The sequence below is a fragment of the Pacificoceanicola algae genome (assembly GCF_049341065.1).
Lineage (GTDB): Bacteria > Pseudomonadota > Alphaproteobacteria > Rhodobacterales > Rhodobacteraceae > Pacificoceanicola.
Window position 1 is genome coordinate 148,016 of record NZ_JBMPIX010000003.1, and the last position, 226,653, is coordinate 374,668.

The window sequence follows — 226,653 nt, forward strand, 5'->3', positions numbered from 1 at the left end:
CGCGGTTGTAGCTCAGTTGGTTAGAGTACCGGCCTGTCACGCCGGGGGTCGCGGGTTCGAGTCCCGTCAACCGCGCCACTTTTCGAACAATCCAGACAAGTTGTGCGCCCTCCGCCCTTGGTGGCGATTATATTCTTTGCCCCTTCCGCACAGTCTGATTTTTTTCGGGAACCTTTCTACCTAGAATGCGTTGCTTATTCATCAGGCGGTGAGGAAAACCTGACTGTTTGAAAGGTGACGTTTGGGCTACAAATAGGTGTGGATGGATATCAGGGAGCAAAAAAAACGCCCCACGGAGGGGGCGCTTGGTCGGGACGACGATTTTTGGATAGGGTCTTAACTTCCCCAGGTGCGAACAGGCCCGCAATCCATGTGGACGAAGTCTGACTTGGAGTAACGACCGACACCGCCTGCGTGGCAAGCCAGCGCCGCTTTGGCCATCTGGTTGACCGAACGAGAAGACAGCCGAAGGTCGGCGGCCTGACCGCGAAGGTGGCGGGAATTCTTGGCAACGCCGGAAGAGCGTGAGCGCAACATCGCGTTCGTCTTGGGGCTGCGATAGCCCGAGATCAGCATGTAGGGCTCGTGCACGTCCATCAGGTTGTGCGTCGCTGCAAGGATGTCCAGCGTTCGGGTGTCGATCTTTTTAACGTCGTTGGTGCGCCAGTCGCGCATGAAGTGGTTCACTTCTTTGATCGCGTCGGCAATGTATTCGCCTTCGATCCAGTAAATCATGTCGATCCGTTCGCCGGTTCGGCCCGAAAACATGCGGAGGCGTCGGATGTCACCTGCACCGCGTAAAAGGCCGGCTGCGTTGGAAAGGGTCGGTGCCGCGGCTACCGAGGTTGCGGCGAATGCACCAAGAAGAGCACGCCGCGAAAAGCTGCTTGAAGTCATATCTGCCATATCGAAAGCGCCTGTCCCGTGGTCGCTGTTGCTACTGTCGTTGCGCATCGTTGTGCGCCCTGCCATCTATCCCCAGATGTACAGACCGTATGGCACGAATCGGCGGCGGTAAAAAGGGCGTTTTGCGGTGAATTGCAGGGATCAAGAGGGAATTGGCAATTTCCTGCTCAAATGCTGAACGACTGTGGCGGGAATGCGCCTTTGATTATTCCTGGTAACGGATAGGCAAGAAGTTTGTGCCTTGGCGTAAATGTGAGTGGACAGTCGCAGTGTGTTGTTTACACAATCAAATTAAACATGGATGCGCGTACGGTAAGGACTTTTTTATGACTCGGAATTCAAGAATAAATGGCGGGGCATCCATTAGGGCCTTGATCGCCGCCACTGCGATCATTTTCAGCGCGCCTATGGCGATTGCCGATAACGGCTTTTCCTTCCAGGTGACGGCATACAAGCAGGCCGTGGCGGAACGTATTGGCGAAGACGAGACTGTCGCCGCCTTCTACCGTGAACGTGCGTTCGAGCCGATCTGGACCGGTCCCTCTGACGCGGACCGCGCGCGCCGGGCTGCCTTGTTCGACGCCTTGTCGATGGCTGGTGATCACGGGCTGCCCGAAAGGCGCTATGATGCAAGTGCTGTGATGGCGCGCATGGCCACCGCGACAACCGGGCGGGAGCGCGGCTTGCTCGAGGTTGAACTCACCGGTCTTTACCTGAAATTCGCGCACGATCTTCAATCAGGCGCGCTGGAGCCGTCGAAAATTGTGCCGGGGATCAAACGCACAACGCCGCAACGTCCGTCGGGCGAGCTTTTGGCGCGGCTGACCAGCGAAGAGCCCTCGGCGGTGTTTCGCAGCCTTGCGCCGACCACCGCAGAATACACCCGCCTGATGCGGGAAAAGCTTCGGCTTGAGCATCGCATCGCCCATGGCGGCTGGGGGCAGGTGGTGCCGACGGGCAGCCTGAAGCCCGGTCAAAGCGGCAGCGCAGTGATCGCGCTGCGCAATCGTCTAACCGCAATGGGCTATCTGAAATCTTCACTGAGCGGGACCTATGACAGTGCCATGCAGATGGCCGTGCAGAGCTTTCAGGAAGATCACGGGATCGAGCCGGATGGCGTTGCGGGCCCAACCACCATGGGAGCGATCAATACCGGCCCCGAAGAGCGGCTCAAGTCGATCATCGTCGCGATGGAGCGCGAGCGGTGGCTGAACCTGCCTGAAGGGCGCGGCAAACGCCATGTTCTGGTCAACCTCGTGGATTACCACGCGCAGATCATCGATGACGACAAGCTGACCTTTGAAACCCGCTCGGTCATCGGCCATCAGGCCGCGGATCGCCGCACACCGGAATTCTCCGATGTCATGGAGCGTATGGTGATCAACCCGTCGTGGTATGTGCCGCGCTCGATCATCGTAAAGGAATATCTGCCTTTGTTGCGGTCCAATCCGGGCGCCGTCGGGCACCTCCAGATCGTTGACAGCCGTGGTCAGGTGGTTGGCCGGGGGCGCAGCTTTGCCGGGTACAGTGCCCGCAGCTTCCCTTTTTCGATGCGCCAGCCTCCGGGTCCGCGCAACGCGCTGGGGTCGGTCAAGTTCCTCTTCCCGAACAAGTACAACATCTACCTGCACGATACGCCCTCGCAGCACCTGTTTTCGCAATCAGTGCGCACCTTCAGCCACGGCTGTATCCGTCTGGATGACCCGCAGGACTTTGCCTATGCGCTGCTGGCGGTGCAGGAGGACGACCCGGTAGGGTATTTCCAACGCATCCTGCGCTCGGGGCAGGAAACCAGCGTGCCGCTCAAACAGCCGATCCCGGTGCATCTGATTTACCGCACGGCCTTTACGCAGGCCAAAGGGCAGGTGAACTATCGCCCGGATGTGTATAACCGCGACGCTTTGCTTTGGCAGGCGCTCTCGAATGCAGGGGTGGCGCTGCGCACGGGACGTAGTTAAACCTCTGCCGGCGCGCATATGCCGGGAGAGATCATGCCTTATACAGTATCCCAGATTGCCGAGGCCCTTGGGCTGGAACTGCAAGGTGACGGCTCGATCGAAATCTGCGGCGTGGCAGAGCCCGCCAGCGCCGCGGCAGATCAACTGGCGCTGGCTATGAAGCCCGAGTTTGCCGAGGCGATCGGGCAAGGTGACGCGCAAGCGGCCATGCTGTGGCAAGGCGCCGATTGGCAGGGCTTTGGTCTGAAGGCGGCGCTGCTGGCGCCGCGCCCTCGCTATGCCATGTCCGGCCTATCGGCGATGATGGATCCGGGGCAGGGCTATGGACCGGGCATCCACCCGACAGCAGTGATTGATGAAACCGCGCAACTGGGCAAAGGCGTTTCGGTTGGCCCCTTGGCTGTGATCGCGGCTGGCGCGAAGATCGGCGCTGGCAGCGTGATCGGGCCGCAGTGCCAGATTGGATGGCAGGCCGAGCTGGGCGAAGGCGCACTGTTGCACAGCGGCGTCAGAATCGGCGCCCGAGTGCGCATTGGCGCGCGCTTCATCGCGCAGCCCGGCGCGGTTGTCGGGGCGGATGGGTTTTCCTTTGTGACGCCAGAGCCTTCGGGCGTGGAAAAGGCCCGCGCCAGCCTTGGGGCTGAGGGCACGGAGGCCACGCAAAGCTGGGCCCGCATTCACAGCCTGGGCGGTGTCGAGATCGGTGATGACGTCGAGCTGGGCGCCAACAGCTGCATTGACCGGGGCACGGTGCGCGCCACCCGCGTTGGAAATGGCTGCAAGTTCGACAACCTAGTGCAGATCGGCCACAACGTGGTGATCGGCGATGATTGCATGATCTGCGCGCAGGTCGGGGTCGCTGGATCGACCCGGATCGGCACTGGGGTCGTGCTGGGCGGGCAGTCAGGTGTATCCGACAATATCGTGATCGGTGACCGCGCCATTCTTGGCGGCGCGACAGTCGCGCTGTCGAATGTTCCGGCCGGACGCGTGATGTTGGGCTATCCCGCCATGAAGATGGAAACCCACGTCGAGGCCTATAAGGGCCTGCGCCGATTGCCGCGCCTGTTCCGCGACGTCGCAGACCTCAAGAAAGCGGTTTCAAAGCTGATGGGGAATGACTAAATCAGCGGCAGCACAGCAAGACAGGGCCAGATCATGACCGTCAAAGACAAGGTGATCGACATCATCGCTGAACAGGCCATGCTGGAGCCATCGGATGTGACGATGGACAGCACGCCGGAAAGTCTGGGAATAGACAGCCTCGGGCTGGTGGAATCGATATTCGCCATCGAAGAGGCCTTTGATATTTCGATCCCCTTCAACGCCAACGATCCCTCGGAAGGCGATTTCGACATCTCCACGGTGTCCACCATCGTCGCCGGGATCGAGAAACTGATATCCGAGCAGGCCACGTGAGACGCGTTGTCATAACCGGGGCAGGGACGATCAATGCCTTGGGCCAGAACGTGCCGGATACTCTGGAGGCGATGCGCGAAGGGCGCTGCGGCATCAGTGATCTGCAATTCCGCGACGTTGAGCGCCTGTCGATCCGGATTGGCGGACAGGTCAAAGGATACGAGCCCGAGGTGGTGTTCAACCGCCAGCAACTCGCGCTTTATGATCGCTTCACGCAGTTCACCTTGCTGGCAGCCCGCGAGGCGGTGGCGCAGGCGGGTCTGAGTTTCGAGGGCGAATTGGCCCATAAATCCGGCGTGGTTCTGGGCAATTCCGGTGGCGGTCTGACAACGCAGGATGAAAACTACCGCGCTGTTTACGAAGAAGGAAAGAACCGCGTTCACCCCTTCGTCGTGCCCAAGCTGATGAACAATGCTGCCGCCAGCCATGTGAGCATGGAGTTCAACCTGAAAGGCCCGTCCTTTACCGTGGCGACCGCCTGTGCCAGCTCCAACCACGCGATGGGTCAAGCCTTTCAGATGATCCGCACCGGTCTGTGTCAGGCCATGATCACCGGCGGGTCGGAATCGATGCTGTGCTTTGGCGGTGTGAAGGCCTGGGAAGGGCTGCGCGTGATGTCCAAGGACGCCTGTCGCCCTTTCAGCGCCACCCGCAATGGCATGGTGCAGGGCGAGGGCGCCGGGGTCTTTGTTTTCGAGGACTATGACCACGCCAAAGCGCGCGGCGCCACGATCCTTTGCGAAGTGCTTGGCTTTGCCATGACCTCGGACGCCGCCGACATTGTCATGCCGTCCAAGCAAGGCGCGGCGCGGGCGATCTCGGGCGCATTGCAGGATGGCGGCATCGCCAAAGAGCGCGTGGGCTATATCAATGCGCATGGCACCGGGACCGCGGCCAATGACAAAACCGAATGTGCAGCCGTCGCTGACGTTTTTGGCACCCATGCGGACGATCTGATGATTTCATCAACCAAGTCGATGCACGGTCACTTGATCGGTGGCACCGGCGCGGTGGAGCTTTTGGCCTGCATCATGGCACTGCGCGACGGCGTGATCGCGCCGACCATCGGCTACGAAGAGCCTGACCCGGAATGCGCGCTCGACGTAGTCCCGAATGAGGCGCGCAATGCGCAGGTTGATGTTGTGCTGTCGAACGCCTTTGCCTTTGGCGGCCTCAACGCTGTCCTTGCCCTCGGCCGCACCTGATCCAGAAGTGCGCTGCCGCGCGCAGGAAATCTCGTCGGCGGTCTGAGGCCTTCTCCTCGGTGTTCACGGGGGGCTAACCCCCCGCTTCGCTGCGGATCGCAAATGGCGCCCTGTTCAGATCAGTAGCCGCGCCAGATCCATCCGCCGCCAAAGATTCGCGACCCTTCGCTTTCGTAAAACACACAGGCTTGGCCCGGGCTTACCCCTTCTTCGGGGGTCAAAAGCTCAACTTCGGCGGTTGTGTCCGAAAGCGGGCGAACAATCGCTTCACGAGGGGGGCGGGTCGACCGGACCTTGACCGAGAGGTGCCATTCGCTTTGCGATGTAAAGGGCGCATCGCCAAGCCAGTTGATTTCGCGCACCGGGATCGTGCGGGTAGCCAGCATCTCTTTCGGCCCGACAACCACGTGCTTCTTATCAACGTCGAGCCGCACCACATAAAGCGGATCAGCCAGCCCGCCGATCCCCAATCCACGGCGCTGGCCGATGGTATAGTGGATCACGCCTTTGTGGGCGCCCAGAACGCGGCCGTCCGCATGAACGATCTCGCCCGGTTCCGCAGCGCCGGGGCGCAGTTTTTCGATCACGCTGGCATAGTTGCCGTCGGGGACAAAGCAGATGTCCTGACTGTCGGGTTTGTCCGCGACAGCCAGTCCATATTTCGCCGCCAACTGCCGCGTTGCCTCTTTCGAGGGGAGGTGCCCCAGAGGGAAGCGCAGATAGGACAGTTGCTCGGGCGTGGTGGAGAACAGAAAATAGCTCTGATCTCGGTTCGCATCTGCGGCGCTGTGCAGTTCGGGGCCGTCGGCACCCAGCTTTCGCTGGATATAATGCCCCGTGGCCATGCAATCGGCCTCCAGATCCTTGGCGGTTTCCAGAAGGTCCTTGAATTTGACCCGTTCGTTGCAGCGAATGCAGGGCACCGGAGTCGCGCCGCCCAGATAGCTTTCGGCGAATTCGTCGATCACCGCGTCCCGGAAGATATTTTCGTAATCAAGAACGTAGTGGGGAAAGTTCATTTCCTCCGCGACGCGCCGTGCATCATGGATATCGATGCCGGCACAGCACGCGCCCTTTTTGGCGAGCGCAGCGCCGTGGTCGTACAGCTGCAGCGTCACGCCGATGACATCGTAACCTTCGTCTTTCAGTTGCGCGGCCACGACCGAGCTGTCCACGCCGCCAGACATGGCAACGACGACTCGGGTTTCCGAGGGCGGTTTGGGCAGGCCCAGTGAATTCAAAGGGGCCGGATCGAGTGGCATGGCAATCTCCTTGGGATTGGGACGGAATATAGGAAAATTCGACCTACTCTCAAGGGGCGCTTTTAGTCCGTGTTAAGCGCTTCATGGCTTGATGTCCCCAGTCCGAATGAGGGGATGACGAGTATGTACCTTAAAAAGATCGATGGGCCACGCGCTGTTAAACTGCCAGATGGCAGCGTCATGACACGCGCCGATCTTCCGCCTGCGGAAACTCGCCGTTGGGTGGCGTCGCGCAAAGCTGCCGTTGTCAGGGCGGTTCAATTCGGATTGATCACAAGTGATCAGGCGATGGAGCGCTATGGACTCAGCGCTGAGGAGCTGATGACATGGGTGCGGTCCGCTGCCCGCCACGGCGAAGACGCTCTAAAAGCCACAAGAGTGCAGAAATATCGTCAACCTTAGGTTGAATATTCAATTTTATTCCGATACTGATTAATGCGGTAATTAGGCGTTAACTATTATCCGACAGGTTCAGTCCAGCCCTGAGGAATTAAGTTGGAGACTTTCTATGCGCATTCTACTGGTGGAAGACGATCCCACTACGTCAAAAAGTATCGAATTGATGCTATCTCATGCCAATCTGAATGTTTACGCGACAGATCTGGGTGAGGAAGGGATCGACCTTGCCAAGCTCTATGACTACGATCTGATCCTGTTGGACCTGAACCTGCCCGACATAAATGGGCACGAAGTTCTGCGCCAACTGCGCGTAGCGCGTGTCGAAACGCCGATCCTAATCCTGTCCGGTGAAGACGATACCCAGAGCAAAATCAAAGGGTTCGGCTTTGGCGCTGATGACTACATGACCAAACCCTTCCACCGTGATGAACTGATTGCGCGCATCCACGCAATCATTCGCCGGTCCAAGGGGCACTCCCAGTCGGTCATCCGAACCGGCAAGATCTCGGTGAACCTTGATGCCAAGACGGTTGAGGTGGCCGGGAAGTCGGTGCATCTGACCGGCAAGGAATATCAGATGCTGGAGCTGCTCAGCCTGCGCAAAGGCACCACGCTGACCAAGGAAATGTTCCTTAATCATCTATACGGCGGCATGGACGAACCCGAGCTCAAGATCATTGACGTTTTCATCTGCAAGTTGCGCAAGAAGCTTTCTGAAGCGACCGGCGACGACAACTATATCGAAACCGTCTGGGGCCGCGGCTATGTCCTGCGGGATCCCGATCCCAGCCTGGACGAAACCAAGCGGCTTGCTGCCAGCGCCTGACGCTGGACCTTGCCTTGATGCGCGCCTATCACTCTGCTGAGTGATAGGGCGTAGAGGGCAGGGACATGGCCGACAAAGCGGTAGATGCGCTGAGCGAAAATGAGGCACGCGATGAGCTTGCCCGTTTGTCTGATCTTCTTGCACGGGCCAATCGCGCCTATCACGCAGAAGATGCGCCGGATATTTCAGACGCCGATTATGACAGGCTCAAACGTCGGAACGCCGAGATCGAGGCGCGCTTTGCCCATCTGAAACGCCAGGACAGCCCCTCCGAGCAGGTTGGGGCAGCTCCGGCCGAAGGCTTTTCAAAAGTCCGCCACGCGGTTCGGATGATGTCGTTGTCAAATGCGTTTGACGACGAAGACATTGACGATTTCGATGCATCCATCAGGCGATATCTGGGGCTGAGCGACAGTGATCCCCTGCGCTACACCGGCGAGCCGAAAATCGACGGCCTGTCGCTTTCCCTGCGCTACGAGCATGGCAGGCTGATACAGGCCGCCACCCGCGGCGATGGCTCGGAAGGAGAGAATGTCACGGCGAATGCGCGCACGATCGCGGATATCCCGGACACTCTGAGCGGCGCCCCCGAAGTTCTGGAAGTGCGCGGCGAAGTTTACATGAGCCATGCTGATTTCGCGGATTTGAACGCACGTCAAAGCGCCCGGGGCGGCAAGACCTTTGCCAACCCGCGCAATGCCGCCGCCGGAAGCCTGCGGCAACTGGATGCAAACATCACCCGCGACCGCCCGTTGCGCTTTTTCGCCTATTCCTGGGGCGAATTGACGGCCCCGTTGGCCGAAACTCAGGTACAGGCCATCGCACGCCTTAAGGACTTGGGCTTTCAAACCAATCCTTTGACCTCGCTTTGTGACGGGCCGGAACAGATGCTCGCCCATTACAGGCAGATCGAAAAACAGCGCGCGACGCTGGGCTATGACATCGACGGCGTCGTATACAAAGTGAACGATCTTGGTTTTCAGGCACGACTGGGCTTTCGCTCGACCACGCCGAGATGGGCGATCGCGCATAAATTCCCGGCGGAACTGGCCTGGACCCGGCTTGAAAGTATCGACATTCAGGTGGGCCGCACGGGAGCCTTGTCGCCAGTTGCGCGACTGACTCCGGTGACCGTGGGCGGCGTGGTGGTCTCCAACGCGACGCTGCACAATGAAGATTACATTGCGGGCCGTGATAGCGAAGGCAATGAGATCCGGGAGGGCAAAGACATCCGTGTCGGTGATTGGGTGCAGGTCTATCGCGCCGGCGACGTGATTCCCAAGGTGGCGGATGTGGACCTTGGCAAGCGGCCCAAGGATGCGAAACCTTTTGAATTTCCCACGACTTGTCCGGAATGCGGCTCGGACGCGATCCGCGAAGAAGGGGATGCGGTTCGCCGCTGCTCGGGCGGAATGATTTGCCCGGCGCAGGCGATTGAAAAGCTGAAACATCTTGTGTCGCGCGCGGCCTTTGACATCGAAGGGCTTGGGGCCAAGCAGGTCGAACAGTTCTACACCGATGGCTGGGTGAAGGAGCCCGCCGATATCTTTGATCTGAAAGAGAAATTTGGCAGCGGCATTCAGCAATTGAAGAACCGCGAAGGTTGGGGTGAGAAATCGGCAAACAACCTGTTCGATGCCATTGATGAGCGTCGCTCGATCGCCTTGGGGCGTGTGATCTTTGCCCTTGGTATCCGCCATGTGGGCGAAAGCGCCTCGAACCTGCTGGCCCGTCACTATGGCACCTGGTCGGTTTTTGAGAGCGCGATGTTGGAGGCCGCGCCGATGGAAGGCCCCGCGTGGGACGACTTGCTGTCCATCGACGGCGTCGGCAAGGTCATGGCGCAATCCCTGGTGTCCGCGATGAACCAAGAGGCTGAGCGCGCCTCGATTGATCGGCTGGTGGCCCACCTCAACATACAGGAGGCCGAGCGCCCGGCGACGGACGGCAGCCCGGTGGCGGGAAAAACCGTGGTGTTCACGGGCACGCTCGAAAAGATGAGCAGGGCAGAAGCCAAGGCGCGGGCCGAGTCGCTTGGCGCCAAGGTTTCGGGCTCGGTGTCGAAAAAGACCGATATTGTGGTGGCGGGCCCCGGGGCGGGCAGCAAAGAAAAAAAGGCGCAAGAACTGGGGCTTACGGTCCTGGATGAGGATGGCTGGCTGGAGCTGATCGGCGGATGACCGGCAGGCCCGAAATCCTCTGGCCGTTGTTCGCCGATCTCAAGGGGCTCGACGGCATCGGCCCGAAAACGGCGCAGGCGATGGAACATCTGGACATCGTGGCGCCGCGCGATCTGCTGTTCACGCTGCCTTATTCGATCATCGACCGGCGGTTGAGGGACAGCGTTCAGGGCGCTGATTTGCCGGGCATTGTCACCGTCGAGGTCACCATTGGCCAGCATCGCGCGCCCTCCAAACGGGGTGCGCCTTACCGGATCGACGTCGATGACGCTGAGACCCGATTCCAACTGGTGTTTTTTCATCCGCGCCCCGACTATCTGATGCGCGTTTTGCCAACTGGGCAGCGCCGCGTGATCTCGGGCCGGGTTGAGCTGTTCGATGGGGTGCCGCAGATGGTCCACCCCGAACATATCCTGGATCCAGACGAGACCGACAGCCTGCCGGAATTCGAACCTGTTTACCCTTTGACGTCGGGCGTGACGCAAAAGGTCATGTTTAAGGCCGTGGCCGACGCGCTGACCCGATTGCCGGATCTGGCCGAATGGATTGACGCGGAGCAGGCCCGGCAAGAGGGCTGGCCGACATGGGGCGACGCGTTGCGGCGGGCCCATGCACCCGAGGGGCAAAACGATTTGGCCCCCACCGCGCCCGCCCGCGCGCGATTGGCCTATGATGAGTTGATGGCTCACCAGTTGACGCTTGCCTTGGCGCGGGCGGATCGGCGCAAAACCCGTGGTATCGTGACCACGGGTGATGGGCGCCTTCGGGCCAAGGTGCTGAAAAGCCTGCCTTATCGGCCGACTGGGGCCCAGCTGCGATCAATGGACGAAATTGCGGGCGATATGGCGAGCCCGGAAAAGATGAACCGGTTGTTGCAGGGGGATGTGGGCGCGGGCAAGACGCTTGTCGCGTTTATGGCGCTGCTCGTGGCTGTTGAGGCGGGTGGTCAGGGTGTCATGATGGCTCCGACGGAAATCCTTGCGCGGCAACACCTTGAGGGGCTGCAACCCTTGGCCGAATCTGCCGGGGTTGTGCTGGAACTCTTGACCGGGCGCGACAAGGGCGCCGAACGGCAGGCCAAGCTGGCGGCACTTGCGCGCGGCGATATCCAGATTCTTGTGGGTACCCACGCGGTGTTTCAAAAAGACGTGGAGTTTCGAGACCTGCGTCTTGCCATCGTCGATGAACAACACCGATTTGGCGTTCGCCAAAGGCTCGAACTGGGCAAAAAGGGGCAGGGCGCGGACGTGCTGGTGATGACCGCGACGCCGATCCCCCGCAGTCTCGCGTTGGCGCAATATGGCGACATGGATGTCTCGCTTCTGGACGAAAAGCCGCCCGGGCGGAAACCGGTAAAGACTGCGCTGATCTCGACGGAACGGATGGACGAGGTGGTCGACCATCTGCATCGCGCGATTTCCGAGGGACGGCAGGCCTATTGGGTCTGCCCTTTGGTCGAAGAAAGCGAGGTTTCGGATCTGATTGCCGCTGAGGCGCGCTTCAAACATCTGCGCGCGGTCTTGGGCGAAGGGGTTGTTGGTCTGGTTCACGGTCAGATGCCGCATGATCAGAAAGACGCCGCCATGGCGGATTTTGTGGCGGGCAAGACCAGCGTTCTGGTGGCGACCACGGTGATCGAGGTCGGTGTGAACGTGCCAAACGCTTCGATCATGGTGATCGAACGGGCCGAGATTTTCGGCCTTGCGCAATTGCACCAGTTGCGCGGGCGCGTTGGACGGGGCGAGGCGGCCTCGACCTGCCTGCTCATGTACCAGGCGCCCTTGTCCGAAAGCGGCATGAAACGCCTGACCACGCTGCGCGAAACCGAAGACGGGTTCCGCATTTCCGAGGTCGATCTGGAAATGCGCGGCGCAGGCGATCTGATCGGTACGGCGCAATCTGGCCTGCCGAGGTTTCGCGTCGCGGATCTGGAGCGACAGGCCGCGCTGATGGCGGTGGCGCAAAGCGACGCGCGGCGCTTGTTGGCGGATGATCCCACGCTGCAAACAGACAGAGGCAAGGCGGCGCGCCATCTGCTTTGGTTGATGCGTCAGGATGAAGCCATTCGTCTGATCAGTGTCGGCTGATCCGCCCCCCTGAATTTCCAACGAAAAACGCGCGCGCCGGGGAAGAGGCGCGCGCGTCAGCGATGAACCGAGGGGGAGCCCGGGATCGCCAGGGGAAGGAAACAGGCCAGCGACATCTGACGGACATTTCCAATTTGTTCCTCTTTGTTCTCATAAAGTTCTTTACAAGCCGTAAACAATATGAGAACAAAGAGGCAACTCAAGGGAACGTGGGAGAACATACCATGATGGACACCGTACTGACTGCACTGAACCGTCAAAACGCCACGCTGTGGCAGGACGCTTTGGGTGCACTTTCACTGGTCGTGATCCTGATGGGGGTGCTTCACCTGCCTTCGCTCGTCTGAGTTTCTGCCTGCGTTCAAGTGTTTGGGCCTTATGGCCGCATCATCCTGTCCGCGATGCGCCAACCTGTCCCCTCGGTCCGCCTGCCTGTGACCGACCTTTTGGCCCCGCCTGCACCTGAAAACGCGCTACTTTCCGCCGCCTCCCCTAAGGAGTGCGGCGGTTTTTTTTGAACAGCTTCAGAATTTATAGGCCAGTCGCAATCCGCCCCAATGGCGCCCCTGAACGGCGATGGGGGCTGACAGGTCTTTCATCATGACAAAGACACCGCCGCCCATGTCGCGGCGGTAGACTTGCAGCAAGAACGGATCCTGATTGCGCCCGGCTTTCAACCCGACGCGATCGTCAAAGATCCGGCGGTTGCGGCAGTTCGCGGCGTTCCAGACCGGGTCATCGCCCTGACGCTGGCCGAATTTCATGTTGTGGGTCGGAAGGTATCCGTTCCTGTCCACCGCGGCGCAGAACACAATGCGCGCATCCAGTTCAAGAACCGGTTCTTGCACAGGTGGCAATACCTCGTCCGTCAATTTGGTGAAGGGCGTCACAACCTGTTCAGGATTGGAGCCGGGCACCGGGCGATAGTCAGTGCTGAACAACTGATCCAAACTGATGCGTCCGGAACGCAGGGCCGTTTCAAAAGCTTCGCAAATCCGCCCGGCAAGATCCTGCACCAAGGTGATCATCGTGCTGTCCTGACCATTGCCGCCCAGAGCGACCGCGCTTTGAAGGATGGATTCGGATCTGTCGACAAGATTGTCGCAACGGGTACTGGCCTGATCCACGCCCTCGGCCACTTCGGTCACCGAATCGGCGATTTTCTGAACAGCGGGGGCCACGTTATCGACCGCCTGCTTTGCGCGCCCGGCGGCGCCGGTCAGTTCATGCGCGTCGCCCTGCAATTCGGCAACTCGGCTTTGGATATTGGTCAGGGCGGAATCGGCGTCGGCACTACGGCTCAGAACCGCTTCTGCGCTTTTTGAGGTGGCTTCGGCGCCACGATGCAACTCGCCCATCCATTCGGACAACTTCTTGACCGTGTTCGAGATGGTATCAGCCGCAGTGCTGGTTTTCTGGCTTAGTTCATTCACGGCATCGGCAACGATGGAAAAGCCCTTTCCGGCCTGACCGGCGCGGGCGGCTTCGATCTTTGCGTTCACCGCCAAGAGTTTGACCTGCCACGATATATCGGAAATTTCGGAATTCGAAACCTGAACCGCGCGCAGCATCTCTTCGACCTCGGGGCCCTGTGCATGCACCGAACGCACCCATTCCGCCAGAGATTGCGACCTTTCACCGGTTTCGGTGAGCAGGGCGGTTGATGTGCGCACGCGCTCAAGGGCGTCATCCGCTGCTGCCGCCATACGCTGCACGGCGTCCAGCATCTGGGTGCTGGTGCTGGCAAGATCGCCGGTGTTGCGTTTGATATGATCCAGCCCCTGGATCTGCGCCTGACACCGCATGTCCAGATCGTGCAGGAACCCGCCGATATCCACCGTTTCCCGGCCAAGGCCGGTGGCATCGTCCGTCAGTTTCGCAAGTTGCTGTTCCGTGCTTGGAAGCGAAAGATCGTCTGGCTGCTGCATTTTGCCTGCCTCTTAATGCTCGAGCAGGCTGAATACACGGGTTTGGCAAACAATGAATTAAGCGCTGTGGCTTTCCCGAACCTTGGCGCAGGCCTCTGAAGTCGCGTCGAGCGCCAGCATGATCGAGGCGTGGCGGTTTTTATAGGCAGCGGCGGGGCGGAGAACTTCGAGCCCGTCAAAAGGGGCAGGCGGTGTTGGCCCGTCTTCCTTCAGCATGGCGCGCAGCGCATCGCGGGCCTCGAGAATCTGGCTTTCGGTACACCCAACAATCGCCCCCCCGACAACCGAGGCCGCGGCCTGACCCAAGGCGCAGGCTTTGACGTCCTGACCATAGTCGCTGACCTTGCCATCGCGCATTTTCACATCGACGGTGATGGTCGATCCGCAAAGAGGCGAGCGTTTCTTGACAGTTGCATCCGGGGCTTCAAGCCGTTCCAACCGGGGAATATCGGCGGCCAGTTCCAGAATGCGGCTGGAGTAAAGCTTGATCAGATCCGTCTCGGCCATGGTGGCTTTCCCTTTTCTCGTCTCCCCCTTAGATAGGCATGCAGGCGCCACAAGCAAAATGGTTTTTCCCGATGTCCTTCGATCCTTCGACCTTGGTCTATGACGCAAACGGCCTGATCCCCTGTATCGCGCAGCAAGATGGCTCCGGTGAGGTGTTGATGATGGCCTGGATGAATGCCGAATCCGTTTCCCGGACGCTGCAAACCGGGCGCGTCACCTATTGGTCGCGGTCGCGTCAGGCGTTTTGGATCAAGGGCGAAACCTCGGGGCATGTGCAGGAACTGGTCGATCTGCGCGTCGATTGTGACCGCGACTGCCTTTTGGCCGTGGTCCGGCAGGTTGGCCCGGCCTGCCACACCAACCGGCGCTCGTGCTTTTTCACCTCGGTCGTTGGAGAGGGCGAGACCGAGTTGATGGCACCCATGCAGGAATAACACCCGCGGCGCACGAATGATCGGCATGAGATTTCAGAATTGAGACATTTCGTGGAATAGATTACCGAAGTCTACTGGATTTTGTTGAATTCTGGCCGAATTTTCCAAGCTTCGCATGGTAAGTTTTTCGAGGAAATCTTCGGAGCGCACCATGACAAATCAGGATCATTCTTTCGACACCTACAGCCTGAGCGATCGGTATGATCGCACCGCAGGGCGGGTGTTCCTGACCGGCACGCAGGCCTTGGTGCGGGTGATGTTCGATCAGGCGCGGCGTGATCGCGCGGCCGGACGCAACACCGCTGGATTCGTGTCAGGGTATCGCGGCTCGCCGCTGGGCGGGCTCGATCAAGAGATGTGGCGCTGCAAAGATCAACTCCAGACCAACAAGATCGAATTCCTGCCCGCCGTGAACGAGGATCTCGGCGCCACGGCGGTTCTGGGGGCGCAACAAGTCTCTCTTGATCCCGATTGCGAGGTCGAGGGCGTGTTTTCCATGTGGTACGGCAAGGGGCCGGGCCTCGATCGCTCGGGTGACGCGCTGAAACATGGCAACGCTTATGGGTCTTCACCCAAGGGCGGCGTTCTGGTGGTGGCAGGCGATGACCACGGCTGTGTCTCGTCCTCGATGCCGCACCAATCCGACGTGGCCTTGATGGCTTGGTTCATGCCAACACTGAACCCGGCCAACGTTCAGGAATACCTGAGCTTTGGCGAGTATGGCTTTGCCCTGTCACGCTTTTCCGGGACTTGGGTCGGCTTCAAGGCGATCTCGGAAACGGTCGAATGCGGCCAGTCCGTGACCTTGCCAACAGATCGCAGCTTTGTGCAGCCCGATTTTACCGCCCCTCCGGGCGGGCTGCATGTGCGCACCTCGGATCTGCCCAGCCCCGAGATTGAAACCCGCATTGGCGCCAAGCTTGACGCGGTGGAGGCCTTTGTCGAAGCAAACCCGATTGATCGCCGCATCTATGATATCCCGAACGCCCGCTTTGGCATTGTCACAACCGGCAAGGGGCATCTGGACCTGATGGAGGCACTGCGCCTTTTGGGGGTGGATGAAACCGCCTGCCGTCGCCTTGGGATCGACATTTACAAGGTCGGCATGGTTTGGCCGCTGGCCCGGCGCGACGCGTTGGCCTTTGTGCGCGGAAAGGAAGAAGTGCTGGTTGTCGAAGAAAAACGCGGCATCATCGAAAGCCAGTTCAAGGAATATTTCTACGACTGGCCCGGTGACAAACCCAAGAAGATGGTCGGCAAACATCGTGCGGCGGGCGATCCGCTGATCCCCTGGACGGGGGAGCTTAGCCCCTTGTCCCTGGTCCCGATCGTTGCCGAACGCCTTGACCAATTCTTTCCGGGCGAAGGCCTGCTTGCCAAGGCCCACTCGTTGACCCAAACGCCGCCCCCGGTTCTGAAGCTCGAAGGCGCGACGCGCACGCCTTATTTCTGCTCCGGCTGTCCGCACAACAGCTCGACCAAGGTGCCGGATGGCAGCATCGCGGCTTCGGGGATCGGCTGCCATGTGATGGCCAGCTGGATGGACCGCAACACTGTCGGCTATGCCCAGATGGGCGGCGAAGGCGTGCCATGGGTGGCGGCTTCCCGGTTCAACGGCGGCAAGCATATCTTTCAAAATCTGGGCGAGGGCACCTGGTATCACTCCGGCTCGCTCGCGATCCGGCAGGCGGTCGCGTCAGGGGCCAATATCACCTACAAGATCCTGTACAACGATGCCGTGGCGATGACGGGCGGGCAGCCCGTGGATGGCCCGGTCAGCGTCACGGGTATCGCCATGGCCTGCCGCGCCGAAGGGGTCACGCGGATTGCGCTGGTCTCGGATGACATCGACAAATTCGACCATTCCGAATTTCCGTCCGGGGTCACATTCCACGACCGCGCCGCGCTGGACACCGTTCAGCGTGAATTGCGCGAGATCCCCGGTGTCACGGTTCTGATTTACGAGCAGACCTGCGCTACCGAAAAACGTCGACGCCGCAAGCGCGGAACCATCGAAGACCCCAAACGCTTTGCCTTTATCAACGATCTCGTCTGCGAAGGTTGCGGCGATTGTTCGTTGGAAAGCAATTGCCTGAGCGTCGAACCTAAAGAGACCGAGTTCGGGCGCAAACGCAAAATCAACCTGTCCAGTTGCAACAAGGATTTTTCCTGCCTGAACGGGTTTTGCCCCAGTTTCGTGACCGTCGAAGGCGGCAGTCGGCGCAAACCCAAGATGGCGGCGCTGGACCTTCAGGCGGGGCTTGGCAGTTTGCCGCAACCGAAATTGCCCGCGCTGGATCAACCCTTTGATCTGCTTGTCGCGGGGGTCGGCGGCACCGGCGTTGTGACCGTGGGTGCCTTGATCACCATGGCCGCGCATCTTGAAGGCAAGGGCGCCAGCGTTCTTGACTTCACTGGTTTTGCGCAGAAATTCGGTACCGTGATTGGCTATGTCCGCCTTGGGGCCACGCCTGAGGCGATCCATCAGGTGCGGATCGAAACCGGCTCGGCCGACGCTTTGATTGGTTGCGATGCGGTCGTGGCTTCATCGCCCAAAGCCTCGGTGCATTACAGGCAAGGCACGCGCGTTGTGCTGAACCGCGCCGAGATGCCAACCGGAGATCTGGTGCTGCGTCGCGACGCTGATCTCAGGATTGATGAGCGCGAAACCTTGGTGCGCCGGGCTGTCGGCGCCGACAATGTGCTGGGCTTCGATGCCAACAAAGTCTCCGAGGCGCTGATGGGCGATACCGTCTTTGCCAATATCCTGCTTTTGGGGGCGGCCTGGCAGCAGGGGCTGGTTCCGGTCAGCGAAATGGCCATGAAGCAGGCAATCTTGCTCAATGGCGTGGCCGTCGAAAAGAACGCGCAGGCCTTTGATATTGGGCGGCTGATGGCTGCCGCGCCCGAGCAGCTTGCCGAACATCTGGGAGCCGCCAAACCCGACGAGCCTGATCTGGATGAGCTGATCGCGCGGCGCGCTGCGTTTCTAACGCAGTATCAGGATCAGGCCTACGCGGATCGCTTTACCGCGCGCATTGCGAAATTCCGCGCCGCCTTGCCCAAGGATGCGCCTGATACGGTCATCACTGCCGCTGTAAGATCGCTGTTCAAGCTCATGGCATACAAGGACGAATACGAAGTCGCCCGGCTGTTCACCCAGACCGGCTTCGACGGCCAGTTGGAACAGGCGTTCGAGGGCGACTTCAAGGTCGTTTACCACTTTGCTCCGCCGCTTTTCCCGACGGGTCACGACACACGCGGTCGCCCGCTCAAGCGGGCCTTTGGGCCTTGGATGAAAACGCCGTTGCGTCTGCTCGCCCGGATGAAGGGGCTGCGCGGCACAGCGTTCGACCCGTTCGGACGCTCAAAGGATCGCGCTCTGGATCGTGACTTGCTGGCTTGGTTCGAGGAAATCCTGAATTTTGTCGAACACGCCTATTCGGCTGACAAACGCAAGCAATACCAGCAGCTTCTGAGCGCCCCGATGGAGATCCGCGGTTATGGCCCGGTCCGCGAAAAAGCGGCAGAGGACGTCAAGCAGCAGGTCGCAACGCTAAGGGCGCAATTGGCCTGAACTATACCGCAGCTGATATTGGCCCAAGCCGGTATCAGGGGGCGACCCCGAACAGTTCGCGCCGCTTGGCGCGATAGTTTTCCGGCCGGAAATGGCCGCGCACCCAACCGTCATCTTCGTCCAGAAAGCGGATGCCCGGGTCGCTCAATCCGCTCTCTGATTTGCGGTTCGCGACCTGCCGGAAATAGAAATGGTTGAGCAGCCGGAAAAATTCCGTCGTGTATACGTCGGCCACATGGGTGTCGCCCCGGATCAGCAGCATGTTTTCATCGTTGCTGGTCAAAGATCCCGGCGAGAAGTTGGCCGAGCCGGTGAAGATCATCGGTTCATCCGTCATCACGTCGATGCCCATGTACTTGGTGTGGATGAAAAACACATGCCCGGATGAGCGGAAGTGATGTTCGCGCCACATCCAGTGTTCCAGTTTGAAGCCCGGAATTTCGCGCCAATGGCCCATCGATCCGGTGTAGCCCAGCCCCTGACCAAAGACGACGCGGGTGTCGCGGTCGCGTTCGACCATCTCTTGTGCACCTTTACCGCGGCTGCGCTGCTCCATCAGGACATAGCGCAGGTAATCGCGGTCATTGTCAAAGTAGTGCGCCAAACGCGTGGTCACCCCAAAGGCCGAGGTCATCAGCACCGTCTGCGCGGCCTGCTCGATGCGGCGCCCGTACCAGTCCAGCTCGGTCGAACCAACGCGCGGCGAAAACAGCGGCGTGACAGTGTCGGGCGGCAATTGTTCGGGTGGAGGAGGGGTGTTGGCCTCGGTAAAGGCTTTCATTTCCTCGCGCTCGGCGTCGCGCGCCAGTAGGTCGAAATAGGTAGCATAGGTCTGGGCCAGCGCTTCATCGCGCACCACATGCCCGGTGTTGCTTTGCCCGCAAAAACCCGACGCTGTAATATTGGTTGACCCTGTCCAGACCTGCACGGGGTGACCGTTTTCCTTGAGCACCATGAACTTGTTATGCGTGATGGCGATAAAGTTGATGCGTTCCTTGAAATGCAGGTTGCTGCGCCCTTGAAACGGCGCGATCGCTGCGCGGTTCATCTTGCCGTATTTGGTTTCGACACGCTGGTTTTCGCTGCGTTTGAACCAATCGGCCTCAAAGGTGACCTCGACCTGCACCCCTCGGGCGGCGGCATCGGCCAGGGCTTGGAGGATCGGCGGATAGGTAAGCTCGTAAAACCCGCAATGCAGCGAAAAACGGCTGTCCACCGCCTGCGCGATAAAAGCAAGCGCGCCTTCGAGCAGCCCGCGCGACAGCCATTTGGTGCGGGCGGCATGCGGGTCATTCAGTTCTTCGGCCAGTTCCTCTTCGGTTAAAGTGTCATCATTGCCGAACCTCTCGGCATAGGCCTGACTGACAATCGCCCCGCGATTGAAAAAGACCGAGTGCTTGCCTTGGGTTTCGCTTTCGGTTCGGATGCTGACGGTCAGGTCTTCCTCGGCCCTGAGTTGTGTCAGATCACCATTCGAAGGGCGGAAAAGCGGGCGAATTGTATAGCGATATTCAGTGTCCGGTTCGGCCCAATAGTGGCCCCAGCGGAAATCCTGAACGGGGTGTTCAAGCGTACTGAAGCGCTGCGCGCGATGCGGGTTGGGCACGACGGATTGAAAGCATTTGAAACCGTGGAGCCAACGAATGCGGTCCGTCGGAAAGAATGACACGCCCACGGCGAAGCCAAGGAAATCCTGAAGATCGGCCTCGTGTGCGTTCATGGCCAGCATGACCGCGCGGGTGCCTGAAATGGCTCTGACGGAAAATGCGCCAGCTCGGGAAATCTCACGCATATTGATTCTCGAAATAAATTGATGTTCTCAGATAGCTTAGCGCATTTCACGTCTGGGTTGTGACGTTTTTCCCAAAACTGTCAGAGTGGCCCGCTTGGCTCAGATCAAGCCAACCATCTTTCGGATGTCTTCGGGTCGCATGCCCTCGGCTCGATAGGTGGCAATGGCGCGGGCATCGTCGCGCTTGGCAAGGCGTTTGCCAGCCTCATCGCGGATCAGGCGGTGGTGATGGTAAACCGGCGTCTCAAGACCCAAGAGCAATTGCAGAACCACATGGATTTTCGTTGCCTCGAACAGATCGCGACCCCGGATGACATGTGTGATGCCCTGATCGTCATCGTCCAGCACGACGCTGAGATGATAAGATCCGGGAAAATCCTTACGTGACAGAACAATATCGCCCACCGTTGAGACCAGATCATGGGCGGAAAAGCGGATCGGCCCCGGCTCAACGCCGGTTTCTTCAAATTCGAATGCGGTGCTCGCGGGCAAGCTCGCCAAAGCCCGGTTCATGTTCATGCGCAGGGCGACATTGTCGGGCAATTCAGTGCCCTTGGGGATGGGTTTGTCGCGGCAGGTGCCGGGATAGATCAGCCCGTCTGGTCCAAAGACGGGTTCAGCGCCCTCCTGCGGGGCGCTGGCGGCCTCGGCAATGTCGCGGCGCGTGCAGGTGCAGGGGTACAGCAGCCCGCGCGCCCACAGGGCGTCAAGCGCGCTGCGGTAGACCGGGGTCCGGTCTGACTGCCGCATCGGCGGCGCGTCCCAAGTGATACCTAGCCAGTTCAGGTCGTCGTAGATTTTCTGCTCCCAAGCGGGGCGCGACCGCGTCTGGTCGATGTCCTCGATCCGCAGCAGAAAGCGCCCATTGATCGCCCGCGCCATTCCGTGCGCCACGAGCGCGGAATAGGCGTGTCCAAGGTGCAATGGGCCCGTTGGAGACGGCGCAAAGCGCGTGCAAAACGTCACTGTTTTTCAATCACGTAGATCATGGAGTTGATGTTCTGTCCAGGCAGGTGATCACCGTATTCGCGACACAGTTCCATGACGATGCCCGCATCGATCAAGGCATCCACGCGGGCTTGATAGACGGGGTCTTCCAAGGTGTGATCGTTAAAGGAAAAGACTGTTTTCCCCTTGGGCGGAAGCGCCTCGACGATCCGATCCAAGACGGATATCGGCGCCGCGCCTGAACCGATCACCCCGATGGCGGCAATGGCACCGTAGCCACCCGGCAGCGGGTCATCCGGGCCAATCTGCGCAAGGTCGCGGTAGATGCCTTTCTGGCGCGCTTGTGCGAGCATTCCGGGTGACAGATCGCGCCCGTCGATCACTGAAAACCCCGTCATCCGCAAAGCCAGCCCCGACATTCCGGTGCCGCAGCCAAAATCAAGAAGCGGCTGGGTCTTGTCGTCAACGAACCGCGCCAAAGCATCGGCGCAGCGCTGCGGCGTGACATAGTTGTTCTGCGCAAGTTCTTCGTCGTAAGTCTTTGACCACGCGTCATAAAGATCGCGCGTCTGCTCTGTGCCACGGGTCTTGTAGACCTTGTCGAAAAATCCATCCGTCATGACGGCATGGTTCTACTCGGCGGCGGCCTCGTCAAGCCCCTGCAAGGTCAACCACTGTGACCACGCCTCTTTTGCGCGGTCGGTATAGCCTTTGTAGCGGTCGCGGCGTCCTCGTCGTCCGCCGCGCATCCCATCCAGAGGACGGAAAAGACCAAAATTCACGTTCATCGGCTGAAAGGTCTTGGCCTCTGCGCCGCCGGTGATGTGGTGGATCAGCGCGCCATGCGCGGTGTCCTGCGGCACTTCGGGAAGGTCGCGGCCCAAAATTTCACTGGCTGCCATCCGACCGGCCAGCAGCCCCATGGCCGAACTTTCGACATAACCCTCAACGCCCGTGACTTGCCCGGCAAAGCGGATATTGGGCTTGGATCGCAGACGCATCTGGTTGTCCAGCAGCGTCGGAGAATTCAGGAAGGTGTTGCGATGGATGCCGCCGAGCCGCGCAAAAGAGGCTTCATGCAGGCCGGGAATCATCTTGAAAACATAGGCTTGTGCGCCGTACTTCATCTTTGTCTGAAAGCCGACGATATTGTAGAGCGTTCCCAGCGCATTGTCGCGGCGCAGCTGAACGACGGCATAGGCCTTTTGCTCGGGGTTGTGAGGATTGGTCAGACCGACGGGCTTCATCGGGCCGTGACGCAGGGTCTCGCGACCGCGTTCCGCCATGACTTCGATCGGCAGGCAGCCGTCGAAATACCCGGCGGTTTCACCTTCGTGGAACTCGGTCTTGTCAGCAGCCAGAAGCGCGTCGATGAAGGCTTCGTACTGGTCGCGGTCCATCGGACAGTTGATATAGGCCTTCTGCTCGGCCTCCGTTTCGCCCTTGTCATAGCGTGACTGGCGCCATGCGACGGACATATCAATGCTTTCCGCATAGACAATGGGCGCGATGGCGTCGAAAAACGCCAGCCTGTCGGCGCCGGTTTCTTTCTGGATCGCCTCGCCCAGACCGGCCGAGGTCAGCGGGCCGGTGGCAAAAATCCAGTGACCATCATCGGGCAGATCAACCACTTCTTCGTGCGAAATCCGTACGTTGGGATGCGCTGTCAGCGTCGCGGTGATCTTTTCGGCAAAAGCCTCTCGGTCTACGGCCAGGGCGCCACCGGCGGGCAGGCGATGTTCGTGCGCGGTGCGCATGATCAGGCCGTCGGCCTGAACCATTTCCCAATGTAGAAGCCCGACGGCGTTCTGTTCGGAATCGTCCGACCGGAAGGAATTGGAACAGACCATTTCCCCAAGGTTTCCAGTCTGATGCGCAAAGGTCTTCACCTTTGGACGCATCTCGTGCAGGACAACCTGCACGCCCATGTTTGCGGCCTGCCAAGCGGCTTCGGAGCCGGCCATTCCGCCGCCGACGATGTGGAGTTCTTGTGTCATGCTGCGCATGTAGAGGAAGGCGGGCGTCCTGCCAAGGGTTCAGCTCCAGTCGGGCTTGCGCTTTTCCAGAAAGGCCTGAATGCCTTCGTCGGTGTCGCGCCACAGCATGTTCTGCACCATTACATCGCCGGTAAAGGCATAGGCATCGTCCAGCCCCATCTCAAGCTGCTGGTAAAACGCGCTTTTCCCGATCTTCACGGCGGCGGACAACTTGGCTGAAACGGTTTCCGCCAGTTCTTGCGTTGCACTTTCCAGCTGATCGCCGGGAACGATGCGATTGATCAGGCCCAGTTTTTCCGCCTCGGTGTCCGGTAGGAACTGCCCGGTGGTCAGCATCTCAAAGGCGCGTTTTCGCGGGATATTGCGCGACAATGCCACCATAGGGGTTGAGCAGAAGAGGCCGATATTCACGCCGTTCACGCCAAAACGCGTGCCACTTGCCGCCACGGCCATATCGCACGAGGCCACCATCTGGCAGCCAGCGGCGGTGGCGATGCCATGCACCTGCGCGATTACCGGTTGCGGCAGCCGCGTCAGCCCGGACATGACGCTGGCACAACGGGTGAACAGATCCTTGAAATAGGCCGCGCCGCCATCCTCGGCCTGCCGCCCGGCCTGCATCTGTTTCAGGTCATGCCCGGCGCAAAAGGCCTTGCCCTCACCGGAGATCACGACGACCCGGGTCTCGCGATCTTCGGACAGGCTGTCGATCTGCGCCTGAAAGGCGGCCAACATTTCGTCCGACAGCGCATTCAGCCGCTCGGGTGCATTCATTCGCAGGTGCGCGACGCCATTTGTGTCGCGACGTTCCAGAAGTTCCATCTTGTCCTCCTCGTTTGGGACAGCTTAGCTGGCAGCAAAGCGGGAGGACAAGCTGTGGAATTGAAGATTGGGGCCGAAGAGATGGCGGAATTCCTGCATGAGGTGTTTCCTCAGGTGCGTGGGATGTTCGGGATCGATCGGCTGGATGAGACGATTCTGATCATGCGTCTGCATTCGGACGAACGCCATCTGCGCCCCGGAGGCACGGTTTCGGGGCCGGCGATGTTCAGCCTGGCGGACGTGGCGGCCTATGTGGCGACCATGTGTTTCATCGGCAAAGAGGCACTGGCCGTGACCACGCATTGCTCGATTGATTTCATGAGAAAACCTGAGGCTGGAAAGGACTTGCTGGCCGAAGCTAAAGTGTTGAAGCTGGGCAAGGCGCTGTCGGTGACCGACGTGCTTCTGTTCAGTGAAGGCAGCGACAAACCGGTGGCCCACGCCAGCCTGACCTATTCGATTCCACCCGCGCGGGGATAGGTATTCCGAAGGTAATCGGGGCCGGGTCAGGTGGTTGTTTTCGGGCCGGGCAAAATGCCTTCGCCGCGCCGCAACTCCCTGACGCGGACATCCGCCGTTTCAAAGGCCTTTGACAGCACATCGACGGCATTCCATGGCTGCGCATCACCGCACATGAAGACATCAAAAGCGCCGTAGCCAATTTCCGGCCAAGTGTGCACCGAAATATGGCTCTCGGCGAGTACCGCGACACCGCTGATGCCCTGCGGGGAAAAGCGATGCGTATGCAGGTGCAGAATTGTGGCGCCGCAGCTTTCTGCGCAATCGCGGAACGCGGCCTGGATCCGCGCGTCGTCGTCAAGGCCGCGACCGTTCACCACCTCTATGATCAGGTGAATGCCCGCATAGGTGGTTCCATCGCGTCGCATAAAGTGATCGACGCGGGATTGGTCGCGGATTCCCTGCGTATCGGGGGAGTCTTTCATGACGCACTTCCGATGTTCGGGGCGGGCAAGCGGGAAAATGAGAATCGATCAGGAATTGTTCTGCACCGGTCAATGACGTTGCCCGGTTCTAACACGAAAAATGGGCGCAGGAAGACCCCGCGCCCCAGGAAGACGTCTGGCAAGTCAGGGATTAGCCTTGCCAGAACATGCGGCACGCTTCCCGATGGGCCGTGCGCCGATCCAATCCCACGTCACGCAACAAATGTTCGTCCAGCTGCGCCAATGCCTTTCGGGTTCGGCTGCGCTGTGCCCATTTTGTTGTAACCACGGCAACACGGAGAGCGAATGTCGCCAGCGGCGGCAGGGGATGGGCTGCGTCAAGGATGGACAGCGCGTCACGCGTTGCAATGTGTGCCATGGGGAAACTCCTGTTAATTGTATTGACACAAAACGCCGAAATTCGGTACATATTCTGATACACGCGCAATTGTACTGGGTCGAGAGAAACATTGTGATGGATACAATTTCACACCGCTATGGATTGCAAAATTCCGGGCCAAAGTACCGCGCCGTTTCCGAGGCGATCCGGGCGGCGATATCAGCGGGTGATCTGGGGCAGGGCGACAAGCTGCCTCCCGTGCGTGATCTGGCATGGCAGCTCAAGATCACGCCCGGCACAGTGGCACGGGCCTACACGATCCTGACGGACGAAGGCATCTTGCAGGCGGAAGTGGGCCGCGGCACCTTTGTCGCCGGACCGACCAGGCCGATCACCCAGTTGAAGTGGCCGACGAAGTACGCAGCAGAAGATACTGATCAGGTAAGTCTTTTTTCTCCCAGATTGCCGGATGTGGGGCAGGTGTCTTTGCTGCGCGATGCCTTTGCCCGCCTCTCTGACAGACCGCCTGAGGATCTGCTGAATTACCCCACGGCCCGCGCTTTTGCTCCGGCGCGGCAGGCTGTTATCCGCTGGCTGGAAGGGACGGTTCTTGGCCCGGTGTCCAACGAAGACATCGTGCTGAGCCACGGCGGTCAGTCAGCCATTTCGCTGGTCATGCAGGCGGTGTTGAAAGGCCAGCGCCCGGTCGTTCTGGTCGAAGAGTTGAGCTATCCGGGGTTCCGTCGCGCGGCCGAGCTTTTGCGCGCGGATGTGGTTTCGGTTCCCATGGACGATCAGGGTATTGTACCAGAATCACTTGAGAATATAGCCCGCCGCTATGACGCGCAGCTGCTTTGTACCAGTCCCGAAGTGCACAATCCTACCGGTCTGCACACCCCTGCGCGGCGCCGCGAGCGGATTGCAGAGGTGGCCCGCCGCATCGGATTTCACATTCTGGAAGACGATTGTTATCGGCTGGGTCGTGCCAAGGCGCCGTCTTATCGCGCGCTCTTGCCAGAGCAGGGCTGGCATGTGTCTTCCTTTTCAAAATGCCTGACCCCGTCGCTTCGGGTGGGCTTTGCCGTCGCCCCGGAACGCCACCGCGCCAATCTGCGCCGCGCCGCCGAACATGGGTTCTTTGGCTTGGCCTGTCCTCTGGCGCATGTGACGCAGGATATCCTGACGCGGGACGAGACCTTTGCATTGATGGAAAAGGTGCGCTTGGTGTTTGGTGATTACGTCCGTGTCGCCGTGAACGCGCTTGGCGGCTATGATCTGAACTGGCACGAGGACATACCCTATCTTTGGCTAAGATTGCCAGACGGATGGCGGGCGAGCACTTTTGTGCAGGCGGCCGAGGCGCAGGGCGTGCAACTGCGCAATGCCGATGAATTTGCGCTCCGCAATGGATCGGCCCCGCATGCGGTGCGGTTGGCCATCAATGCGCATGTATCGCTGGGCAGTTTCGAGGCGGCGATGCAGCGGCTGCGCGATCTGCTTGATAACCCACCCGAGCGGATTGCAGTCTGACCGCTATATGATTCCGCGCTGCTGTGAAAATGTCGCTGGGAATTCGCCTTACATCCCGATCAATGACCGGAGAAAGACGGAGGGATGTGGGGTATTATGGTACCATAATTTTAAGATATTGTTTTTGCTTATGTATTTTGAATAAACGGCGCTTGACTGCGCATTTGGCAGGTATATAACCCGCCCATCGGATTTCGGGGCCGTGCGGCACAGCGCGGCCTTTCTCAATCTAAAACGGAATAGACCCATGAAAACCTTCTCTGCGACACCGGCAGACATCGAGAAGAAATGGATCCTGATCGACGCCGAAGGCGTTGTTCTAGGCCGTCTCGCTTCGATCGTCGCCATGCGTCTGCGCGGCAAGCACAAGCCGTCCTTCACCCCCCACATGGATATGGGTGACAACGTCATCATCATCAACGCTGACAAGATCCAGATGACTGGCAACAAGCGTGATGAGCATTTCTACTGGCACACCGGCCACCCGGGCGGGATCAAATCCCGGACCAAGCAGCAGATCCTCGATGGGGCACACCCCGAGCGCGTTGTTGTTCAGGCCGTCAAGCGCATGCTGCCGGGCAACCGCCTGTCGCGCAGTGTCATGACCAACCTGCGTGTCTACGCAGGCGCCGAACATCCGCACGAGGCGCAATCGCCTGAAGTGCTGGATGTAAAGTCGATGAACAAGAAAAACACGCGGGTGTAATCATGGCTGATCAGATCAATTCTCTGGAAGAGCTGGGCACAGCCGCAGGCGTCGAAGCCGCCGCTGTCGTCCTCGAAGCCCCGCGCGAGCCCGTTCGTGACGAACTGGGTCGTTCCTACGCCACCGGCAAGCGGAAAGATGCGGTCGCCCGCGTCTGGATCAAGCCGGGCTCTGGCAAGGTGACCGTCAACGGCAAAGAGATGAACAAGTATTTTGCTCGTCCCGTGCTGCAGATGATCCTGCGCCAGCCGTTCACCGTTGCTGGTGTCGAAGACCAGTTCGACGTGATGGCAACCGTCAAGGGTGGTGGCCTGTCCGGTCAGGCCGGCGCGGTCAAGCACGGTGTCTCCAAGGCGCTGCAGCTGTACGATCCCTCGCTGCGTGGCGCTCTGAAAGCCGCTGGCTTCCTGACCCGCGACAGCCGTGTGGTTGAACGTAAGAAGTTCGGTAAGCGCAAGGCGCGCCGGAGCTTCCAGTTCTCCAAGCGTTAATCCTACGCTTCATGTTTTTCGAAAGGCCGCCCTATCCGGGCGGCCTTTTTTGGTCGGCCCTTCAGGGAACGCGGCAGTCTTGGAAATTGCTTGCCGGTCCGATATTCAGGCCATTGCGCAAGGTTTGGGCCTTTTTGTCGACATAGATCGCTGTTCCGGCCCAGCCCGAAGGTTCGTCACTGTCGCGTGTGAACTGCACAAACCCAAAGGCGTCATTGCCGGACGTTCCGGAAAGGCGCCCACGGTACTCGGCGGCAATGCCCTCTACATTTTGCGCCATATGCAGACCCGACATATCGTGACGGCAACCGCCCATCGAAAGCCCATCGCCGTCAACCGCACCCGGAGGGTTGTCAAGCCGAACGCCGCTCATCCCGACGACGTATTGTTGGGGCAGGGCGGCGGCGGAAAAGACCACATTGGTCATCATGTGTTCATGCGCGGCAAGGACCGCCTTGAGCCCGCAGGCATCATGTTGATAAGGCGCGCAGGGCGTGCCTTGGATCTTTTCCACGGCATCCTCAAAGGCCGCGCCTACAAGCGGATCGACCCGCCGTGGATAGCGCCCCGATGTATCCAGACCCCAGATCGGTTTGTGCATCACCAGCCATGTGCCGATTTGTTCCCCGGCGGCCGTGACCTCGTTCGCCCATGCCAGGGCCTGCGAAAACTCGGCCACTTCCCTACTCCAAAGATCCACCTTTTCAACGGCTTGCCTTTGTTCGAACCTCATCTGAGCCTCCGCCAGAGACTTTGCGTCTAGGGCAAGGTTTTCGGCGTGTTCACTGGGTTTGTCGATCGTCGGGCTGGTGCCGACAAACACAAAGCGGTGCGGCGCGGCGGCGTTGCTGGCGCGGCTGTCGCGCAGATCGAAGTACCAGGATTTGATCAGGCGCGGGTCGTCCCCGATACAAGTGATCTTGTCGTCGTTCGGGCCAAAGAAATAGTACCAGCCATGTCCCGCACGGTCGCAGCGTTCATGATTGCCGCGCACAAAGGCCCAAGGCACTTGCATCAGAGCGCCCGAAGCGACGCGCGAAAAGAAATCGCTGTTCCACTTGTCCCAGTCCTTGGTGCGCTCGGTGTCATATCGGTAGTCGCCAAGGTGGATCACCAGATCGGGGGCTGTTGCCATGGCCTGAGCCGCGATCTTTTCGAACAGGAAGCGGGTGCCGGTTCCGGTACTATTGGCAGAACAGTCCTGCGATCCGCGCGCATTGCCAAAGCCGCGGCAGCCAGTGTCACCAAATACAACGAACTGCGGGACGGCAGTCGTTCTGCGTCCGGCGCCAGCTAGGACAACATCGGTGCCATCGTTGGTGGTGATCGCGGTCGTGCCATCGCTGGCCAGTAGCCGCACCTGATCCCAGTCTTCGTTCATGTCGGTTTGGCAAACCGTGACCGCGTCAAATCCAAATCCAGGACGATTGTGACGCGGGGTCCAAGTGGGACGCACAAGAGCTTCGGTCAAACCGGGGATACGCGCGGCGAGCGTGAAACCGGTGCAATCGGTCGCCTGATCCGTCACCACGCGCAGCGACAGGTTCAAAGGCATCTCACCCCCGGTTTTCTGAACCGGGCCGTCTGATCCCATGATTTGCGCCCAAGCGGCATGCACGCTTTGTGCCAAAGCGCCATTGCCGCAAACGGCCATTGCGCAGCCCAAGGCCAACGCTGTGAGTGTCGACTTCATGAAATTGCTCCTCTGAGAAAAATGATTTTCAACCAAATGGCGAATCCGAAAATTCTAACACAGCCAAGTGGAAAGTCGTGCTTTGATCCCCAAGGGATTTGGCGGTCTGGGCATTGCTTGATTTATTTGGCAAACAGGCGGCAGGTGCCGACAGCAAAGGGAAGCCCGATGGCCCAGGAAGTCTACAGGATTGAGGACGCAGGCCAGTTGGCTCGGGTCGTGCATGGGCAAGTCGATCCCGCGCGGTTGACGCTGTTTTCCACCATGAAGAACGAAATGGGATTTTTGCCAGCCTGGTTGGATTACCACCGCGGGGTCGGGTTCGAACAATTCCTGATCTGGGATGATGCCAGCGACGATGGCAGTTTCGAATACCTTTGTGCGCAAAGCGATTGCGTGGTGATGCGGTCGGACCAGAGTTACGGCAAAATTGTGCGTTACGTGGATCCCGAAGGGAAGGCCCGCGACGAACGCCTTGGCTCGTACCTCAAGATCGCTCTGCCGCATCTGTTTTTCGATGGCCCGTTCGTTGGGTATCTGGATGCCGACGAATTCCTTATCCTTCCGCCGGAGGTGTCATCATTGACAGACATCGTTGCGCGGTTGCGCATCGAAGGCGCGACATCGGCCGTCGCCTCGGTCGTTGAATTTTTCCCGAACTCCGCCGATGGGCTGCAAGGCGCCTTGCCGCAAAGCTTTGACGACCTGATCGCGGCCTACCCATGGTTCCAACCCGAGAGGCTGGTTGACCTTCGCCAGGGCGAGCAGCCGAACATCGTCGGGGAATCGAAAACAGCACGCCTTTTCAAGCGCTTCAATGTGGAACCTAAAGTCATTCGCGAAGGCTGGCACAAGCTGTGGATGCCGTCCCGTGCCCGCAAGGCACAGATGTTCCAGAAATCTCCACGTCACAAGACACCGCTGGTTCAGCGGACCGCGACAAGCCGTTTGGAGAACACGCACTACGCCAACTTGCCCCCCTCATCCGAGATCGTGCTGACCGTGGCGCATTTCGTTTTTACGGCGCAATTTGCGGACAAGATCGCGCGCGCCCGAGCCTGGGGAGCCCACGCCAACGGAGCGGCCAAGTACCGCTATTATGCCGAGCTTCTGGACAAGATGGCCGGGGTCGAAAACGGCTTTCTTGATGAGAATTCAGAGCGATATGAAGGGCCCGAGCAACTGTTGCGCTGCGGTCTCATGCGCTGGCCGATTGATCAGAACCGATAATTAAAGGCTGCGATCTCGCGCTCGTACAGGCGCCCGACGGTGTCGCGCAGTTCCGGCGTGTAAAAGCTACGCGGATCGGCTTTTTTACCCTTGTTCGGGCGATGACCACCCTTGGCGTTCGGTAGCCATCCGTCAAACGGGATATTCAGCGCGGCAAAAGTTTCGGCCAGCCCGGGCATCAGGTTTTCAAACCGGATCACGTGATCGGCAACGATTTCATTGTCGATTGTATAAAGCGGCCAATTGTCGGAATAGCGCAACTGGATATAGCCCCCCAGATCGTCGCCGGTTTCGATGGCGCGGACAAAGGCCTCGAACGTGGGGCGCTGCGGCATGCGCCGGGTGCGCCAGAAATAGTCCGAAACCATCTTGGTCCAGGGGTTGCGTACGACGCAGATCTTGGGAAAGGCAGCCCAATCCTCGGGAAAGGCGCGGGCGATGGTTTCGGCATAAGCGTGTTGAGGATGCTCTTCGTTCAGTATCTCGCTGTAGCGGCGATTGACCAGCTTGCGAATGGCATAATGCCGTTTTGCCTTGCCGCGCAGCCCAAAAAACGCGGCCCGCATTCGGGTTTCTTGCAGCAGGGGCTGATCGCGCAATTGCGCGCGGGCGTCGCGGATCATATGCGCCGGAATCGGCATGCCCGCCTCCATGGTTTCCAGAAGACCCGATAGCATCAGATCATCCGGCCCCAGATCGCGCGAAAGCGACACGCTGATCGAGCTGCCGGCGGTCTTGCGGCTATGAAGAAAGATATACCCGTGTTTGCGGCTGATGATCATCGCGGGATCCTTTCAGAGCACGAAACGCGCCGAGGGCCAGAGCGTTTTCACCTGCGGCAGTCGCGCTGCGACGGCGGTGTAAACGGGGGCATAGTGATTGGCAATCTCAGCCTCAAGGGCCTCGGATATCCCGCGGCCCTTTTCGCGCGCGTTGACCATTTTGGACCCGGCAAACGGATCGGCCGGGACATTGGCAAACCGGGCCAATGCCTTGATGCCTTCGGGCGTGAACAGGTCTTCGAACAGGCAGATATGCGTGTTGGCGGGCTCGAATACCTGATTGATTGCATTCAACGTCTGGTCATAGTGGCTACGCGCCTTGGCCTCTTTGCTGGCATAAAAGGCGCGCAAAGGGGCTTCGTTGTCGTCCGAAGCGGGCAGGCGGCCCTTGGCCATTTCCATCCGCAGGTGCGATCGCAGCCGGTCCACCGGATCACGCATGGAGAAGAGCACCTTCACCGCGGCGCCCTGCGCTGCCATCCCCGTCTTGATCCGCACCAGAAGGTCCGCGGGAAGCCCTGCGTAAGACGGGGTGATATCGCCGGTGCGTTGAATGCCCGGACGGGCCAGAAGCGCGCCGAAATAGTCGAAATAGCTTTGTTCGCTGCTTTGCAGACGCCAGCGCAGATGCGGCGTCGGCTCCGGCGCGCCGAGCGCCATCTTGGCCCGTGCGCGCAGTTTTTGAAGTGGCGAAGGTTCGGGCACGCGGTATCTGGCAAAGACCCCGCCGGTCCGGTGTTCCCAAACCTGATACTCCCCCAAACGCCCGAAATCCGACCCGGATTGCCCTGATAAATAGGCTTGTATCCATGAAGAGCCGCATTTCTGCCCTCCAAGACCCAGAAAGAAATCTTTGTTCATAGCCGACGATGAGGATTCCAACGATCTGCCTCCAGCTATTTGTCTTCGGGCAGCAGGCCAAGGCCGCGCAGGTAGACACCGATGCCACTTTCCAAAAGATCCTCGGGCGGAAAGGGCGATTGCGTCCCGGGAGAGTTGCGCGCGAAGAGTTCGACCACGCCGTGGCTCAGCGCCCAGATATGGGCCGAGAACATCGCCGGAGGCGGGCGCTTTTCCGGCGGGATGTGCTGGGACAATTCCGCTGCAGCTTTTTCCAGAACGCCGCGCGCACGGGCCGACACCATGGCCAATTCGGGCGAATGGTTCACGCTGATGCCGCTTTCGAACATCGCGATATAGTGACCGGGGTATTTGCGGGCAAAGGCCAGATAGGCGCGGCCCGTCGCCTCGAACGCGGCAAGCGCGGACGGTTGGCCCTTTTGATAGGCGTATTCCATCACATCGGCAAAAATCTCATAACCCTGCCGCGCGGCCTCGGCGATCAGATCTTCGCGGCCGGCAAAATGGCGATAAACGGCTGCCGGGGTCACGCCGGCCTGCTTGGCCGCCTCTGACAAGGTAAAGCCGGTGGGGCCTTTTTCCTCGATCAGGTTCAGCGCGGCCTCGACCAGGGCCTGGCGCAGATTGCCGTGATGGTAGCCGCGCTTCTTAGGCATCCCAAAGGTCCGGGCCGCCGCAGAGCTTTGGATCAGAGCGGCCGATGGCCTTGGCATCTTTGCGCGTGTAGTCGAGCGCGCCAAGCAGGTGGCGGATCGTCTCGAGCCGCGCGCGGCGTTTATCGTCGGATCGGATGATCGTCCAGGGCGCGTCCTTTGTGTGGGTGCGGGCCAGCGTTTCCTTGATGGCTTCGGAATAGGCGTCCCAGCGGTTCAAACCCTCAACATCAATCCAAGAGAGTTTCCATTGCTTTAGCATGTCTTCTTCACGCGCAAGGAAGCGGCGCAATTGCTCGGCGCGGCCAACGTTCAGCCAGAACTTGAACAGGTGAATGCCTTCATCAACCAGCATCTTTTCGAATTCGGGCGTTTGGACAAAGAAATGTTCGCGCTGTGCATCCGTGCAAAAGTCAAAGACCTTTTCGACGACGCCGCGGTTGTACCACGACCGATCGAAGAACACGATTTCGCCGCCGGCGGGCAGATGGTCGATGTAGCGCTGAAAATACCATTGAGTCGCCTCAGTGTCCGAAGGCTTGGGCAGCGCCACCACACGTGCGCCGCGAGGGTTAAGGTTCTCTCGGAAGCGTTTGATTGTGCCGCCTTTTCCTGCCGCGTCACGCCCCTCAAAGACACAGGCCACACGGGCTCCGGTTTCGCGCGCCCAGGTCTGCATCTTGACCAGCTCGATCTGCAGCGCCTTCATTTCCTTTTCATAGGCCTTGCGCTTCAGTTCTTCGCTGTAGGGGTAGCTGTGCGAAAGGATGTCGTCCTTGTCAGCGCGCAAAATCGCGTCACGCAGCTCTTGCGGGGCGTCTTTCTTGAAAAAGGCGCTGATGGCGCCGTCAAAGGGCAGGGTCATGGGGGCCTCGCTATCGGGTCGCGGCAATATGGGATGTTACGGGGCCGGGCGCAATCCGGCCCTGAAGGCGGCGCGGTGAATGGCTTCGATGACAGCGCCGGGGCGGTTGTGGTGGGGCATGTGTCCGATCCGCTCAAGCAGTGTCAGATTGGCATTTGGATGGCGCTGCGCAAAGGGAACCGAATGGATGACGGCGCCCACGGTGGTGTCGGCGCTGCCATGTACCAGCTCTATCGGCATGGTTAACGCGTCATAACGTTCTGAAAGCGCGGTCATTTCTGACAATAGCCCGGCGCGTTGCAAGGCGTTGGCGCGCAGGCTGCTGCGCCGCAATGTCAGGGCCACGCCAAAGTGCTCGGCAAAGCCCGGGGGTTCGGATTGCGGCAGGAAAACCTCGGCGACGTTGCGCTGCACGACGCTTTCGGGAACCCATGCGGTCAGCAGCGGGATTGCAACAAGGCCAAGCCACGGGTGAGATAGAACCTTGTAATAGGTCGAAAGCGGTGTGCTCCACGGGTAGGCCGGTGACGAGATCAGAACCAAAGCGGCGGTTTGTTCAGGCCGCGTCACGCCCCATGCCAGGGCCACGGCGCCGCCGTAGGACTGCCCCATGACGACGGGCCTCTCAGCGCCAAGTTGGGCGGCGGCCTTGGACAGCAGCTCGGCCTGCTCGGAGATCGTCGCCCCGGCACCGTTCAAACGGTCGCTATAGCCCAGACCGGGGCGGTCAAAGGCGATCACGCGGTAGTCTTGCGCGAGCTTGTCCACCAAGCCAAAGGTCATGTCGCGCAGATTGCCGCTGGACCCGTGGATCAGCACCAGATCGGGGCCAGAGCCCTTGGCGACATAGTGAACCCGCTTGCCGTCGACCTCAAGGAAATCGCCGACAGGAGGATAGTCCCGCAGGGCCGCCGCCTCGTGCCGACTGGCGCGCCATTGGGTCAGAACCCAAAAGGCTACCAAGATGACAAGAAGCGAAAGGCCCAGTTTCAACATGGTTTAACCTTGCCCGATATGGGCCAGATCAAACGGCGTGCTTTGGTATATCTCGTTGATCCAGTTGCCATAAAGCAGGTGCGCATGGCTGCGCCAGCGATTTAGTGGGGTCATGTTCGGATCGTCGTCCGGGTAGTAATTGGCCGGCACGTTTATCGGCGTTCCGGCGGCCACGTCGCGGTCATACTCTTCTTTCAGGGTGCCACTGTCGTATTCGAAGTGGTTGAAGATATAGAGCGCGCGATGCGCCGGATCCTCGACCAGACAGGGGCCGGTGTCATAGCTGTCGATCAGAATGGTCAGTCCAGCCGCCTCGATTTCCTCGCGCCGAAGCTCGGTCCAGCGCGACACCGGGATCACCATGTCGTCGGAGAAGCCGCGCAGATAGGGCGAGGCGGGCATAAGGTTCTGATGGCGCACACAGCCAAAGGCCTTGTGCGGCAGGTCATGCTTGGGCACCTTGTGGAAATAGTTGATCATTGCCATGCCGCCCCAGCAGACGCCAAAGGTGGAGTGTACATTGGTCTGGGTCCAGTCAAAGACCTGCTCCAGTTCCTTCCAATAGGTCACGTCCGGAAAGGGCAGATGTTCGATCGGCGCGCCGGTGATGATCAGCCCATCGAATTTTTCGCCGGTCTCAGCCACCTCCGAAAAGGGGCGATAGAAGGTTTCCATGTGGTCGGCGGCGGTGTTCTTGGTGCGATGCTCGCTCATGCGGATGAGCGACAGTTCGATCTGCAAGGGCGTCGCGCCGATCAACCGGGCAAACTGGTTCTCGGTCTGGATTTTCTTGGGCATCAGGTTCAGCAGACCAATCCGCAATGGGCGGATGTCCTGTCGGGCCGCTTGCTCTTCGGCCATGACCATGACGCCTTCGCGCGAAAGCACGTCATAGGCGGGAAGGTCGGATGGCAATTTGATCGGCATGTCTGATGGTCTCCGTTTGAAGTCAGAGAGATAGGCTATCGGCGGCGCAGCGACAAGGCGCGGACCTAGGCTGCGGGCAGGGCGCTGGCGATCACATCGGTGAAATCGGCCTGATCTCGCACCGTGGCCATGTCCGAGGCTTCGACCGTGATCCCCCAGCGCGCTGCCATGGCGTCATATAGCGGCTGCCGGTGGGCCAGCGCCCGCGCATAGGTCCAGCGGATAAAGGCATCGGGGTTGACCTCGGCCTCGGCGCAGCCTTGCAGATCAAGATATTCGCGCCAGACCCTTTCGAGGAAATCGGGGCGATAGGCCATGGGTTTGGGCGCTTTGTCAAAGCGGCGGATCAGTTCCTCTGTGTGGGCGGCGCTGCCCTTGATCCAGACCATCAGGGCGCAGCTGGACAAAGCTGTCAGGATCGGATCATCCGGGTTTTCGGGATCGACCCATTCGCAGATGCTGCCGCCGGTATCGCATACAAAATGCGGATAGCCATACAGATCCTGCGCACGGTGGATGAAATAGTCCGTATCCAGAAGCGCCTGACGTTCCGCGCGTTCAAACTGTGCCTGACGGAGCCGGTATTCATCCATCGCCATGCCGCCCTTGGCCGGGTTTCCGGGTTTGCCAAGGTAGGTTGATACCGGCGACAGATTGTCGAAAGTAATGTTCGATCCGATATAAATCGAATCCGTCATCAACAGCTCGCGTAGAAAGGGCACCTTCATCGCTTCGCGCTTGGCGTTGTCGGCGATGTATTCACCCATGTAGCGCGTACCGATGCGGTAATCGATCGAGTAGTGGAACCAGTCACCAGCATCGCGCAGCAGGGTCGACACATGGGTCTTGCCCAGACCTGACATGGCGAAAAGGACCACACGTTTATGCGCGGCGCGGCGCCAGTCGTCTGCGGTGTCGTACAGCATGCCTGCTCCCTCGGGCTATGGTCAGGCATGGATTACGCGCGGGGGCGGGCGGCGTCAAACCCTGTTACGGCGCAGCAGCCGGCCGTCCAGCACGACAAGCCCAAGGGCCAGCAGAACAAAACCGGCATAGGCCTGTGCGGACAGGTCTTCGCTCCGGACCCACGCGCCCAGCATTATCGCGGTTGGCGGAATGATCAGCGTGACCAACATCAGGTTGCCCGCCCCAGCCATGGCCAGAACACGGTAATATAGCAGATAGGCCAGCGCCGTCGCAAACACCGCGTAGTAAAGAATGCCCGCCCAGGTGGCGGTACCCATCGTCAGGTTTGGCGCGCCTTCCACAGCGACCGCAAGCGGGGTCATAATCAGTGTCGAGGTGCTGAGCATGCCAACAGCGGCAATCAGCGGCGGCAGGCCGGATAGCCGCTTTCGCGCCCATGCCCCTGCGCAGGCATATGAAAAAGTTCCCGCAATCACAGCCAGTTGCGCGGTGGAGGTCAGATTAAACTTTAACAGCGCAGCTGGTCCGATCGCCACGATAACCCCTGAAAATCCAAGCCCCACACCGATCATTTTGCGCGGCGTCAGCCGTTCGTCCGCAAAGACGGCAGCGGCGACCAGCACGCCGAAAATCGCCGTGGTCGCATTCAGGATCGATGTCAACCCGGACGGGATATGCAACTGACCCCATGCCATCAGGGAAAACGGGACGACGTTGTTCAGCAGCCCCATGCCCAGAAAACTGCCCCAGATCGCCGCGCCCTTTGGCACGCGGTAGCCGCGGATCCAAGCGATGGGCCAAAGCAGTGCAGCGGCCAACCCGGTGCGAAACAGAACCGATGTCAGCGGGCCGATCTCATCCAGCGCCGTGCGGATCGCCAGAAAGGAACCGCCCCAGATGAGACCCAGCAAGAACAATTCAAACCAGGCGCGGGTGGAAAGGGATGTCTGTGTCATGGTCAGGAATTTGCGCTGTGATCCAGGGCGAGGCGATCCGCATCTTGCGCAATGGCCCAAAAGAAAATGCACGAGAGTTCCCCCTCGTGCATGTCCGAATTGTCTGTTTAGGAAGGTTTAGAACGTTGTCGTGTAGGACATGCCAAAACCGATCGCCGAGTTGTTCTCGAACTTGACGCCGGTGCTATCCGTGGCATTGCCCAGCTTGACATACTCCAACCCGACGCGCAGCTTGTGCGGGCCTTCGGTGAACTGCGCGCCAAGACCGATCGAGGTCCGCCCGTCAGTTGGGGACAAGCGCGAAGCGACTTCGCCATCACCCGCTTCATAGGTGATCTGCGCGAAGGCCGAGTAGTTTTCGTTGAACTGCTTGCCAAGGCCCAGTTTCCAGGTCGTCGTGTCGCTGGCAAAGCCGGTGACTTCGCTGCCGGTCACGGATTCATACCCGGGTGTGCGCACTTCCCATGCGGACCATTCGGTCCATTTTACGCCGCCGAACAGCAAGGTGCCCTCGGCGATGCCGGTCTGGAAATCCAGAGCGACCGATTGCGGCATGGTGATCTCGGTGGTGCCATTGCCGTTGATCCCCAGCGTTGGCAGCATTTCGTACGTGTCGAACGCGTGTGTGACGGAGCTTTCGTAGGTCAAGGAAACCCGCAGCGCGATGTCTGGAATTTCGTATGCTGCGCCAAGCACATAGCCGAAGTCACCGGTTTGAGCGCCGTTTGCGGTATAGTTCAAACCCGGGTCGCCCAGCGGGTTCGACAGCGGGTTGACTGCAGTGCCCAGCGTGGTCGCCTTGGCAGCCAAGGATGCGGCCGTAGCCAAATCCCCAGCGCCGGCCGCTGCCGCCGCGTCCGTCGCCAGTTGGGTTGCATAGGCGCCAACCGCGCCGCGCACCAAAAGCTCCGGGATGGCGATGTCGGCCTTGCTCAGCACGTAACGCACGCCCCCGAACACCGACACCCGGTCGGCCAGTTTGTAGCGCAGGATCGCAGAGGTCTGTTTGCTCTGCCAATCGGCGTTCAGCCCGGTATAAACGCCTTGGCGGTAGGATGCGCCAGCGCCATAGGCCTGATTGTGATAGATGCCAAAGGACAGACGATCGGACAGATCATTCTTGTAGGCAAAGCTGAAGGTGCCATAGGACTTGGCCATGTTCCCAGTGCTGCCACCGCCCAAAGCTGCGGTATAATCACCCGAGACATCAGGCGTCACCAAAGCATGTCCAAGGTTCATCACGGTGCCAGGCTGAAACATCAAGCCGTAATCGTTAGAAGACCGCTCAATACCACCAGAGATTGCAGTGGTTGCGGTCAGGGCCAGCGACGCGGCCCCAAAAAATGTTTTTTTCATCTGTCCCTCATCCCTTGGCTGGGAAGTCTCTGCGGCAATCTCATTAGTGTGATCCGCCTCCTCACATCACGCTAAAGGTCTTGCCCTCTTTGGGTCAATCTTTGACGGAGCGTCAGTTTTACTAAGTGGAACGCTGCGTCACGTTTTTGTAACAGGCAGTTGCCGCGTTTCGTGAAGGATATTGAGGTAGTTTGCACCGAAAATGACGACGGCACCCAAGAAAACCCAAGGATTAAGGGCTTCTGCGTACAGCACCATACCGACCACGGCGATCACCGGAAGTCGGGCGAAATCGATCGGCATGACGACGGTCGCAGGAGCCAGGGAAAGGGCGGTGGTGAGGCAGAAATGCGCGACCAGACCGGCACAGGCGATGACGATGACCCAAGGCCAGTTGTTGGCGGCAGGCAGGGCAATGTCACCATCGATCCCGGCGCAAATCAGGCCAAAACAGGCCTGCATGGCAGTCAACCAGAAGAGGATTTGCGTAATCGGTTCCGTCCGTGTCAAACGCCGGGTGAAAACCGCCGATCCGGCAAATCCGATGGCTGCCAAGGCGGCGGTGACAAGGCCGAAATGGAATGTCTCGGGGCTGGGGCGGGTGACGATCAGGATACCAATGAACCCCGCGATGGCGGCCAGAACGCGGTTCGGGGTCAACCGTTCGCCAAGGATCAGCGGGCTCATCAGCATGACCCATAGCGGCAGCGTGAATTCAAGCGCAAAGACCTGCGCGAGCGGGATGACCGTGATCGAATAGAACCACAGGTTTTGCCCCGAGAAGTGAAAGATATTGCGCAGGAAATGCCAACCCATCATGCGGCGGCCAATCTGGTGCCTTGTGCCCGCAACTGATGAGACAGCAAGCACGATCACGATTCCAATGAGCGAACGGTAGAGCATGATCTCGAAAGTATCGAGGTTCAGGCTTACAGCGCGGCCCGCGATGGCCATGCAGGTGAACGAGACGATTGTGCCGATCATCCATAAGGAAGCGCGCAGTGTTTGGTGCATGAAATAGGTCCCCATCCTCGTGCGCTAGGAAGTGGCAGAGGCGGGAGGGATTGGCAAGCGCCCGGTAAGTGCCCGGTCAGCCTGCTTTTTCGAGCGGGGCCGCCGGGCAGCTTGGAGCCGTGGCGCGTTTGTCGGTCGCCCAGGCATCAGCACTGGGCTTTGCGCCGGTCGCGACGATGGGGGCCGGAAAGCGGATCGATAGCCAAAGATCCAGACCCGCAAGAAGCAGCGCCACGCGGCTGGGGGCGGCCACATAAAGCGGGCGCCAGTTGGGGCCAAAGCTTTTCTTGAACCGTGCCAACCCCTCGGCGCCTTTGGCGAATGGCGCCAATCGGTCATGTGGCAGAGCGGCCAGATTGACCTCGGTCTGGCCGGCCTGGCGGGCGTGCTCGATCATGGCCGCGACAATGGCGTGCATGGTGCCGGATGGGGTCTCAGGCAACTGGCGCATCAGATCAAGGCTCAGCACCTCCGAGGTTTCGACAGCAGAGGCGAAGGCCAGCATCCGGCCATCGGCAAAGGCGGCAAAGAGCGGTTTGTCGGACAGGAATTCAGGGCAAAACCGACCCATGGTCAACCCTCGTTCGCCCCCATGGGTCTTGGCCCAGACAGCGTTGACCTGCGCCATGGCGGCCCAATCCGGGCGGGTCAGATGGCGGATTTCCACCCCGGCTTTTTCAGCCTTGCGGATCGAACGGCGCAGTTGCCGGTGCTTGGCACCGTCAAGCGTGAACCTTTGCGGATCGAGCACAGCCTCTTGAGCGAGCGGGGCCACATGCCATCCAGCGCGACGCAGCGTGGCGGCATTGCGCGCGTCGACCTTGTAGATGCACGCGAGGCGGTTCTGTGCCTTGGCCATGTCCCGCAGGTCTGGCAAGAGCGGCGCCAGATCACCATCCGTGGGCCCAAGAAACAGCGTCAGGGTCTGCGGGCTTTGCAACAGGCATGCAGCGCCGTCCGGCGTGTGCAGGCCCAGGGTATTGGCCTGCGCGGCGATCGCATGTTCGGCGCGCGGCCCGCTCAGCGGAGCGGGCAACATCGCGTCGGGTGCAGCGCGGTCCGGTTGCGCAACAATGGCATGAGCCGCAGCAACAAGGCAGGGCAAGGCGTAGTAGGTGCCGCGATAGGCCAGCAGGGTGGCGGCGAGAGTCTCCATATCCACTTGCGGCATGAGGCTGGCAAGGGCCAGCTCGAACGGGCCGACGCCGCCCGGGGTGCCGCCAATCAGCCCGGCGCCAAGCGCCAGCATATAGGCTGCAACCAAAGGCATCAACGGCAGGCCGAGATCCGGCGGCAAAAGCACGTATAGCGCCAGGGCGGCAAACACCATGTCGCAAAAGGACAGCGCCAAAAGCTGCGTTGCAGCCGGCAGGCTTGGCAAACGCAGGCTGCGGCCCCAAAGGTCAAGCCGGGGATAGCGCAGCAGCAGGGCCCCGGCGCCCAGCAGGACAAGCGGCAGGATCAGTCCCATCAACAGGGGGTGCCCGGACATCACCGGCAGCGCAAATCCCAGCGCCAGAAGCCCCCACGCGGCGAGGAAGGTCAGCGTGACAAAGGCGGTCAATTGCAGGATTCGCCCATGTCCCAGCCCCGGCATCAACCGCCAGCGCACGGCGGCGCCGACGGCAGGCCCAAGCCCGATGACCTGACCCAAGGCAATCGCCGAGGCCCCGGACCGCCGCGCGACCGAGCTGCGCGTGCCGGTTCCGAAATGGCGGTGCGCGATCAGATCGTATTGCGCCAAGGCCCAGAAGCTGCCAACGGTGAACAGGATTGCCGCCATCCAGCGCAGCGGGGCGATCTCGGAAAAGGCCGCACGCACGGCATGCCAATCCAGCGCGCCGCCCTTCTGCCAAAGCAGCCAGAGGCAGGCCAGACCAAGCGACAAAGGAAGCGCGCGCTTCAAAAGCGCCGCCTGTAGGGCAAGCATGGGGTGAGCCACCGATTTCTCCCACCGATAAAGTGAAATGACGTTAGGCGGCTTGCTACTTCGCTGAGGTTAACGTTTCGATTTGCAACTAAAGTTTTGAAAGCACAGGGTTAATGCCGCGCTAAGGTGGCCCGCGCAAATGCAAAAGGCGCACCCGAGCGGGCGCGCCTTGCAGTCGTTTTGCAGATTGAAAAGCTTAGTTTTCCTGAACCAGCTGGCCTTTGGCGACCACCATCATCTCGGCGTATTTCGCGCGGATCTCTTCGGGGCTGGACTTGTCCCCCAGATCGGCGGCGACTTTTCGCACCACATCCTCGTGACCGGCTTCTTCGAAATCGGCCTTGATGACCTCTTTGGCGTAGGCCTGCGCGTCATCGCCGGATTTGCCCAGCAATTCGGCGGCCCAAAGGCCCAAAAGCTTGTTACAGCGCGCTTCGGCCTTGAACTTCATTTCCTCGTCGTGGGCAAACTTGTTCTCAAAAGCGCTTTCGCGATCATCGAAAGTGGACATGGGCAGGCTCCCTGCGAAAGTTTCGTGTTCCCTTTGGATATGCCGCCCCGAACGACCGGACGCAAGACCTGACCGACCTGCTGCGGCATCGCGCGCTTGTTTAGGTGGCGTCAAAGGCGCAAAAAGCCATGCCGACAAGGCCCCGGGCGCGCCACGCCGCTTGCGGCGCATCATGCCTTGCAGTATGAGAGCGCAAACGCGTGACACACGCGCGATCCGTATCTCGAAAGGCCCCTCATGGCACGGCGCAAGAAAATCTACGAAGGCAAGGCCAAGACAATGTACGAAGGCCCAGAGCCGGGCACCATCGTCCAGTACTTCAAAGACGACGCCACGGCCTTCAACGCCGAAAAGCGGGCCACGATCGAAGGCAAGGGGGTTCTGAACAACCTTCTGTCCGAATTCTTCATGACCGGGCTAAACACCGTGGGTGTGCCGACCCACTTCCTCAAGCGTCTGAACATGCGCGAACAGCTGGTACGCGCCTGCGAGATCATTCCGCTTGAGATCATCGTGCGCAACTATGCCGCCGGGTCCATGTCCAAGCGTTTGGGCATCGAAGAGGGCACACAACTGCCGCGCCCGATCGTCGAATATTGCTACAAGGATGACAAGCTGGGCGATCCGCTGGTCACCGAGGAACACATCGCCGCCTTTGGCTGGGCCTCGCAGCACGACATGGACGATATCGTAGCGTTGGCGTTGCGGGTCAACGATTTCATGTCCGGCCTGATGTACGGCGTCGGGATCAAGCTGATCGACTTCAAGATCGAGATCGGCCGCGTCTACGACGGCGACTTCCAACGCCTGATCGTTGCAGATGAGATCAGCCCGGACAGCTGCCGCCTGTGGGACATCGAAACCGGCCAAAAGCTGGACAAGGACGTGTTCCGCCGCGATCTGGGATCGCTCACCGATGCCTATACCGAAGTGGCCAAGCGCCTTGGCGTGATGCCCAAGCAGGCCACGCACCCGTCAAAACCGACGCTGATCAACTGAAAGCCCAGTTTGGTTTAAGTGTCGAAGGGCGGTCCACATCGGGCCGCCCTTTTGCCGTAAATGCAGGTGATCTAAGGCTGGTCGGACAAGTCGTCCAAACCGTCCAGAAAAATCGTCGGAGGCTGGTCGACGATCGGATCTGCGGTCTGCTTAGAATATCAGCGATGCGGGACGAAGGGTGAATTCGCTGCCTGCGCACGAAATTCTGCTCTGGAATAGCCATGCGACAGCAAGCGTGCCATTATTCAATATGAACCAGAGTATTCCCGAGCTTCGCGGCCCCCGTGTTCGCCTTCGCCCTTTCCATCATTCGGATGTTGCCGGACGGTTGGCGCTTGGACGCTCGCCGGAGATTGTGCATTGTTTTGGAGGCAACCCCGAAGGCCTTCCCCCTTATGTAGAAGGTGATGCGCGCTCTTGGGTAGAGCGGAACATCCGGCATCCTCTTTGTTGGGCGGTGGAAGTCGATGGGCGATTGCTGGGCGAAGCGCGTCTCGACGGGCTTGATCTGCATGACAGCAGAGCGCGCTTGGCAACTGGGCTCTATGATGTTTCACAACTCGGAAATGGGCTGGGGCGTGAGTTGATCAAACTAGTCTTATTGCATGCCTTCGGAGTCATGGGTTTACATCGAATTGATTTACGGGTGTTGGCGTTCAATGAGCGGGCGATACGCTGTTATCGTGCTTGCGGCTTTGTCGAAGAGGGACGGGAACGTGAGGCCGCTCGGATCGGAGACGCTTGGTATGACGACGTTATTATGGGATTGCTGGCAGAAGAATACCGGGCGAGCCCTATCTAGCCATCTAAGCCGACATTCATGCGCTGCGCAGCATCGGTCAAAGTGGGCTCAAACCGGTCCTTTCGCGCACTGGGGTGACGTCAGTGACTGTTCCATCCCGGGTCCACAGAGGGCTGCGCTCTTGGCATGGTATTCTTTACTTGGCGCAAAGCCGCGCAGCGCGGTAGGCTTTGCCATTGCTTTGCACCTTTCGGGATATTGCCATGCGCCGGTTCTTGACTGCTTTGACCTTGGCTGGGTTCGCCGTTTCGGGTGGTGTGGCCGATGCACAGTCCCCGGCGCAGTTCGACCCTGACGACTTTGGCAATATCGTCATCCAGCCGCGCCAATCGGCGGGCGGTGGCGGCAGCGGCTTCGTGCTGGAGCAGGCCTTTGGCGATTACCAGAACGAACCGATTATCGAATATGGCGAAAATAGCCCTGCCGTGCGCCTTGGCCGTCCGATCGGGCGGCTGGATACGCTTTATGCCAATGGGCAAACAGGGTTCTGCACGGCCTTCATCGTCGATGAAAAGCACATCGTGACAAACCACCACTGCATTCCCGGCATGGACGGCGATCCGACCGGCGCAGACAGCGGCGTTCAAGCGGCGCAATTCGTGGCAGGCTACATCCGGCCCGGGCGCTCGGCCGGGGCGGACCGCTATACCGTATCGCCGCAGATCGTCGAGACGAACCGCGCGCTGGATTACACGGTGCTGCGGGTGTTTGGGAATCCCTCGGCGAAATACGGGATCATGGAACTGGCCAATGAGACCCCCGAGGATTCCGAATTCCTCTGGATCATCGGACATCCGCAAGGGCAGTCTCAGCACATCTCGCGCGAAGGCTGCGCTGCGGCCTCTCCGGCGATCTCGGAAGAGGGCAAGCTGATCCACACCTGCGACACTCTGCCGGGGAACTCTGGCTCTCCGCTGATCCGGATCACCGACAAACGGGCGATTGGATTGCATCATGCAGGCGACAATCGCACCGGGTTCAACATGGCAATCCCGATGACACGGATCCTTGCCCAGAGCCGGGTGCTGAAGGCGGCGATCCCTGCCGGTGGCGCCGTGGTCGCGGCGGTGCCGAAACCGCAGCCGCAACCCGTTGTGCCCGTCACCCCCAGGCCCAAATTCGCAGCCGTGCCGGAAACCTCGGCCTGCGCGGCGCTGTGGGCCGAGGCCAAGCAATTGGGCTGCGGCGGCTACGAGGCCTACCTTTCGCAATGCAGCGACCACACCTTTGCGATCATGGCCAAATCCATGGTCAAGCGGGAATGCGGCGCGCCAGGCGCCCCCGCCCCGAAACCTGCCGTGCTTGACGCGCCAGCGCCCAGGGCCAAAGGCGCGCTGCGCGTGGCGGCGGACGGCAGCGGCGATTATCAATCGCTTGCCGATGCGGTGGCCAAGGCCAAGGCGGGCGCCCGGATCGAGGTGTACCCCGGAACCTACACGCAAGGGCTGGACATCACGCAACCGGTTGAGATCGTCGGCGTCGGCAATCGCGGCGACATTGTGCTTGAGGTCGCGAATGACAATGTCATCCACTGGGAGGCGGACTCGGGTCTGGTTCAGGGGCTGACCATCCGCCAGAACGGCGGCGACTATTTCGGCATCGACGTGGTCGCCGGCTCGGTGGTGATCGAGGACAACGACATCAGCTCAAACGGATTCTCGGCGGTGGTGCTGCGCAGCAATGTGGATGCACAGGTGCGGCGCAACGAAATCCATGACAGCAAAGAAGGCGGGGTCTTTATTTTCGATCACGGCAAAGGCACGGTCGAAGAGAATATCTTTTACGGCAATACATTCGCCGCCGTCGAAATCCGCGACGCGGGCGAGGCGCTGGTCAGGAAGAACACCATGCGCGATGGCTTGGGGCAGGGCGTGTTTATCAACGATGGCGGCAAGGGCCGGATCGAGGACAACACGATATACGGCAACCGCCTTGTCGGGGTTTTGTTGTCAGGGTCGGACAATCCGGTGGTGATCGGCAATGTTGTCCGCGATGGGCAAGAGGGCGGCATTCTGGCCTCGGACAATGCGCTGGCCCGGATCGAAGGCAACACGATCTACGACAATGCCTTTTCCGGCATCGAAGTGCGCGCCGGGGCAGACCCATGGATCAAGGGTAACACCATCCGCGACGGCAATCAAAGCGGCATCTTCATGCTGGATAAGGGCCGAGGTGTGATCGAGAACAACGATATCTACCGCAACGCCTTTTCCGGTGTCGTGGTGCAATCGGGCGCGGCGCCGATCATGCGTGGCAACCGCGTGACCCGGAATGGGCAATACGCCGTGGAAATTCTCGAAAGCGGTGCCGGGACCTATGAAAACAACGATCTGACCGGCAATGACCTTGGCGCTTTTTCAATTGCCGACAACGCCGGATCGCTCAGCCGCCGCGGCAACAAAGAGTAACCTGCCGGACTTCGGGCCGTGCCGAAAGGCGATTCCCGCTTGCATTTTGCGCCCCGATAGGGTTCCACCGCGCTCAAGATTAGGGCGCGGAAACGCAGATCGAAAGGATGGGGCGACATGAAAGCTCGGGTACATGTGATGCTGAAAACCGGGGTTCTGGATCCGCAGGGCGAGGCCGTGCGCCATGCGCTGGGGGCCTTGGGCTTTGACGGGGTCGAAGGCGTGCGCCAAGGCAAGGTGATCGAGCTGGAACTGGCTGATGGCACCACCGAAGCGACCGTGAAAGAGATGTGCGAAAAGCTGCTCGCCAACACGGTGATCGAAAGCTACACGATCGAGCTTGGCTGATGCGGGCTGCACGGCTGACCGGCTGGCGTCAACCACTTGAGATCGTCCGGATGGACGATCCGGCGCCGCCTGTGGGGGGCGTTGTTCTGAAAGTGTTGGCCAGCGGCATCTGCCGGTCCGACTGGCATGTCTGGACGGGCGGCGATGCTGTCGATCTGCCACATGTGCCGGGCCACGAATACTGCGGCGAAGTGGTCGCTGTGGGGCAGGGTGTGTCGCGCTGGAAAGCCGGCGACCGGGTGATCGCGCCCTTTATTCTTGCTTGCGGTGCCTGCCCGGATTGCTCGGCTGGGCATCAGACCATCTGCGCCAACCAGGTGTTGCCGGGGTTCACCGCGCCAGGCTCATTCGCTGAATTTGTCGCCGTGCCGCATGCCGACGAAAACCTGACCCGCCTGCCGGATACCATTGCCCCCGATCTGGCCGCCGCATTTGGCTGCCGCGTCACGACCGCGTGGCAGGCTCTGACAGGCCGTGCTGCGCTGAAGCCGGGTGAATGGCTGGCGGTTTTTGGATGCGGCGGTGTTGGCCTCTCGGCGATGCTGCTGGGCCGGGCGCTTGGCGCGCGGGTGGTCGTCGTCGATGTGGTGGCCGAGAAGCTGGCACATGCCAAATATCTTGGCGCCGATGCCGTCGTCAACGCAACCGAGGGCAACGCCGCCGAGGCGGTGCGCGAGATCACCCAAGGCGGTGCCCATGTCGCCATCGAGGCGCTTGGCATTCCCGCCACAACCGAGGCCGCCCTGCGCGCCTGCCGCAAACTGGGCCGCATGGTGCAGATCGGCATGCCCGCAGGCGATCACACCCGGATGGAACTGCCATGGGACGTGGTGTATTCCGGCCAACTGGCGATTTACGGCACGCGCGGCATGCCTGCCCATCGCTATGCGGATCTGTTAAACATGGTCGATGGCGGTCTTGTCGACCTGAGCCCGATCATTGCCCGCCGTGTCGCGCTCAGCGATGCGACAACCGAACTTGCCGCCTTTGACAATGCTGCCCCTCCCGGGGTGGCGGTCATCACCGATTTTGCGAACTGAAGGGATAGCCCTATGAAAGCTGCCGTCATCGTCTTTCCCGGCTCCAACTGCGACCGCGATTTGAAGCGCGCCTTTGAACAGGCGGGGCTGCAGGTGCAGATGGTCTGGCATAAGGATACCGCGCTGCCCAAGGGGATCGACATCGTCGGCATTCCCGGCGGCTTTTCCTTTGGCGATTACCTGCGCTGTGGCGCGATTGCCGCGAATGCACCGATCTGCCGCGAAGTCGCCGCCCACGCTGAGCGTGGCGGTTATGTCTTTGGGGTCTGCAACGGATTTCAGGTGCTGACCGAAACCGGGCTTCTGCCCGGGGCGCTGCTGCGCAATGCCAATCTTAAATACATCTGCCGCACCATCGGCCTGAAGGTCGAACAAACCGGCAGTGTGTTCACCCAAGGCTATATGCAGGGCGAAGAGATCGGCATTCCCATCGCACACCATGACGGCAACTATTTCTCCGATGCCGCAACGCTGGACATGCTCGATTCTGAAGGCCGTGTGGCCTTCCGCTATACCGACAACCCCAATGGCTCGGCCCGCGATATCGCTGGCATCCTGTCGGAAAATCGCCGGGTTCTCGGGATGATGCCGCACCCCGAACGTGCGTCGGAATCCGCCCACGGCAATCAGGATGGTGCGCGCCTTTTCGCTCATCTGACCAAGGCCTTGGCCGAGGCGTGACTTGAGCGCGGGCGGGCGGGGGCCTATCCTGCCTGCCATGGCCCAAAGCACGTCCAGACCCAGAAAACCCACCAAACCGGGAAACCGGCGTTCAGCCCCGCTGTCGTGGCGGGTGCGCTTGGCGCTGGTCTTGCTTTTGGTTGCGGCGGTGGCAACGGTCTGGATAACCAACCGCCTTTTGGCGGACCGCTTTACCGAAACCACCCGCAACCGGGCCGAGCTGCGTCTGGCTCTGTACTCCGGCAACCTGATCTCGGAATTGCGCCGCAATGCCATCGTGCCGCAGCTTCTGGCGCGGGATCCGGCGTTGATCGGCGCGCTGAATTCGGGCGAATACACCCAAAGCTCGCAGCGGCTGATCTCATTCGTGGACGAAATTGGCGCGGCCTCCTTGATGCTGCTGGACCGCGACGGGCGCACCGTCGCTGCCACAGATCGCAACCGGCTGGGCGAAACCCACCGCTCGCTGGGCTATTTCGTCGAGGCGCTGCGCGCAAACACCACTGTCTTTACCGTGATCGAACGCGAATCTGGCGGCTTTCGTTTTACCTATTCCCGCCGTGTCGAAAGCCAGAATCAGGCGATCGGCGTGATCGTGGTCGAGGTCGATCTGGCCAAGTTCGAACGTGCTTGGGCCGGGATTTCCGATGCGGTGATGGTGACCGACAGCCAGGGCCGCATCATCCTTGCGACCGAGCCGCGCTGGCGCGGACTGACCACGCCAGAAGCGCTACAACGCCAACCCCCGGACGGTGCCATCGAACGCGCGATCCGCGCCACTTCGGACTGGACCAACACCGAGGCCGACGCCTATCTGTCCGGCGAAGCGGTGATGCGGATCGACGGGCGCATTCCCTTCCGCGGCTGGACCCTGACGACCTTTACCACCTATGCCAGCGTGCGCGAGCGGGTGAACGCGGTGCTGGCGTTGGAAATCATGGGATTTGCGATCCTCGCAGCGCTGGCCTTCTACGCCTTGTCGCGGAAAACGGCGATCAGAATGGCGCTTTTTCAGCGCGAATCCGCGGAACTTCGTGCACTGAATGCCCGATTGCAGGCAGAAATGGCCGAACGCGAACGGGTGCAGGAAAACCTTGCGGTGGCCGAACAATCACTGGCGCAAAGCTCCAAACTGGCCGCTCTGGGCGAGATGTCTGCCGCTGTTAGCCACGAATTGAACCAACCTCTGGCGGCGATGAAAACCTATCTGGCCGGCGCGCGGCTTTTGCTGCGCCGCAACCGTCCCGACGAGGCGCTGACCGCCTTCCACCGGATCGACGACCTGATCGAGCGTATGGGCGCCATCACACGGCAGTTGAAATCCTATGCCCGCAAAGGCCAGGAAATGCTGAGCCCGGTGGACATGGCCGATGCACTGGCGACCTCGCTTTCGATGATGGAGCCACAGTTAAAATCCCGCAGGGTCAAGATTTCGCGTATCCTGCCGGATGAGTCTGTCAAAGTGATGGGCGATCGGATGCGGATCGAACAGGTTCTGGTCAACCTCTTGCGCAATGCGCTGGACGCCACCAAGTCTGTGGAGGACCCACAGATCGAAATCATACTTGCGGCCGGGGAAACGGCCACTCTGTCGGTGCGCGACAACGGCGTCGGGATCGAAGATCTCGAGTCGCTGTTCGAACCGTTCTATACCACCAAGCAACCTGGTGACGGGGTGGGGCTTGGGCTGGCGATCTCATCGGGGATCGTGACCGATCTTGGTGGGCGGCTGACCGCCCGCAACAGTGAACGCGGCGGTGCAGTCTTTGAAGTGCAGCTTCCGATTTTGAACGAAAAGACCCAGGCGGCGGAATAAGGAAAATCACATGTCCACAGCCATGAAAATTGCCATTGTTGACGATGAAAAGGACATGCGCCAGTCAATCAGCCAATGGCTGGCTTTGTCTGGTTATGACACCGAAACCTTTGCCAGCGCGGAAGAAGCGCTTGGCAGCCTCGGGGCGGATTATCCGGGGATCGTGATCTCGGACATCAAGATGCCGGGGATGGACGGAATCCAGTTGCTGAAAAAGCTGATGGGGGCGGACAGCGCGCTACCGGTCATCATGATCACCGGTCACGGCGACGTGCCGATCGCCGTTGAGGCGATGCGCATCGGTGCCTTTGATTTCCTCGAAAAACCCTTCAACCCGGACCGTATGTCCGAATTGGCCAAGAAGGCGACCAATGCCAGACGGCTGACATTGGACAACCGTGCCCTGCGGCGCGAGCTGGCCGGGGGCGAGCAGATCATGCGCAAGCTGATCGGCGCCAGCCCGGTGATGGAACGCCTGCGCGAAGACATCCTCGATCTGGGGCAGGCCGATGGCCACGTCCTGATCGAAGGCGAAACCGGCACGGGCAAGACGCTGGTCGCTCATGCATTGCACGCAGTTGGCGCGCGGGCGGGCAAGAAATTCGTTCTGGTCTCCTGCGCAGCACTGGACGAAGACGCGCTGTTGCACCGCCTCTTTGGCCCGATGCAACCCGAAGAAAGCCGTCTGCCAGCCATCGAAGAGGCACGCGGCGGCACGCTGGTGCTAGAAGATATCGAAGCCCTGTCAGACAGCGCACAGGCGCGGCTTTTGTCGGTCCTCGATGAACAGGGCAACCCGCCAGAAACCCGGATCGTGGCGATCTGCAACCTTCAGGACGAAGGCCGAACCTGCGAGTCGACGATGCGCCCGGATCTCTATTACCGGCTCGCAGCCCTCAAAATCGTTGTTCCGCCCCTGCGCGCGCGCGGCGAAGACATCCTGACGCTTTTCACCCGCCTTTCCGAACAATACGCCGAGGAATACGGCTGCGACGCCCCCAATGTCTCGGCCCAGGAAGCGGCGCAATTGCTTCAGGCGCCGTGGCCCGGAAACGTCCGCCAGTTGATCAACCTTGCCGAACGCGCGGTCCTGCAATCGCGCCGGGGGCAGGGGACAATCGCGTCTCTGCTGATGTCGGACCACGACCAGATGCAGCCCGTGATGACCACCGAGGGCAAGCCGCTGAAGGAATATGTCGAAGCCTTTGAACGCATGCTGATCGACAACACGATGCGTCGTCACAAGGGATCAATTTCGGCGGTGATGGATGAGTTGTGCCTGCCGCGCCGAACGTTGAACGAAAAGATGGCCAAATACGGGCTGCAACGCTCAGACTACCTTTGATGTCCGTAACATTGGAAATGTCGACGTGGGGGCCAGCCCCCACACCCCCGGGATATTTTCCGACCAGTGAAGATGCGAGCCATGTGTTTCATCGGTCCACAAATATCCTGGGGTGAATGCGCGTAAGCGCAGAGGGGCAAAGCCCCCGCTGAAACATGAAAAAGCGCCCGGCGTGAGCCGGGCACATTTGGATCACGGCTGGTCTTGTGGCTTAGTGCAGCAAGCGGCCCATGGCACCTGCCACATCGGCCATACGCGCCGAGAAGCCCCATTCATTATCGTACCATGCCAAAACCCGCACGAGGCGTTTGCCTGTGACTTTGGTTTGGTCAGGCGCAAAAATCGAGCTGTGCGTGGTGTGGTTGAAGTCGATCGACACCTTGGGCTCCGGATCGTAGCTGAGAACCGACCCCATGCGCCCTGCGGCGGCTTCGGCGACCACGTCGTTGACGTTTTCGACGGAGACGTCTTTCGACGCATAAAAGGTCAGATCGACCGCCGAGACATTCGGCGTGGGCACGCGCATGGCGGTACCGTCCAACTTGCCGATCAAGTTTGGCAGCACTTCTCCCAGCGCCTTCGCGGCGCCGGTCGAGGTTGGGATCATTGCCATGGCGGCGGCGCGGGCACGGTACAGGTCGTTGTGGCGGCGATCCAGCGTCGGCTGGTCGCCGGTATAGCTGTGGATCGTCGTCATGATGCCGCTCTCGATACCGATGGCTTCGTCCAGCACCTTGGCCAGCGGCGCAAGGCAGTTGGTGGTGCAGGACCCGTTCGAGATCATCCGGTCCCCTTCCGCCAGATCGCGGTGGTTGACGCCATAGACGATGGTTTTCTGCACGTTTTTGGCCGGGGCCGAGATCAGCACCGATTTGGCGCCGCGGTTCATGTGACCCGAAGCCTTTGCGCCGTCGTTGAATTTTCCGGTGCACTCCAGCACGACGTCGCAGCCACCCCAATCCAGTTCGTCCATGTCGTAGGAGGACATCACGTCGATCGGACCACGGCCCAGATCCATCGAGTTTTCGGTCACGCGAACTTCACCCGGAAAGCGGCCATGCACGCTGTCATAGCGCAGCAGGTGGGCATGGGTTTCGATGGGGCCGGGGGCGTTGATCCTGACCACCTGAACGTCATTGCGCGCGCTTTCGGCGATATGGGCCAGGGTGCATCGGCCAATGCGGCCAAATCCGTTGATGCCAACTGTGACGGTCATGCGCGTGCCTCCAAAAGCATTTGTTAACAGGCGGTATACGTTGGCATGCTGCATCTGCAAAGGTAAAATATCGTTTAGCCGCAAACTGTTAGCGATAAACTTGCGCCTCATCCACATGATGGCGCTAACGCACGGGTGGGGTTTGCGATAACATATGCGATGGGCGAAAACCCCGCCAGAATCGGCTATCGCCTTGTGATTTGGCGCGGCGTGGCTAGGTTGCCATCAAGGATTATGGAGGCGCGGTATGAGTGGACTTCTGGCACTTCTGGATGATGTGGCGGGCATTGCAAAGGTGGCGGCGGCCTCGGTTGACGACATCGGCGCGGCGGCGGCCAAGGCCGGAACCAAGACCGCTGGCGTCTTGATCGACGATGCGGCGGTGACGCCGAAATATATCCAGGGGTTCGAGCCCAAACGCGAATTGCCGATCATCTGGCGCATTGCGCGCGGGTCTTTGGTGAACAAGCTGGTCTTTTTGTTGCCCGCAGCCTTGCTGATGGCGGCCTATGCGCCTTGGCTGGTCGCGCCTTTGTTGATCCTTGGCGGCAGTTACCTGTGTTTCGAGGGCGCCGAGAAGATCGTGCATGTGTTGATGCCGCATGATGAGCACTCCGGCGGGCCTGACGGCAGCCACGACGTCGGCGATCCCATCCATCTTGAGGAACAGAAGGTCAAAGGCGCGATCAAGACCGATTTCATCCTGTCCGCCGAGATCATGACCATCGCCTTGTCTGCGATCGAGGCGCCGAATGTCTGGATGCAGGCGGCCACGCTGGCCGTGGTGGGCGTGATGATCACAGCCGTCGTCTACGGCGCCGTGGCGGTCATCGTCAAAATGGATGATGTTGGCCTCTGGCTGACGCAGGTTGGCAGGCTGGGCACCACACGGGCGCTCGGGCGCGGCATCGTCAAGTTCATGCCCTGGCTGCTCAAGGGGCTGATGGTGGTGGGCACCGCAGCCATGCTTTGGGTCGGCGGCTCGATTATCGTGCATTCGCTGGCGCAGATGGGTTGGCCAGCGCTCGAAGAGTACATCCACAATATCGCCGTTGACTATGGCAACCACCAGCCTGGGTTGGAATGGATCATCACGGCCGCCTCTGATTTCGTGTTGGGCTTTCTCTGGGGCCTGGTCCTGATCCCTTTGGGCACCAAGATCATAGCGCCGCTTTGGGGCGCAATGTTTGGCAGCGCGGCCAAAGCGCATTGACCGGCCCTGAACAATCAAGCCAAGAGGCGCTGATGCGATAAACCTTGCTCTCTTGCCGGGTCGGGTGCCATCGTGATCCCGGGGGGGACGGATCATGAAGGCTGTTGAAACGGGCGAACTGAGAAAACTGGATGCGGCGGAAATCGGTGCGATATCGCATCTTTACCGGGGCGAGGTCTACCGCTCGACCATCTGGCGCACACGGTTGGACACGACGACAAACTGGGCCGTGGTGACCTTGGGCATTGCCCTGTCGATCGCATTTTCGTCGCCGAACGCCTCGCCTTTGCCGCTGATCCTGGTTGGCATATTGATCTTTTTCTTCCTCATGCTCGAAGCGCGCCGCTACAGGTATTTCAACGTCTGGCGCGCCCGTTGCCGGTGGTTCGAGGTGCATTTCTTTGCCCCGATGATGGTGGACGGTGATCTGCACATGGAAGAGGGCTGGCAAAAGACGCTGGCCAACGACTATTGGAACCCAAGCTATCACGTGTCGATGTGGGTCGCTTTGGGGCGGCGAATCCGGAGAAACTATTTCTGGATCCTCCTGATCCAGTCGGTCGCATATCTGGGCAAACTCGCGGTTCATCCAGACCCGCTGTCGTCCCTGGCGCAATTGTCCGAGCGGGCGGCGATCGGGCCGATCAACGGGACAATCGTGCTGTCCATGGGGGCGGTCTATTGTCTGGTCTGGGGGTTGGCTGCAGTGGTCAGTTGGCGGGACGACAAACGCCGCGCCAGCCGTCGGAAAATGCATTCGAGCATGGGATAGCGTCACGCAAAAGGGCGAGGAAATCCCCGCCCTTGCAAGTGTCGAAAAGCTGGCCCTGTCAGCCCAGCAGCGCGCGGACCTTGCCCGCCACGTTTTCAGCAGTGATGCCGAACTTTTCGTAAAGTGTCTCCGCCGGAGCCGAGGCACCAAAGCGGTCCATGCCGACAAAGTCCGCTTTGGCTTCGCGGCCACGCTCGCCCAGCAGCCAACGATCCCAACCTTGGCGCACGGCGGCTTCGACACCCACACGTACGGGGCCTGCGGGCAGGACACGGCGGCGATAGGCTTCGTCCTGCGCGGCAAACAGTTCCATGCAGGGCATGGAGACGACGCGGGTGCCGATGCCCTCGGCCTGAAGCGCGTCACGTGCCGCCAGAGCAATCTCGACCTCGGAGCCGGTGGCGATGATGATCGCCTGACGCTTGCCCTCTGCTTCGGCCAGCACATAAGCGCCCTTTTCCACAAGGTTGGAGTTCTTGTGCTCAAGCCGCACGGTCGGCAGGTTCTGACGGGTCAGCGACAGCACCGACGGCGTGCCGGTCTGGCGCAGCGCGATTTCCCAGCTTTCCGCCGTTTCCACCGCATCGGCAGGACGGAAGACCAGCGTGTTCGGCGTGGCGCGGCTGATGGCCAGATGTTCCACCGGCTGGTGGGTCGGGCCGTCTTCGCCAAGGCCGATGCTGTCATGGGTCATGACAAAGATCGTCGGCGTCTTCATCAGGGCCGCAAGGCGCATGGCCGGGCGGGCATAGTCGGTGAAGGCCATGAAGGTGCCGCCATAGGGGCGCAGGCCGCCGTGCAGACCGATGCCGTTCATCGCCGAGGCCATACCGTGTTCGCGGATCCCCCAATAGACGTAGCGGCCCTTGCGGTTATCGGTGTCAAAGACACCCATATCGCCGGTCAGCGTGTTGTTCGACCCGGTCAGGTCGGCCGAGCCGCCAATGGTTTCCGGCATGATCGGGTTGATGACTTCCAGCGCCGTTTCCGAGGCCTTGCGGGTTGCCATCTTGGGCGCGGTTTCCGAAATCTGCTTTTTCAGCGCCTTGATCGTCGCCGACAGCTTTTTCGACACTTCGCCGTTCATCACGCGGGCGAATTCCGCCTGCCGCGATGCACTGGCTTCAGCAAGGCGGGCTTCCCATTCGGCGCGGTCTGCGGCGCCGCGCGATCCGGCGGCTTCCCACCAGCTCTTGATTTCGGCGGGCACTTCGAACGGGCCCGAGGTCCAGCCCCAGTTTTCCTTGGCGGCGATGTTCTGCTCGGCGTTGGTCAGCGCGCCGTGCCCCTTGGAGGTGTCCTGCGCGGCGTGGCCAAGAGCGATATGCGTCTTGCAGGCGATCATCGACGGGGATTTCGATTTCTTCGCCGCAGAGATGGCGGCGTCGATGGCGACAGGATCATGGCCGTCGATTTCCTGCACGTGCCAGCCCGAGGCCTTGAAGCGCTTGACCTGATCAGTGCGGTCCGACAGCGAGACCTTGCCGTCGATGGTGATGTCGTTGTTATCCCAAAAGACGATCAGCTTGCCCAGACCATAGCGGCCTGCAAGGCCGATGGCCTCTTGGCTGACGCCTTCCATCAGGCAGCCGTCACCGGCGATGACATAGGTGTAGTGATCCACAAGCTTCTTGCCAAAACGACCGCGCAGCATTTCCTCTGCCATGGCAAAGCCGACCGAGTTGGTGATGCCCTGACCCAGCGGGCCGGTGGTGGTTTCCACAGCTTTCAGCAGGAAGTTTTCCGGGTGGCCGGCGGTCTTGGCGCCCCACTGGCGGAAGTTCTTGATCTGGTCCAGCGTCACCTCGGCATCACCGACAAGATAGAGCGCCGAGTAGAGCAGCATCGAACCGTGGCCCGCAGACAGGATAAACCGGTCGCGGTCATGCCATTCGGGGTTCTTGGCGTCGTACTTCAGGTGATTGCCGAAAAGCACGGTGGCGACATCGGCCATGCCGATGGGCATACCGGTGTGGCCGGAATTTGCCGCCGCGACGGCGTCGAGTGCGAGGGCACGGATGGCAGTGGCGCGCATCCAGTGATCGGGATTGCTGCTGCGAAGCTCTTGGATATCCACGTGTGTCGTCCTTACAGGGCTGTGGGTTAAGGAATGTTAGCGGCTGGAGGCTCAATAGCAGCGTGGGACGGAAGTTCAAGCTTGGCGGCGCAATCGGTTGCCGCATCGGTTGAAGAGCGCCGCCCAAGCACTTGAAACGCAAGGGGGCGCAATTTTCGCGATCAGTTGTTAAACTCTGGATCAAAGGTCCAGGGGCGATTCGCTCGCACTAAGGGCCAAGGGTCAAGCGAGGGGAGCAGAATGGCTCAGATTGAAGAGTTGCAGGCGCGGATCACCCGCGCGCTGGACAAGATCGGCACGGGACTGGACAGCTGGGAACCGGCAGCGGTCAACGCCGAACTGATGGCTATGCGGGCGCAGACGGAAAAGTCGATGGCCGAGGCCGAGCAGGCCCGCGCCGAACTGTTCGATCTGAAAGCTGCGATCGAGGCCGCGCCAGAGCCCGAACCTGCGCCGGTGCCCGAGCCGGAACCGCAAGCGGACCCCGAAGAAATGGCCCAATTGCGCGAGGCGCTTGAGGACGAAAAGCTGGCCAATGCCCAGCTGGAAGAACGCCTGCGCACCCTTGGAGAGCGTCAGAACAGCGAAACCGCGTCGTTGCGCGAACAGGTGGCCGCGCAGCGCGATGGCCTGTCGCAATTGGACGCCGAGTTGCAGCGGCTGCGCAATTCCAACGAAGCGCTGCGCGACACCGTTGCCGCGCTGCGTCAGGCCAACGCCCAGGGCGTCGGCGATGCCCAGTTGATCAACACGGCGATGCAGCATGAACTTGAATCCCTGCACGCCGCCCGCGCCGCCGAAGCCGCCGAAACCCGCGCGGTTCTGGATGCGCTGACGCCGCTACTCAGCGCCGCGTCCGGCGAACCTGGCGCCGGGTCCAGCGAACAAGAGGAGACAGTCTGATGTCCGTGCAGATGGAAATCCAGATCCACATTGGCGGCCGCACATTTGAGGTGGCCTGCCAGCAAGGCGAAGAACAATTCCTTTTGTCCGCTGCGCGCCTTCTGGACACCGAGGCACAGGTTCTGGTCACCCAGATTGGCAGGATGCCCGAAGCGCGTATGCTGCTGATGGCAGGGCTGATGCTGGCGGACAAGACTGCCGGCCTTGAGGAACGCCTGCGCGAGGCCGAAGATCACCTGGCGGCCCTGAAGGGCGAGCTGAAAGAGCTGCGTGACATGCCGCCGCCAGAACCGGAACAGGTCGAAGTCCCGGTGATCCCCGACGATGTGACGGATGCGCTGGCCGAAATCGCTGCCCGGGCCGAGGCCTTGGCCGAAACCGTGAACGAGAAACTGCAAACGGGCTGAAACGCCGTTCCTTGAAACGAAAAAAAAGCGCCCCAAACCCGGGGCGCTTTTTGTTTGTCCAGCCGCTGAAGCGTGTTTCAGGCGTTGGCTTCGCGGATTTTTTCAGCGGCGTCCTTGTCATAGCTGACGCCGTTTTCTTCCAACAACTGGTCCAGCTCGCCCGAGAGGGTCATCTCGGTGATGATGTCACAGCCGCCAACGAACTCGCCCTTGACGTAAAGCTGCGGGATGGTCGGCCAATCCGAATATTCCTTGATGCCCTGACGAATGGCGTCATCGGCCAGGACGTTCACGTCCATGAAGTCGATGCCCATGTAGTTCAGAACACCAGCCACACGGCTGGAAAAGCCACACTGCGGCATGGATTTCGTGCCCTTCATGTAAAGCACCACGTCGTTGGACTTTACCACTTGGTCGATCTGGGTCTTTGCGTCGCTCATTTCTTTGCGTCCTTCGGTATGAAGAGTTTGGCGTAATCCTGGGGATCACGGGGGATCTTCCAGCTTTGGGAATGTCCACCGCCTACGCCGGATTGATAATCAGACTTCAACTCGTGAAAGCCGGTGCCCGGTGCGCTGCCGCGCCCTCCGGGGCGCTGCCTTTGTCCCGCCACCGCAACCAGCGCCGTCACGATGACGATCAAGGCAAGCAGGATAAGGACAAACGCGACCGGGTCCATGGTCAGTCGGGGGCCTTGGTGGTCAGCGCAAGGGCGTGCAATTCGCCGCTTGGGCCATCCATCTTGCCTTTGAGGGCGGCATAGACAGCGCGCTGCTGTTGCACCCGGTTCTTGCCACGAAAGCTTTCATCGACAATCATTGCAGACATGTGCACGCCATCGTCGCCCGCGACCTGAATTTGGGCCTGCGGAAAGCTCTCGCGCAAAAGTTTTTCGATTTCATGAGCCTGCATGGGCATGCTTGGCGTCTCCGTCTATTTCTTGACTGTTTCTGTCCAAGAGGTAGTGCGCGGAGGCCGCAGGCGCAAGCCAATCCAGTGTCCAAACGCGGATCACATGGGCAAACCGCCTGTCAAAGCGGCAATGACTCAGCGGCGCGAGGTGCGAATATTGCGGCGCGCCTTGACGCGAATTTCGCGAATGCCCGCCAGTTGCTGCTCGGTCATCCAGATCGCCACGGTATAGGTCCGCGACCGTTCGCTGCCTTGCGGGGCGTTGATTTGCAGCGCCCGGAACTCATAGCTCAGCGTGTCAGCGTCGCTTTCTTCCTCGAGTTTGATCAGGCGCAGCTCGAATGGCCCCTGACGGTCGGACACACCGGTCGCTCGGATCACGGCGCCGCCCGGACGGCGCTCGATCAACAGTTCGGTCACTTCGCCGATCAGCGTGCCTTGGTAAGCTTGAGGTTGATTGTCGCGGAAGATCGAGATCCGGCGGCGCGGGATCAACGGGTTCACATCCGCCTCGGCCGCGACCGGCTGAGAGGTGCTGCGGCCAAACCAGTTCATCGGATTGAGACGCGAGTCGCGTATACCGCCACAACTGGTCAGAACCACCGCGGATAGAACCAGAACCGAAAGAGATTTCTTCATGCGACTGCCGCCCTCTGCCTGCTTAAACCTGAGTTACCGCAAATGTACTGGCTTGAAAAGTCGCAAGCACTGGACGTTTGTGCCTCGGTTGCCTAACTCCGGACAAAAGGAGATGACGCATGGCTCAGGCAGCATTCGAAGAGGTGGTCGAGGATTTCGAATTTCTCGACGATTGGGAAGACCGCTATCGCATGGTGATCGAGATGGGCAAAGCGATGGAGCCTTTGCCCGACGCGCTCAAGGTGCCGGCCACCAAGGTCGAGGGCTGCGCCAGTCAGGTCTGGCTACATCCGCAGATCGACGGCGGCGTGTATCACTTTCAGGGCGAAAGCGACGCGATGATCGTGCGCGGGCTGATCGCCTTGCTGCACCGGCTTTATGATGGGTTGCCGCTGGACGAGGTCACAGCCGTGGACGCCCGCGCAGAATTGGGCCGCCTTGGCCTGCACGACCACCTGTCGGCGCAGCGGTCAAACGGGCTGCGGGCGATGATCGAGCGCATTCGCGAACAAGCCGCCGCCGCAGCCTGAGGCGCGGTGATCCAAAGGGGCGCTTCCGCGCGCTCTTATTCAGCAATTGGACAGGCGACGTGCATTTTCGACGCCTGCACTGGTTTCAAATCGACATTTACCAGACCGTGAGGGGCTGGCCCCTCACGCATCCGTTTGTTGCGGCGCTAGGTCCGGATGGCGTCGAGAATCCGGGCCCAGCTGCGGATGCCCTTGTGAAAGCTTTCGAGGTCGTATTTTTCGTTTGGGGAATGGATCTGGTCGTCGTCCTTGCCCCAGCCAACCAGCATGGAATCCATGCCAAGGATCGACTTGAAGTATCCCGCCACCGGAATGGAGCCGCCGCAGCCGGTAAAGGCTGCCTCTGCGCCCCATTCCGCGCCAAGCACGCTGCGCGCGGCCTCAAACGCGGGGTGGGTGATTTCCATCTGGCTGGCGGGGGATGCGCCGTGATCGTGAAAACTGGCGGTCACGTCCGTTGGCAATTGATCCCGAACCCACTGGCGAAAGTTCTTGCGGATGGCGTGCGGGTCTTGCGTGCCGACCAGCCGGAAACTGACCTTGGCCGAGGCTTTGGATGGCAAGACGGTTTTGAACCCGTCGCCGGTATAGCCGCCGATCATGCCGTTGATCTCGGCTGTGGGGCGTGACCAGATCATCTCGAGCGCGCTGCGATCCTGCTCGCCCGCCGGGTCCAACAGGCCGACATCGCCTAGGAATCTGCCGTGGTCAAAGCCGAGGGCCTGCCATTGCGCTGCGATCTCCGGGTCCAGTTCAGGTACGCCGTCGTAGAAATGCGGGACCTGAATGCGGCCCTGATCGTCGTGCAGATTGCCGAGGATCCTGGCGAGCACCCGCAGCGGGTTCATCGCCGCGCCACCGTACATACCAGAATGCAGGTCTTTGTCCGGGCCGGTGAGTGTGATTTCCTCGCCGCACAGGCCACGCAATTGCGTGATGATCGACGGCACGCGGCTTTCGAACAGGCCGGTGTCGCAGATCAGCGCGATATCGGCGCGCAATTCCTCGGCGTTTTCCTTGAGGAAGGGGATCAGCGAGGGCGAGCCCGATTCCTCTTCACCCTCGAAGAAGAAGGTGATCGAACAGGGAAGGGCGCCATTCACCGCCTCCCAGGCGCGGCAGGCTTCGACGAAAGTCATCAACTGGCCCTTGTCATCGGAAGATCCGCGGGCGCGGATCACCTTGCCTTTGGGCGTCTCTTCGATCGCCGGGTCAAAGGGGTCGCGGTCCCACAGGTCCAGCGGGTCAACCGGCTGCACGTCGTAGTGGCCATAGAACAGCACATGTGGCCCGTCACCCTTGACGTGGCCAACAACCATCGGATGGCCCGGCGTCGGGCGTTTGCTGGCCACGATGCCGAAGCTGGCCAGATCTGCGACCAGCCAATCGGCGGCACGGTCGCAATCGGCCTTGTACGCCGGATCGGTCGAGATGGACGGGATGCGCAGCAGATCGAACAGCCGCTTGGTGGCGGCGGGCAAATCGCTATCAATGCGCGAAAGAACGGGGTCGAGAGACATGGGAGAAGCTCCTGCTCGGGGGATTTGCGCCCGAACCTATCACCCCGAAAAGCCCTGTCCAGTGGCTCAGGCTGTGACCGCCATCAACCCGGCCAGCACCATCCCGGCGCCGACGAACTGTCGCAGGCTCAGCGTCTCGCCGATCCAGTGGGCATAGGTCAGCACCAAAACGGTTTCTGCCGCCACAACCGCGATGTAGATGATCGATACGTCGATCCGCTTCATCAAGATGATCTCGGCGATACAGGCAAGTCCAAAGCCGATGATTGCAATCGCAAGTCCCAGCGTCATGTGTCCCGACGAAGCCGACTTCATTCCGACAGTGGCCAAGGCATATCCCGCTGCGGTGGCAAGGATCAGCGGCGGGGCCAGGATCATGGGAGTCGATAAGTCGGACATTTTATACCTGAACTGAAAAAACATGCGTGTTGAAAAGGCGCGGAAAGCATTCCGGTTACCCTGGCGTCACTTTGGCCTGTGGGGGGGATCAGGTCTAGTAAGGTATTCCCTCCTGTATATCTCAACCCAATTGCGTATGGGCCGGCGATGGAACGGAGGCAGTTGTTTGTACCAAAGTCGCGGCGCCAATGCAGGCAAAAGCATCTATTCCCAGATGGACATGATTTTCGGCTCCGATCGTCAGTGCATGTCCCCAGAGGGGCCAAGATGCTGGACGTGACGTTCGAATGTATCCAAATCTGAATGGCAGGTAGACTGAGGACGACAAGGCGCAATGAAAGGGCCGACTGATTCTGACGAAACCGCGAGCGAGGTGCGAAAATGGGAGGATCATCGCAAAAGTTGTTTCCGATATGCTCCAATTTTGCCGCTCCGAGCGGGCGATTGGGGGATTTTGTTGACCCACATCAAAGCTGCGACGGTTGGTCCACCCCTAAGAGAGTAGACAGAGCTTGGCCTGAAGGTTAGGTATTCACGAAATTGAATGCGGACTCACACCGCATGAGGCAGCGGCGCTGGCCGTGGCCCATACAAGAAGGAGGAGCCCGGTGGACTACACCGCGAAACTCGACGACGCCCTGAACCGTCTCCATGAGGAAGGCCGCTATCGGACCTTCATCGACATCGAGCGGAAAAATGGTCAGTTTCCCCACGCCACTTGGCGCCGGGAAGATGGGTCCGAGCAGCCGATCACCGTGTGGTGTGGCAACGACTACCTGGGCATGGGGCAGCACCCCATCGTTCTGGAGGCCATGCACGAGGCGATCGACGCCACCGGCGCAGGGTCGGGCGGCACGCGGAATATCTCGGGCACCACGGTTTATCACAAGCGGCTTGAGGCCGAGTTGGCGGATCTGCACGGCAAGGAAGCGGCGCTTCTGTTCACCAGCGCCTATATCGCGAACGATGCAACTTTAAGCACTTTGCCAAAATTGTTCCCGGGGCTGATCATCTATTCGGATGAGTTGAACCATGCCTCGATGATTGAGGGCATTCGCCGCAATGGCGGGGCCAAGCGTATCTTCAAGCACAACGATCTGGACGATCTGCGTGCCAAGCTCGAGGCCGACGATCCTTCGGCGCCCAAGCTGATCGCCTTTGAATCGGTCTATTCGATGGACGGCGATTTTGGCCCGATCGAAGCGTTTTGCGAGCTTGCCGATGAATTCGGCGCGCTGACCTATATCGATGAAGTGCACGCGGTGGGCATGTATGGCCCGCGCGGCGCAGGCATCGCCGAGCGTGACCGGCTGATGCACCGCATCGACATCATTAACGGCACCCTTGCCAAAGCCTTTGGCGTGATGGGTGGCTACATTGCCGCAAGTGCCAAAATGTGTGACGCCGTAAGGTCTTATGCGCCGGGCTTCATCTTCTCCACCTCGCTGGCGCCAGCGCTGGCGGCAGGGGCAACGGCCTCGGTCGCGTTCCTCAAGACCGCCGAGGGGCAAAAGCTGCGCGAGCGGCACCAGACTCAGGCAAAAATCCTCAAGACCCGTCTGAAAGGGCTTGGCCTGCCGATCATCGATCATGGCAGCCATATCGTTCCGGTGATTGTCGGCGATCCGGTGCACACCAAGAAACTGTCGGATATGCTGCTGGATGGTTACGGCGTTTATGTGCAGCCGATCAATTTCCCAACCGTGCCGCGCGGGACCGAGCGATTGCGCTTTACCCCGTCGCCGGTCCACGGACCCAATGAGATGGACCAGCTTGTTCAGGCGATGGATGAACTTTGGAGCCATTGTGCGCTGAATCGTGCCGAAATGGCAGGTTAACCATTGTAAATCCTGTAATATCACTTGCGCTGTGTTAACCTGCCAACAATAACCGCCGCACACGAATCGTGACGGTCGGACTTGGGCAGGCACGGGGCTAGAGGTGGACAGGATGGGGCAGGCCGTATGATCGGGCGCAAATCCCAGAGCAAACTGGTTGAGACTCAAGACTCGCCGCAGAGTTTTGACGACTACGCGTTGCGTCTTGGCGATGTGATGCGCGGTGAGCGTGCGACACTGGGTAAATCTCTGTTGGATGTGCAACGAGAATTGCGCATCAAAGCCAGCTACATTGCCGCAATCGAAAACTGCGATCCCTCCGCCTTTGATACCCCTGGGTTCATTGCCGGCTATGTCCGGTCTTATGCGCGCTACCTTGGTATGGACCCGGACGAAGCCTTTGCCGGTTTCTGTGCCGAAAGCGGGTTTTCCGTCGCGCACGGCATGTCGGCCGACGCCTCGACGATCCGCAAGCCCGTGCCGGGTGAGCCTTCGCGCCCCAAGGCCCGCGATCCTCTGGCCGAACCGAACATGCCTTTTGCCCCTGCCGGGGACAGCTTTCTGTCGCATATCGAGCCGGGCGCGATCGGGTCTTCGCTTGTGCTGCTCGCGCTGATCGCGGGGATCGGCTATGGCGGCTGGACAGTCTTGCAAGAGATTCAGCGCGTTCAGCTTTCGCCGGTGGAACAGACCCCGATGGTGCTGAGCGAACTTGATCCGCTCGATGCCGCACGTGCGCCTGCAACGCCGGATGCCGTCGGGCAAAAAGCCATGGCGGATGCCGGAGTGGCGGGCGTCTTTACGCCACCGACGAATGACGCCTTTGACCGCCTGTATCGTCCGCAGGCGCTGGACGTCCCGGTGCTTGTCGCGCGCGATGCGCCGATCTCGACGCTGGATCCTGACACCGGCGGGATGTTCGCCGGGGCAGGAACGTCAGCGACGCTTCCGAACGTGCAGGACAGCACCTTGGCCGCCGCAGCGCTTCAGCCCGGCTTTGGCCAGGACCCGACGCAACTGGCGCTTGGATCGGGCGTGACGGTTGTTGCGGCCCGTCCCGCTTGGGTTCAGATCAAGGATGACAATGGCGCGGTCCTGTTTTCGGGCATCCTGAACGCCGGTGACACCTATCCGGTGCCGCAGGGCGCGGCTGATCCGGTGATCAAGGTCGGCGAATCCGGCGCGATCTATTTTGCCGTGAACGGAACCCTGCATGGCCCCGCTGGGCCCAGCGGCGCTGTGACCACCGATCTGGCGCTGGATGGCGCTTTGATCGTGGCGGGATATGATCCTGTCACCGTGCAAGACGATCCCGATCTGGTGCCGGTGATGGCCAAATTGGCCCCTGGCGCGACCGCGGAACCGCAAACGCAGGTCGCAAGCCTGCCCGCTGGCCAGTTCGGCCAACCTCAGCCGCAGGTTCTGGCAGCTTCCACGCCCGGTGTGACCATCGTCGCATCGCGAGAGGCATGGGTGCGGGTCAAGGCGCCGTCGGGTGCCACGATCTTTGAGACCATCATGCAACCCGGTGACACCTACCGTGTGCCACAGACGGAAACCCCGCCGACCATTCGAACCGGCGATGCGGGTGCCGTCTATTTCGCTGTGAACGGCAAGACCTACGGGCCTTATGGCTCGAACGGGGCTGTGGCCGACAACCTTGCGCTTTCCGTGACCAATGTGACCCAGACCATGGCCGCAGCAGATTTGGCAAGGAACACGGAATTGGCTAAAGTGGTGGCGCAATTGAACGCGGGTCAGATCGGTGTTCAGGATTGACGCGTCCTGATCCTACCTGAATATCTGTAGAACCTTGTGAAAATGAAGACAGCGCCAAGCCGTCCGGGTAACTGTGCCTTGCCGTGCCTTTGGCCCTCGAACGGATGGAACGTCAGCAATGACTCACAACCCGATACGCCCATGGCGCAACATCGAGCGCCGCAAATCCCGTCAGATCATGGTGGGCAATGTTCCTGTCGGGGGCGATGCGCCGATCACCGTGCAGACGATGACCAACACCGCCACCACGGATATTCGCGGCACCATCGCACAGGTTCAGGCCGCCGCCGAGGCGGGGGCTGACATCGTGCGCGTCTCTGTCCCGGATCAGGACAGTGCCAAGGCGCTCAGGGAAATCGTGCGCGAAAGCCCGGTGCCGATCGTCGCGGACATCCATTTTCACTACAAACGTGGCATCGAGGCCGCCGAGGCCGGCGCCGCCTGTCTGCGCATCAATCCCGGTAATATCGGCAATGAAGACCGCGTTCGCGAAGTCATCAAGGCCGCGCGCGATCACAACTGTTCGATGCGGATCGGGGTGAACGCGGGCAGCCTCGAAAAGCACCTGCTTGAAAAATACGGCGAACCCTGTCCAGAGGCCATGGTCGAAAGCGGGCTGGATCATATCAAGATCCTGCAAGACAACGATTTTCACGAATTCAAGATCTCGGTCAAGGCTTCGGATGTCTTTCTATCTGCCGCCGCTTATCAGGCCCTGTCCGAGGCCACCGATGCGCCGCTGCACCTTGGTATCACCGAGGCGGGCGGGTTGATGTCCGGCACCATCAAAAGCGCCATCGGGCTGGGCAACCTGCTGTGGATGGGGATTGGTGACACGATCCGCGTCAGTCTTTCGGCTGACCCGGTAGAGGAGGTGAAGGTCGGCTACGACATCCTCAAAAGCCTGGGCTTGCGCCATCGCGGCGTGAACATCATTTCCTGCCCGTCCTGCGCGCGGCAGGGCTTTGACGTCATCCGCACTGTCGAGATCCTTGAAAAGCGTCTTGAGCACATCAAGACGCCGATGAGCCTGTCGATTATCGGCTGTGTGGTCAACGGCCCTGGCGAAGCGTTGATGACCGACGTCGGCTTTACCGGCGGCGGGGCCGGTTCGGGCATGGTCTATCTTGCGGGCAAGGCAAGCCACAAGATGTCGAATGACCAGATGGTCGAGCATATCGTCGAAGAAGTTGAAAAGAAAGCTGCCGAAATCGAAGCGGCCGAATCTCAAAGTACGCAAGCCGCGGAATGACCAGGTGGGTCTTGACCATTTGGATAACAATGATCTGAAATATCCGGTCCTCAGGTCCGCCAACATCTCGCAACTGGATATTCTGAAGGGTCTGCGCAAGGGCGACGTCGGGGTCGATCTTGCGCTGTTGCAAAAGGTCGCCTCACCAAGAAGTCTCGAGATGAAGCTGCGCTTGGCCCTGCTGCTTACCGGCGGGTTGGCGATTTATGTCATGCGGGGGGATTATATCCCGATCCTGTTCGCGGTTTTCCACCTTTTCACTGCTTTGGGATACCGTTTGGTGTTGTCCCGGCAGTCTACGGTTGTCCCGGTGGCACGGTTCGGCAGTCTCGCCCTTGCCGATTTCATCAATGTGCTGGTCTATGCGCTGGCCATTTTGTATTTCGGAACAAGCGAGACAAACAGCTATCTGATCCTCGCCTTGATCATGTTCGTCGGGTTTTACCTGCACACGCTTGGCGAACGGTCACGTGTCATGGTGCTGTTTGTCAACGATGTGACCCTCCAGATGCTGTTGTTGGCGGCGCTGATCGGTTGGCTTTGGTCGCTTTACGGAGGCGGCGATGGTGCAGGTGCTCTCAACCGCAACGATATGTGGATTCTGACTGTCGGGACCGTCGCGCTGCACCTCTATTTCCTCATGCTCTGCGGTTATATCCGGCGGGCAAGGCGATTTTTGCAGGACGCTCAGGACCAGCGTGTCGCGGATGAAAGGTTGTTGGCCATTGGTCAGCTAAGCGGCGGAATCGCGCATGATTTCAATAACATGTTGACGGCTGTTCTGGGAAATATCGAATTGGTGCGATTGACCGCGGACCCGGTTGAGCGCGAAAAGTTGATGAACGAGGCAGAGAGCGCGGCGCGGCATGGGGCCGAACTGACCTCGCAGCTTCTGGCCTATTCGCGCAAGGCGCAGTTGCGCCCGCGCGAAGTCGACGTCACGGATATGCTGAATTTATGTTTGCCGACGATCCGGGCACGCCTGTCGGGCGATCAAAAGATCGACATTGACCTGAGCCCCTCGAATCTGCCCAAGGTATTCATCGATGTGCAGCAGTTTTGCTCTGTGATCATCAGTCTGATCGACAATGCGGTGCAGGCCATGGATGCGCGCGGGGTGATCACGCTGACCCTGATGCCCAGCTATGCATTGGGCGAGCTTGGAGTGAGCATCGAGTTGCGCGACAGTGGCAAAGGAATATCGCCGGAAATCCTGCCAATGGTGTTCGAGCCCTATTTCACCACCAAACCCAAAGGTCAGGGCTCGGGGTTGGGGCTGGCGATGGCGCGCGGCATTGTTGAACAGTCTGGCGGTCGCATGGAGATCGACTCGCAGGTCGGGTTGGGGACCACCGTGCGGATTTATCTGCCCGAAGCCGACTCGCTCAGGGGCTGAGATAGCGTTCCAGCACAAGGGCGGGCATCTGGCCACGGATCAGCTTGTCGCGCATGACATAAGACGGTGTCACATCCAACGTCAGCCGCGCCATCATTTGTTGGGCGCTCTCGCTTTGGCTGACATCAATCAGCTTGGCGCCAATCCCCAGCCGTTCGGACAAGGCCAGCAAGTCGCGGACCGCAGCGGAGCAGTCGGTGCAGCTCTTCGATATGAACAGGGCGATGGCGATCGGGGCATCAGGCGGGCCAAAGCTGGCATCGTCGGGAGAAAACAGCGCCTCGGCTTCGGCTTCGATACGCGCCAGATCGGCGGATATCTCATCCGCGTAGGGGTCCACGGGCGCTGGCTGGGCCAAGGCGCGCAACCTGTCGCTGAGGCTGTCTTGCGCCGCCACCGGGGCAGCGGCGCAAAGCAATGCAATAAGCGGCCAGTGGCGCATCAATTCTCGGTGCGGGCCTGGCTGACGATCTGGCGCATTCCATCCAGCGGCACATATCCGCGGACCATTTCCCCCGCCATGACAAAGCTTGGCGTGCCATTGATCTGCATGCGCTGCGCCAGTGCGCGGGTCTCGGCGATGCGGCGCTGCACTTCGTCGCTTTGCATCTCGGCCATGATGGCTTCGGCGTCCAGTCCGAGTGTGTTTGCAAGACGGGTCAGCACCGCTTCGCTGGGTCCACCTTCGAGCGACACCAGCGCGTCATGGACCTGCTCATAGGCTTCGGGTCCGGCAACGATGAGCGTGGCAATGGCGAACTGCGCGGATAGCGTCGAAGCTTCGCCGAGGATCGGGAACTCTTTGACGATAAAGCGGATATTGCCATCGCTTTCGAGCAGCTCTTTGACTTCGGGGAAAGCCTTGCGGCAGTAACCGCAGCGGTAGTCCATGAATTCGACGATGGTCACGTCGCCTTCGGGGTTGCCGCCAACCCAGCTGAACCCGTCGTTGAATATCGCCTCGGCGTTGTCGGCGAGAAGGGCATCGTCGGCAGCGGCCTGCTGCTGGTTTTCGCGCTGCTCAAGGACCGCAACGGCCTCCATGATGACCTGCGGATTGTTCAGCAGATATTCCCGCACCTTGAGGCCAAAGGCCGCCTCTTGCTCGGGCGTCATGTTGCCAAAGTCGATCTCTTCAGCTTGGGCTGCGCCACCAAGGGCAAGCGCCGCGATCAGCGCCAGCGGGCGCAGGGGGCGAAGGGTAAGTTGGGTCATGTCGTCTCCGGCTGGTGATAGGGTTGCGTCATTTGGCGCGTTTGGCTGCACTTAGCACATCCTGCGCCCTTTGCCATGGGCCCGATCCACGGGGCAAAAGCCCCTCGGCCCGTTTGGCGTGTACTGCGGCGTCTTTGAGCCGCCCTGTCAGCGCATAGCGCTCGGCGGTCACAAGCGAGGCCATGCCGTTCTGTTTTGTCTGCGCATAGGCGACCGCCAGATCGCGCAGCACCCGAGGGTCGGAATAGTCGCGGCTGCGGGCGCGTTCCAACACAGACAGTGCCTGTTTCGGCTGGCCATTGGCCACAAGGGCGCGGCCCAGACCAGCAAGGATCATGGCATCGTTCGGCGCCAGTTTGGCCGCCTGCCCATAGATCTGCACCGCAGGCCCGAATTTGCGCGATTCCAGCAGGATCTGGCCTTTGAGGTCCAGAAGATACGGATCTTTCGGGCGAAGGGCGATAGCGCCGTCGATATTCGACAGGGCTTTGGACAGGTTTGACTGACGGTGCCAAGCCGCGGCTTGCCGCATGAGCGCGATGTCCTGCGACGCGCTGTCCTTTGCCCGCCGCAATGTCCAGCTGGGCGCGCGCTTGAAGGCGGTCAGCTTGCCCTTGAGACGGTTGAACCAATATTCGGCGCCGGGATCGCGCTGGCCGGTCTGATGACCGGCCACCAGCCCTTTGAGTGCGCGCAGGCGATCGCGCGACAACGGGTGTGAGCGCATATAGGGGTCTTGCCGCCGCACTGACAGCGCCTCCTGACCGCGGAACAGATCCTGCACTTCGACCGCACCCTGCGGATCAATCCCGGCGCGCATCATGTAGCGGACGGACGAAATATCGGCCGAGCTTTCCTCGGCCCGTGTGTGTGACAGGAACAGCCGCATGGCCGAGCTTTGCGCACCAATCGCCAGCCCGACACCGGCTTCGGGGTTGGACGAGGCCGCAGCGGCGGCTGCGCCAAGGATCATCCCCAGCCCGGCGGCGGTGCGCGCTGTGCGCATGTTGCCAAGGCGCCGGGCGATGTGGCCATTGGTGATATGGGCGGCCTCATGGGCGATCACCGCCTGCAATTGCGCCGCGCTGTCGAGCTTCATCAAAAGCCCTGAATGAATGAAGATGTGCGAGGGATCTGCGACAAAAGCATTGAGCGAGCTGTCATCCACAAGGATCAGCCTGACCTGAGAGGGGTTCAGCCCGGCCGCCGACAGCACAGGCGTTGCGATCTGGCGCAGCCCGTATTCGATATCCGCATCGCGCAACAAGGACACGCCCGCGCGCAGCGGCGCGCCCGCAAACAACGCGGCCACGGTGACCAGTGTCAGCAGACGGGGCAGAAAGCCGGTGATGCGGCGTGGAAGGATCATTGACGTTTCACCTTTGTCGCTCATAAGCCTGAGTGCGGGCAGAGTAGTGAGGTCACAATGAGAAATTCAAGCCGTGGTGCGGTTGATCCCTTTATCGTGATGGATGTGATGGAGGCTGCGAGGCAGGCCGAAGCGGCCGGGCGCCACATCATTCACATGGAAGTCGGCCAACCCGGCACACCTGCGCCCGCTGCTGCGCGCGACGCCTTGGCGCGCGCCATGCAGGACGAAGCGCTGGGATATACCGTGGCGCTTGGTCTGCCGGCGCTGCGGGCGCGGATCGCGAAACTCTATGGTGAGTGGTACAATGTCGACTTGGATCCGGCGCGGGTCGTGGTCACGCCGGGATCGTCCGGCGGGTTCATTCTGGCGTTTTCGGCGCTGTTCGACGCTGGCGACCGGGTGGCTTTGGGGGCGCCCGGGTATCCGTCTTATCGGCAGATCATGAAGGCGATGGATCTGGTCCCGGTCGAGGTTCAGACCTCGGCGGAGAATCGCTTGCAACTTGCGCCGCAGGATCTGGCGGGGCTCGATTATCAGGGGGTGATGGTCGCCAGCCCGGCGAATCCCACTGGCACGATGCTGGGCAAACCCGAACTGGCGGCGCTGATCGATGCTGCGCAAGGGCAGGGCGCGTCCTTTCTGTCGGACGAAATCTATCATGGGATCGAATATGATCAGCCCGCCGTCAGTGCGCTTGAGATCAGCGACGATGTCTGCGTGATCAACTCCTTCTCCAAGTATTTTTCAATGACCGGATGGCGCGCGGGCTGGCTGGTTCTGCCCGAGGCCAATTTGCGGCAGGTGGAGCGACTGGCGCAGAATATGTTCATCTGCGCGCCGCATGCCTCGCAGGTTGCGGCGCTGGCGGCGATGGACGCGGGGGATGAGCTTGAAGCCAACATGCAGGTCTATCGCAGGAACCGCGCCCTGATGCTGGCGGGGCTGCCTCAGGCGGGCTTTGACCGGATCGCGCCGCCGGACGGGGCCTTTTACGTCTATGCCGATGTCAGTCACCTGACGGCGGACAGCCGCGCCTTTGCCCGCGAAATACTGGACGAAGCGGGGGTTGCAGTAACGCCGGGGCTGGATTTTGATCCGGCGCGCGGGGCGGGCACGCTGCGGTTCTCCTACGCGCGCTCTACAGCCGATATCGCCGAAGGGCTTGAACGGCTGCGCGCCTTCATGCGGGCGCGGGGCTTGGCGGAATAGGCCTTCGGTCTGGCGCCTGCCGTGGCGTTTGACCAATCCGAGATGTACGAATCCCGGGCAGGGCTGATAGAGTGCCGGGAAACAACAAAGCCGGGTCAAGACGGCGGAGCAGAGTATGAACAGGATTATTGCAGCTTTTGCAGGGCTATGCCTTTGGTCGTCCGGGGTGATGGCGCAAGAGGCTTCGGGCCTTGCACGGTTTGAGGGCGGCGCGGTCACGGACGGCATGTTCGGCGGTGCGGAGCTGACGCTGGACCTGAGCCAGGGCGTGCCGTGGCGGTTGTTCACCTTGACCGATCCCATGCGCTTGGTGCTGGATTTCCGCGAGGTAGATTGGCTGGACGCAGATGGCGCCGAGATGGACCAGTCCGATCTGGTCAGCGCGTTACGGGTTGGCGGCTTTCGCCCGGGCTGGTCGCGGCTGGTCGCGGTTCTGGAAGACCCGGTCGAGATCAAACAGGCGGGACTGAAGGTCGATACGGCAACGGGCCGCGCGGTTTTGACCGTGGCACTGGCAAAGACGGACGCTGAGGCCTTTTCGGCCCATGCCGGCCTGCCGCGCGATCCGGCGTGGGATCTGCCGACCCCAACCGCAAAGCAGGCCGCGCCTCCCGCGCCGGGCGCCCCCTTGGTGATCGTGCTTGATCCCGGTCACGGCGGGATTGACCCGGGGGCCGAACGCGGCGGCGTCAGTGAGGCCGGTTTGATGCTGCAATTCGCCCGCGAACTGGCCGAGGTTCTGATCCGCACAGGCAACTACAAGGTCTATTTGACACGCGACGAAGACAGCTTTGTTTCGCTTGAGGCGCGGGTGGCCATGGCGCACGAGGCGGGCGCGAACCTGTTTGTGTCCCTGCACGCGGACGCCATTCAGGAAGGCGTCGCCCATGGCGCCAGTGTCTATACGCTGGCGGACGAGGCTTCGGATGCGGCCTCGGCGGCGCTGGCCGAGCGGCATGACCGCGATGATCTTTTGGCAGGGCTGGATCTGTCCGGGGCGGATGACCGGGTGGCGCAGGTGCTGATGGAACTGGCGCGCCTCGACAATGGGCCGCGCTCCAAGGCGCTGGCGCGGCATCTGGTGGCCGGGATCAAGAATGCCCTTGGCCATGTGCACAAACACCCGCTGCGCGAGGCGGGGTTTTCGGTTCTCAAGGCGGCGGATGTGCCGTCGGTGTTGATTGAACTGGGCTTTCTGTCGACCGAGGAAGACCTGAAGAACCTGCAAGACCCGATCTGGCGCGCGGGCATGGCTGCCGGAGTGCGCGACGGGATCGAGGCCTGGGCGCTGGAAGATGCGGCTCTGGCGCGGCTGCGTCGGCAATAGGGGCGCTGCCCCCGCGCCTGCGGCGCTCCCCCGGGATATTTTGGGACCAGTGAAGCCGGGAGCTGGGTTTTCCCCTTGGTCTTTAGGGGCGTAGCGGGCATGTGATGCCTGTGGCTTGCGCGAAAACTCGCCCGGATGTGTTTTGACCGCTCGCATCATGAGGTATAGTGAGCGGACAGTTTTAATGGGGGCAAGCGCGGGTGACTCGCTTTATTTTTTCCTTCTTCGGCGCGATCTTCAGTGTGATTACACTGGGGGCGATGATGGTCGCCGTCACGATTGGCGCGATTTTCTGGATGTATGGCCGCGATCTGCCCAGCCACGAAAGCCTTGCGCAATATACGCCGCCGACGATCAGCCGGATTTATTCGGTAGAAGGTCAGGTGATTGACGAATTCGCGCAGGAACGGCGTCTGTTCACCCCGGCCAACGAGATCCCCGATCTGGTCAAAAACGCTTTTATCAGCGCGGAAGACAAGAATTTCTATACGCACCAAGGCTATGACGTGCGCGGTATCGCAGCCGCGGCCATCGATGCGGTAAAAACGCGCGGGCGCGATGTGCGCGGGGCGTCGACCATCACCCAGCAGGTGATGAAGAACTTTTTGCTGTCCGGTGACCGCAAGGCCGAACGCAAGATCAAGGAGATCATCCTTGCCAGCCGCGTCGAAGAGGCCCTGTCCAAGGACAAGATTCTTGAGCTGTATCTGAACGAGATCTTCCTTGGTCAGAACGCCTATGGCGTCGCGGCCGCTGCGCAGGTTTATTTCAACAAGACCCTGTCGGAACTGGCCCCGCATGAGGCGGCGATGCTGGCCTCGATGCCAAAGGCGCCGTCGTCCTTTCATCCCGTGCGCCGTAAGGAACGCCTTCTGCAGCGCCGGGATTTCGTGCTGAAGGAGATGATGGAGAACGGCTTTATCACGCCGGTAGTCTACGCGTCGGAAGTGGCCATGCCGCTGAAATCCGTGCAGAACGGCGATTTTGAGCCGTATTACGAGGCGCTGCCGCCGCGTGATTATTTCACCGATGAAATCCGGCGCCAACTGAGCAGCGATTTTGGCGAAGAGCAGTTCTTTTCCGGCGGCTACGCGGTGCGTGCGACGCTGGACCCGGAGATGCAGATCGAAGCCGCGACATCGCTGCGGCAGGCCTTGGAGCAATATGACCGTGGCCTTGGCCGCTGGAATGGCACCGGAAAAACTGTTCCCGTCGAAACGCTGGCCAGCGAAGAGGCGTGGCGCGCGGCCCTGTCGGACGTGCGGGTTGCGCGCGACGTCGATCTTGTCCGCCCATGGGTGCCCGCAGTTGTGCTTGAGGTGCGCGATCAGGAGCTGATCGTCGGCATCGAGGGCGTTGCGCTGGACGATCCTCGCGGAAACAGCGTGCCGCGCAGTGACACATCCTGGTTCTCGGGCAGCCTGTTCGACAACTTCAAGCCCGGCGATGTGGTCCATCTGCGCGAAATGGTGGATGACAGTAGCGGAAATTTCACCCGCTGGACCCTGCGACAAGTGCCCAAGGTGCAGGGCGGGTTCATGGCGATGGACGTCAACACCGGGCGTGTAATTGCCATGCAGGGTGGCTTTAGCTACCAGAACTCGGTCTTCAACCGCGCGACTCAGGCGATGCGCCAGCCGGGGTCCAGCTTCAAGCCGTTCGTCTATGCCTCGGCCCTCGACAGTGGTTATACGCCAGCAACCATCGTGGTCGATGCCCCGATCGAGATCAACACGCCGCAGGGCGTCTGGCGTCCGCAGAATGCCTCGCGCCAGTTCTATGGGCCGACGCCCTTGCGCACGGGCATTGAACGGTCGCGCAACATCATGACGATCCGCCTCGCGCAAGAGGTGGGGATGGACGTGGTTGCCCGCTATGCCGAAAAATTTGGCGTCTATGACAATATGGGCCGTGTTCTGGCCAACGCATTGGGGTCAGATGAAACAACGCTGTTCCGCATGGTGGCCGCCTACGCGATGTTCGCCAACGGCGGCGAGCGGGTCGAGCCGACGCTGGTGGACCGTGTGCAGGACCGCTATGGCAACACCATCTATTCGCATGACGCTGCCGAGGGCAACAAACGGGCCTGTGTGAACTGTGACGACCCGAACATTCCCGCAGGGCGTAGCCCCCGTATCGTCAACGATCGCGAGCGGGTGATGGATCCGGTGACCGCCTACCAGTTGACCTCGATGATGCGCGGCGTGGTCGAGCGCGGCACAGCGGCCAAGACCGTCAACCTGCCGGTGCCGACGGCAGGCAAGACCGGCACGACCAACGATGCCAAGGATGTTTGGTTTGTTGGATTTACCAGTAATATCGTCGCCGGCTGCTATATCGGGTATGATACGCCGCGGCCGCTGGGGCGTGGAGCCTCGGGCGGCGGGATGTGCGGCCCGGTCTTCAACCGCTTCATGAAAAAGGCGATCCAGAAATACGGCGGCGGTGAATTTGTCGTGCCTCCGGGCTGTCAGTTCATCAACATCGACCGGTTTTCCGGCGCGCGTCTGTCGGATGGCGCATCGGGCGACAACGTCGTGTCCGAGTGCTTCCGCGAGGGCGAAGAGCCGATCTTTGGCATCCAGTTCGACGGTGGTTTTTCGGTCTCAGGCAGCTTTGACCTGATCCGCCCCGAAGGCGATAATGGCGCCCGTGAGGTCACCACCTCAACTGGCAAAAAGGCGGTTGTGGGCCCCAAGGCGGGTTTTGGCACCTTGTCCTCGGGCGGTCTGTACTGAGATTGGGGGCCGCCATTCGGCCAGTGGGTGAACGGGACAGGGGGGCTTTCCGGGCGCCCGCACGGGACGATCCGGCTTGCCGGGCTGCAGGTTTGCGACGGGAATTTCGTCACCTCGGCTGTTGCGGGCAATCCTGATCGGCGTGTAAAAACCACGCGCCCTCCAGCCGTCTTGCCCCGCCTTTCCCGCCTTGCTATCACGCAGCACCCGAAGGCTCGAGACAGGACCGACCCAATGCGCGTAGAAGCACAAAACAACGTGGACAAGATCCAGAAATCGCTTGACCTTTTGCGTCAGCGGCTGGGTTGGGATACCGCGCAGCACCGGTTGGAAGAGTTCAACGCCCGCGTTGAAGACCCCAATCTTTGGGACGATCCTGCCGCCGCGCAAAAACTGATGCGCGACCGGCAAAGCCTTGTGGACGCGATGGAGACCTACACCTCCATGAAGCAAGAGCTGGAAGATCAGATCGAGCTGATCGAACTGGGCGAGATGGAAGAAGATGACGAGATCGTCGCCGAAGCCGAAAACGCGCTCAAGGCCCTTGTGGGCAAGGCCGTCAAGAAAGAGCTTGAGGCGCTGCTCAATGGTGAGACGGACGGCAATGACGCCTTCCTCGAAATCAAATCCGGCGCTGGCGGCACCGAGGCGTGCGACTGGGCCTTGATGCTGTCGCGCATGTACGTCCGTTGGGCTGAAAAGCGCGGCTTCGAAGTGGAGTTGCAGGAAGAAACGCCGGGCACCGAAGCCGGGATCAAATCGGTGACCTACCAGATCAAGGGAAAGAACGCCTATGGCTGGCTGAAATCCGAAAGCGGCACGCACCGGCTGGTGCGGATTTCACCCTTTGGCAAAGGCACGCGCGAGACCAGTTTTGCCGCCGTCGGGGCCTATCCGGTGATCGACGACAATATCGAGATCGAGGTGAACCCGGCCGATATCCGCATCGACACCTACCGATCGTCCGGCGCGGGCGGTCAGCACGTGAACACCACCGACTCGGCGGTGCGGATCACCCACCATCCCACCGGGATCGTTGTCACCAGTTCCGAGAAATCCCAGCACCAGAACCGCGACATTGCCATGAAGGCCCTGAAATCGCGCCTCTATCAGCTGGAACTGGACAAGCGCAACGCCGAGGTCAACGCCCTGCACGAAGCCAAGGGCGATGCGGGCTGGGGCAACCAGATCCGCTCTTATGTTCTGCAGCCATATCAGATGGTCAAAGACCTGCGCACCAACTACGAAACCGCTGACACGCAAGGCGTTCTGGATGGCGATCTGGACGGTTTCATGGAGGCCACGCTGGCCATGCAAGTGGCAGGTAAAAGCCGGGCGGACGCCAACGCCGAGGACTAAGACGCGCCCTGGGCCTGATCCGGGGCAGGGCGCATCCCTGCCGGCCCTAAAGATATACCTGAGAGGTATGTTGCCTGACGCAGACATATCCCCTTTACTGAATGTCGGACGTGTTCAGCGGAGGGTAGGATGCCAGATACACCAAAGCCGGGGGTTCCCGATCTGGGAGCGGTCGATTTTGCGCTGCTGCGCGAGGCGCTGCGGCGCGGCTGGAAGGATCTGCGCAGCGCGCCCGGTTTTGCATTCGTCTTTGCCGGGGTTTACGTCCTTGGCGGCTGGATCATGGCCTGGATCACATGGGCCACCGGGCAGACCTATTGGCTGGTTCTGGCCGCCATCGGCTTTCCACTGATCGGACCTTTTGCGGCGGTGGGGTTTTATGATATTTCGCGCCGCATCGAGCAGGGCCGCCCGCTGGACTGGATGCAGATCTTCAGCGTCGTGCTGCGGCAATCGAAACGGCAACTGCCGTCGATCTGCGCGATCATCATCGTCGTCTTTCTGTTCTGGTTCTTTCTGGCCCACATGATCTTTGCCCTGTTTCTTGGGCTGTCGACCATGACAAATGTCTCAAGCTCGTTCGAGGTTTACCTCAGCGCCAACGGGCTGATGATGCTGGCCGTCGGCACGGTTGTCGGTGCAGTATTCTCGACGCTGCTTTACATGATAACCGTGCTGTCGCTGCCGCTGCTTCTGGACCGCGAGATCGACTTTGTGACGGCGATGATCACCTCGTTCCAATATGTCGCGAACCATGCAGTGCCGATGATCGGCTGGGCGATCTTCGTGGCAGTCTTTACCCTGTTGTCCATGGTGCCGTTCTTTGTCGGGTTGTTCATCTCATTGCCGCTGCTGGGTCATGCGACGTGGCACCTGTATGACATGCTGGCCAATGGCGCGTATGGTGCGCAGGATGACGCGGTTCCTGCCTGAGCGCAGTTTGTCGCAAGCCCCCGTTATCGCGCCAAGTTTTTTCAAAGCAATAACCTAAGTAAATGCGCACATCCCCGACAGGTCGATGATGGTCCCGTGTCCTGCTTGGAGGTGGGACGCGCCTCGGCGCTCCAATGCGCCGTCCATTTCAGAAGGGGAGAGAATGATGTTGATGAAAGCTTTGACCGTGGCAGGGGTTGTTTTGGCCGCAGGCGCTGCCTTTGCGCAGGATGCCGAGCACGGGGCGGAATACTACGCGCAATATTGCGCAACCTGCCACGGGTCCGGCGGCACGGGAGATGGTCCGTTGACCGAAATGATGACGACCGCCGTGCCCGACCTGACTCAGCTGAGTGCCAACAACGACGGTGAATTTCCGATGCTCCGTGTCATACACGTGATCGACGGGCGGACCGGAATGCGGGCCCATGGTGGACCGATGCCGGTCTACGGCGCGCTGTTCAAGGCCGAGAGCGGCATCGACTCGCCCTATGCGGACGTTCTGTACAGCCGCGGCAAGGTTCTTTCGATCGCCTATTATTTGGAGAAAATCCAGAAGTAGGCGAACAAGGCCATCTCAGGCCTCTCGCCCTTCGGCCACTAGACGTGCGTGCAGGTCCGCTGCGCGCGCGTCGCCCAGTTCCAGAGCAAAGACATAGGCGTGTGTCAGGTAGAAACAGGCCGCGTTCAGATCGTTCACACTGTCGGCGGCCTGCGCATAAAGCCCCACAAGCGCGCGGCGATCATTCCGCGCGTGCGCCGCCAGCAGCATGTCGTCCAGGGCTTGCACGTTACTCGGCTGCCTTATCCATCGCGCGCCAGTGATCGACCTTGCCCGCCACCCATTCATGGAAGCAATGCGTCGGCCCATCCATCGCTGGCGAAAAGCGCCCGCCGTCAAAGCCTGAGGCATGACGCCCCTTTTGCATCCCCTCGACCACAAAGATATCCTCCTCGAAGACTGTCTTCCACAGCTGCGCGTTGCGTTGGCGCAGCCCGCTGTCGGTATGGGGTTGGGCGTAATAAAGGTGGATATTCTCGACCGTGCGGTCCAGCCCCTCGGGGACCAGAATGATCGCGAAGGCGTGGTCACGGTGCGCGCCGAGCAGGACGTTGGGGTAGATCGACAGGTATTCGGCAGCGGTGTCCCACTTTTCCGAAAGCCCGTCGAAATCCGGAAAGCTCTGGTCGTTTTCGTTGGTGATCTGGCGATACACCATCGTGCCCTGACCGGAAAAAGCGCCGGGCTCTTCGATGTTGTAATGGTCTTCCAGCCGCGAATAGCTGTTCAGGCCGGGATGCACCCAGGGGAGGTGATAGCTTTCGCAATAGTTTTCGACGGCCAGTTTCCAGTTGGTGTTGACCTCTAGCGTCAACACACTGTCCGAGCCGCCGTGGTACAGTGGCTTTTCAAACTCGGCCCAGCGTTGCATCGCCGGGGCCATGGCGTCTTCGAAGGCCGGGGCATCACCCGAGACGTTGATCCAGACCACGTCGCGCCAGATATGGCTGCGCACTTCGACAAGGCCCAGGGTGTCGCGGTCGATAGAGGCGTGGGTGTTCTGGCCGGGGCCGCCTACATGCGGTGTGCTGACCAGACGGCCATCGGTGCCGTAGCACCATGAATGATAGGGGCAGCGGATGGCGCCTTCGATCTTGCGCGCCTCTTCGACAAGGATCATGCCGCGATGACGGCAGATGTTCTGAAAAACCCGAACAGTGTCATCCTTGCCGCGCACCAGCAGCAGCGGCATGTCCATGAACTGGATCGGCTTGGCGTCGCCCACTTCGGGGACGTCGGCAGCCACAGCCAGCCCCGCCCATTGGGTAAAGATCAGCGCCTGACGCTCCTCGGCGTAGACGCTTTCGTCAATGTAGTGGGCGTTGGGAAGGCCATTCGCCCGGTCGACGGGCAGGCGGACCTGTGAAAGATCGGTGACATTGCGCGACATGGGCGGGCCTCCTCTGCCTGACTACCCATTTCCGGTAGCATCCGGGCAAACCCGTCAGCGCGCCGGATCGCGACACGCCGTGACGCAAAGCGACAAAGCACGGATCAGGAGAAGGGGACGCCGATCTTCAGCATCTGCCTGAGATAGGGCAACACCTTGTCAATGCCGCAAAAGCCAACGCTGCGCGCCGCGGCCAGAACTTTGTGGGTGTCGCGGCCCAAGTATTCGACCACCTGTCGTTCGACCCGCCGCCCGGCCACATCCTCGCGCACGGTGCGGGTGACATAACCCACCCAAAAGTTGTTCTCGAACGACGGCACCCGGGCCAGATAGTTGAACGAGGCTGTCGCGGCTCCGCGTCGGCTGAGCATCAGGGCAATGCCATCCTCTTGCGGCATCACCACAGCGCGGAATTCGCGCTGCGCCGGGGCGGTGGGCAAACCTTGTTCGGCCATCGCCTGTTTGGCTTCGAAGCCGCGCAGGAATGTGTGACCATCTTTGCGGAAGGCATAGGTCAGCCCTTGAACGAATTGGTCTTCGTGCAAAAAGCTGCGCCTGACAAAGCGGTAGAATCCCGAGGGGAAATCCTCTTCCGATACTGATTCTGTAGAATGGCCGACGAAATCTGCGACTTCAGGATGTTCGAACAGACCGGATTTGGGCGCGTGAATGTTCTCGACCGGTTCCAGCAAAATTCGGGCATCTACGCCAAAATACGTGCAAATTCTATGCAAGACATCGGGCCTGGGAAAGCTTTCGCCAGCCAGATAGCGGTTAAACTGTGTGCGATTGATACCAAGGTCGCGACACAACGCCGAAATTGAGGCAGCGTCATTGGACAGTTGACGCAGGTTCGCGCCAAGCATGCTACGCAGTTCCGCGGGACTGGGCCGTCTCGTAGATGATTTTGGCGTATTTACTGGCATCGATACCTCGCGCTTAAAGTGTATATCGTGAACGCTCAACTCGCTATGATAAAGATAGACGCCATTTGGCGTCAAGTGTGACGCTATAGGGCGTCACGGCTGTGCCTGATTAGCGCCATGTCCGCGATTCTGCGACACAAAAATCAAGCAGTAGACGCTCTATTAACCGTGTCGAAACCGCGTCAGTTGGGCCACGTTAAACTTACAGAAACCAAAAGGTTCGCTATGGAAGAGCGTATGTACGGTGTCGTCCTGTGGGCTGACGCAAGCGATAAAAAGGCTGTGATCTGGTGCGAAGACCATGGCAACCTGGCGTACTACTCGGGCTCTGAGCCGAGTGCGCATCAAGGGGTTGCTCTGGACGCCGGTGATCTGATCCAGTTCGACATCCGCGAAGAGCGGGATTTCCGCCGTGCGCGGAACTTGCAGCGCATCGACTCCGGTTTCGCTCCGGACCTTCCTGATCAACTGCGACGTTCGGGCAATATTGGTAAGCCCGGAAACGTTGTCGCCTTTCCCACAGCCCGCGCGTGCTGACCCAGACCTCATGAGCCTGCGCAGGGCGATCTGCTTCTCCCCCTAGGCAGAGACGGAAAGGACAAAAGGCCCCGATCCCTTAGGGACGGGGCCTTTTTGATGTTTGGTCAGGGCGTCCTTACGTTCAGCTGGAACGCCGCAGCCTGCCAATGCGGCGTGAGTTTACGCGCCGCAGGCCAGCGCGGAGTGAGTTTACGCGCCGCGGGCCAGCGCGGAGTGAGTTTACGCGCCGCGGGCCAGCGCGGAGTGAGTTTACGCGCCGCGGGCCAGCGCGGCGACACCCGTCCGGGCGATCTCGGCCAGACCAAGCGGGCGCATCAGATCCGCAAAGGCGTCGATCTTTTCCGAAGTCCCGGTCAGTTGGAAGACAAAGCTTTCCAGAGTCGAATCCACCACCTGCGCACGGAAAATATCCGCCAGTCGCAGCGCCTCTACGCGCTTGTCGCCTTTGCCGGCAACTTTGAGCAGGGCCAGTTCGCGCTCGACGCTGCCGCCTTCGACCGTGAGATCATGCACGTCATGCACCGGCACGATCCGGCCAAGCTGCGCTTTGATCTGTTCGATCACTTGCGGCGTGCCGGTGGTGACGATGGTGATGCGGCTCAGGTGGCCTTCGTGGTCAACTTCGGCCACGGTCAGGCTGTCGATATTATATCCTCGCCCCGAAAACAGACCGATCACCCGCGCCAGAACCCCCGGTTCGTTTTCGACCAGAACGGCGATCGTGTGGGTCTCTTGTACATCCGAAAAGCTCGGGCGCAGGTTATAGGCAGAGTGCTTGTTCGAACCCTTTTTGATATTTAGCGCCGACATCGGTGTCCCTTTCGCGTTAAGTGCTGCCACGGAACGTGGCGGTTTTCGGTGGTTTGCTGCGCTCAGGCGTCATAGCCCCAGCGATTGATCCAAGGTTTCAGAATGTTCATCACCGGGCCAAGATGGGCGTCATAGCGGCGCCAACGGCCGTCGGCGCTGGAATACAGCCCCTGCGTGACCTGTTTGTAACTGGGCGTCCGGATCACCGGGCGGGCACGGGCGGATTTCTGGAAATCCGCCATCTCATCTCGCCAGTCCAGCCCCATATGGGTCAGCACCGGCTCGACCGCGCCGTGCAGATCGGCGATCAGATGTTCGTAGCGGATCTCGACCACGTTCAGCGCCAGCTTCTCGCGGTATCCTTCCCATAGGGAAAACACCCTGTCGTAAAGCCGGGCGGCCTGTTCGAGATCGAGAAAGTTGTTCATCGCCTCGTTGGGTTTGAAATTCTGCATGAAGCAGCTCAGCACGCTGTCCGCCGGATGGCGCAGGGCAAGGATGAACCGGGCCTTGGGAAAGTGACGCGCGATAGCGGCTGCCTCGACCAGATTGAGTGGCATCTTGTCGACCGCGATGCGCCCGTCCAGAGGAGCGCCGAGGTGCCGCTCGAAATCCGACAGATAGGCGGTGCGGCGTTTGGCAAGTTCTTCGGCGGTCAAGGCCGTCAGGCCAGCGGCTTCGGCACTGTGGGCGATGCCTTGGCTCAGGTGCGCGCACATCGGCTGTTCTTCGACGACGGCGATCTGCTCGTGCCCGCGCAGTATCGTGTCGAGCAGCGTCGTACCCGAACGCGGAAAACCCACCAGAAAGACCGGGGCCGCGGTGTCATCGTCGGCGGGCCAGCCACTGCTCAGCGCGTCCACCCCATCAAGGCGGGCCTGCACCATCGACAGGAAAGCATTGGGTTTGCCCGGCGCCACATGCATCTGGCGCTGTATGTCGTTCATCAGGCCAAAGGCGTCAAAGGCTGCATCGTAGCGCCCAAGCGCATCCAAGGCCCGGCCGCGCAATTCATACAGCACGGATCGGCTGTGGGGCGGCAATGCCGAGGCGTCGATGCTATCCAAAAGCGCAAGCGCACCGGCGTCGTCCTTGCCTCGGCTAAGCGCGGCGGCCTGATGCAGCTGCAAAAGCGGCGCGCCGGGGCAGGCGGCAAGGGCCTGTTCAACCGTCTTCGCCAGATCCTCCAGCCGGTTCAGCCGCTCAAGCGTGCGGCTAAGGGCATCCCATGTCAGAACCTGAGCGGGGTTCAGCTCGGTCGCGCGACGCAAATGGTTTTCCGCCTCGGCGATCCTGTCCAGATCATAAAACGCCAGACCGATTGCCAGATGGCTTTCGGCCTTGCGCGGGGCGACATCCAGCGCCGCCTGCGCGGCCTCGGCTGCGGCTTGGGGTTGGCCCATGTGTTGCAGCAAAGAGGACATGTTGATGTAGCTGTCCGCCAGCGCCGGATCGCTGCGCAGCGCATGATCATAGGCGCGCATCGCTTCGTTCATCCGGCCCGACATGCGCAGGGCGGTACCAAGCGCATTGGCTGCATCGCTCAGCAAGGGCTGGCGGGACAGCAGGGGCTGCGCTTGCGCAATGACCTGCGTCCAGTTCCCGGCGGCCAGAGCCTGCTCGACCGCCTTGGCAGCTTTGCGATCCTGCGGCGACAGTTTCAGCGCCGGGCGCGCGTATTTCCCCAACGCGGCCAAGGCCTTGCGCGCGCCCGCATTGCGGCTGTCCTTGGCCAGAACCTGCCGCAACAGGCCCGCTGCCTCGGCCGGCTTGCCAGTAGCGGCCAGCTTTTTGGCATGTGCGACAGGGTCCACATGCGGCGCGAACGAAGGGGCGGGGCGGGGCATCATGACAAAGGTTCAACCGTCTGGGCAAAGGGCGCGGAAAGGCTGGGGCGCCCGGTCAGACCGCGCGCCCCGACAATATCTCAGACCAGCACCGCGCCCTTGCCAGCAATGGCATTGGTCGCATTGGCATCGCCAAGCAGCATCTTGTTGTGCGGCTCACCCGAGGGGATCATCGGGAAGCAGTTCTCGTGCTTCTCGACGAGGCAATCAAAGATCACCGGCCCGTCGTAGTTCAGCATCTCCATGATCGCATCGTCCAGATCCTTGGGATCCTTGCAGATGATGCCCTTGGCGCCAAAAGCCTCGGCGAGCTTGACGAAATCCGGCAGCGCCTCGGACCACGAATGCGAATAGCGTTCACCGTGCAGCAATTGCTGCCACTGGCGCACCATGCCAAGGCGTTCGTTGTTCAGGATGAACTGCTTGACCGGCAGACGGTACTGAACCGCCGTGCCCATTTCCTGCATGTTCATCAGCCAGGAGGCTTCGCCCGCAACATTGATCACAAGGCTTTCAGGGTGGGCCATCTGCACACCGATGGACGCCGGGAAACCATAGCCCATGGTGCCAAGCCCGCCGGAGGTCATCCAACGGTTCGGATCCTCAAAGCCAAGGTATTGCGCCGCCCACATCTGGTGCTGGCCAACTTCGGTGCAAATGTAGCGATCCTTGTCCTTGGTCAGCGCCTCGAGCCGTTCAAGCGCGTACTGCGGTTTGATCGTGCCTTCGGAGTTGGTGTACTTGAGGCAATCGACCTTGCGCCATTCGTCGATGCGCGCCGTCCATTTGGCCAGCGCCTCGCGGTTGACCTTGCGGCCGCGCGCTTTCCACAGGTTCAGTACGTCCTCAAGAACATGGGCCACGTCGCCGACGATCGGGATATCGGTCTTGATCACCTTGTTGATCGACGAGGGATCAATGTCGATATGGACCTTTTTCGAATGCGGGCTGAAGGCGTCGATTCGGCCGGTGATACGGTCGTCAAAGCGCGCGCCGATGTTGATCATCAGATCGCAGCCATGCATGGCAAGGTTGGCCTCGTAAAGGCCGTGCATGCCCAGCATGCCCAGCCACGCCTTGCCGGACGCCGGATAGGCGCCAAGCCCCATCAACGTCGAGGTGATCGGAAAGCCGGTGGCTTCCACCAGTTCGCGCAAGAGCTGGCTGGCAACCGGGCCAGAGTTGATCACGCCGCCGCCAGTGTAGAACACCGGCTTTTCAGCTGTCTCGATCGCCTCGACCAGCTCGGTGATCATCTCCATGTCGCCCTTGACCTGCGGCTGATAGTGCCGCGTGCTGACCGCCGGTTTTGGCTGGTAGGTGCCGCTGGCGAACTGCACGTCTTTGGGGATATCGACAAGGACCGGACCGGGGCGGCCCGACATGGCCACATGAAAGGCCTCGTGAATCGTTGCCGACAGCTTTTCGGTCTCTTTGACCAGCCAGTTGTGTTTGGTGCAGGGGCGGGTGATGCCGACAGTGTCCGCCTCCTGAAAGGCGTCAGAGCCGATCATGAAGGTTGGCACCTGGCCAGTCAGAACAACGATCGGGATCGAGTCGAGCAAGGCATCGGTCAACCCGGTCACCGCATTGGTCGCCCCGGGCCCCGATGTGACAAGAACCACGCCCGGTTTGCCGGTCGAGCGGGCATAGCCTTCGGCCGCATGCACGGCGCCCTGTTCGTGGCGCACAAGCACATGCTTGATGTCATTTTGCTGAAAGACTTCGTCGTAAATCGGTAGCACAGCGCCACCGGGGTATCCGAATACCGTGTCCACACCCTGTTCTCTAAGGGCCTGAACCACCATTTTCGCTCCGGTCATCTGACGTGTCATTGCGCTTCTCCAATTTTCGACACTCGTCTTTATGCGCACAAAAAAGCCCCCGATTTTCAGTCGGGGGCGCATGGGTGAACCATATGGTTCCGGGTTACCCGGCCATGCGCCTTTTGCCTACGATTACCACTAGGGTGCTCATTCGGGGCCTCCGTTGCGTGCGTGGCGCACATTATGAGCCATGATCCGGGGCGTCAACCGCTAAAAGGCAGAAAAAATTGCCGTAGCGGGTAAAATTCTTTCCGAAAGTTGCGCGGGTTGGGGCGGAATGCGACATTTTGCGCAAATACCTGCCTGCGGATGGTCGAAATGCCCCAAGCTTTGCCGATTTTCCCCTTTGCGCGGGCGTCGCAATCCTCAAAATCCGGGGTTATATTGAGGGCGCGTAGCAAAAGGGCCAGAATAATGGCTGTCAGACAGACCCATGTAGCAGGCAGGTTCTTTCCCGAGGATCAACAGGCGCTGGACGCGCTCTTGGCCGAGTATGATGCCCAATGGCAGGGCTTGCGCGCGGAATTGCCCAGCGTGCCGCGCGCGGTGATCTCGCCTCATGCGGGCTATGCCTTCAGCGGCAAGCTGACGGCTGCGGCCTGGGCGGCGTTGGCGCGCGGAACCCCTGACCGGATCGCCATTCTGTCGCCGTCACACCGCGCCCGTTTTGACGGGATCGCCGTGCCGACCGCCCATGACAGCGTGGAAGTGCCGAAAAAACGGGTGCGGATTGATGCGCGGGCTTGCCATGCCCTGATCCGCGCCGATCTGGCCCACGGCCACGAAGCCGCCTTTGCCGAAGAGCATGGTATCGACACGCAACTGCCCTTTGCGCGGTATTATCACCCCAAGGTGCCGGTTGTCCCGATGGTGATTGGCGATGCGACCGAAGGGCAGGTTGCTCAGGCGATCGACCGGCTGACACGAATGAAGGGCGAAACGCTGTTTGTCCTGTCCAGCGACCTGAGCCATTTCCTGACGCAGGAACAGGCATTGCGGATCGACGCGCAGACTGCCGGGTTGATCGAAACCGGGCAGGGCGCGCGACTGACGCCATCCCATGCCTGCGGCGCTCGGGCGCTTTCAGGGTGGCTGGCCTCGCAAACCGGGGCCGGGTGCCGGGCGCTGCGTCTGGGAATGCACACATCCTTTGCCGCCAGCCAGAACGCCGAGCGCGTTGTCGGTTATGGTGCATGGGGGCTTTTCGCGCCGGAAGACGACATTCTGGATGGCACCTCGCGCAGGGCACTGCTGAATGTTGCGCAGGCAGCTTTGACATCGCGCCTGACCAAAGGTCTGCCGCCGGAAATCGACGTGAACAGTTTTGCCGTGCAATTGCGCACCCTGATGGCCAGCTTTGTCACGCTGGAACGCGGCGGCAGGTTGCGCGGCTGTATCGGTTCCATGGTGCCGCACCGATCATTGGTCGCAGATGTGGCCGCCAACGCGGTCAAGGCCGGGTTCGAGGATCCGCGCTTTGACCGGCTGACCACCGCAGAGCTGGGTGATCTGGATGTGAAGGTCTCGGTCCTGACCCGGCCCGCGCCCTTTGAAGTGACGGACGAAGCGGATCTGGTCGCCAGACTGATCCCCGAGGTCAGCGGCGCAATCCTGAGCGATGGTGACCGGCGCGGGTTGTTCCTGCCCTCGGTCTGGGCCTCGGTTTCGGACCCGCAGGAGTTTGTCACGGCGCTGAAACGCAAGGCCGGACTGCCGCCCGATCATTGGAGCGACAGCCTGCGCATTCAGACCTTCCGCGCCGAAGCTTTCGAAGGCCGCGCCGATCAGGAACGAGCCGCCTGAACGGTTGCCTCGCGCGTTTTGCAACATCTGCGCGCGCAGTCGTGATTTGAACGTGTGGGCGCCTTTCGGCATTCTGAGGTCAGAGCACAAACGAGGGAGGCCAACATGGCCCGCAATGTCTTTTACCGCGATTTCACCGGCGCCAAGGCGGCTTTGCTGGCTGTGCTGATGGCAGCGGCCGTGCTGATGGGCGAGATGCCGCATCCGGCCAGCGGACATGCGGCCTTGGATCAGTCGATGCCCGAGCGCATGTTGCCGGCCAGTGCCGTCAAGGACGCGCCCTGCGATACCGCGATCTTCGGCGTGAAACTGTAGAGCCGGCCCGCGCGACAATCACACAGTCACCCCGGTGCCCTGCAAGACCCCATGTTCCAATGCATAGCGGGTCAGCCCGGCGGTCGAGCTGATGCCAAGCTTGCGCTTGATGTTCTTGCGGTGTGTTTCGACCGTGCGCACCGAGATATCCAGAAGCAGCGCGACCTCTTTGTTGGACTTGCCTTGCGCCAGTTGCAGCAGCACCGATTGCTCGCGGTTGGTCAGCTGTTCGCGCGCGCCCTCTTGCGGGGTCAACGCGCCTTCGGCCCCGGTGCAAAGGTAACGCTCCCCCGCCATGACCGCGTCGATTGCCTGCTTGATCTCATCTGTCGGCACATCCTTCAGGACATAGCCGCGCGCGCCGTGCGACAGTGCGGTGGAGACATATTCCGGCGTGTCATGCATGGACAGAACCAGAATGCGCGTGTCCGGGCGGCGTTCGAGGATCATCTCGGTGGCGGACAGTCCGCCAAGGCCGGGCATGTTCAGGTCCATCAGGATCACATCGGGCGACAATTCATCGAGGCGGTCGATCATCTGCTGCCCGTCCGACAAGGTGGCCAGCACCTGAATGTCGTCATAGCTTTCGAGAATGGCCTCGATCCCTTCGGCAACCATGGGATGGTCGTCCACAACGACAACGCGGGTCACAGTGCTCATGCTTGTACCTTTGTTTTTATCGGTTTGCCCTCTTCCGGCGGCAGAAGGTGGGTCAGTGGAACCTGCGCTTCGATAACCGTCCCGGTTTTCGAGGACAAGACCCGCAGCGTGCCGCCAAGCTGGTCCATGCGTTCCTGCATGTTGCGCAGGCCGATCCCGGCGCGCGGCCCGCGCGCTGCCTCGCCCAGACCCAGACCGTTGTCAGAGATGCGCAGCGTCGCCCCGTCGCGGTGGCCGCGCAGGTCGATCACCACCTCGGTTGCGCCGGAGTGGCGCTCGATGTTGGTCAGCGCCTCTTGCCCGATGCGATAGAGCGCGATCTTGCTGTCCTGATCCAGACGGTTGCGGAATACTACGGTGTCAAAGCGCGTCTCGATCCCGGTGCGCGCCCGGAAATCATCGGTCAGCGATTTCAGCGCAGGGCCAAGGCCGAGATCGTCCAGCACGCCGGGGCGCAGGTCGCGGCTGATCCGGCGGACTTCGTGAATCGCTTCTGACAGGTTGTCGATGCCCTTGTTCAGCGTATCTTCGGCCCGGCCATCGCCCTGATGGATGCGACGGCGGGTGATATCCAGCGCATATTTCACCCCGACAAGGATCTGGCTGATACCGTCGTGCAATTCGCGCGCCACGCGCCCGCGTTCTTCTTCTTGCGCGTCAAAGACCCTCTGGGTGAGTTCCTTGAGCTTGGCATCGGCCAGCCTGCGTTCGCGGATGTTGAGAAACAGGCCCGACGAAAACACCAGCAAAAGCGCGCCAAGGGTGATGCCGCCGATATAGAGGAACGTGCGTCGCACGCGCGCCTCGACCTCGGCGCGGCTGGCGGCGATGCTGTTCAGGATATCGTCGATAAAGACCCCGGTGCCCACCGCCCACCGCCACGACGGGAAGGAGGTGACATAGGTGATCATCCGCGCCTCTTCCCCGGTTGAGGGCTTGGGCCAGAGGTGCTCGACATAACCCGCACCCGAGCGCGCGGTGTAAATGAACTGCTGAACGACCTTGGTGCCCTCGCTGTCGGTAAGATCCCACCAGTTCTGGTTGATCAACTCGGTCTGCCGGGGCGACACAATGTTGTTGCCGTCATAGTCATAGACGAAAAAGAACCCTTCATCGCCATAAATCATGGCCGCAAGGATCTGCATGACCTGCTCTTTGGCTGCCTCGTCCGAGGGCGCCGCCGAGCCGTAGACAAAGTAGAACCCGTTGCGGGCCTGGGTGACATAGTTGCGCAATTCGCGCTTTTTGGCTTCGATCAACTGGGTTTCGAGGCTGCGGATTTCCCGGTTGGCCAGTGCGCGCGATTGCGCGGCAACAAGGATCGCGATCGCCGAAACCGCCAGGATCATCGGGACCGAGGCCAGAAGGAACAGCTTCTGCCCGTAACTTATCCTGAATGACCCCAGTAAACTCCGCATGCGCCAAGCAAACCAGAGAAGTGCGTGCGGGGAAAGGGGCTACTGCGTGACAAGCCCTGCGATCAGTGCGGCCAATGCGACGATATGCAAAAGGACCAGCGCCTTGTCGCGCCACATCACGCCTATCGCCAGCCAGCCCAGAACGCCGATCAGGAACAGCGGGATATTCCACGGCGTCCAGCCGATTCCCGTCAGGGTATAGCCGCCGATCTGCGCCGCAGAGGCCAGCCATTTGACGGCTGTTACATGGGCGCCCCGCGCTTGCGGTCGCGGCAAAACGGCCTGTAACTCAAGGCGAGTCGTCAGATTTTCTGCACTCATCGAGCGGGTTCCTGTGGATTGCGCGGCGTGTTTCGTGCAAGCTATCCTTCGGGATACGGAGTGGACAGGCCAGAAGCACTGCGATGAGAGTGTAGAATAACTGATGCTCAAGACAGATGACCTGCCGCCGCTGAACGCGCTGCGCGCCTTTGAAGCCGCCGGCCGCCACCTGACCTTTCGCGCCGCCGCAGATGAACTGGGCGTCACCCAAGGCGCCGTTGCGCAACATGTGCGCGGCCTTGAGGCGCGTCTGGATGTGCTCTTGTTCGAGCGCCATCCACGTGGGCTGACCCTGACCGAAGCCGGGCGGCGCTATCACACACGGCTCAATCAGGCGTTCCGCATTCTGACCGAGGCGACATCGGACCTGCGCCCGGTGCCGGAACGTGTGACGATTTCGGTCACGCCGACCTTTGCCGCCAAATGGCTGATCCCCAACATGGCTGACTTTTCCGCAGCGCATCCCAAGGTGGACCTGCGCGTCATGGCCACCGAGGCGCTGTCGCGTTTTCAGGCCGACGGGGTGGATATCGTCGTGCGCTATGGCGTGCCGCCTTTCGGTGCCTCGCTGGCCGCGCAGGAGCTGTTCCGCGAAGGCGTCATCCCGGTTTGCTCACCCAAGCTGATGGAGCAGGCGGTGGATCTGACGGGGCTGAGCCTGCTGCACGACAGTCTGGATCTTTGGCCCGAGTACATCGAGCAAGTTCTGGGCATGACGCGCCCGGCGCGCCTGTCGGGGCCACGGTTCAGCACCATCACGCTGGCGCTTGATGCGGCCATGGCGGGGCAGGGCGTAGCGCTGGCCAACCGCTTTATGGTGGCCCGTGAATTGGCCGAAGGGCGTTTGGTACAGGCCCATGATGGCACATTGCAAACCCGGCATAGCTATCACGCGCTAACCCCGCAGGATCATCTCAGGAACCCGTCGGTCCGAGCGGTTTTTGACTGGCTGGCGGAACACGCTTCAGTTGAAATGGAACCTGAACCGCAGTCCTGACGTGCGCCGCGCCGCGGCATCGCCGCAAAATTGGTCACTTTTGTAACCCAACTCCGTAGCAGTGGGTATTTCTTTCCTCAAAACCGCCGCCTAGGGTGGCCGCACTTTAACCGATCCGTGTGCGGTGGGGAGCCGCGCGCGCAAGAAAACCTTATGGGAGGATTCATATGGATCGTCGTTCTTTCCTTCGCGCCTCGACCGTGGGCGCGGGTGCTGCAGCTGCTTCCACTCTGGCAGCGCCAGTATATGCTCAGGGCAAGCGCACCCTGACCATGGTCACCTCGTGGCCGCGCGGTTTTGCCGTTCTTGATGATGCGGCGTCCTACCTCGAAAAGTTCGTGTCCGAGATTTCTGATGGCAACCTGACCATCGACAAGAAAGCGCCGGGCGAACTGGTGGGCGCACTGGAAGTCTTTGACGCTGTGTCCTCGGGGCAGGCGGACATGTACCACTCGGCTGACTATTACTTTATCGGTCAGCACCCGGGGTATGCCTATTTCACCGCTGTGCCCTTTGGCGGCACCGCGCAGGAAGTTTCGAACTGGTATTATCATGGCGGCGGCGAAGCCCTGCATGACGAACTGGGCGAGATCTTCAACCTCAAGGGTCTGCTGTCCGGCAACTCGGGTTCGCAGTCCGGTGGCTGGTTCCGCAACGAGATCAAGTCGGCTGACGATTTCAACGGCCTCAAGTTCCGCATGCCCGGCCTTGGCGGCAAGGTGCTGGGCAAGCTCGGCGCATCGGTCCAGAACATCCCCGGCGGCGAACTGTATCAGGCGCTGTCCTCCGGTGCCCTCGACGGTCTCGAGTGGGTTGGCCCGATGGCCGACGAACGCGCCGGTTTCCAGGAAGTCGCGAAGGTCTACTACACCGCTGGCTTCCACGAGCCGGGTTCGGCGCTGGCCTCTTCGGTCAACCTGGATGTCTGGAACGACCTGTCGGACCAGCACAAGGCGATCCTGCGTTATGGCTCGATGGCTGTGACCCAGTACCAGCTGGCTGAAACTCTGGCCAACAACGGTGCCGCACTGGCCCGTCTTCAGGCACAGGGCGTCAAGACGCTGCAATTCTCGGACGACGTGTGGGATGCCTTCGGCGCCGCCTCCAAAGAGGTCATGGACGAGAACATGGGCGACGAGCTGTTCGCGAAGATCCGCAACTCCTTCGAAACTTCGCTGGCGAACTCGGCCGCGTGGATTCAGAAGTCCGACGGTTACTATGTCGAACAGCGCGTGCGCGTGCTGGGCGGCTAAGCCAAGCCAAGAGACACCGGAAAGGCCCCTGCAAGTCGGGGGCCTTTTCGCACATGACCCCGCCGAGGGGTAAGAAGATTTCCAAGACAGGCCGGACAACCGGCCGATGAGGGGGAACTCATGGAAGAAGAGGGCGCGGTCGGCTTTTTGCCAGCCTTGGCCGATGGGATACTTTGGATCCTTCAGAGCATTCCAATGGCGTTTTACAATCTTGGCTATGCGATCACGCATCCGGGGCTTTGGCTGGATTTTCTCAGCTGGAATGCCACTGCCGAGGACAAGCAATCGGTCATGCGGGTGGTCTACTATGGCGGCTCGACCGAATTTTTCTTCGTGGCGATCACGGTCTTCCTTGTGATCTTTGCCATCGGTCTTTGGCGCAATTCCTTTCTTTGGGGCACCGTCCGTGTGTTGGAAGGCTTTGCCAATACCGTTGGACGTTTCGCCGCCTGGGCAGGCCTGCTGATGGTGCTGCAACAGGTTGTCATCGTCTTCATGCAGCGGATCTTTACCCGGCCTGACATCTCGGTCGGGTTTGGCATCCCGCTGCAATTCGACATTTCGTGGTTCGCCGAAGAACTCAAGCTTTACAACGCCATGGTGGTGGCGCTGTGTCTGACCTACACATTCGTGCAGGGCGGCCATGTGCGCGTCGATCTGGTGTATTCCGCTGTGTCCTACCGCGCCAAGCGCGTCATCGACATGTTCGGCAGCCTGTTCTTCATGATCCCCATGGCGACGCTGATCTGGATGTATTCCTGGTACTTCCTCTGGCGCCACCTGATCGTGCCGAAACCTTCGGCGTCGGACCAATTGGACCGCCTGCTGACAAAATCCCGCGCCATGAAGTGGAACGTCGAGACCATCGGTTTCAGTCCCAATGGCTTTACCGGTTACTTCCTTTTCAAGGTGCTCATGGTCGCCTTGGTCGGGATGATCTTCATTCAGGCCTGGTCGTTCTTCTTCCGCTCATACCTTGAGTGGAAAGAGGGCGAAGAGGCAGAGGGCAAGTACCTTGACCGCGACATCCTCGAAGAGGGCGAAGAGCCCTACGATCACGCAGAATTTTAAGGCGGAGTCAGACATATGCTATTCGGACTAGATGGCGTCGAGATCGGCCTGATCATCGTCTTTCTCACGCTCTTTTCAGCGATCCTGTCGGGTTTTCCGGTGGCTTTTGCCATCGGTGGCGCCGGGGTCATTTCATTCGGCATCATCGCCGCGCTTGATAGCGCGGGATTGCTGATACACCAGGCGATCGACACAAGTTCGGACGCTTACAACGCACTGTTGGCGACCGGTGTTCCGGCGGAAACCGTCTCGATCTTCCGCAATCCCGAGTTGCCACGCATCGGCGTTCACGTCTTTGAACGCGGTTGGGAATACGCGCTGGACCGCAACGTGTCCTTCATCGTCAACCGTATCAACGAACGGGTCATCGCCGGCCAGTCGATTGAGACTCTGCTGGCGGTTCTGATGTTCGTGCTGATGGGGATCGTTCTGGAGCGCTCGAAGATCGCCAACGATCTGCTGACCACCATGGCGCGGGTCTTTGGCCCGCTTCCGGGCGGTCTGGCCGTGTCCATCGTCGTGGTGGGCGCCTTTCTTGCGGCGTCGACCGGGATTGTCGGCGCGACCGTGGTCACCATGGGTCTGCTCGCCCTGCCAACCATGCTGCGCAACAACTATTCGCCGGAACTGGCGACCGGGGTGATCGCGGCTTCGGGCACGCTGGGGCAGATCATTCCGCCATCCATCGTGATCGTTTTGCTGGGAACGTTGGCCGGTGACCTGTATTCCGCCGCGCAGGAAAGCCGCGCGGTCGAGGCAGGCTGTACCGACGCGTTGACCTATCTGGGTGAACCTGCCGTGGTTTCGGTGGGCACGCTGTTCCAGGCCGCGCTGCTGCCGGGGATCCTGCTGGCGCTGCTGTACGCGCTTTATGCCTTTGGTTTTGCGATGCTCAACCCCTCCAAGGCCCCTGCGGTCGAACTTGGGGTCAGCACCAATGAACCGGTCACGCGGGGCGAGGCCTTTACCTGGCTTCTGGGGGTTCCGATTGCGCTGATCGCCGGGACCATGTTGCTGACTCAGGTCAACATGGTGGGCAACCAGAACACCACGGTTTCGAGCTTTTCCGACATTGGCGAGTCGGCCAGCCTGCGCACCAATGTGAGCGAGCTTTGCCAGTCCGCGATGATCGAGCTGCACGGCCAAGAAGCGTGGGATACCGCCGTGGCCGAACAGAAGGTCATCGACGAATCTGGCGGCGCGACTGAAAGCACACGCCTGACGCCGGAAGAGATCGAGCAAGCCCGCGCTGACAAGGTGGCCGCGGCCGCCCCCATCGGCACCGGCATCGCGATCCTGACGGTGATGATGGGTCTGATCCTTGCCTTCGCACGCGGGATCTCGCCCAGCTCGGACCCGATGCCGCTGCTGATTGGCGGTGTGGGTCTGGTTCTGGGGCTATTGGTGGATATTGCCTTGATCAGTCCGCTGACCTCGCCGGGTTTGACAGTGATCTTCTTGTTCCTCCCGTGGGCGCTTGCGATCTATGGCTGTTATCATGCGATGGTGCGGCTATCGAAGCATGACCTGCTGCGCGTGGTCTTCCCGCCGTTGGTTCTGATCGTTGCGGTGCTTGGCTCGATCCTTGGCGGGATCACCAACCCGACGCCGGCTGCGGCGCTGGGGGCTGCAGGTGCGATCATGCTGGCTGCTTATCGCAAGCTGAAGGACGAAGACAAATCGCCCAAGGTCATCATCTGGTCGACCCTTGCGGTGCTGGTCATGATCCTTTTGGGTGTCAACTTTGACCTTCGCATCAATGCTGACAATGTCAGTTTCGAAAGCTGGGTGGCCTTTTTCTTTGCCTATGGCGCCTATCTCTATGCGCTGTTCGGGTTGCTGTTCAGCTGTTGGGTTCTGTACCGCTCCGGGGTTCTGACCCCGGCGGTGCGCGAAACCGCCAAGGTCACGAGCATGGTCTTCACCATCCTCATCGCCTCGCAGTTGCTGAACCTTGTGGTGATCTCCTTCGGCGGCGAGCACTATATCCAGAGCTTCCTCAAGAGCTTTGACAACGAGGTCAAAGTCTTCCTGATCGTGATGCTGGTGCTCTTTGTTCTGGGCTTTGTTCTGGACTTCCTCGAGATCATTTACATAGTCGTGCCGATCGTTGGCCCGGTGATCTATGGCGGCTCGTTCGATCCCAAGTGGGTGACGATCATGATCGCGGTCAACCTGCAGACCTCGTTCCTGACACCGCCCTTCGGGTTTGCGCTCTTCTACCTGCGCGGCGTGGCTCCGAAAGAGGTCACAACAGGCCACATCTATCGCGGCGTGGCACCCTTCGTGTTGATCCAGGTCGTGGGTCTGGCGATCCTGTGGTTCTTCCCGGGGATCGTGACCATCGTGCCGGACCTGATCCCGAACTGATCAAGGCGCGCACCGACACACCATTGCAAAGGGCCGTCCCGGTTGGGGCGGCCCTTTTCGTTCCGGCAATAGCCCTGTGCCAAAGACACTCAGCAAACGTGATGAAACGGCCAGCCTGTCCCTGTCAGCCAAGGCTGGTCCTGCAAACCGGCGTTGCGCGGGAGCGTTCAGGCCCGAGTGTCGGGAAAGGAGATATTGGCCACTTGTTCGGCGATCGGATCGGTCGAAAGCGGGTGGCTGTCCGCGTCATAGCTGTCGTCCAGCGACAGCGGCTCCCACTGTCCGTGGCGGTAAATCTCGACCGCATCGAACTGCGCCTTGTACCCCATCTTGTCTGAACCCGGCACCCAGTAGCCAAGGTAGACATAGGGCAGGCCCGCCTCGCGCGCGATGTCGATATGATCAAGGATCATCCATGTCCCCAGCGAGGCTTTGTGCAGGGTCGGCTCATAAAAGGAATAGACCATGGACAGCCCGTCATCGAGCATATCGGTCAGGCAGACGGCGCTCAGTTCGTCGCGGGTGCTGTCGATGTATTCGATCACGCGGCTGCGGATCGGCGTTTCCTCGACCATGGCGGCGAATTCGAAGACGTCCATATCGGCCATGCCACCATCGGCGTGGCGGGCATCCAGATAACGCCGGAACAGATCGTACTGATCCTCGGTGGCCCAGGGGCTGGTGGCGCGACGCGTCAGATAGGCGTTCTTTTTCAGCGTCCGGCGTTGGCTGCGCGACGCGGTAAAGCGTTTCACGTCGATCCGAGCCGACAGACAAGCGGCGCAATCGGTGCACGAAGGCCGGTACAGCACATTCTGTGAGCGCCGAAAGCCCTGCTTGGACAGCGTGTCATTCAGCTTTTGCGCCTCGTCCCCCTGCAGGGCGGTGAACAGCTTTCGTTCCATCCGGCCCTCAAGATAGGGGCAGGGCTGCGGTGCTGTTACATAGAACTGCGGTGCAATGGGAAGTGAATGGCGCATGGGTCTTTGGTGACTCGGGGTGTTGATGCCTGACGGTAACAAGTAAAATTTTCTGCGCCAACCCCCGGAACAAGTGAACCCCAGCATGTGCCGGGGTTTTCTTAAGGTTAGGTTAACCGCGTTCAGGCAGGCCGGGTCAGTCGGGCCGGGTCAGTCGGGCCGGGTCAGTCGGGCCGGGTCAGGCGCGGCGGTTCAGGGCGACGGTGCCCATGACCATATCGGTCAGGCCCTGTCCGCGTTCGGTCATGAACATCATGACGACCGAGATGATTTGCAGCGGAAAGACCGACAGCGAAATTGTATAGCCCAGCGTGTGCAAAAAGGCCTGGCTCAGATCAAAGCGATGGCCCTGCGCATTGCGGAACTCGATCGCCATCATCCGCATGCCCCATGTGGCCGATCCCGAACCAATGGTCAGCACACGGTAGATAAAGCTGACGATGGCAAACAGCAACGGCAGGAAAAAGGCGGCCACGAACACTGTAAAGATCAGGATCGGGACCATCATTGCCGCGACAATGATGAAATCGATCACCCAGGCAAGGCCGCGCTTGACCGTGACACCTTCGTAAAAGGCGTACTGACGCTGGGGGTCCGGCAGGTGGGTGTAGGTATCGCTATACATGGTGTCCCTTTGTGACATGTGGGGCGGCCCCTTGAAAAGGGGGCCGCGTTGCATCGGCCTGATCAGGCCTGTTCGGTTTCGCGGGCCTCATCGGCGGCGCGCTTTTCACGGTCGTCCATGAACTGGTCGAACTCGGCCTTGTCCTTGGCGTCGCGCAGACGTTGCAGGAACGACTCAAACGCTTCCTGTTCATCCTGAAGACGGCGCAGGGTTTCAGCCTTATAGGCGTCAAAGGCCGTGTTGCCGCTGGGTTTCATCGCCGCAAATGCGTGACGACGGTGGCTGTGGGTGCCGGACCGGCAGGATTTGTTGAACATACGTTTGCTCCAGATCATGTAGGCAAGAAGGGCAAGCCCAACGGGCCAGAAGAAGATGAACCCGAGAACCATAGCTGCGATCCACGCGCCTTTGCCGCGTTGATCGAGCCAAGCCTCGGCGCGCGAGAGCCAGCCGGACTGAGCGGGCAGGTCTGCGGTATAGGTGGCGGTGGTCATGTCTCTCTCCGTTTTCGGTTGCGATGTGAATGCTCTTCACATTGAAACAGATCGGGATTGACGGGCTGGCTTTCAAGTCTGGATGTGAATGTTTTTTACATTAATTGGCAAGGTGTATATTTATCAGATGGTTAGATCTGGAAAAATTGGAGCCTAACGTGGGGTGACCGGCAGTTTTTGGCTTTGGAGAACCGAAGGATCCGCAGCTATTCCGTGAAATCAGCCGCTTTTGCCCCTGTCAGACCCGGCAAAATCGTCGGGTCGAGCGGGAAGACGTGGCGCGGTGTGCCTGCGGCGGCCCAGACCTCGGCAAACTCCAGCAACCGCGGGTCCAGCCAGGCGCGGATCGGGCTCAGGTGGCCTAGCGGGGCAACACCGCCAATGGCAAAGCCGGTCTGGCTGCGGATCAGGGCCGCGTCGGCCTTGCCCAGCGGTTCGCCCGCAAGTGCGGTGGCCTTGTCGGCGCAAACCTTGTTGCCACCAGCCGTCAGGAACAGCACGGCCTCGCCCGAGGTTTCGGCCCGGAAGATAATGGACTTGGTGATTTGATCCAGCGCGCAGCCGACACTGTCCGCAGCTTCCTGCGCGGTGCGGGCTTGGCCGACTTCGCGGATATCGGCGGGCAGACCTGCCGCTTCGAGGGCGGCGCGCACGCGGGCCAGGCTTTTGCTCATCGGGCTCTCCTTTGTCGCCACCAAGGTGCCCAAAGCGGGGCGGGTCGGCAAGGGGTGTTGCCCTTTTCCGCAATGCGTGGCCATCTGCGCCTATGACACTCGAAAGCCGCATCACCCGCCTGCCACGCCCCTTTGAACCCGACCGTGGGCAAGAGGCCCGCGACGCCTGTCCATGGGCCTCTGGCCCTCTGGCCGAGTTGATCGAGGGGGTCGGAGGATCCTCGCCCTATCTCAAAGGCCTGATCGAAAAAGAGGCCGATTGGCTGGAAGGCGCGGCCCAAGACCCCGGCGGCGCACTTGCAGCGGTGAATGCCGGGCTTGCGGATGTGCCCTTTGACCAGATCGGCGATGCCCTGCGTCAGGCCAAGCGGCGCATCGCGCTGTTAATTGCGCTCTGTGATCTGGCTGGCGCATGGGAGTTGGAGCAGGTGACCGGGACGTTGACGGATTTTGCCGATCACGCGGTTCAGATGGCTCTGCGGGCCGCCGTCGCGCATGAGATCAAGACCGGCAAGCTGCCCGGCGCCAGCGAAGACGATATTGAAACCGCCGGGGGCATGGTGGCGCTTGCCATGGGCAAGATGGGCGCGGGCGAGCTGAACTACAGCTCGGACATCGACCTGATCTGCCTGTTCGACGAGACCCGCTATGACCCGGCGGATTACCACGAGGCGCGCGCCTCGCTGGTGCGCGCGACGCGCAAGATGGCCAAGACGCTGAATGATCTGACCGGCGAAGGCTATGTCTTTCGCACCGATCTGCGCTTGCGGCCCGATCCGTCGGTCACGCCGGTCTGCATGGCGATGGAGGCGGCAGAGCGCTATTACGAAAGCCTTGGCCGCACATGGGAGCGCGCTGCCTATATCAAGGCGCGCCCGTCGGCGGGCGATCTGGCGGCGGGCGAGCGGTTTCTGGAAACCCTGCGGCCCTTCGTCTGGCGCAAGCATCTGGATTTTGCCGCCATTCAGGACGCCCACGACATGCGCCTGCGCATCCGCGAACACAAAGGCCTGGGCGGGCCGATCACTCTGCCCGGGCACAACATGAAGCTGGGCCGGGGCGGCATCCGCGAGATCGAGTTTTTTACCCAGACCCGTCAGTTGATCGCGGGCGGACGGGATACGGACCTGCGGGTGCGCGGCACCGTGCCGGGGTTGCAGGCGCTGGCGGCCAAGGGATGGCTGCCTGACGACGTCGCCGACGTATTGGCGCGGCACTACCGATATCACCGCGAGGTCGAGCACCGCGTACAGATGGTGCGCGACGCCCAGACCCATGACCTGCCGAAATCCCCGGACGGCTTTGCGCGTCTGGCCTGCCTGATGGCAACAGATGTCGCCTCGTTCGAGGCCGAGGTCACAGCGCGCCTGACCGAGGTGCACGCCCTGACCGAAAGCTTTTTCGCCCCCGATGGCGCCGCACCCGAGGAAGATCTGCCGGATCTGGCGAAAAGCGATATCGTCAAACGCTGGCCCACCTATCCGGCGTTACGCTCGGAGCGGGCTGTCGGGATTTTCCGGCGGCTCCGGCCGGAAATTCTGCGGCGGCTGTCAAGCGCGTCGAAACCAGACGAGGCTTTGGTCGCCTTTGATGGCTTTTTGGCGGGGCTGCCTGCGGGGGTGCAGCTTTTCTCGCTGTTCGAGGCCAATCCGCAATTGATTGACCTTCTGGTCGATATCGTCAGCACCTCACCTGATCTGGCGCGGTACCTCGCGCGCAACTCCAGCGTCTTTGATGCGGTGATCGGTGGGGATTTCTTTGCGCCCTGGCCGGGGTTCGATGCGCTGCGCGCCGAACTGGCCGACCGGCTGGCCGAAGAGGAAGATTACGAGCGGCGTCTGGATCTGACCCGGCGTTGGGGCAAGGAATGGCACTTTCGCGTCGGCGTGCATCTGCTGCGCGGGCTGATGGAGCCGGAAGAGGCGGGGCAAGCCTATGCCCATCTGGCCGAGGCGACGCTTTCGGCGCTCTTCCCGGTGGTGCAAGAGGAATTCGCCCGCAAGCACGGGCCGTGTCCGGGACGCGGTGCGGTGGTGCTGGGCATGGGCAGCCTCGGGTCGGGCCGGTTGCATGCGCGCTCTGATCTGGATGTGATCGTGATCTACGATCCGGACGGGGTTGAAAGCTCGGACGGGCGGCGGCCTTTGCCGTCGCGCACCTATTACGCGCGGCTGACGCAGGCCTTGATCACCGCGATGACGGCGCCGATGGCCGAGGGCAAGCTATACGAAGTGGACATGCGCCTGCGCCCCTCGGGCAATCAGGGGCCGGTGGCGACCTCGTTCAAGGCCTTCACCGAATATCAGCGCAACGAAGCTTGGGTTTGGGAACACCTTGCCCTGACGCGCGCAAGGGTCGTTGCCGGACCTGCGGCGCTGGCGGCAGACGTTGAGGGTTTTCGGGCCGAGCTTCTGGGCACACGGCGCGAGGCTGCGCCGATCCTGCGCGAAATCGCCAAGATGCGGGTGCGGATTTCGGCGGCCAAAGGGCAGGGCGGTTCATGGGAGGCCAAGCTTGGTCCGGGCAAGATGCAAGAGATCGAGTTGATGGCGCAGGCGGCGTCCCTGATCGCGGGCAAACCGGTGCGGCAGGTGCCCCGGGCGTTGGCGCAGGCCGACTGGCTGGGCGCCGAGGGGCGCGCCTCGCTGCGCAAGGCCTATGCCCTTGCGTGGTCCATGCAGATCGGCGCGCGGCTGGTCAGTGACAAGGCGCTTGACCCCGAAGCTTTGGGGTCGGGCGGCTGTGCCTTTCTGACCAGGTTGACCGGTGTCGAAGATATGGACAGGCTGCGCAAAGATTTCGAAGCGGCAAGCAAGGATGCGGCGACGCATATCCAAGCGGTCTTGCCGGATGTGGAGGATGAGGCATGAAGGGTGACGCACTGGACCCGAAGGGTTTGATTTCAGAGGCCTACAAAATCGAGGGGATCAGCGCCTCGGAATGCCGGTCGATCTTCCTCGATTGGGCGCTGTCGGTGCCGGCCGACGTGGATACCGGCGCGCTGATCGGTACTTTGCTGACGCGACATGGGCAAACCGAGGCGGATCATCCAATGACGCATGTGCTGCGCGAGGGGCTGGACAAGCTGAGCGCCCCCAAGCGGCGCGGCGGCTACCGGTCGCGACCGCGCGCAGAATAAAATGGCGAAGGCGGGGCATTCCCCCGCCCTGCGCAGTGGGCCGGTTTCAGGTGCGGGGCAGCGCGGCAGCCTCGCGGGCCAGCGCCTCGATCCCGGCCCAATCGCCAGCGGCGACAAGGTCAGCGGGGGCAACCCAGCTGCCGCCGACACAGAGCGTGTTGCTCAGACCCAGATAGGTTTCGGCGTTCTTCAGGCTGACGCCGCCGGTGGGGCAGAATTTGACCTGTGGGATCGGCGCGCCGATCGCCTTGAGCGCCGGGACGCCGCCATTGGCCTCGGCCGGAAAGAACTTTTGCACCGTGTAACCGCGTTCCAGCAGCTTCATCGCCTCAGAGGCGGTTGCGGCGCCGGGCAGAAGCGGCAGGTCGGCCTCTTCGCAGGCGGTCAGGATGGTTTCGGTGGCCCCCGGCGAGACGCCGAATTTTGCTCCCGCCTCGACGGCGGCTTTGACATCCGCCGGGGTCAGCAGGGTGCCCGCGCCAACAACGCCGCCTTCGACCTTGGCCATCTCGCGGATGGCATCCAGCGCTGCGGGCGTGCGCAGAGTGACTTCGAGAACCGGCAGGCCGCCTTTGACCAAAGCTTCGGCCAAGGCGCGCGCCTTGCTGGCGTCGTCGATGACCAGCACCGGGATGACCGGGGCGAGGCGGCATAGCTTTTCAGATTGGATGCTGGCGTCTTGGGGCGTGATCATGATCGGGTGTCCTTTCGCGTGTCGCGGACGGAATGGGGTATTTTTGACAAGATGAAAAGCCGGGGCGGTTTCAGACCACCACGGCGGCACCATTGGACGCAAGGCCAACATTTTCGCGGAAGGCGGCGAACAGTTCGCGCCCGACGCCATGGCCATTGCCCGACAGATCGGCGGTGACCGCTGTGCGTTGCTCAAAATCCGGGGCGAGGCATTCGATGGTGCCATTGGTGGCATCGACGCGGATCATGTCGCCATCCTGAACACGCGCCAACGGGCCACCTTTGGATGCCTCGGGTGAGACGTGGATCGCGGCAGGCACCTTGCCAGAGGCGCCGGACATGCGGCCATCGGTGACCAGCGCCACCTTGAGGCCGCGGTCCTGAAGAACGGCAAGTGTCGGGGTCAGGCCGTGCAATTCCGGCATGCCGTTGGACGAGGGCCCCTGAAAGCGCACGACGACGATGGTGTCTTCGGTGAACTCTCCGGCTTTGAAGGCGGTTTTGACGCTGTCCTGATCGTGAAAGACCCGGGCCTTGGCTTCGATGATGTGACGCTCCGGCGCGACGGCAGAGACCTTCATCATGCCGTGGCCAAGGTTGCCGTAAAGCTGCTTGAGCCCACCTGTCGGCTGGAAGGGATCCGACGAGGGGCGCAGGATCTTTTCATTTTCAGACACCCGCGGGCCATCGACCCATGTGGCGCGTCCCTCGCTCAGGCGTGGTTCCTGACGATAGGTGGACAGGCCATTGCCTGCCACGGTCTGCACATCTTCGTGCAGCAGGCCCGCATCCAGAAGGTCACCCATCATGTACTGCAGGCCGCCCGCCGCGTGGAAGTGGTTCACATCAGCCAGACCGTTCGGATAGACCTTGGCCATCAGCGGGGTGGCCTCGGAAATCTCGTCAAAGTCCTGAAGTTCCAGCGCGATACCGGCGGCACGGGCCATGGCGGGGAGGTGCAGCACAAGGTTGGTCGAACCACCCGTGGCCATCAAACCGACGATGCCGTTCACAAAAGCCTTGGCATCGAGCACGTCACACACCGGCGTGTAGGCGTTGCCAAGCGCGGTGATTTCCAGCGCGCGTTCGGTCCCTGCAACGGTCAGCGCGTCGCGCAGCGGCGTGTTGGGATTCACAAAGGAGGCGCCGGGCAGGTGCAGACCCATGAACTCCATCAACATCTGGTTGGAGTTCGCGGTGCCGTAGAAGGTGCAGGTCCCGGGCGAATGATACGAGGCCATTTCGGCCTTCATCAGCTCGTCGCGGCCAACTTCGCCATTGGCGAATTTCTGGCGGACTTTGGCCTTTTCGTCGTTCGGCAGACCCGAGGGCATGGGGCCAGCCGGCAGGAAGATGCCGGGGATGTAACCAAAGGTGGCCGCGCCGATCACAAGGCCCGGCACGATCTTGTCGCAAACACCCAGGTAAAGCGCTGCATCAAAGGTGTTGTGTGAAAGGGCCACGCCCGTCGCCAGCGCGATCACATCGCGGGAAAACAGCGACAGCTCCATGCCTACCTGGCCCTGGGTGACGCCATCGCACATGGCAGGCACGCCGCCCGCAACCTGCGCCGTGCCGCCAGCGGCGCGGGCGGTATCGCGGATCAACTGCGGAAAGCGTTCAAACGGCTGATGCGCCGAGAGCATGTCGTTATAAGCCGTCACGATGCCGATGTTCGGGGCCCGGCCTTCGGCCAGCGTATCCTGATCCTGCCCCATTGCGGCAAAGGCATGGGCCTGGTTGCCACAGGCCAGATGGGCACGGCGCGGACCTTCTTCGGCGGCGCGGCGCATCCGGTCAAGATAGGTGGCGCGCATCTCTGAAGAGCGCTCTTCGATACGTTTGGTGACGCGGGCGATTGTATCGTTCAGGGGCATGGGGACTCCTTACCTGATGGTTCGGGCCGTAAATTGCTGGCCTGCGGAATGCTTTTCCCCTCACTTAGACCGGTTAGCGCTAACAGTAAAGCCCGGAATATGAGGCAGCTGCCTGTAGCGGCCAAGAGGTTTGGCGCTTTCCAAGTCGCGGAAAGCAGGCTAAGCGGAGCCTATGACAGACAGCATCGATCTCCCCGTCCTCCGCCTCAAGCCCAAAGCCAACGCCCGTGCCATCCGCCGGGGCGCGCCTTGGATCTATGACAATGAACTGGTCATGGACCGGCGCAGCAAGAACCTTGCCCCCGGCAGCCTTGCCAGGCTCGAGGATCATGACCGCGTTCCCTTGGGTGTGGTGGCGGTGAACACCGCGTCGCGCATCGTCGGACGTATGCTGGACCGCGATGAGACCGCGCAGATCGACAAGGCCTGGCTGGTTGCCAAACTGACCAAGGCGCTTGAATTGCGCGAACGTCTGTATGATGCGCCGTTCTACCGCTTGGTCCACGCCGAAGCGGACGGGCTGCCCGGGGTGATCATCGACCGCTTTGGCGACACCTGCGTGATCCAGCCAAACGCCGCTTGGGCCGAAGTGCTGATCGCGCCCTTGGCCGAAGCGCTGGCCGAGGTCACCGGCGTTGCCAATATCCTGAAAAACGCGGGCGGTCGCGGGCGCTCGCTGGAAGGGCTTGATGACGTCGACGCGGTGCTGAAAGGCGCCGCACCGGATGCGGCTTTGCCGGTGCAGATGAACGGTGCCACCTATATGGCCGATCTGACCGGCGGTCAGAAAACCGGGCTGTTCTATGATCAACGCGAAAACCACAGTTTTGCCGCGCGGCTGGCAAATGAGGCCCGCGTGCTGGATGTCTTTACCCATGTAGGCGGTTTTGCCCTCGCCGCGCTTGCAGGCGGGGCGGCAAACGCACTTGCGGTTGATGGCTCGGCCCCGGCGCTTGCCCTGGCCGAGGAAGGCGCGCGCCAGATGGGCGCAGCAGACCGCTTTAGCATCCGGCAGGGCGACGCCTTTGACACCTTGGCCGCGCTGGCCGAGGAAGAGGCGCGTTTTGACGTGGTGATCTGCGATCCGCCCGCATTTGCGCCCAATAAGCCGGCGCTGGAAAAGGGCCTGCGCGCCTACGAACGCGTAGCGCGTCTTGCAGCGGGGCTGGTGGACGAAGGCGGCTATCTGGTGCTGTGCTCCTGTTCGCATGCCGCCGACGTGCAGGCCTTTACCGGTGCCTGCCTGCGCGGCATCGGGCGCGCCGGACGTCGGGCACAACTGATCCACTCCGGCACCGCTGGCCCAGACCATCCGCTGCTGCCGCAACTTGCCGAAAGCGGCTATCTCAAGGCGTTGTTCTTCCGGTTGTGAAGGTCCTTCTGGATACCTGCGTCCTTTATCCGACAGTGATGCGCGAAATGCTATTGGGCGCGGCCGGGCAGGGGCTGTTCACGCCCCTGTGGTCCGAGCGCATCCTTGAAGAATGGGCCCGCGCTGCCCGCAAACTTGGCCCCACGGGCGAAATGCAGGCGCGCGCCGAAATTGCGCAACTTGCGATGCATTGGCCGGGGGCGCAGGTCACCTGGCCGCCTTCGCTGGAATCGCGCCTTTGGCTGCCCGATCCGGCCGACACCCATGTGCTGGCCGCCGCCGTGGCGGGGCATGCAGATGTGATCGTGACCATGAACGCCAAGGATTTCCCTCGCAATATCCTGACCGAAGAGGGACTGTCGCGCGCCGATCCCGACAGCTTTCTGTATGGCCTGTGGCAAGCGAGCCCCGAGGCGCTGGAACTTGTCGGCGCCCGCGTGCTGGACACGGCGCAGCGCCTGTCGGGTGAAGACTGGGAAATGCGCGCGCTTTTGAAAAAGGCCCGACTGCCGCGCCTTGCCAAAGCGCTGAGTTAACGGAAGCTCACGTTCGCGCGCAATCCTTGTAACAGGGCTGTTTGCACACCTCCGAACCTGTTAGCGCAATAGGTATCTTTGCTTTGGAGCCTGCGCAAATGCCTGCCATTGTTATGCTTTTCGGCGTGATCCTGATCGCCAGCCTTGTCATCTCGCCACGCCGTGCCAGCGTCGAAGGGTTCTTTGCGGGGCACAGCGAAAGCGGAGCGGCGCCGGGGCTATGGACGCTGGTGCTGAGCCAGGTGACCACGTGGATCTTTGCGCGTTCGTTGATGAATTCGGCCATCCTTGGCTATTATTACGGGGTGGCGGGTGTTCTGGCCTATACCGCCTATTACGCCTCGTTCCTGACCGGCGGCTTTATCGTTGCGCGGCTGCGCGCCAAGGGCGCGACCAGCGTCCAGGACTGGCTGAACAGGCATTTTGGTCGCATGGGCACGGCAACCTACAACCTTGTCATCGCTTTGCGGCTGCTGTCTGAGGTCTTCGCCAACCTGCTGGTTGTCGGCCTGATCTTTGGCGCCCTGTGGGAGGGCAGCGCAACCCCCGCCATCCTGATTGTGGCGGTTCTGGCGCTGGCCTACTCCGCATGGGGTGGGCTAAGCGCGGCGCTGCGCACGGACGTCCTGCAAATGCTGCTGTTCCTCGTGATTTTCGGCGCGGCGCTGGTGGCGCTTTTGCTAAGCCCCGGATTTTCGCTCAGCGCGGCGCTGACCGCCCCGGGCGCCTCGGGCAACTATACTGGCTGGGTGCTTTTGGCGGTGGCCGGGTTGCAGGTGTTTTCCTACCCTGTGCACGATCCGGTCATGATGGACCGGGGGTTTCTGGCCGATGCCAAGACGACTCAGGCCTCGTTCCTGCACGCCTTCTGGATTTCCGCGATTTGCATCTTTGGCTTTGGCCTGTTCGGGATTGAGGCCAGCCTGCGCGGCGCCGCCGTCGAAAACCAGCTGATCGGCACGTGGAGCGCAATGTTCCCGGGCTGGCTGTTCGCCGCGCTGATGCTGTCGCTGTTGGTGTCGGCGCTGTCCACGCTGGATTCGGCGCTGTCCTCCGCGGCGCGGCTGGTGGTCGAGGAAATGCGCTTTGCTCCGCGGACCTTGGCGGGCGGGCGCGCCGCCATGGTGGGATTCGCGCTGGCGGGCACCGCGCTGACCCTTTGGGGCAACCAGACCTTGTTTGACGCGGTGGCGGTCAGCGGAACGGCAAGCCTGTTCCTCACCCCGGTGCTGGTCTTTGGCCTTGTCATGGGACGCCGCCTTGCGCCTTGGGCCTATCTGACGGCCTGGAGCGCGGCCATGCTGGGCGCGTCGGCCTATTTTGCCCGAGGCACCGACTTTGTCGCGGGCCTCCTGCCCGAAGGCCACAAGTACGAGCAGCTTTTCGTCATCTGTATCGTGGTGCTCGTGGTCGGCTTTGCCGCAGCTTTGGCAGGCTCTCGCAGGGTTGCAGCCGGGCAAACAGGCTGATAGCTCTACACGCTGTAAACCCGATGAAATCTGTCGGATAGCCAGCGAGGAAGGCCTTGGACGCGCGCAACACCCCCCCGAGGTTGGAGATCCGCAATCTGGTCCGCCGTTTCGATGGCAAGGCGGTTGTGGACAATGTCTCGCTCTCGATCCAGCCGGGCAACGTCACCTGTCTTTTGGGGCCGTCGGGCTGCGGCAAGTCGACGACCCTGCGGATGATCGCCGGGGTCGAGATGCAGGACAGCGGCACGATCCACGCCGATGGCAAACTGATCTGCGATACAGTGTTTCGAGTGCCGCCGGAGCGGCGCTCGATCGGGCTGATGTTTCAGGACTTCGCGTTGTTTCCGCATCTTTCTGTTGGCGAAAACGTAGCCTTTGGTTTGACCGGGTCCGGCAGCGAAAAACGTAACCGGGCCAAGGCTTTGCTGGAACGTGTTGGACTGGCGCATTTCATCGACGAATTCCCGCATCAACTGTCCGGGGGCGAACAGCAGCGCGTCGCGCTGGCGCGGGCGCTGGCCCCGAAACCACGCGTCATGCTGATGGATGAGCCGTTTTCCGGGTTGGACAATCGCCTGCGCGACGGCATCCGCGACGAAACACTCGATCTGTTGAAGGAAGAAGGCACTTCGGTTCTGTTGGTCACTCATGAACCCGAAGAGGCCATGCGCATGGCCGACGAAATCGCCCTGATGCGTGCTGGAAAGATTGTGCAGCAAGGCGCGCCCTACAACATCTATAACGCCCCGGTTGATCGCGAGGCAGTGGCCTTTTTTAGCGATATCAACGTTCTACGCGGCAAAGTTCAAGGGGCGCTGACCGACACGCCTTTTGGCCGTTTCCTTGCCCCCGGTGTGCCGGATGGCAACGAGGTCGAGATTGTCTTTCGCCCGCAACACGTCAGCATCGATTTTGACCGCGACGGCAAAGGCCCAAATCCCACGGTCCGCGCGGGCACACCGGCGCGCGGTATCGTGGAACGGGCACGTTTCATGGGCTCTGAAAGCCTTGTTGAATTTCGCATGGATCATGATGCCGAAGTGCTCAAGGCCACCGTGCCCAACGTCTTCCTGCCCAAGCCCGGTACCCCGATGTGGCTTAGTGTGCGCCGTGACAGGTGTTTTGTTTTTCCTGTTAAATCAAGTGTCTGACGCGGGTTTTTCACGTTCTTCCTGAAGGTCCCGAAGAATTCTGACCCGGATCGAAGAGGCCAGTCCAACATCCGGGTCACGCTCTGCGTCAATTCTGGCCGCCAATTCGTTGAGCGCAAGCCCTTCCTTGCGGGCCAGATCACGAAATGCCCGCCAGAACTCTTCTTCAAGCGAAACAGAAGTGCGATGTCCGCGCAGCGTCAAGGAATGTTTGACGGGCCGCCCGCTCATTCGGTCTCGTGTCCGTCCAGATCGCGCTTGGCCTTGTCGGCCCGGGCCTTGGCCAGTTCCTTTTGCGTCTTGGACAGCCCGTGCTTGGCCGCATTGGCATCACCCGCACGCCGTTTTTCGTCCCGCGCACGGGACTTCTTGAACTGGTTGAGATTGACGACTTTTGACATGTGCTGACCCTACAAAGAAAAAGAGAGGCCGTCCAAGACAACCTCTCTCTTCATCTTGTCAAAAATACCCCGGGGGTATGGGGGCTGGCCCCCATTCCGGACAGAAGGCGTCAGTCCTTGGGGCCGATCATGTCTTCGGGGCGCACGACGCGGTCAAAGGTCTCTTCATCGACAAAGCCCAGCGCAATCGCCTCTTCCTTGAGGGTAGTGCCATTCTTGTGCGCGGTCTTGGCAACCTTGGTGGCATTGTCATAACCAATGGTCGGGGCGAGCGCGGTGACCAGCATCAGCGATTCCTGCATCAGCTTTTGGATGCGCGGCTTGTTGGCTTCGATGCCCAGCAGCATGCGCTCGGTGAAGCTGTCCGCCACGTCGCCAAGCAGTTGGATCGACTGGAGCAGGTTGTAAGACATCATCGGGTTGTAGACGTTCAGCTCGAAGTGGCCCTGCGATCCGGCGAATTTGATCGCGGCGTCGTTGCCCATGACGTGGGCGGCGACCTGGGTCATGGCTTCGGCCTGGGTCGGGTTGACCTTTCCGGGCATGATCGACGAACCCGGCTCGTTCTCGGGCAGGATCAATTCGCCAAGGCCCGAACGCGGGCCAGAGCCGAGGAATCGGATGTCGTTGGCGATTTTGTACATGGCGCCCGCGACGGTGGCCAAGGCGCCGGACATGAAGACCATGGCGTCATGCGCAGCAAGCGATTCGAACTTGTTCGGCGCGGTGACGAAGGGCAGGCCAGTGATCGCGGCCATATTGGCGGCGACTGTTTCGCCCCAGCCTTTCTTGGTGTTCAGACCGGTGCCGACGGCGGTGCCGCCCTGCGCCAGTTCGTAAATCCCCGGCAGCGCCATCTCGACGCGTTTGATGCCGTTGCGGATCTGTGCGGCGTAGCCACCGAATTCCTGGCCGAGCGTTAGCGGCGTGGCGTCCTGCGTGTGTGTGCGGCCGATCTTGATGATGTCCTTGAACTCTTCGGACTTCGCCTCCAGCCCCTCGGCCAGCTTGGTCAGGCCGGGCATGAGGATGTCGCGCACGGTCATCGCGGTGGCGATGTGCATGGCGGTGGGGAAGGTGTCGTTGGATGACTGGCCCATGTTGCAGTGATCGTTCGGGTGCACCGGGTCCTTGGAGCCGATCACGCCGCCGAGGATCTCGATCGCGCGGTTGGCAATGACTTCGTTGGAGTTCATGTTGCTCTGGGTGCCCGAACCGGTCTGCCAGACCACCAGCGGAAAGTTGTCGTCGAACTTGCCGTCGATGACTTCGCCTGCGGCCTGAACGATGGCCTCGCCGAGTTTCGCGTCGAGCGCGCCCGAGGCCATGTTGGCCTGCGCGCAGGCCTGTTTGATCACGCCCAACGCCCGCACGATGGCCGTGGGCTGCTTTTCCCAACCAATGGGGAAATTCATTATCGAGCGCTGCGTCTGCGCGCCCCAATATTTGTCGCTGGGCACCTCAAGCGGGCCAAAGCTGTCAGTCTCGGTACGGGTTGCGGTCACGGGGGATCCTCCTCGCCTAAAGCGCAATAGATATGGTTGCGTCTCTCTTAGCGAACGCGCACGGAAAAACAAGGCGGTATACCATTGGATACCGTTAACATTGGGGGAAAATCGCCGCAGGTTTGCGCGGTTACTTACGGAACCGGTCGAGTCGGACAACCTCGGCGTCATGCTTTGCGGGCTCTTCCGTCGGTTCATCGCCACCGCCGGGGCCATCGGGCGGCGTGTCGTCATCATCCTCTTCTTCTTCCTGGCTTTCAAAGCGCAGGCCGAATTCCACCGAAGGATCGACGAAGGTTTTGATCGCGTCATAGGGAACATACAGCCGCTCTGGCGCGTCGCCAAAATTCAGCGTGACGGCAAAGCCCTCATCCGTGACATCAAGATTGTCGTACCAATGCTGCATGACCACGGTCATTTCGCCGGGATAGCGGTCTGACAGCCAATCGGCCAGTTCGACATCGGGATGTGAAGTGTCGAAGGTGATAAAAAAGTGGTGTTCCCCCGGAAGACCGTTGTCCCGAACGCCCTCCAACACTTCCTGAATGAGCCCGCGCATGGCGCGATGCATAAGTCTTCCGTAGTCAATACCGCCGGACATCGTTGTGCCTTCCCCTAGTCACAACTCAGCATATTGAAAATGTCGCGGAGTAAAAGGGGGGAGATTCATACCAGGTTGGCCAGCCAGCCGAGCCCCGCGCAGAGTGCCAAAGCAAGCGGCACCGAGCCACGTGAATGCAGCAGAACTGCAGCCGCGACGGCGATCAGAGGCAAAGGCGCGAGGTGCAGGCTTGAGAGCGCGGGCAAAGGGCCAAGGGCAGTCTCGTACACGGTGCCAAACAACAAATGCATAGCAAACCACAGCGAAAGATTGGCGATCACGCCCACCACGGCCGCGGTGATTGCGGACAGGGCCGATTGCAGGCGCGGGCGGGCCAGAAGGTTTTCCACATATGGGGCGCCCGCGAAAATCCACAGGAAACAAGGCACGAAGGTCATCCAAAGCGTCAGAGCGCCGGCGATCAGGGCCAGCAGCGGACCTCCGGCACCATGTCCGGTCAGCATGCCGACGAACTGGGTGACCAGAATCAGCGGCCCCGGCGTGGTTTCGGCCAGGCCCAGCGCATCGACCATCTGCTGCGGATCCAGCCAATGACGGGCCTCGACCACCTCTTGCGCCATATAGGCCAACACCGCGTAAGCGCCGCCAAAGGTGACAACCGCAAGCCGGGCAAAGAAGAGCGCCAGATCGAACAGCAGCGTCTGGTTCAGGGCGTAAAGAACGGGCAGGGGCGCCAGCCAAAGCCCCACCCAGCCCAGCAGGATCGGCCAAGGTGTCGGGCGTGTGGCGGCAGGCGGTTCGCTTTGTTGGGGATTGGCGCGCACTGCGCCCCAGAACCCGGCCAGCGCAATGATCACCGGAAAGGGCAGGTCAGCGGCATAAAGCGCAACGAAAGCCGCCAGCGCCAGAACCCGATCTTCCCAGCCGCGCAGCGCCTTTTTCGACAGGCGCACAAGGGCTTGGGCAACGATCACCAGAACGCAGGCCTTGACCCCCAGCAACAGGGCCTGCGCCTGCGGGGCGGCGCCGTATTGCGCATAAAGCAGCGCCAGCACCGCGATCACCAGCGCACCGGGCAGCACGAACAGCCCGCCCGCCACCAGACCTCCTGGGATGCCGCGCAGCCGCCATCCGGCGTAGGTTGCCAGTTGCATTGCCTCCGGTCCGGGCAAGAGCATGCAAAAGCTCAGGCTGCGCAGGAATTGCGCCTCGCTGAGCCAGCGCCGTTCATCGACCAGTGTGCGGTGCATCAATGCGATCTGCGCCGCCGGTCCGCCAAAGGACAAAACGCCGATACGGCCAAAAACACGGGCAAGGGTGGGGAGATCCGTCATGATCGAAGTCGATATGCGGCTTTTGTGACGGGGAAAAGACCGCTCACCCCATGATCCGGCTGATCTCGCGCAGGATTTTCTTGCGGATCGCGCGGGCATAGTCGCGATGGCCGCGCGCCGTCTCGACAAAGCCATCGCGGGTGATCAACTGAAGGCGGTAGAAATTGGTGATAGCAACGCCGAGGCCCTCGATGGCCAATCCGTTCACTGTCACACCGGCGCGCTCGGCCTTTTGGCGCATATGGCGGACCTCACCGCCGGCATTGGGGGTGCCGTCGCCAGAGACGTCGATGACCTTGCGGGCGCAGTCCGGCGCGGTGCTGAAATGGCGCAGCGCCTCGCTCAGCGCCTCGGCGGGGGCGGTGTCGGACAGCACAAAAGCGCGTTCGAGCCCACGCACGCGACCCGCAAAACCAGTGACATGCAGCGCGCTGCGCATGCTGGCCCAATCAAGGCTGACAATCTGCCGGTCAACGCCGGACCATTGCATGACGCTCAGCGCGATTTCGTCCCTTACCAGAATGTCCATGATCTCCGGATCTTCGAGGGCCAGCGCCAACCCTTCGATCTGCAAGCGGTATTCGCCGGGATCGACCGAATTCGATACGTCCATGGCCAGGATCAACGCTGTCTCGCAGGCCTGAACGGTGCCAACGGGCAGGGCGAGGGCAAAGAAAAGACTGCGCAGCATTCCCGCAGATTGAGCCGCGCGCCACTTCGCGTCAAGATAAGCCACCATATCGGCGAAAGAGCGCGCAATGGGGGACAAGGCACCTCAGGTTTCGTTCGCGCAGATGAAGGACGGTACCGGAGAAGATTATCTGCTGCTGGAGGACTTGAAAAACTCGAACTTGCGCTTGCTGTCGACCGTATGCTGGACGAATTGCGCCAGCAAGGCGAGGCAACTTTGCCCGGCTACCGCATCACCCGGCTGGAACACGGGCTTCAGGCCGCCACAGGGGGCTAGGCTGACGGCGCGGACGAAGATTGGATCGTTGGCGAAATGATAAATGATGTCGGCGACGCTCTGGCGCCGCAAAACCACGACCGTTTCAGCGCTGAGGTCATCCGCCCCTTTGTCTGTTGGGAAATGGCTTGGGTCGTCGAACTGCATGGCATTTTTAGGATGCTCTATTTCGACCAAACTACGGCTGGTATCGCAACGCACGCGATCAGTTCCGCGGCCACCCCTGTTTGACAGTTGCGCCGCCTTTTTGCGAGCGCTGGGATCAGGCCTCGTTCGATCGGGACAACGCAAGCAAACCGCTGGAATATTGGGAGCCGCTGGCGCGCCGGGTCTTTGCGCGCAAAGCCTATGATCCGGATGTGTTCCGCGAAGGTGCCGTTTCGGGACTGCCATGAAGAGGAAAAGTGCAGGCTTCTGTTGCCAGGTGCCTGCGAACCCCGCCTTACGCTGCTAGGCGCAAGGACTTAAGTTTCGATTCCTCGAACTGCTTACGCAGCCAGAGCAACCGGAGCACGATTGTCGTTTGCAATTGTACTTTTTGAACCGATAACGGTGGTATCTCACCGGGACAAAGCTACGTCTTTAGGCGTTCGTCGATCCTGTTTCGGCCCCATGATCCCCAAACGAAGGATTTTTGGTGGAGCCGCCGGGTACCGCCCCCGGGTCCGATCCGATTATTGCACGCGCGTTTATGCCCATAGTCCCCGAAGGAACAAATTGAACATAAGCCCGCGGCACCGGCGTTTCAAGCACCATCACGCAAGATCTGCCCCGCCGCTCGGGTTTCTTTGGGCCACAAATACCTCGGGGTCCGGGGCAGAGCCCCGGTCGCCCTCCAATATGCCGCGTCCCCGTGTCAGCGCTTCGACTAAAGTGCGATCTCCAGCACAACGGGCACGTGGTCCGACGGCTTGTCGCGGCCGCGTACCTCCTTGTCGATGGTGCAGGACACCATCAGGTCCGCCGCCTGCGGTGTCAGCAGGAAATGGTCGATACGAATGCCATTGTTCCGCTGCCAAGCCCCCGCTTGGTAATCCCAGAAACTGTAGTGTCCCGGCGCCTGAACCTGCGCGCGAAATGCCTCAGTGAACCCGAGGTTGAGAATGCGGCGATAGGCGGCGCGGCTTTCGGGTAGAAACAACGCGTCCTGGATCCAAGCTTCGGGTTTGGCCGCATCTTCGGCCTGCGGGATGATATTGTAGTCGCCGGCCATCAAGGCTGGCATCTCCATGGCCAGCAGATCGCGCGCCCGTGCTTCCAGCCGCTTCATCCAAGCCAGTTTGTAGTCGTATTTAGGGCCGGGTGCGGGATTTCCATTGGGCAGATACAGCCCGCACAGGCGGCAGGCATGCGTGTCGCCGACCACCGTTGCCTCTATCCAGCGTGCTTGCTCATCGTCACTGTCACCAGGCAGACCACGGGTGACGTCCTCTAGCGGCAGCTTTGACAGAATTGCGACACCGTTGAAGCTCTTTTGACCATGGGTTTCCACATTATAACCCCGGTCTTCAAAGGGTTCCCGTGGGAAGGCCTCATCCACCGACTTGATCTCTTGACACAAAACAACATCAGGCTGCGCCTCATCCAGCCAGTCTGTCAGCGCATTTAGCCGGGCTTTGACCCCGTTTATGTTGAATGTGGCGATTTTCACAGGCGGACTCCCTTTTCCATTTCGCCAGACTCCCGGCTTTTGACCAAAGATTCAAGCGGCAGAAATTCGCCCGAACGGGCAGATTTCGGCGCTCTTGGGTCAAAATTTTCGACGTTGGACAGCGCTTGAACACCGATTCTTTGGAACGATTCGGAGCTTTGCAACTTTGCAAACCGGCGTTGCGTTGCAAAGAAATATGTTATCCACAGAAAAAAATTCCCTGTGGATAAACCGAAAAGTGGTTCTGATTAGCGTCAGTGTGACACGATTTTGATGTGAATAATTGCGGTATTAAACAACCTTAACAAGAATTAACTTTTTTGCAAACGCGTTTTGCTTGCAACTCGAAAGGGCATATCACGCAAACCACTCGAGGAACACGACAATGACCGCACAACGTAAGCACAGGATTGCTAAAGAAACCCTTTCCATCAACGGTGCATCCAGCCTGTTCGAGGGCGACGCAGTCGAAAGCTGCATGTCCTGGTCGGGCCCATCTGGTCATTCCATGGACGCAGGTGACGCTGTTGAGAGTCTGATGTCCTGGTCCGGTCCGTCGGACACCCGCGCTGAAAACGGCGACGCCGTCGAAAGCTTCATGAGCTGGTCCGGCCCCCGCGATACCCGCGCCGAAAACGGCGATGCGGTCGAAAGCTTCATGAGCTGGTCTGGCCCCCGCGATACCCGCGCTGAAAACGGCGATGCGGTTGAAAGCTTCATGAGCTGGTCCGGCCCCCGTGACACCCGCGCTGAAAACGGCGATGCGGTTGAAAGCTTCATGAGCTGGTCCGGCCCCCGTGACACCCGCGCCGAAAACGGCGATGCGGTTGAAAGCTTCATGAGCTGGTCCGGCCCCCGTGACACCCGCGCCGAAAACGGCGACGCGGTTGAAAGCTTCATGAGCTGGTCTGGCCCGACCGCCACCCGTTCCGAGAATGGCGACGCAGTTGAGGCGTTCATGTCCTGGTCCCACCCGACCAAGGCCTGATCCCAAGCTGAACCCGGGCGGGGCGGATAAGCCGCCTTGCTGAACCCAATTCTCAGGAAGGAGACATCTCATGAGCAATGTCATCGAACTGGCCGTCCCGTCCCGGATTATGCCCCTGGAGGCGCGGGTTACTGCGCTTCTGGCCCTCTTTGCCCAACATCGACGCACCGGCGAAGATGTGTTCTGGCTCAAAGAGAACGCCGAAATGCTGAACATCCTGCAAAGCACAGGTTTGCCCACGCCGCCCGAGGCGTTGGTGGTGCACGCAGGGTTCTACACGCAGGCCGAAAAACGCCTGCGGTTCTTTCCGCAATATTACCGTTTCATCCTGTCCTTGGCTCTGGATCTCGAGGATCTGGGGATGCCGGGGGAGCAGGCCCAGAAGATGGTCGATTTCGCGGCCAGCGAAGGGCTCGCGCAGGCGGAAATGTCTGATCTGCAACGCGCCGAGGCGCGCCGCCTGATGGGGCGCCGGGGCGTTGATCCGGTGCGCGATCCGGGCTTGGATGACCGCCTGCTGGCCTTCATGCACCGGACGGCAACCTTTGCCTTGCCGAACAAGAAGGCCGCCTATGAGCTGACGCACATCATTTTCTACCTAACCGAATATGGCAGCCGAAAGGTCGACCTCGGCGCCGAGGTTGTGACGAGCCTGCATTTCGCCGGGTTGACTGCTTTTCTGGACCAGAACGCCGACCTGCTGGCCGAGATTTGCATCTGCATGCACTATCTGGGCGAAACGCCTCCGCCGGTCTGGACAGCCTGGCTGCGTCAGGAAACCGCGTATTTCAGCGTCGAAGAAGGGCCGAGCGTTTCGATCAACGACAACTACCACGATTTCCTGATCTGCAACTGGCACGAGGCCGTCATCGGTGGCCCGGTCTTCCGCAAGGCCTTTGGCGAAGGCCGGATGCGCTTTGACAAGGCGCCGACACAGACCGTGGCGCTGCGCGAGATCTCACAGGCGATGTTGGCATTGGACGATGCGCGGGTTGGCGATTGGCCGATCATGCGGCGGCGTATGGCCGACACGGTGTCTGAACAATCGCTGGACATGCTCGAGATTGCCGCCTCGACCAGCCAGCATTTCGAAGCCTATTTCGAAGGGTTCGCCCGGGCAGGTGGCCAATGAACCCGTCCATCGTTGGCGCCGCGCTCGCCGTCTTGTTCACCGGCATGATTGCCGCTGCGGACGGGATCACCAAACTGGTCTCGGGCAGCTATGAGGCCCCGCAGCTTTACGCGCTGTCGGCCGGTCTGGTGGTCTTGATGTCGGCCGGGGCGACCCGGATGTCCAAGGGTGAAACCCTGCGGATCAAGTCGGTCAAGGCCATGGCTTTGCGCAGCGCGCTGACCGTGGTGGCGGCGGTTGCCTTCTTTCAGGCCTTCCGCCTTTTGCCGTTTGCCGATGTCTTCCTGTTCATCGGGTTGATCCCACTGATCGCAGCCGCCTTGTCTGGCCCGATGCTGGGCGAGACGCCGCGCCCCCTGGCCTGGATCGCTCTCAGCCTTGGTGCCGGGGGCGTTCTGTTCCTGCTGCCGGGCGGGATCAGCGGCGCGCAGGCCGGGCACTTGTGGGCTGTTCTGGCGGCGCTCAGCGGGGCCACGTCGATGCTGTTGTCGCGTGTGATCGCCAAGGTTGAGCGCGCACCGCTGGCGCAGGTCTTCTGGCCAAACCTCGGGCTTGCCCTTGTGATGGCGGTTGCACTGCCCTTTGTCTGGAAGCCGATGGGGTTGATGGACGGGGTCTGGATCGTGGCCTACGCCGGTTTCCTGTTCGGTGCGCGCTATGTGTCCGCCGAAGCGATGCGCCTGCTGCCGGCCTATGTCGCCATGCCGGTGATGAACGTGCAGTTCGTCTGGATGGTGGGGATCGGCATCTTCGCTTTTGGCGAAGTGCCCAGCGTCGGCACAGTTCTGGGCGTCATGCTGGTCATCGCGTCTGGCCTGTGGCTGGTTGCAGAAGAAACCCTGCTTAAACCCGCAGCCCAAAAAGCTTAATTCTGATCCATCACGTAAGCCGCCCCTTGCAAGGGGCGGTTTTCACATGGAAAACGAGGTTCCGCACCCGCAAGAGCTGGTGGCGTTTGGGTTTTCGATGACAAAGCGCGCGCCGATCAGCTCTTCGGTGAAATCGATCACGGCGCCGGACAGGAACGGCAGCGACACCGGGTCCACGACCACGCGCTGACCTTTGCCTTCCAGCACCACATCTTCGGCCTCGGGATCATCGAGGCGGATATCATACTGAAAGCCCGAGCACCCGCCGCCTTCGACGGCAACGCGCAGGGCTTTTCCGTCTTCTCCGGCGCCGATCTCGGCAAGCCGGTCAAAGGCGCGATCCGTTACTTTCGGCGGCAACTGCATGGTATGGGTGTCCTGTGCTTTATCTTATCTTCTGGCTGGAATATATGTGCAGCAAGGACAGGCGACAAGGATACATAAGTCATGGGTGCAGGTTTTGCCTGCGATCCCGCGCAAGCGCGCGGTCGATTGATCGCAGAAGAGGAAAGTGCCTTTCGGTCGTGTTTTCAACGGGATCGGGACCGGATCATCCATTCCTCGGCCTTTCGGCGCCTGAAACACAAGACACAGGTTTTTGTCGAACATGAAGGCGATTTCTATCGCACCCGGCTGACCCATTCGATCGAGGTCGCGCAGGTGGCAAGAACGATCGCTAACGCACTGGGTTTGAATACAGATTTGACCGAGGCGGTGGCGCTGGCGCATGACCTAGGCCACACGCCTTTTGGCCACACGGGCGAGGATGCCTTGCACGCGCTCATGGCGCCGTATGGCGGGTTTGATCACAATGCGCAGACCCTGCGGATTGTCACCAAACTTGAGTGCCATTACGCCGAATTCGACGGTCTCAACCTGACATGGGACACGCTGGAAGGGATCGCCAAGCACAATGGCCCGGTCCATGAGCCGATCCCTTATGCGCTGGCCGAATACAACGCCCGGCACGATCTGGAATTGCACACCCACGCAAGCGCCGAGGCGCAAGTTGCCGCGCTGTCTGACGATGTGGCTTATAACAACCACGATCTGCACGACGGTTTGCGCGCTGGGTTGTTTACCGAAGACGAGATAGCGGAACTGCCGATCGTTGGCCCGGCTTATGCCGAGGTCGACCGACTCTATCCCGGCATTGATTCCTATCGCCGCCGCCATGAAGGGTTGCGCAGGGTCTTCGGCGCCATGGTGTCGGATGTGATCGACACATCCCGTGCGCGGCTGGAGGATGCGGGATGCACCTCGGCGCAGCAGATCCGCGAGCTTGGCCATCCGGTCATCGCCTTTTCAGACAGGCTTTGGGCCGAGTTGCGGCAGATCCGCGATTTCCTGTTCGCCAATATGTACCGCGCGCCCACCGTCATGAAGCAGCGGGCGCTGGTGACCAAGGTCGTCGAGGAACTGTTCCCGATCTACATGGCGGACCTGACGCTTTTGCCCAAACGCTGGCATGGCGAAGCGATGGCGGCAGAGGATGACACCATGCGCGCCCGTCTGGTGGCCGATTATGTGGCCGGGATGACGGATCGCTATGCACTGCAACAACATGCGCAGTTCACCGGCACCGACATCTTGCACGACGGCAGTTAGGTCTCTGGCACCATTGAAATTTTTGGGTATGGTATGCCGTAGCAAAGTGGAATTACCGTGTTCAGTGTTTCAAGGTTCAAAGACAAGGTGGCTGTCGTGGCGGGGGCCGAGCACCCGCTTGGCGTATCTCTCGTGCGGCGGCTTGCCGGATTTGGCGCGACCGTCGTGGCCATCGGCTCGGACGAGGGCCATCTCAGAGCATTGGCCGCTGAGCGCCCCAAACGCATAGAACCGCTGCCTTTGCAGATCGGCGGAAGGGATGTTCTGCGCCTGTTGCAAGAGGCATGGGCCGATGAACCGCTTGATATGTATATTGATATCTTTCCGCTGTGCGAGGCGATGGCGCTGGCTGAAACGCGCGACGTCTTTTCGCGCAGCGCCAGCCTTGCCGCGGCCTTCGCTCCGGGGATCCGGGCAGGCCGTGCGCAGGCCATTTTGACTTTTCCGCAAGAAGGTGTCGGCCCAGCAGATGATCGCGATGCGCGGGCGGCGGGCTTTGCCGCAATGGTGCGCCATTTCGATGACAAAACCGCTCCGGGCCGTTTCCTTGGCGTGGCGATGCTCGAGCAGGGCTGTGACTGGACCGGGGCCGATTGCCTGTCGGCTGGGGATGCCATCTTGATGCTGTGCCACCCGATTTCGCGCGGCGTGCGGCCCGGATCAATGGTGGAATGGTCCGCATGATGGGAACCATTCCCGGCCAAAGACGTTTGCAGCCATTGACCCGGGTGAACGTTTCAAATCCGGCCGGGCGCGCTATTTCGCATCGAAAGACCCGAATCCGGGGCAGAGGGGACACAAACAAATGGCAATAGCAGCAAGCGCAGGCGGGTTGGACCCAGTCCTGGCCTTTTCTCTGGTGGGCGGTTTGGGTGTTGGCAGCCAATGGCTGGCATGGAAGCTGCGTCTGCCAGCGATCGTGCTGATGCTGGCGGCGGGTCTGATCATCGGTCCCGTTCTGGGCATTCTGACCCCGTCCGAGCAATTCGGAGACATGCTTTCACCGATGGTGGCCATCGCCGTGGCAATTATCCTCTTCGAAGGCGGTCTGACGCTGAACCTGCACAGCTTGCGCGATGCGGCGGTTGGGGTGCGCAGGCTGGTCTTTATCGGTGCGCCCTTGGGGTGGCTGGTCTCGGCGCTGGCTTTACATCTGGTCGCGGGACTCAGCTGGGAAAGCTCGGCCGTTTTCGGCGGTATCATGATTGTCACTGGGCCAACGGTGATTGCGCCCTTGTTGCGGCAGGCGCGCCTGTCCAAACGCCCCGCCCAACTGCTGCAATGGGAGGCGATCGTCAACGACCCGGTTGGCGCACTTGCGGCTGTCTTGGCCTTTGAAGTGGTCGTTGTCCTTGAAACCGCAACCGGCGGTGTCCATGCGGTGCAACAACTGGTGACCGGGATCGCCGTTGCCAGCGCCCTGGGGCTGGCCGCAGGCTGGGGAATCGCGCGGGCCTTTCGCCAAGCCTATGTACCTGAGTACATGAAGGTTCCGGTCTTATTCGTTGTTCTGATTGGTGTTTTTGCGATATCGGATTCGGTCCTGCACGAAAGCGGTTTGCTGGCCGTGACCATCATGGGGCTTTGGATCGCCAATGCCGATCTGCCCAGCTATGCCGAGCTGCGCCGCTTCAAGGAACACGCCACCGTCCTTCTGGTTTCGGGCGTGTTTATCCTGTTGGCCGCGGGTATGAGCCTTGAGACTCTTATGACGCTGGACGCCAGTGCCGCGCTGTTTGTGGCGGCGGTGATCCTGGTCGCGCGGCCGTTTCCCGTTTTGACCGCGCTGGCTTTTTCCAACGTGCCGTGGCGCGAACGTCTGTTGGTCGCCTTTACCGGGCCGCGCGGGGTGGTGCTGGTCGCCGTGGCGGGGTTGTTTGGCGAACGTCTGGTCGAGATCGGCATCGAGGATGCCAGCCGCATCGCGCCGTTGGCGTTCGCCTTGGTCGCTGCGACAGTCGTCTTGCATGGCTTTACCCTGACACCTTTGGCCCGTGCCCTTGGGTTGACGGCAAGCAGCGCACCGGGGGTGATGATCCTTGGCGGCTCGCGCTGGTCCGTTGCGCTGGCCGAAGCGCTGACAAAGCTGGATCTGCCAGTGACCATCGCCGATCCCAATCATGCCCACCTGCGCGCCGCCCGCGAGGCGGGGATCAACACCTGGTTCGGGGATATCCTGTCCGAAGCCGCCGAGCACAAACTGGAACTGGCCGCCTATGAAAAGCTGGTCTGCGCCACCGATAATGACGCTTACAATACCTTGGCGGCCACCGACCTTGCTCCGGAATTTGGCCGCGAGCATGTTTACCAGCTCAAGCGCGTCAAACACGCCTCCAGCCGTCATTCTTTGCCTGCGACGCTGGGCGGGCGGGCCATTGGCGGCGATCAGACATTTTTCGAGGCCAACGCCCGGCTGGCCGAGGGGTGGGAATTCCGCGTCACACAGTTGACTGAGGAATTCACCTTGGACGACTGGCGCGAAAAGAACCCCGAAGCGGTGGTGACCGCAGCGCTTGGGCCCAACGGCACCCTGCGTCTGCTTGGCCCCAAGGATGAGATCCGCGCCAAGGACGCAGGTCAGCTTTTGGCTCTGATGCTGGCACGCGACGAGCGAAAAGAGGCGCAATTGAACGGTGGACAGGCGGGCGGCTGACAGCCAAGGGGCAAAGCTGGATTTGACCCCGCCCGCCAGCGTGATACAGGAGGCGCAACACGTTGGAGCAGCCTGACATGAACCTTTTTACCGATATCCGCACTCTGGTGATTTCCTCCATCGAGGCAATGCAATCCGAGGGCACCTTGCCCGCTGGCCTGAACCTTGGTCCCGTCACGGTCGAACCGCCGCGCGACGCCGCCCATGGCGACATGGCGACCAACGCCGCGATGGTACTGGCCAAGCCTTCGGGGCAAAAGCCGCGCGACATTGCCGAAGCTCTGGCCGCCAAACTGGCCGAAGACGACCGTATCGCCAGCGCCGAAGTGGCCGGGCCGGGCTTCCTGAACCTGCGGCTTGCGCCTTTGGTCTGGCAGGGGCTCCCTGCCGCGATCCTCAAGGCGGGCCGGGATTTTGGCCGCTCGACCGTGGGGCAGGGCAAGAAGGTGAACGTTGAATATGTCAGCGCCAACCCGACCGGCCCGATGCACGTCGGCCACGCGCGCGGCGCCATCGTGGGTGATGCCATTGCCAGCCTGCTGGATTTCGCGGGCTGGGACGTGACCCGAGAATATTACATCAACGATGGCGGGGCGCAGGTCGATGTGCTCGCGCGGTCTGTCTATCTGCGCTATCTCGAAGCGCATGGCCGTCAGGTGGAATTTGCCGATGGCACCTATCCCGGCGACTACCTTGTGCCGGTCGGTCAGGCGCTCAAGGACAAGGTAGGAGAGGCCTATGTCGACCAACCCGAAGAGGTCTGGCTGGTCGAGGTGCGCAACTATGCCACCGCCGCCATGATGGATCTGATCCGCGCCGATCTGGCCGCTTTGGGCGTGCACATGGACCACTTCTTTTCGGAAAAGTCGCTTTATGGCACAGGCAAGATCGAAGCGGCGATTGATAGCCTGCGCGCCAAGGGCCTGATCTATCGCGGTGTGCTAGAGCCGCCCAAGGGCAAAAAGCCGGAAGATTGGGAGCCGCGCGAACAGACGCTGTTCAAAAGCACCGAACACGGTGACGATGTCGATCGCCCGATCCAGAAGTCGGACGGCGCCTGGACCTATTTCGCCCCGGATATCGCCTATCACTATGACAAGGTGACTCGCGGCTTTGATCTGCTGATCGACATCTTTGGCGCCGATCACGGCGGCTATGTCAAACGGATGAAGGCAGCGGTTTCGGCGCTGTCTGACGGTAGGGTGCCGCTCGACATCAAGCTGATCCAATTGGTCAAGCTGTACAAGAACGGTGAGCCGTTCAAAATGTCCAAGCGGGCAGGGACCTTTGTGACCCTGCGCGATGTGGTGGATATGGTCGGCGCCGACGTGGCGCGCTTCCATATGCTGACTCGCAAGAACGATGCGCCTTTGGATTTCGACTTTGACAAGGTGGTTGAGCAGTCCAAGGAAAACCCGGTGTTTTACGTGCAATACGCCCATGCCCGGATCTGTTCGGTTCTGCGCAAGGCTGCTGAGCAAGGCATTGATATTTCGGACGAAACGCTTTGCGCCGTCGAACTGTCAGGCATGACGCATGAATCCGAGCTGTCGCTGGCCCGCAAGCTGGCCGAATGGCCGCGCCTGATCGAGATTGCGGCGCGTGGCAACGAACCTCACCGTGTCGCAACCTACCTGTCCGAAGTGGCCGCAGACCTGCACGGCTTGTGGAACCGGGGTCATGACGAACCGGCCTTGCGCTTTCTGCAGGACGATCATGCAACATCTCAGGCCAAGATTGCGCTTGCGCGTGCCACGGCGGTTGTCATTTCCGCCGGCCTCGCTATTTTGGGCGTCACCCCGATGGAGGAAATGCGCTGAGATAAGGCGCCCCCAACGCGGGCATTTGGCAGAGCAGCAGATTTGGGCGGCAACGTACCGCCTGAACGAGACGAGGCAAAATGACCGATTACACCTATCACGGTGCCCGTACTGTGGCACCCGAGCCGCGCGATATGGCGTCCTTGGCGAATTGGGCGGGGGCGGCCGTGTCTTTGGCTTTGGTCGTCGGCGTCGGTGTCTGGGGCTACAAGGTTCTGGCGCGCGACGTCTCGGGCATTCCGGTGGTGCGCGCGACCGCCGCGCCGATGCGCGAGGCGCCGGAAAACCCCGGTGGCACACTGGCGGATCATCAGGGGTTGGCCGTGAACCGCGTGGCAGGCAGCGGCACAGCCGCGCCGCCCGCCGATCGTCTGGTTCTGGCTCCGCGCCCTGCCGGGCTCAGCGAAGATGACGTGGCGCAGGGGCTTTTGGCCTCAATCCGACCCCGGCAAAGCGCGCCGCGCCCTGTAGCCGCGCAACCCGCACCCGATCTGTCTGCGCCAGCCATGTCCGAACCGATTGCTCCCGACGATCCGATCCAGGCGCTGGCCAATCAACTTGCCGCTGGCTCCACCCCGCTAAGCGAGCTTGCTCCGACTGAGGTGCCAGAAGCTGAGCAGGCTGCGCTGGACACCGAAATCGCGCCCGCCCCGCCACCCGAAGAAGCCACTGCCGTCGAGGCGCCAAAGCCCGGACCGGGACTTGCCCGTTCCTTGCGCCCGCATCTGCGTCCCGGAGGGATCAAGACCGCCTCTTTGACCTCGGTTGCACCCGATCAGATCGCCGCCGCCGTCGCGCAGGCCGATGCCAATGAGATCGACGCGGCCTCGCTGCCAAATGGCACCCGGCTTGTGCAGATCGGCGCCTTTGACAGCCCCGAAACCGCCCGCGCGGAATGGAAACGTCTGGAAGGGCGCTTTGGCGATTACCTTGAGGGCAAGGATCGCGTCATCCAAAAGGCAAGCTCGGGCGGGCGCACCTTCTACCGGCTGCGCGCCCACGGTTTCGAAGACCTGTCGGATGCACGCCGTTTTTGCGCGGCCTTTGTGGCGCAAAATGTCGATTGCATCCCCGTGGTCACCCGGTGACACGACTTGGCGCAGCGATCCTTGGCTGTGCGGGAACGCAGCTACGCGACGAGGAAAAGCGTTTCTTTGCAAAGGCTAATCCCTTTGGCTTCATCCTGTTTGCGCGCAATCTGGAGACCGCAGAGCAAATCCGGGCCCTGACGTCGGACCTGCGGGCATCGGTGGGCTGGAACATCCCGATCTTCATCGATCAAGAAGGCGGCAGGGTGCAGCGGATGCGCGCGCCTTTGGTGCGCAACTGGCTGCCGCCTCTGGACGATGTGGCTCGGTTTGGGGCGCAGGCGGCGCGCGCGATGCGCCTGCGGTACCAGATCATCAGCGCCGAACTTCTCGGCCTTGGCATCGACGGCAATTGCTCTCCGGCGCTGGACGTTGCACGCCCAAACACCCATGCGGTGCTGCGCAACCGGTTGCTGGGGGACACCGTCGAACAGGTCACGCGACTTGGCCGCGCCGTGGCGCAGGCTCATCTCGACATGGGGGTTCTGCCGGTCATCAAACATATGCCGGGCCATGGGCTTGGCACACTCGACAGCCACCTTGAACTGCCCCGCGTCAGTGCCCCGCGCGCCGAGTTGGACGCGGTCGATTTCGCCGCCTTTGCCGCTTTCGCGGACATGCCACTAGGCATGACCTGCCATCTGGTATTCGAGGCGATAGATCCGCGTCCTTCGACCATCTCGCCAGTGATGATTGATCTGATCCGCAGCCAGATCGGCTTTGACGGCTTTCTGATGACCGATGACATCTCGATGCAGGCCCTGTCCGGTACGGTTCCGGAACGTGGCGCGGCGGCGCTGCAGGCAGGCTGCGATGCGGTTTTGCATTGTAACGGCGATCTGGCGGAAATGCAGGCGCTGATGGATGTCCTCGACCCGCTGTCAGATGCCTCCCAAATCCGCGCAGAGCGGGCGCTTGCCGCGCGGAAAACCCCTGCTGCTGTTGACATATCCGGGCTGGAAGCCGAGTTTGAGGCCCTAAGCCTTGAGCATCCCATTCATGACTGACAGCCAAGACCTGTTTGACCAATCCCAGACCGTAGAAGCGCGCCTCGCCGCCGAGGCGCTGGTTGTTGATGTGGACGGCTTCGAAGGTCCGCTTGATCTGCTGCTCAACATGGCGCGGGTGCAAAAGGTCGATCTGCGCAAGATCTCCATTCTTGATCTGTCGCGGCAATATCTGACCTTCGTGGAAAAGGCCAAGGAACTGCGCATCGAACTGGCGGCGGATTATCTGGTGATGGCCGCGTGGCTGGCGTTCCTGAAATCCCGTCTGCTGCTGCCGCCGGATCCGACCGAGGACGGGCCATCGGGCGAAGAACTGGCGGCACATCTGGCCTTTCAGCTTGAGCGGCTTCAGGCGATGCGGCAGGCGGCGGCGCAACTGATGGCGCGTGACCAGTTGGGCAAGGATTTCTTTGCCCGCGGCCTGCCGGAAAAGATGGAGCGTGTGCGCAAGGTCCATTACACCGCAACGCTGATCGACCTGATGCAGGGCTATGCGCGCATCCGCACCCGCGATGAATTCCGTCCCTTCGTGATGGACCGCAACAACGTGTATACCATGGAAGAGGCGCTGGACCGGCTGCGCGGCATGATTGGATTTGCCGGACAATGGACTGATATCCAAAGCTATCTGCCCGATGGCTGGGACGGCGACCCGGTGCGCTGGCGCTCGGCCACGGCGGCGACCTTTGCGGCCTCGCTGCAACTGGTTAAAGAGGGGCAGGCGGAGCTGAAACAATCCGAAAACTTTGCCCCCATCCAGATGCGCCGACGGGAGAAGCCGCGTGACTGAACAGCCGCTTGAGAGCCCCGAGAGCGGGGGCGACGCGTCCGCTCCGGTGCGCGACACCCTCTTCGCCGCGCCCCCCATGGGCGAGCAGGAACGCATGGTCGAAGCGATCCTTTTCGCCACCGCCGAACCTGTCACCGTTAAGGAATTGAATGACCGGATGCCGCATGGCTGCGACGCCGCCGAGGCCCTTGTCTACCTTCGTAAACGCTATGAGGGGCGCGGCGTGCATGTGGTCAAGATCGGCGATGCCTGGGCAATCCGCACGGCGGGCGATCTGGGGTTTCTGATGCAGCGCGAAACCGTCGAGCAGCGCAAACTGTCCCGGGCGGCGATCGAAACGCTGGCTATCGTGGCCTATCACCAACCGGTCACCCGCGCCGAAATCGAAGAAATCCGCGGTGTCAGCGTCAGCCGGGGAACCGTGGACCAACTGCTTGAAATGGAATGGATTCGCTTTGGTCGTCGGCGGATGACACCGGGGCGTCCAGTGACGTTTGTTGTCACGCAAAACTTCCTTGACCACTTCGGTCTGGAATCGGCGCGCGATCTGCCCGGTTTGGCCGAACTGCGCGCCGCTGGACTGCTTGAAAGCCGCCCCTTGCCCAGCGGATCCCCGCAACCGGGCGAAGGTGATCTGGATATCGAAGAAGAGACCGACGAAGGCCAGAGCGAGCTTTTCGAAGATTAATCAAACTCCAAAGATTGCACCAAAACCGTTGTCATACTCATCGCTGCGTTCTGCCTTGTAGCTTGAGGAGGTTTTCACTGGGTCGATACAGCTTCTTGTTGGGGGCCAAACATTTTTATCGGTGAAATGTCACTGACCACTATGCTGTTTTCGCCTATCCTGCAGAGCGATATTGGCGGGCATCTACTGCGCTTGCGGCTCCGCGAACTGGTCGTCAAGATGCATGCAGGTCGGCGAGATAGGCGGGCCGGGATCGCGTTATTTTGGGCGGATGGGACGCGCTTGGTTGGTCACTTTTTGTCGTAAAAGCACGAAATCGTGCGTGAATAGCCCGAAATCCGGCACAATTGGCTGTCATCTTGATGTCAGGCAAAACAGGCAGGACAAGATGGATATTGGCAGATTGGTTGAAATGATCCTTCGCCGCGTGATTGGACGATTGGTCAACAAAAGCGTCGATGCGGGGCTGAACCGTGCGGCTGGCGCTATCGGCGGCGAGGGCGCTCAGCGGCAGGCCAAGGCCGCGCAGAAAAGCGTTCGCAAGGCACGTCGTGCAGCCCGAATGGCGCGACGCATGGGTAATCTTTGAAAGATTACAGTCCTTTGGACGCCGCGAAATGTTTCGAGAGTTTCAGGCCTTGACCTTGATAGTTTGAAGAAATCCCCGCGCCATAAAGCTGCTGGGGCACTTGTGACATGCGCTCATAGACCAGCCGACCGACGATCTGCCCATGCTCCAGAACAAAGGGCGCTTCGTGGCAGCGCACTTCAAGCACGCCGCGCGCGCCGGTGCCGCCAGCATGTTCATGACCAAATCCGGGATCGAAAAAGCCTGCGTAATGCACGCGAAACTCGCCAACCATCGCCAGATAGGGGGCCATCTCGGCGGCATAACCCGGCGGGATATGCACGGCTTCGCGGCTGACAAGGATGTAAAAGGCCCCGGGGTCCAGCACCAGTTGGCCGTTTCCGGCATAAAGCGGATCCCAGAACTCGGCCGGGTCATAGTGGCCGATCCGGTCCAGATCGATCACACCGGTGTGCGGCTTGGCACGAAAGCCAACCAGCTCGCCGCCCGAGGGTTTCAGATCGACCGAAAAGCCAAGCCCTTCGCCGATGACCGCAGGGCCACCGCTGACCAAAGTTTCGCTTTCGTGCAGCTCGGTCAGTTCCGCGTCCGACAGAACCGCGCGTCCATCACGAAAGCGGATCTGGTTCAAACGCATTCCCGGTCGAACCAGCACCGAAAACGAGCGCGGACAAATCTCGGCATAAAGCGGGCCGGTATACCCCGGTGCGATGCGGTCAAACTCGGTGCCGCCATCGGTGATGACCCGCGTCAACAGATCGAGCCGCCCGGTTGAGCTTTTGGCATTGGCGATTGCCTGAATGTCGTCGGGCAGGGCAAGCCGCTCCATCAAGGGAACGACATAGACGCAGCCCTTTTCCAGCACTGCGCCGTCGCTGAGATCAATCCGGTGCATTTCGAATTCATCGACCCGGGCGGCCACGCTGCGACCGTGGCCCGCAAGAAAAGAGGCCCGCACCCGATAGGCCACCCGGCCAAGGCGCAAATCAAGGCTGGCCGGTTGTACCTGGCCTTCCAGAAACGCCTCTTCAGCGCCAAGCGCGCCGCGGTCGATCAATGCTTCGATCTGCTGGCTGGCCAGAACTCCGGTCATGCGAGGGTCCCCTTTTTCGTCGCTTGCCCGCTTCATTAGCAAGCCTTTGCTGCGGATTGGAGCGAAAAAGGACGGAAACCTCGTCAAGATCGGGTTTTTCGATAACTGGCGAGTCGCTTGCGCAAGCCGCGGCAGAAACGTCGTAGACGTTTCGCGGAGAATATTCATTTCTCGGGGAAAGACCCAAATGGGTCAGAGTTATTGGTCGGGCTAGCAGGACTCGAACCTGCGACCTTCCGTCCCCCAGACGGACGCGCTACCAGGCTGCGCCATAGCCCGACTAATGAGGTGTGTCATACTGTTTTTCCGGGCAGGAGCAACCCCCGATCTGGAAAAACTTTCACCCCTTAAAGATTAGATTGGATGTGTCAACTTTGCGTTCAAGGCGCGTAGAGCCGGAAGTTGCGCCGTGAGCGCCAGAACCTGCGCGTCAGACAGGGATTCCAGCTGCGCAAGGTGGCTCAGGGGCCCGGGTTGGGGGGGGGCAGGGATGCTGTCGGGGACGTCTGGAAATGCGTTTTGGGTGAAGTCGGGCAAATCCAGCGGGCGCGTCGTGATGCCGGGTTGGTCCTGATGAACCTGCTCGTCAGCCGCTTCCGACGCGGCAGAGTCTTCGACCGGGGCGTCGCGATCAAGCGGGTCGGGCTCGGTCAGAGATTCGGCGTGATGTGACGCAGATGCGAAGGATGGAACCGGCTCAACATCCGAAGGCGCTCTCGCATAAATTTCTTCTGCCTGCTCAGTATCTTCTGCAGATTCGTCAACAGGCATTTGCAGCGGATCAGGGGCAGTGTGCGGGACAGGCTCTCTGTCATTTTCATAGGGTTCGGCGTTATCCACCGTCGGGGTCGGTTCAGACTCCGGTTCCGGATCGAATTGCGCAACGGGCATGTCGACCGCGTCTTCGACCTCGGAGACTTCAACTTCCGGTAGCGAAGAAAGGGGGGCATCCTCCGTCTCTTGCTGCGGTTCGTCCTCAGCTGTGCCAAAGGGTTCGGGCGCTACTTCAATCGGTGTCTCGTCAGTCGCGGACGGGGGCTCATTTGCCGTGAAGCTTTCGACAGGTTCGACACTTTCAGGCTCGGCTTCAGGCACCGCGGTGTCGTCGGCCAGTTCCGATACCTGCACGTCCTGGGCATGCGTATCTTCGGGATCGGCAGGGAATGTGGTGCCGTCATCTTCTGGCGGGAAAAGGTTCCCGACAGGTTCGCGGTTGAAGGCAACGACCGTATCGGTCGGCGCGTCCATATCCACCTCGATATAGGGGGCGTCCTCGATGATGTCTGGGCTGTCGTCCTCGCCCTCGACGTGATGCGTGGAGAGTGAAGAAACGTGACGAACGCCTTGTTCCCGAAGGACTTTTTGCACGCCCTTGATGGTCATTCCATCATCGTGCAACAGCTTTTTGATGCCGCCCAGAAGTACCATGTCAGCGGGGCGATAATAGCGCCGTCCGCCGGCGCGTTTGACCGGTTTGACCTGGGTGAATTTGCTTTCCCAAAAGCGCAGAACATGGGCTGGCGTCTCCAGCCAATCCGCCACTTCCGAGATGGTCCGGAAGGCGTCGCGGGATTTCGCCATAAGTCAGTCCTCAGCGTTTGTTGCCAGCGGCGACCTGTTCTTTCATCAGGTGCGACGGTCGGAAGGTCAGCACGCGGCGCGGCTGAATCGGCACTTCTTCACCCGTCTTGGGGTTGCGGCCCACGCGGGCAGCCTTTTCGCGGACCGAAAAGGTTCCGAAAGAAGAGATCTTGACCTGTTCGCCGTCAACCAGCGCATCGGACATCAGTTGCAGGACCGATTCAACAAGTTCCGAACTCTCGTTCCGCGAGAGTCCCACTTCTTGAAACACGGCTTCGCTCAGATCCATCCGGGTCAGTGTCTTGTCACTCATCTTCGTCCCTCCCAAGGTTTGGGGCAGGATAGGCGCAGCGCAAAAGCCAAGTCAATATCAATGACTTGGCGAAGCCCTCTCAGACGTGTCGAATGGCGGTTACCAGCGCAAAACCACGGCGCCCCAAGCCAGACCGCCGCCAATTGCCTCGGTAACGAGCACATCCCCTTCGCGAATCTGCTGACGGGACTTGCCGACAGACAGCGCCAGGGGAATCGATGCCGCCGAGGTGTTGCCATGATCCTGAACGGTGACGATGACGTTTTCCATCGGCAGGCCCAGCTTTTTCGCGGTGCCTTTGATGATGCGGATGTTGGCTTGATGCGGCACGACCCAGTCGATCTCGGACGCGGGCATGTTGATCTTGTCCAGTGCGGTGGTGGCCGTGGCGGCCAGCTTTTCAACCGCGTGGCGGAACACCTCTTTGCCCTGCATGCGCAGGAAGCCGGTGTTCTGAGTCGCGACCCCGCCGTCGACATACAGAATGTCGCGGAAACGTCCGTCGCTGTGCAGATCTGTCGACAGGATGCCGCGATCGGCATTGCTGCCGTCGCCTTCCTGCGCCTCAAGGATTAGCGCGCCTGCGCCGTCGCCGAACAGCACGCAGGTGCCGCGATCGGTCCAGTCCATGATCCGGCTGAAGGTTTCGGCGCCGATGACCAACACCCGCTTGGCCTGACCGGACAGGATCAGCGCATTGGCATTGGCCAGCGCATAGATGAAGCCCGCGCAGACGGCCTGCACATCAAAGGCAAAACCGCGGGTCATACCCAGTTCGGCCTGAACCATGGTGGCGGCCGAAGGGAAGGTCATGTCGGCGGTGGAGGTGGCAAGAATGATCGCGTCCACATCATTGGCCTCGATCCGTGCGTCTTCCAGAGCGGCCCGCGCGGCCCGGGTGGCAAGATCGGATGTGGTTTGACCCTCGGCGGCGAAATGGCGCCGTTCAATGCCCGAGCGGGAACGAATCCATTCGTCAGAGGTGTCGAGCGACTTTTCAAACTCGGCATTTTCGACAACGCGTTCGGGCAGGTAGTGGCCTGATCCGATGACAACGGCTCGTGTGGTCATGATGGTTTGGTGTCCTTTTGCCCGTTGTCTGCCTCGATCCCATCCTGCGCAAGCTCGGCGGCAGAGGCAACCCGTGCGGCCAATCGGTCGCCAAAGCCAGAATCGGCCAGTTCAAAAGCCAGCTTGACCGCCGCCGAGACGCCGGTTGCATCGGCGCCGCCATGGGATTTGACGACGGTGCCGTTCAGGCCAAGAAAAACGCCGCCATTGACCCGGCGCGGGTCGATGCGTTTCTTCAGGCGCCGCAACGACGTCAGCGCCAGCAGCGACGCAAGGCGCGACAGCGGCGAATAGGCAAAGGCTTCGCGCAGCAGATCGCCGATCAGGCTGGCCGTGCCTTCGCCGGTTTTCAGCGCGACGTTACCGGTGAACCCGTCGGTCACGATGACATCACAGCGATTGCCGGGAATATCGCCGCCTTCGACAAAGCCGACAAAGTCAAAGACGCCCTTTTCGGTGTGGCGGCCAATCAGCTCATAGGCTTCTTTCAGCTCGGCGCGGCCCTTGTGCTCTTCGGTGCCGACATTCAGCAAGCCGACGCGGGGGCGCGGCAGATCAAGGCCGTTGCGCGCGTAAGAGGCGCCCATGAGGGCATATTGCAGCAGGTCCTGCGCATCGGCGCGAATATCGGCGCCAACGTCGAGCATGACATTGAACCCTTGCGGATTGCGTGAGGGCCAAAGCACCGCGATGGCAGGGCGGTTCACCCCGGTCAGCTTGCGCAGACGCAGCATCGACAGGGCCATCAACGCGCCAGTGTTGCCACAGCTGACAGCAACCTTGGCTTCCCCATCGCGCACCGAATCAAGCGCGGACCACATCGAGGTGCCCTTGCCGTTGCGCATCACCTGACTGGGTTTGTCCTCCATGCTGACAACACCGGAGGCGTCGCGAATCTCGCAACGGCCATCAAGTATGCGGCGCTTGCTGACCAGCTTTTCAAGCTCGTCCTTGGGGCCATGCAGGAGGAAATCGATCCGCGGGTTGATCTTGGCAGACGCAGAAATGCCGGCGACTACTGTCGCCGGCCCCTGGTCGCCGCCCATGGCGTCGACAGAAATTACAACTCGTTCGTCACCCACCTGCTTGTGATCCTTCAAAGAGGTCATTGAGGAGGGCCTGAGTTGTTAAAGTTTATGCCGCGTCTTCGTCCAGCTCGATTTCGTCGGCGATAGCGACGATTTCGCGCTCGGCGTAGTGCCCGCAAGAGGGGCAGACGTGATGCGGACGCTTCAGCTCACCGCAGTTGTCGCACTCGTTCGGGTTCGCTGCGACCAGAGCGTCGTGGGCGCGGCGGTTGTTGCGGCGCGATTTAGACACCTTGTTCTGTTGGACGGCCATGTCTCAACCTCTATCTCGTAGCGGGGCAGGATCTCTGCCCGGTGATTTGCATTGTGTCCGGCCTCTTAAGGCGAAGCTGTGGGCCAACACAAGTGTTCGTTTCTCATGAAGGCGCGAAAATACGCAGAAAGGTCAAAAGAGCAAGCCGATTCTGCTGTTTATTCGTCTTTGTCCTGCAATTTTTCGCGCAGTGCAGCGAGACCGGCAAAGGGTTTGAGATCTTCGTCCTTCAATGGTGTTGCGCCATCCTGCGTGTATAGCGCTTCGCCCAGTTCGGCATCATCTTTGCGCGGGTAGGTCGGCAGGGCCAGCGACAACGCCTCGGTCATCACTGCCGTCAGGTCGATGACATCGCCAAGCGGCTCCAGCGTGTCATCCTCGGGCATCTCGGTTTCGGCGCCGCTTTCGTCGGCTTCGAGGATCTGCTCTTCGGGTACAAACTGCCGATGCACATCAGTGTCGATGCGCGTCGTCACGGGCTCCAGTGTCACGATACAGGGTTGTATGGCGGTCGCACCCAGCTTTGCATGCAGGTCCCAGCCGCGCCGCCCCTTGGGAGTCAGCTTGCCTTCGAACCGGATTTTGCGCAGGCTGTCGGCGCCGATCTCGCTGGCAAGCGCGGCGCGTTCGGCGGCGTCAGGCTCAAGCAAAAAGGGGGTCTCGCCGTTCGAACGCAGCTCGGAGACGCGCAAACGGCGGCTTTTGGGGGATGGTTTGGACATAAGGTCGGGATTTCCTTGGCTTGAATGCAGAGGCGTCCTTCTGTAATCGGGATACGAGGCTGTTACGGCCAAGGCAAGAGGTGCGGCATGCGCAACGGGATTGGGTCAAAGGTACGATTGGGCGTCGCGGCGCTGGCGTTGTTGGGTTTGGTGGCCTGTTCGACACAATACCGCACACATGGATTCGTTCCCCCGGAAGATGAGTTGCAACAGATTGTACCCGGTGTGGACACGCGCGCCTCGGTCGAGGATCTGATCGGTGTGCCCTCTACCTCGGGTGTGCGCAATGACAGCGGTTATTACTACATTTCAAGTCAGGTGAAGCATTTTGCCTGGCAGCGCCCCGAGGTCGTGGACCGCACGATTCTCGAGATCACCTTCGATCAGGCGGGCGTGGTCGAGAACATCACCACCTATGGCCTTGAGGACGGGCGCGTGGTTCCATTGACGCGGCGCATCACCAGAACCACCGATGGCGACATCAGTTTTGTGCGCAAACTCTTTGGCAACCTTGGTGCGCTCAATCTCAGCGGTCTTGGGGGCGGCTGAGAATCGTCATCTTGACGTCACAGCAATTTGGCACCTCCATGGGGCGCAGTGATGGTGCCGGGTGCGAGATGATCCAATTGACGAAAGGCCGATACCGGGCCCGCATTGCACAAAGCGCTGCGGACCTGAGGGCCGCGCAAAATCTGCGCGGGCTGGCCTTTCATGGAGGACAAGCGCGCGATTGTGACGACTTCGACGACCTGTGCGAACATATTCTGGTCGAAGAGGTGGGCAGCGGCACCCTTGTCTGCTGCTTTCGGTTCTTGCCCATCCCCCACGGCCGCGAGATTTCAAGCAGCTATTCAGCGCAGTATTATGAGCTGTCCAGCCTCGAAGACTTCGATGGGCCGATGGTCGAGATGGGCCGCTTTTGCCTGCATCCCGATTGGACCGACCCGGATATTCTGCGCATCGCATGGGGTATGATGGCCCTCTATATTGACGCCAACGGGGTTGAACTGATGTTTGGCTGCACGTCGTTCACGGGCACCGACGCGCGCGATTATTACGACGCTTTTGCCATGCTCAAGGCCCGCCATCTGGCGCCGACGCGCTGGCTGCCCCGGGTCAAGGCGCCGACGGTCTTTCGCTTTGCCCAGCGTTTGCGCCGCAAACCGGATGCGCAGGCCGCTATGTTGCGGATGCCACCTTTGCTGCGAACTTATCTGATGATGGGCGGATGGGTGTCGGACCACGCGGTGGTCGATGCCCAGATGAATACCCTGCATGTCTTTACCGGGGTCGAGATCGCCGCCATTCCGCCGGCGCGAAAAAAGCTGTTGCGGGCCGTCGCCGGTTGAACCCGCGCGCATCTGGATTGAAGTCTGGTCCATCCAACAGGTGTTTTTCGCAGCGAATATGGCTGGGGATCGCGGTGCGTTGCATGTGATCGGGGATTGACCTTGATGCGGCTCTTGCCTAGCTGGCGGGCATGGCTATTGCACCTCTTCTCCAGCTCACCGATGTTTCCCTCACCTTTGGCGGGGAGCCCGTTTTCGACAATCTGTCGTTGACCGTTCAGCAGGGTGACCGCGTCGCCTTGGTGGGGCGCAACGGGTCGGGCAAGTCGACCTTGATGAAGGTCATGGCCGGACTGGTCGAATCGGATCGCGGCGACCGGGTGGTGCCTGCCGGAATCTCGGTCGGCTATATGGAGCAGGAACCCGATCTGTCGGGTTTCGAGACACTGGGAGAATTCGCGACCTCGGAGCTTGAGGCGTCAGAGCTGTACCGGGTCGAGCGCGCCAGCGAGGGGCTGAAGTTTGATCCGAACCGCCCCGTGGCCACTGCGTCAGGCGGCGAAAAGCGGCGTGCGGCACTGGCCAAGCTGATGGCCGAAGAACCCGACCTTATGCTGCTGGACGAGCCGACCAACCATCTGGACATCGAGGCGATCCAATGGCTGGAGGACGAACTCAAAGCCACCCGCCGTGCCTTTGTCCTGATCAGCCACGACCGCCGCTTTCTGACCGAGTTGACGCGCGCCACGCTGTGGATCGATCGCGGCGCGGTGCGTCGGCAGGAAAAGGGCTTTGCCGGGTTCGAAGCCTGGCGCGACAAGACATGGGACGAAGAAGACACCCAGCGCCACAAGCTGGATCGCAAGATCAAGGCCGAGGCGCGTTGGGCCGTCGAGGGCATCAGCGCCCGCCGGACCCGCAATCAGGGCCGGGTGCGGCGCTTGCAGGAAATGCGCGAGGGCCGGGCGAACCAGATCCGCAGGCAGGGGCAGGCGGCGATGGATTTCGCCAGCGGCCCGAAGTCGGGCAAAAAGGTGATCGAAGCCAAAGGCGTCAGCCATGCCTTTGACGACAAGCAGATCATCCGAAATTTCGACCTGACCGTGCAACGTGGCGACCGGGTGGCCTTTGTCGGACCGAACGGCGTGGGCAAGACAACCTTGATCCGCATCCTGATGGGGGAAATCACACCGGACGAAGGCACGGTCAAGCTGGGCACCAATCTGGTTCCGGCGGTCTTCGATCAGGCCCGTGCGCAGCTGAACCTTGACGCATCGCTTTGGGAAAACCTGACCAGCGACAAGGACATGCGCGTGTCGGGGCAATCCGATCAGGTCATGGTACGCGGCCAGCCGAAACATGTGGTGGGCTATCTCAAGGAATTCCTGTTTGACGAACGGCAGGTGCGCGCGCCTGTGCGCTCGCTCTCGGGTGGTGAAAAGGCGCGGTTGTTGCTGGCACGGATCATGGCGCGGGATTCGAACCTGCTGGTTCTGGACGAGCCGACCAACGATCTGGACGTCGAAACGCTGGATCTGCTGCAGGAATTGCTCGACGATTATGACGGCACCGTGCTGCTGGTCAGCCACGACCGCGATTTCCTTGACCGTGTGGCGACACAGACCATCGCAATGGAAGGGCAGGGCAGGGCCACGGTCTATGCCGGTGGCTGGAGCGATTATCAGGCGCAAAAGGCCGAAGCTTCGCGTCCCGCCGCGGCGCCCGACAAACCCAAGGACAAAGTGCGGGCAGGGGGCGGTCAGCCGAGTGAACCTGCGGCGCAGAAATCCGGCCTCAGCTATACCGAAAAGCACCGTCTGGAGGCGCTTCCGGGGCAGATCGATCGCTTGACCGCCGAGATTGCCAAGCTTGAAGAGTTCATGGCCGACCCCGAGTTGTTCACCCGCGAGCCGGTCAAATTCCAGAAGGCGACCGAAGCTTTGGTGGAACGTCAGGAGGCGCTTGCCAAGGCCGAAGAAGACTGGCTCGATCTGGCGGAACGGGCCGAAGAGGGCTGACACCCGGCGGGGCGCGCTTTGGGTTTCAGGCCCGCAGTCCCAGCCATTTCGACATCAACGACAGTTCGATCACGGTCATCAAGATGCGCGCGACGTGGTGCAGGCTGACCAGCGCAGGGTTGGCCGCCAGACTGAGCGCAATCACCGACATTTCGGTCACGCCGCCCGGGGCGAAGCTGATGAACAGATGCAAGAAGGCCAGATCGGTGGCGTAGTGCAGCAGCACCGCAAAGGCGCTGCCCAGCAGCAACATGAAACAGACCGACAGAAAGCTCAGCCACGCCGAGCGGCGCAGCAGTTTCGCGTCCATGCCCTGAAACCGTAGGCCAAGGCTGACCCCGATCACCACTTGCGCGCCGGAAATCATCCAGAACGGCACATGAATATCCAGCAGACCGGCGCTTGATGCAGCGCCCGTCAACAGCAGTGGGCCGGTCATCTGCCCGGCGGGCAGGCGGATCACCTTGGCGATGCTCAGGCCCGCCACGCCCGTCAGGATGATTGTCCCCAGCGCGGCAAATGTCAGCGGCGTCGTGTCCGCACCGCCCAGCGTCAGCCCCGCGGCGCTGCCCACCGGATGCCCCAGCCATAGCGACAGGCCCAGAGGCAGGAGCGTGATGACAAAGATGATGCGCAGAAACTGTTGCGAGGTCAGAATTCGCGTGTCCGCACCCGAAGCCTCGCCCAGTAGAATGCTTTCCATCAATCCGCCGGGGGTGCCGGAATAAAACGCCGTGGCGCGGTCGTACCCGCCAATGCGGCGAAAAATCAGCGCATTGCCGCTGTGCGCAAGAACCACAAACAGCGCCAGCGCGCTCATGGTCATGGGCAGTTCGGCGGCGAGGCGCAGAAAATCACTGCTAACTTGCGAGCCAATCATCACGCCGATCAAGCTGACGAAAAATGTTCGGAACTTCAGCGGGAATCGGTAGCTTTCGAGCGGTGCGGGTTTGATCAGCGTCACCAGGGCGACCGAAGCCAGGAGGCTGCCCAGCATCCACGGCATGGGCAAGCCGCCGCGATAAGCCAGCCAGCCGCCAACCGCGCCCAAGCCCAGCAAAACAGTCGTGATCAGGATCAGGCGGGACGTGCCCTCGGGGAAATGCATGCTGATGTCATACGCCTGTCCCGAGCATGGTTCAATTGGTCGCGTGTCAGGCCCGCCGCGCTGCCGCCACCCAGATCAAGGCCAGAACAAACGACACCAGCACATTATAATTGGCCATCGACAGGCCGAACATCTCCCATGGGATGTCGTCGCAGCGGATCAGGGGCGCCTCAAGGATCTTCTGAGTCAGCTCTTCGGGCGTCAGCCCGGCGATCGACCCGGAGGTGCAGCTGTTGGGGCCTTCCCACCACTTGCGTTCGACTCCGCTGTGATAAAGGCCGATCACAGAGGAACTGAACGCCCCCAGCGCGCCGATCCACAGCAGCGGTGCAATGGGTCGCCAGAGCGCCACGGCGCCGACGAGGATCGCAAGCACATGGCCATAGCGCTGCCAGTAGCACAGTTTGCAGGGCGGCATTTCGCCAATGTACTGGAACCCCAAAGCCCCAAGCATCAATGCGGCCGAGCCGCCAGCGGCCAGAATAACCAGAAGTTTGCGGCTCATAGGTACCTCACAAGCAAGAAGCCCGCCAAAAGGATCACGACGAAGGCGGTGAACACAAGGCCCAAACGCTTTTCGATAAAGTCACGAATTGGTGCGCCAAAGGTGCGCAACAGACCGGCGACGATGAAAAATCGCAGGGACCGCGCGATGATCGAGGTCACGATGAACGTGCCCAGCGGCATCGCGGTCCAGCCCGACATGATGGTGATGACCTTGTAGGGAAAAGGCGTGATGCCTGCGATCAGCACCGCCCAGAAGCCAACGCCGTTGAAGCGGGCGTTGAACTCGGCCATCGCGTCGGCCTTGCCCATGGCGGACAGAAGCGGCTGACCGACGCTTTCAAAGAAGAAGGCTCCGATGGCATAGCCCAGCAGACCGCCCAGCACCGAGGACAGGGTGGCCACTCCGGCAATCAGCCAGGCGCGGCGCGGCGCGGCCAGCACCATGGGGATCATCAGGATATCGGGCGGAATCGGGAAGACCGAGGATTCGATAAAGGCGACAAGAGCCAGAAACCAGATCGCCTTTGGATGTTCGGCCTTGGCCATTGTCCAATCGTATAACCCGCGCAATATGCCCACTCCTTGGTTTTCGGCGCCAGAAACCATGCGGACATATGATGCGCAATCCCCCTTTACGATCGCCGGACAGAGAGCTAAACCACACCCCGTGCCCAAGTGGCGGAACGGTAGACGCAGGGGATTCAAAATCCCCCGCCCTTGCGGGTGTGTGGGTTCGAATCCCACCTTGGGCACCATTTCCGCACCAATCATGATCGTTTTTGCCGGGCTTTGGTCCGCGTTTTTCTGCGAGTCGCGCGCGCAGACCTGACAATTCGAATTGTGGCGAAACTGACTGAATTTGCGCGGATGATTCGGCAGGCTTTGACGTTATAGGCGCTTTCTTTCAGAACAATCCAACCTACGATTGCGCATTGGTTCCAAGTCGCGGCCAAAGGGCGCCACATTTGGGCAAACGAATTCGCGGCCAACGGTCGGAACGATTGCCAAATCGATTGTTGCCAAGCCCGACACAAGCGACCTGCGCGCGCGCCTCTCTGATCCGGGACTGCGCCGCAGATTCGACAAATTTTACGGTAAATCGACCGAAAAACGTAAATTATTGGTAAGTTTTGGTGAAACAATCCCAACCGGGTTTGGCGAAAATTTTACGAAAACTCTGCCACAATCCGACGTTTCGCCCCGCTCGTCGGCGCGAGGCGGCAGATTTTCCCCTTTGTTCATTCTTGGCAGATGCGTATTAATTGGCCCAAGCCCAACTGGGGGGTGAAGACTGTTGGCCACGGGGGCGGCCGCTGAACTGTGATGCACCTGCAAAGGTGCGAGGTGACGCGAGGGCGGAGAATCCGTCCGTGCTGCTTTGGGGCATTCTTCGTCCACGCTAAGACGTGGGCAAAGGCAGTCGCGACTTCGCATCAAATCGCAGGCATGACGAGTAATTGAGAGAACGGGCAGTGCTGCGCGCATTGTCGCTGCTACTGCGAACCGGGTTCTCCCGGGAAAGGACGAGGGTCGAAATATGGCTGATCTGTTTCTCAACTGGGGGGATTTGGGCCCCTATGGTACCAATCTGAACGACGGCGACACCGTGACTGTGGATACTGGCGGTGTGGCGGTGGATGTCGCCTTTACTGCTCAGGATGACTACGCCACGGCGTTCACCTTCAATGCCGATGGCTATGTCGGGGCCGGCGAAGACCTGAGCCCGAATTCCTTCCTGAAGCTATTTGACGATGTGAACAACGATGGTGCCCCGGGCACCTCGACCGCGACCATGACCTTTTCGGCTGTGGACACCGCGAATTTCACCGACGAAGTGCAGGGCGTGACCTTCCGCATCAACGACATCGATATGTCGGCGCTGAACGGCGATCTCGGCGAAGCTGCCGCGGACGGGTTTCAGGATATCGTGACGATCAACGCCTACGATGCCGAAGGCAACCCTGTGCCGGTGACCATGACGCCGGAAAGCGCGGTTTCGGTGACAGGCCAGACCGCGACCGGCACGACCGAGGGTACTTTTACCGATGCCACGGGATCGATTCTTGTGACCATCGACGCGCCTGTTCACACAATTGAAGTTGTTTACGGAAATGGCGATCTTGCGCAGCAGGGCGTGACCATTTCCGACGTGCACTTCTCGACCGTGGATACCGGTGAGGACCTGCCTCCGGTGGCCGAAGACGATCTTGCCAGCACGCTTGAAGACACCGCGGTGATCATCGACGTTCTCGACAACGACAGCGATCCCGAAGGCCAGCCGCTGAACGTGATCGGCGCGACCGTGGACACCGGCACTGTGACGGTGAACCCAGACAACACCCTGACATACACGCCGCCCGCCGATTATAACGGCCCGGCGACGATCACCTATACGATCGAGGATCCGGCAGGAAACTCGGCCACCGGCGAAGTCGCCGTGACGGTCGAGCCTGTGAACGATGATCCGGTCACCACGCCGGACTCAGCTGAAACGCCGGTGGACACGCCGGTCGTGATCACGGATCCAGCCGCCAACGACACTGATCCGGATGGCGACCCCGTCACCGTGGGCAGCATCGGCACACCAACCAATGGCTCGGCCACACTGAACCCCGATGGCACCGTCACGTACACACCTGACGATGGTTTTGTCGGCGAAGACACGATCCCCTACGTTGCAGAAGACGGCAACGGTGGCAGCGCCCCCGGCGAGATCATCGTGACTGTGACGCCGAGCGAAAACACGGCGCCTGACGCGGTGGACGATTCCAGCGCGACCTTGGTCGACACGCCTGTGACAATCATCGTGCAGGGCAATGACACCGATCCGGAAGGCGATGAGCTGACCACGACCCTGGCCACCGATCCGCTGAACGGCGATGTGGTGATCAATGCCGATGGTACGGTAACCTATACGCCGGACACAGGATTCGTCGGCACCGACACCTTTGATTACACCATCAGCGACGGCAATGGCGGCGAAGACACCGCGACTGTGACCGTGGTGGTCAACGATGGCTCGAACACGCCGCCGGTTGCCTTCGACGATACCGAGGACACCACCGTTGACACTCCGGTAACCCTTGACCCGAGCCTCAACGACATCGACGCCGAAGACCCGACCGAAGATCTGACCGTCGTTTCCGTTGGCGATCCGCTGAACGGTACCGCCGTGGTCAATCCCGACGGCACGGTCACCTACACGCCCAACTCCGGCTTTATCGGTACCGATGAGTTCACTTATGAAGTGCGCGATACCGATGGTCTGGGCGATGTTGGCACCGTCACCGTTACCGTCAGCGAAGATCGCAACGAAGATCCGGTCGCCGCGGACGACGCTGAATCGACCTATGTCGATACGCCGATCACGATCAGCGTTCAGGACAACGACAGCGATCCGGACAGCGACCCGCTGACCACCGCCTCGGCGACCGATCCTTTGAATGGTGACGTGACCGTGAACCCGGATGGGACAATCACCTACACGCCGGACGCGGGCTTTACCGGGACCGACACCTTTGACTACACCATCAACGATGGCAACGGCGGAGAGGACACGGCCACCGTTACGGTCACTGTCGATCCCGCGCTGAATACCGATCCCGACGCGGTTGACGATGACGAGTTGACCGCTGTCGACACGCCCGTCGTCATTGATGTGCTGGGCAACGATACCGATCCGGAAAGCGATCCGCTTAGCACGACTTCGGTTACTGATCCGACCAATGGCTCGGTCGCGATCAACGCGGATGGCACGGTGACGTACACACCCGACGCCGGCTTTACCGGGACCGACACGTTCGATTACACCATTTCCGACGGCAATGGCGGCGAGGACACGGCCACGGTTACGGTCACTGTGGAGCCGGGCGAAGACGACAATGCAGCGCCCGTGGCTGAGGACGACACCTCGAGCACTGAAACGGATACACCCGTGACCGTTGACGTGCTGGCCAACGACAGCGACCCGGATGGCGATCCGATCACCGTGACCACCGCCATTGCCACCGATGGCACCGCAACGGTCAATCCGGATGGCACGATCACCTTCACCCCGGATGCTGGCTTTACCGGCGATGCCGTGATTGGCTACGCCATCGAGGACCCCTCGGGCGCAAGCGATACCGCGACAGTGACCATCACCGTTGCTGATGCGCCGAACCAGGATCCGACAGCAGTTGACGACGTTGCCACGACGCCCGAGGACACGCCCGTTGTGATCACTGATCCTGCGGCCAACGACACCGACCCGGATGGCGATCCGCTGACCGTCACATCAATCGGCGATCCGACCAATGGCGACGCCACGCTGAACCCCGATGGAACGGTTACTTACACGCCTGACCTGGGCTTTACCGGCGACGATACAATCCCGTACACAGTCGATGACGGCAACGGCGGCACCGATACCGGTGAAATCGTTGTCACCGTTACGACGGCGCCTCCGCCGCCGCCGCCCGCCGGACCGCTGATCGACACCGATATCTTCCCGGTAGATCCGACGCTGCAATCGCAGGACCCGTTCGACGGATTCGACGAAGACCCCGATCCTACTGACGATCTGGACAGCGTAGATGGCACCAACGGCAGCGATGTGATCAACACCGGTGACGATGCCGATACGATCAATGCTGGTGGCGGTAGCGATGTTGTCAATCCGGGCATCGACGATGACCTTGTCTATCTCGGGGCCGGCAACGATTCACTGATCGACCCGCAGGGCGCGGACACGATCTATGGCGGTTCGGGCGACGACACGATCATCGCGGGCGTCGACACCTTCTCGAACTACGAAGGCGATGATCCCTTCTTCCCGACGCTTGGGTTCGCCTCGGATCCCAATACCGACGATGGCCGCGACTATGTCGAAGGCAATACCGGCAACGATTACATCGAAACCGGCGATGACGACGACACGATCGACGGCGGTCAGGGCGATGACACAATTGATGGCGGCATCGACGATGACTTCATCACCGGCAACCTCGGCAACGACTCGCTTCTGGGCGGTCATGGCTCCGATACCATCGATGGCGGTCAGGACGACGACTATATCGACGGTTCGGCCCCGACGGCGCTGGAGCAGACCGACGATATCGACGTCAACACGGAAAACGACCGCGATAGCCTGATCGGCGCGCTCGGCAATGACACGATCCTTGGTGGTGACGATGATGACACTCTGCTTGGCGGCTCTGGCAATGACCTTCTTGACGGTGGCATCGACGAAGACCTTATCCTTGGTGGCAACGACGACGACACGCTGATTGGCGGGCAGGGTGCAGATACCCTGAACGGCGGGGCTGGCGACGACAGCATCGAAGGCGGTGCAGACCGCGACGTGATCATTGTCGACAGCGCATCGGATGGTATCGGTGATACCGTCGATGGCGGTGCCGCGGGGGACGACTACGACATTCTGGACCTGAGCGGGGCCGGTGTGCGTGGGACGGACTGGCGCATCGTCGATACGTCGCCGGACAGCAACGGCAACGGCATTGACGGGACGGTCGAGTACCTGAACGCCGCTGGCGATGTCACGGGCACCATGGACTTTTTCGAGATCGAAGAAGTGGTTCCCTGCTTCACCCCCGGCACGCTGATCGCAACGCCGCAAGGTGAACGTCTGGTGGAAGAACTGCAGGTTGGCGACCGGGTCATCACCCGCGACAACGGCATTCAGGCAATCAAGTGGATCGGTCGCAAGAATCTGACGGGCCATGACCTGGCGCGCAAGCCGCACTTCCGCCCGATCCTGATCCAGAAGGGCGCTTTGGGGAACAATCTGCCCGAGCATGACATGCTCGTCTCTCCGAACCACCGCGTTCTGGTGGCCAACGACAAGACCGCCCTCTATTTTGAAGAGCGTGAAGTTCTGGTCGCGGCCAAGCACCTGACCGGTCTCGACGGGGTCGATGAGGTCGAAAGCCTTGGCGTCGCCTACATCCACGTGATGTTCGATCAGCACGAGGTGATCCTGTCGAACGGCGCATGGACCGAAAGCTTCCAGCCCGGGGATTACACCCTCAAGGGCATCGGCAACGCGCAGCGTCAGGAAATCTTTGAGCTCTTCCCCGAGCTTGAGCATGCCGAGGGCCTCAAGGCCTATGGCGCGGCGCGCCGCTCGCTGAAAAAGCACGAGGCGCATCTGCTGACCAAGTGATCCTTGCGGGTCCAGAACGACTTATGCAGCGCGTTCCGGTCTCTTTCAGGATCGGAACGTGAAACGAAAACGGGGCAGAGTGATCTGCCCCGTTTTTATTATATGTCAGTGAGTTGTGAGTGGATCTTAAGCCACAGCTTCAGACCGCCAGGCTTCCCAAGCCTCGGGCGTGTCGAGATCCGTCAGCGCCCGCTTGCCGTCCAATGGAACGCGGATCAGGCGATGCTGGTTGGCTTGCAGGATATCGCGAGCGCCCTGATCGCCGGTCAAACGGCTCAGCGCTGGAAAGCAGTCGGCGGGGAACAGGACAGGATGGCCAGGCGTGCCGTCAAGTGTTGTTGCCTGTTGGAGCATTGGGTGCGTTACGGATCGGAAGCTATTGATGACCTTGCTTAAATCCTCGGTCAAAAGGTCCGGCATATCGGCGGGCAGGATCATGACGGCCCGCATCCCTTTGGGAAGATGGCCAACCCCGCGGCGCAAGGAGGCTGACATGCCTTCCTTGGCGTCTGGAATGGCGACAAGCTGAACCGGTAATCCCGCCAGCCCATTGGCACGCGGATGGTCATAGTCCGGCAGGGTGACAGCCACATGGCAGCCGGTGGCAAGCGCTTGCATCGCCTGGCGCCGCAAAAGCGGCATCCCGTCGACCTGTTCAAGCAGTTTGTCTGTCCCGTTCATCCGCGAACTTGCGCCAGCGGCAGGAATCAAGATGGCTATGTTTTGCATGTCGTGTTTATAGCAGACCCTACGTCAATTTGGCAGGTCCGCCTGTGTCAGACCTGCCTCAAATTGTGTCACGGCAATAGCTATGCCCTAAATGCTGCGTTTGCAAACAAGAGGTTACCCGCGCATCCTTGTTCCATCCGCGTCGAACAGTGCCCTGTCCAGCAACCGCGCTTTGCAAAGCTTTCCAAGGATTTCGATCTCAGCCTCAAGTCCGGGTTTTGCCAAATCGCGCGGGATCAGGGCCAATGCGATCGACGCCTTGGCGTGATGCGAATATCCGCCCGAGGTGCAGAACCCCAGCACTTTTCCGCCGATCCACACTGGCTCGTAGGCCTGCACATCGGCGTCCTCGGCCTCGACCATAAAGGCGACCGAGACCCGTTCGGGCGGAGAGGCGCGTTCGGCCTCAGCGGCGGCGCGGCCAATGAACTGCGCAGGTTTGCTCCAGGCAATGAAACGATCAAGCCCGGTTTCAGCGCAGGTGTAATCCGGGCTGAATTCTGCCCCCCAAGAGCCAAAGAACTTGTCCAAACGCAGGCTCATCATGGCGCGCATGCCAAAGGGTTGCATGCCATAAGTCTGGCCCGCCTGCCATAGCACCTGCCAAAGCTGGCGTTGCGCCATCGGATCGCAGTAAATCTCATAGCCCAGATCGCCGGTATAGCTGACGCGCTGAACAAGACAGTCGGTCATGCCGATGGTCATGGCGCGGATATCCATGAAGTTCAGATCGACACTGTCGCGGGTACAAGCGGACAGAACCGCTTTGGCATTTGGTCCGGCGAGCTGGAAACCGTTCAGTTTATCACTGATATTCTCAATGGTTACGCCATCTTCCTGATGTGAGAGGAACCAGCGCATGTGATAGGCCTGCGCGCCATAGCTTGCGGTCAGCTGGAAAGTCTGTTCGTCCAGACAGGACACGGTGAAATCGCCAATGATCCGCCCGGACGGCGCCAGCATCGGGTTCAGCGCCAAACGTCCGGGCACCGGAATGCGCCCAGCCATGATCCGATCCAGCCAATCGCGCGCTTTCGGCCCGGTCACGCGGTATTTTCCAAAGTTGTGAACTTCATTGATTCCGACGGCTTCGCGCACGGCTTTCACCTCGCGCGCGGTGGCGTCAAAGGCGTTGGAGCGGCGGAACGACGGGGTTTCATAGCGCGGCTCGCCCTCGGCGGCGAAATAGTTCACCACCTCCAACCCGTATTGGGCCCCCCAGACAGCGCCCATGCCTTCAAAGATATCGTACATCGGGGTCGTGCGATTGGGTCGCGCGGCGGGCAGTTCTTCGTTCGGGTAGCTGACAGAAAACCGTTTCTGATAGTTTTCAATGACTTTCGGTAGGGTATAGCCCGGGCTGATCCAATCGCCAAAGCGGGCCACGTCCATCGCCGCGGTGTCGCGCTCGCACTCACCATACACCATCCACTGAGCCAACATCAGCCCGACGCCGCCGCCTTGGGAAAAGCCCGCCATCACGCCGCAAGCGCTCCAATAGCCGCGCAGGCCGGGGATCGGACCGACCAAGGGGTTGCCGTCAGGGGCAAAGGTAAACGGCCCATGGATCACGCTCTTGACCCCGGCGCGCTCCAGAACGGGAAAGCGTTTGTAAGCAAATTCAATGCTTTCCTCGATCTTGTCAAAGTCATCTGGCAGGAGTTCGTGGCCAAAACTCCAAGGCGTGCCATCCACCGCCCAAGGGCGGCAGGGTTGTTCATAGAACCCAATGCACAGCCCGCGCCCTTCCTGCCGCAGATAGCTTTCGCCTGCCGGGTCCATGACATGGGGATGCTCGCTGTCGCGCTCGTAAATCTCGGGCGTGTCGTCGGTGACGATGTATTGATGCTCCATCGGGTGCAGCGGCAGATAGATCCCGGCCATGGCACCGACTTCGCGCGCCCAAAGGCCGCCCGCGTTGACCACATGTTCGGTGTGAATTGTGCCTTTGTCGGTGACAACATCCCAAGTGCCGTCAGCACGTTGCGTGGTTTCCTTTACGTGGCAATGAGTGACGATTTCCGCCCCGCCCATGCGCGCGGCCTTGGCATAGGCGTGGGTTGTGCCAGAGGGGTCAAGGTGCCCATCCAAAGGATCGTAAAGCGCGCCGATAATGCCATCGAGGTTCACGATGGGCGCCAGTTTGGCAATCTCCTCCGGCCCGACGATCTCGGTCTCAAGTCCCATGTAGCGGTGCTTGGCGCGCTCGGCCAAGAGCATGTCGAACCGTTCCTGATTGTCGGCAAGGGTAATGCCGCCAACATGATGCAAGCCGCAGCTCATTCCGGTGATCTCTTCAAGCTCGCGGTAAAGGCGAATGGTATAGCCTTGAAGCGCCGCCATGTTGGTGTCACCGTTCAGTGTGTGAAACCCACCCGCCGCGTGCCATGTGCTGCCCGAGGTCAGTTCGGACCGTTCCACCAGCATAACATCGGACCAGCCCAGTTTCGTCAGGTGATACAGCACGGACGCGCCGACGACCCCGCCTCCGATAACGACAACGCGGGTGGTGGTTTTCATGGCGCTTTCTCCTCGGGTTGCCCAACCGGGGCGGGCAGTTTCTCAGCGAGAGGGTGCCCGCCTTTCGATGTATTTGAAAAGAGAAGAAGCAAGAGCACTTGGCCCAAGGCGACGCGATATGTCGGTAACAGGCGATTGTGCGACATGGCGCTGGGGCAGGGTGAGCGTCAGGTTAAGCGGAGAGGTTTCATGCGCACCCATGCTCAGGCGGTCGTCATCGGTGGCGGCGTCATCGGTTGTTCCATTCTGTACCATCTGACCAAGCTGGGCTGGTGCGATGTGGTGCTCTTGGAACGCGACGAATTGACCAGCGGCAGCACATGGCATGCGGCGGCCAACATTCATGGGTTGCACGACAGCACCAATATCAGCCGCCTGCAACATTATACGATGAATTTGTACAAGGAACTCGAAGCCGAGACCGGGCAGGGCTGCGGTGTTTTCCAGCCGGGCAGCTTGTACCTTGCACAGACCGAAGAGCGCGAACACCAGTTGCGCCTGCAAGAGGCCAAGGCGCGGCTTTACGGCATGAACTTCCACGAGGTCAGCATTGATGAGGCCGAGCGGTTGCATCCCTTGGTCAATTTCGATGGCATTCGTTGCATCATGTATGAACCGGATGGCGGCAACGTCGACCCAAGCGGGGTGACGGCCGCCTATGCGGCAGGGGCACGGGCGCGCGGCGCGGAAATCCATCGCTTTACCCCGGTGACAGCGACCGAGGCGCAGCCCGATGGCACATGGATCGTCCGCACGCCCAAGGGTGATATTCACACGCACTGGCTGGTCAATGCCGCCGGGCTTTGGGGGCGCGAAGTGGCGGCTCTGGCCGGGATCAAGCTGCCTTTGCAACCGACCGAGCATCAATATTTTGTCACGGAGACCATTGCCGAGATCGCTGGCCTTGATCGCCGCCTGCCGTCCGTCGCCGACCGCGACGGCGAATATTATCTGCGTCAAGAGGGACAGGGCCTGCTGATCGGCGCTTATGAGCGCGACGTGCGGCTTTGGGCCGAGGGCGGAACCCCTCTGGATTTTGCGCATGACCTGTTCCCCGATGATCTGGAGCGGATCGAAGAAAACATGATGCGTGCGATCGACCGGGTGCCCTGTGTCGGCGAGGCCGGGATCAAGCGGGTGATCAACGGGCCGATGATCTGGTCGCCGGATTCCAACGTGCTGATGGGGCCGGTTCCGGAACTGCGCGGCTATTTCTGCTGCAATGGCATCATCCCTGGCTTCAGCCAGTCCGGCGGCATGGGCCTGATGGCCGCGCAATGGATCATCGAAGGCGAAATGCAGTACGACATGTTTGCCTGGGATGTCGCGCGCTTTGGCGATTGGGCCGGGGAGGCCTTTACCAAAGCGCGGGTGATGGACCAGTACGCGCACCGCTTCAAGATCCACTTTCCGGGCGAAGAGCGCGCCGCAGGGCGACCCGTGCGCAGCCGTCCGATCTATGAGATGCAACAGGCGATGGGCGCGGTCTTTGGGCTCAACTTCGGGTGGGAGCATCCGGGGTATTTCGATGCCGATACCCCGGACAGCGCCGGGTTCACCCGGCAGCCCTGGTGGCACAGCGTCGGGCGCGAGGCGCGCAATCTGCGCGAACACGCCGGGATCATCGATATCTCGAACTTCGCCAAGTATCGGGTGACCGGGCCGGGGGCCGAAGAGTGGCTGAACGCGCTGTTCGCCAACAAGATGCCGCGCGCCATTGGCAAATCCTGCCTGACGCCGCTGATCGGCAAGCGCGGCGGTATTGCCGGGGATTTCACCGTGACCCGTCTGGGGGAACAGGAGTTCTGGGTCATTGGGTCGGGCATGGCCGAACGCTATCATCGGCGGTTCATGAATGACGTGCCGCTGCCCGCGGGCACCGAGGTTACCTCGATGACCGAGGCGATGTGCGGTTTCAACGTCGCTGGTCCGCGGTCGCGCGAGATGTTGCAGCGGCTGACCAATGCTTCGCTTGAAACGCCGGACTTTCCCTTTATGGCCAGCCGCAGGATCGAACTGGCCGGAGTCGAGGTGATTGCCCTGCGGGTGTCGTTTACCGGCGATCTGGGATGGGAGCTGCACTGCCGGACCGAGGATCAGGCGCAGCTGTATCAGGCGCTGCTTGAGGCTGGCAAAGAGGTGGGCGCAAGGCCGGTGGGCAGCCGCGCGCTGATGTGCCTGCGGATCGAAAAGGGTTACGGATCCTGGAGCCGAGAATACAGCCCCGAGTATTGGCCGCAAGAGGTGAGGCTTGACCGTTTGTGCAAGCTGGACAAGGATTTCCTCAATAAAGACGCGCTGTTGCAAGTCATTGATAAAGCCCCGCGTGAGAATTTAGTCATTCTTAAGATTGATGAAGACGCGACCAAAGCCTCCAACGCCGATGCCACCGGAGGAGAGCCGATTTTCCTGAATGGTCAGGGTATTGGCCGTGTCACTTCAGGTGGTTACGGCTATGGCGTCGGGATGAGCCTTGCTCTTGGCTATGTCAAAGCCGGGACAGCCGAACCGGGCGATGCCGTGGAGGTCATGATCCTTGGCCGTCCGCACAGCGCGCGCATTCTGGAACAGCCCCCGTTTGATCCCGAAGGCAGGCGGTTGCGCGACTAGAAACTCCTCCGTTTTGGACCAACCGCGTCACAAAGACGCCCCTTTGACCGTTCATCCGTGAGCCGAGCGGACAAAGGGGTATCAATGGACCAGGAGCTGACTTCATTTCGCAGCGCTTTGGCGAGCGTTGTGCGCACCCCGAAAGTGACACTGATGATCGCGCTGCCGCCGATCCTGTCGTCGCTGTTGGGCGAATGGCTGATGTCTCTGCCGTTCGAGCTGCCATTTCCCTTGTGGAAGATCGTATTCACAGCGTTTTTCTTTGCGCGCATGGGGCTGGCCTGGCACCGCTGGCAGTTGTTGGGAGAAATGCCGGGTCTCAGGAAATCGAAGGCCCCTGCAGCGCAGCGCCGTCGCTATCAACTTCAAGCGGCCATAATCAGCGTTGCGGCGTCTTTGGGAAGCGTCTTTGGCGTCGTCATCTTTGGCACCGGTTTGGATGTCGTGTCGGGGCTCTTTGGGGCCACAGACGTTTCCTTTCAATCGGCGTTCCTGATGGGAAGCGCTGAAAACAACGGCGCCTTCCTCGAAGGTTTTGTGGTCTGGGCTCCGCGTTTCATCTTGGCGATCTGTTTTGCCGGGATCTTGTTGTGGATGGGTCATTCCATGCCGTGTCTGGCCATCGGCTTGCCCAAGACTGCGGCGCGCAGATTGGATGTTCCCAGTATCGTCGTCGGCGCGGTCGGCTTTGGCGCCATTTGGTTTGCTGGCTTTTTGCTGACGCATACGCTGGCCGGTATGATCGGAGCCCTGCCGGACATCCTGATGGATCTCGCAACCCTGCTGGTGAACGCGCCGATCATTCTTTGCACTGCGTCATACGTTGTCACGGCAAAGCCGGAGACTTGGGCCAAAGGCCAAATGGCCGCTGGGACTTTGACCCACGCCTGACGATGTGCGCTGGCGAATTGCAGCCAGATTGGGCGCACGTTTGGTTGCAGGGCGTTGATGAGTTGCTAAAGTCGCCTTCTTGGCGAATCTTTTGAGGCGACACGAATGCGGGCTGGTATCCCGGAAGATCAGGCAGCGCGACTGGCCGAGCTGCGCAGCTACAACGTTTTGGACAGCGCCCCCGAGGCCGCCTTTGACGACGTTGTTACATTGGTCGCACGGCTTCTGGATGCGCCGGTCGTGCTGGTGAGCCTTGTTGACGAGGCGCGCCAATGGTTCAAGGCCCGCGTTGGGATGGAGGCACCCGAGACCCCGTTGGAACAATCCATCTGTTCACACGCGATCCTTCAGGATAAACTGACGGAAATCCGAGATACGCTGGAAGATCCGCGCACGCAGGACAATCCTCTGTGCTGCGGCCCGCTGTCCGAGATGCGGTTTTATGCTGGCGCTCCGCTGATCACGCCCACCGGCCGCAAGCTGGGCACGCTCTGCGTTCTGGATGACAGACCTCGGGTCCTGGACGATACCCAACGCGAGGTTCTGCGCGTCATGGCCGATCAGGTGATGCGCCAGCTTGATCTGCGCCGGGCCTTGGCTGCCGAAGAAGTGCTGCGCGACGAAATCGACCACCGGGTCAAGAACTCCCTTCAAACGGTGTCGTCCTTCCTGCGGATCTATCGGATGCGCGCGCAATACGATGAAACCCGCGATATCCTTGAGGCGGTCAACCGTCGGGTGACGGCTGTTGCAGAGCTGCACGCCGCGCTCTACCAATCCGGCACGCAGGGCGAAGTCGCTCTGGACGATTATCTGGGCCGCATGGTGTCCCTTCTGACGCAACAAGCGCCGCCGGGAATTCGTCTGAACAGCGATCTGGCGTTCGTGATGGCCGAACCGCAAACCGCGTCGGCACTGGCCTTGATTGTAAGCGAATTTGTCGCCAACGCCTACAAACATGCCTTTCCGCAGGGAACGAAAGGGCAGGTCAGGATCGCACTGACGACGACAAAGGATGCAATGGTGCTGGCCTGCGAGGATGACGGTTCAGGCGGCGGCGCTCCGGCGACTGACAGCACCGGCATCGGGATGCGGTTGATGGATGCTGCGGCGGAACAACTGGGCGGAACCTTGCAGGCCGGGCCGGACGTGGGCGGGTACCGTCTGCGACTGGTGATTCCGAACCGGCCCGAGGCCATTTCTACAAAGGCCGCACTTTCAGCTGAGTGATGCGGTTGTTTTCGCGGCCCATCACTTCGAACCGGAAGCCGTGAAACGAAAAGACCTGACCGACGGTCGGGATCATCTGAGCCTCGTGAATGACCAGCCCCGCGACCGTATTGGCCTCGTCATCCGGCAGGGACCAGTCCGTCGCACGGTTGAAATCGCGGATCGTCATCGACCCGTCCAGCCAGTAATTGCCGTCTTCGGCGCGTTGGATCGTGTGATCGGCCTGCGGGTCATGTTCGTCGGTGATCTCTCCGACGATCTCTTCGAGGATGTCCTCCAGCGTGATCAGCCCCTGAAGCGAGCCATATTCGTCCACCACCAGCGCAAAATGTGTCCGGCGACGCAGGAACTGCCGCATCTGATCGTCCAGCGATGTCGTGTCGGGGATGAAATAGGGTTTCATCGCCACATCGGTGATCTTGAACCCTTTGAAGCGTTCCTCGGTCGAGGGGGCGCCTTCGAACATCTTGTACATCGCGCGGACAAGATCCTTGGCGTGGATCACGCCCACGATGTTTTCCGGATCGCCTTTGTAGACGGGCAGGCGGGTGTGGCTGCTTTCAAGGCACTGACCCAGAATGTCCTGCGGTTCGGCATCGGCATTGATCATCTCGATCCCCGAACGGTGCAGCATGATTTCTTCAACCGCGCGGTCGCTCAGATCCAGCGCACCAAGAATACGATCACGGTCTTCCTTTTCAACCACGCCTTCCGAGTGACCCAGTTGCAAGGCCCCGGCGATCTCTTCGCGCACCGCGAGGATGTGGCTGTCGGGATCGGTCTGCACGCCAAAGATGCGCAGGACCACCCGCACCAGAATACGTACCGCCGAGACCACAGGCGCGAACAACCGCACCACCACGGCAATCGGCCCGGCAACGCGCGCGGCGGCGGTTTCGGGGTTGGTGATGGCATAGGTCTTGGGCAGAACCTCGGCAAAAATCAGCACCAGCAGGGTCATGACCAGCGTCGCCAGCGCCACGCCATTCTGGCCAAATGCTCGGGTAAACAGGGCGGTCGCGAGCGATGTCGCCAGAATGTTCACAAGGTTGTTGCCCAGCAGGACCGAACCGATCAGCCGCTCGTTGTCCTCGGTGATCTGCAGTGCCTTTTCCGCCCCGCGTGATCCCTTGTCCGCCCCGGCGCGCAGCTTTCCGCGCGAGGCGGCCGTCAATGCGGTCTCGGACCCCGAAAAGAAGGCCGAGAGCATCAGCAGTCCCAGAATTGACGCGGATGTGATCCAGAAGGCGGCGTCGAGCACGCTGGTCTCGGGTTCCATGTTCAGGGCTTTCCTATATTGCTTGGGTGGTTATGGGGGCGCGGGGCGCTGCGATCAAGGGGGTGGGCCATGATACCGATGACGATGCATCACAGGCAGGTGGTCCCCGGCGATCTGCTGGTCTTTGGCGGGCCCTATTCCAACCTTCAGGCCACCCGTGCCGTCCGCGCGCAGGCAAAGTCGCTTGGCATCCCCGCAGGCAATTGCATCTGCACCGGCGATGTTGTTGCCTATTGCGCGAATCCGCTCGAAACAATTGCCGAAATTCGCGATTGGGGCTGTCAGGTTATCGCCGGCAACGTCGAGCGCCAACTGGCGCAAGGCGCACTGGATTGCGGCTGCGGGTTTGACGAAGGCACCACCTGCGACAGGCTGTCGGCAGGCTGGTATGCCCATGCCAACGCTCACGTGACGCCCGAGGCCCGTGATTGGATGGGTACCCTGCCGGACATGATCCGTTTTGACCACGCAATGGGGCAAATCTTCGTCCTTCATGGCGGTGCAACGCAGGTCAACCGCTTCCTCTGGCCCAGTTCATCGGGTGCCGACTTGCGCAGTGAAATCGCTGAACTGCAGGCGGGTGACGACACGATAAAGCCTGCTTGTATTCTGGCTGGCCACAGCGGGATCGCGTTTCAACGCATGATCGAGGGCATCAAATGGATCAACGCCGGGGTCATCGGTATGCCGCCGCACGACGGGCATCAGGCAACGCGCTATGCGGTGCTGCAAGAAGACGGTGAGGCCGAAATTCATCACCTGCACTATGACGCCGAAGGCGCCGCATCTGCGATGGAACAGGCTGGGCTGACCCAAGGCTATCACGTCGCCCTTTTGGACGGGCATTGGCCTTCTGAGGATATTCTTCCAGCCGACCTGCGGCGCTGAAACTCTGTTGCACCGCCGATTTCAGGGGTCTGAAAATATCACAGGGAGGCGCCCGCAGGACGACAGGGCAGCGGGCCGAAACCCCGGGCGGGTCAATCCCGAGCCAAAGGATGGTGATCCAGAACCAGTTCTTTCAGCCGTTCTTCCAGCACATGGGTGTAGATTTCGGTCGTGGCCACATCCGCATGGCCCAGCAGGGTTTGGATTGCCAGAAGATCGGCGCCATTGGCCAATAGATGCGTCGCAAACGCATGGCGTAGCGTGTGGGGCGTGACCTTGTCCGGCGATACTCCGCCTTCGACTGCAAACTCCTTGATCAGCATGTAAAACGCATGGCGCGTCAGATGCCCCGCCTTTGCACGCGACGGAAACAGAAAGCTCGAGGCAGCTTTGCCCGCCATCCGCGCGATATCTTCCTGTTCATCGCGGACCGCCAACCAAAGCGCCAATGCGTCGCGCGCCGGCGGCGACAGGGGCACCATGCGTTCCTTGCCGCCCTTGCCGCGAATGAGCAACATGCGCGGATCGCCCCGCGCTGCCGCCAATGGCAGGGACACCAACTCGGTTACGCGCATCCCCGTGGCGTAAAGCACCTGCATCAAACAGGCATTGCGCAGACGGTCACCTTCGGTCCGGCCATGCGCTTTGGCCGCGTCCAGCAGCCGGTCCACTTCTTCGACGCTCAGAGTCTTGGGCAGGCGTTTGTCGCGCCCGGGGCCGGCAATTTGCACCGCCGGATTGTCTGCCCGCAGCCCCTCGTCAAAGGCGAAACGGTACAGCTGTTTGATCGCTGACAGACGCCTTGCACGGGTCGCTCGCGACAAGCCCTGTTCGTCACAATGCACCAGATAGGCCTCGACGTCGGATTTCTGGGCCGAGGTAAAGTCGCGGCCGTGATCGCCTAACCAGTCTTCGACGTGGCTCAGGTCACGTTCGTAAGCGGCCAGTGTATTGGCGGCCGCGCCGCGTTCGGCGGCCATGGCTTCGAGGAAGTTCGATATCCAGAAGCGCGCGCTCATCGCCGCGCGCGCTCGGCGTCCAGCACCATGACCTGCAGTGCCGCGCGCCGTGCCGTATTCTCAAGCCCCAGCGACCGCAGGGTCGTCAGCGCGTCGGTCAGATCCGGCGAATTGCCCTCGGCGCCCGACGCGAACATCGCCACCGTCCGCAAGATCACTTCGCCCAGGCGGCCCTCTTGCAGTTGCGCGGTCAAAACCTCGGGCACCGGTGCGCCCGAGAACCCCGCCGCAACGGCAACCGCATGCGGCAGATCCACCGTTTCGGTGGCCGGGGGCGTCTGTCCACGCGCCACCGCCGACAGGAACTGCGTCTCATCGCTTTGAGTTTCGAGCTGCGCGCTGAGGTCTTCGTAGGACGGCGACAAAAAGCCCGAGCGCGCCGCCATCCGTGCCGCACGGCCTGTCAGATTCAATGGTGCGAGTTGGTCGGCGAAGAGTTCCGAGAAGGCGACCAAAAGACCGGCGCTGGCCATCTGCGACCAGACCTTGGGCAGGGCAAGGCCGACCGCATCCGGTGCGCCACGCTTGAGTGCGGTTTCAAAATCCTGAAGCGCTGAAACCCGGTCCCAGACCCCACCGGAAGCCGCCGGTTTTCGGAGCGTATAGAGCCCGAGCAGCCGGTTGGCCGGCATCGCGCCGACACGGGCCAAACGCTCGGCCGCCTCGATCTGCGCGCGCCAGCCGTTGTCCCCGCTCAGGTCCAGAACTGAATATTCAAGCGGCAGCGGCGCCGTTGGCAGCGGCTCGCCCATGGCTTCGAACAACCGGAATTCCAGCGGAGTCGGGCGCACGGGCGGGATCAGTGGCGGGCGTTCCGCGGCGATCTCGTCATCGAGAAACCGTTCAAGCAGGTCGATGCGGCGCGGCGGCAAGTCACCCAAAGTGCGTGCCGAGGCCAAAAGTAGGGTTGCGCGCTGCCAATCGCCTTCACGCGCGGTGCAGAAAATCCGCAGGGCAATATCATCGCTTAGACCCGGCCGGGCGCGCAGCGCATTACAGGGCGCCGACGCCTGGCCCAACAAAAGATTGAGATCAGCCCAGCGGGCAAACAGCTCTGGATCGTCGTGACCGGCGATATCGATCAAGGCAAGCGCCTGTTCGACGGCGCCGAGCTGGATCAGCCAGTCCAAACGCGCGCCCAGATGGGCGATCCCGGCCTCGCCCTGCGCAGGTGGATCGGCTTCGGCCAGCATCAGCGTATGCAATAGATCGCGCAAAGCCGGGACGGCGGGCCGCGCGGCGCGGATCAGGGTGCGCAACCTTTCGGGGTCAGATCCAAGCCAAAGCGTGCCGGGAAGACCGGTGACCTTGGACGACAACAGACCTGCACCGCCTGCACTGGGTTCTCCCAGCGGCATTTCCTGAACCTGCGGCGAGGTGGCGCTATCGGCGACTGGATCGCTTTGGGCAAAAACGGCAGCGCCATATCCGGCAAATACGCCGACACACAGCAGACCGCTCAAAGCGGATCGAAAACGAAAATGAGTGACCTTATTTTGCATCAAGCTCGACTGGCACGCGAATCTCTGTTTGTGGCGGGCTGAAATCAGCGCCGAAAAATGGACCAAGATATGCATACCCCACCAGGGCAATTGCCCCAAGAACAAGAAGATAGAACAAGTATTTCAATAGGCGCCCCATGCGCGCGTCTCCCTGCCTCGGCGTTTTTTAGAGTTTATACCTAGCCTTTTTGTCTCGTTCACGTCATTCACGCAACGAAGAAACGAATGGGCGTAAGATGGCCGAAGGGAAGCGGTATAAAGGGTTGATCCTGCACAAGACTGTGGTGATGGTCGGAATGATGGGCGCGGGAAAGACAGCGGTTGGGCGTGCTCTTGCCGCGCAATTGGGTGTGCCGTTCCGCGATTCGGACCACGAAATCGAACAGGCCGCCAATATGACCATCGCTGAAATCTTTGAGCGTGACGGCGAGCCGTTCTTTCGCCGCAAGGAAAGTCAGGTGATTGACCGGCTGCTCGATGGTACGCCTTGTGTTCTGTCCACCGGCGGCGGCGCGTTTATGTCTGCCGACAATCGTCAATTGATTTCGCAAAAGGGCGTCTCGGTCTGGCTGAATGCGGATCTCGAGGTGCTCTGGTCCCGTGTTCGACACAAGGATACGCGGCCCTTGCTGCGCTCGGCGGACCCAAAGGGCACGCTCAAGGCGCTTTATGACAAACGGGTGCCGCAATACCAGTTGGCCGATATCACAGTGATCTCGAAAGCGGATCGTTCGCTGGACGAGATGGCCGGGATCGTCCGCCAGACCTTGCTGGATACCCGCCCTGATGTGTTGGAGAGCAAACCATGACCCAGATCGTAGAGGTCCCTCTGGCGGGGCGCGAATATCAGGTGCGGATCGGGCAGGGGCTTTTGGCCCGCGCCGGGGCGGAAATCGCGCCGCTTCTGCACCGCCCGCGCGTGGCGATCGTCAGCGATGAAAACGTCGCGGCAAAGCATCTGGACACTTTGACCACGGCGCTTGCCGCCGAAGGAATCGCGAGCGTCGCCCTGACCTTGCCTGCGGGCGAGTCGACGAAAAGCTGGCCGCACTTCACCCGTACCGTTGAATGGCTGCTGGAAAACAAGATCGAACGCCGCGATGTGGTGATCGCCCTTGGCGGCGGCGTTATCGGCGATCTGGTGGGGTTTGCTGCGGCGGTCTTGCGCCGCGGCGTACGTTTTGTGCAGATCCCGACGTCGCTTCTGGCGCAGGTCGACAGCTCGGTCGGCGGCAAGACAGGGATCAACGCACCGCAAGGCAAGAACCTGATCGGCGCCTTCCACCAACCTGCGCTGGTGCTGGCCGATATCGACATGCTGGCCACCCTGACCCCGCGCGATTTCCTTGCCGGTTACGGCGAGGTCGTGAAATACGGGTTGCTCGGCGATGCGGCCTTCTTTGACTGGCTCGAAGAAAACGGTCCCAAGGCGGCCGCCGGTGATGCCGAGGCGCGCACCTATGCGGTCAAACGTTCGGTCGAGATGAAGGCTGAGATCGTGCTGCGCGATGAAACCGAACAGGGCGACCGCGCGCTGCTGAACCTTGGCCATACCTTCTGTCACGCGCTTGAGGCCGCCACCGGCTATTCCGACCGGCTATTGCACGGTGAGGGTGTCGCTATCGGCTGCGCACTGGCCTTCGAACTTTCGGCCCGCCTCGGCCTTTGTGCTCAAGAAGACCCCAGCCGCCTACGCGAACACCTTGCCACGATGGGGATGAAGCGCGACTTGCGCGATATTCCCGGCGATCTGCCCTCGGCGGAAGTTCTGCTTGACCTCATGGGACAGGACAAAAAGGTGATCGACGGTCAATTGCGCTTTATCCTCGCGCGCGGCATCGGCGACAGCTTTGTCACATCCGAGGTTCCACGGGACAAAGTCCTGTCGTTGTTGCAGGAACAACGAGCCGCGTGCTGACCCAAAGGTCCGGCGGGTGGTATCACTGGTCCACCAATATCCCGGGTGTCGCGTCAAAGGCGCGCCGGTCGTATTGCGTATGCAAGGCGAAACCTCTGCGCTCAGCGCCGGCTGCGCAAAACCATCAACTCTCCGACATTCTCACGGGTGACATAGCCCAGAACATGCCCGGCGCGGTCTGTCGCCGCCACCGCAGGTGCCTCGGCCAGGGCATCCAGTGCTTGCTGCAAAGGGGCCGCCAGTGGCAAAGCTGGAATTCCGGTGGTCATTGCCTCTGACACAGCATGGGAATTATGCCCCTCGGCCATGGCCTTGAACAATGCGCCACGTGTCAGGAACCCAACCAAACGACGCTCCGAATCCAGAACCGGAAACTCGTGCTGTGTTGTGCGGATCAGGGTTTGCGCGGCCACATGCATCGGATCGCTGGGTGCGAGGGATTCGAAACTGGTGATCACTGCGTCCCGCAGAAACAGATCCTTGGCAATGTCGCGGCTGGCAACATCGGTGGATTCCGCCTGTGCCGCCAGAAAGATGAACACGGCAATCAATACGAGGACCAGGTTCCCCGAACTCAATCCCCAAAAGCCAAAGAAGAATGCCGTCAACTGGCCCGCCGTTGCCGCAATCCGAGTCGCACGCACGCGGTCCATCCGCGAAGAAAGCAGTGCCCGCAGTACGCGGCCTCCGTCCATCGGGAACGCCGGGATCAGGTTGAACAGGGCTAAGAACAGGTTCACCGCCGCGAGCCGCCCAAGAAACTCGGCCGTGGTTGTCGGATCGGCCAGCGCCTCCATATCGGTCGAGGCTCCAAGCGCCATCAGCACGGCCCAGATGACGATATTCACCGCGGGACCGGCCAAGGCGACAGCGACCTCGCGACTTGGCTTTTCGGGCATGCGTTCCAAGCGGGCCAGACCGCCGATAGGCAATAGCGTGATGTCCGGAGTCTTGATCCCATAGCGCCGCGCCATTAGCGCATGGCCGTATTCATGTGCCACGACACAGGCAAACAGCGCGATGATAAAGCCGAGGTTGATCAGCGCCGCCGAAGCCCCCCCGGTCGAATATGCCGAGGCTCCGACCCAGGCCAGCAGCAGGAAAAACGTCGCGTGCACCCGCAATTCAGAGCCGAATAGTCGACCCAAAGGAAAAGACCACGTCATTGCGACACCCCATCACCCGATTGATATGCCTAACAGATAGGGGCTGTGGCACCCCGGCGCTAGCGTGCTGAGCTGACGCACCAATGAAAAGCGGCGCGAAATCATTCGCGCCGCTCTGAAATGTCGAATGTGACGCGCCCTAGAACGGGATCTCGTCGTCGATGTCGCGCGCCGGGGCACGGGCCGGGCCGGAGCCGGATCCAGAGCCGCCGCCATAGCCAGGATCGTCATAGCCGCCGCTGGGGCCGCCATAATCGCCGCCACCCGAGCCACCGCCGTAGCCACCGCCGCTTCCGCCTTCGCTGCGGCCGTCGAGCATCACCAGAGTTCCGCCGAACCCTTGCAAGACAATCTCGGTCGAGTAGCGGTCATTGCCGGTCTGGTCCTGCCATTTGCGGGTTTGCAGCTGGCCTTCGATATAGACCTTGGAACCTTTGCGCAAATATTGCTCGGCAACCCGGACAAGACCCTCTTGGAAGATGGCCACCGTGTGCCACTCGGTCTTCTCGCGGCGTTCGCCGGTGTTGCGGTCTTTCCAATTCTCGGATGTGGCGATGCGCAGGTTGCAGACCTTCCCGCCGTTCTGGAAAGTGCGCACTTCGGGGTCGCGCCCCAAATTGCCCACCAGGATCACCTTGTTTACCGAACCGGCCATACGTCATTCCCTTCGAATCTTATCGGCAGTAATTTGCCGCAACTTACACCAGCCGGGCAGGGATCATAAGGGGGCTTTACGCTGGGCTGGTGGAATCCTCAAAGACCGTTATAGTGCCACGGATTAAAAGTTATGAATTGATGGGACAGACGCATGGTACGAGTGATCGGGAGCTTAACCCTTGGGCTGATCGCCGCGCTTGCAGCAACAACCGTCAGCGCGGATCAAGTTTCGACTCAGGGGCGTTGGCGCTTGTTCGCAAGCCAGACGAAACTGCTCGATAACCGGGCGGCACAGCAATACAACAACTCGGTGCGGCTTAAACCGCCAAGTGTTGTCACACCGACGAAATACGGCACGCTGGAAGGCAACCTGCCCCAGTATCGCGGCAGCTATCGTGGCGAATATGTGGAACTCGCCCGGGCGGCGGCACGCAAACACGGTGTCCCCGAAGACCTGTTTCTACGGCTGGTGCAGCAGGAATCGCGCTTTAACGCCAAGGCAAAATCGCACAAGGGCGCCATTGGCCTTGCGCAGTTGATGCCCGGTACAGCCCGGGTGCTTGGGGTCAATCCCAACGATCCGCGCCAGAACCTTGAAGGCGGCGCGCGCTATCTCAAGATGCAGTACCAGACCTTTGGCAGCTGGCGTCTGGCGCTTGCCGCCTATAACGCAGGTCCCGGTGCGGTGAAAAAGCATGGCGGCGTGCCGCCGTATCGCGAGACCAGGAATTACGTGAAGAAAATCTGGGGCAGCTGAGGGCCCGGCTGCCATGGCAGAATGAAACGCCGGGGCAGCCCCCGGCGTTTTGCGTTTCTATTCGGCAGCAACCTTGATCACCGGTTCCATGCTGGCCAGTTCGGCGTCGGACAGGTGGCATTTCACCTGATGCCCTTCGGCAAGCATGCGCACCGGTGGCACCTCAGTGTCACACAGCCTGCCCGGCACCTTGTCTTTCCAGCGACAGCGCGTCTGGAAAGGACATCCCGGCGGTGGGTTCATCGCCGAAGGAATATCCCCCTCAAGCACGATATGCTGCTTTTGCACCTTGGTGTCGGCAATCGGTACGGCGCTCAGCAGCGCCTCGGTGTAGGGGTGATAGGGCGGGGCAAAGACCTGCTCGGTACTGCCCAGCTCCACCACATGGCCCAGATACATCACCATGACCCGATCGCTGAGGTAACGCACAATCGACAGATCGTGGCTGATGAACAAAAGCGTCGTCTTCTGTTCACGCTGAATTTCCATCAGCAGATCGGTGACTGCGGCCTGAACGCTGACATCCAGCGCCGAAACAGGCTCGTCCGCGACGACAATCCGCGCGTCGCCGGCAAAGGCGCGGGCAATCCCGACGCGCTGCTTTTGCCCGCCCGACAACTGGCGCGGCATGCGGTCGGCAAAGGCGCGCGGAAGTTTCACGAGATCCAGCAGTTCCAGCATCCTCTGGCGCCGCTCATCGTCGTTCTTGCCGATGCCAAAGATTTCAAGGGCGCGGATGATCTGCCGACCAACGGTCATCGAGGGGTTCAGCGTGTCAAATGGATTCTGAAAGACCATCTGGATGTCGGCAATGGTCTGGGTGTCGCGCGATTCAATCGGAGTGCTCTCTATGTTCCGATTATCGAGCAGAATCTGCCCGTCTGTCGCCGTCTCCAGCCCCATGAGCACCTTGGCAAAGGTCGACTTTCCGCAACCGCTTTCGCCAACGATGGCCAGTGTTTCGCTTTCCCGCGCCTCGAAACTCAGCGTTTCATTGGCCTTGACCACCTTGGTCGCACCCGAGCCGCCAAACAGCGCATTCGCCGCCACCTCGTAGTATTTCTTGAGGTTCTCCATTTTCAGAACAACCTTGCCCGGCGTGCTCTTTTCCTTGGTCACGATGTTGGCCGGAGGGGCGTTCCAGTCGATTTCCTTGAACTTCAGACAGCGCGAGAAATGCCGGTCGTCGCCGCCGATCTTTTCCATCGGAATGCGCTTTTGCCCATTGCAACGACCCGCCTCAAAGTAATCGCAACGCGGGCCAAAGTTGCAGCCCTTGGGGCGTTCATGAGGCAGGGGAAAGTTGCCGGGGATCGCCACCAAGGGATGCGCGTTCTTGTCGGCGCCGGGCAGGGGGATCGACCGGAACAGCGCCTGCGTATAGGGGTGCTGCATCTCGTCGAAGACGTCTTCGATGCTGCCGGTTTCCACCGCCTCGCCGGAATACATCACGCAAATCCGGTCACAGGTTTCCAGCACTAGCCCGAGGTTGTGCGAGATGAACAGCATGGAGGTGCCGTATTTCTTGCCCAACTCCTTGACCAGTTCGACCACAGCCGCCTCGACCGTGACGTCCAGCGCCGTGGTCGGCTCGTCAAGGATCAGCAGCGCAGGTTCGGCCATCAGCGCCAGCGCGATCACGATGCGCTGCTGCTGTCCGCCTGACAGTTGGTGCGGATAGCTGTTCAACATGCGCTTGGGGTCGGGCAGCTTCACGTCAGTGACCACCTGCAAGGCCCGCTCGTAAGCCTCTTTTTCCGACACGCCTTGGTGGATCATCGGCACTTCCATCAGCTGTTTGCCGATCTTCATCGCCGGGTTCAGGCTGGCCATCGGTTCCTGATAGATCATCGCGATTTGCGATCCACGAATGTCGCGCAACCCCTCCTGGCTCATCTCGTTCAGGTTCTGTCCCTTGAACCGGATCGATCCGCCGACGATGCGCCCGTTCTTGCCCAGATCCTGCATCACGCCCAAGGCCACAGTGGACTTGCCGCAACCGCTTTCTCCAACCAGCCCGACGGCCTCGCCGGGCATCACCTTGACGGAAAAATCCATCACGGCGGGAATTTCACGAAGCCGGGTGAAAAAGGAAATCGACAGCTGGTCGATCTCCAGAATGGGCCCGTCATAAGTGTCTTTCATGGCTTGTCTCCCAATCGGAGGGACAGAGAAACGCCACTGGTTTCATCGGTCCAAAAATATCCCGGGGGTCCGGGGGCTGGCCCCCGATCCGTCCCTTTCATCAATCGCGCAGGCTTTCCTCGCGCAGACCATCGGCCAGCAGGTTCAATCCCAGCACCAGCGACAACAGTGCAAAGGCGGGTGTCAAAGCCGGATGCAGATAGATCGACAGCAGCTTGCGACCGTCGTTGATCGTGGTTCCCCAATCCGGGCTTTCCGACGACAGGCCCAATCCGAAGAAACCCAAGGTTCCCAATAGGATCGTGGTATAGCCGATCCGCAGGCAGAAATCGACGATCAGCGGGCCGCGCGCGTTTGGCAGGATCTCCCACAGCATGATGTACCAAGGACGTTCGCCGCGCGTCTGCGCTGCGGCCACATAGTCCCGAGTCTTGATGTCCAGCGCCAGCCCGCGCACGATGCGGAACACCGTGGGCGAATTCACGAAGACCACCGAGACAAAGACCGTCAGCAATCCGCCATCCATCGGGATGAAGTCCAGCGGCCAGAAGGATATGCGGCTGTCCGGGGCGTTGATCGCGGCCATATAGACCAGAAACATCGGCACCAGCACCACCGCCAGCCATTTCAGGTTCTTGCCCGGCTGCGTGCGGAACCGCGACTGGATCAGTACACCCATGAAGACCATGGGAAAGATGAACAACAGGACAGCCATGTATTGCGGCAGGCCCGTCGCGCGGATTTCCGGCGTCACCAGCAGGTAGAACAGCAAGATCACCGGAAAGGCGAGGATCAGGTTCGCCAGAAAGCTCAGCACCGTGTCCAGCTTGCCGCCATAATAGCCCGCAGGCAGACCCAGAGTGATCCCGACCATAAAGGCAAACAGCGTTGCAAGCGGCGCGATGGCAATGACCACCGTGCTGCCTTTGACCATCCGCGTGAAAACATCCCGGGCCAGATTGTCGCCGCCCAGAAGATACCAGCCGTATTCCCCCTCGGCGGCACCGTTGAATGGCGTTCCGGGCAGCTTGTTCTTCATGCCCGAGGCCTGATTGAGCGCCTCATGCGTGGCAATCCAGTCAAATGCAGCGGTGAAAAAGGCCGTGTAGACCCAGAACATCACCAGCGCGAACCCGATCATCCCAACGGTGCTGTCGAACAGCTTGCCGTACAGACCCAACCGCCGCTTGTAGCGGATCGACAGGACAAAGGTGACCACAAGCGCGATCCAGACCGGGATGAACTGGTGACTGACAGCTCCGACAATCCCGGCGCTGGTGTTCATCAGCGCGCCAATCACCAGATATCCAAGTATCAGCGCTACGACGGCAAGTCCCAGAAAGTTCGACCCGATCCGGACAAGCCCCCAAACCCCGCCCGTGGCGATGATCGTGCCGTCAGCATTGGTCTGAATGCCGGTGTCGGGCTCAAACACCGAAAGGATCATCCGCAGGACAAGGGACAGCAGAAACACCGGGACAAGTACGAAAAGGATTGGATCAAGCACAGCGCCTAGGCTGCCGGTCCATGTAAGCGGTTCCATGAGCAGCCCTCCTTAATTTACGCTGATGCGTGGGTTGAGATAGACATAGCCGATGTCCGAAATCAGCTGCGTCACCAGAACCACGATGACCGAGACAACCGAGACGCCGAGCAGCAGTTCGATGTCGTTGTTCTGCGCGGCCTGAACCAGCGTCCAGCCAAAGCCCTTGTAGTTGAACAGTGTCTCGACAATGACCACGCCGTTCAGCAGCCAGGGAAATTGCAACATGATTACCGTAAAGGGCGCGATCAGCGCGTTGCGCAGCGCGTGCCGCATCACGATATTCGGAAAACTTACGCCCTTCAGTCGGGCGGTTCGGATGTATTGCGCGGTCATGACCTCGGCCATCGAGGCCCGCGTCATCCGCGCGATATAGCCCATGCCATACAGCGCGATGGTCAGCACCGGCAGAAAGAAATTCTCAAAGTTCGGGTTGTCCATGGCGCTGGCAGCGGTGCCCTTGAACCACTTTAACCCCACCGCCGAACTGGTAAAAACCGCGATGAACAAGACGCCCGAGACATATTCCGGCGTTGCCGTGGTCGCGATGGAAAAGGTCGACAGAGAACGATCCAGCGGCGAGCCTTCTTTCATGCCTGCCAGCACTCCAAGAAGCAGCGCCGAGGGCACCATCAACAGCATCACCCAGAACATCAGCCGCCCGGTCAGGGCCAACCGTGTTGCGACGATTGAGCCGACGCCCTCCTTGAAGACCGTGGAAAACCCCCAGTCGCCCTGAATGATGCCGCAAAAACTTTTAGCTTCCTCGGCGGGCTGGCCCGGTTCGGCGCAGCGGGCGCGGGTTTCGCCATCGGTGCCGGTGATCACCCAGCCCGGCGCGACACCCAGCCATTGCGCATATTTGATCGGCAAGGGTTCAAGATAGCCACGGTTGCCCAGATAGGTCGCAACCTGATCGTCGGTCATCCGAAAATTGCCCTCGCTCTTGGACAGCTTTTCGAGGTTTGGATAGAGGTTCGTCAGGAAGAAGACGATAAAGGTCAAAACGAGCGCGGTCAGGATCATCACCCCGAGCCGCCTTAATATGAATAATCCCATGATCGCCCCTGTCGGTCGGTTTTGCGGGGTGGTCCCCGTCTGGTTTTATCAGGTCGTGCCCCCCGTATGAGGGGCAAAAAAAGGGCCGCAACGACTGCGGCCCTTGATCATTCTGCTCAGGCGGCGAAGCCCAGCTTGTAGACGTGGATCTCAAAGCTGGGGTGCATCTCGGCCCCGATCACACCCGGCTTGTAGTGGCGATACAGCGAGCGCCAGTACGGCTGGATGATCACAGCATCGTCCTGCATGATCTTCTCGATCTCGGCCATGACCACGCGGCGCGCATCGGCGTCGGCGATCGACATGGCGGCGTTCAGCTTGGCGTCGAATTCGGGGTTGGCATAGCCCGCTTCGTTCCACGCTTCGCCCGAACGGTAGGCCAGCGCCAGAACCTGAACGCCCAAGGGGCGGTGGTTCCATTCGGTGATCGACAGCGGATACTTGGCCCAGTCGTTCCAGAAGGTCGAGCCGGGCAGAACAGTGCGCTTCACGTTGATCCCAGCGTCGCGCATCATCGCTGCTGCGGCGTCGCCCGTGTTCTTGGTAAAGCCATCGTCCAGCGTGATCAGCTCATGCTCGAAATCGCTCATGCCGGCCTCTTCCAGCATGGCAACAGAGCCGCCGGGGTTCAGCTCGGTGCCGCCGATGTCGGCGTATTCCGGGTGCACCGGGGCGACATGGTGGTTGTCGGCCTGAACGCCCAGCCCGGCATAGCCAAGCTCAAGGCAGACCGCATTGTCAACGGCCATTTGCAGCGCCTTGCGCACCTTGAGGTCCGAGTAGGGGGCGCTGTCACCGACCAGCGTTTGCTGGTTGAAGCGCAGAACAACTGTTGCGCCGGTCACGACTTCGGATTTCTCCCAGCCGATGGCATCACCGATTTCGATGAATTCATTGACGTTCTGATACAGCATGTCGACTTCTTCGGATTCAACCGCCGCGATCCATGCCGAGGGGTCCGTGCCGTAGTCGATGAACTCGATCCGGTCGAGATAAGCGCCGCCGATGCCTTCGGCGTCGGTGCCCCACCAATTGTGGTTCTCGTTCTTGACAAGCGAGGCCTTGACCCCGACCTCAAGCGTTTCCGGCAGGTAGGCGCCCGTGCCGATGGGATTGTCCAGCATGGTTTCCGGGTTGTGGCTCGAATGCACGACAGCGGCCGGGTAATCGGCCATGCCCACGACAATCGAAATATCCGGCACCGGCAGTTTGACCAGAACTGTCAGGTCGTCTGTCTTGGTGACGGCGCCTTCAATCAGCTTGTTGGTGTCGGCATCAATCAGCGTCGCCATGCGGCCGGCCATCGAGTTGCCTTCGACATTCTTGTCGCACCAGTATTCGAACATGCGCACGACGTCATCGGCGTTGAACGCATCGCCGTTGTTCCAGGTCACGCCCGGACGCACGTGAAGAGTGACTTCGGTGGCGTCGTCGTTGGTGTCCCAGCTTTCGATCAGCAAACCGCGCAGGCTGCCGTCGCGGTTGTATTCAACCATGTATTCCAGCCAGCCGCGGGTGAAGTTCGAGATCTGCGTCCAGTCCATGGTCCGCGGATCCTTGATCGCGCGCACTTCTTGCTGGATGCGTATGGTGCCACCGGTCTGCGCATGCGCGGCGGCCTCTGCCGGGCTGCCCAGACCTCCCAGCGCATAGGCCGCGGCCGCGCTCAGACCCAGAGCCGTGGTCCGCGTCAGGAATTCACGACGATCCAGTTGGCCCGTCTTGAATTCTTCCGCGTACATCTTGGCTGCCGGATGTACCCGGGCGCCGTTGTTGCATTGCGTCATGTTATTCTCCCTGTGACACAAGATTTCATATGTTGGGGTCTTGTTGTCGGGCGCTTGTCTTGTGTCGACCGCGCACCCTTGCCCCAGTTCCCGCCCATTGCGCATAAGTTGACAAGCTGCGTCAACGCTTGCTTTCGCCGTTTTGCGGTCAAAAAACGACATCCTCCTTATTCAAAAGCGACAAGTTGGGAAGTGCAAGGAAAAGTTCCGATAAGCTTGCGCCTAAACACGATGTCGCGATCGGCTGCGCAAAGCGCTTGGCGACAGGCCGGTGTGGTTCTGCATGAACCGCGTGAAATAGGCCGCAGAGGCAAAGCCAAGCGACTTTGCAATCTCCTGCACTGACGGTTTCGGCGCCTCCAGCGCCATGCGCGCCGCGTGCAGTTTACGTTCGGTCAGGATGTCAGCGGCGGTTTTTCCGCAGCTTTGACGACAGACGCGCGTCAGATGAGTTGGCGTGACGTCCAGCATTTCCGCGTAATCGCCCATCAACATCGGCGTGCGAAAATCGCGCGTCACATGTTGGGCAAAGCGTTTGGCCAGCCGCCCGGCGGCTGTTTCCTTGGGGCTGTCGACGGTGCCTTCCCGGATCTGCCGATTCAGCCAGACCCCGACAAGTGCCACATGTGCTTCGATCGCTTCGTCCAGATAGGGGCGGCGCTGGCGCAATTCACGCTGAATCGAGTCGATTGTTCCAGTCAACTCAGCCTGAGACAGGCTGTCCCGCACCCGCAGCAACAGCGGCTCTTTCGGCAATTGCCCGGTCAGCCCTGCAGGGCTTTCCAGATACAGCGATTGTACGGTGTTGGGCAATTCAAGGGAAAACAATGTCCCGGCGGGCAGGTACAGCGCAGTATGCATCGAGACACCGCGCCGCACGCCATTGACGATCACGCGGCCCTGTCCGCGCGTGATCCACAGCAGGAAGTTTTCGGAGCGGTCGTGTTGCAGGTCGTACTTCCAGCTCGCCCCTTGAACGGCCAGCCCGAACGAGCCGCAGTTTACCGGCCCCCGCGGCGCTGGGGCTGGCGGCATCGCCTTGCGCAAAAAAGACGGAACCGTGCTCATGCCAAGACCTTCGGGTGAATTTTTTGCCAGCGCGTCATCCGCCCTTTAAACCATGTCCTTTGGCGTTTGGCGAATTGGCGAGTGAGGATCGTGGCGCGTTCAAAGGCGGCCTCCTGAGTCATCTCGCCTTTGACCACGGCGATCAGTTCGGCTGCGCCAATTGCCTTGGACGAGGGCAGGGCGGGCGACCAACTGCCCAGGTTGGCCCGTGCTTCGTCCAAGGCTCCTGCGTCGATCATCTTGCGAAAACGTCCTTCGATCCTTGGGGTCAGCCAGTCTTTTGGCGCATCAAACAGGGCAGTTTGCGCATGATCCAGCGGTAAGAGCGGCGGCGGCGTTGTGTCTTGCCAAGCGGCCAACCCTTTCCCGGTCGTGCGCAGCACCTCCCAGGCACGCATCACGCGGGCGGGGTTGTTCAGGTCGATCCGCGCGGCGGTTTCCGGATCAAGTTCGGCGATGATCGCCTCTAGCCCGTCATGTTCCAAACGCTCTTCGCCCATTGCGCGAATGTCCGGTGGCGTTTCCGGAATCTCGGCCAAACCTTCCGTCAGCGCCGTAAAATAAAGCCCGGTGCCTCCGGTTATGATCAGCCGCTCTGATCCGTTCAGCAAAGCGGCCACGTCGCGCAGCCATTGTCCCACGGAATAGGGGGCCTCGCCCGGGATATGGCCGTACAGTGCATGCGGCGCCAAAGCCTCTTCCGCTGCCGAGGGGCGAGCTGTCAAAATTCTCCAGTTTTCATAGACTTGGATGGCGTCTGCGTTGACGATCACGCCACCTTGATCTTGGGCCAGCGCCAATGCAAGCGCGGACTTTCCGCTCGCTGTGGGGCCTGCGATCAGCACATGCCGCGCAGGATCGAACCCACGCGCCACTGCGCTGGCGGCCTGCATCTGCGACGTCGTCATCTTGTGTGATCCACTCTTTCCTCGTGGCATCGCCGCATTGCGGCGCCGAGCCATTGCAGCCGCTGCGGTTTTGCGCCAAACATGGCGCGATCATATCCCCCAGCCAAGACGGAGCGCAACATGAGCGAGAGCGGCACGCAAGAAACAAAATTCAAGCGCGTGATGTTGAAGATCTCAGGCGAGGCTTTGATGGGGGATCAGGGCTTTGGCCTGCACCCGCCGACCGTCCAGCGCATCGCCAATGAGGTCAAGACCGTGCACGACATGGGCGTCGAGATTTGCATGGTGATCGGCGGTGGCAACATTTTCCGCGGTCTGGCCGGCAGCGCGCAGGGGATGGAAAGGACCACCGCAGATTACATGGGCATGCTGGCGACCGTGATGAATGCGCTTGCCGTGCAATCCGCGCTGGAAGGTCTGGGCGTCTTTACCCGGGTGATCTCGGCGATCCGCATGGATGAAGTGGCCGAGCCATACATCCGTCGTCGCGCCGTCCGCCACCTTGAGAAAAAGCGGGTCTGCATTTTTGCCGCGGGCACCGGCAACCCCTATTTCACCACCGACACCGCTGCAACTTTGCGTGCAAATGAAATGGCTTGCGAGGCGATCTTCAAGGGGACAAAGGTGGACGGTGTCTATGACAAGGACCCGGTCAAACACGCTGACGCGGTGCGCTATGACGACGTGACTTATGACGAGGTTCTGGCCAAGCACCTGAACGTCATGGACGCCAGCGCGATTGCTCTGGCGCGCGACAACAACCTGCCGATCATCGTGTTTTCGCTGGACGAGCCGGGTGGCTTCAAGGGGATCCTGGCCGGGAAGGGCACCTATACCCGCGTCCACAGTTAATGGCGGCGGGCCGCGCGGTTGGTGCGCGGCGTTTCTCCGAACAGAGCCCTGTAGCTTCGGGTAAAGGCCGAGGGTGAGACGAATCCTGTCGCTGCGGCAATTTCCTGAACGCTAAGCTCGGTGTCCTGGACCAGAGTTTTTGCCCGGGTCAGGCGGAGTTCGAGATAGGCTTGCATTGGCGTTTGGCCCAGTCCGTGCTGGCAACGGGTGCGCATTTGCTTGGGGCTCAGATCCAATTCACGCGCGACGGCGTCCAGCGGGATCGGGTTTTCAAGATTGGCGGCCATGACAGCCTGCATCCGCATCAGAACCGGATCAGATGCGCGCGGCAATTTCTGGCTGTCGCCCGCAACGGCCAAACGGCCCAAAGCCAGCGCTTCAGAGATTTGCGCCGACAATGACGGCGCGACCGTGCGCGCGACCCATGCCAAAAGAGCATCGACGCCTGCCATTCCACTGCCGGCAGTCAGCCTCTCGCGATCAAGGCAATATTTCGCATCGGAATGCGCGACTTGTGGCCAGCGCCCTTGATGTTCAGGCTTTTCGGCATCTTCCAGAACAGCCTCGCGTCCATTCAGCAAACCCAATTCCGCAAGCACCACTGTGCCAGGCCCGATCGCGCCCAAAGTCGACGAAGCTTTGTCAGCACGGGCCAGAAAGCCACGAAACCCAAAGGGAAGGTGCCGTAAAGGCCTGGCCCCGGCGCATAGCAGCACAAGGTCCGTCGCTTCGGCACCGTCCCACCCGGTCGCACTAGGGGCGAGTGGGATACCTTCCAAGGTATCAATCTCTTGGCCGGTGACGGTGCGGGTCTGCCAGTTGAACAATTCGCGCCCAGAGCATCGATTGGCCAATGTCAGAACTTCGCGGATCAGCGCATAAGTCAAAATAGGTGTTCCGGGAAAGACTATGATGGAGACCTGCATATCTGACTTTCGTGCATGATTTTAGGCATTTAATGGCGGCTCGTCCGGTATTCAGGGACTTTTGTGCACGAAAACGGTAAATACTTTGTTGACGTGGTGGGACCTGCCCATTTTGAGCGTTGCCAGGAAGATTGTGCATGAAATGCAGACTAATTGGCATGAAGGTCAGAAAATGACGTCTTTTCAAGTATGAAAAAGGACAAAAAGGGGCTTAGGCCATTTGGCTAACAGGCTCTGGTTTGCCGTATGACAGGTCCCGGTTCATCACGGCGGAAAACGTCAGAATGAACAATGAAAAGAAGCTGCGTCTAACCAGCAGACTGGGAAACGCCCGCCATATCTGCGATCAGGCAACGTAAATCTGCGCCAGAAGGTTCGTGCCGAACCATGTCCGGGTACTTCCCCAGCGCAATCCCCGGCCAGATCTCTCGAATTGCCGCCTTTGCCGTGGGCGGCAGTGATTTCATCGCTTCAGGACCTGGGTAAAAGCTCTCGACAGGCCCGCCGCAGGCAAAGACCAGTTCATGGCGATCAAATGCAAGGTGATAGTAGGCCACGACAGAGTCATTGCTTTGGTAGACACCGCGCAAACCTGTCAGTTTCTTGGCCGCCGTCAAAAAAACGACCGTTCCAAACCTGAGTGTATTCGACCGGGCATTGATCATGACACGGTGATTGGGAGAAAGCGCAAGTCGTTTTCTCGGCAGCCCGCAGCCAAGCGTGCCCTTGCGAAACACGATCGGAGGAGCGATCTCCCCAGTGATACAGCCGATCCAACGTAAAACCTGCGCGCCATGATCCAAGGTCAATATCAAATCCCCGGCGCTCAGCTTTTCGACCCTCTGTGGACCTGTCGGAGTTTCGACAAACGTGCCCTGGGCCAGGCAAACGGTCGAGCCGCTCATGGATTGCCAGGTGTTGTACCCAGCCGCAGCGGTGGTGATGGGGGAAATAAGTTCTATGGACCGGATGGTCAGATTGTCCATGTTGCCAAGGTTTTGCATGTCGCCGACAAAGGTGTCGCCGTTCTGCATCTGCACGACCACCACGTCGATATCGTGAATCGTGCCGTCATCCTCGATCACCTGCGCGGAATAGGTGATCGTACTGTCGACCTGTTCGTCATGGAAATTTCCGGCAACAGTGTACTGGACATGATCGTTGCCATAATTCGTTTCGTCATCGAAGATCGCGCTGTCATTGTTGTTGTCGATACTGGTCAAATCGACCAGTTCCAGATCCTGGAACGAATGATAGGTGCCCGCAAGATTGCTTGCGAGTTCCGCGTCCAAATCGGCTTCATTCACATCAATCGACGCCAGCGTGCCAATGTAGACCATGGTATTGATCGTCGTGGCCACGCGCGGATTATCAAGCTGCCGGGTTAATTTCATGTTTCCGGCCAACAGCGTACCCTATACAAGCTGCGCATTCTGGGGTTATAGCAGGGTCAGCAAAACAACGCCCGCTGGGCGCGCCTAGACGATTGGGAGAGACGAGCAGATGTCCGGAGAAGATTTCGAGCTTGATACAGATGACCTGAAGCGCCGTATGGACGGCGCCATTGCCAACCTGCGCACCGAATTTGCGTCATTGCGCACGGGCCGTGCCTCGGGGTCAATGCTTGAACCGATCATGGTCGACGCCTATGGCTCGCAGACTCCGATCAACCAGGTCGGCACGGTCAACGTTCCCGAACCGCGCATGGTCACGATCAACGTCTGGGACAAAGGCCTTGTGGGCAAGGTCGAAAAGGCGATCCGCGAAAGCGGCCTGGGGATCAACCCGCAGCTGAACGGTACGATCATCATGCTGCCGATCCCGGAGCTGAACGAAGAACGCCGCCGCGAGCTGACCAAGGTCGCTGGCAACTATGCCGAGCACGCCCGCGTCAGCGTTCGCAACGTGCGTCGCGACGGCATGGACCAGATCAAGAAGGCCAAGGCCGACGGGATGAGCGAAGACGACCAGAAATTCTGGGAGCAGGAAGTTCAGGACCTGACGGACCAATACATCAAGAACGTCGATGACGCGCTTGAAAACAAACAAGAAGAGATTATGCAGGTCTAAGCGCGTTATGCTTGCACGGGCTCCATTTGGGTCACGGGCGGCAGCGCATTGCCGCCGTGCAAGCATTCGGCTTTGGCAATTGGACGATGATTGCGCTAAACCCCGCTTCAGACCGCTGATTGCAAGGACTGCCCGATGAACAAGACGTTCCGTGAAACAGATGGCCCGCGCCATGTGGCCATCATCATGGATGGCAACGGACGTTGGGCCACAATGCGCGGTCGTCCGCGTCTTTTCGGACATCATGCGGGTGCCAAGCGGGTGCGCGAAGTGGTCGAAGCCTGCCCCGATCTTGGCATAAAATACCTGACGATCTTTGCCTTCTCGACCGAGAACTGGAAGCGCACACAGGTCGAGGTGGCCGGTCTGATGAGCCTGTTCCGCCGCTATATCTCCAAGGAAGCGCGAGCGTTGAAAAAGCAGAATGTGCGGGTGCGGTTCATCGGCGACCGGGTTCGGCTGGATGACAAGCTGATCAACCTGATGGATGAGCTTGAGCAACTGACCGAAGATTGCTCTGGCACGAATCTGACCATCGCGCTGAATTATGGCGGCCGGGACGAGGTGGCCCGCGCCACACAGCGGCTGGCGCAGGACGTCGCGGACGGCAATCTGGACCCTGCCTGCGTCGATGAGGAAACCCTGCCACGTTATCTTGACACACACGTTTTGCCTGACCCCGACTTGGTGATCCGCACCAGCGGCGAGGCGCGCATATCCAACTTCCTGCTCTGGCAGTCGGCCTATGCCGAATATGAATTCGTCGATACGCTTTGGCCGGATTTCACCGCCGAAGAACTGGGCAAGCTGTCCAAATCCTATGCTCAGCGGGATCGCCGTTACGGAGCCGTCAAGACATGAGCGGCGCGAACTGGGATGATCTGAAAGCGCGGCTTGCCTCGGGTGTGGCGATGGTCGTGGTCGGGCTCCTGGCCGTTTGGCTGGGGGGGCTTTGGTTCCACCTGCTGATCGCTTTGGCCACAGGTCTTATGGTCTGGGAACTGGTACGGATGCTGAATCCGGCGCAGGCCAATGTTGCCATGGGGCTGGGCCTGTTCAGCGGGCTCGCTTCGTTGGTTGCGCCGCATTTGGCGCCTGCCATCGCTTTGCCGCTGCTGTTTCTTCCCGCGATGCTGGGTCTTGGGCGCATGGGGCGAGGCGGCGTCGTTTATGCGGTCTATGCCGCGCTGATCATGCTGGCTGGGTACGGAATGATGGGCCTGCGGGACGATTTTGGACTTCTCTGGATGCTTTGGCTGGTCGTCGTGGTGATTGTCACCGATGTCGCAGGCTATTTCGCCGGACGCATGATTGGCGGGCCAAAGTTCTGGCCCAAGGTCAGCCCTAAAAAGACGTGGTCCGGCACTGCCGCGGGTTGGATTGCCGCCGCGATTGTCGGTCTGATCTTTGCCAAATGGACGTTGGCCGGGGCCGGGCTTGCCGGTGTTTCGATCGCGGTGAGCATGGCCAGTCAGCTGGGTGATATTGCCGAAAGCGCGATCAAACGTCGCTGTGGGGTCAAGGACAGCTCGAACCTGATCCCGGGGCATGGCGGTTTGCTGGACCGGTTTGACGGCATGCTGGGGGCTTCGGTCTTTTTGGTGATCGCTGGGCAGATCGTCGGCTTTCCGCCGGGCAGCCAGTAGGGGCAGGGCGCAATGCGGCGAGTCTCCATTCTGGGTGCGACGGGCTCGATCGGGCAAAACACGATCGACCTGATCGCGCGGGCGCCCGAGGACTATCAGGTTGTTGCCCTGACCGGCGGCCGTAATGCGCAAAAGCTGGCGCAGGACGCGATCCGGCTTGGGGCGCAAATCGCTGTCGTTGCCGACGAGGCGGCTTTGCCGGCGCTGCGCGAGGCGCTGTCGGGCAGCGGGATCGAAGCTGCCGCTGGCCGCGCCGCCTTGATCGAAGCAGCGCAGCGCCCTGCTGATTGGGTCATGTCCGCCATCGTCGGCGCCGCCGGGCTCGAACCCGGCTTGCGTGCCCTGCAAGGCGGGGCCGCTCTGGCGCTGGCCAACAAGGAAAGCATGGTGTGCGCCGGGCCGTTGATGCTTCGGACCGCCGCCGAGGGCAGGGGCCGCATTCTTCCGGTCGATAGCGAACATTCCGCGGTGTTTCAGGCGCTACTGGGCGAGGATATCGCTTCGGTCGAGCGTATCGTGATCACCGCAAGCGGCGGTGCCTTTCGGGATTGGCCGCTGGAGGATCTGGACAAGGCCACGCCGGAACAGGCCGCCACCCACCCGAATTGGGACATGGGGCAGCGCATCACCATCGACAGCGCTTCGATGTTTAACAAAGCTCTGGAACTTATAGAAACCAAAGAGTTTTTCGGCGTCTCCCCGGACAAGATAGAAACCGTCGTTCATCCGGAATCGATGATCCACGCGATGGTCGGTTTCAACGATGGCGCGTTGATGGCCCATGTGGGCCCGGCTGATATGCGCCACGCCATCGGCTTTGCGCTGCATTACCCGCAGCGCAAATCGCTTCCGGTCGAACGGCTGGATCTGGTGAAATTGGGACAACTGACCTTTCGCACGGCCTGCGAGGTGCGCTGGCCTGCGTTGCGGCTGGCGCGCGAGGTGATGCACACCGGCGGTCTGGCCGGAGCGGTTTTCAATGCCGCCAAGGAAACCGCCTTGGATGGATTTATCGAAAAACGCATTACCTTTTCACGTATGGCGGGCGTCGTCGAGGAGGTCTTGACCAGTCTTTCGGCCCAAGCGGGCCTTATTGATGCCGAAGTTACTCTTGATAACGTCCTGCAAGCAGACCATCTCGCTAGGCAGAAAGCCCATGAGATTCTGACACACTGAGTGCTCTAAAAGGGGGCGAGACCTTGGATATGACCACCCTGATTCCGCAGTTCGGCGGAATTCTCTGGACGCTGATCGCGTTTGTTATCGCGCTCTCTGTGATCGTGACGATTCACGAATACGGCCACTACATCGTTGGCAAGAAGTCGGGCATCTTTCCCGAGGTTTTCTCGCTCGGGTTCGGCCCGGTGATCTGGTCGCGTTATGACAGCTACGGCACGAAATGGCAGCTCGCCGCTTTGCCCTTTGGCGGCTACGTCAAGTTTCGCGGCGATGCGAACGCCTCGGGCGGGCGCGACGAAGAGGTCTATTCAAGCATCAACGAAGACGAACTGCGCACGACCATGGAAGGCGCGCCGCTTTGGGCGCGGACCGCGACGGTGGCCGCTGGTCCGCTGTTCAACTTTGCCCTGTCGATCATCATTTTCACCGGCGTGATCATGTTCCGCGGCGTCGTGGCCGAGCCGTTGACCGTGGGCGAATTGCGCCAGCTTCCCGCCACGCAAGAGCTTCAGATCGGCGATCAGATCACCAAGATCGCGGGTAAAGCCCCGCCGGGGTTTGACGATCCGGTGGCTTACGAAACCTTCATGAAAAACCTGCCGAAACAGGGACTTCTTGAGTATACCGTACTGCGTGACGGGCAAGAGGAAACGGTTTCCGGGCCCTATGTCTATCCGCCGATCGTGACCCAGATCGCGCCGCGCTCGGCTGCTGGGGACACGGGCATGAAACAGGGCGATGTGATCGTCGCCATTGACGGCGAACCGATTTTTGCTTTCGACCAACTCAAGGAAAAAGTCGAAGGCTCTGAAGGCGCGACACTGGCGCTGGACGTCTGGCGCGACGGAGAGATCCTTCCGATGGAACTGACCCCGCGCCGGGTGGATGAACCGCAGGCCGATGGCGGGTTCAAGACCTTCTACCGTATCGGTATCGTGGGCGGCATCCTGTTTGAGCCTGCCACCGTCACCCCCGGCTTTGGTGAGGCGCTTTGGTCGGGCGTCAGCCAAGTGGGCCGCATCATGCAGGGCTCGATCTCGGGCCTGTGGCACATGGCGACGGGCGCAATCAGCACCTGTAACCTGTCCGGCCCCATCGGCATCGCCGAAACCTCGGGTGACATGGCCAGCCAGGGCACGGCAAACTTCATCTGGTTCATTGCCGTGCTGTCCACGGCCATTGGCCTGCTGAACCTCTTCCCGGTGCCCGTTCTCGATGGCGGACATCTGGTGTTCTACGCCTACGAGGCGCTGTCGGGCCGCCCGCCCAGTGACAAAGCCCTCAAGGTGCTGATGTCCATCGGTCTGACCGTCGTTCTGGCCTTGATGGTTTTTGGCGTGAGCAATGATTTGTTCTGCAACTGACGACAATTCATGGGGCAGGGGTCAAAATCCTGCCTCATTTACCTGTCAGTAAGGTCTCACCAACAAAGGGACCGAATCCATGCAAACGATTCAAGCCGGATACCGCAGCATGAGCCTGCTGGTCACCATAAACTGGGACCGGCTCCTTTATCTTGCGACGATAGTCTTTGCCCTGTTCTTTGGGGCTTATATGGGCACGATGTTTCTGTGATTTCCCAATAGGCACAACCGCCTAGGCCGGTTTGCGCCGAACCGATGTGCGAACGCTACATCTTGTGGTGAAACACTTTCAGGGCTTTTGACATCGGCCCCCATTCCCGATACTGACTTTGTGAGGCATGTCGGAATGGATTGGCGAGAATGGCAAAGGTCATTTCCGCGCGTAAGACGCGCAGGGTATTTGAAGCAAACCGGGTTTCCAAAGCGACGAAGGCAGTGGCAATTGCCATTGCATTGGCCGCTGGAGTAGGGACTGTTACTGTCCCGCAGGTCTCTTACGCACAGAGCTTTGCGTTCACGTCGGTTTCCATCGAAGGCAACAAACGGATCGAGGGCAGCACGATCCTGTCCTACGCCGGAATTGCACGCGGGCAGACGGTTTCAGCGGCCGAGTTGAACGACGCCTATCAGCGCATTCTGGGTTCGGGCCTGTTTGAATCGGTTGAGTTGATCCCGCAAGGCTCCACGCTGGTGATCCGCGTTGTCGAATATCCAACGGTCAACCGCATCAATTTCGAAGGCAACAAGCGCATAAAGGACGAAGATCTTGCAGCGCTGGTGCAATCGGAATCGCGCCGGGTCTTCAGCCCGCGTGTGGCCGAATCCGACGCTCAGGCCATTTCCGAAGCCTACGCCCAACAGGGCCGCATCGCAGCCCGCGTCACTCCCAAGGTGATCAAGCGCAGCGACAATCGCGTTGATCTTGTCTTCGAAGTCTTCGAGGGCGGCGTATCCGAAATCGAGCGCATCGGGTTTGTCGGCAATGGCAAGTATTCGGATCGTCGCTTGCGCCGGGTTCTGGAAACCAAACAGGCTGGCCTGCTGCGCGCGTTCATCAAGAAAGACACCTTTATCGAAGACCGGATCGAATTCGACAAGCAATTGTTGAACGATTTCTACGCCTCGCGCGGTTACGTCGATTTCCGTGTGACAGGTGTTAACGCAGAACTGGCCAAGGAACGTGACGGGTATTTTGTGACCTTCAACGTTGAGGAAGGGCAGCAGTTCAAATTTGGCGAAGTCTCGGTCACCTCGGACCTTCCGGATGTTGATCCGGACACCTTTGAACGCGTGGTCAAGCTGCGGTCGGGCAAGGTTTATTCGCCCAGTCTGGTTGAGAATGAGATTGCGCGGCTGGAACGTCTGGCCATCGAAGAAGGTCTGAACTTTGTTCGGGTCGAACCTCGCGTCACCCGAAACGACCGCGATTTGACGCTCGACGTGGAATTCATGCTGACCCGCGGCGAGCGGATCTTTGTGGAACGCATCGACATCGAAGGCAACACCACCACGCTGGACCGGGTTGTTCGCGAACAGTTCGATGTGGTCGAAGGCGATCCCTTCAACCCTCGCGCCATTCGCGAAAGCGCCGAGCGTATCCGCGCTCTGGGGTTCTTTGAAACCGCCGAAGTGCAGGCCCGCGAAGGCTCCAGCCCGAACCAGGTCATTGTTGACGTCAATGTCGAAGAGAAACCGACAGGCGCGCTCAGCTTTGGCGGATCCTATTCGTCTACGGATGGCTTTGGCGCCTCGATCTCGTTCAGCGAGCGGAACTTCCTTGGACGTGGGCAGGCCTTCAGCTTTGCCATCCAAACCGCGGCCGGTGCGAACCGCTATTCGCTGTCCTTCCTCGAGCCTCGCTTGCTGGGACGCGACGTCGCCTTTGGACTGGACATGAACTATTCCGAAACGACGCTGCTGTCGTCGTTCTTCAACACCGCCGAAGGCACATTCCAGCCGTCGATCTCTTTCCCGCTGTCTGACAATGGCCGTTTGCAACTGCGCTATACGTTCCGCTATTCGGATATGCGCGATCTGGATCAAACCAAGGTCGGGACTGATTTCGGATCGCTCATTGCCGCTGAGGCTGCGATTGGCGAACGGTATGACAGTTCGTTGGGGTACACCTTCAGCTATGACACTCGGCGCACCGGTCTGAACCCGAATGCCGGTGTTCTGCTCGAGTTTGGTCAGGACTTTGGCGGCCTTGGAGGCGACAGCAATTTCATACGCACCAAGGCAAAGGCCGTGGCGCAGACCAAGGTTTTCAACGAAGAAGTGACTCTGCGAGCCTCACTGGAAGGCGGCGCGCTGCACTACTCCAAAGGCAGCAGCCGCGTGGTCGATCGTTTCGTTGTCGGGCCGAACATCATGCGCGGCTTTGAATACGGCGGCATTGGCCCACGCGAATACATCGCCGGCACCGATGTGAACGACAAGCTGGGCGGCAACTTCTACGCCGTGGCGCGGTTCGAGGCGGAATTCCCGCTTGGCCTGCCCGAGGAATACGGCATCACCGGCGGCGTCTTTTATGACGTTGGCTCGGTCTGGGGTTTGGACAACACCAATGCCAACGTCCTTTACGAAGATTTCAGCGCGCGTCACGTCATTGGTGTGTCAGTTTTCTGGGACAGCTTCATCGGCCCGCTGCGTCTGAACTTCTCCGAAGCCTTGAAGAAGGAAAAGCAGGACGTTCCGCTGAACTTCAACCTGACCATTTCGGCCGAATTCTAACGTGATGCGCCGCCTCTTTGCCTTGCTGTTGCTCGGCCTTTGGCCAGCCCTTGCGGCAGGGCAAAACCTTGGCGGGCCGCTCAGCGAAGGCGTGGTGCAAAGCCCGGTTCTGGTGATTGAATTCGAACGTGTGTTCAGCGAAAGCGCCTTTGGCAAACGCGTGATTGCTGACATTGAAAGCGAAGGTGCGGCCCTGGCCGCAGAAAACCGCCGGATTGAAACCGAGTTGACCGAGGAAGAGCGCCGCTTGACGCAACAACGCGCCAGCTTGCCTGCCGAGGATTTTCGGACGCTTGCCGATGCCTTTGACGAAAAGGTTCAGCGCCTGCGCCGCGAACAGGATACCAAAGCACGGGCCGTCAGTGCCCGCCCAGAAGAGGCGCGGCGCCAATTCGTCGTCACCATGCAGCCCGTGCTGCGCGAGATCATGCAAGAGGCCGGCGCCGCCGTGATCCTCGAACGCCGTTCGACCTTTGTGTCGATTTCAGCAATCGATGTGAGCGATCGTGTGATTGAACGGGTCGACGCGGAAATTGGCGATGGCCGCGACCTGCCTGCTCCCGACCCCGAGACCAATCCCTGACTCTTGCTCAAATTCATCTGTGTTGCTAGGGACAGGGGCTAACACCACCAGACCGAGGGACCCCAATGACCGAAACGCTGCTGAGCGCTGACATCCAGCTGATCCAACGGATTATCCCGCACCGCTATCCCTTTCTTCTGGTGGACCGCGTGGAAGAAATTGACGGTACCCAAAGCGCTGTTGGTATCAAGAATGTCACCATGAACGAGCCGCATTTTCAGGGCCATTTTCCCGGTCTGCCGATCATGCCGGGTGTAACCATCGTCGAGGCGATGGCCCAAACGGCGGCCGTCATGGTTGGCACGACGTTGGGCATGGAAGACAAGGAAATGAAGGTCTATTTCATGTCCATCGACAAATGCAAATTCCGCCGCAAGGTGATCCCCGGCGATCAGCTCAAGATGCGCCTGACGACCCTGCGCGGCAAACCCGGCGGCAAGGTCTGGAAATTTGGCGGTGTGGCCGAAGTGGATGGTGAAATGGCTGCCGAGGCTGAATTCACGGCCATGATGGACCTGCCGTCTTGACCTCTGCCAGTATCCATCCCAGCGCCTATGTCGAAGAGGGCGCCCAGATCGGCGAAGGATGCAGCGTTGGTCCGTTCTGCCATATCGGCCCCGAGGTGGTTCTGGGCCAAGGCGTTGTGCTGAAATCACATGTGGTCGTCACCGGCCAAACCGAGATCGGTGATGAAACCGTGGTTTTCCCGTTTTCGGTGCTGGGCGAGATTCCGCAGGATCTCAAGTTCAAGGGCGAAAAGACTCGGCTGGTTATCGGCAAGCGTAACCGCATCCGCGAGCATGTGACGATGAATACCGGCACGATGGGCGGCGGCGGTGTCACCCGCGTCGGCGACGATGGATTGTTCATGGCAGGGTGCCATGTGGCCCATGATGCGCAGGTCGGTGACCGCGTGATCGTGGTGAATTCGGCCGCGCTGGCCGGGCATTGTGTGGTCGAAGACGATGTGATCATCGGCGGTCTTTCCGGCGTCCACCAATGGGTACGGATCGGGCGCGGCGCGATCATTGGCGCCGTGACGATGGTGACCAACGATGTGATCCCATACGGGCTTGTACAGGCACCGCGCGGCAAACTGGACGGGCTGAACCTTGTCGGCCTGAAGCGCAAAGGCGTCGCCCGGTCGGACATCACCGCCTTGCGCGCCGCGTTCCAGATGTTGGCGCAGGGCGAGGGGGCCTTTCAGGATCGGGCGCGCCGTTTGGGCGAAGAAACCCAAAGCGACTATGTCCGGGAGATCGTTGATTTCGTCCTGGGGGACAGTGACCGTTCCTTCCTGACGCCGGGCTGAGCACATGTTGGCGCTGATCGCAGGGCGCGGGGAGTTGCCCCGCGCGGTCGCTATGGCGCAGGACACGGCCCCGCTGATCTGCGCGCTTGAAGGCTCGATGCCCGAAACCGTGACCGCGTCGCATGTCTTTCGGCTCGAACGGCTTGGCGGTTTTCTGAAATGGTTGCGGCGGCAGGGCGTGACCCATGTGTGCCTCTGCGGTGCCGTGGATCGCCCACGCTTTGATTTACTCAAGTTGGACCTTGCCACTTTGGCCTTGTTGCCGCGTATCCGTCGGGCGCTGAGGCGCGGCGACGATGGTGCGCTGCGCATTGCCATTTCGATCCTCGAACAGGCGGGTTTCAAGGTGATCGCGGCACACGAAGCTGCGCCCGATTTGTTGCCCAAACCCGGAACGCTCACCACCGCGCAGCCAGACCACAGCGCCCAACAGGCCGCCGAGACTGGCGATCGTGTCAGTGAAGAACAGGCATCGAAGGATCTGGGTCAGGCCTGCGTCGTCACCGAGGTTGATGTTCTGGCCCGCGAAAGCGAAGCCGGCACCGATGCGATGCTGGCCGGGACAGTAAGCGCGCCCGGTGCGGTGTTTTACAAGGCGCCCAAACCCGGACAGGATCGCCGCGCCGATTTGCCGGTGATTGGCCCGGAAACCGCCATGCGCGCCGTACAGCTTGGCCTTGCCGGTCTGGTGATCGAGGCAGGCGGCGTCATGGTGCTGGACCAGCGAAAGGTAATCGACATTCTGGACAAGGCGGGCCTGTTTCTTTGGGTTCGGGAAAGGCCGCACTGATGCGCGTATTCATCACAGCCGGAGAGGCGTCCGGCGACAAACTGGGCGCGGCGCTGATGCAGGGGCTGAAGCAATTGGTGCCCGATGTCAGCTTTCGCGGCATCGGCGGCGAAAGGATGCAGGCCGAGGGGCTGGACAGCCTGTTCCCCATGGACGAGATCAGCATCATGGGAATCGCGGAAATCCTTAAGGAATACAAGGCGCTAAAGGGCCGCATTCGGCAAACAGCGGATGCGGTGATCGAAGAGCGCCCGGATGTTCTGATCACCATCGACCTGCCCGAATTTTCCCTTCGTGTGAACCGTCTGGTCAAGGCCGTGTCGGACGTGCGGATCGTTCACTATGTGGCCCCCACGGTCTGGGCCTGGCGACCCAAGCGCGCCCAAAAAATGGCGGCGCATGTGGATCAGGTCCTCGCGCTTTTGCCGTTTGAGCCGCCATATATGCAGGCTGCCGGGATCGACTGTGATTTTGTCGGCCACCCGGTGGTCACGGATCCTCAGGCAACCGAGGCCGAAGCGCAGGCATTCCGCGCCGCGCATGGCATCGCGGGGCCGATGGCCTTGATGCTACCGGGATCACGCCGGTCCGAGGTGTCGCGGTTGTTGCCGATCTTTACTGACGTGGCGGAACGGCTGCATAAAGCACGGCCAGACCTGCGCATCGTGGTGCCTGCGGCTGGGGCGGTGGCCCAGACCGTGCAAGCGGCTGTCGCGGAATGGCCGGGCGCGCCTTTGGTGATCTCTCCGAAAGATGATGAAAGCGGTGCGCAAAAACGCGCGGCGTTTCGGGCCGCCGATGTGGCACTGGCAGCCTCTGGCACCGTGTCGCTGGAATTGGCGGCGGCAGGAACGCCGATGGTTATCGCCTATGACATGAGTTGGCTCAGCCGCCAGATCATCGGGCGCATGTTGCTGGTGGATACGGTGACACTGGTCAATCTGGTTTCGGATACGCGGGCGATCCCCGAATTCATCGGTCAAAACTGCCAGCCCGGACCCATCGCCAAGGCTTTGGTACAGGTTCTGGACGCACCGGACGCGCAAAAGCAGGCGATGGAATTGACCATGCAACGGCTCGGGCAGGGGGGCGAATTCCCGGGCCTCAGGGCCGCGCGGGCGGTCCTGGACGGGATCGCGGGCGCCGCGACCAAAAACTAGAACCGACAGCCCGTCAAAAAAAAGCCCCCGAAAGGCAGCGCTTTCGGAGGCTTTTGTTTGTCTGGGTCCAGCTTTTACTGGTTCAGCGACGAGGCTTGTTCAAAGGCTGCGGTGAAGCCCGTCAGAGACATGTCGACAGTCACCTTCTGGTCCGGCGCAAGAGCGGGCACCAGGGTTACGGTCGCCTTGGCGCCGCCTTTGAAGCGGGCGATATCCTCGGCGGTGAAGCCAACGCGGGCGTAGCAGCCGATAGGTGCGCAGAAAGAATAGTCGTAGCGGCGCGCTTGCCCACTATCCACCGTAACGGTCAGCTTTTGCGGCAGAAGCGTTTCCAGAGGAACCACGAAGGTGCCACCAGCCACAGCGCGACCACCGTTCTGGAGTTTGAAGATGCTGACCTCGGCCACCGAAGCGCCATTGGGGTCTTTCAACAGTTGGTACATCTGGCAGACGTCATCGGCGTCCTGCACCTTGAGACACTGCAGCGACCAATCACCGAACGTATCCTTGATGTAGGTTTCCGGCTGGCCGGCTGCGGGCGTGGACGCGTCTTCACCCAGGTCGAGTGCGCCACCAATGTTTGTGCTGCCATCCGCAGCAGGAGCAGCCGTTTCGGCCTGATCCGTGCCTGTCGCGGTGTCCTGAGCATAAGCCGGTGCTGCACCCAGTGCGGCAACGAGTGACAGAAGAAGGAACGATCTTTTCATGGAAGTCCTCTGAAATCCTCTTTTATCATTTGGTCATCGCTTATCATGCCATTGCAGCAGTGTCAGGGTAGAAAAACCAGACCTTGCCATCTGAACGCGGATAAACGCTTGTCAGCTATGACGTTCTTGCTTTCACAGTGAGAGGAAAAAAGAAAGGGGCCCGAATAGGCCCCTTTCCGCTTCACTCCCTGTCGGACCGGCCGACTTTTCATTGAACGGAACGCTACGAAAACTGATCGCGGCGGTCAACAGGCTTTTATCAAAGAAATTTCTTCTCGCTATCGGAACGAAAAAAGCCGCGCCCGAGGGCGCGGCCAGTCTGACAGGGAGGAAGTCTGCCCGGGATAGGAGAGGACATGTCATCCCGGACGAATACACTCTGGCATCAATTGGTTAAGGATGTATGTTCGGTGCGGTCGAGTGGGAGTACAGTAATGACGGACGGAATCTTTGTTGGCGGCGGCGGGCCAGACTACGGCGAAAAACAGTATTTGGCCTTGAAATATGCCAACCGCCATGGGCTGATCGCGGGGGCGACAGGCACAGGCAAGACTGTCACGCTGCAAATTCTCGCGGAAGGGTTTTCGAATGCGGGCGTCCCGGTCTTCATGGCGGACGTCAAGGGCGACCTGTCCGGCCTTGCGGTGGCCGGCAGTGCAACTGGCAAGCTTCACGCGCCTTTCATGGAACGCAATGCCAAGATCGGCTTTGACGATTTCGCCTACGGCGCTTTCCCGGTCACCTTTTGGGACTTGTTCGGCAAACAAGGCCATCCCGTCCGCACAACGGTGTCGGATATGGGGCCGCTGCTTTTGGCGCGGTTGCTGGAGCTGTCCGAAGCGCAAGAAGGTATCCTCAACATTGCCTTCCGACTTGCCGATGAACAAGGTCTGCCGCTGCTCGATCTTGCGGACCTGCGGGCGCTGCTGGTTTGGGTCGGCGAAAACCGGGCCGATCTGTCGCTGCGCTATGGCAATATCTCGACGGCCTCGGTTGGCGCGATTCAAAGGCGTCTCCTGATCCTTGAAAATCAGGGGGGCAATGAGCTTTTTGGCGAACCGGCCCTGGAACTCTCTGACCTGATGCACACTGATTCCGATGGGCGCGGACGGGTGAATATCCTGGCTTCGGACACGCTGATGCAATCGCCACGGCTTTACGCGACCTTCCTGCTTTGGCTGCTGTCCGAGCTGTTCGAAGATCTGCCCGAGGTGGGCGATCCGGACAAGCCAAAGCTGGTTTTCTTCTTCGACGAAGCGCACCTGCTGTTCGATGGCGCCCCCAAGGCTTTGGTCGACAAGGTCGAGCAGGTGGCGCGTTTGATTCGCTCGAAAGGGGTCGGGGTCTATTTCATCACGCAAAGCCCGGACGACATTCCCGAGGATATTCTCGGCCAGTTGGGCAACCGGGTCCAGCATGCGCTGCGCGCCTTCACCGCACGCGACCGCAAGGCGCTGCGTCTGGCGGCCGAAACCTACCGCGAGAACCCGCGCTTTGACATAGAAGAGGCGATCCGCGAAGTCGGCGTCGGCGAAGCGGTCACCTCGATGTTGCAGAAAAAGGGTGTGCCGGGGATTGCCGAGCGTACGCTTGTCCGCCCGCCATCGTCGCAACTGGGGCCGATCACCCCGGCCGAGCGCGGCGGGATCATGGGCGCCTCGGCGTTGTCCGGAAAATATGACGAGCGTCTGGATCGAATCTCGGCATTTGAGATCCTGAAGAAACGCGCCGAGGATGCAGCGCATGCGGCGGAAGAGGCCGAAAAGCAGGAAGAGGAAATGGAGGCTGCGCAGCGCGACTATAACGCCGGGCGACGGTATTCCGGCACAAGGGTAGGGCGCTCGACCTCGCGGACTGTGCGCAAAAGCAGCAAGGAAAAGAGCTTTGGCGAGGCCATGTCGGACATGGTCGTCAAGGAGCTGACCGGCACCACGGGGCGCCGCATCGTGCGCGGCATTCTGGGCGGATTGTTCAAGGCCCGCTGAGCGATCCAGTCGGGTTTGGGGCTCTGCCCCGCGCCTGCGGCGCCCCCCGGGATATTTTTTGACCAATGAAGGGCGGTGCGGGTGAGGCCGTGATGCCGGTGTGCCGGACTGAACGAAATTCCATATCGGATCTCAAGGCCCGCGCAAGATAAGCGACGGGGCTTTGAGAATTGTGCTATCCTGCGATGTCTTGGTGAAATCCGGCAGTGCGCCGGGGACACCAGCGAAGGAGGTACGGAAGATGACAAATACGAAAACGGGAACTTGTTTTTGCGGCGCGGTCGAAGTTGAAGTGACAGGTGAGCCCGAGGCAATGGGCTATTGTCATTGTCAGTCCTGCAGGTCTTGGTCTGCCGGTCCGGTAAATGCATTTACATTGTTTAAGAATGAGAACGTGCGGGTGACGCGCGGAGAGGATCATATCGGTCATTTCAAAAAGACCGAGCGTAGCGATCGGCAGTTCTGCACCGCATGCGGCGGGCATCTGATGACCTATCATCCGCATTGGGATTTGATGGATGTCTATGCGGCAACCCTTCCTGAGCAGACATTCGTGCCGGCGGTTCACGTCAACTATGCCGAAACCGTTCTGCCAATGGTCGATGGCCTGCCCAAGATGAAGGATTTCCCCGCCGAGATGGGCGGCAGCGGCGAAACCGTGCCAGAATAGCCCCGGTTACCGGGCGCAAACCGTAATTGAAAAAGGGGATTTGAATGGGCCATGGGCCAAGAACGTTGTCGCTGACGCCAGAGCATGTGGCGCGCGTTCATCGAGAGATTGAGGACAGGGGGCAGCCGCCGGGATTGCATCCGCAGACGGATGAGGATTACGCCGAATGGGTGGATCGCATTCTGGCCTCGCATCCGGCGCCGGACAGGCCGACGCAATTGTTCGCCTATGGCTCGCTGATCTGGAAGCCCGAGATCGAACATCTTGGGGAACGCGGTGCGGTTCTGTCGGGATGGCGGCGCTCGTTCTGCCTGCGGCAATGGCGGTTTCGCGGCTCACCGGAGTATCCGGGGCTGATGATGTCGCTTGATCAGGGGGGCGAGTGTCAGGGAGTCCTGTTCGAATTGCCCGATACCGACCTGAAAACCCGCTTCAACAAGCTGTTCAGGCGGGAATTCACCGTCAAACCGATCACCAATATCCCAACTTGGCTAACGGTTCAGACCGAGGACGGGCCAGTCGAAGCGCTGGTCATTGTGATGAACCGCGAGTCGCCGCAATACGCCGGGGATCTGACGCCGGAAGATGTGGCGGATGTGCTGGCGCAAAGCTGCGGTCATTTGGGAACCGGGGCCGACTATCTGTTGAATACCGTCACGCAGCTTGAAAGGCGCGACATGCATGATCCGGGGCTTTGGCTTTTGCAGGAGCTGGTGGCGCAGCGGATTGGCCTCGACTGACCGGAATGCGACTTGCGGCGGCACAACGCAAAACGCCCGGGCACTTGGCCCGGGCGTTTCGGTTTCACAACGCCTTGTCTTAGTTGGCCGAGGCCAGCTCTTTCGGCAGGCGGAAGGTCCAGACTGTGCCGCCCTGGTTCAGGTAGCTGACCTTCTTGGCCACTTCGCCGCCCCAGAGCGGAACCGCGCCGCCCCAGCCAGACACGATCGAGACATACTGCTCGCCGTCCTGTTCCCAGGTGACAGGCTGGCCAACGATGCCCGAGCCGGTCTGGAAGGACCAAAGCACTTCGCCGGTTTCGTCATTCAGCGCCTTGAACTCACCTTCGGGGGTGCCAAAGAACACCAGACCGCCAGCGGTGGTCATCACGCCGCCCCAAAGCGGTGCGTCGTTCATGTACTCCCACTTGGTTTCCAGCGTGTCGGGGTCGATCGCCTTGAGGCTGCCGATGTGGTCTTCGTAGTTCGGCTTGATGGTAAAGCCGGACCCCAGATAGGCGGCGCCCTTCTTGTAGGAAACAGGCTCGTTCCAGATGTCCATGCCCCATTCGTTGGAGGGCACGTAGAAGTTGCCGGTGCGCTGCGAGAAGGCCATCGGCATCCAGTTCTTGCCACCAAGGAAGCCGGGCGAGGAGAAGACGACTTCGCCCTTCTTGCCATCAGCCGCATCGGCGGGATTACCGGGGCGATTGTCTTCGTTGTAGATCGGACGACCGTTTTCGTCGATGCCCGAAGCCCAGGTGATGTCCTTGACAAAGGGCGTGGCCCCGACAAATCCACCATCCTCGGCGTTCAGCACATAGAAGAAGCCGTTACGGTCGGCAGTGGCGAGGCGCATGTTGCCCTCGCGGTCGTCATAGGCAACCACTTCGTTGACGCCGTCATAGTCCCAGCCTTCGCGTGGCGTGGTCTGGAAGTGCCATTTGATCTCGCCGGTGGCGGGGTCGATGCCGATGCGGCTGGCGGCATAAAGGTTGTCGCCCATGCCATCGTCCGAGGGCGTGCCCGCACCGCGCAGGTGGCTGTTCCAGGGAGCCGGGTTGCCAGCGCCCATGATGATGGTGTCGGTCCGCGCATCATACGAGCCGCCAAGCCAGGTGGCGCCGCCACCGGTTTTCCACATATCGCCCGGCCAGGTCGCGTTCAGAGTGCCGGTCATGGTGCTTTCTTCGCCGTTCAGCATGCCCATGTGGCCTTCGATCACGGGACGGGTCCAGACCAGATCGCCGGTGTCGGCGTTGCGTGCCTGGACTTCGCCAACGATACCGAATTCACCGCCCGAGTTGCCGGTGATCACCAGACCGTTCACGATCAGCGGCGCGGCAGTGTAGGAGTAGCCAGCCTTGTAGTCGGCGATCTTGTCGCGCCACACCACATCGCCGGTCTTGGCATTCAGCGCCACGATACGCGCGTCGAGCGTGCCAAAGATCACCTTGTCGCCGTACAGTGCGGCGCCGCGGTTGATCACGTCACAGCAGGGCAGGATGCCTTCGGGCAGACGGGCATCGTACTGCCATAGTTCCTTGCCGGTCTTCACGTCGATCGCATAGATACGCGAATACGACCCGGTGATATACATGACCCCATCGTAAACCAGCGGCTGGGTTTCCTGCCCGCGCTGCTTTTCTCCGCCAAGGCTGAAGGCCCATGCCGGGACGAGGTTCTTGACGTTGTCCTTGTTGAGGGTTTCCAGCGGCGAATAGCGCTGAAGGTGGCGGCCCATACCATTCGTGACGACCTGATCGGTTATCGTGGCGTCATTGGCCAGCATTTCTTCTGTGACCTGAGCCTGTGCGCCAGTGGCGGCAATCAGACTGAGGGCAACAGCGGCGACGAATTTGTTCATTGTGTCTCCTCCCGTGAACCAGCATCTTAGTGATCCCGTGAAGCAAACTCATCAGGATCGGTGCTGGAATAAATCTACAGGGAGAACCGTGTTGTCTGGTACGGGCCATAGGTCGTACGACCCTTGCAGTCTTGACAGCAGGTGATCGATTCGTACCACCTTTGGAATCAGCGACTCTGTACAGGCATCACCTGACCCACATGGGCCATAACCCCACGCCAGCCATTGGCCCGCGCGGGGGAGGAAGATTCATTTGACGCAGCGACTTACTTGGATATCGCCTTGTTATCCTGCGGGCTTATCGATGCCAGATAGGCAAGGATAAAGTCCTGAACGGTGCGGTCCTCGATCCCGACATGGCGCATCTTGGTGCCGGGCATGAAGCCGTCGTTATCTTCCATCCACGCACGCAGGGCTGCCGGCGTCCAGACAATCCCCGAAGCCTCAAGAGCGATCGAATAGTCGTAGCCCTCGTAACTGCCGGCAGCGCGGTACAGAACGTTCTCCAGTGGCGGGCCGTAAGACGGGTCATTGGCGTCCACTGCGTGGCAGCGGCGACATTCGCCATCGAACAAGGTTTTGCCAGCAGTCACTTTCACCTCTTCAAAGGTGTCGGCCAACACCGGCGCGGCGACAAGGCAGGCGGCAAAAATCATCGGGATTGAGCGCATCGTTTTAGTCCTTTCATGGTCTGCGCCCAAGATAGGCCCGGCGGGTTTCATTATGTTGATCCATGTCAACGGATCGGCCGTCACGCCCTGTCCATTGGTCGTATATCTGGCGCTTTCCGGGCTGATACTCTAGCGTCAAGACATCTCTGGGAGGAGAAACATGAGCATTATGAGATTCCTGACCGGGACCGCCGCCGCGTTGGTAATGACCGCGGGCGCAGCCCTTGCCGAAACGCCGGTTCTGCGCGCCGCCGTGCTGGAATACGGCACCGTCAACTGGGAACTGGACGTCATCAAAAGCAACGAATTCGACGCCGCCCACGGGTTTGATCTGCAGGTTCAAGGCGTGGCGGGCAGCTCGGCGGCGCAGGTGGCCTTTCAGGGCGGCGCCGCGGATGTGATCGTCTCGGACTGGCTGTGGGTGGCACGCCAGCGCGCGGCAGGGCATGACTTTGTCTTTGTGCCCTATAGTCGCGCTGTTGGTGCCGTCATGGTGGCCGGAGATTCGACAGCCACAAGCCTTGCGGACCTGAAAGGTCAGAAGATCGGCATCGCGGGCGGGCCCTTGGACAAAAGTTGGTTGATCCTGCGCGCCTTTGCCGAACAGGAATACGGTATGGATCTGGCCGCCGAGACCGAGCAGGTCTTTGGCGCGCCGCCGCTGATCTTCAAAACCGCGCTTCAGGGGGAATTGGCTGGCGCCATCAACTTTTGGCACTTTCTGGCCAAGATGGAAGCGGCTGGAATGAGGCCGCTGGTGACGGTCGATGAGGCTGCCACGGCGCTGGGACTGGATCCGCAAACACCGCTGTTGGGCTATGTCCTGAAGGGCGAATTGCTGCGCGAGAACCCCGAACTTGTGAAGGCGCTGGCTGATGCCTCCCGCGATGCCAAGGATCTGCTGTCCACTTCTGATGCCGAATGGGACCGCCTGCGCCCACGCATGAACGCCGCGACCGACGCGCAGTTCACAGCGCTGAAAGCGGGCTATGTCGCCGGGATTCCAAAGCCCGGTCCCGTCGACGAAGTGGCCGCCGGCAAGATGTTGAAACTTATGGCGGACTTGGGCGGATCTGATCTGGTCGGGACAGCAACCGAGCTTCCCGAGGGGCTATTTGTTCAGCCCGGATCGTAAAGATGGCCGGGCTGCGCCTCGTGCATGATGCTTCAAATCAGGCGGGCACCCTTGTGGCCCGCCTGTCTTTGCCGGGTCTCAGCCTTGGCGGACGGGCTGTGTTGGGCGCTGTCGCTTTCGATCTTCACCGCGGCGAAACCGTTGCGCTGACCGGGCCTTCGGGCGTTGGGAAAACCACCCTGATGCGGGTTCTGGCGGGGATCGAAACCCGCCATCGCGGCTGTGTCGAGACGCCGAAGCGCCTGGCCATGGTCTTTCAAGAACCGACCTTGCTGCCCTGGCGCAATCTGCGGGACAACATCTGCCTGACCGTTGGCGCCACCAAGGAAAAGGCTGAATCCGTGCTCGACGAAGTTGGGCTTGGTGGGCGCGGCGACGATTTCCCTCGCTTGCTCAGCCTTGGACAGCAACGCCGCATGGCCCTGGCCCGCGCCTTTGCGGCTGACCCCGAACTGCTGTTGATGGACGAACCCTTTGTTTCGCTCGACGAGGCATTGGCCGATGACATGATGACCCTGTTCGAAAACCTCAGGGCCAGGCGGGACGTCACGACACTGCTTGTGACGCATTCAGAAGCCGAAGCGCGCAGGCTGGCAGATCGCGTCCTGCGGTTATCGGGCAGCCCGGCAGTGTTAACGGACAGATAAGGTTGGTTAATCTTCGCGTCTTGTCTAAGGGGATGGCCCTAAGATCCTGAAACCTCAGAACGATTTGGCGTACCGCCAGTTGTCGGCATCTGGTGTCACCTCGTCCGGATCATAATCGGCCGCTTGCATTCGCTTGGCGATAGGCAGACCGTCTTTGGCGGCTTCGTCGATATATTGACGGCCCAATGCTTCGTCGCGCGCGATACCATGTCCCCGGATCAAGTTCAGTCCGTGATTGAATTTGCCCACCGGATCGCCCAATTCGGCGGCGCGGCGGTCCCATTCCGCTGACGCGTCCGGATTATACTCACCGCCGAAGCCATTGTTTTCCATATAGGACATCCAGGTCATCGTCCCGGTATACCCGGCTTTGGCGCAGGCCTCGAAAATCCGACGTGCGCTTTCGTGATCGCCAGACTTGGTCATCATGTAACCGCTGGAGCAAAGTGCCATCCCGGTCTCACCACGATCCGCGCGGTCCAGCATGTGTTTCCATGTCATTTCATCCGGATTCAAAGTGCCGAAATCATCCGCGAACACCGGCGCGGCGCCGGTCACCAAAATCAGGAACATCGCGGATCGTGTGAACATGGTCGTTCTCCTTAGACAGGGGACAAAATGGCTCATTTCTTGCGCCTGACAAGGCCGCGCGCAGGATCGTAGCCCCACAGCGCCAATAGCATGAAACAGGTGGCGGCCAAAATTGTCCAAAGCAGCGCCCAGCCGTTGAATTGCTGATATAGCGCAAAACGGATCAGCTCGACCGCGTGGGTGAATGGGTTTGCCTGGCAGATGTCATGTAAGAGCTTCGAAGATTCCGCCATCTTCCAAAGAGGATAGAGGGCAGAGCTGAGAAAGAACATCGGGAAGATGACGAAGTTCATGACCCCGGCGAAATTCTCGAGCTGTTTGATAAAGCTGGAAAGTGCCAGTCCCAAAGCGCCAAGCATCAGGCCCGAAAGCACCAGCGCGGGAAGAACCGCGAGATAGCCCCAAAGCGGCGCGGTGATGCCGAACAGGCTGGCGACCGCCAGGAAGGCATAGCATTGAAGAATTCCGATGAATGTTGCCCCGCAAAGCTTTGAAAACAATAGAAACCAACGCGGAAGCGGCGCCGTGAGAAGCAATCGCATCGATCCCATTTCACGATCATACACAAGACTAAGAGAGCTTTGCATCCCATTGAAAAGCAATATCATTCCACAAAGCCCCGGGACGATGTAGGTCTCGTAGGTGATATAGGTTTGGTAGGGCGCCGTGATTGACAGCCCAAGCGCGGCGCGAAAGCCCGCGGCAAAAACCAATAGCCAGACCAAGGGGCGGACAAGCGCCGCCAGAAATCGTTCGCGCTGGTGAATGAAGCGAAGCGCCTCGCGGGTGGTGATGGCGCCAAAGGCTGTGGCGTAGGGGGTCATGCGGGTGCCCTGGTCTGGGCAAGGAACCAATCAGACAGCGTCTCTTTGCCGTGCAATTCGCCAGCGCGGCCAGTGGCTTTGATCCGTCCTTGGTGCAGCAGGATCAGATCGTCGCAGGGACGCACTTCATCGGTCAGGTGAGTGGCCCAAAGAACCGTCAGATCGTCCTGTTCGGCCAGATCGTGCAGGTGATCGGTGATCGCGGCGCGAGAGGCGGCGTCGAGCCCGACCGTGGGTTCGTCCAGCAGCAACACCTTGGGACTGTGCAACAAGGCGCGGGCAATCTCGGTGCGCCGGCGATGGCCGCCGTTCAGCGCGCGGGCTTTTTCGGAGGCACGTTCGCGCATGCCCAACCGGTCAAGCGCTGCGTCGATGCGGGTTTGCGCATCGGCTCCGGACAGGCCATGCAGCGCTGCGAAATAGCTCAGGTTCTGCCGAACGGTCAAATCAAGATCCAGAGTGGGCTGTTGAAAGACGATTCCCATCTGCGCCAGCGCCAAGCGTGGCGTTTTTGCCAGATCAATGCCTGCGATCTCGATCCGCCCCTGATGCGTGGTGAAAAGCCGGGTCAGAAGCGCGAAAAGTGTCGATTTCCCCGCGCCATTGGGGCCAAGCAGCGCGGTGAACCGGCCCGGATGCGCTGTGAAGGAAACACCGTCCAGCGCCTGTTTGGCGCCGTAAGAAAACGAAAGATCGGTGATGCTGAGGGTCATGGCTGTTTGTTCATATCACCAGCTTGCGTCAAATTGCGCATGAAATCGGTCAATCCTCGCGCGATCAATTGGTCGGGCGCAGCGCCGCGCCCCAAGGGAAGCGACCGACCTTAATGGATTTCAACGCCTTTCGCGCCGCCACATCCACAACGGTCACGTCACCTGACACGCCGTTTGTGGTGAAAAGCAAGGATTTGTCGGCATTGAACGCCATGTGCCAGACGCGGCGACCGACAAGGATATAGTCTTCGACCTCAAAGGTCTTGGCATTGACAACCGCAAGGTGGTTTGCGGGCCCCAGACCGACGAAGGCATAGGTATCGTCCGCGTCCAGTTCGAACCCGACGGGTTGGATGCGGTCGGGGTGGATGTTGGGCAGAGCGAACGTGATCTTGGCCTTTTCGGTCTGTGTCGCAACGTCGAAAACGCTGATTGATCCACCAATCTCGGAAGACACCCAAAGCTCGGTTCCGTCTTTGACGAATTCGGCATCGCGCGGGCGGCTATCGACGAGGGTATTGGCAAAAAGCTCTTGCGTTTCGGTATTGATCCAATGCGCCATATTGGTGGTTTCGCTGGTCGTGATGGCGATCTTGCCATCGGGCGAAACGGCCATGCCCTCTGGCTCGATTCCAACGTCGATCTGTGCCACCACCTGACGAGTCTGGGTGTCGACCACGGTGGTGATCGCGTCGTTTTCGTTGGCGATATAGAGATGGCGACCATCGGGATGCAGGGCGAATTGTTCGGGGTCTTCCCCCGAGGGCAGATCGTAGAGAATTTCGCCGGTTTCCGGGTCCATGACCTGTACGGCATCGCTGTCGGACGCGCAGATATAGACCACGGAATAGTCATGGGCGAAGATGATCCCGCGTGGGCGTTCGCCCGTGGGAATGGTGCGGGTGACCTCGAGCGTGCCGATGTCGATGACCGAAATACTGTCGTCCTTTTCGTTCGTCACCCAGATTTCATCGGCGAATGCCGGGGCAGACAGCAGCAGGGCAGAAAGTAGCGGCGTATATTTCATGGCGTTTGCCTTTGTGTTTGCGGGGCGGATGCGAGGGGCCAGCCCCTCGCGTTGCCCGGGATTTTTATGGACCAGCGAAGGACATCTCAGTTGAAAGCCGTACAAGGGGTTTCGGGCTGATCGAGGCCAAGCGTGTCAAGTTCGGAATTGCGGTGCAGGAAGCCTTCGAGGGGGGCCTGAGCGACAAGCGCGCCGCGATGGGTGAGCGGGATAGGTTGGCGCAATTGGCCATTCCACGCACGGAAGGTCAGGGGGCGCCCCTTGAAGCCGCCCAGTTCGAAATCTTCGCCCAGCATATAGGCTCGTAGTGTCGGCGCTTCGCTGGCCTTGGTGCGGGTCACGGCTTCGCCAAGGGCGCGCAGGGCGGCCCATGCGGCATAGTCCCTGTCCTGCATGGCGCGGCCTGACAGGGCTTCAAAACGCGATTGCAGTTGCGCCGCGCCCCATTGTTCCACCACGTGATCCCAAGTTTTGGGGGTCAACCCTTCAGCGCCAGCGACAGGGCGCGGGAGCCATGTGTTATAGGGGATGTACCGGGCGAAATCATTGGCCTCATCGGCGACCATCAGCACGTCGTAGTCGCCAAGATCCTGGGTGAACAGCGGCACCTCCTGGCTGGCGTTGCGGCGCATGTCGGCGTCAAAGGCCCAGGTCTTGCGGGCGCGGATCTTGAGGCCGAACTTGATTGCCGAGCGTTCGAAAGCTTCGGCCATGGCGGCATCGCCCGGGCCTTCCCCGTCAATCATGGCGATCTTGGTCCATTTGCGTTTCACAAAGAACTGCATCAGCGCGTCCGACAGCATGGCGCGCGAAGGCAAGGTGTGCAGAAGGTTGGCGCGGCAGTCCTGGCCGCGCAGACGGGTGTCGGGCGCGGCGACATTGAACAGCAGCGCGGCCTTGGCTTCGGGCAGATCGGCGGCGGCAAGCATGGCGTCGGCGGGCGCATCGAGAATAACCAGGTCCGTTGCACCAAGCGCCGCACGGACGGCTTCGATGAAGTCACCCCCGGGGGCCACGGATGTTGTGGTCAATCCCCAGGTCTGATTCAGAAAGCGCCCGGTGGTCTGGTTGTCGGCCAGCGCCAGTTCGGCGCCGCGCAGCCCCAGATCTTCCGGCACCGGGTCCAGATTTGACAGGGTCGGCGGCTGAACCACCTCTTGGCGCAGATAGTGCACGACAATATCGGCTGCCTGCGCAGAACTGCCAAACAGCGCGACCAAAGCCCCAATCGCGGCGATCTTTTTGAGCATGTCTGACGCTCCTCCCGAAGCACAGGCTATCTGAGAGGCGGGGCACCTCAATACGACCAAGGTGCAGTTTTCCCGGCCCGCTTTCGGGGTTTCGCGCCACGAAAGTCCAATAGTGCTGCAGGGGCCGCATGGCCTACACCCTATGATCAACGGGAACGGAGATCATCCGGGAGGAAACGACATGACCAAATTGACCCTGACAGCTGCCCTTGGCGCCCTTATCCTGACGCCGGTGCTGGCGCTGGCGCACGGCGATGTAACCCCGCAGGCGGTGGACACCACGGGCCTGCCGGAGACCGGCGAAGAATGGCTGACCGAAAACCCCTATCGCGCCGAAGCGGCGGGCGAAGAGGTTTGGGCCAAAGCGGTGGAAATCGGTGCCTCGGGCTATAATCAGAACTGCGCGCGCTGCCACGGGCTCGAGGTAATCTCGGGCGGGCTGGCGCCGGATCTGCGCTTTCTCGAAGCCGAGGAATTTGGCGACGAATGGTTCGTTGAGCGGTTCCAGACAGGCTATACTCAGAACGGCATCACCAAAATGCCCGCCTTTGGGGAATTGTTGGGGCAAGACGCGGCTTGGGCGATCCGTACCTATATCGAAACCCGCCCTGACGACGCCTCGATGGAAGAGGTTGCTGACGAACTGAAAGGCATCCGCGATGAACTGGCCGCTTGGGCCGAAGCGCCGGAAGGCGCGGACAGCGATGCGGTCAAAGCACGCCTGAGCGACATTGCCGCCGGGATCGAAACCCTGTCTGGTGCGCCGGTTGCCGACAGTGCGGCCAGCCGCGCCGCTCGGCTGGTCGACGGCACGCAGGAAGGCTTTCGCCACGCAGCCGAGGCCTTGACCATCGGGTTGTCAGCGGCACACTGATCAAAACGGGCAGGGGAGGCGCGTGATGATGCGACAGGCAGATGCCATCGGCAGGTTTGGCCGGGGAGTAGCTGCGGCCCTGCTGGCCGTGACCCTCAGCGGACCCGCTTTTGCCAACGACCCCTGCGCCGATTACGTGCCCCAAGCCAAGCCGCAGAACGCCAGCCGCGACATCGTCGGGCAAGATTATGACCAGATCGTAGAACGCGGCTATATGACGGTCGCGGTCTACGACGACTATCCGCCATACAGTTGGCTGGAAGACGGAAAGGCGCGCGGTGTCGACGTTGATGTTGCCCGCGAGATCGCGAAATATATCGGCGTCGAGGCGCGGTTCAACTTTGTTGCCGCCGGTGAAAACCTTGATGCGGATCTGCGCTACAACATCTGGAAGGGGCCTTTGCTCGGCGGCGCTGTCTCCAACATGATGATGCGGGTGCCCTACGATTCAACTTTCAAATGCCGGGTTGAGCAAGTTGTCTTTCCCGGTGTCTATCAGGAGGAGGCCATCGCCATCGCCTACCGCGAGGCCGAGTATCCCGATGGTGGCCCGGTGCCTGCCTATTTCCGCTTTGATACCGTCGCGGTCGAGAACGACTCGATTGCGGATTTCTACCTGACCAGCTTTGCCGGCGGGCAGACCGGCAAGGGTGTGCGGCGTTATCCGACGATGCAGGCCGCGATGGAGGCGCTGAACGCGGGCGAGACGATGGCCGCCATGGGCCCGCGCACGCAGCTTGAGTTTTTCGCAGGCGACGGCGTAGCGATTCACGAACCGCCCCTGGCCGGATTGGCAAAATCGAAATGGCCGCTTGGGACTGCAGTGCATTTCGCCTACCGTGGCCTTTTCTACAGCGTGGATGACGCGGTGGTAGAAGCATTGGGGAATGGCAGGATCGCTGAGATATTCGAATCTTACGGCCTGAGCCATCACCCTCCGCAATGGTGAGTTTCAAGAACCGGCGTAAGCCATTGGTCTAATATGCCACGCCGGGCTTTCCCGCCTAGGCTGGCATCCAAGGAAGAGGACATACCCCCATGCAAATGAGCGATTCCCGCCAGATCAACGCACCTCAACAGGTGGTCTGGGAAGCAATACTGAACCCGGACGTCCTGAAAGAATGCGTTCCGGGCTGCACTGAAATGTCTGGCAGCGCCGAAGACGGCTTTGAGGCGACGGTTGTCCAGAAGGTCGGTCCGGTAAAGGCCACCTTCAAGGGCCAGGTGACCCTTGCCGATGTCGAGGCGCCCAACAAGGTGACGCTGAACGGCGAAGGCAAAGGCGGCGCAGCGGGCTTTGCCAAGGGCGGCGCGGTAGTGACCCTGGCGCCCGGCGATAACGGCGGCACGCTGCTGACTTACGAGGTCGAAGCCAAGGTCGGCGGCAAGCTGGCGCAACTTGGCAGCCGCATTATCGACGGTTTCGCCAAGAAGATGGCGGACCAGTTCTTCAACAATTTTCAAGAAGCTGTCGAAGGCCCGTCGGATGAAACCGAAGCCGAAGAAGGTCACGGCACCGAGCACAAGAAAAAGGGTTGGTTCAAGCGGATGGTTTCGGGCTAAGTTTCCCGAGCCAAGGCCAATCAATTGAAAAAACGGACTAATATTCCTAAGGGAGGAGTGAAATGGCAGAAGTAACGATGACGGTGAACGGCAAAACCGTCACCAAGTCGGTCAAGGGCAATACGCTCATGACTGAATTCCTGCGCGACGAACTGAGCCTCACCGGCACGCATGTCGGCTGCGATACGTCTCAGTGCGGCGCCTGCGTGATCCATGTGAACGGTGCGGCGGTCAAGGGCTGCACGATGTTTGCCGCCGAGGCCGAGGGTGCCGAAGTTTCGACCATCGAAAGCATGGCAAATGCCGATGGCTCGTTGGGTGTGATCCAGCAGGCGTTTCAGGATCATCACGGCCTTCAGTGCGGTTTCTGCACGCCCGGCATGGTGATGTCGGCAGCGGCGCTGCTGAAAGACAATCCCAAGCCGACCGAAGCGGAAGTGCGCGACTACCTCGAAGGCAATATCTGCCGTTGCACCGGGTACCATAACATCGTCAAGGCGATCATGGCAGCCAGCGGTCAGGACGTCACGTCCATCGCAGCCGAGTGATTTTCACGCGCGGCTGCGGGGGATCACCCCCGCGCTGCGCAGGATTTGTATGGCGGGATCATCCCCGCCGTCCCCAAGGGAGGAATAAACCCATGCCGAAAGATCATGGCATTGGCGCAAGCCCGAAGCGGCGCGAAGACATCCGCTTTTTGACCGGCGCCGGCAATTACACCGACGATATCAACATACATGGCCAGGCCTATGTATATTTCCTGCGTTCTGACGTGGCGCATGGCACCATCAACAACATCGACACCTCGGCAGCCGACGGCATGCCCGGCGTGGTGCGCATCTTTACCGGCGCGGATTTCGAAGGCATTGGCGGTCTGCCCTGTGGCTGGTGCGTGACTGACAAGCACGGCCAACCGATGAAAGAGCCGGCCCACCCGGTTCTTGCCCAAGGCAAGGTACGCCACGTCGGCGATCCGATTGCCGCTATCGTTGCAGACAGCCTCGAAGAGGCGCGCAATGCCGCCGAGGCGATTGATCTCGACATCACCGAATTGCCTGCCGTTGTCGACATGAAGGCCGCGCTGGCCGAAGGCGCCCCCAAGGTGCACGACGATCTGGCCGACAACCTGTGCTATGACTGGGGCTTTGTCGAAGAGAACAAGGCCGCCGTCGATCAGGCGATCGCGGACGCCGCGCATGTGACCACGCTTGAGCTGGTCAACAACCGCCTCGTCGCAAACCCGATGGAACCGCGCGTCGCCGTTGGCGATTACAGCCGTGGCACCGGCGACAGCACGCTCTACACCACCTCGCAAAACCCGCATGTGATCCGGCTGCTGATGGGCGCCTTTGTCCTTGGTATCCCCGAGCACAAGCTGCGCGTCGTGGCCCCCGATGTGGGTGGCGGTTTCGGCACCAAGATCTTCCACTACGCCGAAGAAGCCTTTTGCACTTTTGCCGCCAAGGCCTGCAACCGACCTGTCAAATGGACGTCGAGCCGTTCGGAAGCCTTCATGTCCGACGCCCATGGCCGCGATCACGTGACCAAGATCGAACTGGCGTTGGACGAAAACAACAACTTTACGGCGCTGCGCTGCGAGACCTACGCGAATATGGGCGCTTATCTGTCCACCTTCGCACCGTCGGTTCCCACTTGGCTGCACGGCACGCTGCTGGCGGGCAACTACAAGACACCGCTGGTCTATACCAACGTCAAAGCCGTCTTCACCACCACGGTTCCGGTTGACGCCTATCGCGGCGCCGGGCGCCCCGAGGCGACTTTCCAGGTCGAGCGGGTGATCGACAAGGCCGCGCGCGAGCTTGGCGTTGATCCGGTGGAACTGCGTCGTCAGAACTTCATCACCGAATTCCCCTATCAGACTCCGGTCGCGGTGGAATACGACACCGGCGATTACCACGCCACGATGGACAAGATGCTGGAGCTGATCGACCGTGAAGGCTTTGAAGCGCGTCGCAAGGAAAGCGAATCCCGCGGCAAGCTGCGCGGCCTTGGCATCAACTGCTTTATCGAGGCTTGCGGCATCGCGCCGTCGAACCTTGTCGGGCAGCTTGGCGCCCGAGCCGGTCTGTATGAATCCGCCACCGTGCGGGTGAATGCCACCGGCGGTCTGGTTGTCATGACCGGTTCGCACAGCCACGGTCAGGGCCACGAAACAGCCTTCCCGCAGGTGATCGCGGAAATGATCGGCATCGACGAAAGCATGATCGAGATCGTGCATGGCGATACCAACAATGCGCCGATGGGCATGGGCACCTATGGCTCCCGTTCCTTGGCGGTTGGCGGTTCGGCCATGGTGCGTGCGACCGAGAAGATCATCAACAAGGCCAAGAAGATCGCCAGCCACCTGCTTGAAGCCTCTGAGGCTGATATCGAACTGAAGGATGGATCGTTCAGCGTGGCCGGCACGGACAAATCCGTGGCTTGGGGCGATGTGACCCTTGCCGCCTATGTGCCGCACAACTACCCGCTGGAAGATCTTGAACCGGGTCTGGAAGAGACGGCGTTCTACGACCCGTCGAACTTCACCTATCCGGCCGGGGCCTATGGCTGCGAAGTCGAGGTCGATCCCGACACCGGCGAAGTCAGCATCCTCAAGTTCGTCTCGGCGGACGACTTTGGCAATGTCGTCAACCCGATGATTGTCGAAGGTCAGGTTCAGGGCGGGATCGCACAGGGTATCGGTCAGGCACTGCTTGAAAACTGCTCGTATGATGAGAACGGCCAGCTGCTGAGCGCGTCCTACATGGATTACGCGATGCCGCGCGCTGACAACCTGCCGCATATGGCAAGCTACGTGGTCGATCACAGCTGCCAGACTCCTTGTACGCACAACCCTCTGGGTGTGAAGGGCTGCGGTGAGGCCGGGGCCATCGGCTCACCGCCGACAGTGATCAACGCGATCATTGACGCGCTGCAATCGGGTGGCCACAAAGTGGACCATATCGACATGCCCGCGACGCCGTCGCGCGTTTGGGCCGCGATGCACGGTTGATTGGAGAGCGCCGGGGGGCTGTCTGCCCCCCGGACCCCCCGAGGATATTTCTGGACCAATGAAACAGGGGCACCGCGCCCGTTTCGGTCCTAGGAGGAAGAAAAGATGTATTCATTCGACGTAGTACGACCCACCAGCCTGGCCGATGCGGTCTCGGCGTTGGGTCAGGACGAGGCGCAAGCCCTGGGTGGCGGTCAGACTTTGATCCCGACGCTCAAGCAGCGTTTGGCTTCGCCGTCGGTTCTGGTCAGCCTGACCGGCATCGATGAGATGAAGGGCGTGAGCGAGGCAGGCGGTGTTCTGACCATCGGTGGCGGGACCAACCATGCGACCGTGGCCGCTGAGGCTGGCGCCTATCCGGCCCTTGCGGCGCTCGCGGGCAACATCGGTGACCCTGCGGTGCGCAACCGCGGGACCATTGGCGGCAGCCTTGCCAACAATGACCCCTCGGCCTGCTATCCCGCCGCGGCTTTGGCAAGTGGCGCGACCATCGTGACGAACACGCGCGAAATTGCGGCGGACGACTATTTCCAGGGCATGTTCACCACGGCACTGGAAGAAGGTGAGATCGTCACCGGCGTCAAATTTCCGATCCCGGAAAAGGCAGCCTACATGAAGTTCGAGCAACCTGCCTCGCGCTTCGCTCTGGTTGGGGTCTTTGTCACCAAGGGCGCCGATGGCGTGCGCGTGGCGGTGACCGGCGCATCGAATGACGGCGTGTTCCGCTGGACCGAGGCGGAAGAGGCGCTGTCTGCCAATTTCGCACCCGAAGCCGTCGACGGCCTGTCCATTTCCGGCGATGACATGATCTCGGACCTGCACGGATCGGGCGCTTACCGTGCGCATCTGGTGGGTGTGATGACCAAGCGTGCGGTTGCCGCGGCAGGCTGATTGCGACTGTCTGAAAACACCCCTCCGGCCTTTGCGGGCCGGGGGGTATTTTTTTTGGGCGCCGGAAAGGATTGAGGTCCGGTGCACATCCAAGGGACTGGATTTCAGTCTGCCGCGGCCACGCCCGGCCCTGTCAGACGAACAGATCCAGCAAAGGATCCGCCGGGATTGGCCCGCTCAGGTCGGTTTGGCTGTATGGATTGTCGAAGACGGTATCATAGCCCATGTCCTCCAACGCGGCGATTGTCATATCCGACACATAGCCGCCTGTATCCACGTAGCCTGTCATGATTTCCTCATTGAACAGGAATTCATCCCAGTGACCGCCTGCGGTCCCGGGCCCGCCGTCGGTTTCAACCGGAACACCCGACAATGACCCGGGATCGGACCCTGCGATGCCGGGGAATTCCGTCTGGTAGGTGTCGGTGGCGTTCACGCCAACAAACCGCATGTCCCCGCCGGTGACAGAGCCGCTGGTCAGCCCGATCAGAGACCATAATGTGCCAAAGCCCAAAGAGTGCATCATTTCATGCAGCACAATGGTTTCCCAATTCCCGAGACTGAACTGGTTTTCAGCATCGGCGCTGTCAAAGGTCATAGCCCCCGTCACGGGCAGATATGTGCCGTCACCGCGAAGTTGCTGCGGACCTGCGCTGCCCAGTATCCCGCCAACGCCGTCAATCACCTCAAGCGTTGCGGTGATCTTGATGTCGTCAATCACCGTACCGCCAATAATGGCGTCTGGCAGATCCGCAAGGATGATCGAACTGAGATAATCGGCAGCTTCAATAAAGGCCGCCTGCAATTGCGCCGTCCAGATGCCGACGAATTCGATCGTGACATTGTACGACGTGCCTGCCGGGCCGCCGCTGGTATACATATCGACGATGCCGGTATCCGGTGGCGGGTCAGGCAACGCGCCGGGCGGGCGGCCGTAATCGGCGTTGTCATCGCCCGGAGGAAGGCTTGGAGGCGAATCCCGAGGTGTTCCGGGGACTGAACCTTCCGGTCGGCCCTGATCCGTTGGGACATCTGGTTCTTCCGGCTGGTCCACCGGCGGCGGCGCCGGATCGGGATCGATATCCTCAAGCGTCTCCGAAGCCGGTGCGGTGCCTGAACGGCCATCATCGGCGATGGTCAAAGCAACAACGTCAACCTCAACGACGCTTTGGCTGTGACCCCGAACTTGAGAGTTTGGCGCGGTCCGGCCCTGGTCACAAACAGCGCTATAGCTTTGCATGTCTGCGTCCGCCTCTGCCAAAGCGCTCGCTTGGCCGGTCTCGTCAACAGAAATGGCGTGAACTGCGCTGGCTCCGTCGAACGTGCCGTGCAGACGAAGGGCCGTTTCCGGAACAAAACCGGGCTCGGCCCGAAAGTCATTTTCCATGACCTGCCAAGTCGGCAAAGGCGCTGCCAAGAAAGGGGTTTTGTTTGAAAATTGGAAAAGCATGGTTGCGACCCGGGTTCTAAAACTGACGCCAAGAGTATCATCTACCGAGTGCATTCCATATCTTTCCATCGTGAAAAATCGAACGGCTTGTCAGGAGGGCGCTTTACGATTTTTGAACGGTTGTCATTGTTGCGTTCGCCTCGCAGGGCCAGCGGTCCAACAAACCTGCGGTGAATGGCAGGTCCGCGCGGATCGGTACCGCCATCTGGACAGTTTTTTTCAGTTACCCCACGTCCCAAAAGGCCTGTGATTTCTTTAGGCCGGGCAGGGGCTTTCACTTGGCTCTGACAAGGGTATGCTAGCGCCCAATTGAAGGAGACAACGATGAACAAGATCAGCCCCGAAGCCCCAAGTCTCAAACCCAAGGATGCCCCCGATCTGGGGCGGTTCGATTGGGAAGACGCCTTTCGCCTGACCGACCAGCTGAGCGATGAGGAACGGATGTTGGCCGATGGCGCCCGCGCCTTTGCGCAAGAAAAGCTGGCGCCGCGGATCATTCAGGCCTTTGAAGAGGAAACCGTCGCGCCCGAGGTTTTTGCCGAAATGGGTGAAATGGGTCTCTTGGGCGTGACCGTGCCCGAGGAATACGGCGGGATCGGGTCGTCTTATGTGGCCTACGGTCTGGTTGCCCGCGAGATCGAGCGGGTCGATTCCGGCTATCGCAGCATGATGAGCGTACAATCCAGTCTCGTCATGTATCCGATCTATGCCTATGGATCCGAAGAGCAGCGGCAGAAATACCTGCCCAAACTGGCCAGCGGCGAATGGATCGGCTGTTTCGGCCTGACCGAACCGGACGCCGGGTCTGATCCCGGCAGCATGAAGACCCGCGCCGAAAAGATCGATGGGGGATACAAGCTGACCGGCTCCAAGATGTGGATCTCCAACGCGCCGATTGCCGATGTCTTCGTCGTCTGGGCTAAATCGGACGCTCATGGCGGCAAGATTCGTGGCTTCGTTCTGGAAAAGGGAACAAAGGGGCTGAGCGCGCCGAAGATCGGCAACAAACTCAGCCTGCGCGCCTCGGTCACCGGTGAGATCGTGCTGGACGGTGTCGAGGTTTCAGAAGAGGCGCTTTTGCCGCATGTGGAAGGGCTGAAAGGCCCGTTTGGCTGTTTGAACCGGGCGCGCTATGGCATCGCTTGGGGCGCCTTGGGCGCTGCGGAATTCTGCTGGCACGCAGCGCGCCAGTACGGGTTGGACCGCAAGCAGTTCAACAAGCCGCTGGCGCAGACGCAGCTGTTCCAGCGCAAACTGGCCGATATGCAGACCGAAATCAGCCTTGGCCTGCAGGGTTGCCTGCGGGTTGGTCGCCTGATGGACGAGGCCAAGGCCGCGCCCGAGATGATCAGCATTCTCAAACGCAACAACTGCGGCAAGGCGCTGGATATCGCGCGGATGGCGCGGGACATGCACGGCGGCAACGGCATTTCCGCCGAATTCCAGGTGATCCGCCACATGCTGAATCTTGAGACCGTGAACACCTACGAGGGCACGCACGACGTTCACGCGTTGATCCTTGGCCGTGCACAGACAGGGCTTCAGGCGTTTTTCTAAAATTCATTGAAGCAAAACTTGCAAGATCGTTAAGCAAAAGGGCAAGGGGAAACCCTTGCCCTTTTTGTGCGAAAGGAATGAAGTCCGGTCAAACCTTTCTGGGAGGACCCATTCCATGAACCTGCATGCAATGCTTGCTGAACGCGCCGGCAACGGCAAACCCATACGTGTCGGGCTGATTGGCGCCGGGAAATTTGGCTCGATGGTGCTGGCGCAGGCGCGCAAGATCGACGGCTATCATATTGTGGGCGTGGCCGATCTGGATGTCGGCAAAGTGCGCAAGTCGCTTGCGCGCACCGGCTGGGAAGAGGACGAATACAGCGCCACTTCGCTGAGTGATGCAATGGACACCGGCAAGACCCATGTGATGGACGACGCCAAGGCGCTTTGCGCTTTTGAAGGGATCGAATGCATCATCGAGGCGACAGGCCATCCGCTGGCCGGAACCCGCCACGCCTTGGCAGCAATCGAAGGCAACAAGCATATCGTCATGGTCAACGTCGAGGCTGACGTCATGGTCGGCCCGATCCTGGGCAAGATGGCCCGCGACAAAGGCTTGGTCTATTCCATGGCTTATGGCGATCAGCCTGCGTTCATCTGCGAATTGGTGGATTGGGTGCGCTCTTGCGGCTTTGAATTAACATCCGCCGGTAAGGGTATGAATTTTCGTCCGGAATATCGTTACTCCACGCCCGACACCGTCTGGGGCTATTTCGGCTGGTCCGAGGAATTCGTCGCCAAGGGGGACTTTAACCCCAAGATGTACAATTCCTTCACCGATGGCACCAAGGCTGCGATCGAGATGGCCGCCGTGGCCAATGGCACCGGCCTTGACTGTCCGGACGACGGCTTGGCGTTTTATCCCACCGGCTTGCACGATCTGGCGCAGGTTTTCAAACCGGCTTCGGAGGGGGGGCGTTTGCCCAAGAACGGCCTTGTCGATATCGCCGCCAGTATGGAGCCGGACGGGCGCAAGGTGGTCAACAACATCCAGTACGGCATGTTCGTGACTTTCCGCGCCCCCGACGAATACACCCGCGGCTGTTTCGAGCAATACGGACTTTTGACCGATAAATCAGGCTGGTACGGGTCGATGTGGCGGCCGTTTCACCTGATCGGCCTTGAAACCTCGGTCTCGGTTCTGTCTGCGGTTCTGCGCGGTGAACCGACCGGTAGTTCGCGCGAATTCCGCGGCGATGCGGTGGCGACGGCCAAGTCTGACCTCAAGGCAGGCAGCTATCTTGACGGCGAGGGCGGCTTTGCCACATGGGCCAAGGCGATCCCGGCGACGCAATCGGTTGCCATCGACGCGCTGCCGATGGGGTTGGCGCATCACGTCAAGCTCAAGAATGACATCAGGCGCGACCAGATCGTGCGCATGTCGGACGTGGATTTTGTCGATGACCTCGACGTGGTCAAACTGCGGCAAGAGCAGGTCCGCACGATGGGCCCGCGCTGACAATAAATATAGGGCGGAGGATATTTCTCCGCCCTTAGGCTGGGTCAAACGGCACGCGAACGACACGAGCCGTCGGTAAACATCGGCCAGCACCGCAGTACCCGTTCAAAAAAATCATTTGCCAGTACATTTTATAGGTGTGTTGGGTCGGCGGGATCTCGCAAGGTGCCACAGGTATTGCACCTTGGCCGGAAGTGAAGACTTGTATTTCAAACACCGTATGAATCTTCACAAATTAGGTGAATAGTACGGCCTATATAATTGATTTATATTTGTAAAAAAACTTGCATTCAAAATGCACCTGTCCAGTCCCTACAGCTTCCCCATGTTCACAGGCCTGATCCACTTCGGATAAACGGCAGAATCCGTTACCCAAAATATTTCTAGACAAACGCACATCTCTACCCGAAACTCTTGCTTAAGTTGCATAAGTTTTTTTGAAGCAAGTTTTTTTCACATAGAGGAGGGGCGGAAAATGCCTGAATCTATCGCTTGGTCTTTGTCTGCCGGAGGCTCTTCCGGCTCAGGTATAAGTGCAGCGGGAACTTTGCTGGTGGACGCCAGTATGTCTGTTTCGCGCAGCTTTGATGCGGCCGGGGCTGAAACGGATGTTGAGCTGATGATCGACAAGGTCGACAATGTCAGTTTCCTGGCGATTTCCAGTGATCTGAACGACGGGAAAGTGACCGTTCAGGGCACCGGCGACAAACGCGCGCTGACCGGGCCGATTGTTCTGTTTGGCGAGGCGGTCAAGCTGTTCGCCACGGATCTGTCCGTTGTCAAAGTCCAGAACACATCCCCCGACAAGGCGGCACATCTGACGATCCTCGTGGGATTGAACATCGTTTCCACGCCCTGAGTCCGGGCGCCTTTCCAGCGGGCCGCGCGGCGCGCCCTTTACCTGATCCTTGGAACCGAAGGAGCTGCCAATGGCTATCAATCCAACCTATCCCGGCGTTTACGTGCAAGAAGTCGACAGCGGCGTCCGGACGCTGGCGGGCGTTCCGACCTCGATCGCGGCATTCGTGGGGCGCACGAAAAAAGGGCCGGTGGACGCGCCCACCGCCTGTTTCAACTATGGCGAATTCACCAGACGTTTTGGCGGGCTGGATATCAACAGCACGGTCAGCTACGCGGTCGAAGATTTCTTTGCCAATGGCGGCGGCCAGTGTGAAATCGTCCGGTTGTATACGCCCGAAGCCGAGGACAACGACGGCTATGCCGCGTTCGATCACGGCTCGCTCAAGGTGCGCGCGGCAAGTCCGGGCAGTTGGGGCAACAGCCTGACGGCGGAAATCACCTATCCCAAGGACAGCGACCCCGAAGGCGCCAAGGCCGTGGCCCAACGCTATGGCGTCAGCGAAGACGATCTGTTCGATCTGACGATTGTCGACAGCGCCACCAATGCGCGGGAAGTGTATCGCAACCTGTCCGTCAAAGAGGACGCCGGGGAAATCCGGTATGACCGGCAGATAGAGGGATCGAGCCTGATCAGCTTTACGCCCGACGGCGACGGTCTTGCGCAGTTTGACAATGCCCGCCCGGCGAAAACCGCCGTGGATACGCCGATCGAGGCGGACGGCGGAAGCGACGGGATCGCCCTGAGCGAGGCCACCTACCTTGGTGACCCCGACAAGAAGACCGGCATCCATGCCCTGCGCAAGGCAGATATCTTTAACCTGCTGTGCATCCCGCCGGATCAACGCGACGGTGATTTGCTGAAATCCGTGCGAGAAGCGGCAGTCAAACTTTGCTCCGAAGAACGGGCGCTTTTGATCGTCGATCCGCTCAAAGCCTGGGACAAGAACCCGGCAGAAGCGGCAAGCAAGGTCAAGACAGACCAGTTGAACGCCGATGACCAGGTTCTCTCGCTGACCTATGCCGATTACGCCGCGCTTTATTTCCCGCGCCTGCGCAAACGCGACCGATTGCGCGGCGGGCAGGTGGACACCTTTCCCCCCTGCGGCGTGGTTGCCGGTGTCATGGCGCGCACGGATGTGAACCGGGGCGTGTTCAAGGCGCCTGCGGGGCTGGGCGCCACAATTTCCGGCGTCGACGGGCTGACGGTCAACCTGACCGACAACGAAAACGGTCTGCTCAATCCGATTGGCGTGAATTGCCTGCGCTCCTTCCCGAACATCGGGCGGGTGGTCTGGGGCGCGCGCACGCTGAAAGGCTCGGATCAGTTGTCACACGACTACAAATATGTCTCGGTCCGCCGTCTGGCGCTGTTCATCGAGGAAAGCCTGTTCCGCGGCACGCAATGGGTGGTTTTTGAGGGCAACGACGAACCGCTCTGGGCACAGATCCGGCTTTCGGTCGGTTCGTTCATGCAGCGGCTGTTTTTGCAAGGCGCCTTTCAAGGGGCCAGCCCGAAAGAGGCTTATTTCGTCAAATGCGATGCCGAGACCACGACGCAGGACGACATCAACCGGGGCATTGTGAACATCTCTGTCGGGTTCGCCCCACTGCAACCGGCCGAGTTCGTCATGATCTCGATCCAGCAAATTCGCAGCGCGAGCTAAGGAGATTTTCACATGCCGATGTTCAAAACCAACAGTGACCGCTTTGACCCCTACAAGACCTATAAATTCCTGATCAAGTTCGAGCCCGGCGGCGATGTGGTGGCCGGGGTCAGCAAGTGTTCGGCCCTCAAGCGCACGACCGAGGTGGTCAAACACCGCGAAGGCGGCGATCCTTCGACCTCGCGCAAATCGCCCGGCCAGACGGAATTTGACGGGATCACGCTGGAACGCGGGGTGACCCATGACAAGCAGTTCCAGAACTGGGTCAGCAAGGTGTGGAACTTTGGCGCCGGGCGCGGGGCCGAAGTGTCGCTCAAGGATTTTCGCCGCAACCTGATCATCGAATTGATGAACGAGGCGGGGCAGGTGGTGCTGAGCTATAACCTTTACCGCTGCTGGCCATCGGAATTCACCGCCTTGCCGGATCTGGATGCCTCGACCAGCGCGGTGGCGATCCAGACCCTCAAGATCGAACTGGAAGGCTGGGAATTGGACGAAGGACATCCGGAGCCCAAAGAGCCCAAGCTTGATTTCGCGGAGTGATGCATGATGTTCGAAGCTCCGTCACGGCTCGGCGCGTCAGCGTTGATCGACCTGTCGGAAGCGGCGGCGCGGATGTCGCCTGCGGCCTGGTCCGTCGCCTTGTTGCGCGCTGGGTACCCCGAAGCCCAGCCCGCTGACATATGCGCCCTGCCTTTAGGCAGCCGTGATCAGCTGGTGGTGGCGCTGCGCGGGGTCAACCGCGGCGCCTCTTTTCGCGCTGAACCCGAGTGCCCGGACTGCCATACGATTTTCGAGCTGAGCTTTTCTGCCGAGCAGGTTGGCTATGGCCACTTGCCCACCGCCGACCCGGCCTTTCAAGAGACCGAGATCGACGGCAAGACCGTCCTGCTGCGCCCCGTCACCTTGGCGGACCTTCAGGCAGTCGAACAACTGCCCACCCCCGAGGCCGCCGCTGCGCATCTGGCAGAGCAGGTCACCGGCGGACGCATCGCCTTGGGCCCGGCGCTCAGCGCGGCGCTTGAGGCGCGCGATCCCTTGGCGGATATCTGGGTGTCTTGCACCTGCGCGGAATGCGGCAGCGAACAGGCCATCGCCTTTGATCCGGTGGCTTTCGTGGCGCACGAGATTCGCCAGATGGCGCAAAGGATCCTGCGGGACGTGGTCGAGATCGCCCGCATCTTTCATTGGTCCGAGCGTGATATTCTGGAAATGCCCGAAGCCCGCCGCGCCTTTTACCTTTCAGAAGCGCTGGCATGAGCCGGTTTCTCGACCATATCGCCGCCAAAGGGCTTGGCGCCTTGCCCGCGCTCAGCCCCCGGCAACCTCAGCCGTTTGAGAACAGCCAAGGGGAGGAGACTTTTTTCGACACCTCGGCGGATGTTGCTCCGCTACGCAACAGTGGACTCAGTGAGAGATCAAATACGCCCGCTCACGCGCCTTTGACGCCCGAGGCGCCGACGACGCCATCGGTTCATGCGCCTCAAAGCCCAACTTCTCATCCGTTGCACACTGCGCCCGCCACCCCGACGACCGCCGCTCCGACTTTGGCTGCCTCGGTTTCGGCGCCGCGTGCGATGCGCCGCGCGGCTGAAGGCACCGCCGCCACCACCCCGACCGCAACGCCCAGCGCCGCGCCGCGCGCCACAGCGCCCACGGCAGCCAGTCAGGCGCCCGGGCCTTCCCAGATGACCAACCCGGCGTCCCCCAGCCAACCGGCGCCATTGCAGGCCGCCATCGACCCTGCGCCAACGGCGATGCAATCCACAGATCCCATACCTCTTGCACCGCCCGTGGTGGAACCTGCCAAACCGCCAGAACGCGACCAGCCCATGATGGACCGCGCGTCCGAACCCGCGCCCGTCGCTTCGCCTCTGGCGCAAGCCCCCGAAACGCCGCGCGCTTTGGTTGAGACAGATACGCCTCCCAAACCGATCTTGCCGCAGCCCCCGGCAGCGGCCCAACCCTCTGTCCCGAAGCAGGCCACGCAGACGGTCATCGACGTGCAGATCGGCTCGGTCGAGGTGATCTTTGACGCACCGCCGCAACCAGCCCCGCAACCGGCAAAACCCATAGGCCAGCCGGGTATCTCGCTGGATGAGTTTCTCGACGGAGGGCGCTCATGAGCAATGTGCTGGCCATTCCGACAGTGACAGCCGCCTTTTCGCGGCGGCTATTGGAGGCGGCCAGCACGGCGGTCAACAACGCCAATGTGCGCGTCGGCACACCCTCGGCCAAACTGGCAGAAGACGCCAATCCGCTGGTCAATCTGCACCTGTTCCGGGTGGCGCCGAACCCGGCTTTGGTCAATGCCCATCTGCCCACCCATAATTCTCAGGCAGGGCAGGTTGCCCGGGCGCAGCTGGCGCTGGATCTCAACTATGTGCTGACCTTCTACGGCAGCCATGACACCTATGAGCCCGAGCGCATGCTGTCCGAGGTCCTGCTTTCGATGGAGACACGCCCGGGTCTGGGCCCCAATACCGTCAAGGCGGCCATCGACAATACCGCCGTGCTGGCCGGCAGCGATCTGGACAAGGCGCTGTCGCGGCTGCGGGTGACGCGGCAACTGCATAATATCGATGAATTCTCCAAGATCTGGTCGATCTTCTATCAGGTGCCTTACGCGATCTCGCTGGTCTACGAGGTCAGCCATGTGGTGATCGAGGAACAGACCAACCAGGCGCCGTCGCTTCCTGTCGCCATGGTGCGCAATTGGGTTGCGCCGCTGGCCAACCTGCGACTGGACAGCGCGACGGGGCCGGATGGAAGCCTGCCGGTTCTGGGCGGAACGCTGGTGATCGACGGGCAGGGACTTGGCAAAACCGGGCTGGGGCTTGAGGCTGACGGCATCGCGCTTAGCGGGTTTGCCCAATCGCCGGAACGGATCACCCTGCCACTGACCGCCGCCAGCTTTGGCGGGACGGCCCCCAAGGCGGGTTTGCACCGGGTGCAGGCGGTGATGCCCGGCGCGCCGGACCAACCCGCGCATCTGGCCTATCGTTCAAACGCCATCGCCTTTGCCCTGCATCCCAGCATCGTGCCCGGCGCGGTCACGGCGCCGCCGGGCGGCGACACGGCAACCGGATCGATCAAGGTGACGTTTTCACCTGTCGTTGGATCGGATCAAGAGGTGCGGCTGCTTCTGGATTCCCGCGATCCTGCCAAACCCGGGCAAGTTGCCTTGCCCGGGCGCGCTCCGGTGCCGGACGGAGCGGACGCCGCCCAACTCGATTTCGACTTCAAGGATCTGCCGCGCGGCACCTATCTGGTGCGGGCAGATGTCGACGGGTTGGTCAGCCCGGTGACTCTGGACCCGGCGACGCAACAGATCAACGGACCGGAGGCGGCGATATGAACCTCTGCGATCCGATCATCCCGCTGTCCGAGTCCTTTGATACGGTACGCCACTGGCTGGATCATGGCGCCGAGCGCACCGCCCATCCGCCCCGGACCGAGGCCTGCGAGGTGGCGCGTGACTTTGGCATGGATTTGTTTGGCCGCAACCTGCTGCTGCTCTGCGCCTATGCGACGCTGGAACCCGATGCCCCAGACCGTCTGACCGGCAGCCCCATGGTCACCGTCGGGCTGGCCCTGTCGCATCTGCCCGGCGCCCATTGGCAGGCTCTTTCAGCGGATGCGCCGCTGCGCCGCAGCCGGCTGATTGCCATGTCGGGGCAGGGCGCATTGCCTGCCCGGGGTCTGTCGCTTGAGGAACCGGTGTTGTTTCGGTTGCTGGGCGGGGCGGTTCTGGGGCAGGTATCGGCCGGTCTGTTGGAGCCGATCACGGTGCCCGAACGCCTTGTCCCGCATCGCGCCGCCTTTGCCAAAGACATCGCCCCGCGGATCGGTCTTCCCGGCGATCATGCGCTGCATCTGAACGGGCCGGACACCGAAGGCAAACTGCAGGCCTTTGCCGACGCCGCCGGCGGGCGCGCCTATGCCCTTGGCAGCCATACTTTGCCCGCAACCGCCGGGGAAATCATGGCCCTCACGTCCGAGCTTTGGCGCGATATGCGTCTCGCCGGGGCTGGGCTGGCGCTGATCCATGACGGGCTGAGCGACGACAAAAGCGCCCGGCTGTTTGCCGAAAGCTATCCCGGCCCGTTGGCCATCGTCTCGGCCGAGGCTTTGCCGGTCGGGCGGCGGCGCGCCATGCGCCTTGAGATGCCAGCCATGACCCCCGCGCAAAAGCGCCCTATCTGGGAGGCCGCCCTGGGCGAGATGGCCGAACCGATGCAGCCCGGGTTGCCGCAATTGATGAGCACTTTTGGCGCGCCGCCCGAAACCGTCGCGACCATCGCAACAGAACTGCGTGCCACCATGCCTGGCGCCGGGCCTGATCAACTGGCCCGCGCCGCCTGGGCGGCCTGTCGCCGCGCGATGCGGCCCCGGCTGGACGATCTGGCCCAACGCGTGACCGCCTGCCCAGAGTGGGATGATCTGGTCTTGCCGGAGCGCCAGAAAGCCGCGCTGGCGATGATCCTCGCCCATATGCGCCACCGCGACACCATCATGCACGACTGGCAGTTCGCGCAAAAACTGCAAGGTATGGGCACCGGACTGGCGGCTTTGTTCTATGGCCCATCGGGGTCCGGCAAATCCATGGCGGGCGCGGTTCTGGGCGCTGCGCTGGATCTGGATGTCTACCGGGTCGATCTGTCATCGATCGTCTCGAAATACATTGGCGAGACGGAAAAGAACCTGCGCCGGGTCTTTGATGCGGCGGAAGAGGGCGGCGTATTGCTGCAATTCGACGAGGCCGACGCGCTGTTCGGACAACGCTCGGAGGTCAAGGACAGCCATGATCGTCACGCCAATATCGAGGTGAGCTATCTTCTGCAACGCATTGAATCCTTTTCCGGATTGTCGATCCTGACAACCAACCTGAGGGACAATATCGACGAAGCTTTCCTGCGGCGGTTCCGCGTGATCGTGGATTTCCCCTTTCCCGGCACCGAGGAACGCAAGGCGATCTGGCAGCGGGCTTTTCCTGACGCGGTTCCGCGCGAGGCGTTTGATCTGGCGCGTCTGGCCCAGCTCAACATTCCGGGCGGCGCGATCCGTAACATCGCGCTGGGGGCCGCTTTTCTAGCTGCCGAGCGCGGCGGAAAGGTCGAACTGCGGGACATCCATGCCGCCGCGCGGCTGGAATATGAAAAGCAAGGGCGCAGCATGACCGACGCCGAAGTGCGGGGGTGGTTCTGATGCCTGATCCCGCCCGGATACGCGTCACCATCGCCAATCTTCGCCTGCGCGGCGGCACCTCGGCAGACGCCAATGCGCTGGCCGAGGGGCTGAAGTCGGGTCTGGCGAGCTATCTGGCGGCCAACCCCGGGCTATTGAACGCTGGCATAGGGCAGCCGACATTGCGTGTTCAATTGCCGCAAAACGGCACGGCCCGACAACAGGGGCAGGCCGCTGGCGCTCGGATCGGCGCATCGCTTGGCGCGCCAAAGGCAGGCAAGCCATGAGCGTCGCTGTCGCCACACACCAGCCGCCGGTCGCGGCCCCCGCGCCAGCGGCTCCGGTTGCCGAGGTCAGCGCGCAAGCGGTCGCGGACGCGCCGCAGCGTCTTTCGACCTCTCTGGCTGCGGTGCCGATGGTCCAGCGCAAATGCGCCGCCTGCGAGGCCGAAGACGAACACACCATGGTCCACCCCAAGCTTGAGGTTGGCCCGGTCGATGACCCCTTTGAACGCGAGGCGGATGATATCGCGGATCGCGTTATGGCCATGCGCCACCCCGGTCCCGCCACCGGCGCGGGGCCTGTTGTTCAACGGGCTTGCGCGGCCTGTTCCAGCTCGGACGATCTGGTGCGCCGCCGTGCCGACCCGCAGAAACAGGCGACCGAGGACGACGAGGAAAAGGTCCGGATGCGGGCCAACACGGCTGGCGGCGAAAGCATCGGCGCCTCGGCCTTTCAGCTGACTTCGGGCGGGGCATCCTTGCCCAGTTCGACCCGCCAGTTTTTCGAGGCGCGTATGGGCCGGGATCTGTCGGGCGTGCGGCTGCACAGCGGCGCGGCGGCGGATGCCTTGAATGCCTCGATTTCTGCGCGCGCCTTTACCTACAAGAACCACATCTGGCTCAGCCGCCACGAAAGCGCCGGGCCAACGCCCACCATGGCGCATGAACTGGCGCATGTCTTGCAGCAGACCGCGCCGGGGCCGCTGGGCGCGGGTAGCGCGGTGCTGGCCAAGCGCGATGAAGACGACAGCCTGCGCCGCAAGCCCGTCGTCAAGGTGTTCGGCTATGCGCCATATTGGGATGCGGTAGATTTTGCAGGCAGCGGGGCGCTTGGCAAAAAGAACTCGGGCGAGTTTGTTCACAAGAACTTTTTGCCCGCCATCCAGCAGGTTGACCCGTCGGTGTTTACCGAAGTCTCCATACCGCTGTCCAAGACCCGCGCGCGCGGCAAACAAGCCAAACGCGGCCGGGCTGACCTGTATCGCGGCACCGATGTGGGGGGGAATTTCCGGGCCATCGGCGTGAATTTCCGCCGCGCCAATGATCCGCGCGACCTGAGCTTTTCCGCCGGGCAAAGCAACAACAGCAGCTATCGCCATTCGACCATGGCGCGCCCCCGGCTTTACGGCAAAGCCAAAGAGCTGATCGGCCTGACCGAGGCCCCGGTCAAGATTGACTTGGCGGACCTGAAACCGGCGAGCCAGCTGAAAAAGGGCCACAAGCAGCTTGACGGATACAAGACCGGGATCAATGAAACCCGGCGTTTGTCAAACAAATACGTCGAAGGCCAACATGTCGGCGAAGACCCAATCACCTGGGCTTGGCCCGACATCAACTATGGCTGGATCAATGCGAAAACGCCGGACCCGCAGGATGTCTCGGCCCTTGCCGGTGAAAAGAAACTGGCGATCTATGACTTTGGCGGGTTCAAGGACGACGACGGCACATTCCGCATCGGCACACTGGTCCATACCCCCCCGACCGAGGTCAAAGGAAAGCTGAAAGCGGGCAAGGACGGGAATGGCGTCTATTACTATTGGTGGGAGCCGACCACCGCTCCGCTGACCGGCCCGCCTTCGAAATCGCTGACCCAGTTGTTCCCGGTCAGCAGCGCGATGATCGACAGCCTGAAATACAACAAGCCGGTTGATATTCCCGCCTTGCCTGCCGCCACCCCGGGTGCCGCAACGGTGTCGCCGAAACGGTCAGGCAACGTCAAACCGATCAAGAACAGCTTTGACAAGGAACGCGAAAAGAAGTGGAACAAGGCGCATAAGGGCCTGAAAAAGCGCTTTAAAGAGCCCGATAGCGATGCCGTTGTCACCAACTATTACATGGCCGAGATCGACTCGAACCTGCCATCGGACAAACGCAAGGGTATCGCAAGCAAGATCAATGCGACGCCCGCGGGCAAGCACCTGAAGAAATACCGCGATCTGCGGCTGATGACGGCCCCCTTTGCGCCGATCATGTCGCGCGGGCGCAGGTTGCTTGGTGGCACCTTCATCAAGATTTCCAAGGCCTATGAAAAGATCAAAGCCAAGTTCAATCGCAACGCCACCCCCAAGAACAAGCTAAAGGGCGGCGGTATTCTGGGGGCCTTGATCAAGGTCGCGCTCAAGGTATTGCTGCTGATCGGTCGGCAGGTGGTGGCCGGGACCATGATGGCGCTCAATACACGGCTGTCGAAATGTCTGGACAGCTTCCTTGACGATTTCTTTAGCAAGGGGACATTGGGTGAGGTCAAGAACCGCTTTGAAGAGTTCGAACAAAGCACCGTCGGACCGGTCAAGGACTTTATCAATGGCGGATTGAACAGCCTCAGCGAAAGCCTGTTTGGACCTTACGGCAAGAAAGTCGATGAGGCGCGCCAACAGCTTGAAACCCTGACCAAACGCGCTGGGCCGATCCTGACCGCCTACAAGGTCGTGAAATGGGGGATTCAGGCGCTGGCCTGCGCATCGCCGCCGGTTGTGGGCTGCCTTTGGGGACTGGCCCGCTCAGCCATCGAATGGGCGGCGGGCAAGATCATTCAGACCTGCTGGTTCATGAAAAAGATCACGCCCAAGATCCTCAAGATCGACATCGTCAAGAATTTCATCGGCAACACCTCGAACGAGTTGAGCAAAGCCATTCTTGTCAACGGCGGCGGATTGTTCCCCGAACCGGTCAAAGGCTTCCTCGAGGGCTGCGGCACCGAAGCGCCGACCGTCGCCATGCCGCCGAATGAAACGATCTGTGAAGAGGGCGGCGGGCTGGGGAACAGCCCCGAACCCAGCCCCGAGGCGCAGGCGTTCTGGGAACGCTGGGAAGACCTGCCCGAACCCAAGCAGCAGGCGCTGGAACGGCTGATGAAATTCGCCCGGGTCAAGCAGGATACCCAGGTCGACTGGGAGGCGATGGAGACGCTTCTGGATTGGGCCGAAGAAACCGGCGCAAGCAAGATGAGCGAACTGGCCGCGCAGGCCCGCACCGACGGCGCCGAGACATCGCTGCCAGAAGCGGTGGAAAGCGTGCGAAAGGCCGCTGAAACGGGCGAGAAATGGAAGTTCAAGAAGCCGAAGGAAGGCGGCAAGGGGAAAGGTAAGGGCAAGGGCACCTCCGGCGAGAAAACCGGCAAACTCCCCGGTGAGGATGAAACCAAGAAAGATCAGGGCAAAGGCGGCCCGCCAAGCCAGCCAGAGAGTGATAAAGAAGAGAAAAAAGACAGCAACGCCAATACGTTTGCCGTGGTACGCGCCGATGGCAAAGAGTGGCAGGTCGGGGACTATGGGCGTGATGATCCCATAAATCCGGTCCAGGTCGAGTTCATCGAAATGAAGCCAGACGGCACTGTCGTGAACAGGTTCAATGGGACGATCTACGTGCTCAAGATCGAAACCGGAACGGCCGGAAAATTTTGGGTCACCTACGAGGATCAATAGGGTTTTCCCCGGGAAAGGGACTGCCGAGAAAAATGGAACTGAACTTATGTCGATTGAAGTCAATGGGTTGGACGTCATGAAATGACCAATTTCCCCGGATCTCCTCCGCTTATGAAAGGCGCGATTGTCGGCGTTGATCTGTTCAACCCGATCTCTTCCGTGGCGATCTTTCAGTACAACCCCGAGCAGCTTTCCCGCTCGATCACGCCGAATTACAGTCAGGCTGGTGGCGGCGGCAAGGCCGAGCCCATGCGGCTGGCCGGACCGCCCTCGGAATCGATCAGCGCAAACCTGCAAATGGATCTGATCGACCAGATGGAAGAGGGCAAGAATGGCCCGCTTGGTGGCGGCATCGGCGGCTATCTGGCGGCGATCGAAATGCTGGTCTACCCCAAGTCGATCAATGTGGCGATCAATCAGGCGCTCATGCTGGCGGGCACCATGGAGGTTGTGCCGCCCGCCGCACCGATGACCCTTTTCATCTACGGCGTGCAAAAGGTGGTCCCGGTCAAGATCGAAAGCCTGTCAATCACCGAGACCGCCCATGACACCTATCTCAACCCGATCCGCGCCGATGTTTCGCTCTCGATGCGGGTGCTGACCTACAATGATCTGTCGATGCTGAACCCGGGGTACTGGGCCTTCCTGACCCATCAGGTGGTCAAGGAAACCCTTGCCACGGTGGCCAGCGTCAACAACGTGATCGAAGCCTTTTAGGGAGTTTTGCGATGATCGACCAGAACAGCCGATACGCGGCAGCGACGCAGGACAAGCTGACCACCCCGGACGGGTCCGAGCAAGGCTTTGTCGTTCCGCCGATCTTGCCGCATCCGCAGGATCACAGCGCGGCGCAAACCCATTATGTGTCTGACAGCGACCGCCCCGATACCATCGCCGCCCGCGCTTATGGGCAGGCGACGGCGTGGTGGATACTGGCCAATGGCAACAGCGCCGCGCACCCAGATCAGCTGACGCAGACGGTTGGCGCGCCTCTGGTCATCCCATCGCCCGGGACAGGCGGCACCTGATGGCGGGATTCGGCAACATTCTGGGCATTCGCGCCTCGTTGATGCTGGGCAAGGGGCCGGTGATCGCGCCCGCGCCGCTGAACGCCATGGAGGCGATCCTCGAGATCGAAGTGCGCCAGTCCACGCTGCGCCCCTCGGGGTTCAAACTGGTGCTGGCCGCCGGACGCGAGGGGCCACTGGGTCTTTGGGGGCCGCCCTTTGTCGAAGACCCGAGGTTCCAGAAAGGCGCGCGGGCCGTGCTGACGGTCTGGAATGGGATCAAGCCAACGCCGATCTTCGATGGCATCGTGACCGAAACCCAATACCTGCCAGGAACCGAGAACAATGAGGGCCGCTATATCCTGCTGGGGCACGATCTGACCTGGCTGATGAACCTGGAGGACAAGCGCGAAGAGCATCCGATGCAGGATGAAACCGCCATCGCGCTCAAGATCGCCGGGCAGTATGCGCAATACGGCATCATTCCCACCGTCATCCCGCCCACCGTGATCGACCCGCCGATCGCCGTCCAGCGCACGCCACAACAATGCTGTACCGATCTGGGCTATCTGAAAAAGATGGCCAAGCGGCACGGCTACAAGGTCTTTATCGATCCGGGTCCAGCGCCTGGCGGCAGTATCCTCTATTTCGGCCCGGTGCCGCTGCCCGGCGCGCCGCAAAAGCCGATCTCGGTCAATCTGGGGCCGATGTCCGATGCGTTTGACGTTCAGGTCAACCACAACGGCGCCCGGTTTACCGCCGCCCGGGCCAAGGTGCAGGACAGCGCCACGGGGCAGGTGACGGAACTGCAGATGCCAACCGCGACGACACTGCCGAATTCGGCCATGCCGGACAGCCAGTCGCTGACCTCGGAGATACGCGAAAAGCGCATTGCCACCAGCGGCATGAACGTGGCGCAGGTGATGGCGCGGCTGATGGCTTTGGTCAACGACAGCGCCGAGGCGACCGTCAAGGTTAGCGGCACGATTGACAACACCCGCTACAACGCGGTGCTGAAACCCTATCGCTGGGTACAGATCCGCGGGTTGGGGATGGTCTATAACGGCATTTACGTTGTGGCCGAGGTCCGCCATCTGCTGCGCCCCGGCGACTATCGGCAAACCTTTGTCCTGCACGGCGACGGGGTCTACCCCATGGTGCCGCTTGTGACACCGGAGGTGGCCTGATGATTGTCGTCGACGGGTGCGAAAAGTTCTTTGGCAAGTACCGCGGCAAGGTCGAGGACAATCTTGATCCGCTGGGGCTGGGCCGCGTCAAGGTCAGCGTCGCGGATGTTCTGGGTGATGGCACGATGGCCTGGGCCATGCCCTGTTTTCCCGGCGCCGGACCGGGGGTTGGGCTTTATGCCATCCCGCCCGTCGGTGGCAATGTCTGGGTCGAGTTCGAGCGCGGTGAGCCGGACTATCCGGTCTATTCCGGCGGCTTCTGGGATGCCGGGGATGCTCCGGTTCCCATGGGCCCGACGCAGCAGAATGTCAAAGCATGGGTCGGCGATGGCTTTCGTGTCGAGATCAACGATCTGCCCGGACTGGGCGAACTGACGATCTCGGTCACCACGGCCACCGGGGATGCGGTCCTTTCGGCGGATGCCTCGGCCATGTCGCTCAGCTTTTCGGGCAGCAGCGTCAAGATCGACGCCACAGGCGTCACTGTGAACGACGGAAACCTGAAGGTGCTGCCATGACAACCCCCATCGTGACACAGGGCACCGTCATCACCTGTCCGCATTCCATCCCCGCGACGATCATGGCGGGCGGGTCCAAGCTGTTGGTCGCGGGCACCCCTGCGGCGGTTCAGGGCGACAAGGGCATGGTGTCTGGCTGCCCCTTCACGTTGCCCAACGGCAAACCGCAGCCCTGCGTGACCGCAGAGCTGACCAAGGCGGCCTCAAAGGTGCAGACCGGCGGCAAACCGGTGCTGCTGCTCAACCCATCGGACATGTGCAAATCCGGCGATCAGATCACCAACGGCCCGGTGATCTGGTCCAGCCCCCAGACTAAGGTGCTGGCGACATGAGCGCGTTTTCCTTTCCCTATCGTATTGCCCCGACGGGCCGCACCGCCAGCACGGACCGCGAAGGCCAGATCCGCGATATGGTCGAACAGATCCTCTTTACCCCCAAAGGGTCGCGGATCAACCGCCCGGAATTTGGCGCCGGGATGCATGAACTGCTGTTTTCCGAAAACGCGCCGGAAATCGCGGCTGCGGCGCAGCACATGGTGCAGGCCGGGTTGCAGCAATGGCTGGCCGATGTGATTGAAATCCGGCAGGTCCGCACCGAAGCGGTCGAAAGCATTCTGCGCGTGCATGTGGCCTATGCGCTGATCGGCGATCCTCTGGAGCGGCGACTGGTGGTGGAGGGCACACCATGAGTTGCGAGCGGATCTATTGCGGCACGTCCCTGCGCCGCCAGCGGGTCACCGAAAGTGACGCCGACATGGGCGACGGGCTGCAACTGAACGGCATCGACTTTGTCGAGGTGATTGACCGCGAGGCCCCGGACGATTTCCGCCAAAGGCTGATTGATGTCACCTTTCTCAAGGTCGATGGTGTCGCCGCTTTGACCAAGGAAAATTTCTCGATCCTTGGGGGCACGCGGATCACCGGTATCCGCGTGAATTCGGTTGATCCGACCGCCGAGGCAAGGACCCTGCGCCTGACCCTGAACTGGGCCGGAGATTTTTCTGACTACGACCTGCACATTCACGCCCCCGAAAACCTTGATGAGCCGGTGGCCAACATGGATCGGCGGCTGTCCTGCATCACCTTTGGCTTCAAGGTGGAATGCCCCTCGGATTTTGACTGCAAGCAGCCCGATCCGCCTACGCCGCCGCGCCCGGCCGGTCCGCCTATCGACTATCTGACCCGCGAATGGTCCGGCTTCCGGCAGTTGATGCTGGACCGGATGTCCACCACCAT

212 protein-coding genes, 3 tRNA genes and 1 other RNA gene (1 of these 216 running past the window's edge) are annotated in these 226,653 nt (G+C 60.7%); 120 read left to right on the plus strand and 96 right to left on the minus strand.

Translation table 11 applies throughout. The annotated features are described in order from the left end of the window. Position 1 precedes the first annotated feature (1 nt). Positions 2-78 (plus strand) — tRNA-Asp (locus ACOYQJ_RS05655). A gap of 258 nt (positions 79-336) precedes the next feature. On the opposite strand, the gene mepK is transcribed toward ACOYQJ_RS05655, so the two are convergent. Further along, positions 337-897 carry a peptidoglycan L,D-endopeptidase MepK gene (gene mepK, locus ACOYQJ_RS05660; protein ID WP_422905316.1) on the minus strand — a complete coding sequence of 187 codons (561 nt, stop codon included), beginning with the start codon at positions 895-897 and terminating at the stop codon, positions 337-339. 335 nt (positions 898-1,232) lie between these two features. Here mepK and ACOYQJ_RS05665 point away from each other — a divergent pair, with 335 nt between their 5' ends. Genes ACOYQJ_RS05665 through ACOYQJ_RS05680 form a run of 4 tightly spaced genes read left to right on the plus strand, consistent with a single transcriptional unit; the run spans position 1,233 to position 5,488 of the window. After that, the gene (locus ACOYQJ_RS05665) at positions 1,233-2,864 is read left to right on the plus strand and encodes a L,D-transpeptidase family protein (protein WP_422905033.1); all 1,632 of its coding nucleotides are present in this window, start codon (positions 1,233-1,235) and stop codon (positions 2,862-2,864) included. 33 nt (positions 2,865-2,897) lie between these two features. Continuing rightward, entirely contained in the window at positions 2,898-3,989 is a 1,092-nt protein-coding gene (lpxD, locus tag ACOYQJ_RS05670) for a UDP-3-O-(3-hydroxymyristoyl)glucosamine N-acyltransferase (protein WP_422905034.1), read from the plus strand. Between the two features lie 33 nt (positions 3,990-4,022). Further along, a complete protein-coding gene (locus ACOYQJ_RS05675) occupies positions 4,023-4,283 on the plus strand; it encodes an acyl carrier protein (RefSeq protein ID WP_422905035.1) in 261 nt (86 codons plus the stop codon). After that, positions 4,280-5,488 carry a beta-ketoacyl-[acyl-carrier-protein] synthase family protein gene (locus ACOYQJ_RS05680; RefSeq protein WP_422905036.1) on the plus strand — a complete coding sequence of 403 codons (1,209 nt, stop codon included), beginning with the start codon at positions 4,280-4,282 and terminating at the stop codon, positions 5,486-5,488. The genes ACOYQJ_RS05675 and ACOYQJ_RS05680 overlap by 4 nt, the downstream gene beginning before the upstream one ends. Before the next feature lie 119 nt (positions 5,489-5,607). On the opposite strand, the gene mnmA is transcribed toward ACOYQJ_RS05680, so the two are convergent. Then, positions 5,608-6,750, minus strand: coding sequence for a tRNA 2-thiouridine(34) synthase MnmA (mnmA, locus tag ACOYQJ_RS05685; protein ID WP_422905037.1), 1,143 nt, complete (start codon positions 6,748-6,750; stop codon positions 5,608-5,610). 123 nt (positions 6,751-6,873) lie between these two features. Between mnmA and sciP the strand changes: the two genes are divergently transcribed. From sciP to ACOYQJ_RS05710, 5 genes are all read left to right on the plus strand, one after another. Next, the gene (sciP, locus tag ACOYQJ_RS05690) at positions 6,874-7,152 is read left to right on the plus strand and encodes a CtrA inhibitor SciP (RefSeq protein WP_422905038.1); all 279 of its coding nucleotides are present in this window, start codon (positions 6,874-6,876) and stop codon (positions 7,150-7,152) included. A 106-nt stretch (positions 7,153-7,258) separates the two neighbouring features. Continuing rightward, positions 7,259-7,975, plus strand: coding sequence for a response regulator transcription factor CtrA (ctrA, locus tag ACOYQJ_RS05695; RefSeq protein ID WP_422905039.1), 717 nt, complete (start codon positions 7,259-7,261; stop codon positions 7,973-7,975). 65 nt (positions 7,976-8,040) lie between these two features. After that, positions 8,041-10,155, plus strand: a complete 2,115-nt coding sequence (ligA, locus tag ACOYQJ_RS05700) for an NAD-dependent DNA ligase LigA (RefSeq protein WP_422905040.1) — start codon at positions 8,041-8,043, stop codon at positions 10,153-10,155. Next, a complete protein-coding gene (gene recG / locus ACOYQJ_RS05705) occupies positions 10,152-12,242 on the plus strand; it encodes an ATP-dependent DNA helicase RecG (protein ID WP_422905041.1) in 2,091 nt (696 codons plus the stop codon). The genes ligA and recG overlap by 4 nt, the downstream gene beginning before the upstream one ends. Before the next feature lie 224 nt (positions 12,243-12,466). After that, positions 12,467-12,589 carry a hypothetical protein gene (locus ACOYQJ_RS05710; RefSeq protein WP_422905042.1) on the plus strand — a complete coding sequence of 41 codons (123 nt, stop codon included), beginning with the start codon at positions 12,467-12,469 and terminating at the stop codon, positions 12,587-12,589. Between the two features lie 177 nt (positions 12,590-12,766). Here ACOYQJ_RS05710 and ACOYQJ_RS05715 read toward each other — a convergent pair whose 3' ends face one another. Further along, entirely contained in the window at positions 12,767-14,170 is a 1,404-nt protein-coding gene (locus tag ACOYQJ_RS05715; protein WP_422905043.1) for a methyl-accepting chemotaxis protein, read from the minus strand. 57 nt (positions 14,171-14,227) lie between these two features. Then, the gene (locus tag ACOYQJ_RS05720; protein WP_422905044.1) at positions 14,228-14,677 is read right to left on the minus strand and encodes an iron-sulfur cluster assembly scaffold protein; all 450 of its coding nucleotides are present in this window, start codon (positions 14,675-14,677) and stop codon (positions 14,228-14,230) included. A gap of 71 nt (positions 14,678-14,748) precedes the next feature. Between ACOYQJ_RS05720 and hisI the strand changes: the two genes are divergently transcribed. Together hisI and ACOYQJ_RS05730 are read left to right on the plus strand one after the other, a co-directional pair. Further along, positions 14,749-15,111, plus strand: coding sequence for a phosphoribosyl-AMP cyclohydrolase (gene hisI, locus ACOYQJ_RS05725; RefSeq protein ID WP_422905045.1), 363 nt, complete (start codon positions 14,749-14,751; stop codon positions 15,109-15,111). Between the two features lie 151 nt (positions 15,112-15,262). Beyond that, positions 15,263-18,688: an indolepyruvate ferredoxin oxidoreductase family protein gene (locus ACOYQJ_RS05730; RefSeq protein WP_422905046.1), complete on the plus strand. Its 3,426-nt coding sequence runs from the start codon at positions 15,263-15,265 to the stop codon at positions 18,686-18,688. Positions 18,689-18,722: 34 nt separating this feature from the next. Here ACOYQJ_RS05730 and ACOYQJ_RS05735 read toward each other — a convergent pair whose 3' ends face one another. From ACOYQJ_RS05735 to ACOYQJ_RS05755, 5 genes are all read right to left on the minus strand, one after another. Next, on the minus strand, positions 18,723-20,480 hold the full coding sequence (locus tag ACOYQJ_RS05735; RefSeq protein WP_422905047.1) for a phospholipase D-like domain-containing protein: 1,758 nt from the start codon (positions 20,478-20,480) through the stop codon (positions 18,723-18,725). Positions 20,481-20,579: 99 nt separating this feature from the next. Next, positions 20,580-21,446: a tRNA glutamyl-Q(34) synthetase GluQRS gene (gluQRS, locus tag ACOYQJ_RS05740; protein ID WP_422905048.1), complete on the minus strand. Its 867-nt coding sequence runs from the start codon at positions 21,444-21,446 to the stop codon at positions 20,580-20,582. Beyond that, the gene (locus ACOYQJ_RS05745; protein ID WP_422905049.1) at positions 21,443-22,048 is read right to left on the minus strand and encodes a class I SAM-dependent DNA methyltransferase; all 606 of its coding nucleotides are present in this window, start codon (positions 22,046-22,048) and stop codon (positions 21,443-21,445) included. Before ACOYQJ_RS05745 ends, gluQRS begins: the two co-directional genes overlap by 4 nt. A gap of 12 nt (positions 22,049-22,060) precedes the next feature. Then, positions 22,061-23,425 carry a methylenetetrahydrofolate--tRNA-(uracil(54)-C(5))-methyltransferase (FADH(2)-oxidizing) TrmFO gene (gene trmFO, locus ACOYQJ_RS05750; protein ID WP_422905050.1) on the minus strand — a complete coding sequence of 455 codons (1,365 nt, stop codon included), beginning with the start codon at positions 23,423-23,425 and terminating at the stop codon, positions 22,061-22,063. 39 nt (positions 23,426-23,464) lie between these two features. Continuing rightward, positions 23,465-24,247 carry an enoyl-CoA hydratase gene (locus tag ACOYQJ_RS05755; protein ID WP_422905051.1) on the minus strand — a complete coding sequence of 261 codons (783 nt, stop codon included), beginning with the start codon at positions 24,245-24,247 and terminating at the stop codon, positions 23,465-23,467. 54 nt (positions 24,248-24,301) lie between these two features. On the opposite strand from ACOYQJ_RS05755, the gene ACOYQJ_RS05760 reads away from it, so the two are divergent. Continuing rightward, entirely contained in the window at positions 24,302-24,727 is a 426-nt protein-coding gene (locus tag ACOYQJ_RS05760) for a PaaI family thioesterase (RefSeq protein ID WP_422905052.1), read from the plus strand. A 26-nt stretch (positions 24,728-24,753) separates the two neighbouring features. On the opposite strand, the gene speD is transcribed toward ACOYQJ_RS05760, so the two are convergent. After that, on the minus strand, positions 24,754-25,191 hold the full coding sequence (gene speD, locus ACOYQJ_RS05765; protein ID WP_422905053.1) for an adenosylmethionine decarboxylase: 438 nt from the start codon (positions 25,189-25,191) through the stop codon (positions 24,754-24,756). A 151-nt stretch (positions 25,192-25,342) separates the two neighbouring features. Further along, positions 25,343-25,570 (minus strand): DUF1127 domain-containing protein, encoded by a 228-nt coding sequence (locus ACOYQJ_RS05770; RefSeq protein WP_422905054.1) that lies wholly within the window; start codon positions 25,568-25,570, stop codon positions 25,343-25,345. A 96-nt stretch (positions 25,571-25,666) separates the two neighbouring features. Between ACOYQJ_RS05770 and ACOYQJ_RS05775 the strand changes: the two genes are divergently transcribed. The 3 genes from ACOYQJ_RS05775 to rpsI all read left to right on the plus strand — a co-directional run bounded on the left by ACOYQJ_RS05775 (position 25,667) and on the right by rpsI (position 28,258). After that, the gene (locus ACOYQJ_RS05775) at positions 25,667-27,061 is read left to right on the plus strand and encodes an aminotransferase-like domain-containing protein (RefSeq protein ID WP_422905055.1); all 1,395 of its coding nucleotides are present in this window, start codon (positions 25,667-25,669) and stop codon (positions 27,059-27,061) included. A 247-nt stretch (positions 27,062-27,308) separates the two neighbouring features. Then, on the plus strand, positions 27,309-27,767 hold the full coding sequence (gene rplM, locus ACOYQJ_RS05780; protein WP_422905056.1) for a 50S ribosomal protein L13: 459 nt from the start codon (positions 27,309-27,311) through the stop codon (positions 27,765-27,767). Between the two features lie 2 nt (positions 27,768-27,769). Further along, positions 27,770-28,258 (plus strand): 30S ribosomal protein S9, encoded by a 489-nt coding sequence (gene rpsI, locus ACOYQJ_RS05785; RefSeq protein ID WP_422905057.1) that lies wholly within the window; start codon positions 27,770-27,772, stop codon positions 28,256-28,258. Between the two features lie 61 nt (positions 28,259-28,319). On the opposite strand, the gene ACOYQJ_RS05790 is transcribed toward rpsI, so the two are convergent. Then, positions 28,320-29,951, minus strand: a complete 1,632-nt coding sequence (locus ACOYQJ_RS05790; RefSeq protein ID WP_422905058.1) for a metallophosphoesterase — start codon at positions 29,949-29,951, stop codon at positions 28,320-28,322. Between the two features lie 168 nt (positions 29,952-30,119). Between ACOYQJ_RS05790 and ACOYQJ_RS05795 the strand changes: the two genes are divergently transcribed. After that, the gene (locus ACOYQJ_RS05795) at positions 30,120-31,181 is read left to right on the plus strand and encodes a glycosyltransferase family 2 protein (RefSeq protein WP_422905059.1); all 1,062 of its coding nucleotides are present in this window, start codon (positions 30,120-30,122) and stop codon (positions 31,179-31,181) included. On the opposite strand, the gene ACOYQJ_RS05800 is transcribed toward ACOYQJ_RS05795, so the two are convergent. The 12 genes from ACOYQJ_RS05800 to ACOYQJ_RS05855 all read right to left on the minus strand — a co-directional run bounded on the left by ACOYQJ_RS05800 (position 31,169) and on the right by ACOYQJ_RS05855 (position 42,959). Continuing rightward, complete coding sequence (locus ACOYQJ_RS05800; protein ID WP_422905060.1) at positions 31,169-31,963, minus strand: hypothetical protein; 795 nt, start codon at positions 31,961-31,963, stop codon at positions 31,169-31,171. The genes ACOYQJ_RS05795 and ACOYQJ_RS05800 overlap by 13 nt on opposite strands. 12 nt (positions 31,964-31,975) lie before the next feature. Next, positions 31,976-32,824 carry a sulfotransferase family protein gene (locus ACOYQJ_RS05805; RefSeq protein WP_422905061.1) on the minus strand — a complete coding sequence of 283 codons (849 nt, stop codon included), beginning with the start codon at positions 32,822-32,824 and terminating at the stop codon, positions 31,976-31,978. Between the two features lie 35 nt (positions 32,825-32,859). After that, on the minus strand, positions 32,860-33,480 hold the full coding sequence (locus ACOYQJ_RS05810) for a TetR/AcrR family transcriptional regulator (protein ID WP_422905062.1): 621 nt from the start codon (positions 33,478-33,480) through the stop codon (positions 32,860-32,862). Beyond that, positions 33,473-34,342, minus strand: coding sequence for a polyphosphate kinase 2 (gene ppk2, locus ACOYQJ_RS05815; RefSeq protein ID WP_422905063.1), 870 nt, complete (start codon positions 34,340-34,342; stop codon positions 33,473-33,475). Before ppk2 ends, ACOYQJ_RS05810 begins: the two co-directional genes overlap by 8 nt. Positions 34,343-34,378: 36 nt before the next feature. Next, on the minus strand, positions 34,379-35,338 hold the full coding sequence (locus ACOYQJ_RS05820) for an alpha/beta fold hydrolase (protein WP_422905064.1): 960 nt from the start codon (positions 35,336-35,338) through the stop codon (positions 34,379-34,381). Between the two features lie 3 nt (positions 35,339-35,341). Then, positions 35,342-36,265, minus strand: a complete 924-nt coding sequence (locus ACOYQJ_RS05825) for a homoserine O-succinyltransferase (RefSeq protein WP_422905065.1) — start codon at positions 36,263-36,265, stop codon at positions 35,342-35,344. 65 nt (positions 36,266-36,330) lie between these two features. Further along, complete coding sequence (locus ACOYQJ_RS05830; RefSeq protein ID WP_422905066.1) at positions 36,331-37,191, minus strand: ATPase; 861 nt, start codon at positions 37,189-37,191, stop codon at positions 36,331-36,333. Positions 37,192-37,245: 54 nt separating this feature from the next. Further along, complete coding sequence (locus tag ACOYQJ_RS05835) at positions 37,246-38,148, minus strand: DMT family transporter (RefSeq protein ID WP_422905067.1); 903 nt, start codon at positions 38,146-38,148, stop codon at positions 37,246-37,248. Between the two features lie 117 nt (positions 38,149-38,265). Continuing rightward, positions 38,266-39,504: an OmpP1/FadL family transporter gene (locus tag ACOYQJ_RS05840; RefSeq protein ID WP_422905068.1), complete on the minus strand. Its 1,239-nt coding sequence runs from the start codon at positions 39,502-39,504 to the stop codon at positions 38,266-38,268. A 138-nt stretch (positions 39,505-39,642) separates the two neighbouring features. Beyond that, complete coding sequence (locus ACOYQJ_RS05845; protein ID WP_422905069.1) at positions 39,643-40,518, minus strand: DMT family transporter; 876 nt, start codon at positions 40,516-40,518, stop codon at positions 39,643-39,645. Between the two features lie 76 nt (positions 40,519-40,594). Next, positions 40,595-42,460: a phosphatidylglycerol lysyltransferase domain-containing protein gene (locus ACOYQJ_RS05850; protein ID WP_422905070.1), complete on the minus strand. Its 1,866-nt coding sequence runs from the start codon at positions 42,458-42,460 to the stop codon at positions 40,595-40,597. A gap of 184 nt (positions 42,461-42,644) precedes the next feature. Continuing rightward, positions 42,645-42,959, minus strand: coding sequence for a DUF1476 domain-containing protein (locus ACOYQJ_RS05855; RefSeq protein WP_422905071.1), 315 nt, complete (start codon positions 42,957-42,959; stop codon positions 42,645-42,647). A gap of 237 nt (positions 42,960-43,196) precedes the next feature. Between ACOYQJ_RS05855 and purC the strand changes: the two genes are divergently transcribed. The 8 genes from purC (at position 43,197) to ACOYQJ_RS05895 (ending at position 52,398) form a co-directional block, all read left to right on the plus strand. After that, positions 43,197-43,958, plus strand: coding sequence for a phosphoribosylaminoimidazolesuccinocarboxamide synthase (gene purC / locus ACOYQJ_RS05860; protein WP_422905072.1), 762 nt, complete (start codon positions 43,197-43,199; stop codon positions 43,956-43,958). A 178-nt stretch (positions 43,959-44,136) separates the two neighbouring features. After that, a complete protein-coding gene (locus tag ACOYQJ_RS05865) occupies positions 44,137-44,760 on the plus strand; it encodes a GNAT family N-acetyltransferase (protein ID WP_422905073.1) in 624 nt (207 codons plus the stop codon). Positions 44,761-44,963: 203 nt separating this feature from the next. Further along, the gene (locus ACOYQJ_RS05870; protein WP_422905074.1) at positions 44,964-47,168 is read left to right on the plus strand and encodes a right-handed parallel beta-helix repeat-containing protein; all 2,205 of its coding nucleotides are present in this window, start codon (positions 44,964-44,966) and stop codon (positions 47,166-47,168) included. A 117-nt stretch (positions 47,169-47,285) separates the two neighbouring features. After that, a complete protein-coding gene (gene purS, locus ACOYQJ_RS05875; RefSeq protein WP_422905075.1) occupies positions 47,286-47,516 on the plus strand; it encodes a phosphoribosylformylglycinamidine synthase subunit PurS in 231 nt (76 codons plus the stop codon). Next, on the plus strand, positions 47,516-48,556 hold the full coding sequence (locus tag ACOYQJ_RS05880; RefSeq protein WP_422905076.1) for a zinc-dependent alcohol dehydrogenase family protein: 1,041 nt from the start codon (positions 47,516-47,518) through the stop codon (positions 48,554-48,556). Before purS ends, ACOYQJ_RS05880 begins: the two co-directional genes overlap by 1 nt. Positions 48,557-48,568: 12 nt before the next feature. Beyond that, positions 48,569-49,237, plus strand: coding sequence for a phosphoribosylformylglycinamidine synthase subunit PurQ (gene purQ, locus ACOYQJ_RS05885; protein ID WP_422905077.1), 669 nt, complete (start codon positions 48,569-48,571; stop codon positions 49,235-49,237). Positions 49,238-49,274: 37 nt separating this feature from the next. Then, positions 49,275-51,053: a sensor histidine kinase gene (locus ACOYQJ_RS05890; RefSeq protein ID WP_422905078.1), complete on the plus strand. Its 1,779-nt coding sequence runs from the start codon at positions 49,275-49,277 to the stop codon at positions 51,051-51,053. A 10-nt stretch (positions 51,054-51,063) separates the two neighbouring features. Continuing rightward, a complete protein-coding gene (locus ACOYQJ_RS05895; RefSeq protein WP_422905079.1) occupies positions 51,064-52,398 on the plus strand; it encodes a sigma-54-dependent transcriptional regulator in 1,335 nt (444 codons plus the stop codon). A 211-nt stretch (positions 52,399-52,609) separates the two neighbouring features. Here ACOYQJ_RS05895 and gap read toward each other — a convergent pair whose 3' ends face one another. Further along, positions 52,610-53,614, minus strand: coding sequence for a type I glyceraldehyde-3-phosphate dehydrogenase (gene gap / locus ACOYQJ_RS05900; protein WP_422905080.1), 1,005 nt, complete (start codon positions 53,612-53,614; stop codon positions 52,610-52,612). A gap of 247 nt (positions 53,615-53,861) precedes the next feature. On the opposite strand from gap, the gene ACOYQJ_RS05905 reads away from it, so the two are divergent. Together ACOYQJ_RS05905 and ACOYQJ_RS05910 are read left to right on the plus strand one after the other, a co-directional pair. Continuing rightward, positions 53,862-54,827 (plus strand): DUF808 domain-containing protein, encoded by a 966-nt coding sequence (locus ACOYQJ_RS05905; protein WP_422905081.1) that lies wholly within the window; start codon positions 53,862-53,864, stop codon positions 54,825-54,827. Positions 54,828-54,921: 94 nt separating this feature from the next. Then, positions 54,922-55,599: a DUF2270 domain-containing protein gene (locus ACOYQJ_RS05910; protein WP_422905082.1), complete on the plus strand. Its 678-nt coding sequence runs from the start codon at positions 54,922-54,924 to the stop codon at positions 55,597-55,599. 58 nt (positions 55,600-55,657) lie between these two features. On the opposite strand, the gene tkt is transcribed toward ACOYQJ_RS05910, so the two are convergent. Further along, positions 55,658-57,676 (minus strand): transketolase, encoded by a 2,019-nt coding sequence (gene tkt, locus ACOYQJ_RS05915; RefSeq protein ID WP_422905083.1) that lies wholly within the window; start codon positions 57,674-57,676, stop codon positions 55,658-55,660. A gap of 240 nt (positions 57,677-57,916) precedes the next feature. Between tkt and ACOYQJ_RS05920 the strand changes: the two genes are divergently transcribed. Next, on the plus strand, positions 57,917-58,579 hold the full coding sequence (locus ACOYQJ_RS05920) for a hypothetical protein (RefSeq protein WP_422905084.1): 663 nt from the start codon (positions 57,917-57,919) through the stop codon (positions 58,577-58,579). Then, complete coding sequence (locus ACOYQJ_RS05925; protein ID WP_422905085.1) at positions 58,579-58,986, plus strand: cell division protein ZapA; 408 nt, start codon at positions 58,579-58,581, stop codon at positions 58,984-58,986. Before ACOYQJ_RS05920 ends, ACOYQJ_RS05925 begins: the two co-directional genes overlap by 1 nt. A 77-nt stretch (positions 58,987-59,063) precedes the next feature. Here the strand turns inward: ACOYQJ_RS05925 and grxD are convergent, their stop codons facing one another. From grxD to ACOYQJ_RS05945, 4 genes are all read right to left on the minus strand, one after another. After that, a complete protein-coding gene (gene grxD, locus ACOYQJ_RS05930; protein ID WP_422905086.1) occupies positions 59,064-59,426 on the minus strand; it encodes a Grx4 family monothiol glutaredoxin in 363 nt (120 codons plus the stop codon). Then, positions 59,423-59,665 (minus strand): hypothetical protein, encoded by a 243-nt coding sequence (locus ACOYQJ_RS05935; RefSeq protein ID WP_422905087.1) that lies wholly within the window; start codon positions 59,663-59,665, stop codon positions 59,423-59,425. Before ACOYQJ_RS05935 ends, grxD begins: the two co-directional genes overlap by 4 nt. A gap of 2 nt (positions 59,666-59,667) precedes the next feature. Next, positions 59,668-59,904 carry a BolA/IbaG family iron-sulfur metabolism protein gene (locus ACOYQJ_RS05940; RefSeq protein ID WP_422905088.1) on the minus strand — a complete coding sequence of 79 codons (237 nt, stop codon included), beginning with the start codon at positions 59,902-59,904 and terminating at the stop codon, positions 59,668-59,670. Positions 59,905-60,033: 129 nt separating this feature from the next. Beyond that, positions 60,034-60,537 (minus strand): hypothetical protein, encoded by a 504-nt coding sequence (locus ACOYQJ_RS05945; protein WP_422905089.1) that lies wholly within the window; start codon positions 60,535-60,537, stop codon positions 60,034-60,036. A gap of 119 nt (positions 60,538-60,656) precedes the next feature. Between ACOYQJ_RS05945 and ACOYQJ_RS05950 the strand changes: the two genes are divergently transcribed. Next, positions 60,657-61,067 carry a SufE family protein gene (locus ACOYQJ_RS05950; protein WP_422905090.1) on the plus strand — a complete coding sequence of 137 codons (411 nt, stop codon included), beginning with the start codon at positions 60,657-60,659 and terminating at the stop codon, positions 61,065-61,067. A gap of 146 nt (positions 61,068-61,213) precedes the next feature. Here ACOYQJ_RS05950 and ACOYQJ_RS05955 read toward each other — a convergent pair whose 3' ends face one another. Together ACOYQJ_RS05955 and ACOYQJ_RS05960 are read right to left on the minus strand one after the other, a co-directional pair. Continuing rightward, the gene (locus ACOYQJ_RS05955) at positions 61,214-62,587 is read right to left on the minus strand and encodes a M20/M25/M40 family metallo-hydrolase (protein ID WP_422905091.1); all 1,374 of its coding nucleotides are present in this window, start codon (positions 62,585-62,587) and stop codon (positions 61,214-61,216) included. 66 nt (positions 62,588-62,653) lie between these two features. Further along, positions 62,654-63,010, minus strand: a complete 357-nt coding sequence (locus tag ACOYQJ_RS05960; protein ID WP_422905092.1) for an EamA family transporter — start codon at positions 63,008-63,010, stop codon at positions 62,654-62,656. A gap of 584 nt (positions 63,011-63,594) precedes the next feature. Between ACOYQJ_RS05960 and hemA the strand changes: the two genes are divergently transcribed. From hemA to ACOYQJ_RS05980, 4 genes are all read left to right on the plus strand, one after another. Beyond that, positions 63,595-64,824: a 5-aminolevulinate synthase gene (gene hemA / locus ACOYQJ_RS05965; RefSeq protein WP_422905093.1), complete on the plus strand. Its 1,230-nt coding sequence runs from the start codon at positions 63,595-63,597 to the stop codon at positions 64,822-64,824. A 126-nt stretch (positions 64,825-64,950) separates the two neighbouring features. Beyond that, the gene (locus ACOYQJ_RS05970) at positions 64,951-66,603 is read left to right on the plus strand and encodes a helix-turn-helix domain-containing protein (protein WP_422905094.1); all 1,653 of its coding nucleotides are present in this window, start codon (positions 64,951-64,953) and stop codon (positions 66,601-66,603) included. A 118-nt stretch (positions 66,604-66,721) separates the two neighbouring features. Then, complete coding sequence (gene ispG, locus ACOYQJ_RS05975; RefSeq protein WP_422905095.1) at positions 66,722-67,855, plus strand: flavodoxin-dependent (E)-4-hydroxy-3-methylbut-2-enyl-diphosphate synthase; 1,134 nt, start codon at positions 66,722-66,724, stop codon at positions 67,853-67,855. A gap of 19 nt (positions 67,856-67,874) precedes the next feature. Continuing rightward, positions 67,875-69,251 carry a sensor histidine kinase gene (locus ACOYQJ_RS05980; RefSeq protein ID WP_422905096.1) on the plus strand — a complete coding sequence of 459 codons (1,377 nt, stop codon included), beginning with the start codon at positions 67,875-67,877 and terminating at the stop codon, positions 69,249-69,251. Here the strand turns inward: ACOYQJ_RS05980 and ACOYQJ_RS05985 are convergent. Genes ACOYQJ_RS05985 through ACOYQJ_RS05995 form a run of 3 tightly spaced genes read right to left on the minus strand, consistent with a single transcriptional unit; the run spans position 69,241 to position 71,835 of the window. Next, entirely contained in the window at positions 69,241-69,693 is a 453-nt protein-coding gene (locus ACOYQJ_RS05985; RefSeq protein WP_422905097.1) for a thioredoxin domain-containing protein, read from the minus strand. The two genes, ACOYQJ_RS05980 and ACOYQJ_RS05985, sit on opposite strands and share 11 nt — an antisense overlap. Continuing rightward, a complete protein-coding gene (locus ACOYQJ_RS05990) occupies positions 69,693-70,466 on the minus strand; it encodes a DsbA family protein (protein WP_422905098.1) in 774 nt (257 codons plus the stop codon). Before ACOYQJ_RS05990 ends, ACOYQJ_RS05985 begins: the two co-directional genes overlap by 1 nt. A gap of 28 nt (positions 70,467-70,494) precedes the next feature. After that, positions 70,495-71,835 carry a M48 family metalloprotease gene (locus ACOYQJ_RS05995; RefSeq protein ID WP_422905099.1) on the minus strand — a complete coding sequence of 447 codons (1,341 nt, stop codon included), beginning with the start codon at positions 71,833-71,835 and terminating at the stop codon, positions 70,495-70,497. Between the two features lie 57 nt (positions 71,836-71,892). On the opposite strand from ACOYQJ_RS05995, the gene ACOYQJ_RS06000 reads away from it, so the two are divergent. The 6 genes from ACOYQJ_RS06000 to ACOYQJ_RS06025 all read left to right on the plus strand — a co-directional run bounded on the left by ACOYQJ_RS06000 (position 71,893) and on the right by ACOYQJ_RS06025 (position 79,966). Then, on the plus strand, positions 71,893-73,047 hold the full coding sequence (locus tag ACOYQJ_RS06000) for a pyridoxal phosphate-dependent aminotransferase (RefSeq protein WP_422905100.1): 1,155 nt from the start codon (positions 71,893-71,895) through the stop codon (positions 73,045-73,047). Positions 73,048-73,162: 115 nt separating this feature from the next. Beyond that, positions 73,163-74,374, plus strand: a complete 1,212-nt coding sequence (locus ACOYQJ_RS06005) for an N-acetylmuramoyl-L-alanine amidase (protein WP_422905101.1) — start codon at positions 73,163-73,165, stop codon at positions 74,372-74,374. 200 nt (positions 74,375-74,574) lie between these two features. Next, positions 74,575-77,112 carry a penicillin-binding protein 1A gene (locus ACOYQJ_RS06010; RefSeq protein ID WP_422905102.1) on the plus strand — a complete coding sequence of 846 codons (2,538 nt, stop codon included), beginning with the start codon at positions 74,575-74,577 and terminating at the stop codon, positions 77,110-77,112. Positions 77,113-77,346: 234 nt separating this feature from the next. Continuing rightward, positions 77,347-78,471, plus strand: a complete 1,125-nt coding sequence (gene prfB, locus ACOYQJ_RS06015) for a peptide chain release factor 2 (protein ID WP_422905103.1) — start codon at positions 77,347-77,349, stop codon at positions 78,469-78,471. Between the two features lie 129 nt (positions 78,472-78,600). Further along, complete coding sequence (locus tag ACOYQJ_RS06020) at positions 78,601-79,404, plus strand: DUF2189 domain-containing protein (protein WP_422905104.1); 804 nt, start codon at positions 78,601-78,603, stop codon at positions 79,402-79,404. 163 nt (positions 79,405-79,567) lie between these two features. Next, a complete protein-coding gene (locus ACOYQJ_RS06025; RefSeq protein ID WP_422905105.1) occupies positions 79,568-79,966 on the plus strand; it encodes a c-type cytochrome in 399 nt (132 codons plus the stop codon). Positions 79,967-79,981: 15 nt separating this feature from the next. On the opposite strand, the gene ACOYQJ_RS06030 is transcribed toward ACOYQJ_RS06025, so the two are convergent. The 3 genes from ACOYQJ_RS06030 to ACOYQJ_RS06040 form a co-directional block, all read right to left on the minus strand. Then, positions 79,982-80,176 carry a hypothetical protein gene (locus ACOYQJ_RS06030; RefSeq protein ID WP_422905317.1) on the minus strand — a complete coding sequence of 65 codons (195 nt, stop codon included), beginning with the start codon at positions 80,174-80,176 and terminating at the stop codon, positions 79,982-79,984. A 19-nt stretch (positions 80,177-80,195) separates the two neighbouring features. Then, entirely contained in the window at positions 80,196-81,356 is a 1,161-nt protein-coding gene (locus ACOYQJ_RS06035) for an aromatic ring-hydroxylating oxygenase subunit alpha (protein ID WP_422905106.1), read from the minus strand. Positions 81,357-81,460: 104 nt separating this feature from the next. Continuing rightward, a complete protein-coding gene (locus ACOYQJ_RS06040; RefSeq protein WP_422905107.1) occupies positions 81,461-82,222 on the minus strand; it encodes a helix-turn-helix domain-containing protein in 762 nt (253 codons plus the stop codon). 177 nt (positions 82,223-82,399) lie between these two features. Between ACOYQJ_RS06040 and ACOYQJ_RS06045 the strand changes: the two genes are divergently transcribed. Beyond that, positions 82,400-82,819, plus strand: coding sequence for a hypothetical protein (locus tag ACOYQJ_RS06045; RefSeq protein WP_422905108.1), 420 nt, complete (start codon positions 82,400-82,402; stop codon positions 82,817-82,819). A 252-nt stretch (positions 82,820-83,071) separates the two neighbouring features. On the opposite strand, the gene ilvN is transcribed toward ACOYQJ_RS06045, so the two are convergent. The 3 genes from ilvN to ACOYQJ_RS06060 all read right to left on the minus strand — a co-directional run bounded on the left by ilvN (position 83,072) and on the right by ACOYQJ_RS06060 (position 87,314). After that, positions 83,072-83,632: an acetolactate synthase small subunit gene (gene ilvN / locus ACOYQJ_RS06050; protein ID WP_422905109.1), complete on the minus strand. Its 561-nt coding sequence runs from the start codon at positions 83,630-83,632 to the stop codon at positions 83,072-83,074. Positions 83,633-83,694: 62 nt separating this feature from the next. After that, positions 83,695-85,482, minus strand: a complete 1,788-nt coding sequence (locus tag ACOYQJ_RS06055) for a tetratricopeptide repeat-containing sulfotransferase family protein (RefSeq protein WP_422905110.1) — start codon at positions 85,480-85,482, stop codon at positions 83,695-83,697. Positions 85,483-85,559: 77 nt separating this feature from the next. Beyond that, positions 85,560-87,314, minus strand: a complete 1,755-nt coding sequence (locus ACOYQJ_RS06060; RefSeq protein WP_422905111.1) for an acetolactate synthase 3 large subunit — start codon at positions 87,312-87,314, stop codon at positions 85,560-85,562. A gap of 405 nt (positions 87,315-87,719) precedes the next feature. Between ACOYQJ_RS06060 and amrA the strand changes: the two genes are divergently transcribed. Both amrA and ACOYQJ_RS06070 read left to right on the plus strand, forming a co-directional pair. After that, positions 87,720-89,108 (plus strand): AmmeMemoRadiSam system protein A, encoded by a 1,389-nt coding sequence (gene amrA, locus ACOYQJ_RS06065; protein WP_422905112.1) that lies wholly within the window; start codon positions 87,720-87,722, stop codon positions 89,106-89,108. Positions 89,109-89,213: 105 nt separating this feature from the next. Further along, on the plus strand, positions 89,214-89,423 hold the full coding sequence (locus ACOYQJ_RS06070; RefSeq protein WP_422905113.1) for a hypothetical protein: 210 nt from the start codon (positions 89,214-89,216) through the stop codon (positions 89,421-89,423). 18 nt (positions 89,424-89,441) lie between these two features. On the opposite strand, the gene ACOYQJ_RS06075 is transcribed toward ACOYQJ_RS06070, so the two are convergent. From ACOYQJ_RS06075 to ACOYQJ_RS06085, 3 genes are read right to left on the minus strand one after another with little or no spacing between them, the layout of a single operon-like run. Continuing rightward, a complete protein-coding gene (locus ACOYQJ_RS06075) occupies positions 89,442-90,083 on the minus strand; it encodes a response regulator transcription factor (RefSeq protein WP_422905114.1) in 642 nt (213 codons plus the stop codon). Next, positions 90,080-91,501 (minus strand): cache domain-containing protein, encoded by a 1,422-nt coding sequence (locus tag ACOYQJ_RS06080; protein ID WP_422905115.1) that lies wholly within the window; start codon positions 91,499-91,501, stop codon positions 90,080-90,082. The genes ACOYQJ_RS06075 and ACOYQJ_RS06080 overlap by 4 nt, the downstream gene beginning before the upstream one ends. Positions 91,502-91,540: 39 nt before the next feature. Beyond that, positions 91,541-91,822 carry a DUF6552 family protein gene (locus tag ACOYQJ_RS06085; RefSeq protein ID WP_422905116.1) on the minus strand — a complete coding sequence of 94 codons (282 nt, stop codon included), beginning with the start codon at positions 91,820-91,822 and terminating at the stop codon, positions 91,541-91,543. Between the two features lie 103 nt (positions 91,823-91,925). On the opposite strand from ACOYQJ_RS06085, the gene ACOYQJ_RS06090 reads away from it, so the two are divergent. From ACOYQJ_RS06090 to ACOYQJ_RS06105, 4 genes are all read left to right on the plus strand, one after another. Further along, positions 91,926-92,819 (plus strand): LysR substrate-binding domain-containing protein, encoded by an 894-nt coding sequence (locus ACOYQJ_RS06090; protein WP_422905117.1) that lies wholly within the window; start codon positions 91,926-91,928, stop codon positions 92,817-92,819. Between the two features lie 167 nt (positions 92,820-92,986). Beyond that, complete coding sequence (locus ACOYQJ_RS06095; RefSeq protein ID WP_422905118.1) at positions 92,987-94,072, plus strand: TRAP transporter substrate-binding protein; 1,086 nt, start codon at positions 92,987-92,989, stop codon at positions 94,070-94,072. A gap of 120 nt (positions 94,073-94,192) precedes the next feature. Then, positions 94,193-95,143: a TRAP transporter small permease subunit gene (locus ACOYQJ_RS06100; RefSeq protein ID WP_422905119.1), complete on the plus strand. Its 951-nt coding sequence runs from the start codon at positions 94,193-94,195 to the stop codon at positions 95,141-95,143. 15 nt (positions 95,144-95,158) lie between these two features. Further along, positions 95,159-97,513 carry a TRAP transporter large permease subunit gene (locus tag ACOYQJ_RS06105; RefSeq protein WP_422905120.1) on the plus strand — a complete coding sequence of 785 codons (2,355 nt, stop codon included), beginning with the start codon at positions 95,159-95,161 and terminating at the stop codon, positions 97,511-97,513. Between the two features lie 167 nt (positions 97,514-97,680). Here ACOYQJ_RS06105 and ACOYQJ_RS06110 read toward each other — a convergent pair whose 3' ends face one another. From ACOYQJ_RS06110 to ACOYQJ_RS06125, 4 genes are all read right to left on the minus strand, one after another. After that, positions 97,681-98,493 carry an arginyltransferase gene (locus ACOYQJ_RS06110; protein WP_422905121.1) on the minus strand — a complete coding sequence of 271 codons (813 nt, stop codon included), beginning with the start codon at positions 98,491-98,493 and terminating at the stop codon, positions 97,681-97,683. 178 nt (positions 98,494-98,671) lie between these two features. Next, on the minus strand, positions 98,672-99,136 hold the full coding sequence (locus ACOYQJ_RS06115; RefSeq protein WP_422905122.1) for an RDD family protein: 465 nt from the start codon (positions 99,134-99,136) through the stop codon (positions 98,672-98,674). Between the two features lie 44 nt (positions 99,137-99,180). Continuing rightward, a complete protein-coding gene (locus tag ACOYQJ_RS06120) occupies positions 99,181-99,612 on the minus strand; it encodes a DUF2852 domain-containing protein (RefSeq protein WP_422905123.1) in 432 nt (143 codons plus the stop codon). A gap of 206 nt (positions 99,613-99,818) precedes the next feature. Then, on the minus strand, positions 99,819-100,286 hold the full coding sequence (locus ACOYQJ_RS06125; RefSeq protein WP_422905124.1) for a YbaK/EbsC family protein: 468 nt from the start codon (positions 100,284-100,286) through the stop codon (positions 99,819-99,821). A gap of 92 nt (positions 100,287-100,378) precedes the next feature. Between ACOYQJ_RS06125 and ACOYQJ_RS06130 the strand changes: the two genes are divergently transcribed. Then, positions 100,379-103,156, plus strand: coding sequence for a bifunctional [glutamine synthetase] adenylyltransferase/[glutamine synthetase]-adenylyl-L-tyrosine phosphorylase (locus ACOYQJ_RS06130; protein ID WP_422905125.1), 2,778 nt, complete (start codon positions 100,379-100,381; stop codon positions 103,154-103,156). Further along, positions 103,153-103,425 (plus strand): hypothetical protein, encoded by a 273-nt coding sequence (locus ACOYQJ_RS06135; protein WP_422905126.1) that lies wholly within the window; start codon positions 103,153-103,155, stop codon positions 103,423-103,425. Before ACOYQJ_RS06130 ends, ACOYQJ_RS06135 begins: the two co-directional genes overlap by 4 nt. 46 nt (positions 103,426-103,471) lie before the next feature. Here the strand turns inward: ACOYQJ_RS06135 and eda are convergent, their stop codons facing one another. Beyond that, complete coding sequence (gene eda / locus ACOYQJ_RS06140; RefSeq protein ID WP_422905318.1) at positions 103,472-104,116, minus strand: bifunctional 4-hydroxy-2-oxoglutarate aldolase/2-dehydro-3-deoxy-phosphogluconate aldolase; 645 nt, start codon at positions 104,114-104,116, stop codon at positions 103,472-103,474. A gap of 73 nt (positions 104,117-104,189) precedes the next feature. After that, positions 104,190-105,995 carry a phosphogluconate dehydratase gene (gene edd / locus ACOYQJ_RS06145; RefSeq protein ID WP_422905127.1) on the minus strand — a complete coding sequence of 602 codons (1,806 nt, stop codon included), beginning with the start codon at positions 105,993-105,995 and terminating at the stop codon, positions 104,190-104,192. A 172-nt stretch (positions 105,996-106,167) separates the two neighbouring features. Here edd and ACOYQJ_RS06150 point away from each other — a divergent pair, with 172 nt between their 5' ends. From ACOYQJ_RS06150 to ACOYQJ_RS06165, 4 genes are all read left to right on the plus strand, one after another. After that, positions 106,168-107,367: an RSP_2647 family RNA methyltransferase gene (locus ACOYQJ_RS06150; protein WP_422905128.1), complete on the plus strand. Its 1,200-nt coding sequence runs from the start codon at positions 106,168-106,170 to the stop codon at positions 107,365-107,367. After that, the gene (locus tag ACOYQJ_RS06155; RefSeq protein WP_422905129.1) at positions 107,364-107,903 is read left to right on the plus strand and encodes an RSP_2648 family PIN domain-containing protein; all 540 of its coding nucleotides are present in this window, start codon (positions 107,364-107,366) and stop codon (positions 107,901-107,903) included. Before ACOYQJ_RS06150 ends, ACOYQJ_RS06155 begins: the two co-directional genes overlap by 4 nt. Before the next feature lie 98 nt (positions 107,904-108,001). Continuing rightward, positions 108,002-109,372, plus strand: coding sequence for a sodium:proline symporter (locus ACOYQJ_RS06160; protein ID WP_422905130.1), 1,371 nt, complete (start codon positions 108,002-108,004; stop codon positions 109,370-109,372). A 56-nt stretch (positions 109,373-109,428) separates the two neighbouring features. Next, complete coding sequence (locus tag ACOYQJ_RS06165) at positions 109,429-110,526, plus strand: ABC transporter ATP-binding protein (RefSeq protein ID WP_422905131.1); 1,098 nt, start codon at positions 109,429-109,431, stop codon at positions 110,524-110,526. On the opposite strand, the gene ACOYQJ_RS06170 is transcribed toward ACOYQJ_RS06165, so the two are convergent. The 7 genes from ACOYQJ_RS06170 to ACOYQJ_RS06200 all read right to left on the minus strand — a co-directional run bounded on the left by ACOYQJ_RS06170 (position 110,515) and on the right by ACOYQJ_RS06200 (position 115,496). Beyond that, complete coding sequence (locus ACOYQJ_RS06170; protein WP_422905132.1) at positions 110,515-110,757, minus strand: ribbon-helix-helix domain-containing protein; 243 nt, start codon at positions 110,755-110,757, stop codon at positions 110,515-110,517. The genes ACOYQJ_RS06165 and ACOYQJ_RS06170 overlap by 12 nt on opposite strands. Further along, the gene (locus ACOYQJ_RS06175) at positions 110,754-110,927 is read right to left on the minus strand and encodes a DUF4169 family protein (RefSeq protein WP_422905133.1); all 174 of its coding nucleotides are present in this window, start codon (positions 110,925-110,927) and stop codon (positions 110,754-110,756) included. Before ACOYQJ_RS06175 ends, ACOYQJ_RS06170 begins: the two co-directional genes overlap by 4 nt. 110 nt (positions 110,928-111,037) lie before the next feature. Beyond that, positions 111,038-112,432: a class II fumarate hydratase gene (gene fumC / locus ACOYQJ_RS06180; protein ID WP_422905134.1), complete on the minus strand. Its 1,395-nt coding sequence runs from the start codon at positions 112,430-112,432 to the stop codon at positions 111,038-111,040. 130 nt (positions 112,433-112,562) lie between these two features. After that, positions 112,563-113,033 carry an SspB family protein gene (locus ACOYQJ_RS06185; RefSeq protein WP_422905135.1) on the minus strand — a complete coding sequence of 157 codons (471 nt, stop codon included), beginning with the start codon at positions 113,031-113,033 and terminating at the stop codon, positions 112,563-112,565. Between the two features lie 65 nt (positions 113,034-113,098). Next, positions 113,099-114,328: a chromate efflux transporter gene (gene chrA / locus ACOYQJ_RS06190; protein ID WP_422905136.1), complete on the minus strand. Its 1,230-nt coding sequence runs from the start codon at positions 114,326-114,328 to the stop codon at positions 113,099-113,101. Positions 114,329-114,371: 43 nt separating this feature from the next. After that, positions 114,372-115,097 carry a DUF1194 domain-containing protein gene (locus ACOYQJ_RS06195; protein ID WP_422905137.1) on the minus strand — a complete coding sequence of 242 codons (726 nt, stop codon included), beginning with the start codon at positions 115,095-115,097 and terminating at the stop codon, positions 114,372-114,374. Between the two features lie 48 nt (positions 115,098-115,145). After that, a complete protein-coding gene (locus ACOYQJ_RS06200) occupies positions 115,146-115,496 on the minus strand; it encodes a hypothetical protein (RefSeq protein WP_422905138.1) in 351 nt (116 codons plus the stop codon). A 26-nt stretch (positions 115,497-115,522) separates the two neighbouring features. On the opposite strand from ACOYQJ_RS06200, the gene ACOYQJ_RS06205 reads away from it, so the two are divergent. Beyond that, the gene (locus ACOYQJ_RS06205) at positions 115,523-115,690 is read left to right on the plus strand and encodes a hypothetical protein (protein WP_422905139.1); all 168 of its coding nucleotides are present in this window, start codon (positions 115,523-115,525) and stop codon (positions 115,688-115,690) included. A gap of 8 nt (positions 115,691-115,698) precedes the next feature. Here ACOYQJ_RS06205 and ssrA read toward each other — a convergent pair. Next, positions 115,699-116,048, minus strand: a transfer-messenger RNA (tmRNA) gene (gene ssrA / locus ACOYQJ_RS06210). A 115-nt stretch (positions 116,049-116,163) separates the two neighbouring features. Then, positions 116,164-116,946, minus strand: coding sequence for an exodeoxyribonuclease III (gene xth / locus ACOYQJ_RS06215; protein WP_422905140.1), 783 nt, complete (start codon positions 116,944-116,946; stop codon positions 116,164-116,166). Between the two features lie 385 nt (positions 116,947-117,331). Here xth and ACOYQJ_RS06220 point away from each other — a divergent pair, with 385 nt between their 5' ends. The 3 genes from ACOYQJ_RS06220 to ACOYQJ_RS06230 all read left to right on the plus strand — a co-directional run bounded on the left by ACOYQJ_RS06220 (position 117,332) and on the right by ACOYQJ_RS06230 (position 119,935). Then, complete coding sequence (locus ACOYQJ_RS06220; RefSeq protein ID WP_422905141.1) at positions 117,332-117,934, plus strand: hypothetical protein; 603 nt, start codon at positions 117,332-117,334, stop codon at positions 117,932-117,934. Positions 117,935-118,004: 70 nt separating this feature from the next. Further along, positions 118,005-119,066 (plus strand): DUF6902 family protein, encoded by a 1,062-nt coding sequence (locus tag ACOYQJ_RS06225; RefSeq protein ID WP_422905142.1) that lies wholly within the window; start codon positions 118,005-118,007, stop codon positions 119,064-119,066. After that, entirely contained in the window at positions 119,063-119,935 is an 873-nt protein-coding gene (locus ACOYQJ_RS06230) for a DMT family transporter (protein ID WP_422905143.1), read from the plus strand. Before ACOYQJ_RS06225 ends, ACOYQJ_RS06230 begins: the two co-directional genes overlap by 4 nt. A gap of 42 nt (positions 119,936-119,977) precedes the next feature. Here the strand turns inward: ACOYQJ_RS06230 and ACOYQJ_RS06235 are convergent, their stop codons facing one another. After that, positions 119,978-120,301 (minus strand): HesB/IscA family protein, encoded by a 324-nt coding sequence (locus ACOYQJ_RS06235; protein WP_422905144.1) that lies wholly within the window; start codon positions 120,299-120,301, stop codon positions 119,978-119,980. An 81-nt stretch (positions 120,302-120,382) separates the two neighbouring features. Here ACOYQJ_RS06235 and ACOYQJ_RS06240 point away from each other — a divergent pair, with 81 nt between their 5' ends. The 9 genes from ACOYQJ_RS06240 (at position 120,383) to ACOYQJ_RS06280 (ending at position 130,178) form a co-directional block, all read left to right on the plus strand. Continuing rightward, positions 120,383-121,543, plus strand: a complete 1,161-nt coding sequence (locus ACOYQJ_RS06240) for a deoxyguanosinetriphosphate triphosphohydrolase (RefSeq protein ID WP_422905145.1) — start codon at positions 120,383-120,385, stop codon at positions 121,541-121,543. A gap of 57 nt (positions 121,544-121,600) precedes the next feature. Then, the gene (locus ACOYQJ_RS06245; protein ID WP_422905146.1) at positions 121,601-122,227 is read left to right on the plus strand and encodes a hypothetical protein; all 627 of its coding nucleotides are present in this window, start codon (positions 121,601-121,603) and stop codon (positions 122,225-122,227) included. 121 nt (positions 122,228-122,348) lie between these two features. After that, positions 122,349-124,196, plus strand: a complete 1,848-nt coding sequence (locus ACOYQJ_RS06250; RefSeq protein WP_422905147.1) for a cation:proton antiporter — start codon at positions 122,349-122,351, stop codon at positions 124,194-124,196. A 77-nt stretch (positions 124,197-124,273) separates the two neighbouring features. Beyond that, on the plus strand, positions 124,274-126,016 hold the full coding sequence (gene argS / locus ACOYQJ_RS06255; RefSeq protein WP_422905148.1) for an arginine--tRNA ligase: 1,743 nt from the start codon (positions 124,274-124,276) through the stop codon (positions 126,014-126,016). A gap of 80 nt (positions 126,017-126,096) precedes the next feature. Further along, positions 126,097-127,104 carry an SPOR domain-containing protein gene (locus tag ACOYQJ_RS06260; RefSeq protein WP_422905149.1) on the plus strand — a complete coding sequence of 336 codons (1,008 nt, stop codon included), beginning with the start codon at positions 126,097-126,099 and terminating at the stop codon, positions 127,102-127,104. Further along, positions 127,101-128,111: a glycoside hydrolase family 3 N-terminal domain-containing protein gene (locus tag ACOYQJ_RS06265; RefSeq protein ID WP_422905150.1), complete on the plus strand. Its 1,011-nt coding sequence runs from the start codon at positions 127,101-127,103 to the stop codon at positions 128,109-128,111. The genes ACOYQJ_RS06260 and ACOYQJ_RS06265 overlap by 4 nt, the downstream gene beginning before the upstream one ends. Further along, positions 128,104-128,901 carry a segregation and condensation protein A gene (locus ACOYQJ_RS06270; protein ID WP_422905151.1) on the plus strand — a complete coding sequence of 266 codons (798 nt, stop codon included), beginning with the start codon at positions 128,104-128,106 and terminating at the stop codon, positions 128,899-128,901. The genes ACOYQJ_RS06265 and ACOYQJ_RS06270 overlap by 8 nt, the downstream gene beginning before the upstream one ends. A 76-nt stretch (positions 128,902-128,977) precedes the next feature. Continuing rightward, on the plus strand, positions 128,978-129,589 hold the full coding sequence (gene scpB / locus ACOYQJ_RS06275; protein ID WP_422905319.1) for an SMC-Scp complex subunit ScpB: 612 nt from the start codon (positions 128,978-128,980) through the stop codon (positions 129,587-129,589). Positions 129,590-129,812: 223 nt separating this feature from the next. After that, a complete protein-coding gene (locus ACOYQJ_RS06280) occupies positions 129,813-130,178 on the plus strand; it encodes a hypothetical protein (RefSeq protein WP_422905152.1) in 366 nt (121 codons plus the stop codon). A gap of 4 nt (positions 130,179-130,182) precedes the next feature. Here the strand turns inward: ACOYQJ_RS06280 and ACOYQJ_RS06285 are convergent, their stop codons facing one another. From ACOYQJ_RS06285 to ACOYQJ_RS06320, 8 genes are all read right to left on the minus strand, one after another. Next, positions 130,183-131,271, minus strand: coding sequence for a 2'-deoxycytidine 5'-triphosphate deaminase (locus ACOYQJ_RS06285; RefSeq protein WP_422905153.1), 1,089 nt, complete (start codon positions 131,269-131,271; stop codon positions 130,183-130,185). A 202-nt stretch (positions 131,272-131,473) separates the two neighbouring features. After that, positions 131,474-131,550, minus strand: a tRNA-Pro gene (locus ACOYQJ_RS06290). Between the two features lie 75 nt (positions 131,551-131,625). Next, a complete protein-coding gene (locus ACOYQJ_RS06295) occupies positions 131,626-132,852 on the minus strand; it encodes a MerR family transcriptional regulator (protein ID WP_422905154.1) in 1,227 nt (408 codons plus the stop codon). Positions 132,853-132,862: 10 nt separating this feature from the next. Next, on the minus strand, positions 132,863-133,165 hold the full coding sequence (gene ihfA / locus ACOYQJ_RS06300; RefSeq protein WP_422905155.1) for an integration host factor subunit alpha: 303 nt from the start codon (positions 133,163-133,165) through the stop codon (positions 132,863-132,865). Positions 133,166-133,264: 99 nt separating this feature from the next. Next, a complete protein-coding gene (locus ACOYQJ_RS06305) occupies positions 133,265-134,236 on the minus strand; it encodes a beta-ketoacyl-ACP synthase III (protein WP_422905156.1) in 972 nt (323 codons plus the stop codon). After that, entirely contained in the window at positions 134,233-135,345 is a 1,113-nt protein-coding gene (plsX, locus tag ACOYQJ_RS06310; protein WP_422905157.1) for a phosphate acyltransferase PlsX, read from the minus strand. Before plsX ends, ACOYQJ_RS06305 begins: the two co-directional genes overlap by 4 nt. Positions 135,346-135,370: 25 nt before the next feature. Further along, on the minus strand, positions 135,371-135,577 hold the full coding sequence (gene rpmF / locus ACOYQJ_RS06315) for a 50S ribosomal protein L32 (protein WP_422905158.1): 207 nt from the start codon (positions 135,575-135,577) through the stop codon (positions 135,371-135,373). 158 nt (positions 135,578-135,735) lie between these two features. Then, the gene (locus tag ACOYQJ_RS06320) at positions 135,736-136,299 is read right to left on the minus strand and encodes a YceD family protein (protein WP_422905159.1); all 564 of its coding nucleotides are present in this window, start codon (positions 136,297-136,299) and stop codon (positions 135,736-135,738) included. Positions 136,300-136,386: 87 nt separating this feature from the next. On the opposite strand from ACOYQJ_RS06320, the gene ACOYQJ_RS06325 reads away from it, so the two are divergent. From ACOYQJ_RS06325 to ACOYQJ_RS06335, 3 genes are all read left to right on the plus strand, one after another. Beyond that, complete coding sequence (locus ACOYQJ_RS06325) at positions 136,387-136,848, plus strand: outer membrane protein assembly factor BamE (protein ID WP_422905160.1); 462 nt, start codon at positions 136,387-136,389, stop codon at positions 136,846-136,848. A gap of 68 nt (positions 136,849-136,916) precedes the next feature. Beyond that, positions 136,917-137,648 carry a GNAT family N-acetyltransferase gene (locus tag ACOYQJ_RS06330; protein WP_422905320.1) on the plus strand — a complete coding sequence of 244 codons (732 nt, stop codon included), beginning with the start codon at positions 136,917-136,919 and terminating at the stop codon, positions 137,646-137,648. 131 nt (positions 137,649-137,779) lie between these two features. Next, complete coding sequence (locus ACOYQJ_RS06335; RefSeq protein ID WP_422905161.1) at positions 137,780-139,606, plus strand: ABC-F family ATP-binding cassette domain-containing protein; 1,827 nt, start codon at positions 137,780-137,782, stop codon at positions 139,604-139,606. 25 nt (positions 139,607-139,631) lie between these two features. Here ACOYQJ_RS06335 and ACOYQJ_RS06340 read toward each other — a convergent pair whose 3' ends face one another. From ACOYQJ_RS06340 to ACOYQJ_RS06350, 3 genes are read right to left on the minus strand one after another with little or no spacing between them, the layout of a single operon-like run. Continuing rightward, complete coding sequence (locus tag ACOYQJ_RS06340) at positions 139,632-140,714, minus strand: AbrB family transcriptional regulator (protein WP_422905162.1); 1,083 nt, start codon at positions 140,712-140,714, stop codon at positions 139,632-139,634. A gap of 46 nt (positions 140,715-140,760) precedes the next feature. After that, positions 140,761-141,219, minus strand: a complete 459-nt coding sequence (locus tag ACOYQJ_RS06345) for a disulfide bond formation protein B (RefSeq protein WP_422905163.1) — start codon at positions 141,217-141,219, stop codon at positions 140,761-140,763. Then, positions 141,216-141,791, minus strand: a complete 576-nt coding sequence (locus ACOYQJ_RS06350; RefSeq protein ID WP_500797224.1) for a YqaA family protein — start codon at positions 141,789-141,791, stop codon at positions 141,216-141,218. The genes ACOYQJ_RS06345 and ACOYQJ_RS06350 overlap by 4 nt, the downstream gene beginning before the upstream one ends. A 99-nt stretch (positions 141,792-141,890) precedes the next feature. Between ACOYQJ_RS06350 and ACOYQJ_RS06355 the strand changes: the two genes are divergently transcribed. Both ACOYQJ_RS06355 and ACOYQJ_RS06360 read left to right on the plus strand, forming a co-directional pair. After that, positions 141,891-141,976 (plus strand) — tRNA-Leu (locus ACOYQJ_RS06355). A gap of 782 nt (positions 141,977-142,758) precedes the next feature. Then, positions 142,759-147,384, plus strand: coding sequence for an Ig-like domain-containing protein (locus tag ACOYQJ_RS06360; RefSeq protein ID WP_422905164.1), 4,626 nt, complete (start codon positions 142,759-142,761; stop codon positions 147,382-147,384). A 126-nt stretch (positions 147,385-147,510) separates the two neighbouring features. On the opposite strand, the gene ACOYQJ_RS06365 is transcribed toward ACOYQJ_RS06360, so the two are convergent. Further along, positions 147,511-148,113, minus strand: a complete 603-nt coding sequence (locus ACOYQJ_RS06365; protein ID WP_422905165.1) for a nucleotidyltransferase family protein — start codon at positions 148,111-148,113, stop codon at positions 147,511-147,513. A 114-nt stretch (positions 148,114-148,227) separates the two neighbouring features. Further along, positions 148,228-150,633: a GcvT family protein gene (locus tag ACOYQJ_RS06370; protein WP_422905166.1), complete on the minus strand. Its 2,406-nt coding sequence runs from the start codon at positions 150,631-150,633 to the stop codon at positions 148,228-148,230. A gap of 189 nt (positions 150,634-150,822) precedes the next feature. Here ACOYQJ_RS06370 and ACOYQJ_RS06375 point away from each other — a divergent pair, with 189 nt between their 5' ends. The 3 genes from ACOYQJ_RS06375 (at position 150,823) to ACOYQJ_RS06385 (ending at position 155,364) form a co-directional block, all read left to right on the plus strand. Then, on the plus strand, positions 150,823-153,243 hold the full coding sequence (locus tag ACOYQJ_RS06375) for a GcvT family protein (RefSeq protein ID WP_422905167.1): 2,421 nt from the start codon (positions 150,823-150,825) through the stop codon (positions 153,241-153,243). Between the two features lie 84 nt (positions 153,244-153,327). Beyond that, positions 153,328-154,134: a hypothetical protein gene (locus ACOYQJ_RS06380; protein ID WP_422905168.1), complete on the plus strand. Its 807-nt coding sequence runs from the start codon at positions 153,328-153,330 to the stop codon at positions 154,132-154,134. 105 nt (positions 154,135-154,239) lie between these two features. Next, positions 154,240-155,364, plus strand: coding sequence for a histidine kinase dimerization/phosphoacceptor domain -containing protein (locus tag ACOYQJ_RS06385; protein WP_422905169.1), 1,125 nt, complete (start codon positions 154,240-154,242; stop codon positions 155,362-155,364). On the opposite strand, the gene ACOYQJ_RS06390 is transcribed toward ACOYQJ_RS06385, so the two are convergent. After that, positions 155,336-156,643, minus strand: coding sequence for an HlyC/CorC family transporter (locus ACOYQJ_RS06390; protein ID WP_422905170.1), 1,308 nt, complete (start codon positions 156,641-156,643; stop codon positions 155,336-155,338). The genes ACOYQJ_RS06385 and ACOYQJ_RS06390 overlap by 29 nt on opposite strands. A 69-nt stretch (positions 156,644-156,712) precedes the next feature. Here ACOYQJ_RS06390 and ACOYQJ_RS06395 point away from each other — a divergent pair, with 69 nt between their 5' ends. After that, on the plus strand, positions 156,713-157,531 hold the full coding sequence (locus tag ACOYQJ_RS06395) for a metallophosphoesterase family protein (RefSeq protein ID WP_422905171.1): 819 nt from the start codon (positions 156,713-156,715) through the stop codon (positions 157,529-157,531). 92 nt (positions 157,532-157,623) lie between these two features. On the opposite strand, the gene ACOYQJ_RS06400 is transcribed toward ACOYQJ_RS06395, so the two are convergent. Genes ACOYQJ_RS06400 through ACOYQJ_RS06410 form a run of 3 tightly spaced genes read right to left on the minus strand, consistent with a single transcriptional unit; the run spans position 157,624 to position 160,191 of the window. Continuing rightward, positions 157,624-158,550, minus strand: a complete 927-nt coding sequence (locus tag ACOYQJ_RS06400) for a site-specific tyrosine recombinase XerD (RefSeq protein ID WP_422905172.1) — start codon at positions 158,548-158,550, stop codon at positions 157,624-157,626. Then, the gene (locus ACOYQJ_RS06405; protein WP_422905173.1) at positions 158,547-160,013 is read right to left on the minus strand and encodes a hypothetical protein; all 1,467 of its coding nucleotides are present in this window, start codon (positions 160,011-160,013) and stop codon (positions 158,547-158,549) included. Before ACOYQJ_RS06405 ends, ACOYQJ_RS06400 begins: the two co-directional genes overlap by 4 nt. Before the next feature lie 28 nt (positions 160,014-160,041). Continuing rightward, positions 160,042-160,191 carry a hypothetical protein gene (locus ACOYQJ_RS06410; RefSeq protein ID WP_422905174.1) on the minus strand — a complete coding sequence of 50 codons (150 nt, stop codon included), beginning with the start codon at positions 160,189-160,191 and terminating at the stop codon, positions 160,042-160,044. 97 nt (positions 160,192-160,288) lie between these two features. Between ACOYQJ_RS06410 and ACOYQJ_RS06415 the strand changes: the two genes are divergently transcribed. Further along, the gene (locus ACOYQJ_RS06415; protein WP_422905175.1) at positions 160,289-160,861 is read left to right on the plus strand and encodes a shikimate kinase; all 573 of its coding nucleotides are present in this window, start codon (positions 160,289-160,291) and stop codon (positions 160,859-160,861) included. Further along, complete coding sequence (gene aroB / locus ACOYQJ_RS06420; RefSeq protein ID WP_422905176.1) at positions 160,858-161,970, plus strand: 3-dehydroquinate synthase; 1,113 nt, start codon at positions 160,858-160,860, stop codon at positions 161,968-161,970. The genes ACOYQJ_RS06415 and aroB overlap by 4 nt, the downstream gene beginning before the upstream one ends. Before the next feature lie 101 nt (positions 161,971-162,071). Here aroB and ACOYQJ_RS06425 read toward each other — a convergent pair whose 3' ends face one another. Both ACOYQJ_RS06425 and ACOYQJ_RS06430 read right to left on the minus strand, forming a co-directional pair. Continuing rightward, positions 162,072-163,136, minus strand: coding sequence for a site-2 protease family protein (locus ACOYQJ_RS06425; protein WP_422905177.1), 1,065 nt, complete (start codon positions 163,134-163,136; stop codon positions 162,072-162,074). 139 nt (positions 163,137-163,275) lie between these two features. Continuing rightward, positions 163,276-163,791 (minus strand): single-stranded DNA-binding protein, encoded by a 516-nt coding sequence (locus ACOYQJ_RS06430; RefSeq protein WP_422905178.1) that lies wholly within the window; start codon positions 163,789-163,791, stop codon positions 163,276-163,278. Between the two features lie 153 nt (positions 163,792-163,944). On the opposite strand from ACOYQJ_RS06430, the gene ACOYQJ_RS06435 reads away from it, so the two are divergent. Continuing rightward, a complete protein-coding gene (locus tag ACOYQJ_RS06435; RefSeq protein WP_422905179.1) occupies positions 163,945-164,550 on the plus strand; it encodes a lytic transglycosylase domain-containing protein in 606 nt (201 codons plus the stop codon). Positions 164,551-164,607: 57 nt separating this feature from the next. Here ACOYQJ_RS06435 and ACOYQJ_RS06440 read toward each other — a convergent pair whose 3' ends face one another. The 6 genes from ACOYQJ_RS06440 to miaA form a co-directional block, all read right to left on the minus strand. After that, the gene (locus ACOYQJ_RS06440; RefSeq protein ID WP_422905180.1) at positions 164,608-166,695 is read right to left on the minus strand and encodes a dipeptide ABC transporter ATP-binding protein; all 2,088 of its coding nucleotides are present in this window, start codon (positions 166,693-166,695) and stop codon (positions 164,608-164,610) included. Positions 166,696-166,795: 100 nt separating this feature from the next. Then, entirely contained in the window at positions 166,796-168,238 is a 1,443-nt protein-coding gene (locus ACOYQJ_RS06445) for an ABC transporter permease (RefSeq protein WP_422905181.1), read from the minus strand. A 12-nt stretch (positions 168,239-168,250) separates the two neighbouring features. After that, complete coding sequence (locus ACOYQJ_RS06450; protein WP_422905182.1) at positions 168,251-169,297, minus strand: ABC transporter permease; 1,047 nt, start codon at positions 169,295-169,297, stop codon at positions 168,251-168,253. Between the two features lie 116 nt (positions 169,298-169,413). Next, the gene (locus tag ACOYQJ_RS06455; protein ID WP_422905183.1) at positions 169,414-171,084 is read right to left on the minus strand and encodes an ABC transporter substrate-binding protein; all 1,671 of its coding nucleotides are present in this window, start codon (positions 171,082-171,084) and stop codon (positions 169,414-169,416) included. Between the two features lie 222 nt (positions 171,085-171,306). Continuing rightward, on the minus strand, positions 171,307-172,152 hold the full coding sequence (locus tag ACOYQJ_RS06460) for an AraC family transcriptional regulator (protein ID WP_422905184.1): 846 nt from the start codon (positions 172,150-172,152) through the stop codon (positions 171,307-171,309). Continuing rightward, positions 172,149-173,060, minus strand: coding sequence for a tRNA (adenosine(37)-N6)-dimethylallyltransferase MiaA (gene miaA / locus ACOYQJ_RS06465; protein WP_422905185.1), 912 nt, complete (start codon positions 173,058-173,060; stop codon positions 172,149-172,151). The genes ACOYQJ_RS06460 and miaA overlap by 4 nt, the downstream gene beginning before the upstream one ends. 120 nt (positions 173,061-173,180) lie before the next feature. On the opposite strand from miaA, the gene pyrH reads away from it, so the two are divergent. Then, positions 173,181-173,912, plus strand: coding sequence for a UMP kinase (pyrH, locus tag ACOYQJ_RS06470; protein ID WP_422905186.1), 732 nt, complete (start codon positions 173,181-173,183; stop codon positions 173,910-173,912). Here pyrH and ACOYQJ_RS06475 read toward each other — a convergent pair. Both ACOYQJ_RS06475 and ACOYQJ_RS06480 read right to left on the minus strand, forming a co-directional pair. After that, on the minus strand, positions 173,909-174,838 hold the full coding sequence (locus tag ACOYQJ_RS06475; RefSeq protein WP_422905187.1) for a GlxA family transcriptional regulator: 930 nt from the start codon (positions 174,836-174,838) through the stop codon (positions 173,909-173,911). The genes pyrH and ACOYQJ_RS06475 overlap by 4 nt on opposite strands. Before the next feature lie 308 nt (positions 174,839-175,146). Further along, positions 175,147-176,232, minus strand: a complete 1,086-nt coding sequence (locus tag ACOYQJ_RS06480) for a Hint domain-containing protein (RefSeq protein WP_422905188.1) — start codon at positions 176,230-176,232, stop codon at positions 175,147-175,149. 109 nt (positions 176,233-176,341) lie between these two features. Between ACOYQJ_RS06480 and frr the strand changes: the two genes are divergently transcribed. The 12 genes from frr to lpxB all read left to right on the plus strand — a co-directional run bounded on the left by frr (position 176,342) and on the right by lpxB (position 187,675). Further along, positions 176,342-176,908 carry a ribosome recycling factor gene (gene frr, locus ACOYQJ_RS06485; RefSeq protein WP_422905189.1) on the plus strand — a complete coding sequence of 189 codons (567 nt, stop codon included), beginning with the start codon at positions 176,342-176,344 and terminating at the stop codon, positions 176,906-176,908. 135 nt (positions 176,909-177,043) lie between these two features. Continuing rightward, complete coding sequence (uppS, locus tag ACOYQJ_RS06490; RefSeq protein WP_422905190.1) at positions 177,044-177,769, plus strand: undecaprenyl pyrophosphate synthase; 726 nt, start codon at positions 177,044-177,046, stop codon at positions 177,767-177,769. After that, entirely contained in the window at positions 177,766-178,554 is a 789-nt protein-coding gene (locus tag ACOYQJ_RS06495; RefSeq protein WP_422905191.1) for a phosphatidate cytidylyltransferase, read from the plus strand. Before uppS ends, ACOYQJ_RS06495 begins: the two co-directional genes overlap by 4 nt. Before the next feature lie 12 nt (positions 178,555-178,566). Then, positions 178,567-179,730: a 1-deoxy-D-xylulose-5-phosphate reductoisomerase gene (dxr, locus tag ACOYQJ_RS06500; protein WP_422905192.1), complete on the plus strand. Its 1,164-nt coding sequence runs from the start codon at positions 178,567-178,569 to the stop codon at positions 179,728-179,730. A gap of 23 nt (positions 179,731-179,753) precedes the next feature. Then, positions 179,754-181,097: an RIP metalloprotease RseP gene (gene rseP / locus ACOYQJ_RS06505; RefSeq protein WP_422905193.1), complete on the plus strand. Its 1,344-nt coding sequence runs from the start codon at positions 179,754-179,756 to the stop codon at positions 181,095-181,097. Positions 181,098-181,176: 79 nt separating this feature from the next. Further along, a complete protein-coding gene (locus ACOYQJ_RS06510; RefSeq protein ID WP_422905194.1) occupies positions 181,177-181,308 on the plus strand; it encodes a hypothetical protein in 132 nt (43 codons plus the stop codon). Positions 181,309-181,457: 149 nt separating this feature from the next. Next, complete coding sequence (gene bamA / locus ACOYQJ_RS06515; RefSeq protein WP_422905195.1) at positions 181,458-183,830, plus strand: outer membrane protein assembly factor BamA; 2,373 nt, start codon at positions 181,458-181,460, stop codon at positions 183,828-183,830. Between the two features lie 4 nt (positions 183,831-183,834). After that, positions 183,835-184,413, plus strand: a complete 579-nt coding sequence (locus tag ACOYQJ_RS06520) for an OmpH/Skp family outer membrane protein (RefSeq protein ID WP_422905196.1) — start codon at positions 183,835-183,837, stop codon at positions 184,411-184,413. Between the two features lie 65 nt (positions 184,414-184,478). Then, positions 184,479-184,940, plus strand: coding sequence for a 3-hydroxyacyl-ACP dehydratase FabZ (fabZ, locus tag ACOYQJ_RS06525; protein WP_422905197.1), 462 nt, complete (start codon positions 184,479-184,481; stop codon positions 184,938-184,940). Continuing rightward, positions 184,937-185,725 (plus strand): acyl-ACP--UDP-N-acetylglucosamine O-acyltransferase, encoded by a 789-nt coding sequence (gene lpxA, locus ACOYQJ_RS06530; protein ID WP_422905198.1) that lies wholly within the window; start codon positions 184,937-184,939, stop codon positions 185,723-185,725. The genes fabZ and lpxA overlap by 4 nt, the downstream gene beginning before the upstream one ends. Positions 185,726-185,729: 4 nt before the next feature. Further along, entirely contained in the window at positions 185,730-186,515 is a 786-nt protein-coding gene (locus tag ACOYQJ_RS06535) for an LpxI family protein (RefSeq protein ID WP_422905199.1), read from the plus strand. Continuing rightward, on the plus strand, positions 186,515-187,675 hold the full coding sequence (lpxB, locus tag ACOYQJ_RS06540; RefSeq protein WP_422905200.1) for a lipid-A-disaccharide synthase: 1,161 nt from the start codon (positions 186,515-186,517) through the stop codon (positions 187,673-187,675). The genes ACOYQJ_RS06535 and lpxB overlap by 1 nt, the downstream gene beginning before the upstream one ends. A 74-nt stretch (positions 187,676-187,749) precedes the next feature. On the opposite strand, the gene ACOYQJ_RS06545 is transcribed toward lpxB, so the two are convergent. Then, complete coding sequence (locus ACOYQJ_RS06545) at positions 187,750-188,382, minus strand: invasion associated locus B family protein (protein ID WP_422905201.1); 633 nt, start codon at positions 188,380-188,382, stop codon at positions 187,750-187,752. Positions 188,383-188,816: 434 nt separating this feature from the next. On the opposite strand from ACOYQJ_RS06545, the gene ACOYQJ_RS06550 reads away from it, so the two are divergent. The 3 genes from ACOYQJ_RS06550 (at position 188,817) to ACOYQJ_RS06560 (ending at position 191,777) form a co-directional block, all read left to right on the plus strand. Next, a complete protein-coding gene (locus tag ACOYQJ_RS06550; protein ID WP_422905202.1) occupies positions 188,817-190,367 on the plus strand; it encodes a helicase HerA-like domain-containing protein in 1,551 nt (516 codons plus the stop codon). Positions 190,368-190,608: 241 nt separating this feature from the next. After that, entirely contained in the window at positions 190,609-191,037 is a 429-nt protein-coding gene (locus tag ACOYQJ_RS06555; protein ID WP_500797226.1) for a GFA family protein, read from the plus strand. Between the two features lie 44 nt (positions 191,038-191,081). After that, on the plus strand, positions 191,082-191,777 hold the full coding sequence (locus ACOYQJ_RS06560) for a gamma-glutamylcyclotransferase (protein ID WP_422905203.1): 696 nt from the start codon (positions 191,082-191,084) through the stop codon (positions 191,775-191,777). 79 nt (positions 191,778-191,856) lie between these two features. On the opposite strand, the gene ACOYQJ_RS06565 is transcribed toward ACOYQJ_RS06560, so the two are convergent. Together ACOYQJ_RS06565 and ACOYQJ_RS06570 are read right to left on the minus strand one after the other, a co-directional pair. Further along, positions 191,857-193,623 (minus strand): PQQ-dependent methanol/ethanol family dehydrogenase, encoded by a 1,767-nt coding sequence (locus ACOYQJ_RS06565; RefSeq protein WP_422905204.1) that lies wholly within the window; start codon positions 193,621-193,623, stop codon positions 191,857-191,859. 266 nt (positions 193,624-193,889) lie between these two features. Continuing rightward, positions 193,890-194,294: a c-type cytochrome gene (locus ACOYQJ_RS06570; protein WP_422905205.1), complete on the minus strand. Its 405-nt coding sequence runs from the start codon at positions 194,292-194,294 to the stop codon at positions 193,890-193,892. A gap of 160 nt (positions 194,295-194,454) precedes the next feature. Here ACOYQJ_RS06570 and ACOYQJ_RS06575 point away from each other — a divergent pair, with 160 nt between their 5' ends. After that, positions 194,455-195,429, plus strand: coding sequence for an ABC transporter substrate-binding protein (locus ACOYQJ_RS06575; RefSeq protein ID WP_422905206.1), 975 nt, complete (start codon positions 194,455-194,457; stop codon positions 195,427-195,429). A 2-nt stretch (positions 195,430-195,431) separates the two neighbouring features. Beyond that, positions 195,432-196,076, plus strand: a complete 645-nt coding sequence (locus ACOYQJ_RS06580; protein ID WP_422905207.1) for an ABC transporter ATP-binding protein — start codon at positions 195,432-195,434, stop codon at positions 196,074-196,076. A gap of 54 nt (positions 196,077-196,130) precedes the next feature. Here the strand turns inward: ACOYQJ_RS06580 and ACOYQJ_RS06585 are convergent, their stop codons facing one another. The 5 genes from ACOYQJ_RS06585 to ACOYQJ_RS06605 form a co-directional block, all read right to left on the minus strand. Then, complete coding sequence (locus ACOYQJ_RS06585) at positions 196,131-196,667, minus strand: tetratricopeptide repeat protein (RefSeq protein WP_422905208.1); 537 nt, start codon at positions 196,665-196,667, stop codon at positions 196,131-196,133. 32 nt (positions 196,668-196,699) lie between these two features. After that, positions 196,700-197,491 (minus strand): ABC transporter permease, encoded by a 792-nt coding sequence (locus ACOYQJ_RS06590; RefSeq protein ID WP_422905209.1) that lies wholly within the window; start codon positions 197,489-197,491, stop codon positions 196,700-196,702. Continuing rightward, entirely contained in the window at positions 197,488-198,204 is a 717-nt protein-coding gene (locus ACOYQJ_RS06595; protein ID WP_422905210.1) for an ABC transporter ATP-binding protein, read from the minus strand. Before ACOYQJ_RS06595 ends, ACOYQJ_RS06590 begins: the two co-directional genes overlap by 4 nt. Positions 198,205-198,268: 64 nt before the next feature. Then, a complete protein-coding gene (locus tag ACOYQJ_RS06600) occupies positions 198,269-199,231 on the minus strand; it encodes a YVTN family beta-propeller repeat protein (RefSeq protein ID WP_422905211.1) in 963 nt (320 codons plus the stop codon). Positions 199,232-199,317: 86 nt separating this feature from the next. Then, positions 199,318-200,481 carry an ABC transporter substrate-binding protein gene (locus ACOYQJ_RS06605; RefSeq protein WP_422905212.1) on the minus strand — a complete coding sequence of 388 codons (1,164 nt, stop codon included), beginning with the start codon at positions 200,479-200,481 and terminating at the stop codon, positions 199,318-199,320. Between the two features lie 181 nt (positions 200,482-200,662). On the opposite strand from ACOYQJ_RS06605, the gene pedF reads away from it, so the two are divergent. The 6 genes from pedF (at position 200,663) to ACOYQJ_RS06635 (ending at position 206,822) form a co-directional block, all read left to right on the plus strand. Next, a complete protein-coding gene (gene pedF, locus ACOYQJ_RS06610) occupies positions 200,663-201,355 on the plus strand; it encodes a cytochrome c-550 PedF (RefSeq protein WP_422905213.1) in 693 nt (230 codons plus the stop codon). Between the two features lie 25 nt (positions 201,356-201,380). Beyond that, a complete protein-coding gene (locus tag ACOYQJ_RS06615) occupies positions 201,381-202,304 on the plus strand; it encodes a transporter substrate-binding domain-containing protein (protein ID WP_422905214.1) in 924 nt (307 codons plus the stop codon). A gap of 89 nt (positions 202,305-202,393) precedes the next feature. Beyond that, the gene (locus ACOYQJ_RS06620; RefSeq protein ID WP_422905215.1) at positions 202,394-202,918 is read left to right on the plus strand and encodes an SRPBCC family protein; all 525 of its coding nucleotides are present in this window, start codon (positions 202,394-202,396) and stop codon (positions 202,916-202,918) included. Between the two features lie 62 nt (positions 202,919-202,980). After that, positions 202,981-203,466 (plus strand): (2Fe-2S)-binding protein, encoded by a 486-nt coding sequence (locus ACOYQJ_RS06625; RefSeq protein ID WP_422905216.1) that lies wholly within the window; start codon positions 202,981-202,983, stop codon positions 203,464-203,466. Positions 203,467-203,558: 92 nt separating this feature from the next. Beyond that, positions 203,559-205,931, plus strand: a complete 2,373-nt coding sequence (locus ACOYQJ_RS06630) for a xanthine dehydrogenase family protein molybdopterin-binding subunit (RefSeq protein ID WP_422905217.1) — start codon at positions 203,559-203,561, stop codon at positions 205,929-205,931. 105 nt (positions 205,932-206,036) lie between these two features. Then, positions 206,037-206,822 carry an FAD binding domain-containing protein gene (locus tag ACOYQJ_RS06635; RefSeq protein WP_422905218.1) on the plus strand — a complete coding sequence of 262 codons (786 nt, stop codon included), beginning with the start codon at positions 206,037-206,039 and terminating at the stop codon, positions 206,820-206,822. A 133-nt stretch (positions 206,823-206,955) separates the two neighbouring features. On the opposite strand, the gene ACOYQJ_RS06640 is transcribed toward ACOYQJ_RS06635, so the two are convergent. Continuing rightward, on the minus strand, positions 206,956-208,209 hold the full coding sequence (locus ACOYQJ_RS06640) for a leishmanolysin-related zinc metalloendopeptidase (RefSeq protein ID WP_422905219.1): 1,254 nt from the start codon (positions 208,207-208,209) through the stop codon (positions 206,956-206,958). Positions 208,210-208,596: 387 nt separating this feature from the next. Between ACOYQJ_RS06640 and ACOYQJ_RS06645 the strand changes: the two genes are divergently transcribed. From ACOYQJ_RS06645 to ACOYQJ_RS06730, 18 genes are all read left to right on the plus strand, one after another. Beyond that, entirely contained in the window at positions 208,597-209,829 is a 1,233-nt protein-coding gene (locus ACOYQJ_RS06645) for an acyl-CoA dehydrogenase (protein ID WP_422905220.1), read from the plus strand. Positions 209,830-209,944: 115 nt separating this feature from the next. Further along, a complete protein-coding gene (locus ACOYQJ_RS06650) occupies positions 209,945-211,288 on the plus strand; it encodes an NAD(P)H-dependent oxidoreductase (protein WP_422905221.1) in 1,344 nt (447 codons plus the stop codon). 475 nt (positions 211,289-211,763) lie between these two features. After that, positions 211,764-212,147, plus strand: a complete 384-nt coding sequence (locus ACOYQJ_RS06655) for a hypothetical protein (protein WP_422905222.1) — start codon at positions 211,764-211,766, stop codon at positions 212,145-212,147. A gap of 70 nt (positions 212,148-212,217) precedes the next feature. Continuing rightward, positions 212,218-213,813, plus strand: a complete 1,596-nt coding sequence (locus ACOYQJ_RS06660) for a phage tail sheath family protein (RefSeq protein WP_422905223.1) — start codon at positions 212,218-212,220, stop codon at positions 213,811-213,813. A 12-nt stretch (positions 213,814-213,825) separates the two neighbouring features. Next, positions 213,826-214,356, plus strand: a complete 531-nt coding sequence (locus ACOYQJ_RS06665; RefSeq protein WP_422905224.1) for a phage tail protein — start codon at positions 213,826-213,828, stop codon at positions 214,354-214,356. A gap of 3 nt (positions 214,357-214,359) precedes the next feature. Next, positions 214,360-215,073: a hypothetical protein gene (locus ACOYQJ_RS06670; RefSeq protein WP_422905225.1), complete on the plus strand. Its 714-nt coding sequence runs from the start codon at positions 214,360-214,362 to the stop codon at positions 215,071-215,073. After that, positions 215,070-215,939, plus strand: a complete 870-nt coding sequence (locus ACOYQJ_RS06675) for a hypothetical protein (protein WP_422905226.1) — start codon at positions 215,070-215,072, stop codon at positions 215,937-215,939. Before ACOYQJ_RS06670 ends, ACOYQJ_RS06675 begins: the two co-directional genes overlap by 4 nt. Beyond that, positions 215,936-217,171 (plus strand): Pvc16 family protein, encoded by a 1,236-nt coding sequence (locus ACOYQJ_RS06680; RefSeq protein ID WP_422905227.1) that lies wholly within the window; start codon positions 215,936-215,938, stop codon positions 217,169-217,171. The genes ACOYQJ_RS06675 and ACOYQJ_RS06680 overlap by 4 nt, the downstream gene beginning before the upstream one ends. After that, positions 217,168-219,021: an ATP-binding protein gene (locus tag ACOYQJ_RS06685; RefSeq protein WP_422905228.1), complete on the plus strand. Its 1,854-nt coding sequence runs from the start codon at positions 217,168-217,170 to the stop codon at positions 219,019-219,021. The genes ACOYQJ_RS06680 and ACOYQJ_RS06685 overlap by 4 nt, the downstream gene beginning before the upstream one ends. After that, positions 219,021-219,287: a hypothetical protein gene (locus tag ACOYQJ_RS06690; RefSeq protein ID WP_422905229.1), complete on the plus strand. Its 267-nt coding sequence runs from the start codon at positions 219,021-219,023 to the stop codon at positions 219,285-219,287. The genes ACOYQJ_RS06685 and ACOYQJ_RS06690 overlap by 1 nt, the downstream gene beginning before the upstream one ends. Continuing rightward, positions 219,284-222,706: an eCIS core domain-containing protein gene (locus ACOYQJ_RS06695; protein WP_422905230.1), complete on the plus strand. Its 3,423-nt coding sequence runs from the start codon at positions 219,284-219,286 to the stop codon at positions 222,704-222,706. Before ACOYQJ_RS06690 ends, ACOYQJ_RS06695 begins: the two co-directional genes overlap by 4 nt. Before the next feature lie 81 nt (positions 222,707-222,787). Then, positions 222,788-223,423: a hypothetical protein gene (locus tag ACOYQJ_RS06700; protein WP_422905231.1), complete on the plus strand. Its 636-nt coding sequence runs from the start codon at positions 222,788-222,790 to the stop codon at positions 223,421-223,423. An 11-nt stretch (positions 223,424-223,434) separates the two neighbouring features. Then, positions 223,435-223,734, plus strand: coding sequence for a hypothetical protein (locus ACOYQJ_RS06705; RefSeq protein WP_422905232.1), 300 nt, complete (start codon positions 223,435-223,437; stop codon positions 223,732-223,734). Continuing rightward, positions 223,734-224,900, plus strand: coding sequence for a hypothetical protein (locus ACOYQJ_RS06710; RefSeq protein ID WP_422905233.1), 1,167 nt, complete (start codon positions 223,734-223,736; stop codon positions 224,898-224,900). Before ACOYQJ_RS06705 ends, ACOYQJ_RS06710 begins: the two co-directional genes overlap by 1 nt. Beyond that, positions 224,900-225,418, plus strand: a complete 519-nt coding sequence (locus ACOYQJ_RS06715) for a phage baseplate assembly protein V (protein ID WP_422905234.1) — start codon at positions 224,900-224,902, stop codon at positions 225,416-225,418. The genes ACOYQJ_RS06710 and ACOYQJ_RS06715 overlap by 1 nt, the downstream gene beginning before the upstream one ends. Then, positions 225,415-225,750 (plus strand): hypothetical protein, encoded by a 336-nt coding sequence (locus ACOYQJ_RS06720; RefSeq protein ID WP_422905235.1) that lies wholly within the window; start codon positions 225,415-225,417, stop codon positions 225,748-225,750. Before ACOYQJ_RS06715 ends, ACOYQJ_RS06720 begins: the two co-directional genes overlap by 4 nt. Next, positions 225,747-226,106 carry a GPW/gp25 family protein gene (locus ACOYQJ_RS06725; RefSeq protein ID WP_422905236.1) on the plus strand — a complete coding sequence of 120 codons (360 nt, stop codon included), beginning with the start codon at positions 225,747-225,749 and terminating at the stop codon, positions 226,104-226,106. The genes ACOYQJ_RS06720 and ACOYQJ_RS06725 overlap by 4 nt, the downstream gene beginning before the upstream one ends. Then, a protein-coding gene (locus ACOYQJ_RS06730) for a baseplate J/gp47 family protein (RefSeq protein WP_422905237.1) crosses the window boundary here: on the plus strand, positions 226,103-226,653 show its beginning. Its footprint extends 1,960 nt past the window's final position; the window shows 551 of its 2,511 coding nt (coding positions 1-551); it begins with the start codon at positions 226,103-226,105; its stop codon lies beyond the right edge, outside the window. Before ACOYQJ_RS06725 ends, ACOYQJ_RS06730 begins: the two co-directional genes overlap by 4 nt.

Bases quoted from the DNA above. Each gene is read 5' to 3' on its own strand.
- prfB (WP_422905103.1), top strand. From the start codon at position 77,347: ATGCGCGTAGAAGCACAAAACAACGTGGACAAGATCCAGAAATCGCTT.
- ACOYQJ_RS06475 (WP_422905187.1), bottom strand. From the start codon at position 174,838: ATGCAGGTCTCCATCATAGTCTTTCCCGGAACACCTATTTTGACTTAT.
- ACOYQJ_RS06250 (WP_422905147.1), top strand. From the start codon at position 122,349: ATGGCAATAGCAGCAAGCGCAGGCGGGTTGGACCCAGTCCTGGCCTTT.
- ACOYQJ_RS06615 (WP_422905214.1), top strand. From the start codon at position 201,381: ATGATGCGACAGGCAGATGCCATCGGCAGGTTTGGCCGGGGAGTAGCT.
- ilvN (WP_422905109.1), bottom strand. From the start codon at position 83,632: ATGTCGGCGCTAAATATCAAAAAGGGTTCGAACAAGCACTCTGCCTAT.
- fabZ (WP_422905197.1), top strand. From the start codon at position 184,479: ATGACCGAAACGCTGCTGAGCGCTGACATCCAGCTGATCCAACGGATT.
- ACOYQJ_RS05880 (WP_422905076.1), top strand. From the start codon at position 47,516: ATGCGGGCTGCACGGCTGACCGGCTGGCGTCAACCACTTGAGATCGTC.
- ACOYQJ_RS05835 (WP_422905067.1), bottom strand. From the start codon at position 38,148: ATGACACAGACATCCCTTTCCACCCGCGCCTGGTTTGAATTGTTCTTG.
- uppS (WP_422905190.1), top strand. From the start codon at position 177,044: ATGAACAAGACGTTCCGTGAAACAGATGGCCCGCGCCATGTGGCCATC.
- ACOYQJ_RS05940 (WP_422905088.1), bottom strand. From the start codon at position 59,904: ATGCCCATGCAGGCTCATGAAATCGAAAAACTTTTGCGCGAGAGCTTT.
- ACOYQJ_RS06550 (WP_422905202.1), top strand. From the start codon at position 188,817: ATGACGGACGGAATCTTTGTTGGCGGCGGCGGGCCAGACTACGGCGAA.
- ACOYQJ_RS06040 (WP_422905107.1), bottom strand. From the start codon at position 82,222: ATGCTTGGCGCGAACCTGCGTCAACTGTCCAATGACGCTGCCTCAATT.
- ACOYQJ_RS05775 (WP_422905055.1), top strand. From the start codon at position 25,667: ATGGATACAATTTCACACCGCTATGGATTGCAAAATTCCGGGCCAAAG.
- ACOYQJ_RS06685 (WP_422905228.1), top strand. From the start codon at position 217,168: ATGAACCTCTGCGATCCGATCATCCCGCTGTCCGAGTCCTTTGATACG.
- ACOYQJ_RS06115 (WP_422905122.1), bottom strand. From the start codon at position 99,136: ATGTCACAAAGGGACACCATGTATAGCGATACCTACACCCACCTGCCG.
- ACOYQJ_RS06580 (WP_422905207.1), top strand. From the start codon at position 195,432: ATGGCCGGGCTGCGCCTCGTGCATGATGCTTCAAATCAGGCGGGCACC.
- ACOYQJ_RS06640 (WP_422905219.1), bottom strand. From the start codon at position 208,209: ATGGAAAATGACTTTCGGGCCGAGCCCGGTTTTGTTCCGGAAACGGCC.
- ACOYQJ_RS06380 (WP_422905168.1), top strand. From the start codon at position 153,328: ATGGACCAGGAGCTGACTTCATTTCGCAGCGCTTTGGCGAGCGTTGTG.
- ACOYQJ_RS06030 (WP_422905317.1), bottom strand. From the start codon at position 80,176: ATGCTGCTGGCGGCGCACGCGCGGAATGATCGCCGCGCGCTTGTGGGG.
- ACOYQJ_RS06185 (WP_422905135.1), bottom strand. From the start codon at position 113,033: ATGTCCGGCGGTATTGACTACGGAAGACTTATGCATCGCGCCATGCGC.
- ACOYQJ_RS06135 (WP_422905126.1), top strand. From the start codon at position 103,153: ATGAAGGGTGACGCACTGGACCCGAAGGGTTTGATTTCAGAGGCCTAC.
- ACOYQJ_RS06385 (WP_422905169.1), top strand. From the start codon at position 154,240: ATGCGGGCTGGTATCCCGGAAGATCAGGCAGCGCGACTGGCCGAGCTG.
- ACOYQJ_RS05830 (WP_422905066.1), bottom strand. From the start codon at position 37,191: ATGCTGTACGACACCGCAGACGACTGGCGCCGCGCCGCGCATAAACGT.
- ACOYQJ_RS06075 (WP_422905114.1), bottom strand. From the start codon at position 90,083: ATGAGCACTGTGACCCGCGTTGTCGTTGTGGACGACCATCCCATGGTT.
- ACOYQJ_RS06670 (WP_422905225.1), top strand. From the start codon at position 214,360: ATGATGTTCGAAGCTCCGTCACGGCTCGGCGCGTCAGCGTTGATCGAC.
- ACOYQJ_RS05920 (WP_422905084.1), top strand. From the start codon at position 57,917: ATGGCTCAGATTGAAGAGTTGCAGGCGCGGATCACCCGCGCGCTGGAC.
- ACOYQJ_RS05790 (WP_422905058.1), bottom strand. From the start codon at position 29,951: ATGAAGTCGACACTCACAGCGTTGGCCTTGGGCTGCGCAATGGCCGTT.
- ACOYQJ_RS06080 (WP_422905115.1), bottom strand. From the start codon at position 91,501: ATGCGGAGTTTACTGGGGTCATTCAGGATAAGTTACGGGCAGAAGCTG.
- ACOYQJ_RS06600 (WP_422905211.1), bottom strand. From the start codon at position 199,231: ATGAAATATACGCCGCTACTTTCTGCCCTGCTGCTGTCTGCCCCGGCA.
- ACOYQJ_RS06430 (WP_422905178.1), bottom strand. From the start codon at position 163,791: ATGGCCGGTTCGGTAAACAAGGTGATCCTGGTGGGCAATTTGGGGCGC.
- ACOYQJ_RS06070 (WP_422905113.1), top strand. From the start codon at position 89,214: ATGGCCCGCAATGTCTTTTACCGCGATTTCACCGGCGCCAAGGCGGCT.
- ACOYQJ_RS06415 (WP_422905175.1), top strand. From the start codon at position 160,289: ATGGCCGAAGGGAAGCGGTATAAAGGGTTGATCCTGCACAAGACTGTG.
- ACOYQJ_RS06680 (WP_422905227.1), top strand. From the start codon at position 215,936: ATGAGCAATGTGCTGGCCATTCCGACAGTGACAGCCGCCTTTTCGCGG.
- ACOYQJ_RS06095 (WP_422905118.1), top strand. From the start codon at position 92,987: ATGGATCGTCGTTCTTTCCTTCGCGCCTCGACCGTGGGCGCGGGTGCT.
- ACOYQJ_RS06695 (WP_422905230.1), top strand. From the start codon at position 219,284: ATGAGCGTCGCTGTCGCCACACACCAGCCGCCGGTCGCGGCCCCCGCG.
- ACOYQJ_RS06585 (WP_422905208.1), bottom strand. From the start codon at position 196,667: ATGTTCACACGATCCGCGATGTTCCTGATTTTGGTGACCGGCGCCGCG.
- ACOYQJ_RS05755 (WP_422905051.1), bottom strand. From the start codon at position 24,247: ATGGAACTTCTGGAACGTCGCGACACAAATGGCGTCGCGCACCTGCGA.
- ACOYQJ_RS05800 (WP_422905060.1), bottom strand. From the start codon at position 31,963: ATGATCATCAGCCGCAAACACGGGTATATCTTTCTTCATAGCCGCAAG.
- ACOYQJ_RS05730 (WP_422905046.1), top strand. From the start codon at position 15,263: ATGACAAATCAGGATCATTCTTTCGACACCTACAGCCTGAGCGATCGG.
- pyrH (WP_422905186.1), top strand. From the start codon at position 173,181: ATGAGCGAGAGCGGCACGCAAGAAACAAAATTCAAGCGCGTGATGTTG.
- edd (WP_422905127.1), bottom strand. From the start codon at position 105,995: ATGCCCCTGAACGATACAATCGCCCGCGTCACCAAACGTATCGAAGAG.
- ACOYQJ_RS05845 (WP_422905069.1), bottom strand. From the start codon at position 40,518: ATGCACCAAACACTGCGCGCTTCCTTATGGATGATCGGCACAATCGTC.
- ACOYQJ_RS06655 (WP_422905222.1), top strand. From the start codon at position 211,764: ATGCCTGAATCTATCGCTTGGTCTTTGTCTGCCGGAGGCTCTTCCGGC.
- ACOYQJ_RS06000 (WP_422905100.1), top strand. From the start codon at position 71,893: ATGAGAAATTCAAGCCGTGGTGCGGTTGATCCCTTTATCGTGATGGAT.
- bamA (WP_422905195.1), top strand. From the start codon at position 181,458: ATGGCAAAGGTCATTTCCGCGCGTAAGACGCGCAGGGTATTTGAAGCA.
- ACOYQJ_RS06295 (WP_422905154.1), bottom strand. From the start codon at position 132,852: ATGGCGAAATCCCGCGACGCCTTCCGGACCATCTCGGAAGTGGCGGAT.
- ACOYQJ_RS06710 (WP_422905233.1), top strand. From the start codon at position 223,734: ATGGCGGGATTCGGCAACATTCTGGGCATTCGCGCCTCGTTGATGCTG.
- ACOYQJ_RS05820 (WP_422905064.1), bottom strand. From the start codon at position 35,338: ATGTTGAAACTGGGCCTTTCGCTTCTTGTCATCTTGGTAGCCTTTTGG.
- ACOYQJ_RS06645 (WP_422905220.1), top strand. From the start codon at position 208,597: ATGAACAAGATCAGCCCCGAAGCCCCAAGTCTCAAACCCAAGGATGCC.
- ACOYQJ_RS05890 (WP_422905078.1), top strand. From the start codon at position 49,275: ATGGCCCAAAGCACGTCCAGACCCAGAAAACCCACCAAACCGGGAAAC.
- ACOYQJ_RS06630 (WP_422905217.1), top strand. From the start codon at position 203,559: ATGCCGAAAGATCATGGCATTGGCGCAAGCCCGAAGCGGCGCGAAGAC.
- ACOYQJ_RS06125 (WP_422905124.1), bottom strand. From the start codon at position 100,286: ATGAGCAAAAGCCTGGCCCGCGTGCGCGCCGCCCTCGAAGCGGCAGGT.
- ACOYQJ_RS06280 (WP_422905152.1), top strand. From the start codon at position 129,813: ATGCAGGTCGGCGAGATAGGCGGGCCGGGATCGCGTTATTTTGGGCGG.
- ACOYQJ_RS06220 (WP_422905141.1), top strand. From the start codon at position 117,332: ATGACCGCACAACGTAAGCACAGGATTGCTAAAGAAACCCTTTCCATC.
- ACOYQJ_RS06335 (WP_422905161.1), top strand. From the start codon at position 137,780: ATGGCTATTGCACCTCTTCTCCAGCTCACCGATGTTTCCCTCACCTTT.
- ACOYQJ_RS06665 (WP_422905224.1), top strand. From the start codon at position 213,826: ATGCCGATGTTCAAAACCAACAGTGACCGCTTTGACCCCTACAAGACC.
- ACOYQJ_RS06100 (WP_422905119.1), top strand. From the start codon at position 94,193: ATGGAAGAAGAGGGCGCGGTCGGCTTTTTGCCAGCCTTGGCCGATGGG.
- ACOYQJ_RS06230 (WP_422905143.1), top strand. From the start codon at position 119,063: ATGAACCCGTCCATCGTTGGCGCCGCGCTCGCCGTCTTGTTCACCGGC.
- ACOYQJ_RS06360 (WP_422905164.1), top strand. From the start codon at position 142,759: ATGGCTGATCTGTTTCTCAACTGGGGGGATTTGGGCCCCTATGGTACC.
- mepK (WP_422905316.1), bottom strand. From the start codon at position 897: ATGACTTCAAGCAGCTTTTCGCGGCGTGCTCTTCTTGGTGCATTCGCC.
- ACOYQJ_RS05895 (WP_422905079.1), top strand. From the start codon at position 51,064: ATGTCCACAGCCATGAAAATTGCCATTGTTGACGATGAAAAGGACATG.
- ACOYQJ_RS06225 (WP_422905142.1), top strand. From the start codon at position 118,005: ATGAGCAATGTCATCGAACTGGCCGTCCCGTCCCGGATTATGCCCCTG.
- ACOYQJ_RS06020 (WP_422905104.1), top strand. From the start codon at position 78,601: ATGCCAGATACACCAAAGCCGGGGGTTCCCGATCTGGGAGCGGTCGAT.
- ACOYQJ_RS06400 (WP_422905172.1), bottom strand. From the start codon at position 158,550: ATGAGCGCGCGCTTCTGGATATCGAACTTCCTCGAAGCCATGGCCGCC.
- ACOYQJ_RS05710 (WP_422905042.1), top strand. From the start codon at position 12,467: ATGATGGACACCGTACTGACTGCACTGAACCGTCAAAACGCCACGCTG.
- ACOYQJ_RS06520 (WP_422905196.1), top strand. From the start codon at position 183,835: ATGCGCCGCCTCTTTGCCTTGCTGTTGCTCGGCCTTTGGCCAGCCCTT.
- miaA (WP_422905185.1), bottom strand. From the start codon at position 173,060: ATGACGACGTCGCAGATGCAGGCCGCCAGCGCAGTGGCGCGTGGGTTC.
- trmFO (WP_422905050.1), bottom strand. From the start codon at position 23,425: ATGACACAAGAACTCCACATCGTCGGCGGCGGAATGGCCGGCTCCGAA.
- ACOYQJ_RS06725 (WP_422905236.1), top strand. From the start codon at position 225,747: ATGAGCGCGTTTTCCTTTCCCTATCGTATTGCCCCGACGGGCCGCACC.
- ACOYQJ_RS06410 (WP_422905174.1), bottom strand. From the start codon at position 160,191: ATGGGGCGCCTATTGAAATACTTGTTCTATCTTCTTGTTCTTGGGGCA.
- ACOYQJ_RS05960 (WP_422905092.1), bottom strand. From the start codon at position 63,010: ATGTTTTTTCAGTTCAGGTATAAAATGTCCGACTTATCGACTCCCATG.
- ACOYQJ_RS05995 (WP_422905099.1), bottom strand. From the start codon at position 71,835: ATGATCCTTCCACGCCGCATCACCGGCTTTCTGCCCCGTCTGCTGACA.
- ACOYQJ_RS06480 (WP_422905188.1), bottom strand. From the start codon at position 176,232: ATGAAATTAACCCGGCAGCTTGATAATCCGCGCGTGGCCACGACGATC.
- ACOYQJ_RS05810 (WP_422905062.1), bottom strand. From the start codon at position 33,480: ATGCCTAAGAAGCGCGGCTACCATCACGGCAATCTGCGCCAGGCCCTG.
- ACOYQJ_RS05950 (WP_422905090.1), top strand. From the start codon at position 60,657: ATGGCTCAGGCAGCATTCGAAGAGGTGGTCGAGGATTTCGAATTTCTC.
- ACOYQJ_RS06035 (WP_422905106.1), bottom strand. From the start codon at position 81,356: ATGTCGCGCAATGTCACCGATCTTTCACAGGTCCGCCTGCCCGTCGAC.
- frr (WP_422905189.1), top strand. From the start codon at position 176,342: ATGTCCGGAGAAGATTTCGAGCTTGATACAGATGACCTGAAGCGCCGT.
- ACOYQJ_RS06170 (WP_422905132.1), bottom strand. From the start codon at position 110,757: ATGAGCGGGCGGCCCGTCAAACATTCCTTGACGCTGCGCGGACATCGC.
- ACOYQJ_RS06175 (WP_422905133.1), bottom strand. From the start codon at position 110,927: ATGTCAAAAGTCGTCAATCTCAACCAGTTCAAGAAGTCCCGTGCGCGG.
- ACOYQJ_RS05985 (WP_422905097.1), bottom strand. From the start codon at position 69,693: ATGCGCCACTGGCCGCTTATTGCATTGCTTTGCGCCGCTGCCCCGGTG.
- purS (WP_422905075.1), top strand. From the start codon at position 47,286: ATGAAAGCTCGGGTACATGTGATGCTGAAAACCGGGGTTCTGGATCCG.
- ACOYQJ_RS06235 (WP_422905144.1), bottom strand. From the start codon at position 120,301: ATGCAGTTGCCGCCGAAAGTAACGGATCGCGCCTTTGACCGGCTTGCC.
- ACOYQJ_RS06590 (WP_422905209.1), bottom strand. From the start codon at position 197,491: ATGACCCCCTACGCCACAGCCTTTGGCGCCATCACCACCCGCGAGGCG.
- ACOYQJ_RS06025 (WP_422905105.1), top strand. From the start codon at position 79,568: ATGATGTTGATGAAAGCTTTGACCGTGGCAGGGGTTGTTTTGGCCGCA.
- ACOYQJ_RS06495 (WP_422905191.1), top strand. From the start codon at position 177,766: ATGAGCGGCGCGAACTGGGATGATCTGAAAGCGCGGCTTGCCTCGGGT.
- ACOYQJ_RS05665 (WP_422905033.1), top strand. From the start codon at position 1,233: ATGACTCGGAATTCAAGAATAAATGGCGGGGCATCCATTAGGGCCTTG.
- chrA (WP_422905136.1), bottom strand. From the start codon at position 114,328: ATGACGGATCTCCCCACCCTTGCCCGTGTTTTTGGCCGTATCGGCGTT.
- ACOYQJ_RS05935 (WP_422905087.1), bottom strand. From the start codon at position 59,665: ATGGACCCGGTCGCGTTTGTCCTTATCCTGCTTGCCTTGATCGTCATC.
- ACOYQJ_RS06330 (WP_422905320.1), top strand. From the start codon at position 136,917: ATGATCCAATTGACGAAAGGCCGATACCGGGCCCGCATTGCACAAAGC.
- scpB (WP_422905319.1), top strand. From the start codon at position 128,978: ATGGGCGAGCAGGAACGCATGGTCGAAGCGATCCTTTTCGCCACCGCC.
- amrA (WP_422905112.1), top strand. From the start codon at position 87,720: ATGGCTGTCAGACAGACCCATGTAGCAGGCAGGTTCTTTCCCGAGGAT.
- ACOYQJ_RS05855 (WP_422905071.1), bottom strand. From the start codon at position 42,959: ATGTCCACTTTCGATGATCGCGAAAGCGCTTTTGAGAACAAGTTTGCC.
- ACOYQJ_RS06045 (WP_422905108.1), top strand. From the start codon at position 82,400: ATGTCCGCGATTCTGCGACACAAAAATCAAGCAGTAGACGCTCTATTA.
- ACOYQJ_RS05945 (WP_422905089.1), bottom strand. From the start codon at position 60,537: ATGAAGAAATCTCTTTCGGTTCTGGTTCTATCCGCGGTGGTTCTGACC.
- pedF (WP_422905213.1), top strand. From the start codon at position 200,663: ATGACCAAATTGACCCTGACAGCTGCCCTTGGCGCCCTTATCCTGACG.
- ACOYQJ_RS06575 (WP_422905206.1), top strand. From the start codon at position 194,455: ATGAGCATTATGAGATTCCTGACCGGGACCGCCGCCGCGTTGGTAATG.
- ACOYQJ_RS06535 (WP_422905199.1), top strand. From the start codon at position 185,730: ATGTTGGCGCTGATCGCAGGGCGCGGGGAGTTGCCCCGCGCGGTCGCT.
- ACOYQJ_RS06440 (WP_422905180.1), bottom strand. From the start codon at position 166,695: ATGAAAGACACTTATGACGGGCCCATTCTGGAGATCGACCAGCTGTCG.
- ACOYQJ_RS06510 (WP_422905194.1), top strand. From the start codon at position 181,177: ATGCAAACGATTCAAGCCGGATACCGCAGCATGAGCCTGCTGGTCACC.
- aroB (WP_422905176.1), top strand. From the start codon at position 160,858: ATGACCCAGATCGTAGAGGTCCCTCTGGCGGGGCGCGAATATCAGGTG.
- ACOYQJ_RS05905 (WP_422905081.1), top strand. From the start codon at position 53,862: ATGAGTGGACTTCTGGCACTTCTGGATGATGTGGCGGGCATTGCAAAG.
- ACOYQJ_RS06560 (WP_422905203.1), top strand. From the start codon at position 191,082: ATGGGCCATGGGCCAAGAACGTTGTCGCTGACGCCAGAGCATGTGGCG.
- ACOYQJ_RS05675 (WP_422905035.1), top strand. From the start codon at position 4,023: ATGACCGTCAAAGACAAGGTGATCGACATCATCGCTGAACAGGCCATG.
- gap (WP_422905080.1), bottom strand. From the start codon at position 53,614: ATGACCGTCACAGTTGGCATCAACGGATTTGGCCGCATTGGCCGATGC.
- ACOYQJ_RS06675 (WP_422905226.1), top strand. From the start codon at position 215,070: ATGAGCCGGTTTCTCGACCATATCGCCGCCAAAGGGCTTGGCGCCTTG.
- ligA (WP_422905040.1), top strand. From the start codon at position 8,041: ATGGCCGACAAAGCGGTAGATGCGCTGAGCGAAAATGAGGCACGCGAT.
- ACOYQJ_RS05745 (WP_422905049.1), bottom strand. From the start codon at position 22,048: ATGACGGATGGATTTTTCGACAAGGTCTACAAGACCCGTGGCACAGAG.
- ACOYQJ_RS06650 (WP_422905221.1), top strand. From the start codon at position 209,945: ATGAACCTGCATGCAATGCTTGCTGAACGCGCCGGCAACGGCAAACCC.
- ACOYQJ_RS06305 (WP_422905156.1), bottom strand. From the start codon at position 134,236: ATGACCACACGAGCCGTTGTCATCGGATCAGGCCACTACCTGCCCGAA.
- ACOYQJ_RS06595 (WP_422905210.1), bottom strand. From the start codon at position 198,204: ATGACCCTCAGCATCACCGATCTTTCGTTTTCTTACGGCGCCAAACAG.
- ACOYQJ_RS06150 (WP_422905128.1), top strand. From the start codon at position 106,168: ATGACAGACAGCATCGATCTCCCCGTCCTCCGCCTCAAGCCCAAAGCC.
- ACOYQJ_RS05715 (WP_422905043.1), bottom strand. From the start codon at position 14,170: ATGCAGCAGCCAGACGATCTTTCGCTTCCAAGCACGGAACAGCAACTT.
- ACOYQJ_RS06450 (WP_422905182.1), bottom strand. From the start codon at position 169,297: ATGGGATTATTCATATTAAGGCGGCTCGGGGTGATGATCCTGACCGCG.
- ACOYQJ_RS06390 (WP_422905170.1), bottom strand. From the start codon at position 156,643: ATGGAACCCGAGACCAGCGTGCTCGACGCCGCCTTCTGGATCACATCC.
- rpsI (WP_422905057.1), top strand. From the start codon at position 27,770: ATGGCTGATCAGATCAATTCTCTGGAAGAGCTGGGCACAGCCGCAGGC.
- lpxB (WP_422905200.1), top strand. From the start codon at position 186,515: ATGCGCGTATTCATCACAGCCGGAGAGGCGTCCGGCGACAAACTGGGC.
- ACOYQJ_RS06085 (WP_422905116.1), bottom strand. From the start codon at position 91,822: ATGAGTGCAGAAAATCTGACGACTCGCCTTGAGTTACAGGCCGTTTTG.
- ihfA (WP_422905155.1), bottom strand. From the start codon at position 133,165: ATGAGTGACAAGACACTGACCCGGATGGATCTGAGCGAAGCCGTGTTT.
- purQ (WP_422905077.1), top strand. From the start codon at position 48,569: ATGAAAGCTGCCGTCATCGTCTTTCCCGGCTCCAACTGCGACCGCGAT.
- lpxD (WP_422905034.1), top strand. From the start codon at position 2,898: ATGCCTTATACAGTATCCCAGATTGCCGAGGCCCTTGGGCTGGAACTG.
- mnmA (WP_422905037.1), bottom strand. From the start codon at position 6,750: ATGCCACTCGATCCGGCCCCTTTGAATTCACTGGGCCTGCCCAAACCG.
- purC (WP_422905072.1), top strand. From the start codon at position 43,197: ATGGCACGGCGCAAGAAAATCTACGAAGGCAAGGCCAAGACAATGTAC.
- ACOYQJ_RS05970 (WP_422905094.1), top strand. From the start codon at position 64,951: ATGATCGGGCGCAAATCCCAGAGCAAACTGGTTGAGACTCAAGACTCG.
- ACOYQJ_RS05735 (WP_422905047.1), bottom strand. From the start codon at position 20,480: ATGCGTGAGATTTCCCGAGCTGGCGCATTTTCCGTCAGAGCCATTTCA.
- ACOYQJ_RS06570 (WP_422905205.1), bottom strand. From the start codon at position 194,294: ATGCGCTCAATCCCGATGATTTTTGCCGCCTGCCTTGTCGCCGCGCCG.
- ACOYQJ_RS06060 (WP_422905111.1), bottom strand. From the start codon at position 87,314: ATGACACGTCAGATGACCGGAGCGAAAATGGTGGTTCAGGCCCTTAGA.
- ACOYQJ_RS06425 (WP_422905177.1), bottom strand. From the start codon at position 163,136: ATGACGTGGTCTTTTCCTTTGGGTCGACTATTCGGCTCTGAATTGCGG.
- ispG (WP_422905095.1), top strand. From the start codon at position 66,722: ATGACTCACAACCCGATACGCCCATGGCGCAACATCGAGCGCCGCAAA.
- ACOYQJ_RS06005 (WP_422905101.1), top strand. From the start codon at position 73,163: ATGAACAGGATTATTGCAGCTTTTGCAGGGCTATGCCTTTGGTCGTCC.
- ACOYQJ_RS06605 (WP_422905212.1), bottom strand. From the start codon at position 200,481: ATGCTCAAAAAGATCGCCGCGATTGGGGCTTTGGTCGCGCTGTTTGGC.
- ACOYQJ_RS06285 (WP_422905153.1), bottom strand. From the start codon at position 131,271: ATGACCGGAGTTCTGGCCAGCCAGCAGATCGAAGCATTGATCGACCGC.
- plsX (WP_422905157.1), bottom strand. From the start codon at position 135,345: ATGACCTCTTTGAAGGATCACAAGCAGGTGGGTGACGAACGAGTTGTA.
- ACOYQJ_RS06345 (WP_422905163.1), bottom strand. From the start codon at position 141,219: ATGAGCCGCAAACTTCTGGTTATTCTGGCCGCTGGCGGCTCGGCCGCA.
- ACOYQJ_RS06110 (WP_422905121.1), bottom strand. From the start codon at position 98,493: ATGCGCCATTCACTTCCCATTGCACCGCAGTTCTATGTAACAGCACCG.
- ACOYQJ_RS05870 (WP_422905074.1), top strand. From the start codon at position 44,964: ATGCGCCGGTTCTTGACTGCTTTGACCTTGGCTGGGTTCGCCGTTTCG.
- ACOYQJ_RS06395 (WP_422905171.1), top strand. From the start codon at position 156,713: ATGATACCGATGACGATGCATCACAGGCAGGTGGTCCCCGGCGATCTG.
- ppk2 (WP_422905063.1), bottom strand. From the start codon at position 34,342: ATGACCCTGCCCTTTGACGGCGCCATCAGCGCCTTTTTCAAGAAAGAC.
- ctrA (WP_422905039.1), top strand. From the start codon at position 7,259: ATGCGCATTCTACTGGTGGAAGACGATCCCACTACGTCAAAAAGTATC.
- ACOYQJ_RS06270 (WP_422905151.1), top strand. From the start codon at position 128,104: ATGACTGACAGCCAAGACCTGTTTGACCAATCCCAGACCGTAGAAGCG.
- ACOYQJ_RS06260 (WP_422905149.1), top strand. From the start codon at position 126,097: ATGACCGATTACACCTATCACGGTGCCCGTACTGTGGCACCCGAGCCG.
- ACOYQJ_RS06705 (WP_422905232.1), top strand. From the start codon at position 223,435: ATGATCGACCAGAACAGCCGATACGCGGCAGCGACGCAGGACAAGCTG.
- speD (WP_422905053.1), bottom strand. From the start codon at position 25,191: ATGAAAGACTCCCCCGATACGCAGGGAATCCGCGACCAATCCCGCGTC.
- ACOYQJ_RS06340 (WP_422905162.1), bottom strand. From the start codon at position 140,714: ATGCATTTCCCCGAGGGCACGTCCCGCCTGATCCTGATCACGACTGTT.
- ACOYQJ_RS05720 (WP_422905044.1), bottom strand. From the start codon at position 14,677: ATGGCCGAGACGGATCTGATCAAGCTTTACTCCAGCCGCATTCTGGAA.
- recG (WP_422905041.1), top strand. From the start codon at position 10,152: ATGACCGGCAGGCCCGAAATCCTCTGGCCGTTGTTCGCCGATCTCAAG.
- ACOYQJ_RS06690 (WP_422905229.1), top strand. From the start codon at position 219,021: ATGCCTGATCCCGCCCGGATACGCGTCACCATCGCCAATCTTCGCCTG.
- ACOYQJ_RS06435 (WP_422905179.1), top strand. From the start codon at position 163,945: ATGGTACGAGTGATCGGGAGCTTAACCCTTGGGCTGATCGCCGCGCTT.
- ACOYQJ_RS06120 (WP_422905123.1), bottom strand. From the start codon at position 99,612: ATGACCACCGCCACCTATACCGCAGACCTGCCCGCTCAGTCCGGCTGG.
- ACOYQJ_RS06700 (WP_422905231.1), top strand. From the start codon at position 222,788: ATGACCAATTTCCCCGGATCTCCTCCGCTTATGAAAGGCGCGATTGTC.
- ACOYQJ_RS06720 (WP_422905235.1), top strand. From the start codon at position 225,415: ATGACAACCCCCATCGTGACACAGGGCACCGTCATCACCTGTCCGCAT.
- ACOYQJ_RS05990 (WP_422905098.1), bottom strand. From the start codon at position 70,466: ATGACCCAACTTACCCTTCGCCCCCTGCGCCCGCTGGCGCTGATCGCG.
- ACOYQJ_RS06555 (WP_500797226.1), top strand. From the start codon at position 190,609: ATGACAAATACGAAAACGGGAACTTGTTTTTGCGGCGCGGTCGAAGTT.
- ACOYQJ_RS06625 (WP_422905216.1), top strand. From the start codon at position 202,981: ATGGCAGAAGTAACGATGACGGTGAACGGCAAAACCGTCACCAAGTCG.
- ACOYQJ_RS06325 (WP_422905160.1), top strand. From the start codon at position 136,387: ATGCGCAACGGGATTGGGTCAAAGGTACGATTGGGCGTCGCGGCGCTG.
- ACOYQJ_RS06090 (WP_422905117.1), top strand. From the start codon at position 91,926: ATGCTCAAGACAGATGACCTGCCGCCGCTGAACGCGCTGCGCGCCTTT.
- ACOYQJ_RS06545 (WP_422905201.1), bottom strand. From the start codon at position 188,382: ATGAAAAGATCGTTCCTTCTTCTGTCACTCGTTGCCGCACTGGGTGCA.
- ACOYQJ_RS06130 (WP_422905125.1), top strand. From the start codon at position 100,379: ATGACACTCGAAAGCCGCATCACCCGCCTGCCACGCCCCTTTGAACCC.
- ACOYQJ_RS05925 (WP_422905085.1), top strand. From the start codon at position 58,579: ATGTCCGTGCAGATGGAAATCCAGATCCACATTGGCGGCCGCACATTT.
- rplM (WP_422905056.1), top strand. From the start codon at position 27,309: ATGAAAACCTTCTCTGCGACACCGGCAGACATCGAGAAGAAATGGATC.
- ACOYQJ_RS06565 (WP_422905204.1), bottom strand. From the start codon at position 193,623: ATGAACAAATTCGTCGCCGCTGTTGCCCTCAGTCTGATTGCCGCCACT.
- ACOYQJ_RS06635 (WP_422905218.1), top strand. From the start codon at position 206,037: ATGTATTCATTCGACGTAGTACGACCCACCAGCCTGGCCGATGCGGTC.
- ACOYQJ_RS06370 (WP_422905166.1), bottom strand. From the start codon at position 150,633: ATGAAAACCACCACCCGCGTTGTCGTTATCGGAGGCGGGGTCGTCGGC.
- ACOYQJ_RS06240 (WP_422905145.1), top strand. From the start codon at position 120,383: ATGGGTGCAGGTTTTGCCTGCGATCCCGCGCAAGCGCGCGGTCGATTG.
- ACOYQJ_RS06375 (WP_422905167.1), top strand. From the start codon at position 150,823: ATGCGCACCCATGCTCAGGCGGTCGTCATCGGTGGCGGCGTCATCGGT.
- hisI (WP_422905045.1), top strand. From the start codon at position 14,749: ATGTCCTTCGATCCTTCGACCTTGGTCTATGACGCAAACGGCCTGATC.
- rpmF (WP_422905158.1), bottom strand. From the start codon at position 135,577: ATGGCCGTCCAACAGAACAAGGTGTCTAAATCGCGCCGCAACAACCGC.
- dxr (WP_422905192.1), top strand. From the start codon at position 178,567: ATGCGGCGAGTCTCCATTCTGGGTGCGACGGGCTCGATCGGGCAAAAC.
- ACOYQJ_RS06365 (WP_422905165.1), bottom strand. From the start codon at position 148,113: ATGCAAAACATAGCCATCTTGATTCCTGCCGCTGGCGCAAGTTCGCGG.
- ACOYQJ_RS05795 (WP_422905059.1), top strand. From the start codon at position 30,120: ATGGCCCAGGAAGTCTACAGGATTGAGGACGCAGGCCAGTTGGCTCGG.
- ACOYQJ_RS05825 (WP_422905065.1), bottom strand. From the start codon at position 36,265: ATGCCGATCAAATTGCCATCCGACCTTCCCGCCTATGACGTGCTTTCG.
- sciP (WP_422905038.1), top strand. From the start codon at position 6,874: ATGTACCTTAAAAAGATCGATGGGCCACGCGCTGTTAAACTGCCAGAT.
- ACOYQJ_RS06055 (WP_422905110.1), bottom strand. From the start codon at position 85,482: ATGATGCCCCGCCCCGCCCCTTCGTTCGCGCCGCATGTGGACCCTGTC.
- ACOYQJ_RS06445 (WP_422905181.1), bottom strand. From the start codon at position 168,238: ATGGAACCGCTTACATGGACCGGCAGCCTAGGCGCTGTGCTTGATCCA.
- ACOYQJ_RS05840 (WP_422905068.1), bottom strand. From the start codon at position 39,504: ATGAAAAAAACATTTTTTGGGGCCGCGTCGCTGGCCCTGACCGCAACC.
- ACOYQJ_RS06455 (WP_422905183.1), bottom strand. From the start codon at position 171,084: ATGACGCAATGCAACAACGGCGCCCGGGTACATCCGGCAGCCAAGATG.
- ACOYQJ_RS06460 (WP_422905184.1), bottom strand. From the start codon at position 172,152: ATGAGCACGGTTCCGTCTTTTTTGCGCAAGGCGATGCCGCCAGCCCCA.
- ACOYQJ_RS06715 (WP_422905234.1), top strand. From the start codon at position 224,900: ATGATTGTCGTCGACGGGTGCGAAAAGTTCTTTGGCAAGTACCGCGGC.
- ACOYQJ_RS05955 (WP_422905091.1), bottom strand. From the start codon at position 62,587: ATGTCTCTCGACCCCGTTCTTTCGCGCATTGATAGCGATTTGCCCGCC.
- argS (WP_422905148.1), top strand. From the start codon at position 124,274: ATGAACCTTTTTACCGATATCCGCACTCTGGTGATTTCCTCCATCGAG.
- ACOYQJ_RS06620 (WP_422905215.1), top strand. From the start codon at position 202,394: ATGCAAATGAGCGATTCCCGCCAGATCAACGCACCTCAACAGGTGGTC.
- ACOYQJ_RS06320 (WP_422905159.1), bottom strand. From the start codon at position 136,299: ATGTCCAAACCATCCCCCAAAAGCCGCCGTTTGCGCGTCTCCGAGCTG.
- ACOYQJ_RS05910 (WP_422905082.1), top strand. From the start codon at position 54,922: ATGAAGGCTGTTGAAACGGGCGAACTGAGAAAACTGGATGCGGCGGAA.
- ACOYQJ_RS06160 (WP_422905130.1), top strand. From the start codon at position 108,002: ATGCCTGCCATTGTTATGCTTTTCGGCGTGATCCTGATCGCCAGCCTT.
- grxD (WP_422905086.1), bottom strand. From the start codon at position 59,426: ATGAGCGACGCAAAGACCCAGATCGACCAAGTGGTAAAGTCCAACGAC.
- ACOYQJ_RS06105 (WP_422905120.1), top strand. From the start codon at position 95,159: ATGCTATTCGGACTAGATGGCGTCGAGATCGGCCTGATCATCGTCTTT.
- ACOYQJ_RS05805 (WP_422905061.1), bottom strand. From the start codon at position 32,824: ATGAACAAAGATTTCTTTCTGGGTCTTGGAGGGCAGAAATGCGGCTCT.
- ACOYQJ_RS05770 (WP_422905054.1), bottom strand. From the start codon at position 25,570: ATGGCACACATTGCAACGCGTGACGCGCTGTCCATCCTTGACGCAGCC.
- ACOYQJ_RS06660 (WP_422905223.1), top strand. From the start codon at position 212,218: ATGGCTATCAATCCAACCTATCCCGGCGTTTACGTGCAAGAAGTCGAC.